General features: G+C 60.0%; 197 protein-coding genes, 3 tRNA genes, 6 pseudogenes and 1 riboswitch (2 of these 207 only partly in view). Of the genes and pseudogenes, 112 read left to right on the forward strand and 94 right to left on the reverse strand.

The genetic code is table 11. The annotated features are described in order from the left end of the window. Positions 1-364, reverse strand: the 5' portion of a protein-coding gene (locus ACTG2T_RS03010) for a metal-dependent hydrolase (protein ID WP_330124152.1). 239 nt of this gene lie to the left of the window's left edge; the window shows 364 of its 603 coding nt (coding positions 1-364); the start codon lies at positions 362-364; the stop codon falls past the left edge of the window. 335 nt (positions 365-699) lie between these two features. Between ACTG2T_RS03010 and ACTG2T_RS03015 the strand changes: the two genes are divergently transcribed. Then, positions 700-1,476: a BPL-N domain-containing protein gene (locus ACTG2T_RS03015; RefSeq protein WP_330124151.1), complete on the forward strand. Its 777-nt coding sequence runs from the start codon at positions 700-702 to the stop codon at positions 1,474-1,476. Between the two features lie 183 nt (positions 1,477-1,659). Here ACTG2T_RS03015 and ACTG2T_RS03020 read toward each other — a convergent pair whose 3' ends face one another. Beyond that, complete coding sequence (locus ACTG2T_RS03020) at positions 1,660-1,809, reverse strand: hypothetical protein (protein ID WP_330124150.1); 150 nt, start codon at positions 1,807-1,809, stop codon at positions 1,660-1,662. Positions 1,810-2,253: 444 nt separating this feature from the next. Between ACTG2T_RS03020 and ACTG2T_RS03025 the strand changes: the two genes are divergently transcribed. After that, positions 2,254-4,353, forward strand: coding sequence for a hypothetical protein (locus ACTG2T_RS03025; RefSeq protein ID WP_330124149.1), 2,100 nt, complete (start codon positions 2,254-2,256; stop codon positions 4,351-4,353). 77 nt (positions 4,354-4,430) lie between these two features. Here ACTG2T_RS03025 and ACTG2T_RS03030 read toward each other — a convergent pair whose 3' ends face one another. The 7 genes from ACTG2T_RS03030 to ACTG2T_RS03060 all read right to left on the reverse strand — a co-directional run bounded on the left by ACTG2T_RS03030 (position 4,431) and on the right by ACTG2T_RS03060 (position 10,861). After that, on the reverse strand, positions 4,431-5,639 hold the full coding sequence (locus tag ACTG2T_RS03030) for a NupC/NupG family nucleoside CNT transporter (protein WP_330124148.1): 1,209 nt from the start codon (positions 5,637-5,639) through the stop codon (positions 4,431-4,433). A gap of 359 nt (positions 5,640-5,998) precedes the next feature. Then, the gene (arsC, locus tag ACTG2T_RS03035; RefSeq protein WP_139493548.1) at positions 5,999-6,424 is read right to left on the reverse strand and encodes a glutaredoxin-dependent arsenate reductase; all 426 of its coding nucleotides are present in this window, start codon (positions 6,422-6,424) and stop codon (positions 5,999-6,001) included. A 74-nt stretch (positions 6,425-6,498) separates the two neighbouring features. Further along, positions 6,499-7,563 carry an ACR3 family arsenite efflux transporter gene (gene arsB, locus ACTG2T_RS03040; RefSeq protein ID WP_005338173.1) on the reverse strand — a complete coding sequence of 355 codons (1,065 nt, stop codon included), beginning with the start codon at positions 7,561-7,563 and terminating at the stop codon, positions 6,499-6,501. A gap of 109 nt (positions 7,564-7,672) precedes the next feature. Beyond that, positions 7,673-9,436, reverse strand: coding sequence for an arsenical pump-driving ATPase (gene arsA, locus ACTG2T_RS03045; protein ID WP_330124147.1), 1,764 nt, complete (start codon positions 9,434-9,436; stop codon positions 7,673-7,675). A 27-nt stretch (positions 9,437-9,463) separates the two neighbouring features. Beyond that, complete coding sequence (gene arsD / locus ACTG2T_RS03050; protein ID WP_330124146.1) at positions 9,464-9,832, reverse strand: arsenite efflux transporter metallochaperone ArsD; 369 nt, start codon at positions 9,830-9,832, stop codon at positions 9,464-9,466. Positions 9,833-9,836: 4 nt separating this feature from the next. Further along, positions 9,837-10,205 carry an ArsR/SmtB family transcription factor gene (locus tag ACTG2T_RS03055; protein ID WP_005338181.1) on the reverse strand — a complete coding sequence of 123 codons (369 nt, stop codon included), beginning with the start codon at positions 10,203-10,205 and terminating at the stop codon, positions 9,837-9,839. Between the two features lie 257 nt (positions 10,206-10,462). Beyond that, entirely contained in the window at positions 10,463-10,861 is a 399-nt protein-coding gene (locus ACTG2T_RS03060) for an META domain-containing protein (protein ID WP_058057749.1), read from the reverse strand. A gap of 157 nt (positions 10,862-11,018) precedes the next feature. On the opposite strand from ACTG2T_RS03060, the gene ACTG2T_RS03065 reads away from it, so the two are divergent. Next, entirely contained in the window at positions 11,019-11,498 is a 480-nt protein-coding gene (locus ACTG2T_RS03065) for a hypothetical protein (RefSeq protein WP_120415110.1), read from the forward strand. Position 11,499: 1 nt separating this feature from the next. Here the strand turns inward: ACTG2T_RS03065 and ACTG2T_RS03070 are convergent, their stop codons facing one another. Together ACTG2T_RS03070 and ACTG2T_RS03075 are read right to left on the reverse strand one after the other, a co-directional pair. Continuing rightward, entirely contained in the window at positions 11,500-11,979 is a 480-nt protein-coding gene (locus tag ACTG2T_RS03070) for a putative 4-hydroxy-4-methyl-2-oxoglutarate aldolase (protein ID WP_330124145.1), read from the reverse strand. Between the two features lie 42 nt (positions 11,980-12,021). Further along, a complete protein-coding gene (locus tag ACTG2T_RS03075) occupies positions 12,022-12,429 on the reverse strand; it encodes a DUF3293 domain-containing protein (RefSeq protein WP_330124162.1) in 408 nt (135 codons plus the stop codon). 396 nt (positions 12,430-12,825) lie between these two features. On the opposite strand from ACTG2T_RS03075, the gene arcA reads away from it, so the two are divergent. Beyond that, positions 12,826-13,545, forward strand: coding sequence for a two-component system response regulator ArcA (arcA, locus tag ACTG2T_RS03080; protein ID WP_005338193.1), 720 nt, complete (start codon positions 12,826-12,828; stop codon positions 13,543-13,545). 161 nt (positions 13,546-13,706) lie between these two features. On the opposite strand, the gene ACTG2T_RS03085 is transcribed toward arcA, so the two are convergent. Together ACTG2T_RS03085 and ACTG2T_RS03090 are read right to left on the reverse strand one after the other, a co-directional pair. After that, positions 13,707-13,781: transfer RNA gene (locus tag ACTG2T_RS03085), tRNA-Gly, on the reverse strand. Between the two features lie 15 nt (positions 13,782-13,796). Further along, a tRNA-Gly gene (locus tag ACTG2T_RS03090) sits at positions 13,797-13,870 on the reverse strand. 201 nt (positions 13,871-14,071) lie between these two features. On the opposite strand from ACTG2T_RS03090, the gene cydD reads away from it, so the two are divergent. The 4 genes from cydD to ACTG2T_RS03110 all read left to right on the forward strand — a co-directional run bounded on the left by cydD (position 14,072) and on the right by ACTG2T_RS03110 (position 18,506). Then, entirely contained in the window at positions 14,072-15,841 is a 1,770-nt protein-coding gene (gene cydD, locus ACTG2T_RS03095) for a heme ABC transporter permease/ATP-binding protein CydD (RefSeq protein ID WP_330124144.1), read from the forward strand. Further along, entirely contained in the window at positions 15,834-17,564 is a 1,731-nt protein-coding gene (gene cydC / locus ACTG2T_RS03100; RefSeq protein WP_330124143.1) for a heme ABC transporter ATP-binding protein/permease CydC, read from the forward strand. Before cydD ends, cydC begins: the two co-directional genes overlap by 8 nt. A 174-nt stretch (positions 17,565-17,738) precedes the next feature. Beyond that, a complete protein-coding gene (rcsF, locus tag ACTG2T_RS03105) occupies positions 17,739-18,110 on the forward strand; it encodes an Rcs stress response system protein RcsF (protein ID WP_013723982.1) in 372 nt (123 codons plus the stop codon). Positions 18,111-18,119: 9 nt separating this feature from the next. Next, complete coding sequence (locus ACTG2T_RS03110; RefSeq protein WP_236382575.1) at positions 18,120-18,506, forward strand: DUF488 domain-containing protein; 387 nt, start codon at positions 18,120-18,122, stop codon at positions 18,504-18,506. A gap of 160 nt (positions 18,507-18,666) precedes the next feature. Here the strand turns inward: ACTG2T_RS03110 and ACTG2T_RS03115 are convergent, their stop codons facing one another. Then, positions 18,667-19,665 carry an NAD-dependent epimerase/dehydratase family protein gene (locus tag ACTG2T_RS03115; RefSeq protein WP_330124142.1) on the reverse strand — a complete coding sequence of 333 codons (999 nt, stop codon included), beginning with the start codon at positions 19,663-19,665 and terminating at the stop codon, positions 18,667-18,669. A 213-nt stretch (positions 19,666-19,878) separates the two neighbouring features. Here ACTG2T_RS03115 and tsaA point away from each other — a divergent pair, with 213 nt between their 5' ends. Both tsaA and ACTG2T_RS03125 read left to right on the forward strand, forming a co-directional pair. Then, the gene (gene tsaA / locus ACTG2T_RS03120; protein ID WP_042081000.1) at positions 19,879-20,583 is read left to right on the forward strand and encodes a tRNA (N6-threonylcarbamoyladenosine(37)-N6)-methyltransferase TrmO; all 705 of its coding nucleotides are present in this window, start codon (positions 19,879-19,881) and stop codon (positions 20,581-20,583) included. Between the two features lie 288 nt (positions 20,584-20,871). Continuing rightward, positions 20,872-21,420, forward strand: coding sequence for a cytochrome b (locus tag ACTG2T_RS03125; protein ID WP_042052684.1), 549 nt, complete (start codon positions 20,872-20,874; stop codon positions 21,418-21,420). 87 nt (positions 21,421-21,507) lie between these two features. Here ACTG2T_RS03125 and ACTG2T_RS03130 read toward each other — a convergent pair whose 3' ends face one another. Beyond that, positions 21,508-22,188: a bactofilin family protein gene (locus ACTG2T_RS03130; protein WP_201944526.1), complete on the reverse strand. Its 681-nt coding sequence runs from the start codon at positions 22,186-22,188 to the stop codon at positions 21,508-21,510. 199 nt (positions 22,189-22,387) lie between these two features. Between ACTG2T_RS03130 and ACTG2T_RS03135 the strand changes: the two genes are divergently transcribed. The 6 genes from ACTG2T_RS03135 to ACTG2T_RS03160 all read left to right on the forward strand — a co-directional run bounded on the left by ACTG2T_RS03135 (position 22,388) and on the right by ACTG2T_RS03160 (position 26,777). After that, positions 22,388-23,062, forward strand: coding sequence for a response regulator transcription factor (locus ACTG2T_RS03135; RefSeq protein ID WP_040066247.1), 675 nt, complete (start codon positions 22,388-22,390; stop codon positions 23,060-23,062). Beyond that, positions 23,062-24,447 carry an ATP-binding protein gene (locus tag ACTG2T_RS03140; protein ID WP_005338217.1) on the forward strand — a complete coding sequence of 462 codons (1,386 nt, stop codon included), beginning with the start codon at positions 23,062-23,064 and terminating at the stop codon, positions 24,445-24,447. The genes ACTG2T_RS03135 and ACTG2T_RS03140 overlap by 1 nt, the downstream gene beginning before the upstream one ends. A 579-nt stretch (positions 24,448-25,026) precedes the next feature. Continuing rightward, positions 25,027-25,512, forward strand: a complete 486-nt coding sequence (locus tag ACTG2T_RS03145; RefSeq protein WP_330124141.1) for a hypothetical protein — start codon at positions 25,027-25,029, stop codon at positions 25,510-25,512. A 47-nt stretch (positions 25,513-25,559) separates the two neighbouring features. After that, on the forward strand, positions 25,560-25,841 hold the full coding sequence (locus ACTG2T_RS03150) for a putative quinol monooxygenase (protein WP_150390459.1): 282 nt from the start codon (positions 25,560-25,562) through the stop codon (positions 25,839-25,841). 146 nt (positions 25,842-25,987) lie between these two features. Then, entirely contained in the window at positions 25,988-26,416 is a 429-nt protein-coding gene (locus ACTG2T_RS03155; RefSeq protein WP_330124140.1) for an N-acetyltransferase, read from the forward strand. A gap of 112 nt (positions 26,417-26,528) precedes the next feature. Beyond that, the gene (locus ACTG2T_RS03160) at positions 26,529-26,777 is read left to right on the forward strand and encodes a DUF3297 family protein (protein WP_204419334.1); all 249 of its coding nucleotides are present in this window, start codon (positions 26,529-26,531) and stop codon (positions 26,775-26,777) included. Positions 26,778-26,901: 124 nt separating this feature from the next. Here the strand turns inward: ACTG2T_RS03160 and ACTG2T_RS03165 are convergent, their stop codons facing one another. Further along, the gene (locus tag ACTG2T_RS03165) at positions 26,902-28,179 is read right to left on the reverse strand and encodes an NAD(P)/FAD-dependent oxidoreductase (RefSeq protein WP_330124139.1); all 1,278 of its coding nucleotides are present in this window, start codon (positions 28,177-28,179) and stop codon (positions 26,902-26,904) included. A 45-nt stretch (positions 28,180-28,224) separates the two neighbouring features. Beyond that, positions 28,225-28,827 (reverse strand): HTH-type transcriptional regulator PuuR, encoded by a 603-nt coding sequence (puuR, locus tag ACTG2T_RS03170; protein WP_110302739.1) that lies wholly within the window; start codon positions 28,825-28,827, stop codon positions 28,225-28,227. A 413-nt stretch (positions 28,828-29,240) separates the two neighbouring features. Here puuR and ACTG2T_RS03175 point away from each other — a divergent pair. The 5 genes and pseudogenes from ACTG2T_RS03175 to ACTG2T_RS03195 all read left to right on the forward strand — a co-directional run bounded on the left by ACTG2T_RS03175 (position 29,241) and on the right by ACTG2T_RS03195 (position 35,983). Continuing rightward, positions 29,241-30,703 (forward strand): annotated as a pseudogene (locus tag ACTG2T_RS03175) (NAD-dependent succinate-semialdehyde dehydrogenase). Positions 30,704-30,827: 124 nt separating this feature from the next. Further along, positions 30,828-32,117 carry a 4-aminobutyrate--2-oxoglutarate transaminase gene (gene gabT, locus ACTG2T_RS03180; protein WP_330124137.1) on the forward strand — a complete coding sequence of 430 codons (1,290 nt, stop codon included), beginning with the start codon at positions 30,828-30,830 and terminating at the stop codon, positions 32,115-32,117. 366 nt (positions 32,118-32,483) lie between these two features. Further along, positions 32,484-33,833 carry an APC family permease gene (locus ACTG2T_RS03185; protein WP_047440595.1) on the forward strand — a complete coding sequence of 450 codons (1,350 nt, stop codon included), beginning with the start codon at positions 32,484-32,486 and terminating at the stop codon, positions 33,831-33,833. A 663-nt stretch (positions 33,834-34,496) separates the two neighbouring features. Continuing rightward, positions 34,497-34,637 (forward strand): hypothetical protein, encoded by a 141-nt coding sequence (locus tag ACTG2T_RS03190; RefSeq protein WP_005338239.1) that lies wholly within the window; start codon positions 34,497-34,499, stop codon positions 34,635-34,637. Beyond that, entirely contained in the window at positions 34,637-35,983 is a 1,347-nt protein-coding gene (locus tag ACTG2T_RS03195; RefSeq protein ID WP_005350109.1) for an APC family permease, read from the forward strand. The genes ACTG2T_RS03190 and ACTG2T_RS03195 overlap by 1 nt, the downstream gene beginning before the upstream one ends. A 94-nt stretch (positions 35,984-36,077) precedes the next feature. Here the strand turns inward: ACTG2T_RS03195 and ACTG2T_RS03200 are convergent, their stop codons facing one another. Then, entirely contained in the window at positions 36,078-36,452 is a 375-nt protein-coding gene (locus ACTG2T_RS03200) for a hypothetical protein (RefSeq protein WP_005359057.1), read from the reverse strand. A 249-nt stretch (positions 36,453-36,701) separates the two neighbouring features. On the opposite strand from ACTG2T_RS03200, the gene ACTG2T_RS03205 reads away from it, so the two are divergent. Together ACTG2T_RS03205 and ACTG2T_RS03210 are read left to right on the forward strand one after the other, a co-directional pair. Further along, entirely contained in the window at positions 36,702-37,850 is a 1,149-nt protein-coding gene (locus ACTG2T_RS03205; protein WP_064338447.1) for a sodium:phosphate symporter, read from the forward strand. A gap of 174 nt (positions 37,851-38,024) precedes the next feature. Next, complete coding sequence (locus tag ACTG2T_RS03210; RefSeq protein ID WP_304520076.1) at positions 38,025-38,495, forward strand: FKBP-type peptidyl-prolyl cis-trans isomerase; 471 nt, start codon at positions 38,025-38,027, stop codon at positions 38,493-38,495. A gap of 133 nt (positions 38,496-38,628) precedes the next feature. On the opposite strand, the gene ggt is transcribed toward ACTG2T_RS03210, so the two are convergent. Further along, positions 38,629-40,410, reverse strand: a complete 1,782-nt coding sequence (gene ggt / locus ACTG2T_RS03215) for a gamma-glutamyltransferase (RefSeq protein ID WP_330124136.1) — start codon at positions 40,408-40,410, stop codon at positions 38,629-38,631. Positions 40,411-40,587: 177 nt separating this feature from the next. Beyond that, positions 40,588-41,499, reverse strand: coding sequence for a recombination-associated protein RdgC (gene rdgC / locus ACTG2T_RS03220; protein WP_040098586.1), 912 nt, complete (start codon positions 41,497-41,499; stop codon positions 40,588-40,590). Between the two features lie 177 nt (positions 41,500-41,676). Between rdgC and ACTG2T_RS03225 the strand changes: the two genes are divergently transcribed. The 3 genes and pseudogenes from ACTG2T_RS03225 to ACTG2T_RS03235 all read left to right on the forward strand — a co-directional run bounded on the left by ACTG2T_RS03225 (position 41,677) and on the right by ACTG2T_RS03235 (position 47,182). Then, positions 41,677-42,105: a GNAT family N-acetyltransferase gene (locus ACTG2T_RS03225; protein WP_330124135.1), complete on the forward strand. Its 429-nt coding sequence runs from the start codon at positions 41,677-41,679 to the stop codon at positions 42,103-42,105. A gap of 103 nt (positions 42,106-42,208) precedes the next feature. Beyond that, positions 42,209-43,434 (forward strand): annotated as a pseudogene (locus ACTG2T_RS03230) (exonuclease SbcCD subunit D C-terminal domain-containing protein). Next, a pseudogene (locus tag ACTG2T_RS03235) lies at positions 43,431-47,182 on the forward strand (AAA family ATPase). Before ACTG2T_RS03230 ends, ACTG2T_RS03235 begins: the two co-directional pseudogenes overlap by 4 nt. An 89-nt stretch (positions 47,183-47,271) precedes the next feature. On the opposite strand, the gene ACTG2T_RS03240 reads toward ACTG2T_RS03235, so the two are convergent. Further along, on the reverse strand, positions 47,272-48,036 hold the full coding sequence (locus ACTG2T_RS03240) for a DODA-type extradiol aromatic ring-opening family dioxygenase (protein ID WP_330124132.1): 765 nt from the start codon (positions 48,034-48,036) through the stop codon (positions 47,272-47,274). Between the two features lie 167 nt (positions 48,037-48,203). Beyond that, positions 48,204-48,446 (reverse strand): hypothetical protein, encoded by a 243-nt coding sequence (locus ACTG2T_RS03245; RefSeq protein WP_330124131.1) that lies wholly within the window; start codon positions 48,444-48,446, stop codon positions 48,204-48,206. 308 nt (positions 48,447-48,754) lie between these two features. Between ACTG2T_RS03245 and pykF the strand changes: the two genes are divergently transcribed. The 5 genes from pykF to ACTG2T_RS03270 all read left to right on the forward strand — a co-directional run bounded on the left by pykF (position 48,755) and on the right by ACTG2T_RS03270 (position 57,815). Then, complete coding sequence (pykF, locus tag ACTG2T_RS03250; protein WP_031227651.1) at positions 48,755-50,167, forward strand: pyruvate kinase PykF; 1,413 nt, start codon at positions 48,755-48,757, stop codon at positions 50,165-50,167. Positions 50,168-50,317: 150 nt separating this feature from the next. Then, on the forward strand, positions 50,318-53,647 hold the full coding sequence (gene mscK, locus ACTG2T_RS03255) for a mechanosensitive channel MscK (protein ID WP_005359039.1): 3,330 nt from the start codon (positions 50,318-50,320) through the stop codon (positions 53,645-53,647). A 407-nt stretch (positions 53,648-54,054) separates the two neighbouring features. After that, positions 54,055-54,459 carry a hypothetical protein gene (locus ACTG2T_RS03260; RefSeq protein WP_042052664.1) on the forward strand — a complete coding sequence of 135 codons (405 nt, stop codon included), beginning with the start codon at positions 54,055-54,057 and terminating at the stop codon, positions 54,457-54,459. Positions 54,460-54,513: 54 nt separating this feature from the next. Beyond that, on the forward strand, positions 54,514-56,544 hold the full coding sequence (locus tag ACTG2T_RS03265; RefSeq protein WP_330124130.1) for a M13 family metallopeptidase: 2,031 nt from the start codon (positions 54,514-54,516) through the stop codon (positions 56,542-56,544). A gap of 338 nt (positions 56,545-56,882) precedes the next feature. Beyond that, positions 56,883-57,815, forward strand: coding sequence for a GGDEF domain-containing protein (locus ACTG2T_RS03270; RefSeq protein WP_100646460.1), 933 nt, complete (start codon positions 56,883-56,885; stop codon positions 57,813-57,815). 98 nt (positions 57,816-57,913) lie between these two features. On the opposite strand, the gene crr is transcribed toward ACTG2T_RS03270, so the two are convergent. The 4 genes from crr to cysK all read right to left on the reverse strand — a co-directional run bounded on the left by crr (position 57,914) and on the right by cysK (position 61,906). Then, positions 57,914-58,423, reverse strand: a complete 510-nt coding sequence (gene crr / locus ACTG2T_RS03275; protein WP_005338264.1) for a PTS glucose transporter subunit IIA — start codon at positions 58,421-58,423, stop codon at positions 57,914-57,916. A 42-nt stretch (positions 58,424-58,465) separates the two neighbouring features. Then, complete coding sequence (gene ptsI, locus ACTG2T_RS03280; RefSeq protein ID WP_019446785.1) at positions 58,466-60,193, reverse strand: phosphoenolpyruvate-protein phosphotransferase PtsI; 1,728 nt, start codon at positions 60,191-60,193, stop codon at positions 58,466-58,468. A 46-nt stretch (positions 60,194-60,239) separates the two neighbouring features. Then, positions 60,240-60,497: an HPr family phosphocarrier protein gene (locus ACTG2T_RS03285; protein ID WP_005338266.1), complete on the reverse strand. Its 258-nt coding sequence runs from the start codon at positions 60,495-60,497 to the stop codon at positions 60,240-60,242. A gap of 440 nt (positions 60,498-60,937) precedes the next feature. Next, entirely contained in the window at positions 60,938-61,906 is a 969-nt protein-coding gene (gene cysK / locus ACTG2T_RS03290) for a cysteine synthase A (protein ID WP_181269038.1), read from the reverse strand. A 159-nt stretch (positions 61,907-62,065) separates the two neighbouring features. On the opposite strand from cysK, the gene ACTG2T_RS03295 reads away from it, so the two are divergent. From ACTG2T_RS03295 to exeN, 18 genes and pseudogenes are all read left to right on the forward strand, one after another. After that, positions 62,066-62,908, forward strand: coding sequence for an AAA family ATPase (locus tag ACTG2T_RS03295; RefSeq protein WP_005359032.1), 843 nt, complete (start codon positions 62,066-62,068; stop codon positions 62,906-62,908). 3 nt (positions 62,909-62,911) lie between these two features. Continuing rightward, positions 62,912-64,075, forward strand: a complete 1,164-nt coding sequence (locus tag ACTG2T_RS03300) for a vWA domain-containing protein (RefSeq protein ID WP_181269039.1) — start codon at positions 62,912-62,914, stop codon at positions 64,073-64,075. A 54-nt stretch (positions 64,076-64,129) separates the two neighbouring features. Continuing rightward, positions 64,130-65,251: a beta-ketoacyl-ACP synthase III gene (locus ACTG2T_RS03305; protein ID WP_330124129.1), complete on the forward strand. Its 1,122-nt coding sequence runs from the start codon at positions 64,130-64,132 to the stop codon at positions 65,249-65,251. A 49-nt stretch (positions 65,252-65,300) separates the two neighbouring features. Then, entirely contained in the window at positions 65,301-66,746 is a 1,446-nt protein-coding gene (locus tag ACTG2T_RS03310; protein ID WP_330124128.1) for an HD domain-containing phosphohydrolase, read from the forward strand. Positions 66,747-67,073: 327 nt separating this feature from the next. Next, positions 67,074-68,642, forward strand: coding sequence for an ExeA family protein (locus tag ACTG2T_RS03315; RefSeq protein WP_236294857.1), 1,569 nt, complete (start codon positions 67,074-67,076; stop codon positions 68,640-68,642). Beyond that, on the forward strand, positions 68,642-69,334 hold the full coding sequence (exeB, locus tag ACTG2T_RS03320; RefSeq protein ID WP_201944647.1) for a GspB family T2SS assembly factor variant ExeB: 693 nt from the start codon (positions 68,642-68,644) through the stop codon (positions 69,332-69,334). The genes ACTG2T_RS03315 and exeB overlap by 1 nt, the downstream gene beginning before the upstream one ends. Positions 69,335-69,561: 227 nt before the next feature. Next, positions 69,562-70,395, forward strand: coding sequence for a GspC family type II secretion system variant ExeC (gene exeC / locus ACTG2T_RS03325; RefSeq protein ID WP_129504515.1), 834 nt, complete (start codon positions 69,562-69,564; stop codon positions 70,393-70,395). A gap of 21 nt (positions 70,396-70,416) precedes the next feature. Then, positions 70,417-72,456: a GspD family T2SS secretin variant ExeD gene (exeD, locus tag ACTG2T_RS03330; protein WP_064338465.1), complete on the forward strand. Its 2,040-nt coding sequence runs from the start codon at positions 70,417-70,419 to the stop codon at positions 72,454-72,456. Then, positions 72,456-73,961, forward strand: a complete 1,506-nt coding sequence (exeE, locus tag ACTG2T_RS03335; protein WP_005338295.1) for a GspE family T2SS ATPase variant ExeE — start codon at positions 72,456-72,458, stop codon at positions 73,959-73,961. Before exeD ends, exeE begins: the two co-directional genes overlap by 1 nt. Position 73,962: 1 nt before the next feature. Further along, positions 73,963-75,183, forward strand: coding sequence for a GspF family T2SS innner membrane protein variant ExeF (exeF, locus tag ACTG2T_RS03340; protein ID WP_005347516.1), 1,221 nt, complete (start codon positions 73,963-73,965; stop codon positions 75,181-75,183). A gap of 97 nt (positions 75,184-75,280) precedes the next feature. Further along, the gene (gene exeG / locus ACTG2T_RS03345; RefSeq protein WP_005338297.1) at positions 75,281-75,712 is read left to right on the forward strand and encodes a GspG family T2SS major pseudopilin variant ExeG; all 432 of its coding nucleotides are present in this window, start codon (positions 75,281-75,283) and stop codon (positions 75,710-75,712) included. Positions 75,713-75,750: 38 nt separating this feature from the next. Next, positions 75,751-76,323, forward strand: a complete 573-nt coding sequence (exeH, locus tag ACTG2T_RS03350; RefSeq protein WP_139746442.1) for a GspH family T2SS minor pseudopilin variant ExeH — start codon at positions 75,751-75,753, stop codon at positions 76,321-76,323. Then, positions 76,320-76,679 (forward strand): GspI family T2SS minor pseudopilin variant ExeI, encoded by a 360-nt coding sequence (gene exeI / locus ACTG2T_RS03355; RefSeq protein ID WP_021229089.1) that lies wholly within the window; start codon positions 76,320-76,322, stop codon positions 76,677-76,679. The genes exeH and exeI overlap by 4 nt, the downstream gene beginning before the upstream one ends. After that, positions 76,676-77,323 (forward strand): annotated as a pseudogene (gene gspJ / locus ACTG2T_RS03360) (type II secretion system minor pseudopilin GspJ); the annotation flags it as partial. The gene exeI and the pseudogene gspJ, both read left to right, overlap by 4 nt. A 103-nt stretch (positions 77,324-77,426) precedes the next feature. Beyond that, the gene (exeK, locus tag ACTG2T_RS03365; RefSeq protein ID WP_330124125.1) at positions 77,427-78,428 is read left to right on the forward strand and encodes a GspK family T2SS minor pseudopilin variant ExeK; all 1,002 of its coding nucleotides are present in this window, start codon (positions 77,427-77,429) and stop codon (positions 78,426-78,428) included. A 122-nt stretch (positions 78,429-78,550) separates the two neighbouring features. Then, the gene (exeL, locus tag ACTG2T_RS03370; protein WP_330124124.1) at positions 78,551-79,735 is read left to right on the forward strand and encodes a GspL family type II secretion system protein ExeL; all 1,185 of its coding nucleotides are present in this window, start codon (positions 78,551-78,553) and stop codon (positions 79,733-79,735) included. Then, positions 79,732-80,223, forward strand: coding sequence for a GspM family type II secretion system protein ExeM (exeM, locus tag ACTG2T_RS03375; protein WP_330124123.1), 492 nt, complete (start codon positions 79,732-79,734; stop codon positions 80,221-80,223). The genes exeL and exeM overlap by 4 nt, the downstream gene beginning before the upstream one ends. Next, positions 80,220-80,987, forward strand: coding sequence for a GspN family type II secretion system protein ExeN (gene exeN, locus ACTG2T_RS03380; RefSeq protein WP_330124122.1), 768 nt, complete (start codon positions 80,220-80,222; stop codon positions 80,985-80,987). Before exeM ends, exeN begins: the two co-directional genes overlap by 4 nt. Positions 80,988-81,050: 63 nt before the next feature. Here exeN and ACTG2T_RS03385 read toward each other — a convergent pair whose 3' ends face one another. The 4 genes from ACTG2T_RS03385 to ACTG2T_RS03400 form a co-directional block, all read right to left on the reverse strand. Beyond that, positions 81,051-81,695: a 3-keto-L-gulonate-6-phosphate decarboxylase UlaD gene (locus tag ACTG2T_RS03385; protein WP_330124121.1), complete on the reverse strand. Its 645-nt coding sequence runs from the start codon at positions 81,693-81,695 to the stop codon at positions 81,051-81,053. Positions 81,696-81,820: 125 nt separating this feature from the next. After that, the gene (locus ACTG2T_RS03390) at positions 81,821-82,513 is read right to left on the reverse strand and encodes an L-ribulose-5-phosphate 4-epimerase (protein WP_330124120.1); all 693 of its coding nucleotides are present in this window, start codon (positions 82,511-82,513) and stop codon (positions 81,821-81,823) included. A gap of 40 nt (positions 82,514-82,553) precedes the next feature. After that, positions 82,554-83,030, reverse strand: a complete 477-nt coding sequence (locus ACTG2T_RS03395; protein ID WP_330124119.1) for a PTS sugar transporter subunit IIA — start codon at positions 83,028-83,030, stop codon at positions 82,554-82,556. 44 nt (positions 83,031-83,074) lie between these two features. Then, positions 83,075-84,826: a PTS ascorbate-specific subunit IIBC gene (locus ACTG2T_RS03400; protein ID WP_330124118.1), complete on the reverse strand. Its 1,752-nt coding sequence runs from the start codon at positions 84,824-84,826 to the stop codon at positions 83,075-83,077. 512 nt (positions 84,827-85,338) lie between these two features. On the opposite strand from ACTG2T_RS03400, the gene ulaG reads away from it, so the two are divergent. The 4 genes from ulaG to ulaR all read left to right on the forward strand — a co-directional run bounded on the left by ulaG (position 85,339) and on the right by ulaR (position 89,094). Further along, on the forward strand, positions 85,339-86,406 hold the full coding sequence (gene ulaG / locus ACTG2T_RS03405) for an L-ascorbate 6-phosphate lactonase (protein ID WP_021229099.1): 1,068 nt from the start codon (positions 85,339-85,341) through the stop codon (positions 86,404-86,406). Positions 86,407-86,526: 120 nt separating this feature from the next. After that, a complete protein-coding gene (locus ACTG2T_RS03410; protein ID WP_330124117.1) occupies positions 86,527-87,351 on the forward strand; it encodes a Cof-type HAD-IIB family hydrolase in 825 nt (274 codons plus the stop codon). Between the two features lie 14 nt (positions 87,352-87,365). Beyond that, the gene (locus ACTG2T_RS03415) at positions 87,366-88,238 is read left to right on the forward strand and encodes an L-ribulose-5-phosphate 3-epimerase (RefSeq protein WP_330124116.1); all 873 of its coding nucleotides are present in this window, start codon (positions 87,366-87,368) and stop codon (positions 88,236-88,238) included. A 97-nt stretch (positions 88,239-88,335) separates the two neighbouring features. Next, the gene (ulaR, locus tag ACTG2T_RS03420) at positions 88,336-89,094 is read left to right on the forward strand and encodes an HTH-type transcriptional regulator UlaR (RefSeq protein WP_021229102.1); all 759 of its coding nucleotides are present in this window, start codon (positions 88,336-88,338) and stop codon (positions 89,092-89,094) included. A 115-nt stretch (positions 89,095-89,209) separates the two neighbouring features. On the opposite strand, the gene ACTG2T_RS03425 is transcribed toward ulaR, so the two are convergent. Further along, positions 89,210-89,297, reverse strand: a tRNA-Ser gene (locus ACTG2T_RS03425). A 208-nt stretch (positions 89,298-89,505) separates the two neighbouring features. Here ACTG2T_RS03425 and ACTG2T_RS03430 point away from each other — a divergent pair. From ACTG2T_RS03430 to ACTG2T_RS03440, 3 genes are all read left to right on the forward strand, one after another. Continuing rightward, positions 89,506-90,162: a Bax inhibitor-1/YccA family protein gene (locus tag ACTG2T_RS03430; RefSeq protein ID WP_005338308.1), complete on the forward strand. Its 657-nt coding sequence runs from the start codon at positions 89,506-89,508 to the stop codon at positions 90,160-90,162. Between the two features lie 164 nt (positions 90,163-90,326). Continuing rightward, positions 90,327-92,480, forward strand: coding sequence for a YccS family putative transporter (gene yccS, locus ACTG2T_RS03435; RefSeq protein ID WP_330124115.1), 2,154 nt, complete (start codon positions 90,327-90,329; stop codon positions 92,478-92,480). A 24-nt stretch (positions 92,481-92,504) separates the two neighbouring features. Continuing rightward, on the forward strand, positions 92,505-92,855 hold the full coding sequence (locus ACTG2T_RS03440; protein ID WP_019446869.1) for a TusE/DsrC/DsvC family sulfur relay protein: 351 nt from the start codon (positions 92,505-92,507) through the stop codon (positions 92,853-92,855). Between the two features lie 112 nt (positions 92,856-92,967). Here the strand turns inward: ACTG2T_RS03440 and ACTG2T_RS03445 are convergent, their stop codons facing one another. Both ACTG2T_RS03445 and ACTG2T_RS03450 read right to left on the reverse strand, forming a co-directional pair. Then, positions 92,968-93,882 carry a Gfo/Idh/MocA family protein gene (locus tag ACTG2T_RS03445; RefSeq protein ID WP_330124114.1) on the reverse strand — a complete coding sequence of 305 codons (915 nt, stop codon included), beginning with the start codon at positions 93,880-93,882 and terminating at the stop codon, positions 92,968-92,970. Between the two features lie 128 nt (positions 93,883-94,010). Continuing rightward, complete coding sequence (locus tag ACTG2T_RS03450) at positions 94,011-94,892, reverse strand: LysR family transcriptional regulator (protein WP_330124113.1); 882 nt, start codon at positions 94,890-94,892, stop codon at positions 94,011-94,013. Positions 94,893-94,997: 105 nt separating this feature from the next. Between ACTG2T_RS03450 and ACTG2T_RS03455 the strand changes: the two genes are divergently transcribed. The 5 genes from ACTG2T_RS03455 (at position 94,998) to ACTG2T_RS03475 (ending at position 100,604) form a co-directional block, all read left to right on the forward strand. Continuing rightward, positions 94,998-95,606, forward strand: coding sequence for a short chain dehydrogenase (locus tag ACTG2T_RS03455; RefSeq protein WP_330124112.1), 609 nt, complete (start codon positions 94,998-95,000; stop codon positions 95,604-95,606). Positions 95,607-95,791: 185 nt separating this feature from the next. Continuing rightward, a complete protein-coding gene (locus tag ACTG2T_RS03460) occupies positions 95,792-96,610 on the forward strand; it encodes a hypothetical protein (RefSeq protein ID WP_330124111.1) in 819 nt (272 codons plus the stop codon). A gap of 287 nt (positions 96,611-96,897) precedes the next feature. After that, positions 96,898-98,397, forward strand: coding sequence for a histidine-type phosphatase (locus ACTG2T_RS03465; RefSeq protein WP_330124110.1), 1,500 nt, complete (start codon positions 96,898-96,900; stop codon positions 98,395-98,397). Positions 98,398-98,788: 391 nt separating this feature from the next. Next, the gene (locus ACTG2T_RS03470; RefSeq protein ID WP_081042861.1) at positions 98,789-99,136 is read left to right on the forward strand and encodes a hypothetical protein; all 348 of its coding nucleotides are present in this window, start codon (positions 98,789-98,791) and stop codon (positions 99,134-99,136) included. A gap of 4 nt (positions 99,137-99,140) precedes the next feature. After that, positions 99,141-100,604, forward strand: a complete 1,464-nt coding sequence (locus ACTG2T_RS03475) for a DUF4041 domain-containing protein (protein WP_058058345.1) — start codon at positions 99,141-99,143, stop codon at positions 100,602-100,604. A gap of 152 nt (positions 100,605-100,756) precedes the next feature. Here the strand turns inward: ACTG2T_RS03475 and ACTG2T_RS03480 are convergent, their stop codons facing one another. The 3 genes from ACTG2T_RS03480 to ACTG2T_RS03490 form a co-directional block, all read right to left on the reverse strand. Next, positions 100,757-103,132, reverse strand: a complete 2,376-nt coding sequence (locus ACTG2T_RS03480) for a YgiQ family radical SAM protein (protein ID WP_330124109.1) — start codon at positions 103,130-103,132, stop codon at positions 100,757-100,759. Positions 103,133-103,329: 197 nt separating this feature from the next. Beyond that, a complete protein-coding gene (locus ACTG2T_RS03485) occupies positions 103,330-106,446 on the reverse strand; it encodes an efflux RND transporter permease subunit (protein WP_330124108.1) in 3,117 nt (1,038 codons plus the stop codon). Further along, positions 106,446-107,495, reverse strand: coding sequence for an efflux RND transporter periplasmic adaptor subunit (locus tag ACTG2T_RS03490; RefSeq protein WP_330124107.1), 1,050 nt, complete (start codon positions 107,493-107,495; stop codon positions 106,446-106,448). The genes ACTG2T_RS03485 and ACTG2T_RS03490 overlap by 1 nt, the downstream gene beginning before the upstream one ends. A 197-nt stretch (positions 107,496-107,692) precedes the next feature. Between ACTG2T_RS03490 and ACTG2T_RS03495 the strand changes: the two genes are divergently transcribed. Continuing rightward, on the forward strand, positions 107,693-109,231 hold the full coding sequence (locus tag ACTG2T_RS03495; RefSeq protein ID WP_330124106.1) for a sensor domain-containing diguanylate cyclase: 1,539 nt from the start codon (positions 107,693-107,695) through the stop codon (positions 109,229-109,231). Between the two features lie 46 nt (positions 109,232-109,277). Then, the gene (locus ACTG2T_RS03500) at positions 109,278-110,153 is read left to right on the forward strand and encodes a patatin-like phospholipase family protein (RefSeq protein WP_005338362.1); all 876 of its coding nucleotides are present in this window, start codon (positions 109,278-109,280) and stop codon (positions 110,151-110,153) included. Between the two features lie 72 nt (positions 110,154-110,225). Here ACTG2T_RS03500 and ACTG2T_RS03505 read toward each other — a convergent pair whose 3' ends face one another. Further along, positions 110,226-111,566 carry an APC family permease gene (locus ACTG2T_RS03505; protein ID WP_330124105.1) on the reverse strand — a complete coding sequence of 447 codons (1,341 nt, stop codon included), beginning with the start codon at positions 111,564-111,566 and terminating at the stop codon, positions 110,226-110,228. 199 nt (positions 111,567-111,765) lie between these two features. Further along, positions 111,766-112,032, reverse strand: coding sequence for a helix-turn-helix domain-containing protein (locus tag ACTG2T_RS03510; protein ID WP_005338367.1), 267 nt, complete (start codon positions 112,030-112,032; stop codon positions 111,766-111,768). 258 nt (positions 112,033-112,290) lie between these two features. Here ACTG2T_RS03510 and ACTG2T_RS03515 point away from each other — a divergent pair, with 258 nt between their 5' ends. The 4 genes from ACTG2T_RS03515 (at position 112,291) to ACTG2T_RS03530 (ending at position 116,791) form a co-directional block, all read left to right on the forward strand. Next, complete coding sequence (locus ACTG2T_RS03515) at positions 112,291-112,887, forward strand: hypothetical protein (RefSeq protein WP_330124104.1); 597 nt, start codon at positions 112,291-112,293, stop codon at positions 112,885-112,887. Between the two features lie 308 nt (positions 112,888-113,195). Beyond that, positions 113,196-114,215: a porin OmpA gene (gene ompA, locus ACTG2T_RS03520; RefSeq protein ID WP_139405972.1), complete on the forward strand. Its 1,020-nt coding sequence runs from the start codon at positions 113,196-113,198 to the stop codon at positions 114,213-114,215. A 308-nt stretch (positions 114,216-114,523) separates the two neighbouring features. After that, positions 114,524-115,522 carry a porin OmpA gene (gene ompA, locus ACTG2T_RS03525; RefSeq protein ID WP_005358919.1) on the forward strand — a complete coding sequence of 333 codons (999 nt, stop codon included), beginning with the start codon at positions 114,524-114,526 and terminating at the stop codon, positions 115,520-115,522. Positions 115,523-115,753: 231 nt separating this feature from the next. Beyond that, a complete protein-coding gene (locus ACTG2T_RS03530; RefSeq protein WP_330124103.1) occupies positions 115,754-116,791 on the forward strand; it encodes an OmpA family protein in 1,038 nt (345 codons plus the stop codon). 85 nt (positions 116,792-116,876) lie between these two features. Here ACTG2T_RS03530 and ACTG2T_RS03535 read toward each other — a convergent pair whose 3' ends face one another. Then, the gene (locus ACTG2T_RS03535; RefSeq protein ID WP_005338379.1) at positions 116,877-118,571 is read right to left on the reverse strand and encodes an NAD-dependent malic enzyme; all 1,695 of its coding nucleotides are present in this window, start codon (positions 118,569-118,571) and stop codon (positions 116,877-116,879) included. 69 nt (positions 118,572-118,640) lie between these two features. Beyond that, positions 118,641-119,498: a helix-turn-helix transcriptional regulator gene (locus ACTG2T_RS03540; RefSeq protein WP_330124102.1), complete on the reverse strand. Its 858-nt coding sequence runs from the start codon at positions 119,496-119,498 to the stop codon at positions 118,641-118,643. Between the two features lie 120 nt (positions 119,499-119,618). Between ACTG2T_RS03540 and ACTG2T_RS03545 the strand changes: the two genes are divergently transcribed. Beyond that, positions 119,619-120,998: an MATE family efflux transporter gene (locus ACTG2T_RS03545; RefSeq protein ID WP_330124101.1), complete on the forward strand. Its 1,380-nt coding sequence runs from the start codon at positions 119,619-119,621 to the stop codon at positions 120,996-120,998. Positions 120,999-121,122: 124 nt separating this feature from the next. Continuing rightward, positions 121,123-121,371, forward strand: a complete 249-nt coding sequence (locus ACTG2T_RS03550; protein WP_005338382.1) for a YciN family protein — start codon at positions 121,123-121,125, stop codon at positions 121,369-121,371. A 33-nt stretch (positions 121,372-121,404) separates the two neighbouring features. On the opposite strand, the gene ACTG2T_RS03555 is transcribed toward ACTG2T_RS03550, so the two are convergent. After that, positions 121,405-122,526, reverse strand: coding sequence for a GGDEF domain-containing protein (locus ACTG2T_RS03555; protein ID WP_330124100.1), 1,122 nt, complete (start codon positions 122,524-122,526; stop codon positions 121,405-121,407). 246 nt (positions 122,527-122,772) lie between these two features. On the opposite strand from ACTG2T_RS03555, the gene ACTG2T_RS03560 reads away from it, so the two are divergent. Beyond that, on the forward strand, positions 122,773-124,170 hold the full coding sequence (locus ACTG2T_RS03560; protein WP_330124099.1) for a nucleobase:cation symporter-2 family protein: 1,398 nt from the start codon (positions 122,773-122,775) through the stop codon (positions 124,168-124,170). 99 nt (positions 124,171-124,269) lie between these two features. Next, the gene (locus ACTG2T_RS03565) at positions 124,270-124,986 is read left to right on the forward strand and encodes a lipoyl protein ligase domain-containing protein (RefSeq protein ID WP_330124098.1); all 717 of its coding nucleotides are present in this window, start codon (positions 124,270-124,272) and stop codon (positions 124,984-124,986) included. A gap of 115 nt (positions 124,987-125,101) precedes the next feature. Here ACTG2T_RS03565 and ACTG2T_RS03570 read toward each other — a convergent pair whose 3' ends face one another. Then, positions 125,102-126,478, reverse strand: coding sequence for an alanine/glycine:cation symporter family protein (locus tag ACTG2T_RS03570; RefSeq protein ID WP_005338391.1), 1,377 nt, complete (start codon positions 126,476-126,478; stop codon positions 125,102-125,104). 107 nt (positions 126,479-126,585) lie between these two features. Then, a riboswitch (glycine riboswitch) is annotated at positions 126,586-126,701 on the reverse strand. 507 nt (positions 126,702-127,208) lie between these two features. Here ACTG2T_RS03570 and ACTG2T_RS03575 point away from each other — a divergent pair. Further along, a pseudogene (locus tag ACTG2T_RS03575) lies at positions 127,209-128,374 on the forward strand (type III PLP-dependent enzyme). A gap of 84 nt (positions 128,375-128,458) precedes the next feature. On the opposite strand, the gene ACTG2T_RS03580 reads toward ACTG2T_RS03575, so the two are convergent. Together ACTG2T_RS03580 and ACTG2T_RS03585 are read right to left on the reverse strand one after the other, a co-directional pair. After that, positions 128,459-129,427, reverse strand: coding sequence for a calcium/sodium antiporter (locus ACTG2T_RS03580; RefSeq protein WP_005343920.1), 969 nt, complete (start codon positions 129,425-129,427; stop codon positions 128,459-128,461). Between the two features lie 126 nt (positions 129,428-129,553). Beyond that, positions 129,554-130,027 (reverse strand): peroxiredoxin, encoded by a 474-nt coding sequence (locus ACTG2T_RS03585; RefSeq protein ID WP_021229130.1) that lies wholly within the window; start codon positions 130,025-130,027, stop codon positions 129,554-129,556. A gap of 155 nt (positions 130,028-130,182) precedes the next feature. Here ACTG2T_RS03585 and ACTG2T_RS03590 point away from each other — a divergent pair, with 155 nt between their 5' ends. Then, a complete protein-coding gene (locus ACTG2T_RS03590) occupies positions 130,183-131,109 on the forward strand; it encodes a phenylacetate--CoA ligase family protein (RefSeq protein WP_139399529.1) in 927 nt (308 codons plus the stop codon). 83 nt (positions 131,110-131,192) lie between these two features. On the opposite strand, the gene yfcD is transcribed toward ACTG2T_RS03590, so the two are convergent. Next, positions 131,193-131,675, reverse strand: a complete 483-nt coding sequence (yfcD, locus tag ACTG2T_RS03595) for an NUDIX hydrolase YfcD (RefSeq protein ID WP_330124097.1) — start codon at positions 131,673-131,675, stop codon at positions 131,193-131,195. Positions 131,676-131,877: 202 nt separating this feature from the next. Between yfcD and ACTG2T_RS03600 the strand changes: the two genes are divergently transcribed. Next, positions 131,878-132,096: a DUF1107 family protein gene (locus ACTG2T_RS03600; protein ID WP_330124096.1), complete on the forward strand. Its 219-nt coding sequence runs from the start codon at positions 131,878-131,880 to the stop codon at positions 132,094-132,096. 52 nt (positions 132,097-132,148) lie between these two features. On the opposite strand, the gene ACTG2T_RS03605 is transcribed toward ACTG2T_RS03600, so the two are convergent. The 11 genes from ACTG2T_RS03605 to ACTG2T_RS03655 form a co-directional block, all read right to left on the reverse strand. Beyond that, entirely contained in the window at positions 132,149-132,463 is a 315-nt protein-coding gene (locus ACTG2T_RS03605; RefSeq protein ID WP_005338404.1) for a DUF2845 domain-containing protein, read from the reverse strand. 188 nt (positions 132,464-132,651) lie between these two features. Continuing rightward, complete coding sequence (locus tag ACTG2T_RS03610) at positions 132,652-133,263, reverse strand: FKBP-type peptidyl-prolyl cis-trans isomerase (protein ID WP_033135133.1); 612 nt, start codon at positions 133,261-133,263, stop codon at positions 132,652-132,654. Between the two features lie 150 nt (positions 133,264-133,413). Then, the gene (locus ACTG2T_RS03615) at positions 133,414-134,139 is read right to left on the reverse strand and encodes a copper homeostasis protein CutC (protein ID WP_005338406.1); all 726 of its coding nucleotides are present in this window, start codon (positions 134,137-134,139) and stop codon (positions 133,414-133,416) included. 41 nt (positions 134,140-134,180) lie between these two features. Continuing rightward, entirely contained in the window at positions 134,181-135,083 is a 903-nt protein-coding gene (locus ACTG2T_RS03620) for an ROK family protein (protein WP_330124095.1), read from the reverse strand. 108 nt (positions 135,084-135,191) lie between these two features. Continuing rightward, complete coding sequence (locus ACTG2T_RS03625) at positions 135,192-135,698, reverse strand: GNAT family N-acetyltransferase (RefSeq protein WP_330124094.1); 507 nt, start codon at positions 135,696-135,698, stop codon at positions 135,192-135,194. Next, positions 135,686-136,492, reverse strand: a complete 807-nt coding sequence (locus tag ACTG2T_RS03630) for a M48 family metallopeptidase (protein WP_330124093.1) — start codon at positions 136,490-136,492, stop codon at positions 135,686-135,688. Before ACTG2T_RS03630 ends, ACTG2T_RS03625 begins: the two co-directional genes overlap by 13 nt. A 181-nt stretch (positions 136,493-136,673) precedes the next feature. Continuing rightward, complete coding sequence (locus ACTG2T_RS03635) at positions 136,674-137,648, reverse strand: PstS family phosphate ABC transporter substrate-binding protein (RefSeq protein WP_005338411.1); 975 nt, start codon at positions 137,646-137,648, stop codon at positions 136,674-136,676. Positions 137,649-137,826: 178 nt separating this feature from the next. Then, positions 137,827-139,122, reverse strand: a complete 1,296-nt coding sequence (gene phoR / locus ACTG2T_RS03640) for a phosphate regulon sensor histidine kinase PhoR (protein ID WP_005338413.1) — start codon at positions 139,120-139,122, stop codon at positions 137,827-137,829. An 8-nt stretch (positions 139,123-139,130) separates the two neighbouring features. Next, positions 139,131-139,820 (reverse strand): phosphate regulon transcriptional regulator PhoB, encoded by a 690-nt coding sequence (gene phoB, locus ACTG2T_RS03645; protein ID WP_005338414.1) that lies wholly within the window; start codon positions 139,818-139,820, stop codon positions 139,131-139,133. Positions 139,821-139,921: 101 nt separating this feature from the next. Continuing rightward, the gene (locus tag ACTG2T_RS03650; protein WP_158111244.1) at positions 139,922-140,332 is read right to left on the reverse strand and encodes a VOC family protein; all 411 of its coding nucleotides are present in this window, start codon (positions 140,330-140,332) and stop codon (positions 139,922-139,924) included. A gap of 130 nt (positions 140,333-140,462) precedes the next feature. Continuing rightward, positions 140,463-142,142, reverse strand: a complete 1,680-nt coding sequence (locus tag ACTG2T_RS03655) for a sigma-54-dependent Fis family transcriptional regulator (RefSeq protein WP_330124092.1) — start codon at positions 142,140-142,142, stop codon at positions 140,463-140,465. A 236-nt stretch (positions 142,143-142,378) separates the two neighbouring features. Here ACTG2T_RS03655 and exaC point away from each other — a divergent pair, with 236 nt between their 5' ends. Then, complete coding sequence (exaC, locus tag ACTG2T_RS03660) at positions 142,379-143,896, forward strand: acetaldehyde dehydrogenase ExaC (RefSeq protein WP_330124091.1); 1,518 nt, start codon at positions 142,379-142,381, stop codon at positions 143,894-143,896. Between the two features lie 80 nt (positions 143,897-143,976). Here the strand turns inward: exaC and ACTG2T_RS03665 are convergent, their stop codons facing one another. Continuing rightward, positions 143,977-144,762, reverse strand: a complete 786-nt coding sequence (locus tag ACTG2T_RS03665) for a helix-turn-helix transcriptional regulator (RefSeq protein ID WP_330124090.1) — start codon at positions 144,760-144,762, stop codon at positions 143,977-143,979. Positions 144,763-144,995: 233 nt separating this feature from the next. Here ACTG2T_RS03665 and ACTG2T_RS03670 point away from each other — a divergent pair, with 233 nt between their 5' ends. Further along, entirely contained in the window at positions 144,996-145,895 is a 900-nt protein-coding gene (locus ACTG2T_RS03670) for a DMT family transporter (protein ID WP_330124089.1), read from the forward strand. An 81-nt stretch (positions 145,896-145,976) separates the two neighbouring features. Here the strand turns inward: ACTG2T_RS03670 and ACTG2T_RS03675 are convergent, their stop codons facing one another. The 5 genes from ACTG2T_RS03675 to ACTG2T_RS03695 form a co-directional block, all read right to left on the reverse strand. Continuing rightward, positions 145,977-146,672 carry a response regulator gene (locus ACTG2T_RS03675; RefSeq protein ID WP_005338420.1) on the reverse strand — a complete coding sequence of 232 codons (696 nt, stop codon included), beginning with the start codon at positions 146,670-146,672 and terminating at the stop codon, positions 145,977-145,979. 3 nt (positions 146,673-146,675) lie between these two features. Then, positions 146,676-148,244: an ATP-binding protein gene (locus ACTG2T_RS03680; protein ID WP_021229142.1), complete on the reverse strand. Its 1,569-nt coding sequence runs from the start codon at positions 148,242-148,244 to the stop codon at positions 146,676-146,678. A 17-nt stretch (positions 148,245-148,261) separates the two neighbouring features. After that, entirely contained in the window at positions 148,262-149,812 is a 1,551-nt protein-coding gene (locus tag ACTG2T_RS03685; protein WP_330124088.1) for an NAD-dependent malic enzyme, read from the reverse strand. A gap of 23 nt (positions 149,813-149,835) precedes the next feature. Further along, positions 149,836-151,152, reverse strand: a complete 1,317-nt coding sequence (locus ACTG2T_RS03690) for a 2-hydroxycarboxylate transporter family protein (RefSeq protein ID WP_330124087.1) — start codon at positions 151,150-151,152, stop codon at positions 149,836-149,838. A gap of 518 nt (positions 151,153-151,670) precedes the next feature. Beyond that, complete coding sequence (locus ACTG2T_RS03695; RefSeq protein ID WP_167564647.1) at positions 151,671-151,841, reverse strand: hypothetical protein; 171 nt, start codon at positions 151,839-151,841, stop codon at positions 151,671-151,673. Positions 151,842-152,164: 323 nt separating this feature from the next. On the opposite strand from ACTG2T_RS03695, the gene ACTG2T_RS03700 reads away from it, so the two are divergent. The 5 genes from ACTG2T_RS03700 to ACTG2T_RS03720 all read left to right on the forward strand — a co-directional run bounded on the left by ACTG2T_RS03700 (position 152,165) and on the right by ACTG2T_RS03720 (position 156,243). After that, positions 152,165-152,677 (forward strand): MarR family transcriptional regulator, encoded by a 513-nt coding sequence (locus ACTG2T_RS03700; protein ID WP_330124086.1) that lies wholly within the window; start codon positions 152,165-152,167, stop codon positions 152,675-152,677. A gap of 1 nt (position 152,678) precedes the next feature. Continuing rightward, positions 152,679-153,734 (forward strand): HlyD family secretion protein, encoded by a 1,056-nt coding sequence (locus ACTG2T_RS03705; RefSeq protein WP_330124085.1) that lies wholly within the window; start codon positions 152,679-152,681, stop codon positions 153,732-153,734. Then, a complete protein-coding gene (locus ACTG2T_RS03710) occupies positions 153,724-154,821 on the forward strand; it encodes a DUF2955 domain-containing protein (protein WP_330124084.1) in 1,098 nt (365 codons plus the stop codon). The genes ACTG2T_RS03705 and ACTG2T_RS03710 overlap by 11 nt, the downstream gene beginning before the upstream one ends. Before the next feature lie 158 nt (positions 154,822-154,979). Next, complete coding sequence (locus tag ACTG2T_RS03715) at positions 154,980-155,744, forward strand: substrate-binding periplasmic protein (RefSeq protein ID WP_100654285.1); 765 nt, start codon at positions 154,980-154,982, stop codon at positions 155,742-155,744. A 142-nt stretch (positions 155,745-155,886) separates the two neighbouring features. Then, on the forward strand, positions 155,887-156,243 hold the full coding sequence (locus ACTG2T_RS03720) for an MliC family protein (RefSeq protein ID WP_330124083.1): 357 nt from the start codon (positions 155,887-155,889) through the stop codon (positions 156,241-156,243). Positions 156,244-156,299: 56 nt separating this feature from the next. Here the strand turns inward: ACTG2T_RS03720 and ACTG2T_RS03725 are convergent, their stop codons facing one another. From ACTG2T_RS03725 to nrdD, 4 genes are all read right to left on the reverse strand, one after another. Beyond that, a complete protein-coding gene (locus tag ACTG2T_RS03725) occupies positions 156,300-156,692 on the reverse strand; it encodes a TonB family protein (RefSeq protein ID WP_005358848.1) in 393 nt (130 codons plus the stop codon). 176 nt (positions 156,693-156,868) lie between these two features. Beyond that, positions 156,869-157,039 (reverse strand): YqaE/Pmp3 family membrane protein, encoded by a 171-nt coding sequence (locus tag ACTG2T_RS03730; protein ID WP_330124082.1) that lies wholly within the window; start codon positions 157,037-157,039, stop codon positions 156,869-156,871. Between the two features lie 64 nt (positions 157,040-157,103). Continuing rightward, a complete protein-coding gene (gene nrdG, locus ACTG2T_RS03735) occupies positions 157,104-157,613 on the reverse strand; it encodes an anaerobic ribonucleoside-triphosphate reductase-activating protein (RefSeq protein ID WP_330124081.1) in 510 nt (169 codons plus the stop codon). 100 nt (positions 157,614-157,713) lie between these two features. Beyond that, positions 157,714-159,831, reverse strand: a complete 2,118-nt coding sequence (nrdD, locus tag ACTG2T_RS03740; protein WP_042079841.1) for an anaerobic ribonucleoside-triphosphate reductase — start codon at positions 159,829-159,831, stop codon at positions 157,714-157,716. 443 nt (positions 159,832-160,274) lie between these two features. Here nrdD and ACTG2T_RS03745 point away from each other — a divergent pair, with 443 nt between their 5' ends. Next, positions 160,275-161,249 (forward strand): ABC transporter substrate-binding protein, encoded by a 975-nt coding sequence (locus ACTG2T_RS03745; RefSeq protein WP_252412612.1) that lies wholly within the window; start codon positions 160,275-160,277, stop codon positions 161,247-161,249. Positions 161,250-161,331: 82 nt separating this feature from the next. Here ACTG2T_RS03745 and ligA read toward each other — a convergent pair whose 3' ends face one another. The 3 genes from ligA to ACTG2T_RS03760 form a co-directional block, all read right to left on the reverse strand. Continuing rightward, positions 161,332-163,338, reverse strand: a complete 2,007-nt coding sequence (gene ligA / locus ACTG2T_RS03750; RefSeq protein WP_330124080.1) for an NAD-dependent DNA ligase LigA — start codon at positions 163,336-163,338, stop codon at positions 161,332-161,334. 99 nt (positions 163,339-163,437) lie between these two features. Then, the gene (gene zipA, locus ACTG2T_RS03755; protein ID WP_139460025.1) at positions 163,438-164,604 is read right to left on the reverse strand and encodes a cell division protein ZipA; all 1,167 of its coding nucleotides are present in this window, start codon (positions 164,602-164,604) and stop codon (positions 163,438-163,440) included. Between the two features lie 15 nt (positions 164,605-164,619). Continuing rightward, the gene (locus tag ACTG2T_RS03760) at positions 164,620-167,994 is read right to left on the reverse strand and encodes an AAA family ATPase (RefSeq protein ID WP_330124079.1); all 3,375 of its coding nucleotides are present in this window, start codon (positions 167,992-167,994) and stop codon (positions 164,620-164,622) included. Between the two features lie 213 nt (positions 167,995-168,207). Here ACTG2T_RS03760 and cysZ point away from each other — a divergent pair, with 213 nt between their 5' ends. Both cysZ and ACTG2T_RS03770 read left to right on the forward strand, forming a co-directional pair. Then, positions 168,208-168,972, forward strand: a complete 765-nt coding sequence (gene cysZ / locus ACTG2T_RS03765) for a sulfate transporter CysZ (protein WP_005338455.1) — start codon at positions 168,208-168,210, stop codon at positions 168,970-168,972. A gap of 146 nt (positions 168,973-169,118) precedes the next feature. Beyond that, entirely contained in the window at positions 169,119-169,733 is a 615-nt protein-coding gene (locus ACTG2T_RS03770; RefSeq protein WP_330124078.1) for a trimeric intracellular cation channel family protein, read from the forward strand. A gap of 85 nt (positions 169,734-169,818) precedes the next feature. Here ACTG2T_RS03770 and ACTG2T_RS03775 read toward each other — a convergent pair whose 3' ends face one another. From ACTG2T_RS03775 to ACTG2T_RS03790, 4 genes are all read right to left on the reverse strand, one after another. After that, a complete protein-coding gene (locus tag ACTG2T_RS03775; RefSeq protein ID WP_330124077.1) occupies positions 169,819-170,070 on the reverse strand; it encodes a lipoprotein in 252 nt (83 codons plus the stop codon). A 47-nt stretch (positions 170,071-170,117) separates the two neighbouring features. After that, the gene (locus ACTG2T_RS03780; RefSeq protein WP_005338458.1) at positions 170,118-170,663 is read right to left on the reverse strand and encodes a DUF882 domain-containing protein; all 546 of its coding nucleotides are present in this window, start codon (positions 170,661-170,663) and stop codon (positions 170,118-170,120) included. A 165-nt stretch (positions 170,664-170,828) separates the two neighbouring features. Continuing rightward, a complete protein-coding gene (locus ACTG2T_RS03785; protein ID WP_330124076.1) occupies positions 170,829-172,313 on the reverse strand; it encodes a L,D-transpeptidase family protein in 1,485 nt (494 codons plus the stop codon). Positions 172,314-172,405: 92 nt separating this feature from the next. Next, positions 172,406-173,170, reverse strand: a complete 765-nt coding sequence (locus tag ACTG2T_RS03790) for a substrate-binding periplasmic protein (RefSeq protein WP_330124075.1) — start codon at positions 173,168-173,170, stop codon at positions 172,406-172,408. Positions 173,171-173,486: 316 nt separating this feature from the next. Here ACTG2T_RS03790 and ACTG2T_RS03795 point away from each other — a divergent pair, with 316 nt between their 5' ends. From ACTG2T_RS03795 to ACTG2T_RS03815, 5 genes are all read left to right on the forward strand, one after another. Further along, a complete protein-coding gene (locus tag ACTG2T_RS03795) occupies positions 173,487-174,032 on the forward strand; it encodes a hypothetical protein (RefSeq protein WP_041202288.1) in 546 nt (181 codons plus the stop codon). A gap of 55 nt (positions 174,033-174,087) precedes the next feature. Continuing rightward, positions 174,088-175,107: a glycosyltransferase family 2 protein gene (locus ACTG2T_RS03800; protein WP_330124074.1), complete on the forward strand. Its 1,020-nt coding sequence runs from the start codon at positions 174,088-174,090 to the stop codon at positions 175,105-175,107. Continuing rightward, positions 175,104-175,475, forward strand: a complete 372-nt coding sequence (locus ACTG2T_RS03805; protein WP_005338463.1) for a GtrA family protein — start codon at positions 175,104-175,106, stop codon at positions 175,473-175,475. The genes ACTG2T_RS03800 and ACTG2T_RS03805 overlap by 4 nt, the downstream gene beginning before the upstream one ends. Next, positions 175,475-176,641, forward strand: a complete 1,167-nt coding sequence (locus ACTG2T_RS03810; RefSeq protein ID WP_158111229.1) for a hypothetical protein — start codon at positions 175,475-175,477, stop codon at positions 176,639-176,641. Before ACTG2T_RS03805 ends, ACTG2T_RS03810 begins: the two co-directional genes overlap by 1 nt. Before the next feature lie 228 nt (positions 176,642-176,869). Then, the gene (locus ACTG2T_RS03815; protein WP_330124073.1) at positions 176,870-178,981 is read left to right on the forward strand and encodes an alpha-amylase; all 2,112 of its coding nucleotides are present in this window, start codon (positions 176,870-176,872) and stop codon (positions 178,979-178,981) included. Between the two features lie 75 nt (positions 178,982-179,056). On the opposite strand, the gene ACTG2T_RS03820 is transcribed toward ACTG2T_RS03815, so the two are convergent. Further along, positions 179,057-179,683, reverse strand: coding sequence for a glutathione S-transferase (locus ACTG2T_RS03820; protein WP_330124072.1), 627 nt, complete (start codon positions 179,681-179,683; stop codon positions 179,057-179,059). Between the two features lie 170 nt (positions 179,684-179,853). Between ACTG2T_RS03820 and ACTG2T_RS03825 the strand changes: the two genes are divergently transcribed. From ACTG2T_RS03825 to ACTG2T_RS03840, 4 genes are all read left to right on the forward strand, one after another. After that, positions 179,854-180,498, forward strand: coding sequence for a response regulator (locus ACTG2T_RS03825; RefSeq protein WP_005338467.1), 645 nt, complete (start codon positions 179,854-179,856; stop codon positions 180,496-180,498). Positions 180,499-180,611: 113 nt separating this feature from the next. Next, entirely contained in the window at positions 180,612-181,208 is a 597-nt protein-coding gene (locus tag ACTG2T_RS03830) for a TetR/AcrR family transcriptional regulator (RefSeq protein WP_127008187.1), read from the forward strand. 82 nt (positions 181,209-181,290) lie between these two features. Then, positions 181,291-182,169, forward strand: coding sequence for an alpha/beta hydrolase (locus ACTG2T_RS03835; protein ID WP_127008189.1), 879 nt, complete (start codon positions 181,291-181,293; stop codon positions 182,167-182,169). A 112-nt stretch (positions 182,170-182,281) separates the two neighbouring features. Beyond that, a complete protein-coding gene (locus ACTG2T_RS03840; protein WP_330124071.1) occupies positions 182,282-183,427 on the forward strand; it encodes a patatin-like phospholipase family protein in 1,146 nt (381 codons plus the stop codon). A 28-nt stretch (positions 183,428-183,455) separates the two neighbouring features. Here the strand turns inward: ACTG2T_RS03840 and ACTG2T_RS03845 are convergent, their stop codons facing one another. Beyond that, positions 183,456-185,408: a monovalent cation:proton antiporter family protein gene (locus tag ACTG2T_RS03845; RefSeq protein WP_005338473.1), complete on the reverse strand. Its 1,953-nt coding sequence runs from the start codon at positions 185,406-185,408 to the stop codon at positions 183,456-183,458. 118 nt (positions 185,409-185,526) lie between these two features. Here ACTG2T_RS03845 and ACTG2T_RS03850 point away from each other — a divergent pair, with 118 nt between their 5' ends. Beyond that, positions 185,527-186,429 (forward strand): GGDEF domain-containing protein, encoded by a 903-nt coding sequence (locus tag ACTG2T_RS03850; RefSeq protein ID WP_043818917.1) that lies wholly within the window; start codon positions 185,527-185,529, stop codon positions 186,427-186,429. 83 nt (positions 186,430-186,512) lie between these two features. Here the strand turns inward: ACTG2T_RS03850 and tilS are convergent. Beyond that, positions 186,513-187,870: pseudogene (gene tilS / locus ACTG2T_RS03855) on the reverse strand (tRNA lysidine(34) synthetase TilS). A gap of 180 nt (positions 187,871-188,050) precedes the next feature. Here tilS and ACTG2T_RS03860 point away from each other — a divergent pair. Both ACTG2T_RS03860 and ACTG2T_RS03865 read left to right on the forward strand, forming a co-directional pair. Then, positions 188,051-190,084: a M13 family metallopeptidase gene (locus tag ACTG2T_RS03860; RefSeq protein ID WP_330124068.1), complete on the forward strand. Its 2,034-nt coding sequence runs from the start codon at positions 188,051-188,053 to the stop codon at positions 190,082-190,084. 59 nt (positions 190,085-190,143) lie between these two features. Continuing rightward, positions 190,144-190,587, forward strand: a complete 444-nt coding sequence (locus ACTG2T_RS03865; RefSeq protein WP_330124067.1) for a PliI family lysozyme inhibitor of I-type lysozyme — start codon at positions 190,144-190,146, stop codon at positions 190,585-190,587. 88 nt (positions 190,588-190,675) lie between these two features. Here ACTG2T_RS03865 and pdxY read toward each other — a convergent pair whose 3' ends face one another. From pdxY to ACTG2T_RS03895, 6 genes are all read right to left on the reverse strand, one after another. Further along, on the reverse strand, positions 190,676-191,536 hold the full coding sequence (pdxY, locus tag ACTG2T_RS03870) for a pyridoxal kinase PdxY (protein WP_330124066.1): 861 nt from the start codon (positions 191,534-191,536) through the stop codon (positions 190,676-190,678). 93 nt (positions 191,537-191,629) lie between these two features. Beyond that, entirely contained in the window at positions 191,630-193,762 is a 2,133-nt protein-coding gene (locus ACTG2T_RS03875; protein ID WP_330124065.1) for a lysine decarboxylase CadA, read from the reverse strand. A 77-nt stretch (positions 193,763-193,839) separates the two neighbouring features. After that, on the reverse strand, positions 193,840-195,174 hold the full coding sequence (gene cadB, locus ACTG2T_RS03880; protein ID WP_033136539.1) for a cadaverine/lysine antiporter: 1,335 nt from the start codon (positions 195,172-195,174) through the stop codon (positions 193,840-193,842). 755 nt (positions 195,175-195,929) lie between these two features. Further along, positions 195,930-197,483, reverse strand: a complete 1,554-nt coding sequence (gene cadC / locus ACTG2T_RS03885) for a lysine decarboxylation/transport transcriptional activator CadC (RefSeq protein ID WP_330124064.1) — start codon at positions 197,481-197,483, stop codon at positions 195,930-195,932. A gap of 392 nt (positions 197,484-197,875) precedes the next feature. Beyond that, positions 197,876-199,156 carry an L-methionine/branched-chain amino acid transporter gene (gene yjeH, locus ACTG2T_RS03890; RefSeq protein WP_330124063.1) on the reverse strand — a complete coding sequence of 427 codons (1,281 nt, stop codon included), beginning with the start codon at positions 199,154-199,156 and terminating at the stop codon, positions 197,876-197,878. 101 nt (positions 199,157-199,257) lie between these two features. Continuing rightward, a complete protein-coding gene (locus tag ACTG2T_RS03895; protein WP_330124062.1) occupies positions 199,258-200,157 on the reverse strand; it encodes a LysR family transcriptional regulator in 900 nt (299 codons plus the stop codon). 152 nt (positions 200,158-200,309) lie between these two features. Between ACTG2T_RS03895 and ACTG2T_RS03900 the strand changes: the two genes are divergently transcribed. Beyond that, a complete protein-coding gene (locus tag ACTG2T_RS03900; protein WP_330124061.1) occupies positions 200,310-201,332 on the forward strand; it encodes an MBL fold metallo-hydrolase in 1,023 nt (340 codons plus the stop codon). Between the two features lie 91 nt (positions 201,333-201,423). Beyond that, complete coding sequence (locus ACTG2T_RS03905) at positions 201,424-202,143, forward strand: substrate-binding periplasmic protein (protein WP_064338522.1); 720 nt, start codon at positions 201,424-201,426, stop codon at positions 202,141-202,143. A 90-nt stretch (positions 202,144-202,233) separates the two neighbouring features. Here the strand turns inward: ACTG2T_RS03905 and ACTG2T_RS03910 are convergent, their stop codons facing one another. Further along, the gene (locus ACTG2T_RS03910) at positions 202,234-203,526 is read right to left on the reverse strand and encodes an HAAAP family serine/threonine permease (RefSeq protein WP_005338498.1); all 1,293 of its coding nucleotides are present in this window, start codon (positions 203,524-203,526) and stop codon (positions 202,234-202,236) included. 498 nt (positions 203,527-204,024) lie between these two features. Here ACTG2T_RS03910 and ACTG2T_RS03915 point away from each other — a divergent pair, with 498 nt between their 5' ends. Both ACTG2T_RS03915 and ACTG2T_RS03920 read left to right on the forward strand, forming a co-directional pair. Continuing rightward, complete coding sequence (locus ACTG2T_RS03915) at positions 204,025-204,963, forward strand: LysR family transcriptional regulator (RefSeq protein WP_113738963.1); 939 nt, start codon at positions 204,025-204,027, stop codon at positions 204,961-204,963. A 73-nt stretch (positions 204,964-205,036) separates the two neighbouring features. Further along, entirely contained in the window at positions 205,037-206,449 is a 1,413-nt protein-coding gene (locus tag ACTG2T_RS03920; RefSeq protein WP_330124060.1) for an MATE family efflux transporter, read from the forward strand. Between the two features lie 116 nt (positions 206,450-206,565). Here ACTG2T_RS03920 and alsS read toward each other — a convergent pair whose 3' ends face one another. Both alsS and budA read right to left on the reverse strand, forming a co-directional pair. After that, positions 206,566-208,236, reverse strand: coding sequence for an acetolactate synthase AlsS (alsS, locus tag ACTG2T_RS03925; RefSeq protein WP_058057373.1), 1,671 nt, complete (start codon positions 208,234-208,236; stop codon positions 206,566-206,568). Positions 208,237-208,254: 18 nt separating this feature from the next. Next, positions 208,255-209,049, reverse strand: coding sequence for an acetolactate decarboxylase (gene budA, locus ACTG2T_RS03930; protein WP_330124059.1), 795 nt, complete (start codon positions 209,047-209,049; stop codon positions 208,255-208,257). A gap of 108 nt (positions 209,050-209,157) precedes the next feature. On the opposite strand from budA, the gene ACTG2T_RS03935 reads away from it, so the two are divergent. Continuing rightward, the gene (locus ACTG2T_RS03935) at positions 209,158-210,093 is read left to right on the forward strand and encodes a LysR family transcriptional regulator (RefSeq protein WP_330124058.1); all 936 of its coding nucleotides are present in this window, start codon (positions 209,158-209,160) and stop codon (positions 210,091-210,093) included. A 42-nt stretch (positions 210,094-210,135) separates the two neighbouring features. Here the strand turns inward: ACTG2T_RS03935 and tyrS are convergent, their stop codons facing one another. After that, complete coding sequence (gene tyrS / locus ACTG2T_RS03940; protein ID WP_005347884.1) at positions 210,136-211,335, reverse strand: tyrosine--tRNA ligase; 1,200 nt, start codon at positions 211,333-211,335, stop codon at positions 210,136-210,138. A gap of 109 nt (positions 211,336-211,444) precedes the next feature. On the opposite strand from tyrS, the gene ACTG2T_RS03945 reads away from it, so the two are divergent. Both ACTG2T_RS03945 and ACTG2T_RS03950 read left to right on the forward strand, forming a co-directional pair. Then, positions 211,445-212,770 (forward strand): peptidoglycan DD-metalloendopeptidase family protein, encoded by a 1,326-nt coding sequence (locus tag ACTG2T_RS03945; protein WP_042081077.1) that lies wholly within the window; start codon positions 211,445-211,447, stop codon positions 212,768-212,770. 314 nt (positions 212,771-213,084) lie between these two features. Then, positions 213,085-214,206, forward strand: a complete 1,122-nt coding sequence (locus tag ACTG2T_RS03950) for an anhydro-N-acetylmuramic acid kinase (protein ID WP_013724010.1) — start codon at positions 213,085-213,087, stop codon at positions 214,204-214,206. Positions 214,207-214,228: 22 nt separating this feature from the next. Here the strand turns inward: ACTG2T_RS03950 and ACTG2T_RS03955 are convergent, their stop codons facing one another. Continuing rightward, positions 214,229-215,101 (reverse strand): hypothetical protein, encoded by an 873-nt coding sequence (locus ACTG2T_RS03955; RefSeq protein WP_019445246.1) that lies wholly within the window; start codon positions 215,099-215,101, stop codon positions 214,229-214,231. A gap of 1,192 nt (positions 215,102-216,293) precedes the next feature. On the opposite strand from ACTG2T_RS03955, the gene ACTG2T_RS03960 reads away from it, so the two are divergent. After that, positions 216,294-217,559, forward strand: a complete 1,266-nt coding sequence (locus ACTG2T_RS03960) for a RidA family protein (protein WP_330124057.1) — start codon at positions 216,294-216,296, stop codon at positions 217,557-217,559. 72 nt (positions 217,560-217,631) lie between these two features. Here the strand turns inward: ACTG2T_RS03960 and ACTG2T_RS03965 are convergent, their stop codons facing one another. The 3 genes from ACTG2T_RS03965 to ACTG2T_RS03975 form a co-directional block, all read right to left on the reverse strand. Continuing rightward, positions 217,632-218,354 carry a PA1136 family autoinducer-binding transcriptional regulator gene (locus ACTG2T_RS03965; RefSeq protein ID WP_236302894.1) on the reverse strand — a complete coding sequence of 241 codons (723 nt, stop codon included), beginning with the start codon at positions 218,352-218,354 and terminating at the stop codon, positions 217,632-217,634. Next, the gene (gene hchA / locus ACTG2T_RS03970) at positions 218,351-219,214 is read right to left on the reverse strand and encodes a glyoxalase III HchA (RefSeq protein WP_330124056.1); all 864 of its coding nucleotides are present in this window, start codon (positions 219,212-219,214) and stop codon (positions 218,351-218,353) included. The genes ACTG2T_RS03965 and hchA overlap by 4 nt, the downstream gene beginning before the upstream one ends. A 145-nt stretch (positions 219,215-219,359) precedes the next feature. Next, on the reverse strand, positions 219,360-220,232 hold the full coding sequence (locus ACTG2T_RS03975) for a LysR family transcriptional regulator (RefSeq protein ID WP_330124055.1): 873 nt from the start codon (positions 220,230-220,232) through the stop codon (positions 219,360-219,362). 135 nt (positions 220,233-220,367) lie between these two features. Between ACTG2T_RS03975 and ACTG2T_RS03980 the strand changes: the two genes are divergently transcribed. Then, positions 220,368-221,396 (forward strand): NAD(P)H-quinone oxidoreductase, encoded by a 1,029-nt coding sequence (locus tag ACTG2T_RS03980; protein WP_139735693.1) that lies wholly within the window; start codon positions 220,368-220,370, stop codon positions 221,394-221,396. A 179-nt stretch (positions 221,397-221,575) separates the two neighbouring features. On the opposite strand, the gene ACTG2T_RS03985 is transcribed toward ACTG2T_RS03980, so the two are convergent. The 3 genes from ACTG2T_RS03985 to ACTG2T_RS03995 all read right to left on the reverse strand — a co-directional run bounded on the left by ACTG2T_RS03985 (position 221,576) and on the right by ACTG2T_RS03995 (position 224,409). After that, positions 221,576-222,109 carry a transcriptional regulator gene (locus ACTG2T_RS03985; RefSeq protein ID WP_181269114.1) on the reverse strand — a complete coding sequence of 178 codons (534 nt, stop codon included), beginning with the start codon at positions 222,107-222,109 and terminating at the stop codon, positions 221,576-221,578. A gap of 135 nt (positions 222,110-222,244) precedes the next feature. Further along, positions 222,245-224,236, reverse strand: a complete 1,992-nt coding sequence (gene tkt / locus ACTG2T_RS03990; RefSeq protein WP_330124054.1) for a transketolase — start codon at positions 224,234-224,236, stop codon at positions 222,245-222,247. A gap of 47 nt (positions 224,237-224,283) precedes the next feature. Continuing rightward, the gene (locus ACTG2T_RS03995; RefSeq protein WP_265324070.1) at positions 224,284-224,409 is read right to left on the reverse strand and encodes a hypothetical protein; all 126 of its coding nucleotides are present in this window, start codon (positions 224,407-224,409) and stop codon (positions 224,284-224,286) included. Positions 224,410-224,585: 176 nt separating this feature from the next. On the opposite strand from ACTG2T_RS03995, the gene metK reads away from it, so the two are divergent. The 7 genes from metK (at position 224,586) to ruvX (ending at position 230,187) form a co-directional block, all read left to right on the forward strand. Further along, the gene (gene metK, locus ACTG2T_RS04000; RefSeq protein ID WP_005338519.1) at positions 224,586-225,737 is read left to right on the forward strand and encodes a methionine adenosyltransferase; all 1,152 of its coding nucleotides are present in this window, start codon (positions 224,586-224,588) and stop codon (positions 225,735-225,737) included. Positions 225,738-225,805: 68 nt separating this feature from the next. Beyond that, positions 225,806-226,333, forward strand: coding sequence for a SprT family zinc-dependent metalloprotease (locus ACTG2T_RS04005; RefSeq protein WP_184232665.1), 528 nt, complete (start codon positions 225,806-225,808; stop codon positions 226,331-226,333). Positions 226,334-226,407: 74 nt separating this feature from the next. Next, on the forward strand, positions 226,408-227,112 hold the full coding sequence (locus ACTG2T_RS04010) for an endonuclease (protein WP_124930003.1): 705 nt from the start codon (positions 226,408-226,410) through the stop codon (positions 227,110-227,112). A gap of 118 nt (positions 227,113-227,230) precedes the next feature. After that, positions 227,231-227,962: a 16S rRNA (uracil(1498)-N(3))-methyltransferase gene (gene rsmE / locus ACTG2T_RS04015; protein WP_058058894.1), complete on the forward strand. Its 732-nt coding sequence runs from the start codon at positions 227,231-227,233 to the stop codon at positions 227,960-227,962. 51 nt (positions 227,963-228,013) lie between these two features. Then, positions 228,014-228,964: a glutathione synthase gene (gene gshB, locus ACTG2T_RS04020; RefSeq protein ID WP_040066605.1), complete on the forward strand. Its 951-nt coding sequence runs from the start codon at positions 228,014-228,016 to the stop codon at positions 228,962-228,964. Between the two features lie 202 nt (positions 228,965-229,166). Next, positions 229,167-229,721 carry a YqgE/AlgH family protein gene (locus tag ACTG2T_RS04025; RefSeq protein WP_330124053.1) on the forward strand — a complete coding sequence of 185 codons (555 nt, stop codon included), beginning with the start codon at positions 229,167-229,169 and terminating at the stop codon, positions 229,719-229,721. Between the two features lie 43 nt (positions 229,722-229,764). Beyond that, the gene (gene ruvX / locus ACTG2T_RS04030; protein ID WP_005343821.1) at positions 229,765-230,187 is read left to right on the forward strand and encodes a Holliday junction resolvase RuvX; all 423 of its coding nucleotides are present in this window, start codon (positions 229,765-229,767) and stop codon (positions 230,185-230,187) included. Between the two features lie 57 nt (positions 230,188-230,244). On the opposite strand, the gene dtpB is transcribed toward ruvX, so the two are convergent. Next, positions 230,245-230,686, reverse strand: partial view of a dipeptide/tripeptide permease DtpB gene (dtpB, locus tag ACTG2T_RS04035; protein ID WP_439973774.1) — the 3' portion only. Its footprint extends 1,064 nt past the window's final position; the window shows 442 of its 1,506 coding nt (coding positions 1,065-1,506); its start codon lies off the right edge, out of view; the stop codon is at positions 230,245-230,247.

Raw genomic sequence — 230,686 nt, forward strand, 5'->3', positions numbered from 1 at the left:
GCTCGTCACGCCACGGCCAGAGCCAGCCAACCCCTTTGCCGCCGGTGGTGAGGGAATCGAGCAGGCTGTGGGAGAGCAAAGAGGCCAGCAGAAACGACCAGACGGTGGCGGCGCTCGCCCGAAATTGGCGGTGAAACAGCATGACCAAGGTAGGCAGGGCAAAAGCGAACAGCAGTGAGTGGGTAAAGCCGCGGTGGCCAAAGACATGGCCGTAGGCGACCCCCAGTTTGAAAGCGAGCACATCGGCATCGGGCAGCATAGCGATAGCAACCCCGGCCAACAGCAGGCGGGGCGGGATAATCCGGCTGCCAAGCCCGAGCCCAAGGCAGAGAGGGACGGCGACGTGAGTGACGATGGTGGGCATAAGATAAAGCTCCAACTGAAAACGTGAGGCTACCCTACCCCCGCTCGGTGAAGTGAAGGTGAAGTGCCCCCTCTTATGTTGCTGGTTTCCCCCTCAAATCCTTAGCCATCAGCCAGAAGAGGCGTCACACAGGAAAGCTGTTGCACGCGCTCCGAAGCCGGGGCCGAGCTTCTTTCCTTTGTTTCCTCTGTATTGGCTCGTTCGTTGTGTGTCGAACGCAGGCCCAATCAGCGTTGGCGCGTTAACTTGAAATGTTCATTTAACAGCGGCTGACATGCAGAACGGGATCGTGATAAGTAGTCTCTTCGATTCACATCACAGGGATAGTGGCAGCGATGAATGTATCAAAAAGCGTCATGCAGATTGCGATCGTTATCAGCCTCTGGTTAATGACAGGGGGCATGGCAGAGGCCGCCTCTGCGCAGCCGCAGCAAGAGCCGTATGCGCTGATCTATAACGGGCCTGTTTCTGATGGAGATAGCACCAGAGCGATTGCGGATGTGGTCAAGCAGCTGGGCTTGCCGGTCAGGTATCTCTCCAATATCGAGGCGCTGCCTGCAGAGCTTGATAATGCCAGGGTGTTTATCGTTGGCGGCACAGAGGACGATGTTGAGCCGCTCCTCAAGGCCTTCACCGCTGACGCGCGCTCGGCATTAAAAACCTATTTGCTAAGCGGTGGCCGCTACCTCGGGATCTGTGGGGGTGCCTTTGTGGCATCCACCGGCTGGTCTGAAGAAGAGGGCTTTGTGCCAGCGCTGGGCCTTGTCCCTGCCACATCCGATGATTATGACGGCGACTTTAGCGCCAGGATCTTCCCGATCAACTGGCTTGGTGAAGAGCGCCAGATGTATTACCAGGCCGGCCCGCAATTTACGCCGGTGCCAAACCCCGAGCAGCTCAAGGTCATCGCCCACTTTCAAAACCATCAGATTGCCGCGCTGATCAGCTCATACGGCAAAGGCAAGGTGGCGGTTTCCGGGCCACACCCCGAAGCCCCCGAATCATGGAAAGAGAACGCGGCGGACGGCGACCAGATGGAGTCGAATATTCATCTGGCCGCAGGACTCGTTAACGAGTTGCTCTCCGAAGAGCCCGTCACCCATTCGAAGTAGTCGCGCCCCTACGCCCCTGGATGTGACCCCATTGCTCGGCCCGGAAGTCAGGCCATCCAATCGGCCGCAATCCATAAAAAAAACCACCGACCTGCAAAAGGTCGGTGGTTTTTTTATCGGTGGTAGATAACGGGTAGCCGATACAAAGGGTTCGCTACCTCAACTTTCGCCCGGGAACGAGCACTACTCTTCCTGCTCCTCCGGTTGTCTCTCCTCACCCCGTATCTGTAGCAGCTCTTCGACCCTGGCTTGCCACTTGTCGTGGGCCTGTTTGCGCTCCTGCTGCATAAATGCTTCTCGCATGGTGTCGATTTTCTGGTCAAGTTTTTCCATCAGAGTGTCTCCTTGTGTGACCGCGTAAAGACTGGCTGACGGCGCGTTGGCCAACCTGCTCCCCTAATCTGACACCGCTAATGCCGTTACTGCCCAATCAAATAATCGATTGGAAGTGCTAAAACCAATCTAAAAATTCTTTTTCATGTGTGCGCCACCACGCCAGTGCAAGGGAAACAGACCGCTCAGAGCGGGATGATCCGGCACGGGGTCAACACGTTGTTGAGTGTGGTCGCCCCCCTTTTCAGGGGAATGGGGCACCGTTGCCCAATCCGTCCAGGGCGGGGTACCGGCAGATTTCCGGGGTGTTGCTGTGCCCATGATCACACAGTCACAACTCTCGCCCTCCTCTCACCGCGCCCCCGCTTTTTATCATCTAGAGTTAGCGGGCAGTCCAAAAGCTGCTGATTTATATACATTCGCCGCCAAGAGGGATCTTTTTTCATGACCGAGCATATCGATCTGCTACCTATCAGCACGGATGATGAGCAGGACGCAGGCAACCGTTACCTCTACTACACCGAAGGGGATCTGGCCCGCATTCTTGCCAATCTGGAACATCTGCGCCACGCGGTGTTTCCGGCCGCCATCGGAGAGAGCGAAACGGGCACCACCGTGCCCCACAACTTTCCGTCCGTCTGTCTGGTGGGGCTAGGACGCTGCGGCTCGAACATCGCGCAGGATGTGGCCTCGCTGGTCTACAACGCCCGCAGCTTTTATCTCAATGAGTTCAACAGTGAAGAGCAACGCAAGCGGGAGAAGGAGTTTGGTCCGGTAAGCTGGATCCGGCGCAATCTGCGGCTACCAAACAACGGGGCCCGGCCGGTCTTTCTGATCGAGCCCATGGTGATGCTGGGGGATCTGGACAAGGACATCGATGGCCGCATCCGCCACTCCAATCGCAGCGGCGAAGGTGGCTCCTTGCGTGATTACGCCAAGATGCGGGTGATGGACTTGTCGGAGATCCACGCGGGTGGCGCGGGTAACGCCCCCATCCTTGGCCAGTATCTGGCCAAGATCATCCTCAACAAGAGCCCCCACTACTTCGCCAACTCGGAGTGGCAGGCCATTCATACCTATCTGGTGGACTCCTGCGGCATCAAGGCCAACCAGTCCCGCCTCTATTTCTACATCTTCAGTGCCGGGGGCGGCACCGGCTCCGGCATGGCCTCCGAGTTCGGGCTGGCCCAGCAGTACTCCTACATGAGCAAGACCTTTTCACCCCCGTCAGAAGAGGAGGAGCACCTCTCCCTCGGGGAGCACTTCATGTTCGACCCTATCTTCACCAGCGGCATCTGCATCCTGCCCAATATCTGTGATCGGGGTATCGAGATCTCGGAAGCGCTGCACATCAATGCGGGGCGCCTGCTGTGCAAGTACCTGGCCGAGGAGTGGGACTTCTCCTATCACTTCGACAACGAGCAGGCGTGCGATGCCAGCATGCTCAAGCGGATCAGGCCCTGGAATGCCATGATGCTGATCTCCAACGACATCATGCGCTACGCCGAAGAGAGCGACGATGGCGAGATCCAGCATGTTGACGTCAACACCATGGAGAAATACGCCAACCAGTACATCTCCCAGCAGATCTTCAACATTCTTACCGCCCAGGCCGTCACAACCGACTATGACGAGAACTACTTTCGCCGGGCGGGCATCGACATCAGCGAGACCATTCGGCTCGATGCCAACGACCTCTTTATGAGTCTGGCGGGGCCGGTGGCGGTGGCGTATGCCGAGTCCATCTCGCCCCCCGGCGGCCTGTTTGACAAGGAGGACGGGCTCAATGTGGACGATCTCTTCACCCGTTCCATCGAACTGCCCCACTTCAACAAGATGACCCAGGCCATCGAGGGGATCAGTCTGCTGCCCATCGAGGCGGGCAACTATCGGGAGTATCTGGACGACTATGTGAAAAGTGGCCATGACCCGGCCCACCTCAACGAACTGCACTTCTTCAAGAACTGCTCCTCCGTGGTGTCGATCATCTCCCTGCCCAAGGAGTACAAGCTCTCCTATATGGATCTCAACCGGCTCAAGTCACACCTCAATGGGCTCTTCCCCAATACCACCCTCAAGCGCTATGCGCTGGTCATTGGGGCGTCGGCCAACATCTCCCTCACCACCCTGATCGTCAAGAGCCCCTGCCTGAGCGATGACTTCCTGACCCTGATCGTGGCCTTTATCAAGCGCTGCTTTGCCAAGGATCACTATCGCTTCGATGAGCATCTGGACAAGGCGGTGATCGAGATGATCTGCAATGAAGAGTGGAACGATGCGCTGCTCGACAGCATGCTCAACGAGTTCGAGAACCCGGCCAAGATCCTCGATACCAACTGGTACGCTATCAAGCCCATGTATGAGAAGAAATATCGGGAGCTTATCCGCGAGAAAGAGAAGTTCGTCTCCATCAACGATATTCGCCTCAGCCGCGAATCGGTGAAAAAGGCGCTGCTCTATCTGCGGGAGATCTATCGCCACCGGGTCAGCAAGACCCGGATCCTCTCCCTCAACCCACGGCTGGGGGAAGCGAACACTCGCTAGCACCCAGCCCATAAAACAAAGCGCCCGCCCCACATGGGGCGGGCGCTTTTTTACTGGCGCAGCCTCGTTTTATCTCATCAGAGGGAGACAAAGATCCCGGCCAGGGTGGCGCTCATCAGGTTGGCGAGGGTCGCAGCCAGCACCGCCTTGAAGCCCATATTGGCCACATCGTGACGGCGCTCCGGCGCCATGGTGCCGATGGAGCCAAGCTGCACCGCAATGGAGCCCAGATTGGCAAAACCGCACAGCGCGAAGGTGATGATGATCTGGGTGTGGGCGCTCAGATCGGCCTTGATATTGGCAAAGTCCAGATAGGCGACGAACTCGTTCATGATCACTTTCTGACCAATCAGGGAGCCTGCCGCCATCATCTCGCTGGCGGGCACGCCAATGAGCCAGGCCACCGGGGCAAACAGATAACCCAGCAGCTGCTGCAGGGAGAGATCGGCCCAGCCGAACCACTCGCCGACGGTGGTGAGACCGGCGTTGATCATGGTGATGACGCTGACAAAGGCGAGCAGGATGGTGCCGATGGCCACGGCGATCTTCATGCCGCCCATGGCGCCACCCGCCAGTGCGTCGATGGCGTTGCTGTAGTCGCTCTTGTCGAGGGTGATCTCGGTCTGATCGCTCACCTGCTGCTGCTCCGGCACCAGCAGTTTGGCCATCAGCAGACCACCCGGCGCCGCCATAAAGGAGGCAGCAATCAGGTATTTCAGATCCACACCCAGCCCGGCGTAACCACCCAGCACCGAGCCCGCTACCGAGGCCATGCCGCAGGTCATCACCGCAAAGAGTTCGGAGCGGGTCATCCCAGCGAGGAAGGGACGAATAAGCAGCGGCGACTCCCCTTGCGACAGGAAGATGTTGCCGGTGGCCACCAGCGACTCGGCGCGGCTGGTGCCGAGCAGGCGGTGAATGGTGCCGCCTAATACCCGGATCACCCACTGCATGATGCCGAAGTGGTAGAGCACCGCGATCAGCGCGCTGATAAAGATCACCAGCGGCAGCACCCGCACGGCGAAGATAAAGCCGTTGCTGGCCAGATCGCCAAACACAAAGCGAATGCCGCTGTCGGCAAAGCCGAGCAGGGCGGAGACGCCATTACTCATGGCACCGAGCATGATTTGTCCCGGGGGGAAATAGAGCACTAGGGCAGCAAAACCGGTTTGCAGGGCGAGCGCCCCCAGCACGGTTCGCCAGCGGATGGCTCGGCGGTTTTCACTCGCCAGCCAGGCGATAAACATCAGGGCCAGCATACCGACCAGACTCAATAACAGTGTCATCTTGCACCTATGAAGAGAGGAGTTTCATATGGCAAGTCTGCAGACAGGCGTCGCGGGCGATCCGGCGAGAGAAGTGCCGACCCACGCGACACGCAGACCACAAACCTACAGGTTAGTGGCGGGTCCCATCCTGGGGTCATTCACGTTCCGGGTGACAGCATGTATCGGGTGACGCCAGCGCCGTCGCAGGGGGGAGATGCGGCCGGGTGGCAGGTCGGGCGGCGATGGTACAGTGATCATCGTCACAGAAAAAGCGGTAAAACGATTGGCCGGAGTAACTTTTTCAACTTGTTCACACAACGAAACAGGGCCAGCGTGAAGCTGGCCCTGTTTCAATCCGTACTTGAGTACTCAGATGATTACTTGAGGCGCTTGCCGCTCGCATCCACCACCTGCTCGCCATCCTCCTTGGCGAAGGCCCCTTTTTGCTGATCGGGCAGAATATCGAGCACCACTTCCGACGGACGGCACAGCTTGGTGCCAAGCGGCGTGACCACGATGGGGCGGTTGATGAGGATGGGGTGGGCCAGCATGGCATCGATCAGCGCATCATCGCTGAAACGATCCTCCGCCAACCCGAGCGCCTCGTAGGGTGGCACGTTCTTGCGCAGCAGATCCCGCACCGGCATGTCCATGGCGGCGATCAGCGCCACCAGCTGGTCGCGGGAGGGGGGCGTCTCCAGATAGTGGATCACGGTGGGCTCGACGCCGCTGTTGCGAATGAGCTCCAGGGTGTTACGGGAGGTACCACATTCCGGGTTGTGATAGATGGTGATTGCACTCATTTGCGTGTCTCTCATTAATCAAGTGAATAGAAAATGGATAGCATCAGTTCCGGCCAGCTGTTAGCGGCCATCAGTCAGCGGCTTAGACCCGCTTCGTACCAGGGTTTGCTGGCGTTAACCACCCGCACCACCAGCAGCATGACCGGCACCTCGATCAGCACCCCGACTACGGTGGCGAGCGCCGCGCCGGAGTGAAAACCGAACAGGCTGATGGCGGCGGCCACCGCCAGCTCGAAGAAATTGGAGGCACCGATCAGAGCGGAAGGACAGGCGACCGAGTGCTTCTCCCCCACCTTGCGGTTGAGCCAGTAAGCAAGCCCGGAGTTGAACAGCACCTGGATCAGGATCGGTACCGCCAACAGGGCGATAACCAGCGGCTGCTCGATAATGGCGTTGCCCTGAAAGGCAAACAGCAGCACCAGAGTGAGCAGCAGGGCCGCCACCGACCAGGGCTGGATGCGGGTCATGACGCCGTCAAAATGGGCCTCACCCTTTTTCAGCAAAGCCTTGCGCAGCAGCTGAGCGATGATGACCGGGATGACGATATAGAGCACCACAGAGGTGAGCAGGGTATCCCACGGCACTATGATGCTGGAGACCCCGAGCAGCAGCGCCACCAGCGGTGCGAAGGCAAACACCATGATGAGGTCGTTCACCGCCACCTGCGACAGGGTGAAGTAGGGATCGCCGTTGGTAAGGCGACTCCAGACAAACACCATGGCGGTGCAGGGGGCCGCCGCCAGCAGGATCAGCCCCGCCACATAGCTGTCGAGTTGATCCGCCGGCAACCAGTCGGCAAACAGCACGCGGATAAAGAGCCAGCCGAGGAAGGCCATGGAGAAGGGTTTGACCAGCCAGTTGATAAAGAGGGTGACCCCAATCCCCTTCATGTGCCCCTTCACCTGATGCAGGGCGCCAAAGTCGATCTTGAGTAGCATGGGGATGATCATCACCCAGATCAGCAGCCCCACCGGCAGGTTGACCTTGGCCACCTCCATGGCACCGATCGCCTTGAAGAGATCCGGCAGCCCCTGCCCAAGCCCAATCCCCACCAGAATGCAGAGGGCGACCCAGGCGGTCAGATAACGTTCAAAAAAGCCGATGGCAGGCACGGCCTTGGCATCACATGTTGCAGACATCACAGCTCCCGATGCGGCGCAATTTCGCATCTTCTATTGGTTCAAAACACAGGTTTATAACAAGTAACGGCATATTCAAGCCGCCCCGGCTGCTGGCCGGGGCGGCGACTCAATGGTGCTGGCAGAGGCGGCGCAGGGCATCGGGCCCCACCGGCTCTTCGGCGAGCAGCGGCACCACGGCGAAGCGGCTGGCGTGTTGCTGCTCGACTGCCTCGATATGGGGCAACTGGCGCTCAGCCCGCAGTTGCAGCAGCGGTGAACTGACCGCGGCTTGCTGCAAGCTGTGGTTGATGAGCCAGCCCCAGGGCTCGATGCCGGCCCGGCGCAGATCGGCCTGCAGATTGGCAGCCTCCTGCACTGGCGTCGGCTCGGGCAGCGTCACAATCAGCACCTTGGTCTGCTTGGGGTCCTGCAACTGCATCATGGGGGTGGTGAAGTGCAGCCCCTTGTTTCCCATCTGGCGAGCGATCTCCCTGTGGTAGGCGCCGGTGGCGTCGAGCAGCAGCAGGGTGTGGCCGGTGGGGGCAGTATCCATCACCACGAAGCGCTTGCCCGCCTCGCGAATAATGCGCGAGAAGGCCTGAAACACGGCGATCTCCTCGGTACAGGGGGAGCGCAAGTCCTCCTCCAGCAGTGCCCGCCCCTGCTCGTCCAGGGCCGCTCCCTTGCTGGCCAGCACCTGGGCGCGGTAACGCTCGGTCTCGGCGTGGGGGTCGATGCGACTCACCTCAAGATGGGACAAGCTACCTGCCAGCGTCTCGCTCAGGTGTGCGGCGGGATCCGAGGTGGTGAGGTGCACCGGCAAGCCGCGGCTCGCCAGCTCCACCGCCACGGCGGCAGCCAGCGTAGTCTTGCCCACCCCGCCCTTGCCCATCAGCATGATGAGGCCGTGACCGTCGGCGGCCAGCTCGTCCACCAGCGAACTCAACTCGGGCTGGGCTGGCAGATGGGCTGACGTTGCCAGTGATACCTGCGCACCAGCATCCTGTGGTTGCAGCAGCTGGCGCAGGCTCTCGACCCCCACCAGATTGGTGGCCAGCAGCGGGATATGATCCTGCGCCAGCCCCTTGATCCCCTGCGGCATCTGGGCGAGAGCCTGTTGCTCGCGCTGCCAGAGCGCTATTGCCAGCGGATCTCCGGCAATGGCGCCTTCGGGGAAGAGGCCATTGATCACCAGTTGCTGATTCAACAAGCCGATGGCGGCCAGCTCCTCGTGGGTGCGGGCCACTTCCCGCAGAGTGGATTGCTGAGCCCGCGCCACCAGCACCAGACGGGTGCGGGCAGCATCTGCCAGGGCGGCGACCGCCTCGCCATACTGGCTGCGCTGCTTCTCCAGCCCCGCCAACGGGCCAAGGCAGGAGGCATCCCCCTTGCCCTGTTCCAGAAATTCGCTCCAGGCTCCCGGCAGTTGCAGCAACCGGATGGTGTGACCGGTAGGCGCCGTATCAAAGACGATATGGTCATACTCGGCCAGCAGCGTTTGGTCGGTCAGCAGGGCGGTGAATTCGTCAAAAGCGGCGATCTCGGTGGTGCAGGCGCCGGAGAGCTGCTCCTCGATGCTGCGCACCACGCTCTCGGGCAACTTACCGCGCACCGGCCCGACGATCCGCTCCCGATAGGCTTTGGCCGCTGCGGGGGGATCTATCTCCAGCGCCGACAGGCCGGGCACTGCAGCGATATCGGTGACCCGATTGCCGATCTCGGTGGCAAACACCTGGCCCACGTTGGAGGCGGGGTCGGTGCTCACCAGCAGTACCCGCTTGCCAATATCACAGAGAGCCACCGCACTGGCGCAGGCCAGCGAGGTCTTGCCCACCCCGCCCTTGCCGGTGAAAAAGAGAAACGGCGGTGGATTGGTCAGAAAATGGTACATAGCCTCTCCCGAATGGTGCGTCACGACTCAGCAGCAACCGCTGCCGGAGCAGCAGCCGCCCTTGACGATCCCCTTGATGGCCACTTGCGGTGCAGGCAGCCCGGCATAACGGGCCAGCTCGCTGCGGCTCGGATAACGGCCAGTCAACACCACCTGCCCTTCCACCAGCACCAGTGGCAACCCCTCCTCCCCGGCGTGGGTCAGAAAAGCGCTGACGGCAGGGGTCTCGGCAAATTGCATCGGCTGCTGGGCCAGATTGAAACGTTCGATGGCAACCCCCTGCTCCTTGGCCCAGGCAAGGTCCGCAGCAAAGGTGACCAGCGCCTGATCAACCTCGGTGCCACAAACGCCGCTGGAGCAGCAGAGGGCAGGATCAAAAATCTGAATGGAGGACATGGCATTACTCCTTGTTGCAGCAGGGCTGCGCAGGCAGAACATGGGGGGAGCAGGCTGACTCGGCACGCATCACGCCGCACGCCTCGGGATGGCCGGCGCAGCACTCCTCGGTGAGGTAGGCGATCACATCCAGCATCAGTGGAATATTGGCGCGGTAGCGCAGAAAGCGCCCCTCCTGCTCCACCGACAGCAGACCGGTGTTGAGCATCGCCTTGAGGTGAAACGAGAGGGTATTGGGGGCAATATCGAGCTCGCTGGCCAGTTCACCGGCGACCCGCCCCTCCAGCCCGGCCTTCACCAGCAGCCGCCATACATCGAGCCGGATGCCGGATGCCAGCGATTCAAAGACCTTGGTAGCCATCTCTTTGTTCATCTTCACTCCCCTTGGTGCGACCTTTTTATTTCAACTATACAAGAATCATTGAAATGATCAAGATACGTACCGAAGCGAAGATTCGAGGTTCTGATATCAAACTGGGCAGAAAGGGGAATCGACGAGTGAACAACCGTTGCGGACGAGCAAACAGGGCTCGTCGCAGATAAACAGACGCCCTCCAGAGGGAGGGCGTATCAGAGCGTTTGACCGGCAGCACTGTCAGCGCTGTCGGGGCAATCAGACGAACGCGTGCCTTATTTGGCAGCAGGCACCGCGTTAAAGGTGAGCAGGGCCGCCTTGTTGGCATCGCTCAGAGTCAGCTGGTTGCCGTTGATGGAGTAGGTTGCCACCTTCTCCAGCTTTTGCAGGAACTCGGTCTCTTTGTTCATATCGTCGCCGATGCACATCATGCGAGTGGAGCCCATGGCGCCCAGCGTCAAGACACCGTCACCCTGCTTGGTGATACCGCCAAAATAGCGGTTGCAGCCGCCCTTGCCCGCCACCTTGCCGTCGACCACTTGCAGGGTGAAGGTATCGCCGGTGGCGCCTTGCAGCTGCCAGCTGGATGCTTGCAGTTGAGCCATGCTGGAACCTGTTGCCATTGCGCAGCCTCCCAGTGCCAGCGCGGCGAGCAGAGTCAGTTTCTTGTTCATGGATTCACCTCTTAATGATTAGAGCCATCAATACGGCAGCCTGTTTATCATGGCTGACGCCCATGCCAAAGGATTTTATTGTGATCTCGCTTCACTTTACTACCAGCTGGCATGTGCCATGCTTAGGCTCAGTTCCGGACCCAGGGAGGGGAAACGAATGGTCAAATCACTCATCATCACACTGCTTGCAACCTGCGCCAGCATGGCCGCACAGGCCGCCGACTGGGCAGTGGTTCAGCCGCAATCCAACCCGTCTCTCTATGTCAAAAGTTACTCGGGTGTGTTGCTCAATGGCCATAGCCATCACAGCGACAGTTTTGATCTCTGGCTGGTCAATAGCGGCTATCAATATCCGGTGGTGGATGATGTGACCCTCTTTATGGAAGCGGGCCCGGCGGTGGCGGATCAGAACCGCCAATCAGGTTTCAATATGAGCTCCGGTGTACGCTACCAGCTCTCTCCGGCATTCAATATCGGCAGCCAGATCAAGCATCTCGATCTCAACAAGGCCAGCACCCTGCTGGAGCTCAACTCCAGCCTGCTGCTGACACCCAGACTCTCCCTCACCGCCAACTACGGCGTCAGCGCCATCACTGCCGATCAGGCGCTGAGCCTGGGGGTCGGTTTCAACTTCTGAATCAGATCAGCGGCGTGGCACTCACCACCACGCCGTTGCGATCCGCATAGACGTAATCCCCTTCGTGGATGGTCACACCGGCAAAGCTGACCACGGCCCCCAGCTCTCCCAATCCCCGCTTCTCGGTCTTGACCGGACAGGCTGCCAGCGCCTTGACCCCGAGTGCCAGTGTCGCCAGGGTGCCCACATCCCGCACCGCGCCGTGGATCAGGATCCCCTCCCACCCCTGCTCCACCGCCTTGACCGCCAGTTGATCGCCAAGCAGCGCACGGCGCAGCGAGCCGCCGCCGTCGATCACCATCACCTTGCCGTGACCGGGGCGGGTCACCAGATCCCGCACCAGACTGTTGTCTTCATAACAGGAGAGCGTTACGGCGCGACCATAAAAGAGGGCCTTGCCGCCAAAATCCTGAAAAACCGGGTCGGCCACTTGCAGCAAGTCGCCATGTTGATCGCAGAGGTCGGGCAGGAGATCCAGCATGATTTGATTCCTTTCAGATACATGAAGGTGTTCATTCTTTCATCAGGCAAGGTTTCTGGCAATCCAGAAGGATTCAATATTGCCCAGACAAACTGCTGATTTATCCATCAATACTGGTGTCAGCCAGAGCTGGCCATCCTCCACCCAGTAGAGAGCATTCTGGCCAAAACTCGCTGCCAGCTGACGAGCTTGTGGCAGGGATAGCGCCACCGCCAGCGATGACTCCTGCCAGCGTTCGTCCGGGTCTGATCCCCAAAACGGCCCCACCACGGGCACCTGCAAATCCACGGTCAGATGGCGCCACAGCGCCCGTTCCCGCCGTATATTGCGTCGTTCTGTGACCCACTGGCTGGCCGGGTTCCAGGCTGTGATGATGGCAAAAGCAGACCAGTCTGGTGGCTCAAATGGCGCGATAAAGCAGATTTTCTTGTAGTTTTCCCACAAATTCATGTCAATCATATGTTACATTCCATTACATTTTGTAGGGGCGAAAACCCGGTTCAGGCCAAGTATGATGCAGCTGTACCAGGGTTTGACCTATATCAAATCAGAGTTAAAAAGTTGCTATCTGACGGCAAAGAGTGTTGTTATGCTCCTGTTAACTGATAAAATGCGGCCACTTTCGTAATGGACGACCTTTCCAGGCTCTGCTCGACCAGACTTGTCGGGAACCTATAAGTGGCACAGGGATACTTGCCGGTACTGATGCCTAATTCGCGATATTCCGACCTGACTCTCATACCCAGGATGACGTAATAAATTTTCAGGATCAGTCAGGAAATCGGTTTGAAACGCCAAAGAGTGTTAAATTTAAGATAATTAACTGATAAGAATCTGGGAATACTCATGCAAACACCACACATTCTGATCGTCGAAGACGAGCTGGTCACACGCAATACCCTGAAAAGCATTTTTGAAGCCGAAGGCTACATCGTGCTCGAAGCCAACAACGGCGACGAAATGCACCAGGCTCTCACTTCCCACACCATCAATCTGGTGATCATGGACATCAACCTGCCGGGCAAGAACGGCCTGCTGCTAGCCCGTGAGCTGCGTGAAAACGACAACATCGCCCTGATGTTCCTGACCGGTCGTGACAACGAAGTGGACAAGATCCTGGGTCTGGAGATCGGCGCCGATGATTACATCACCAAGCCGTTCAACCCGCGCGAGCTGACCATCCGTGCCCGCAACCTGCTGAGCCGCACCATGAACGTGGCTGCCGGTGGCGAAGAGAAGAAGCTGGTTGAGCGCTACCTGTTCAACGGCTGGGCGCTGGATATCAACAGCCGCGCACTGGTCAGCCCGACTGGCGACATGTTCAAGCTGCCGCGCTCCGAGTTCCGCGCCATGCTGCACTTCTGCGAAAACCCGGGCCAGATCCAGACCCGTGCCGAGCTGCTGAAGAAGATGACCGGCCGTGAGCTCAAGCCGCATGACCGTACCGTCGATGTGACCATCCGTCGCATTCGCAAGCACTTCGAAAGCGTCAACGATACTCCGGAAATCATCGCCACCATCCACGGCGAAGGCTACCGTTTCTGTGGTGAGCTGGAGCAGGAATAAGCTCCCGCTACGCTGTTGATCTGAAAAGGCGCCTCGGGCGCCTTTTCTGTCTCTGCGGTTTGCCTTAAAGCTTAGAAATGGTAAGCGTGACGTCGAACGGCGCACAAGGCAGATGAAAAACAAAAAGCCCACTCGCAGGAGTGGGCTTTTTGTTTTGAAGCTGGAGCGGGCAGCGGGAATCGAACCCGCATCATCAGCTTGGAAGGCTGAGGTAATAGCCATTATACGATGCCCGCCTGGCATCTGAAATTTGGAGCGGGTGATGGGAATCGAACCCACGTATGCAGCTTGGGAAGCTACCGTTCTACCATTGAACTACACCCGCGTCAGGGCTCCTACTATATGCATTTTGCCGCCGAGCGCAATGGCGCCTTTGCCACTTTTTTCAATAAATCAATCTGTTCGGACAAGGATTGAACAGACGGTTGCTTTTTCAATCAAACATTTTCAACACAGATAATTTACAAGGTTGCCAAGGCCAAACGGCAAGGATAGTCTTGCGCCACTCGACGCGAGGATGGTGGTAATGGATAAAAAAACGCAAAAACGTCTCTATGGCTGGTTGCGCAAGCAATCGAGTCACGGTCGCGGCTGGATCACGATATCCATCGCTTTTGGCCTTGGCCAGGGCATTCTGATGGTGGCGCAAGCCTGGCTGCTGGCGACCCTGTTGCACGGCTTTATCATCGAAGGCTCAACGCCTGAGCAATCCATCACATTCTTTATTACCCTGCTGCTGGTGACGCTTGGCAAAGCGGCGCTGGCCTATGGCCGCGAAGTGGCCAGTTTCAAGGCGGGCAGCGCAGTACGCCAGACCATCCGCCAGCTGGTGCTCACTCGCCTTAGCCGTCTCGGCCCTGCCTATATCCAGCGCCGTCCGGCCGGTAGCTGGGCCAGCCTGCTGCTGGAACAAATTGAAAACACGCAGGATTTCTTCTCCCGCTATCTGCCGCAGATGGCCATCGCCGTCTTTATTCCGGTGGTCATTCTGGTGGCCGTGTTCCCGGTCAACTGGGCGGCGGGCCTGATCCTGCTGGGCACTGCGCCCCTCATCCCCATCTTTATGATCCTGGTGGGTGTGGGCGCCGCCGATGCCAACCGCCGCAACTTTCAGGCGCTGGCCCGTCTCTCCGGCCACTTCCTCGATCGCCTGAAGGGGCTGCGTACCCTGCAACTCTTTATGCGGACCCAAGCGGAAGGTGACGCCATTCGCGACGCCTCGGAAGACTTTCGCGAGCGCACCATGGAAGTGCTGCGCCTGGCATTTTTGAGCACCGCCGTGCTGGAGTTCTTCGCCGCCATTTCAGTGGCGCTGGTCGCCGTCTACTTCGGCTTCTCTTATATCGACCATCTGAACTTTGGTAGCTATGGGGTCAAAGTCACCCTCTTTACCGGCCTGTTCGTGCTGTTTCTCGCCCCCGAGTTCTACGCCCCGCTGCGGGAACTGGGTGCCCACTACCACGCCAAGGCGCAGGCTATCGGCGCTGCCGAACAGCTGCTTGAATTCCTCGAAGCCGAGGTGAGCGAGCCGGCCGCAGGCAATGCACCATTCCATGCCGACAGCCCGGTCAAGGTAGAAGCCAAAGGACTTGAAGTGCTGAGCGCCGAGGGCAAGGTGCTGGTCGGCCCCATCGACTTCACCCTGGAAGCCGGTTCGCGCACCGCCCTCATCGGCGTCAGCGGCGCAGGCAAGAGCTCGCTGGTCAACGCCCTGCTCGGCTTTGCTCCCTATCGTGGCGAGCTCAAGGTCAACGGGCTGGAGCTTGCCACCCTCGACATGAGCCAGTGGCGCCTGCAGCTGGGCTGGCTCTCGCAAAACCCGCAGCTGTTCCACGCCTCCTTGCGCGACAACCTGCTGCTGGCCAAGCCAACGGCCAGCGATGCCGAGCTGGAAGATGCCCTGAAACGGGCGCTGGCGTGGGAATTTGCCATGGAGAAGGGACTCGACTATCCGGTCGGCGATCAGGCTGGCGGCCTCTCGGTCGGTCAGGCCCAGCGCCTTGCCCTGGCCCGTACCCTGCTCAAATCAACCCAGCTGATGGTGCTCGATGAGCCGACCGCCAGTCTGGATCGCCACTCCGAACGCGCCATCATGACCACCATTGAGCAGGCGATGGCTGGCCAGACCCTGCTGATGATCACCCACCGCCTCGACCAGCTCACCAAGATGGACAATATCCTGGTGCTGGCCCGCGGCCAGCTGGTGGAGCAAGGCAACTTCCAGCAACTTAGTTCTGGGCAGGGGCCTTTTGCCCGCCTGCTCTCCCAACGTTCCGGAGGTTCTCTCGATGAGTGATCTGTTGCCGTTTCTGCGCCTCTATCGCCAACACTGGCTCAGCCTCACCATTGGTTTGCTGCTGGCGCTGGTGACCTTGGCCGCCGGCATGGGGCTGCTCTCCCTCTCCGGCTGGTTCCTCTCTGCCGCCGCCGTGGCGGGGATGACAGTTGCGACGACCCATGCCTTTAACTACATGACCCCTGCGGGCGGGGTGCGCTTCTTCTCCATCGTCCGCACCGCCGGTCGCTGGGGTGAGCGGGTCGTGAGCCACGACGCCACCTTCCGGGTACTGACCAGACTGCGGGTCTGGTTCTGGCAGAAACTCTCGCCGCTCTCCACCGGTACTCTGGCCGGTTTCCGTCAGGCGGATCTGCTCAACCGGCTGGTGGCCGACATCGATGCGATGGACCACGTCTATCTGCGGCTGATCACCCCCATAGGCGCGGCCCTGCTCAGCATCGCCGGACTGGTCTTCTTCCTGTCGTTTTTCGACAGTCGCCTCGCCCTTACCCTGGGTGCCATTCTGCTGTTTGGCATGATTGCCCTGCCGCTGGTGTTCTACTTCCTCGGCCGTCGCCCCGGTCAGGCGCTGATTGCCGAAAAATCGACCCTGCGTACCCGGATGGTGGATTATCTGGATGGTCAGGCCGAGCTGCAGATGTTTGCCGCCGCCCCCAAGGCGCTGGTTGAGCTGCAACAAGCCGAACAAGCACTGCTCGCCGCGCAGGCCCGGATGGCCAAAGTGAGCGGGCTGGCCAACTTCTCGGTGCAACTACTGAGCGGCTGGACCCTGACCCTGATGCTCTGGCTGGCCGGTCATGGAGTGGCGGGCGCTGCGCCCGACCCCATTACCGCGTTGATGGTCTTTGCCACCCTGGCCAGCTTCGAGGCACTGATGCCGCTGGCGGGGGCTTTCCAGCACCTCTCCACCAGCCTCACCTCGGCACGCCGCCTGAACGAGATCCTGCAAGAGGCAAAAGCCCCCGTGTGGGGCGGCGAACAGACCCATGCCACCGCTGGCACGCTGCAGATCAATGACCTCTATTTTGGCTACCCGGGCAATCCCCAGCCGGTGCTGCGTGGCTGCACCCTGCAACTGCACGCTGGGGAAAAGCTGGCCCTGCTGGGCCAGACCGGCTGCGGCAAATCGACCCTGATGGGGCTGCTGACCCGGGAGTGGAGCCCGCAGGCTGGCAAGATCCTGCTGGATGGCAAGCCGCTCACCGACTACAGCGAAGGGGCGCTGCGCGCCTCCATCTCGGTGGTGAGCCAGCGGGTGCATCTGTTTGCCGATACCTTGCGGGGCAACCTAAAACTGGCCGCCCCGACCGCCTCTGACGAGCAGCTGATTGCGGTGCTGACCCAGGTCGGACTGGCCAATCTGCTGGAAGATGAGGCGGGCCTCGACGCCTGGCTCGGTGACGGCGGCCGCCCCCTCTCCGGTGGTGAGCGTCGCCGTATCGGCATCGCCCGCGCCCTGCTGCACGATGCGCCGCTCTGGCTGCTGGACGAACCGACCGAAGGGCTAGACAGCCAGACCGAGCGGGAGATCATGGATCTGCTGTTCCGGCTTGGGGCAGATCGCACCTTGCTGCTCATCTCCCACCGTCTGCTGGGGATGGAGCAGATGGACCGGATTGCCCTGATGGAAGAGGGACAGATCCGCCTCTGCGCCCCTCATGACGAGCTGCTGGGGGATGATTACTACCGCAGCCTCTATCAGCGACTGGCTCCTGTTTGATATCAGGCTGATATCAGCCTGATGGGGCTCACACCCTGACAACCGGGCGCAAAACGGGGCTGGTCGCCGCAGGCGGCTGGCCCCTATAATGTCCCCCTCATTATTCAACAAGATGCCGACATGGAGCGCCTGCGCATTTCTACTGTCCTCATCACCGACACAAGATACGAGACGATGAAACGCCTGATCCTGATGATGCCCCTGATTGCCTCCGGCTGTGCCAACTACGCCTTCAACAGCAATCTGGATAAAGAGAACTTCGACGAATACTTCAAACCCGGTAGCGTGCGCATCTATGAACAGGATGAGCTGGCTGACCTCAACTACCTCTACCTTGGCACCATCGAGGGTGAATCCTGCCAGGCCGATGCCAACCAGCCGGTGCCCAACGCCGGTGAAGCGCGCACCCTGGCCCGCCGCCGCGCAGCCGACATGGGTGGCAACGGCGTCACCATCGACAAATGCGCCGAATTCAGCGACACCCCGGGCTGCCTGAAACAGGTGATCTGCTACGGGCAGGCGCTGAAAGTGGCCGAAGAGAAGTAACCCGCTGTCATGGCCCTTGCTATCGTTCGCCTTGGCAGCCCGCGCCTGCCCGATGAAGGGCTGCGGATCGGCACGGTGCGCCGCCCGCCCCGCGGCGTACCCAAGAGCGAATTTGCCAGCCAGCATTGGTACGATGTCTGGTTTCCCAACCTAGCCCCCAGCAGCGAGACCATGAAGCTGGGGCAGACAGCCGAGACACCCGCCCAGTGGGCAGCGTTTGGCAAACAGTACAAGGCCGAGATGGCGCAACCTGCCGCCAGGCACGATCTGGCGCTGCTGGCCGCCCTCTCCCACACCACTAACCTATCGGTGGGCTGTTACTGCGAGCAGGAGTCCCGCTGCCATCGCACCATTTTGAAAGAGCTGCTGGTAGCCGCGGGGGCCGCCATCCGCTAACTCGGTGAGCGACAGCGATACGATGAGGAATCGCGTCAGCCTGTATTCGGCAACCATCAGACATTGGATAGACAGAGAGGGCATCCCGCGGGATGCCCTCTCTCGTTGTATTCACACCTGCCGCGCCACGCTCGGCAGCGGCGGCTCGATGCTCCCTCTCCTATTGCAGACTGGGCTCCAGCAACTGCTGCCGTAGCGAGGTCTCCTGTGCCTCAGTCATGGCATTCGCCGCTACCCCGGCGGCAGGCTCGATGGCCAGCCAATTGGCAAGGTCGGCGGCGGTCTCCTCCAGCGGCCGGAAGTTCAATCCCTTCACGATGGCCGCCTCGGCGCTTATAGAGCCGTAACCGGCAAACTCCGCCTGCGCGCAGGGCAGCAGGGTGGGATAGCTCTGCCAGGGCTCGATTCCGGCTGCCATCAGGGTGGACCAGGGCAGCCACTCGGGCTGTATGGGGCGGGCGGGCTGCAACCGGGCGCTCAACCGCTCCAGCCAGTCACTCAAGGTAATACCGGGTTTGAGCAGGTTGAATATGCCCTCCAACTGCTGCTCGGCGGCCCGCAACACAAACTCGGCGCAGTCGCGCACATCGAGATACTGCAAGCGATCCTCACCACTGCCCGGCAGCAACCAGGGCCCGCCCTGCTGCACCCGCTTAATCCACCAGGCCATGCGACCGGTGGGATCATGGGGGCCGCACAACACGCCCGGGCGCAGGATGCAAAGCCGCTCACCCCAGCGGGCGCGATACTCCTGCTCGCACAACACCTTGAGCGGGCCATAGTCAGTGGGCATTTCCCCTTCGGGGATAGCATGCAGCGGCGCCGACTCATTCATCCCGGGCATTGAGAAATCGCGATAGACGCTGATGGTGGAGATAAAGATCAACCGCGCGCAGCGCCCGAGCAAAGCTGCCGAGAGGCTCGCCGCCTGCTCGGGGCGATAGCAGCAGGTATCGATGACCAGATCCCACTGCAACCCGGCCCCTTGCAGGGCGCTCAGGCTCTTGTCCCTGTCGCCGGTGAGCTGCACCAGTTCGCGCCAGTCCGGATGCTGGTGCAGGCCGCGATTGAACAGGGTCACTTCATGGCCCCAATCCAGTGCCAGCGCGGTGAGGTGGCGCCCCAAAAAGCCGGTGCCACCGATAATCAGCAGTTTCATCCCTCTCCCTCCCCCTTAAGCGCGAGTGCGCATATTTCATCCTGACACGCCAGTTGCCTCCACCCTACGCAACTTGACTGTATGGCACAGCCCCCGACTGGCCGGGATGGGACAGGGATCACGGCAGCGCCGCAGAAATGGGCGTAATAAGGCCAAACCTGCGTTTTGGGGCCGCCTGTGCTAAATTGCCGGGGTTTTCAGTCAGGATCCGCCATGAAGTTCGAAATCGACACCCTCGGGATCATCCGATCTCCCTACAAGGAGAAGTTCGCCATCCCCCGCCAGCCCGGACTGGTCAAATCGGCCCGCGCCCGCCTCGAGCTGCTCCCCCCTTACGATCAGCCGGATGTGCTGCGCGGCATCGAGCAGTTCTCCCATCTGTGGCTCAGCTTCGTCTTTCACCAGACCATGGCGCAGGGCTGGCACCCGACGGTGCGCCCGCCGCGCCTTGGCGGCAACGAGCGGGTCGGCGTCTTTGCCACTCGCTCCACCTTCCGCCCCAATCCGCTAGGTCTCTCGGTGGTCGAGCTGCACGGGGTCGGCCGCGAACGGGGCAAGCTGTGGCTGGAGCTGGGGGCGGTGGATCTGCTCGATGGCACCCCCATCGTCGATATCAAGCCTTATATTCCCTATGCCGACAGCCTGCCTGATGCCCGTGGTGGCTTTGCCCCCGACGCGCCCACCCCGCCGCTGGCGGTGAGCTTCAGTGCCGAGGCAGAACAGCAGTTGCAACCCTGGCTCAAGGCTCATCCCGAGCTGCGCCAGCTGGTAAGCGAAGTGCTGGCACAAGATCCTCGCCCCGCCTACAAGAAAGGCAAGCCCGATGAGAAGGAGTACGGGGTGCGGCTGTTTGACTGCAACGTCCGTTTTCGCATCAGCGAGCCGGATTGCGTGGTGCTGGCCATCGAGCCCGCCTGAACCTGGGCGGGCCGACATCGCTGATGCTATTTCACGCCTTCTTCACGTCACAAGGGGCTTAATCAGCCTGTAAATTGTGTGGCATTGATCAGACTATCCACCCGGTTGCCAGTGATACCATGCAGACAGCAGAGGGCATCTCCTCTCTGACTGATGCCAGCAGCAGGCTATCGATGTATGGCAAGCATGGTAGCTCTGCTGTTGCCGCCAAAGGATCTGGCCTCGCCCCGACACGCTTGAGTGCGGGGATGCCACACGGATGTGACAGCACTTCGAAGGAACAAACCTATGCTGATGAACAGTGAACAACGTTATGGCACCCTGAATATCGGGCTGCACTGGCTGACCCTGTGGGCCATGATCGCCGTCTACGCCCTGATCGAATTTCGCGATATTTTCCCCAAAGGGGACCCTGGCCGTGATTTGATGAAGGAGTGGCACTTTATGCTGGGGCTGCTTATCTTCGCCCTGGTGTTTGTCAGACTGGCGCTGCGCTGGATGAGCCCGACGCCCCGCATCGTGCCCGAGCTCTCCCCGATCATGCACAAGCTGGCAAAACTGGCCCACCTCGCCCTCTACGGTTTTCTGATTCTCACCCCGCTGTTTGGCTGGCTGCTGCTGAGCGCCGCGGGCAAGCCCATCCCCTTCTTCGGGCTTGAGCTGCCTGCCCTGCTCTCCCCCAGTCCAGACCTCAAAGGGCTGATCAAGGAGGTGCACGAGACGCTGGGCAATATCGGTTACGCCCTGATCGGCCTGCACACGCTGGCCGCCCTCTATCATCACCATATTCTCAAAGACAACACCCTCACCAATATGCTGCCGCCGCGCCGCAGCTAACGGGTAACGGGGAAATGCAGAGGGGGCCATCGTGGCCCCCTCTCTGTTTTCCTGAACAACCGTCATCTGCACTGCTGGCAAACGGCATCACGCCTGCTTGGCCAGCTCCTCGGTAGGCTTGCCTTTCGGCTCGTGCGGCAGCTTTTTCACATTGTTCTTGCTCTCCGGCTGCTTGCTCCCGGACGCACTGTTTTCAGACAAGGCTTGCAACACGGGATCGGCCTTGCCGGCCACGGTGGGCTGGGACTGGCCAACAAAGTTGCCGCCTTTGCAGATGGAGAGACTGCCCCCCTTGAAGATCCCCTGCATCTTGCCGCTCTCCAGGATCTCCACCTCGGCGGAGGTACAGGTGCCTTCCAGCAGACCATTGATGATAACGTGGGGCGCACTCACCTCTCCCTCAACGCTACCGCCCTGCATGATGCGCAGCACACCACCGATAAGCTGGATGGTGCCATTGATCTGACCGCGCACCTCCAGATCCCCCTCCACCTGCAACTCGCCCTTGAAGCGGGCACCGGCTGCAATCACAGTGGCGCCGGCCGACCCAGTAGCCGTACCACCTTTGTTTCTTCCAAACATCCGTACTCTCTCCACCAACCACACAAGCAGAACCAGCGGCATCGGCGCCACTGGCCACAGAAAACAGGGCGACCCCAGCACGTAGAGCAGCAAGGCTGCCCCCCAGCAGAGCCAAACAATATAGAGGAGGTCGCTGCGCTCACGCTGTTGCAGTCGCGCCAGCAGCCTCCCGGCCATCTCTCTCATCACATCAAACCTTTCGCAACATGGCTGCCGACCAGCATGCCATCGACAACCCGGACCATGGTTAAACGACCAGTTGGCGCGAACTCTGAAGTCCCGCTGATTCAGTCCCGATACAGCCGGGATGCATTAGGATTCGAATTGACTCGAAGCGACATACACTTTCTAATTGACAGCCTGGATCCCTATGACCGCTCACATCATGAAAATTCTGTTGGTCGAAGACGACAAGCTGCTCAATCACCACCTCTCCTCTCTGCTGACCGAAGCCGACAATCAGGTCTACAGCACCGACCAGGCCGGGATTGCACTGCACTACGCCGCCGACTATCCCATTGATGTGGCCATCATCGACCTCGGTCTGCCCGATATGGACGGCCTGCAACTGATCCGGCAACTGCGTGAACGGCAGATCCCCTTCCCCATCATTGTGCTGACCGCCCGTGGCAACTGGCAGGACAAGGTCGAAGGACTGGAAGCAGGTGCTGATGACTATCTGGTCAAACCGTTCCAGAAAGATGAGCTGCTGGCCCGACTCAATGCGCTGGTGCGCCGTAGCGCCGGTTTTATCTCGCCCAAGGTGAAAGCCGGTGATTACGAGCTGGATCTCTCCCGCAAGGAGCTGACCATCGCCGGTGAAGTGGCGGTGCTCACCAGCTTTGAATACCTCATTCTGGAGTACCTGATGCGCAACGCCCGTCAGGTGGTCTCCAAGCAGCAACTGCTCGACCAGCTCTACGGCGACGGCGAAGGGGACCCCAACACCATCGAGGTGATGGTGAGCCGCCTGCGCAAGAAGCTGGATCCGGAGGGGACGATTCAACCCATCTCCACCATCCGGCGTCAGGGTTATATCTTCAACCTCTCCTGTAACTGATGCAGTTTCATCTGCCGCGCCCCATCAAGATGATCCGCAGCTCACTGCACATCAAACTGCTGCTCAGCTCGCTGCTGGTCATCGCGCTGATCATGGGGTTTGCCGTCTACGCCCTCTATCTTGGCCACGTCGAAGAGCAGACCCAGAAGGCCAGCGCCCGGATGCAGGAGAACCTGGCCAAGCTGTTCTCCTCCACCGAGCCGGATGACAAGGGGTCGAACGTCGAGCTGGGGCGGATATCCCGTGGTGCGGGGGATCGCAACCTCGATACCCTGATCTGCCGCGCCGATGGCGATCTGGTCTGGTCGAGCCTCCATATGCCGGAGGTGATCAAGGCCAAACAGACCATTTGCGGCGATCTGATGAAGTATCTGGGGGGGATGGATCTCGACTACTTCTTCAAGAAGCACACCATCAAGAACGGCGAGAGCTACTTCGTCTACAGCCTGCGGTTTATCCGCAATCCCGGCAGCGGCACCACCGCCTACTACGTGGTGATGATCGACTCGGCCAAACGCTATCACGAAGAGTCCCGCACCTACCTCTACCAGACCGCCAAACAGGCGCTGCTCGCCTATATGCTGCTGGCCGGGCTGCTGCTGCTCACCACCTTCTGGAGCCTCAGCTCCCTGCGCACCATCGCCCGTCAGATCGACGATATCCGGGCCGGCAAGCGCGATGACCTCTCAAGCGATTTTGAGCGGGAGCTAGCCCCGCTGACCGACTCCATCAACCAACTGCTGGAAAACGAACGCCAGCAGACCCAGCGCTACCAGCACGCCCTCAACGATCTCGCCCACAGCCTGAAAACCCGGCTGGCGCTGATCCAGATCACCACCCGCGAAGTGAAGCTGGGGCGGGAGATCCACGACAACATCAACGAGCAGATCCTCACCATGGATCAGATGATCCAGTATCAGCTCAGACGAGCCGTGACCGGCCGCCAGCGCCTTGCCAGCAAGGGTACCGAGCCGGTGCCGCTGATTGAAAAACTGCTGGCCAGCCTGACCAAGGTCTATCGCCACAAGAAGCTGCAAACCCACTTCAAGTTCGATGATGACGCCCTCTTCCACGGCGAACAGGGCGACCTGATGGAGCTGATGGGCAACCTGCTCGACAACGCCTGCAAGTTTGCCATCAGCGAAGTGAAGGTGACGGTGCGCCGCCATCTCGAGCGGCTGCGTATCGAAGTGGAAGATGATGGCCCGGGTATCGACCCGGCCAAATCGGAGCAGATCTTCCAACGCGGCGTGCGGGCAGACAGTTCACCCGGTCAGGGTATAGGTCTGGCGGTGGTGACTGAAATCGTCCACAGCTATGGCGGCCAGATCCGGGTCGATGAATCCCCCCTCGGCGGCGCCCGCTTTACGCTAGACCTGCCCTGATCGGCATTGCCCTGCTCAACCTCGCCAGTAATGGCCCTATCACAAGGCCCCCGACCTCGGGGGCCTTGTGGTTTTTGCCACCCAAGTTGTTTTAATTTATTGATCCGGCACTGATTATCGCCCCTCAGCCCTTCCACCACCGGCTTCAATCGGTATCATGGTGGTGCGATACAACACCGCTTCCGGAGCCACACAATGAGCATTCGTTTTCATAAGGGTGTTATCCACAGAAGATGGGTTAAAAGCAGCACACCGGGGGCTGTAACTTGGGGGCGGTAGCGTTTAAACATGTTACGTTTGCATAAATCATATTACTTTTCATATTAACTAATTTTTATTATTTATGCACAGATGTAAAATTTAAATCAATTAAAATACCAATAGTTTAAACACCTAAAATATCAATCCAAGCGGAGGCTTACAAGTATGAATAAAGGCCAGTCTAAAATAATATTAGATGAACGATGAAAACTAGAGGATTTCTCTATTTTAACAAAAGAGTATCAACAACTTTATGGTTTTTTTCATGCGTTAAGAGCTATTGATGAAGGTAGATTTTCAGGTCTAGAATTTGAACGAATGCCTTGGCTAGGTGGGGGCAGCGTTGTCGGTTTTTTTAGTATTATAGGTAAATTTGTACATCCAGAAGATCAACCTGTTGTTAGAAGAATTCAATATGCATCTCCTGGAGTTATTGAACTCACATTACTGGTTGAAGTGGCAAAGGATATTGGGATCATTGTCACTGCACTTGCGAGCGCGATTACTAGCATCGCAGGCACATATCACTTAATTTACTCACAATATCAAAAAAGAAAGCTCACTCAGCTAAAAATAAAGGACTTAGAAGCCAAACAATTAAGAGAAGAAATCTCGTTTGTTAAAGATTCTATCTTAGAACTACATGAAAAATTCAATTTATCACCACAACAAATAAATGCATTACAAAAACTATCGAAAGGCGATGAGCTAGTTCAATTGAAAATGCTACTAGCACTGTATCGAAGAGCAATGCCTATTGCTGAATTACAAGTCAGTAATAAAGCCAACTTTAATTGCTCGTAATTAACAATGAATTTGTATTTTCAAGCTACTTGCATTAAAGGAGCGATATGAGAAAAGTTATTTTGAAAGGATTTATTATAGTGCCCTTCATTGATTTATCGTTTGTTACATTCGAGCTTAAGCGACATATACAATTGACCAGAGCTGAAACCGGCTGCCTGATCTTTAAGGTGACTCAAGACCCTCTCAATCCCTGCCGATTCGATGTCTATGAAGAGTTTGTTGATGAGGCGGCTTTTCAAGCGCACCAAGCCAGAGTCAAATCCTCCCGCTGGGGGGAAATAACCGTCAATGTCGAGCGACACTATACGGTAACAGGGATTGCATAAATCACAGCCTTGCCATTTTGGCCAAGGTGGCGAACCGGGAGTGGTGCAGAACTCTCCCCCTCCTCGCGACCACGAATGCCCGATTACACTGCGCTTATCGAGCCTACGTCATTGCGTTATTTCCACACTTTGTAATTGAGGCCACGATGATCCGTCCATTATCCGCCACCGATCTGGATGCCGCCGTCGAGCTCTGGTATCAGGCATCGGTGCAAGCCCACGACTTTATTCCCACCGCCTTTTGGCATGAGCAACGGGCAGCGATGCGGGACATTTATCTGCCCGCCAGCAAGAGCTGGGGTTATGAGGAGGATGGACAGCTACTGGGCTTTATCTCCTGGTATCAGGGGTCTGTCGCCGCCCTGTTTACCTCCCCAGATCACCAATCACACGGGTTGGGTCGCCAACTGCTCGAACACCTCAAAGCCCAATATGATCGACTCGAGTTGACGGTCTACGCCGAAAATGAGCAGGCGCGGCGCTTCTATTCCCGCAACGGTTTCAAAGAGGGTGAGCAGCAGTTGTGCGAGCATAGCGGCCACCCCGAGCTGGTGATGCATTGGCAACAAGGATAAGCGGGTCGCCCATAGCGATGGCGAGCACACTTTGCCTGTTTTGTGGCCGCCTTGAATGCCATGGCGGCATTCTCTACAATGACCCACTTTTTATTCATTTCGGGTTATATCGATGAGCGATACCAACACCAAACCGGCTCTGCCGGATCACCTATCCTGCAATCCCCGCAGCCCTCACTATGTGGCCGCCTGCTTCGAGCACCCGATCGGTATTCGCCTGAACGGCAAAGAGCGCACCGATGTCGAGGAGTACTGCATCAGCGAAGGTTGGGTAAAGATCCCCTCCCCCAAAGCGCTGGATCGCCGTGGTCAGCCCATCCTGATCAAGCTCAAAGGCACCGTTGAAGCCTTCTACAGCTAATCAGCGCGCTGCTGCATGATAAACAAGGCCACCCTCGCGGTGGCCTTGTTGTTTCCGATATAGGTGCTGGCGTCAGCGTTATCTAAGCGGCAACCACCAGCCCACATTTCTCGCTGGGCAGCTCTTATACCCCCAAGCGGTCGCGCAGGGTGTACCAGGCGGCGCCCGCAGCGGTGAAGGGGATGCGGAACAGGCGGCCACCCGGGAAGGGGTAGTGCGGCAGTTTGGCGAATGCATCGAAGCGCTCCGCCTGACCGCTCAGCACCTCGGAGAGCAGCTTGCCCGCCAGATGGGTGCAGGTGACGCCGTGGCCGCTGTAGCCCTGCATGTAATAGATGTTGGAGCCAATGCGACCAAACTGTGGCAGGCGCGACAGGGTGAGCAGGAAGTTGCCGGTCCAGGTGTACTCCACCTTGACGTCAGCCAGTTGCGGGAAAGTCTTGAGCATCTTGGGGATGATCAGCCGCTCGATATCCGCCGGATCCCGCGCGCCATAGACCACACCGCCGCCATAGAGCAGCCGGTGATCGCCGGAGGTACGGTAGTAGTCGAGCAGGTAGTTGCAATCCTCCAGACAGTAGTTTTGCGGCAAGAGTGAACGGGCTCGCTCCTCCCCCAGCACTTCGGTGGCGATCACCTGGGTGCCGCAGGGCATGCTCTTGCTGGCCAGTTCCGGCACCAGATTGCCGAGGTAGGCATTGCCCGCCACCACCACAAAGCGTGCCTTCACCGCCCCCTTGGCGGTCTTGACCAGTGCTGGTTGACCCGGGGTAATGCTGGTGACGGCGGATTGTTCGAAGATCTGCCCACCCTGGATGCGGATCGCTTCCGCCTCCCCCAACGCCAGGTTGAGGGGGTGGATATGGCCGCCGCTCTTGTCGAGCAGGGCCCCGACGTAGCGATCGCTCGCGACCACCTCGCGCACCCCCTTGGCATCGAGCAGCTCCAGCTGCTCATTGCCCCACTTCTCCCAGCGCGCCTTCTGCGCCTTGAGCTCGTGCAGCTGCTTCTCGGTCTCGGCGGCAAAGACACCGCCCTCCTGCAGATCGCACTGGATGTTGTAGCGCTTGATCCGCTCGCGGATGATCTGGCCCCCCTCAAACAACATGGAACCGAGCAGCCTGGCCTGATCCGGCGGGCAGTTCGCTTCTATGGTGTCGATGTCGCGGCTGTAGGAGTTGACGATCTGGCCGCCGTTGCGGCCGCTGGCGCCAAAGCCGACCCGGGCAGCCTCCAGCACCACCACCTTGTAGCCCTTCTCTACCAGATGCAGGGCGCTGGAGAGGCCGGTATAGCCCGCCCCGATGACGCAGACATCGCACTCCAGCTGCTCGGTCAGGGTCGGATAGGGCGCGTGTTTATTCGCGCTGGCTGCGTAGTAACTGTTTACATGTTCGGTCATGATCCCTGTTTCCTTACCGGTTCGGTTGCCAAACTACTGTCAGGATTAAAAGCTCGCCGGGGTGTGGGCGCTGACGATGCGACAGGTCTGCCCCGACGGATTGCTGAAGCTGTGGGGCTCGCCGGTGTCGATCACATAGCTGTCGCCCGCCTCCAGCTGATAACTCTGGCCCGCCACCGTCAGGATCACCGACCCCTCCAGCACGGTGCCGACCTCTTCCCCCTGATGGGTCACCTGACCTCCGGTGTCGGTGCCGGGGGGATAGGTCTCCAGCATAAAGCCGAGCTGGCGGCGGTTGTTGCCGTTGTGCACCAGCTTGAGGGAGACCCCCTGACTGCCCAGCTCGATCAGCTGATCAGCCTTGATCACAACTTCTGGAGTGCGGCTCTCCTCCTCGGCGAAGAAGCGCGACAGCGGCAGGCCGTAGATGGTGAGCAGCTTTTGCAGGGAGGCGACCGAGGGGCTCACCTTGTCCTGCTCGATCATGCAGATGGCGCCATGAGTCAGGCCGCTCAACTCGGCCGCCCGCCGCTGGGAGAGCCCCAGCTGATGGCGTACCGCCGCCAGCCGTTCCCCCATGGTGCGCGCCCCGGCGTCAGCCACACTCAACGGTCGAGCCACGCCCTCCCGGCTCTGTGGCCCGCTCATGACAAGCCCCCTGCTGCGCCATATCTGCATCCTTGCATCATCAGCCTCTCCTGCTTGCGCGTGATCGCATCGGATCAGGCGCAGCCTGTTTACCCTGCTGGTTAAAATAGCCAACCAGCTTTCCCTTGCCGTTCACTATGTTACACAGCACAACCGTTCATTATTTTGCACACCTGATTTACCATCCCCCGGTCGTCCGCCCACTTGCAGCCTGCCAGCGAACCGGAGAAAGCGCGCTACACAGCCCATTTTCTAGCATGGCGCCCCCCAGCAATTCAAATATATTTAACACTTGAAAAACATTTCAGCTCAAATTATGGTCTTCCTGTGCTTATTATTTTATACGGCAGCGGCGCAGGAAGGGTCGGCTCACTCCGGCAACCAGCTGCTCTGACCCACACTCGAGGCTTCTCATGTCAGGAACAACATCCCACTCCAGCTTGATCACATCCCGCGCCTATATAGATGGACAGTGGTGCGAGGCCGCCAGCGGCCGCACCTTCGAGGTCACCAACCCCGCCAGCGGGGCCGTCATTACCCAGGTGCCCGACATGGATGCCGAGGATACCCGCCGCGCCATCGCGGCCGCCCACGCGGCGCAACCCGCCTGGGCTGCGCTGACTGCCAAGGAGCGCAGCAACAAGCTCTACGCCTGGTTTGCCGCCATCACAGCCCACAGCGACGAGCTGGCACGTATCATGACCTGCGAGCAGGGCAAGCCGCTGGCGGAAGCCAAGGGCGAGGTGGCCTATGGCGCCAGCTTTATCCAGTGGTTCGCCGAAGAGGGCAAGCGCGCCTATGGCCGCACCATCCCGGGCTTTAGCGGCGATCGCCGGTTGGCCACCATCAAGCAGCCGGTGGGCGTGGTCGCCGCCATCACTCCGTGGAACTTCCCCATTGCCATGATCACCCGCAAAGCGGGCCCGGCGCTGGCCGCCGGTTGCACTATCGTCATCAAACCTGCCGCCGAAACCCCGCTCTGCGCGCTGGCGCTGGCGCTGCTTGCCGAGCAGGCAGGCATCCCCGCCGGTGTCATCAATATCGTCACCAGCCATCAGGCGAGCGCGGTGGGCAACGAGCTGTGCAGCAATCCGGTGGTGCGCAAGCTCTCCTTCACCGGCTCCACCCGCACGGCAAGCTGCTGATGCGCCAGTGCGCCGACACCATGAAGAAGCTGTCACTGGAGCTGGGTGGCAACGCCCCCTTTATCGTCTTTGACGACGCCGACCTCGACGCAGCCGTGGCCGGGGCGCTCGCCTCCAAATACCGCAACGCCGGGCAGACCTGCGTCTGCGCCAACCGGATTCTGGTGCAGGCCAGCGTCTATGACGCCTTCGCCGAGAAGCTGACTGCCGCCGTCAAGGCCTTCAAGGTGGGGGATGGCATGGCGGAGGGCACCCAGATCGGCCCGCTCATCAACCCCGCCGCCGCCAGCAAGGTGGCCGAGCTGGTGCAGCAATCGGTCTCCGCCGGTGCCGAAGTGCTGCTGGGGGGCGAAGCTCACCCCGCCGGCCCCCTCTTCTACCAACCCACCATTTTGGGCAAGGTGGATAAAACCAACCCCATCCTGCAGGAGGAGATCTTCGGCCCGGTGGCTCCGCTGGTACGCTTCGAGACGGAAGCCGAGGCCATCGCCATTGCTAACGACACCCCTTATGGCCTGGCCGCCTACTTCTATGGCCGCGATATCGCCCGGGTGTGGCGCGTCGCCGAGCAGCTGGAGTACGGCATGGTCGGCATCAACGAGGGGATCATCTCAACCGAGCTGGCCCCCTTTGGCGGCATCAAGGAGTCGGGTCTGGGCCGGGAAGGGGCCGCCGAGGGGCTGGAGGAGTATCTCGAGACCAAATACCTCTGCTTTGGCGCCATTCGCTAGGGCTGCAACAGAGAGACAAGGCGCCGCCGATCTGGCCCGATGGGCTGATCGGCGGTGATGGGCGCCAAAACGCCTGCCACATTTTCAGGGAATATCGGGGGCTGCGGCCCCTCAGGGAGGAAAGATGAGTCAGTCAGAATCAAACAAGGCGTGGCAAGCGCGCCGCGAAGCGGCCGTGGTCAACGGCGTCGGTACCCTGCTGCCGGTCTTTATCGACCGGGCGCAAAATGCCGAGCTGTGGGATGTGGAGGGCAACCGCTACATCGACTTTGCCTCCGGCATCGCCGTGCTCAACACCGGTCACAACCACCCCAAAGTGGTGGTGGCGGTGCGTGAACAGCTGGAAAAATTCAGCCATACCTGCTTTCAGGTCACCCCCTACCCCGGCTATATCGAGCTTGCCGAGAAGCTCAATGCCCTGGTACCCGGCCCGACGCCAAAGCGCACCCTGTTTCTCTCCACCGGTGCCGAAGCGGTCGAGAACGCCATCAAGATTGCCCGCGCCCACACCGGGCGCAGCGGCACCATCGCCTTCAAGGGGGGCTTTCACGGTCGCACCATGATGGGGATGGCGCTCACCGGCAAGGTGGTCCCCTACAAGACCGGCTTTGGCCCCTTCCCGGGCGAGGTCTACCACATCCCCTTCCCCGCCGATTATCTGGGGGTGAGTGAAGAGGATGCCCTGCACGCCCTCGAGCTCTGCTTCAGCGCCGATATCGAGCCGAATCGCGTCGCCGCCATCATCATCGAGCCGGTACAGGGCGAAGGGGGCTTCTATCCCGCCTCCCCGAGCTTTATGCAGAAGCTGCGCAGCGTCTGCGACCAGCACGGCATTCTGCTGATCTGCGACGAGATCCAGAGCGGTTTCTGCCGCACCGGCAAAACCTTCGCCACCGAGTATGCCGGCATCGAGCCGGACATCATGACGTTGGCCAAGAGTCTGGCGGGGGGCTTCCCTCTCTCGGCGGTGGTGGGCAAGGCGGAGATCATGAACTCGGCCAAGCCGGGGGGCCTGGGTGGCACCTATGCGGGATCCCCCATCGCCTGCGCCGCTGCGCTGGCGGTCTTGCAGGTGATCGACGAGGAGAAACTCAACCAGAAAGCGCTGGATCAGGGGGAGCAGATCAAGGCGGGGCTGGAACGCATAGCCGAGCGTTTTGACTGCATAGGTCAAATTCGCGGCCCCGGTGCCATGGTGGCCATGGAGCTGGTGAAACGGCGTGATGCCAGCCAGCCCGATCCCGACCTCACCAAACGTCTGGTGGCCGAGGCGGGCAAACGGGGTCTGGTCCTGCTCTCATGCGGGGTGCGCGCAAATGTCATCCGTTTTCTCGCCCCCCTGACAGCCCCTGCGGCAGTGATTGACGAGGGGTTGCAACTCCTTGAAAAATCACTGGAGGCCGTGCTGGCCTGACCAGCAGGAAAGTGACCACTTACCTGTGCAAATAAATGCAATTTTGCCCCCTTTTTTTCTTGTCAAGGGGGCCCTGCAAATGCACAATGCGCCGCCACTGAAAGAACCGATGTAAAACAATGGCATCGGTTCTTTTTTAGACAGTGAACACACCCATAAACGAGGCCGGATCACCCCCGGAAAAGATAGCGAGATTGGCAGCAGTCTCCCGACACCAAGTCTAGTGAGGAACAACATGGGGCATCTCAATGCTTTCCAACCGGCCATGGCCGGTGTGCGCCGCCCTGGCGCCCTTGATTCCCGGGCCTCTCTCCCGGTTTCGTTGATGGACCGTGCCACTCTGGCACTGCATGAGGAACATGCATAATGGCGGCCCAGCAGGTTGGTCTGAAAAAGACCCTCAAACTGTGGCAGGTCGTGGTTATGGGACTGGCGTACCTCACCCCCATGGCAGTGTTCGACACCTTCGGCATCGTTACCGAGATCACCGAAGGCCATGTGCCGACCGCCTACCTGTTTGCCCTCATCGGCATGCTGTTCACCGCCCTGAGCTACGGCCATCTGGTGCGCAAGTTCCCGTCAGCCGGCTCCGCCTATACCTATGCCCAGAAGGTGTTTCACCCCTATGTCGGCTTTATGGTGGGCTGGACCTCCCTGCTCGACTACATGTTCATGCCGATGATCAACATGCTGCTGGCCAAGATCTATCTGGAAGCCCTCTTCCCGAACGTGGAGCCCTGGACCTATATCTTCGGTCTGGCGGCGGTGATGACCGCCCTCAACCTGCGCGGCATCAAGCTGGTGGCCAACTTCAACAGCCTGATCGTGGTGATGCAGTTCAGCATCATCGCCATCTTCATCGGCCTGATCGCCTGGGGCGTTCACAATGGTGAAGGGTTGGGGACCGTGACCAGCAGCCGTCCCTTCTTCTCCGAACAGATCCAGGTGTCACCGCTGCTGATGGGGGCCTCCATCCTCTGCCTGTCGTTCCTCGGTTTTGACGCCATCAGTACCCTGTCGGAAGAGACCCCGGACGCGGATCGGGTGATCCCCCGCGCCATCGTGTTGACGGCGCTGATCGGCGGTGTGCTGTTCGTCACCACCTCCTACTTCCTGCAGCTCTACTTCCCGGACATCTCCCGCTTCCAGCATCCGGATGCGGTACTGCCGGAGATCGCCCTCTATGTCGGCGGCAAGCTGTTCCAGGCGGTGGTGCTGGTCTGCACCACAGTAGCGGTGCTGGCCTCGGGGCTCGCCTCCCACGCCGGTGTATCGCGCCTGCTCTACGTGATGGGTCGCGATCGCGCCCTGCCTGCCCGCTTCTTCGGCTACATCCATCCGAAGTGGCAAACCCCGGCGTTCAACGTGCTGCTGGTCGGCCTGCTGGCCCTCTCTGCGGTGTCGCTGGATCTGGAGATGGCGCTGGCGCTGATTAACTTCGGCGCCCTGGTGGCCTTCACCTTCGTCAATCTGGCGGTGATTGCCCACTTCTATGTGAAGCTGGGCCGCAACAAGTGTCTCAAGGATCACCTGATGTACCTGCTGTTGCCGCTCTGTGGCGCCGCCTGCATCGGGGTACTGTGGCTCAACCTCGAGCCCTCTTCCTTCGAGCTGGGGCTGATCTGGGCGGCGCTGGGGGCCATCTATCTGTTCCTGCGCCTGACCGTGTTCCGCATCCCGCTGCATACCGCCGACAAGGTGGAGATCGCCCAGTAACCGCTGGCGCCCCTCCCCCCGATAGCGAACAAGGAGCCTGCGGGCTCCTTATTGTTTTTGCGGTGTTCTGGTTGCCAGCAGCACGGGTTGCCAGAAACGCGGTTTCTGCAGGAAGTGTGACTGATTTCAAATAACTACCCAGCCGGACTGCTCGCAATGCCATGGCCCGAGCCGCGTTGCCTTCCATCCTCAGTCATTAATGTGAATGGATATGCAATAGATCTTTTTCCACTTCACCCCCTCCCATCCCCCGCCAGCCGATAAGCTCGCAGGACTCGATCCCGGGGGAACGCCGGCAAATATGATCAGGATCAATGTTGAGGCGCTATGCACCCTGCAGCCCCGATTTGCCGATTTTTCATACGCCATGACAGGGTTCTCTTCCCCCCGAAAAAGGGGGAGCGGCTCGGGGACGGCTGCAGGGGGCGAGTGACCACTTACCTGCCCCGTGCGTATGCAAAAAAATGCGTTAATCCGCCCTTTTTTGCTTGTCAAGGGGGCTGACCGAATGCACAATACGCCGCCAATAAAGGACCGATGTTCACTGCGACATCGGTTTTTGTATTTTTGAAGTGCAGTACAAACCCACCACAAGAGGCCGGAACGTTTCCGGAAGTGATATTCGAGATTGCCAAACAATCTCCCGACGTTGAGAGGATAACAATGGGGCGTTTTAATGCTTTCCTGCCGGTACAGCCCGGTATGCGCCTCCCCGGCGCCCTTGATGTACAGGCTTGCGAATCCATCGTATCCCTGCGCTCGTTGCAAGCACGTGCTGCGGCACTGATTGAGGAGAAAGCGTAATGGCATCGCAAAACGCCAAGCTGCTCAAGACCCTTACCCTGACACAAGTGATTGTGATGGGTCTGGCCTATCTGACCCCCATGGCTGTCTTCGACACCTTCGCCATCGTCGGTGACATCACCGATGGCCGGGTCGCCACCGCCTATCTGCTGGCTCTGGGTGGCATCCTGCTCACCGCTTTCAGCTACGGCCATCTGGTACGCAAGTTCCCCTCTGCGGGCTCTGCCTATACCTATGCCCAGAAGGTGTTCAACCCCTACGTCGGTTTCATGGTCGGCTGGTCATCCCTGCTCGACTACATGTTCATGCCGATGATCAATATTCTGCTGGCCAAAATCTACCTGACCGCCATGTTCCCGGGCGTCGAGCCCTGGGTGTTCATCTTCGGTCTGGTGACCGTGATGACCTTCCTGAACCTGCGCGGCATCAACCTGGTAGCCAACTTCAACGGTCTGATCGTGGTGATCCAGCTGGCCATCATCACCCTCTTTATCGGCCTGATGGCGTGGGGCATCTACCACGGTGAAGGGGCTGGCACCCTGATGAGCAGCCGTCCGTTCCACTTCGAGTCAGCACAGCTGGTACCGCTCTTTACCGGTGCGACCATCCTCTGCTTCTCGTTCCTGGGCTTTGACGGTCTGAGTTCCCTCTCCGAAGAGACTCCGAACGCCGGCAAGGTGATCCCCAAGGCGATCGTGCTGACTGCCCTTATCGGCGGCATCATCTTCGTGGTGGTCTCCTACTGCCTGCAGCTCTACTTCCCGAGCCTCTCCCGCTTCCAGCATCCGGATGCGGTACTGCCGGAGATCGCCCTCTACGTTGGCGGCACCTTCTTCCAGTCCGTGGTTCTGGTCTGCACCACGGTCGCGGTACTGGCCTCCGGCATGGCGGCTCACGCCGGTGTGTCGCGCATCCTCTACGTGATGGGGCGTGATCGCATGATCCCGGAGCGGGTGTTTGGCTATATCCACCCGAAATATCGTACTCCGGCTATCAACGTGCTGATGGTGGGTGGTCTGGCCCTCTCCGCCGTGTCGTTTGATCTGGATACCGCACTGGCGCTGGTCAACTTCGGCGCACTGGTGGCCTTCAGCTTCGTCAACCTGTCGGTGATCGGTCAGTTCTGGGTACGCGAGAAACGCAACAAGACCCTCAAGGATCACGTCATCTACCTGTTGATGCCGCTGCTCGGCGCCGCCACCATCGGTGCTCTGTGGATAAACCTGGAGCAGAGCTCGCTGGAGCTGGGCCTGATCTGGGCTGGCCTCGGCGCAACCTATCTGTTCCTGCGTCTGGCGGTGTTCCGTATCCCGTTCCGTCAGTACGAGGAAGCGGCTGACGCCTGATCCTTTGCGGATAACGGATAGACAGAAGGGGAGCCATGGCTCCCCTTTTTGCTGCCGGTCTGTGCCCGGTCACACGGGCTTGGGCCCGGTCTGCTTACTGCTTATCCAGTACGGCGGTCGCCGCAGCCTTGAGCGGATCGCGAGCGATGGTCTTGGCATCCTGCTCCGCCTTGTGCAGCTGCTGGTTTGCCTTGTCCATCTTCTGCTGCATACCGTTGCCGCTCTCCTTGAGGTCGGCACGCTTCTCGCCCAGCAGGTCGTTGCGGCCTTTTTGCACCTCAGCTTTCACCTTCTCTTTCTCCTGCTTCACCAGCTTGCTGGTATCACAGTTGCCCTTGACTCCCAGAGTGGCATTCACCGCTTCGTTTTTGAGGGCCTTGTCGAGGTTGCAGTCGGTTTTCAACAGGCTGGCCTGTGCCCCTGCCGAGAGCAGCCCCAGCGACAGAGAGAGGATCCATGCACGCATCATCTTGTTTACTCCTGCTTGCCAATAAAGGGGCGCAGTGTAGCGATCACATTCCGGCTGACAAGGCGGCAGTGCTTTCGTCCCCCCTTTTGCCACCCCAGAGCCAACCGGCTCGGTCAGCGCCTGTCGCCGCAGTTCGTCGTCATAAAAACATCATCGAAATGTCACGTTGTCATATTTCTGTCATTAACCACTGATTAAATGCGCGGGTCATCAACAACCCAAGACGGAACGACCGTCTCAAGAGGCTTTATGCAACACCATCACTCCTTGTCACAGCCGCCCGCGACCCGCGCCCTGTTCAACTGGATGAGTGTCATCGTACTGGTCTACCTGATCCTGGTTGCCGTGGGCGCCATCTCCCACGGCTTCAAAGATTTCTCCGGCGGCGCCGAGGGCGCAGCCCAGATCTTCGCCTTTGCCAACAACCCCTTTGTCGCCCTGCTGCTGGGTATTCTCGCTACCGCGCTGGTGCAATCCTCCAGCACCGTCACCTCGGTGATCGTCGGTCTGGTGGCTGGCGGCCTGCCCATCAGCATGGCCATCCCCATGGTCATGGGTGCCAACCTCGGCACCACCATCACCAACACCATCGTCTCCATGGGCCATGTGCGGGATCGCGCCGAGTTCCGCCGCGCTTTCGCCGCCGCCACCGTGCACGACTTTTTCAACCTGCTGGCGGTGTTCATCTTCCTGCCGCTGGAGCTGATGTTCGGCCTGCTGCAACACAGCGCCGAGTGGCTGGCCAACCTGCTGGTAGGCTCCGCCAACATGTCGATGAAGGGCATGGACTTCATGAAGCCGCTGACCGCACCGGCCCAGCAGCTGATTGACAGCGCCGTGGCCTTCCTGCCGGGCAAGGGTGCCGCCATCGCGACCATCATCATCGGTATCCTGCTGATCCTTGCCTGCGTCACTTATCTCGGCAAAGTGCTGCAACAGGTACTGGTTGGCCGAGCCAAAGAGCTGCTGCACAAGGCGCTGGGCCGTGGCCCGCTGACCGGCATCACCTCCGGTGCGCTGGTGACCATCATGGTGCAATCCTCCTCCACCACCACCAGCCTGATGATCCCGCTGGCCGGCGGCGGCGTGTTCAGCACCCGTCAGCTCTACCCCTTCACCCTGGGGGCCAATATCGGTACCACCATCACCGCCCTGCTGGCTGCCACCGCCATCAGCGGAGCCGGTGCCCAGCTGGCCCTGACCATCGCGCTGGTCCACGTGCTGTTCAACCTCTTTGCCGTGGTCATCATCTATGGCATCCCCTTCCTGCGTGACCTGCCGGTACGCGCCGCCGAGGGGCTGGCCCGGGTAGGCAGCGAGAACAAGCTGCTGGCTCTGGGTTATGTGACGGGTCTCTTCTTCGCCCTGCCCGCCCTGATGATGGTGGCCGCCAAGTAAGCGCCGCAGCCATGACGAGGGGCGAGTCACTGACTCGCCCCTTTTTGCGTCCAGCTCGCCGGGCTTTGCCTGCCCACTCACATCCTCCCGCCCTGTGGCTCGCCATCAGGAGCGGTGCGCGATAAGATGGCGCCCTCATTGCACTTTTTACATTTCATGGAACAGGAAAAACCGATGAAATTCATACTGATCGCGCTGCTCATCGCCGGTGTGGCCTACTACTTCTACTCCAGCAGCAACAACAAGAAGCTGGCGGCTGACAACGTGCGGATTGGCGCCGAGTTCCTCGCCAGCAACAAGGAGAAGCCGCTGGTGACCACCACCGCCTCCGGCCTGCAGTACGAAGTGCTGACCCCGGGCACCGGCACCGTTCACCCCACCGCCACCAGCAAGGTGAAGGTGCACTACGAGGGCAAGCTGCTGGACGGCACCGTCTTTGACAGCTCGGTCGCCCGTGGCGAGCCCATCGAGTTTGGCCTCAATCAGGTGATCGCTGGCTGGACCGAAGGGGTGCAGCTGATGGTGGAAGGTGAGAAGACCCGTTTCTACATCCCCGCCAACCTCGCCTACGGCGAGCGTGCAGCAGGCAAAATCCCGCCGGGATCAGTCCTGATCTTTGACGTGGAGCTGTTGGGTATCCAGTAACCGCGCAGGATGCTCCAGTGGCAATATCCCACTGAGCGCCCGTCCTGATCTTCGACGTGGAGCTGTTGGCATCCAGTAAGCGCACCATCAGCAACAAGGCCAGCATTATGCTGGCCTTATTGCTATGGGAACCTCACTCCCCCTTGGCGATCCCTTCCCGGCGCGGATCCGCTGCGCCAAACCAGCCACCAGCGTTGCGCTCAACCCCCTGCAGGCCGGAGGTTTGCTCGTTCAGTACCACCTCGTGTCCCCTCGCCTTCAACCCCTCGACCACCGACAGGGGGGTGCGTCCCGCTTCCAGCTCGGTGGGACCGTTGCGACTGCCAAAGTTGGGCAGGTTGATGGCCTGTTGCAGGTTCAGGCCCCAATCCTGAGTGCCGAGCAGGGTCTTACCCACGTAGTTGATGATGGCGGAGCCCCCCGGCGAGCCCAACGTCATGGTCAGCTCGCCGCTTGGCTTGTCAAACACCAGCAGGGGTGACATGGAGGAGCGGGGCCGCTTGCCCGGCTCCACCCGATTTGCCACCGGCAGACCGGCAGCATCCACCGAGGTGAAGGAGAAATCGGTGAGCTGGTTGTTGAGCAGGTAGCCGTTGACCATCTGACGCGATCCGAAACCATCCTCGATGGAGCTGGTCATGGAGATAGCCATCCCCGCCTTGTCGACAATCGAGACATGGCTGGTAGAGGGGAGTTCGGGGGTCGCATCCTTGCCGCGTGCCAGCGCCAGTGGCGGCGTGCCGGGCTTGGCAATCCCCATTGAGTGCTGACCGACAAGCTTGCCCCGCTCGGCCAGATAGCCCTTGTCCAGCAGCCCCTTCACTGGCACGCTGACAAAATCGCTGTCGGCGACGTACTGGTTGCGATCGGCGAAGGCGAGACGCGCCGCTTCACTATAGAGATGGATAGCCTCGCTGGAAGCAGCCAGTCCCCCCTCCTTCGTGGTGAGCGGCTTGAGGGCGGCCATATCGCGGCTCTCCAGCATGCCGAAGATCTGGCCGAGCGCCAGGGTGCCGGACGAGGGAGTGGGAAAGCCGCAGATCTTGCTCTGGCGATAGTCAAAGCAGAGGCCATCCCGCACTTTGGCCTGATAGCTGGCCAGATCGGTGGCCGCCAGTACCCCGGGATTGGTGGGATGCTGGCGTACCTTGGCCACCATGGCATCCGCCAGCGGCCCCTGATAGAAGGCATCCGCCCCCTCTGTGGCCAGAGTGCGCAACACCTTGGCCAGCGCCGGGTTGGTCAGCCGGGTGCCCGCCATTTTGGGGCGACCATCCGCCTGATAGAAGTAGGCTCGCGCCTCTGGATCCCGTGCCAGATAGGGATCCTTGGCCAGCAATGTGGCCAGCCGTGGACTTATCACAAATCCTTGTTCTGCCAGCGTGATGGCGGGCTCGAACAGCGCAGCCCAGGGTAGCTTGCCATAACGTTGATGGGCCAGTGCCAGAGCGCGCAGGGTGCCGGGAACGCCGACCGAGCGGCCCCCCACCACCCCGTCATAAAACGCCAGCGGCTTGCCATCTTGCATAAACAGCTGGTCGGTTGCGGCAGCCGGCGCCGTCTCGCGGCCATCCACTGCACTCACCTTGCGGCCATCCCACACCAGCAGCAGCGTCCCACCACCGATCCCGGAGGATTGCGGCTCCACCAGCGTCAATACCAGCTGCACCGCAATGGCGGCATCGACGGCACTGCCACCGGCCTTGATGATCTGGTAGCCCGCATCCACCGCCAGCGGGTTGGCGGCCGCCACCATGAAGTCATGGCCCTGCCAGCCCTGTTTGTCGGTCCAGCCACTGGCGGCTTCGGGTGCGATCAGGGTCTGGGCTGGCGGGGTGTAGTGAAAGCCGTTGTCACTGGCACAACCGGCCAGCAGGGCAAGGGCGATAGCCAGCCCCAGAGGTTTGCGCAACATGACACTCTCCTTGTCTGTTTTATGACCATGAAGGGGGACTATGTCACGATTGGCGCTGACAGCTCAAGTTATTGAGCAAGATCAATATCTTACTCATCTATCAATAATGGCTATCCGTAACAGACATAAAAAAACCGCCCGAAGGCGGTTTTTTTCGATCAGGCAGAGCCAGTTCGCTTAGATGGACTGCTCTTCGCCACCCAGGGCGGCAAACAGCGCCGGGATAAACTGGGCCAGCTCGGCGGTGACCAGCGCGAAGTCGGCATCCAGACGGGCGGCCGGATCTTCGCTGGTGACGTCGTCGTTCTGCTCGCGCAGCTCTTCGCTGAATTTCAGACGCTTGATGGAGAGATCATCCCCCAGCACGAAGCTGACGGTCTCGCCCCAGTTGAGGGCCAGCTTGGTCACCAGCTTGTCGTTGGCCAGGTGGTTCTTGATCTCGTCCGTCATCAGATCCTGCTGCTTGCAGCGGATGATGCCGCCGTGCTCCATGGCACTGCGCAGCTCGGCTTCATCTTCCAGCGTGAAGGAGGCAGGCAGGTTGCCCTCGTTCAACCACTCGGTCATGGTGATCTCCGGCGGGTTCTTGAGGGCCACCGGCACCACCGGCAGAGAGCCGATGGATTTGCGCAACAGTGCCAGCAGATCGTCCGCCTTCTTGGCAGAACCTGCATCCACCACCATCAAATTGTCGGCCGGATTGATCCAGGCGAAGGTCTGGCTGGTACGACTGAAGGCACGGGGCAGCAGGGTGTGGAGGATCTCCTCTTTCAGCGCTTCCTTCTCTTTCTTCTTGAGGGCGCGTCCCTGTTCGAACTCGATCGCTTCTACCTTCTCGGCCAGCATCTCCTTGACCACGGTACCGGGCAGCATCTTCTCCTCTTTGCGGGCGCAGATGAGGATGTGGCCGGAGGCAGAGTGGGTCAGGGTTGAGCCGAATTTGCCAAGGGGCTTGACCCACCCGAAACGGGAGATGTCCTGACTGCCGCAAGGGGTGAAGGCACAGGCTTCCAGCTGGGTTTCCAGCTGATCCACGGTCAGGTCAAAGGGGCGGGTAAAGCGATAAATCTGCAGGTTTTTAAACCACATGGCGTCCTCGGTCTCTAGATTGTCCGGCGGGCATTGTACTAGAGAGGCGCTTTGTGATCAGCCAATCATTCTCGCTAAATAAAGGGCGATCGACCTCACAGGGTCTCATTTATGTCACCTGTTTGTTCATCAAGTTCTCCTAGACTGCGAAAGTAAATTGTTAATAAGGATGAAGGTATGTTGCGGCCCAGTCGCCCGGAAGACATGGAAGAGATCGTCGAAATCTGGTTGCTGGCCTCCCTGCAGGCCCACGATTTCGTCGATGCCTCCTGCTGGTGGCAGGCCCAGGAGGATCTGCGCACCCGCTACCTCGATCACGCCCACATCTGGGTGTTCGAGGAGCGCGGCGACCTGCTCGGATTTATGGCGCTGGTAGACAACTACCTCGCCGCCCTCTTTGTGCGCCCCGACCGACAGGGACGCGGCGTCGGCCACGCCCTGCTGCAGGAGGCCAAGCGTCAGGGTGCGTCGCTCCACGCCAGAGTCTTCGTGGAAAATTCCCAGGCTGTGCGCTTCTACCGCCGCCACGGCTTTGTCATCGAGGCGGAGGAGTCCGACCCCCTTACCGGCCACCCCCAGTACAAGATGTGCTGCGAACCCGCATGAACTGACGGCAGCCCCCTGTTTTACTTGAAAAAAGCATGGGGCATCCTCATCTTGTCACCATCGGGTGCCACCGGCACCATCCCAGGATCCGGGTTGCTTTCTCATGAAAATCCTCCATACCGCCGACTGGCACCTTGGCCATCAACTCCATGGTCACGACCGCCGTTTTGAACACGATGCCTTCCTCGACTGGCTGACCGACACCCTCAAGGCGCGCGAGATCGACGCCCTGCTGGTGGCGGGCGATCTGTTCGATACCGCCAATCCCCCCGCCAGCGCCTGGCAACAGCTCTACCGCTTTCTGGCGCGGCTGCGCGCCGAGCTGCCTCACCTCAACATGGTGCTGATCGGCGGCAACCACGACTCCCCCTCCAAGCTGGATGCCCCCCACGAGCTACTGCGGGCCTTTGACCTGCATCTGGTGGGCAGCATCAGCCGCGACAGTGAGGGCAAGCTCGAGACCGACCGTCTGCTGGTGCCGCTGCAAGACAGGGAGGGCAAGATTGCCGCCTGGTGCGCCGCCGTGCCGTTCCTGCGCAGCAGCGATCTGCGGGTGGAACAGTTGGCAGAGGGGCAGGACAGGCTGATCGAAGGGGTACGCCAGATCTATGCCGAGGTGCTGGCCGAAGGGCGCGCCCGCTGCGGGGAGGATCTGCCGCTCATCGCCATGGGCCACGCCTATCTGGCGGCGGGCCAACTCTCCGAGCTATCAGAGCGGCGGGTGCTCGGCGGCAACCAGCACGCCCTGCCTGCCGAACTCTTTGCCGGTGCCGACTACACGGCGCTCGGTCACCTCCATCTGGCCCAGAGCCCGGCCGAGGGGGTCCACTACAGCGGCTCGCCGCTGCCGCTTTCGCTCGCCGAAGCCAACTACAACCATCAGGTGCTGGAAGTGACCTTTGCGGGGGGAAACTGGCCGGGCTGGAGCGGATCCCGGTGCCCCGCGCAGTGGAGATGATCCGTCTGCTCCAGAGCCCTCTCGACGACGCATTGAAAGCCATCGAGGCACTGACGCTCCCCCCTTGTCCACAAGAAGCACAGCCCTTCCTCGAAGTGCGGTTGCTGCTGCCCAAGCCAGAGGCCCGCATCCGCGAGCGAATCCTCGCTGCCATCGCCGACAAACCGGTGCGGCTGGCCCGCATCAGTACCCAGTATCAGGGCTCTGGCGAAGGACTGGCCGATGGTCGCGAGCGGCGCAGGCTCGATGAGCTCTCCCCCACTGAAGTTTTCCGCCTCTGCTATCAGCGCCAGTTCGAGGGGGAGCCCGAAGCACAGCTGGTCGCCTCGTTCGAAGAGATCCTTGAGCAGGTGAAGGAGTCAAACCAATGAAAATCTTGTCTCTGTCTGGTGAGAATCTGGCCAGTCTGACCGGCGCCTTCACCATCGACTTTACCCACGGGGCTCTCGGCGCCGCGGGGCTGTTTGCCATCACCGGCAATACCGGCGCCGGCAAGAGCACATTGCTCGACGCCATTTGTCTCGCCCTCTACGACGAGATGCCGCGCTTTATCGCCAATCGCAAGAACGTGGCCGAAGTGGGCCGCATGGATGACGAAGAGAAGCTCAAGGCCAACGACGTACGCGGCATCCTCAGTCGCGGTCACGCCAGCGGCTTTGCCGAGGTGCAATTTCGCGGCTGCGATGGCCGCATCTGGCTGGCCCGCTGGGCGGTGCGCCGTGCCCGCAACCGCGCCGAAGGGCGCTTTCAGGCACAGGAGCGCACCCTGACCGATGTCGAGTCGGGTCAGGTTTTCTCCGGCAGCAAGCGGGAGCTGCAGGATCGCATCGACGAGCTGGTGGGTCTCTCCTGGGAGCAGTTCCGCCGCGCGGTGATCCTGCCGCAGGGGGAATTTCCGCCTTCCTCAAATCGGACGCCAACGAGCGCTCCGCTCTGCTCGAACGGATGACTGGCACCGAGCTCTACTCCGCCATCTCCATCCAGACCTATGAACGGGCGCGGGAAGAGCAGCAGAAGCTGGCCACCATCGCCCAGCGCCTCGGCGACGTGGCACTGATGGATGAAGCGACCCGCGAACAGTGGGTAAGCCAGCAGATAAGCCTCTCCACCACCCTCAAGCACGAGCAGCAACAGCAGCAGCTGATGCAGGACTTGCGCGACCTCAATAGCCGCATTGCCGCCCAGCTGCAGGGCTGCGCCGAGGGACAGGCGGCGCTCGATGCCGCCCTGCAGGCCCACGGCGCAGCGGCCCCCGAGCGCGAGGAGTTTGCACGTGCCGAACAGGCCCAGGTGGCCCGCGCCGATCACGACGAGCTGGCCCGCCTCACCCTTGAGGTGCAGCAGCAGGAGAAGGTGATCGCAGAGCTTGGGCCGGAGCTGGCCAAGCTCGAGGAGCAGACCCAGCAGAGCGCGCTGACCGAACAGCAGTTGCTGGCGGAGAAGATCGCCGCCGAGCGGGAATGGGGTGCCCTGCAACCCGAACTCAAGCGGGCGCAGGAGCTCGATACCCGCATCCGGGAAAAAGTGCAGCAGTTGCAGAAGATCCAGCAGGAGGGGGCGCAGGAACGAGAAGTACAGCTCACCCTCGAGCAGGGTTGGCGCGAGCAGAGCCGACAGGTGGAACTGCTCAAGCAGCAGCACCAGCAGTGGGGCCTTTGGCTCGAAGAGCACAAGGAGCTGGCACCGGTGGCCCGCCAGTGGCAGCCCCTGCTCACCGCCATGCAGGATTGGGCCGAGGATGCCGACAAGCTGCAGCAACTGCTCACCCTGCGGGATCACAAGCTGCGCGCCCTGCAGCAGCTGCAACGCCAGCTGGAAAAGGGCCAGCAGGAGCGCGACTACTGGCAACATGAACAAGCTCGGCTGCAACAGCAACAGAACGAGCTGCAGGAGCAGCAGTGGGAGAGCCGCCTCGCCAAGGCGCAGGAGCAGTGGCAGCAACAGACCGAACAGCTGGGCCAGCTGCGCCAGCTGCTGGAGCTGGCCGACTATGGCCGCAACCACGGCGAACAACATGGCCGCTTGCAGCAGGAGATTGCCCAGCTGGAGCAGGCGCTGGGCAAGCTCGCCACCCTTGGCGACGAGCTGGTGCCAGCCCGCGAGCGGCTCGCCCTGCAGCGGGACGAGGCGCGCCATGCGCTGGAGCAGTCCCGCGCCATCGCCGGCTTCGAGCAGTATCGCCATATCCTGAGCGATGGCGAACCTTGCCCGCTGTGCGGTTCCGGGGAGCACCCCTACAGCCAGAGCCAGCCGCAGGTGGCGGGGATCCTGGGTCAGCTGGCGGAGCGGGTCAGAAGCCTCGAACTCGAATGGGATCGGCTCAATCATCAATACATCCAGTGCGAGAGCGAGCGTCAGGAGCTGGCCCGCCAGCTGGCGGTGCGTCAACAACATCTGCCGGAGCTGGAAACCCGCGCCGAGCAACTGACCCAGCGCTGGCAACAGCTGGGGGGCGATACCCTGCTCGGCCATCCGCTGCCGCTGCGCCAAAGCCCCATTGAGTGGAACGAGCTGATGAGCACCCTGCTTGGCCGTGGCCAGGCGCTGGAGCAGGGGTTGGCCCAGAGCCAGCAGCAGCTGCGTCAGGCCCAGCTTGGTCAACAACAGCTGCAAGGGGTGCGTCAGCAACTGAGCCAACTGGCTGCCCAGCACCAGCAGTTCGAGCAGCAGTGGCAGGAGGCCGACCGTCATCGCATTGCGCAGGAAGGGGAAGTGAAGGCAATGGGCGAGCAGGAAGCGACCCTGCGCCAGCGCCTCGAACAGGGGGGCAACCGTCTCGATGAACAGATGGCTGGCCAACCCTGGCGCCAGTGGCTCGGCAGCCAGCAGTGGCACGAGTGGCAGCGAGCCTGCGAAGCCTGGCTGCACGGCCAGAGCGAGTGGGAGCGGCTGGCCAGCGAGATCGCCAGCCTCACCCCGGCACTAAGTGCGCAGGAGGCGCGCCTGCAGACCCAGCGCGAGCTGCTGCACAAACTCGAGCGGGACTACAAGGAGCACGAGCAGCAGCGGCAGGGGCTGCTCACCAGCCGCAGCGGTTGTCTCGGTGGCGAGGAGATCCCGCAGGTCGAGAGCCGCTGGCAACAGCGGCTGCAACAGCTCGCCAGCGAACTGGAGCTGATGCAAAGCAGCTCCCGCGTTCTGCGGGAGCGGCAGACCGAACTCAAGACCCGTCTCACCCATGTGGAGCAGGAAAAGCAGACCAGCAGTCGCCGCAAGCGGGAGGTGCTGGGGCGCTGGGCTGCCCACGCCAGTACCCTCGGCATTGCCGAATACGACCTGCGCCGCCTGCTGGCCATCACTCCCGATGAACTCAAGGCTCGCCGCACCGCCCTGCAAGGATTGGAAGATGCCCTTGGCGAGGCGCGTACCCGCCTTGCCGAGCGGCAACGGGCGCTGGCACTGGAGGAGAGCAAGCGGGATCGCTATCGCGAGCACCACCCCGAGCTGGCCGCCCTGCCGGATGCAGAGCTGAGCGATCAACTGGCGGCACTCGATGCCCGTTGTCACGCCCTTGAAGAGCAGCTGTTCGAGTGCAAGAGCAAGCTGGCACAGGCCGAAGCCGCCGCTCTCAAGGCAGGTAGCCTGCAACAGGAGCTGGCCGCCCAGCAGGCAGTGGCCGACCACTGGCAGCAGCTGTGCGATCTGATCGGGCAAGCCAACGGCGCCAAGTTCCGCACCTTCGCCCAGAGCCTCACCCTCGAGCGTCTGCTGCTGGAGGCCAACGCCCAGCTCGCCGAGCTGTCGCCGCGCTACCGGCTGGAGCGGGTACCCGGCACCGATCTGGCGCTGCAAGTGGTGGATCTCGACATGGGGGACGAGGTGCGTTCGGTGGACTCCCTCTCCGGTGGCGAGAGTTTTCTGGTGTCGCTGGCGCTGGCGCTGGCCCTCTCCAGCCTCTCGTCACGGCAGACCCAGGTCGAATCGCTCTTTATCGACGAGGGGTTTGGCACCCTGGATCCGGACAGTCTGGATCTGGCGCTCGCCAGCCTCGACTCCCTGCAGGCCGCCGGCCGCCAGATCGGGGTCATCTCCCACGTCCAGACGCTGGTGGAGCGGATCGGCGTGCAGATCAGGGTCGAAGCCCTCGGCGGCGGCGAGAGCCGGGTAGTGGTTCCCTGAGAGCCTTCGGCTCAATCACCACTACCATCGGTCCACCACGCCGTAAACAACAAGACCCCGCCAATTGGCGGGGTCTTGTTGAGAGGCAATCAACCGAAGCGGTAGGCGCCCATATAGAGGCTGCCGCCATCCCAGCTCTCGTGCAGCCGGGTGGGCGCCACACCATCAGCGGCCCCCAACGCCACAAAGAGTGGGCGCAGATGATCGTCGTGGGGATGGGACTCCACCGCGCCTGGAGCCTGCTGGCGATAGTCGAGCAGCGCCAGCCGATCCTCGTCGGCCATCTTCTGCTCCAGCCAGTCGACAAACTGGCTGGCCCACTCCGGCACCGGCGAGCCTTCCGGTGCCAGCGCCCGCAGGTTGTGGGTGATGGCGCCAGAGGCGAGGATGCCAATCCCCTGACTGCGCAGCGCCCCCAATACCTCTCCCAGTTGCCACAACTGGGCCGGAGTGAAGCTCGCGGGAATGGAGATCTGCACCAGCGGGATCTCGCTGTTTGGGTCGATCAGAGAGAGGGGCGACCAGACCCCGTGATCCAGCTCGCGCCGCACCGAAGTGGCGGTCAGTCCGGCCAGTGCCAGCTGGTCGCTCACCCCTTGTTGCAGCCACTCGGGGCTACTGGCAGGCCAGCGCATCCGGTAGAGGGGCTCGGGAAAACCGTAAAAGTCGTACATCAAGGCCGGTTTGGGCTCGACGTTGATCTGCAGCTCGCGGCTGAACCAATGGGCGGAGATGACCACCAGCCCCTTGAGCTCACCCAGACGCAGGGTTCGCAGAAAGCGGGTGGCGGGTTGCTCACGCAGCACCAGATCCGGTGCGCCGTGAGAGATAAACCAGACGGGGGCGAGGGACATAAAGCGGACTCCAACAAAGTATCAGGGGGCGATACCGGAGGGGATATCGCTGTTGGAATCGATTATCCCCCTGCCATTAAAAGTGAACAATCCAGCAAGATGGATAAGAACTATCAACCAATGGTTGATAATTTCACGCCTTCACGACAGGTAATCGGCAATAGATATCAAGGCTGAGGAGCATCCGGCTGCGGTCGGGCTGCACGAAGCGCCATCCGGGTCGCGGCACTGTGATCCTGCCACTCTCGCCACGCCAATCCCTCGGCCGCCACCTCCCCTTTCACCGGATGGGAGAAGATCGCCAGCAGACCGGCATTATCAGGCCAGTAGCGGGTTGGCAGTGTCTGAACCAGCAGCAGGGCGGCGCCCAGCAAGAGCAGAGCCCATCCGGTTTCATGGCTGTTTTTCATCCCGGCCTCCTTCACCCGTGCGCCAATGAACTAACATTTTTGCGCAAGCCGGTGACAAGACGGTGACAGCGGACGGGTGGTCATTTTACAACATCTGAACCTCAACCCGGCCAAACAACCACAGATGGCAACATTTGTATCCCTTCAGCCCGAACCTGTGGCCGTATGCTCTAAAATGTGACTCACAGGAAAACGTTATCCCTGAAAAGAAAACGTTATCTGGTCAAAACGTTGTTTCTGGATCATAAAAAGATTCCAAAAACTGGTGTATATTGCTCGGCGGAAATTCCTTAACCATGAAGATTGACATGAAAAAGACCAAAATTGTCTGCACCATCGGTCCGAAGACCGAATCCAAAGAAATGCTGGCCAAAATGCTGGACGCCGGCATGAACGTCATGCGCCTGAACTTCTCCCACGGTGACTACGCCGAGCACGGCAGCCGCATCAGCAACCTGCGCGCTGTTATGGCCGAGACCGGCAAGCACGCAGCTATCCTGCTGGACACCAAGGGTCCGGAAATCCGTACCATGAAGCTGGAAGGCGGCAACGACGTCGCGCTGGTCGCTGGCCAGACTTTCACCTTCACCACCGACCAGACCGTGGTTGGCAACAAAGACAAAGTGGCCGTGACCTATGCAGGTTTCGCCAACGATCTGCGCGTCGGCAACCGCATCCTGGTTGATGACGGCCTGATCGGTCTGGACGTTATCGAAATCACCGAGCGCGAAGTTATCTGTAAAGTGCTGAACAACGGTGACCTGGGCGAGAACAAAGGCGTTAACCTGCCGGGCGTCTCCATCAAGCTGCCGGCCCTGGCCGAGAAAGACAAGCGCGACCTGATCTTCGGTTGCGAGCAAGGCGTTGATTTCGTTGCCGCTTCTTTCATCCGCAAGAAAGAAGACGTTCTGGAAATCCGTGAGCACCTGAAAGCCCACGGTGGCGAGAACATCCAGATCATCTCCAAGATCGAAAACCAGGAAGGTCTGGACAACTTCGACGAGATCCTGGCTGTTTCCGACGGCATCATGGTTGCTCGTGGCGACATGGGTGTAGAGATCCCGGTTGAAGAAGTTATCTTCGCCCAGAAGATGATCATCGCCAAGTGCAACAAAGCCCGCAAAGTGGTTATCACTGCCACCCAGATGCTGGACTCCATGATCAAGAACCCGCGTCCGACCCGCGCCGAAGCTGGCGACGTGGCTAACGCCATCCTGGACGGTACCGACGCAGTGATGCTGTCCGGTGAATCCGCCAAGGGTAAGTACCCGCTGGAAGCCGTGACCATCATGGCCACCATCTGCGAGCGTACCGATGCCGTGATGCCGTCCAACCTGTCTGCTGCCAACGACAGCAACAAGCTGCGCATCACCGAAGCCGTATGTAAAGGCGCCGTAGAGACCTCCGAGAAGCTGGACGCCCCGCTGATCGTGGTCGCTACCGAAGGCGGCAAGTCTGCCAAGGCCATTCGCAAGTACTTCCCGAAAGCCTGGATCCTGGCTATCACCACCAACAAGAAAACTGCTGCCCAGCTGGTTCTGACCAAGGGTGTGGTTGCCCACGTGGTTGACAGCATCGCCTCTACCGACGATTTCTATCGCATCGGTAAAGAAGCCGCGCTGGAAATCGGCATGGGTCTGAAAGGTGATGTGGTTGTGATGGTCTCCGGTGCTCTGGTACCGAGCGGCACCACCAACACCGCTTCTGTTCACGTTCTTTAATCAGAGCTGAACGAGTTGAAAACGGCGCCTGCGGGTGCCGTTTTTTTTATCCCTCCCCCCTGCTTACCTGCCAAGCCCGGTGTTAGAATCCACGCGAATTTAATCTATGCGGGAAATCTCCCGAATATTGCGTAATAACCCGGAAGTTATATGCCCTCAATACGTTTTAAAAGAGTCTCGGCCACCCTGTTGCCGCTGCTCTGTCTCCTCGCCAGCCTCTGCGTCCCGCAAGCCATGGCGCAAGATGTCCCCTCTCGCAACGCAGTTCAGCGAGCGCTGGATGGTCTGGGTAAATCAGAGACCCTGACCGTCAGTCAGCAAGCGGATCAGAAGTTGCTGACCGAAACCCTCGGACTGCTCGACAGCATCGACAAGGAAGAGGCGAAGGCCAAGACCCAGGCCCAGCGGATCCGCAACCTGCCCACCGAACTCAGAGAGATCAGCGCCAAACTCGATGCCCTGACCAAGGGCAAGAGTGCCGAGCAGATCAAGAGCGAATACGCCAGCATGAGTCTGGCAGAGCTCGACAGCCGTCAGCCGGAAGTGCTGGCCAACATGCAGGCGGCCCAGGAGGCCCTCGGCGCCATCGGCAGCCAGCTCACCAGCTTGCAGACCCTGCCGGAGCGGGCCCAGGCCAGCATGAGCCGCGCCTACCAGCGCAGTCAGGAGATCCGTACCCGCCTCAACGCAGGTGAAAGCGTCTCCAGCGCCGAGAAGATGAAGCTCGGTGCCGAGCTGGCCCTGCTCGACCTGCAACTGGCCCACCTGCAAAAGGAGCTGGATAACCGTACCAGCATGCAGGATCTGGCGATCAAGCAGCGCGACTACCAGAGTGCCCGTCTCGCCAGCGAAGAGCAAAAACTGCAGCTGTTGCAGGATCAGAGCAGCGCCAAGCGCCTCGGCGACACCGAAAAAACCGCCGAGCAGACCGGTGAACTGGTGGCGACCGAAGACAGCCCGCTGGTGCAAAAAGAGCAGGAGCTCAACCACCAGCTCAGCCAGCAGCTGATCGGTGCCACCACCAGCCTCAACTCGCTGGTACAGAAAAACCTGCAAGCCAAGAGCTGGCTGGAGCGCGGCATCCAGACCGAGCGCAACCTCAATGAACAGGTGCAGATGCTCAAGGGCAATCTGCTGCTGTCGCGCATCCTCTATCAGCTCTACCAGCAGCTGGAAGCGGCACCCACCATCGCCGTCAAAAATCTGGAAGAGCAGATCGCCGATCTGCATCTGGCCCAGTTCGAGCTGAGCCAGCAGCGTGACCAACTGTTCCAGAAGAACCTCTATCTGGACAATCTGATCGCCGGCAGCAAGGATCCGGTGAGCGAGGAGGACAAGGAGAGCCTTGCCAAGCTGCTCGACACCCGCATCAATCTGCTCGATCAGCTCAACCGACAACTCGACAGCCAGCTCACCAACGCCATCAGCCTGCAGCTGACCCAGCAGCAGCTGGCGCGGGTCTATGCCTCTATCGAATTTACCCTGCAGCAACACATCTTCTGGGTAAGCAGCAACAAGCCCATCGACAGCAAGTGGTTTATCAGCTGGCCCGCCCAGGCCTACAAACAGGCCTCCGACTGGGTATTGAAACCGGACTGGAAACGCTGGCGCGAAGAGCTGCTGGGGATCTCCCTGCTCGCCTTCCCGCTACTGCTGATCGGCGGCCTGCTGGTCTGGAAACGTCCGGCGCTGGTTGAGCGCGAGAAGAAGATCACCAAGGACCTTGGCCGTTTCCGTCAGGACAGCCAGTGGCACACCCCGCGCGCCCTGCTCTATACCGTGCTGCAACGCCTGCCGGGCAGCATGTTCATTCTCGCTGGCGGTCTGCTGCTCACCTACTGCGGTCTGCTCAGTCCCAAGCTGATGTTCCAAATCACCCTGAACCTCGCCCTCGGTTATCTGGTGTTCAGCGTCTATCTGGCGGTGATGCGCCCGGGCGGCATCGCCGAAACCCACTTCCGGATCCCGAAAGCGGAGCTGCAGGCCAAGCGCAACAGCATGCGCTACATCTGGTTGCCACTGCTGCCGCTCATCATGCTCGCGACCAAGGCGGTGGTTGAACCCTCCACCTTGGGCAACGACGTGATCGGCCAGGCCATGACCCTGACCCTGCTGGGGCTGGCCGCCTATCTGGTGTTCCCCATCTCCCGCGCCCGCATCAAGGGCGAGGCGAGCATGCAGAAGTCGCTGATCGCCATCGCTCTGGCGCTGGCACCGGTGGCGCTGATTGTGCTGGCGGTGCTCGGTTACTACTACACCGCGCTGAAGCTGACCGGTCGTCTGATCGAATCCTTCTACCTCATCATCATCTGGAGCCTGGTCTACCGCACCGCCCTGCGTGGTCTGGAGCTGGCTGCCCGTCGTCTGGCCTACCGCCGTGCGGTGGCCAAGCGTGAGCACAAATCTTCGGAAGATGCGGAAGGTGGCGAGTCCATCGAAGAGCAGCCCATGGATCTGGAGGATGTCAGCCAGCAGTCCCTGCGTCTGACCCGTACCGTGCTGATGCTGATCTTCGGCGTCGCCTTCTACTGGCTCTGGTCCGATCTGGTCGCGGTCTTCTCCTACCTCGACAGCATGGTGCTGTGGCACCGCAGTGAAGGCACCGGCGCCAACGCCGTGCTGTTCCCCATCAGCCTCAGTGACGTGCTGATCGGCTTCCTGCTGCTCGGCGGTGCCTGGTCACTGGCGCGCAACCTGCCGGGCTTGCTGGAGGTGCTGGTGCTCTCCAAGCTCAACCTGGCTCAGGGGACCGCCTACGCCATCACCACCATGCTTAACTACGTGCTGATCGGCTTCGGTTCCCTCACCGCTCTCTCCATGATGGGCGTGCAGTGGGACAAGCTGCAGTGGGTAGCGGGTGGTTTGTCAGTCGGTATCGGTTTCGGCATGAAGGAGATCCTCTCCAACTTCGTCTCCGGCATCATCATCCTGTTCGAGCGTCCGGTGCGGATCGGTGACACCGTCACCATCGGCTCCTTCTCCGGTACCGTCTCGCGGATCCGCATTCGCGCCACCACCCTGACCGACTTCGACCGCAAAGAGGTGATCATCCCCAACCAGCAACTGATGACAGAACGGCTCATCAACTGGTCGCTGAGTGACACCGTCACCCGGGTGATCGTGCGGGTGGGCGTGGCGTATGGCTCGGATCTCGAGCTGACCCGCACCCTGCTCAAGCAGGCGGCCGACGAAAACAGTCGGGTGCTGAAAGACCCGGCCCCCATCGTCTACTTCCTCACCTTTGGCGCCAGCACCCTGGATCACGAGCTGCGCTTCTTCGTGAGCGAACTGGGTGATCGCAACCCGGCGGTAGACGAGTTGAACCGCAAGATCGACCAGCTGTTCCGCGAGAACGGCATCGAGATCGCCTTCAACCAGATGGATGTCTACATCAAGAACATGCAGGGCGAAGAGCAGAAGGTGGAGTCCAACTCCGCCGCTCTGCCGCCGCCCGCGGAAGATGGCAAGCAGCCAGCCTGATAGCGAACTGCACGGTTCTGATGGCAACAGCCGCTCACCCAGGTGAGCGGCTTTTTTATGCCTGTTTATGGCGATAGAGACAATTATCCATTGCCAACATGGCTGGCCGCCGCACAACAGGCAGCCATCACCCTTGATAAAATATAAAGAGAAATAAAAGTCTAAAAACAAACACTTGCCCCACACCACTACTTACCGCATGGATGAAACCTGCGCCCTTCTCCCCTCACCGCTTACCCCATACCGCGCTCGCTCGGGCTCCCGGACTTTTATAACTTTTTTTAATTTTATTTGAGTGTCCTCTTCATCCTGACCATTGCAAAGTGGCGCCATTCCAGCGCCGGGCCCTGTGACCACCACCCGGCTGACATCGACTTGCTCATTTGATAATTGAAAGGATCCGAGAGATGAAACACTCCTTGATGGTAATGGGGTTGGCCGCCTGTCTGGCATTGAGCGGCTGCCAGAATATGGATACCAAGAAAGTCCTGATAGGTGCAGCTGCGCTGGGTGCGATCGGCGCCGCTGGCTATTACGCCGGGAAAAAGCACAGCGATAACAAACACGAGCATGATGGCCAGCATGACGATAGCGATGACCAGCATATGGCCACCAGCAAGATGCCCCGTTACTGCTCGGGGGAAGCAGCCAGCAAATTCCATGTCTCCCCCCGCGATATCACCACCGAGTCGGCAGAAGAGAGCGGCCACAGATACAAGGTCTATGGCCAGTACGAGACCGACGATGATGCGGTCGACTTTACCTGCACCTTCAATCACGACGGTCGTTTCCTCTCGGTCGTTCGCAGCTGATTGACCAGCGGTTACAGCCAATTCACCACCGACTCTCCATACAGGACACACACGATGAAACAGCAACGCAGCATGATCGCCAGCCTCATTGCGCTGGCCCTGCTTGGCCTCGCCCCATGCGCCGGTGCCGCCAGCGGCCACTCCGGGGTGGATCTGGCCAGCATGGATAACAGCGTGCGCGCGGCGGACGATCTGTTTCGCCACGTCAACGGCAACTGGCTGGCCCAGACCCAAATACCGGATGACATGCCGGGGCAGACCATCGGCAATCTGTTGGCGGACAAGTCGCTGGAGGATCGCAAGGTGTTGCTGGAGGAGCTGCTCAAGCGCCCGCAACAGGCCGGAACCCCTCACCAGCAGATCGCCGATCTCTACGCCAGCTATCTGGATCAGGCCGGACGGGATGCCAAAGGGCTGACCCCCATTCAACCACTGCGCGAAGAGATCATGGCCATCCATGATGGCGCCTCGCTGGCCACCTACTTTGCCCGTGTTAACAAGCTGGGGGGCGGCGCTCCCTTTGGTATCGGGTTCATGGCCGACAAGAAGCAGCCTGACAGCTACGGGATCTACCTGCAGCAATCCGGTCTCGGTCTGCCGGATCGGGACTACTACCTGAAAGCAGATGCCGCCAGCAAGGCTCTGCGGGCCAGCTACGAGCAGTTCATTACCGCCCTGCTCAACCATGCCGGCGTCGAAGGGGCGAGCGAACAGGCCCATAGCATTCTGGCGCTGGAAACCCGCCTCGCCAGCCTGCAGTGGGACAGAGTCAAGCGGCGGGATGACAACCTCACCTACAACAAACTGCCCATCGCCCGCCTCAGTCAGTTGCTGCACACCCTGGATTGGCAACGCTACCTGACAGAGGCTGGTATCGCCGGGGAAACGGAGATCATCGTCAGTGAGCCGGACTATCTGGAGAAGCTGACCGCCGTGATGCAGGAGACCAGCATCGCACAGTGGCAATCCTACTGCCTGTTCCATCTGCTACGCACTTATGCGCCCTATCTCGACAGCCAGAGCAATGCCCTGCACTTCGCTTTCTACGGCACGACCCTGAGCGGCATCCCCCGTCAGCGGGAGCCCTGGAAGCAGGCCATGGAGGTGCTGGACGACTATCTGGGTCAGGCGGTCGGCAAACTCTACGTGGAGCGCTACTTCCCGGCCAAAGCCAAGGCACAGATGGCGACCATGGTGCGCAATCTGATCGCCGCCTATCGCCAGGAGATCGGTGGGCTCGACTGGATGTCTGCCCCGACCAAACAGCAGGCGCTGGCGAAACTGGCCAAGGTACGGGTCAAGATCGGCTATCCCGACCAGTGGCTGGATTACAGCGCAATCGAGATCCGTCCCGATGATCTGGTCGGCAATGCCCAGCGAGCGGCCACGGTGCGTTACAACGAGCACCTTGCCCGCCTCCATCAACCGGTGGATCGGGAGGAGTGGTTCGACAATCCGCAGACGGTGAACGCCTACTACAACCCGAACAACAACGAGATCGTCTTCCCGGCAGCCATACTGCAACCGCCCTATTTCGATCTGAAGGCGGATGATGCTGTCAACTATGGCGCCATCGGCGCGGTCATCGGTCACGAGCTGAGCCATGGTTTCGATGATCAGGGGGCCAAATTCGATGGCAACGGTGCCTTGCACAACTGGTGGGCTCCGGCCGATCTCAAGGAGTTCACCGCCAGAGCGCAAAAACTGGCGAAACAGTACGACCGTTTCGAACCCATCAAGGGGGAGCATGTCAACGGCCAGCTGACCCTTGGCGAGAACATCGGCGATCTCGGCGGCCTGACCATCGCCCACAAGGCGTACCAGCTCGCCTTGGGCACCCGCAAGTCAGCTGTGCTCGATGGCTTCACCGCCGAGCAGCGATTCTTTATCGGCTGGGCACAGGTGTGGAAAGGGAAGTACCGGCCCGAGCTTGCAGCCGTCCTGCTCAAGACAGATCCCCACTCGCCGCTGGAGTACCGGGTCAATGGCGTCGTCACGAATATGCCAGCCTTCTATCGCGCCTTTGCCATCAAGCCGGGAGACAAGCTCTATCTGCCACCTTCCGAGCGTGTGAAGATTTGGTGACCACCAGCAGGGGCCCTGGCCCGAAAAGCTCCAGCAGATGGACCACCTCCACCTGAGCTGAAGATGACCGACACAGGGAGTGTCTGTTTTACCCTGTCTGGTTTTTCCCGACCCACATGTGCCTGACCATGTGGGTTTTTTGACCCTTTTGCCCCACCCCTTCTCCTCAACCTGCCCAGCTTTCACCCGATACGGCCACGGCACACAACTCCGCCATTTTCTCGCCTTTGCCATTGGCTGAAAAACCGGCGGCGGAACCGCTATAAATCGGTTTACCACCAAACAGGTCTGACCTATGGTAAAGCATGTAAAAGATGCATCGTGGAGCCGCTTTTCCTATGAATGACCGAGAACTGCAACAGATCCTGTTTCGCTCCTTCGATGTGATCCCGCTGCCTATTCTGGTGTCAGAATCCATTGCCCGTCACGATGGCTGCTCACCCGACATGATCCCGCAGCGGCGCCACCGCTTCCTGAATAAAGCCTTCATTGAGCAGCTGGGCTACAACCTTGACGATCTGCCGGACATGGCTTCCTGGTTTCAGGTCGCCTACCCGGATGAAGGGTATCGCCGCACCATCATCGACTCCTGGCACTCCCAGGTGGAACAGAGCTTGTCGCAAGGGCTGGAGGTTGCCGAAATGCCTGCGCTGATCCGCTGCAAGAGCGGTCAGTCGCGCTGGTTTATCGTCACTGCCCAGCTGGGAGCCGATGCCATCCCGGATGGCCATATCGTCACCTTTCGCGATATCCACGACCTGCAGTGCATGGTGGAAGAGGTGAGCCGCCTCTCCTGCACCGATCCGCTCACCGAACTGACCAACCGGCGTGGCGCCCAGCAACAGTTGCAGGCCCTTTGGTTGCAAGGTGAGCCCCTCTCGGTGGTGTTGGGAGATATCGACCATTTCAAACAGGTCAATGACCGCTACGGCCATCCTGCGGGCGATGCCGCGCTCTGCGCCGTCGCCCACGCCATGGCGGGCCAGCTGTTGCCGGGGGAGAGTCTGGCCCGTTGGGGCGGAGAGGAGTTCCTGCTGATCCTGCCTGGTTGCGATATTGAACAGGCGGCACGGCGCGCCGAACAGCTGCGCCAGCATGTCAGTACCACCCGCTTGCCATGGCAGGGGACGCAGCTATCTCTCACCATCAGTCTGGGGTGTGCCAGCATGAAGGGGCAGGAGAGCATCGACTATCTGCTGATGATGGCCGACCGGGCCCTTTATCAGGCAAAGGATCAGGGCCGTAACCGAGTTGTCATCTCGACAGAATAGAGTGGTAATCAGAACGGAAAGCCGACTCGCGGCCATAAAAAAACCGAAGCACAAGGCTTCGGTTTTTTACTGCGCAACTGGCGTGAGCCAGCCGGGCATTACTTCTTGATACGGATAACCGGGGTCTCGCCCACAGTCACGGCACCAGTCATTTTGATCAGCTCTTTGATCTCGTCCATGTTGGAGATGACAACCGGAGTCAGGGTAGACTTGGCTTTCGCTTCCAGAACGGCCAGATCGAACTCGATGATGGTGTCGCCGCGCTTGACCTGTTGACCTTCCTGAGCGATACGCTTGAAGCCTTCGCCTTTCAGTTCAACGGTGTCGATACCGAAGTGAACGAACAGCTCGATACCGGAGTCGGATTCCAGAGAGAACGCGTGGTTGGTCTCGAAAATCTTGCCGATGGTGCCATCGCACGGCGCAACCATCTTGTTGCCAGCCGGCTTGATGGCGATACCGTCACCAACGATCTTCTCGGCGAAGACAACGTCAGGCACATCTTCGATCGGCACGATTTCGCCAGACAGCGGAGCAAAGATTTCGATGCCGCCGGTGTCAGAGCTATCGTCGGAAACCAGTTTCTTCAGTTTATCAAACAGACCCATATAAAGCTCCTAGAGATGATTTGTCGCTGTTTGCAGCCGATCTTAGCAGACTGCCTTCTGCTTAATAAAGTTATCTACGCATGCTTCGATTTCAGCGGCGGTGGCAAAGCTCAGTGCTTGATCAGCCATTGCCTTCACATCTTCGAAGTTGGTGTTGCGGATAAGCTTCTTGATACGCGGTACAGAGATGGCGCTCATGGAGAACTCATCCAGACCCATACCCAGCAGCAGCAGGGTAGCGCGCTCGTCACCAGCCAGTTCACCACACATACCGGTCCACTTGCCTTCGGCGTGGGACGCATCGATAACCATCTTGATCAGGGTCAGGACGGAGGGTGACAGCGGGTTGTACATGGCGGAGATCATCTCGTTACCACGATCGACAGCCAGGGTGTACTGGGTCAGGTCGTTGGTACCGATACTGAAGAAATCCACTTCCTTGGCCAGATGATGAGCCATCACGGCAGCGGCCGGGGTCTCGATCATGATACCCACTTCGATGGATTCATCAAAGGCTTTGCCTTCGGCACGCAGTTCGGCTTTCAGCGTCTCTACGGTGGCTTTCAAGCTACGGAACTCTTCGACAGAGATGATCATCGGGAACATGATGCGCAGTTTACCGAAGGCAGAGGCGCGCAGAATGGCCCGCAGCTGAGCATGCATGATGTCTTCGCGGTCGAAGAAAATACGCACGGCACGCCAGCCCAGGAAGGGGTTCATCTCTTTCGGGAAATTCATGTACGGCAGCTCTTTGTCGCCGCCAATGTCCATGGTACGCACGATGATCGGCTGATCCGGCATCGCTTCGGCCACTTCTTTGTAGGCTTTGAACTGCTCTTCTTCGGTCGGCAGCGCGTCACGGTCCATAAACAGGAACTCGGTACGGTACAGACCTACGCCTTCGGCGCCATTGCGGATGGCACCTTCGGTATCCTTGACGGTACCGATGTTGGCGCACACTTCGACCTGGTGACCATCCAGCGTGATGGCAGGCAGATCTTTCAGCTTGGCCAGCTCATCTTTCTCGGCCTGGAACTGAGCCTGGAACTTCTTGGCTTCGGTCAGCTGTTCAGCGGTCGGATTGATGATGATCTGGTTGTTGATCGCATCCAGCACCAGCATGTCACCGTTCTTGACGCGCTCGGTGATGTCGTTGGTGCCTACCACGGCCGGCAGCTCCAGGGAGCGGGCCATGATGGAGGTGTGAGAGGTACGGCCACCGATGTCGGTGACGAAACCCAGCACATATTTCAGGTTGATCTGAGCGGTTTCAGATGGGGTCAGGTCTTTGGCGACCAGGATCACCTCTTCGTCGATGGTGCTCAGGTTGACAACGGCGATGCCCAGTACGTTCTTGACCAGACGGGTACCGATGTCACGGAAGTCGGTAGCGCGTTCGCGCAGATAAGGGTCATCCAGCTCGGCCATCATCTTGGCGTACTGTTCGATCACCTCATAGATGGCTTTGTCAGCGGAAGCCTTGTTCTCTTTGATGAAGGATTTGATATCCCCTTCCAGCTCCTCATCTTCGAGCAGCATGATGTGGCCTTCGAAGATGGCCTCTTTTTCCTCACCGAAGGTGCGACCGGCCATCTCTTTGATGGCTTCCAGCTGGGTAGCTGACTTGGTACGAGCTTCGAGGAAACGGTTGATCTCGGCATCAATCTGGTCAGCAGAGATTTTGCCCTGATTGATAACGATTTCATCTTCTTTAAGAAGAAGCGCCTTACCGAATGCGATACCGGGGGACGCAAGAATGCCAGATATCATAATCCTTCCTATTAAAACGACTGTGGGGGAGGAATCTAAAGCTGGATTACTCCAGCTCGTCCATCAGGGCAACCAGCTTCTCAACAGCTTGCTGAGCATCCGGGCCATCAGCCTGGATAGTTACGTTGGTACCCTTGGTCAGGCCCAGGGTCTGCAGCTTGAACAGGCTCTTGGCGCTGGCGGACTTGCCACCGGAGACCACAGTGATCTCGCTTTGGAATTCTTTGGCTTCTTTCACGAACTGAGCTGCCGGACGGGTGTGCAGGCCGTTTTCAGCAGTAATAACAACAGACTTCTCGTACATGGTTTCACCCCATATTATTGATATTTTTTGGTGGATTGGTCGTTTTTGAAGCAACCTGACCCACCGTGTCAGTATGGATATGTTGTAAAGTAACGAAAGCAGACCCGCAATGGTTTAATCCAGGTCAAGTTTCTGTGCAGTAATCGGCGCGCTGGTTGGCAATTTTCAGTTATTGGGCTACAAGCCGCATCAGGACTGGCCTGAAATTATTTTATAACGAAAAATAACACTTTGTTACTTTGTGATACCCAGCCAGCAAACACCGCGTGACGCCGCACAGGATATGAGATTTAGAGCGGAATGTCTGCTTTTTTTCTCACTCCGGAACTTGTTATTTTACCCCAAAAAATAAGGATCAAGTGACACTAACAGGGGTTGAGTCTAGCCCATAAAGAAGCGGCGCTCCTGAGAGCGCCGCTGTTTTGAAAGATTCCGATCAGTTACTGCTGCAGCTCCTGCTCGCTGAACACCCCGGCAAACAGGGCGCTGGAGAGGTAACGCTCCGCCGCGCTTGGCAGGATGACCACTATGGTTTTGCCCGCAAATTCCGGCAGCTCGGCCAGACGGCTGGCCGCCACCACGGCAGCACCGGAGCTGATCCCGGCCAGGATCCCCTCCTCCTCCATCAGGCGGCGGGCCATTTCGATGGCTTCGTCACTGGTCACCTGCTCGACCCGGTCGATGAGGGAGAGGTCGAGGTTGCCCGGGATAAAGCCGGCGCCGATACCCTGGATCTTGTGGGGGCCCGGTTTGATCTCTTCACCGGCCAGCTTCTGGCTGATGACCGGCGACTCGGCCGGTTCGACCGCGACAGAGACCACCGCCTTGCCCTGAGTTTTCTTCAGATAGCGGGAGACACCGGTAATGGTGCCACCGGTACCGACCCCGGCCACGAACACATCCACCTCACCGTCAGTGGCATCCCAAATCTCGGGGCCGGTGGTCTTTTCGTGGATCTCCGGGTTGGCCGGGTTTTCAAACTGTTGCAACAACACATACTTGCCCGGCTCGGACTCGAGGATCTCATTGGCCTTGGCAATGGCCCCCTTCATGCCGAGGGGCCCTTCGGTCAGCACCAGATTGGCACCGAGCGCCTTGAGCAGCTTGCGGCGCTCCAGGCTCATGGTGGCCGGCATGGTCAGGGTGATGGGATAGCCGCGAGCTGCCGCGACAAAGGCCAGAGCAATACCCGTGTTGCCGCTGGTGGGCTCGATGATCTCCTTACCCTTGGTCAGGATGCCGCGCTTCTCGGCATCCCAGATCAGGTTGGCACCGATCCGGCACTTGACGCTGAAGCTGGGGTTGCGGCTCTCGATCTTGGCCAGCACGCGACCTTTGGTAACACGGTTGAGACGAACCAGCGGGGTGTGACCGATAGTCTGGCTGTTGTCCTCAAAAATTTTGCTCATGGCGCTATCCCTGTGTTTGTTACGACGATGAAACAAGATTACCCTGTGGTTTCTGAATGAGAAGTGACTATTCGTTATAACCATATGGTATTACAACATATAGAGCTTATTCTCTCTGGCCCCTGACTCCGGGCGCCAATCGTCAAAGGAACCGACGTTATGGGATTTTCAGGAAGCAGCCAGTATCTCGCCTCCGATGCATTGAAGATGGCGGTCAATGCCGCCATCACCCTCGAAAAACCGCTGCTGATCAAAGGGGAGCCGGGCACCGGCAAGACGGTGCTGGCAGAAGCGGTCGCCGACCATCTCGGCACCGATCTCATTGCCTGGCATATCAAGTCCACCACCAAAGCCCAGCAGGGACTCTACGAATATGATGCGGTGGCCCGGCTGCGCGACTCCCAGCTCGGCGACCCCAGAGTGGCCGATATCAGCCACTACATTCGTCAAGGCAAGTTGTGGCAGGCCTTCAGCGCCGAGCAGCGACCTGTGCTGCTTATCGACGAGATCGACAAAGCCGACATCGAATTCCCCAACGATCTGCTGCTGGAGCTGGATCGGATGGAGTTCGACGTCTACGAGACCGGCGAGCGAGTCAAGGCGCGCCAGCGGCCGGTGGTTATCATCACCTCCAACAACGAAAAAGAGCTGCCGGATGCCTTCCTGCGCCGCTGTTTCTTCCACTACATCCGCTTCCCCGACAAGGCCGAGATGCAGGCCATCGTCAAACTCCACTACCCCGACCTCAAGGAGAGCCTGCTTGGCGAGGCAATGGAGCTCTTCTTCGAGCTGCGCGAGGTAGAGGGGCTGCGCAAGAAGCCCTCCACCTCGGAGCTGCTGGACTGGATCCGCCTACTCTTGGCCGACGATATCGCCCCCGAAGCGATGCGCGCCCGCGAGCCCGGCAAGCTGGTGCCCGCGCTATATGGCGCTCTGCTCAAGACCGAGCAGGATTTGCATCTCTTCGAGAAGCTCGCCTTTTTGGCCCGACGCGGCAGCTGACCCATGCTGATCGACTTTTTTACCCACCTGCGCCGCCACAAGCTCCCCTGCAGCCTGCGCGAACTGCTGGACTTGCAGGCCGCACTGGCTGCCCGGCTGGTCGCTGTCGATATGGACGAGTTCTACCAGCTCTCCCGCTGCCTACTGGTAAAAGACGAGGCCCACTACGATCGCTTCGATCGCGCCTTCGCCGAATACTACGAGGGGCTGGAAGCCATTCCCCTGCTGCCGGAGAGCCTGCCCGAGGAGTGGCTGCGCAAGGAGTTCGAGCGACTGTTGAGCCCAGAGGAGAAGGCGCTGCTCAAATCCCTCGGCGGACTCGACAAGCTGCTGGAAACCCTTAATCAGCGGCTGAACGAGCAGAAAGAGCGCCACGCCGGTGGCAACAAGTGGGTGGGAACCGGTGGCAGCAGCCCGTTTGGCCACGGCGGTTTTCACCCCGAGGGGGTGCGCATGGGTGGAGAGGGGCTGCACGGTAAGGCGGCCAAGGTGTGGGAGGCCCGTCATTATCGCAACTTCAGCGAGGACTCACCGCTCGGCCAGCGTGCCATTCAGCTGGCGCTGCGCAAGCTCAGACGCTGGGTGCGCAAAGGCAATCCCGACGAACTGGATCTCGACGACACCATAAAAAGTTCTGCCCGCCAGGGCTGGCTCGATGTGAAGCTGCGGCCCGAGCGCCACAACGGGGTGAAGCTGTTGGTTTTCTTCGATGTGGGAGGCTCCATGGATGCCCACGTGGCCGAGGTGCAGCGCCTCTTCTCCGCCCTGCGCCACGAATTCAAGCATCTGGAGTACTTCTATTTTCACAACTGCCTCTACGACTTCGTCTGGAAGGATAACAAGCGCCGCTTTGAGGAGCGGTTCGATACCCTGCGGCTGCTGCGCACCTATGGCAGCGACTACAAGGTTATCCTGGTGGGGGATGCCACCATGGGCCCCTACGAGATCACCTGGCCGGGCGGCAGTGTCGAGCAGTGGAACGAGGAGTCGGGTCAGGTGTGGCTTACCCGATTGCAGCAGCACTTTCCCAAACTGGTGTGGATCAATCCCACCCCGCGGCGGGAGTGGCTCTGGCATCCCTCCATCAAACTGATGAATGACGTGGTTGGCGGACGGATGCATCCGCTGACTCTGGCGGGTCTCGCTGCGGCGATCGACCAGCTGTAACCCTCTCTACCCTATAAACCGACAAGCCGGGAACGCACCCGGCGAGGAGCAAAGATGACCTCTATCGTGATCAGTGGCTCAGGCCTCTATACCCCACCCTTTGCCGTCAGCAATGAAGAGCTGGTGGCCGCCTTCAACCAGTATGTGGATCTCTACAACGAGGAGAACGCCTCCGCCATCGACGCCGGCCAGCTCCCCGCCAAGCAGCACTCCAGCTGCGAGTTCATCGAGAAGGCGTCCGGCATCAAGAGCCGTTATCTGGTGAGCCGCGAAGGGGTACTCAACCCCGATATCATGCAACCGCTGCTGGCGGAGCGGCCCGATGAGATGCCCTCCATCATGGTGGAGATGGCGGTGGCCGCCGCCGAGCAGGCGCTGATCGCCGCCGGTCGCGAGCCGGGAGAGATCGATCTGGTGATCGTCGCCGCCTCCAACATGCCGCGCCCCTACCCGGCGCTGGCCATCGAGCTGCAGCACTATCTGGGGGCGAGCGGCATGGCCTTTGATATGAACGTGGCCTGCTCGTCCGCCACCTTCGGCATCAAGACAGCCGCAGACATGCTGGCGGCAGGCACCGCCAACGTGGCGCTGGTGGTCAATCCGGAGATCTGCTCGGGGCATCTCAATTTTCGCGATCGGGATAGTCACTTTATCTTCGGCGATGCCTGCACCGCGGTGCTGCTGGAGCGGGAGACCGATTGCAAGACGGCCAATCCATGGCAACTGGTAGCCAGCAAGCTGGTGACCCAGTACTCAAACAACATCCGCAATAACTTCGGCTTTCTGAACCGGCTGAGCCCGCGCACCCGCTACGGCGACGACAAGCTGTTTCGCCAGCAGGGGCGCAAGGTGTTCAAGGAGGTGTTGCCGCTGGTGTGCGACCAGATAGCCAACCAGCTCGATGAGCAGGGCTGGCCTGCCGAGAGCCTGAACCGGCTCTGGCTCCATCAGGCCAACCTCACCATGAACCAGTTCATCGGCCGCAAGCTGCTCGGTCACGATGCCAGCCAGCAGGAGGCGCCGGTCATTCTTGATAGCTATGGTAATACCAGCTCGGCGGGTTCCATCATCGCGTTTCATCTGTACAATCGCGACCTTCCTGCGGGGGCTCGCGGCGTACTGTGCTCCTTTGGCGCTGGCTACTCCATAGGTAGCCTGCTACTGCGGCGCCTGTAATGGCGGGCCTCCCGCCGACATAACAATAACCAGCAACATGGGTGGGAATATGCAGAGGATCACGGGGCGCTGCGCCCTGCACTACGGGGTAACCCTGTCACTATTTTGTCTCTATGGCTGGCAGGTTTGCCCGTTTCTCGAGAGTCTCACCCTGCCCCAGTTGCTGGGGCCGACCCTGGTGACGTTCGCCATCATGTTCGCCGTACGCAATTGGCTGCTCTCAAGGCGGCCCTTGGCGCGCAACGGGCTGGACGGGTTCGGACTGGAGGTCGGTTTCTACCTGCTGGGAGCGCTGCTGCTGTCGGGCTACAACGCTCTGGCCCACGACTTCCCGCTGGAGAGTCACCTCAAGGTGCTGCTGGGGATGACCACCCTCGGCTTTCTGGTGGCGGCCGATCTGACTCTGGAGCGGGATTGGAATCGGGCCAGAACACGGCAAGCCGAGCAGAGCCTGGCACTGAGCCACCCGCTGGCCATGCCGCTGCCACGCAAGTTCACCCTCTTTACCCTGGCGACCCTCACCCTGCTGGGGGGCGTCTTCTTCTTGCTGTTCAACAAGGATCTGGAGTGGCTGGTGACGGTGGAGCGCAGCCTGCCGAGGGTCGATGCCCAGCACTACATCCTCTGGGAGATCGCCTTCGTAATGACGGTGACCTTCTGTTATCTCGCCCTCATTATTCACGGTTATGGTCGCAATCTCGGCCTATCCCTGCGCCAGCAGACCAGCACCATGGCCAGAGTACAGTGTGGTGACTTCGACGCCCGGGTGCCGGTCACCCGGGATGACGAGTTTGGCCTTATCGCCGCCAGCACCAATCAGATGATCGGCGAGCTGAAATCCCGCAGCGACGAGCTCAACCTGACCCGCGACGTGGCCATCCTCGGCCTCGCCTCGCTGGCAGAGACCCGGGACAACGAGACCGGCGCCCATATCATCCGAACCCAGCACTACGTCAAGGCGCTGGCGCAATACCTCAGTCGCAGCGATTGGGATCGCTATCCGCTCGATGACGCCACCATCGATCTGCTGTTCAAGTCGGCCCCGCTGCACGATGTGGGCAAGGTGGGCATTCCCGATGCCATCCTGCTCAAACCGGGCAAGCTGACCGACGAGGAGTTCGCCATCATGAAGCGCCACCCGCAGATCGGCGCCGATGCGCTGGCGAGCGCCGAGGCGCAGCTAGGCTCCAACTCCTTCCTGCGGCTGGCCCGGGAGATCTCCCTCACCCATCACGAGAAGTGGGATGGCAGCGGCTATCCGGCAGGGCTGGCGGGTGAGGACATTCCCCTCTCCGGGCGTTTGATGGCGGTAGCAGATGTCTACGATGCTCTCATCTCGAAACGGGTCTACAAACCTGCTTTCAGCCATGAGGACGCGAAGGAGATCATCGTGAAGGGGAGCGGCAGCCATTTTGATCCCGGCATTGTCGCGGCGTTTCTCGCCTGCGAAGCGCAGTTCAGGGAGATTGCCGCGCAGTTTCAGGATCACCACTGAGCAAGTACATCCCGACCAGCTTGCCCTGATGGCTGACAGGGCAACCGGTGTCATGAGTTGTACACAAACAGGTCTGGCCATTGCCGGTTCAGCGCCATGCTGGCAGCCTTTGCCACGCCGCGCCTATATTGATATTTCCCTTTATTTACAGCTGTTTTTTGTCATTTTGTGATCCGGGTTCGTGCCAATGACGCAACCGGGATCACAAGATGGCAGGAAAAGGCCGCAATTTGCCCTTCGGCGCCAATGATGGCTTCCAATGAAAGCGAGGTTTGCTATCATCCGGAGACATTTTTCATCTGTCGCCGGCTACAAAAGAATACCCTCATGTACACACAGTTCTTCGGCCTCTCGGAACACCCGTTTTCCATCTCGCCCAATCCCAAGTACCTCTATATGAGCGAGCGCCACGGCGAAGCCCTTGCTCATCTCAACTATGGATTGCAGGATGGCGGCGGCTTTGTGCTGCTGACCGGCGAAGTGGGCACCGGCAAAACCACCGTCTCCCGCTGCCTGCTGCAACAGCTCCCCGCCGAGACCGAGATCGCCTACATCCTCAACCCCTCCCTGACCGAACGGGATCTGCTGGCCGCCATCTGTGACGAGTTTCAACTCCCCTATCCCGAAGATGCCGGGATCAAGCGGCTGTTCGACCTTATTCGCGATCACCTGCTGGCCAACCTGGCGGCAGGCAAGCGCAGCGTGGTACTGGTGGATGAGGCGCAGCACCTGCTGCCCGGCGTACTGGAGCAGCTGCGCCTGCTCACCAACCTCGAAACCGACGAACGAAAACTGCTGCAAGTAGTGCTGATCGGTCAGCCCGAGCTGCAACAGATGCTGCGCCAACCCCTGCTGCGCCAGCTGGCCCAGCGCATTACCGCCCGCTATCACCTGCTGCCGCTCTCTCACAGCGATGTGGATGCCTACGTCCGCTTCCGGCTGCAAGTTGCAGGCTGCGTACAACCCATCTTTACCCCACGCGCCATCAAGACGCTTCATCGCCTGAGTGGCGGCATCCCCCGTTTCATAAACCTCATCTGCGACCGTGCTCTGATCGCCGCTTTCGCCCGTGGCAGCTACAAGATTGTCCACAGCGATATCAGCCAGGCAGCCTTCGAGGTCAATGGCGTTCGGGACGAAGGGAGCTGGGCCTCCGGTCTGATGGTGACGCTGGCGGGCGCCCTGCTGGTGGCCGCAGGCTGGTGGGGCTGGCAATTTTTCGGCGTGTTCCCCTCCCGTCCGGTAGTCAAGGTCGAGGTGCCGGTCACCATCGACGAGACCGCCGAGCAGCAGGAGCAGCTGACCGAGGCGATCAATCAGGCCATCGACCCCGACAGCGCCATGCAGAATCTCTATCGGGTCTGGGGTTATGAACCGGAACCGTTCGAGGCAACCTGCGATAACGCCCCCCGTGCCGGTCTGCGCTGTCAGGAGGGAGAGGCAAGCCTTGACGAGCTGCGCGCCCTGCAGTATCCCGCCATGATCACGCTCACTGACCAGACTGGCGGCCTCTACTATGCAACCCTGGTCAATCTGGGGCCGAACAAGGCCAGCCTGATGATAGGTGACCAGAGCTGGCAGGTGGATCGCCAGTGGCTCAGCGACAACTGGGGCGGCAGCTACACCCTGCTCTGGCGCATGCCGAAAGGGGGCGTCAGCCTGATCGCCAGCAATGCCGGTCAGACCCAGATTCAGTGGCTCGACAATGCCCTCAGCCGTGCGCTGCAACAACCCGAACGCAAGGTGCGCCGTTTCGATGGCGAGCTCAAGAACAAGCTGCAGCAGTTCCAGCGGGATCAGGGGCTCACCCCTGATGGCATCGCTGGCAGCAACACCCTGCTGCGTCTCAACGCCCTCTCCGGTGAACCCATGCCCAGACTGGAGGAGGCCTCCTGATGTCTACCCTGCTCAAGGCGCTGCGCCGTGCGCAGCAACCGCAACTCTCCGCCCATATTCCGGCCATGGGCTTGCCCATGCCCCGGGAAGAGGAGCGCAGCCCACGCCGCATTGGCTGGCTGCTGGCTCCCCTGGCCCTGTTGCTGGGGGCGGGCGCCAACTATGGCTGGCATCTGCTCCACCTGCGCCCCATCGAGGAGAAGGTGGAAGTGAAAGAGGTGATCACTCCACCCTTCGTGCGGGTCGAACCCAAGGCGATGGTGACCCGTCCACTGCCCCCGCCCCTGCCGGAGCCGGTGGCCCAACCCAGAGCAGTGGCCAAAAACGAAGGGACCAGTCAGGGGAATACCCCCGCGCTGAGTCTGGCCGAGCAGCTGATGAAAGCCCTCAATGAAACCCCATTGCAGGAGACGCCACACGCCGCCAGCCAGAACGTGCAACCGGCCCAGTTGATGGCGCTGGGCTCGGCACCCCAGTCGGTGCGCCAGCAGGTGCCGCAATTGAGCTATGGCTCTCATGTGTTCTCCTCCAACCCCGCCAAGCGGGCCGTGGTACTCAATGGCCGGGAATACCGGGAGGGGAGCGAAATCGCCCCGGGAGTCGTGCTCGCTACCATCGACCAGCAATACATAGTGCTGCAGGTCGCCGGACAGAGCGTGACCCTCAAGGCGCTGCAGGATTGGCGAGGATGAGTACGCACCGTACCCTGATGTTCGCTGGCAAGCAGGATGCACCTCACCTGAGTGCCACTTTTGTGAGCATTCAAAGGTTTACGGTGTGATGAAATATCCATTTTTACGGTTTGGCACGCCCGGACCCGTTGTGTCACAGCACTCCGCCGTACACAATACGCAGCCGCCCCAGAGCCTGGAATTTGTTGATTAATATGACGCTACGATTCAGGGATGACATCTTGACCATGCTGCTGGCCCAGTGCCGGCGGCTTCCCATGACCAGAGTCACCCAGGTGGCCTTTCTGGCGCTGCTGATCATGCTGGCCCAGCAGAGCGCCGCCCTCACCTGGCGTCTGCTCACCTTGGCAAGCCCGCAAACCAGCCAACCGTGGCAACCCTCCGCCGTGGCGGTCAACGGCCAGAGCAACCCGCGCCTTGAACTGGGCGAGGTAAGCCGACTGGCACTGTTTGGCAAGGCGATCCCCAAGGCACAGGCCAAAGCCGCCGTGGCCGCCAATGCGCCGCGTACCCAGCTCAATGCCCAGCTCAACGGGGTGTTGGCCAGCTCGGATCCCGCCAAATCCATCGCCATCATCGCCATGTCCGGCATCCAGAACTCCTACGGGGTCGGTGACATGATTGACGGCACCCAGGCGCGGATCCGGCAGGTCTATCCGGATCGGGTGATCATCGAGCGGGATGGCCGCGACGAAACCCTGATGCTGGATGGCGAGGAGTATGGCAAGCCGCTGCCGCAGACCAACACCGCCCCCCTTGGCTCCCTGCGCAGCGAGCTGATGGCCGATCCGGGCAAGATCACCGATTACCTCAATATTTCACCGGTTCAGGTGGATGGCCGCATGACCGGCTATCGCCTCAATCCGGGCAGCAATCCTGAGTTTTTCAACCAGAGCGGGCTGCAGGCCAATGACCTGGCCATCAGCATCAACGGGCTGGATTTACGGGACAACATGCAAGCCATGCAGGCAATGCAGCAGATGGCTGGCGCAACGGAAATGACAGTGACCGTCGAGCGACAGGGCGAACAGTTCGACATCTATGTGCGCTTGTCAGAATAATGATTTGGAGTCGTACCAATAATGACCACTAAAGGGAAAAGCTGGCGTCTGGCCACTATCGCAGCGGCACTGATGATGGCGGGCTCAGCCTGGGCCACCGAATACTCTGCCAGTTTCAAGAACGCCGACATTGAAGAGTTCATCAATACGGTGGGCAAGAACCTCAATAAAACCATCATCATAGAGCCATCGGTACGCGGCAAGATCAACGTGCGCAGCTACGACCTGCTCAATGAGGAGCAGTACTACCAGTTCTTCCTGAGCGTGCTCGACGTCTACGGCTTTGCCGTGGTGCCGATGGACAACGGGGTGCTCAAGGTGCTGCGCTCGCGGGATGCCAAGACCTCCGCCATTCCGGTGGTGGATGGCAGCAACCCGGGCATGGGCGACGAGATGGTGACCCGGGTCGTGCCGGTGCGCAACGTCTCGGTCCGTGAACTGGCGCCGCTGCTGCGCCAGCTCAACGACAACGCCGGCGGTGGCAACGTGGTGCACTACGAGCCCTCCAATGTGCTGCTGATCACCGGCCGCGCCGCCGTGGTCAACCGCTTGGTGGAAGTGGTGAACCGGGTCGACCGCGCAGGCGATCAGGATGTGGACATCATCAAGCTCAAGTTTGCCTCGGCGGGGGAAATGGTGCGGCTGGTGACCAACCTCAACAAGGATGGCAATCCCCAGGGGGGCACCGCTTCCCTGCTGCTCTCCCCCAAGGTGGTGGCCGACGAGCGCACCAACTCTGTGGTGGTGAGTGGTGAGCCGAAAGCGCGCGCCCGCATCATCCAGATGGTGCGCCAGCTCGACCGCGACCTGCAGAGCCAGGGCAACACCCGGGTCTTCTACCTCAAATATGGCAAGGCCAAAGATATGGTCGAGGTGCTCAAGGGGGTCAGCTCCAGCATCGAGGCCGACAAGAAGGGCGGCGGCGCAACCACAGGTGGCGCCAGCATCGGCGGTGGCAAGCTGGCCATCTCCGCTGACGAGACCACCAATGCGCTGGTCATCACCGCCCAGCCGGACGTGATGTCCGAACTGGAGCAGGTGGTGGCCAAGCTCGATATCCGCCGCGCCCAGGTGCTGGTGGAGGCGATCATCGTCGAGATGCAGGATGGCGACGGCCTCACCCTTGGCGTCCAGTGGGGCAATGCCAACGGTGGTGGCACCCAGTTCACCAACTCCGGTCTGCCCCTCGGCAGCGCCATTGCGGCGGGCAAGGATTACCAGAATGGCAAGACCGACACCGCTGCCGGTCTGCTGAAAGAGTTCAACGGCATGGCCGCCGGTTTCTATCACGGCGACTGGGCCATGCTGGCCACGGCGCTGGCCTCCAATACCAAGAACGATATTCTCTCCACCCCGAGTATCGTCACCATGGACAACAAGGAGGCCTCCTTCAACGTCGGTCAGGAGGTCCCGGTCCAGAGCGGTTCGCAAAGCTCCACCACCAGCGATCAGGTGTTCAACACCATCGAGCGCAAGACGGTGGGCACCAAGCTGGTGGTGACCCCGCAGATCAACGAAGGGGATTCGGTGCTGCTCAATATCGAGCAGGAGGTCTCCAGTGTCGCCCAGACCCAGGCGACCGGCACTGCCAACCTTGGCCCCACCTTCGACACCCGTACCGTCAAGAACGCGGTGCTGGTCAAAAGTGGCGAAACCGTGGTGCTGGGCGGTTTGATGGACGAACAGACCAAGGAGCAGGTCTCCAAGGTGCCCTTGCTTGGCGATATCCCGGTGCTGGGCTATCTGTTCCGCTCCACCTCCAACACCACCTCCAAGCGCAACCTGATGGTCTTTATCCGGCCAACCATCTTGCGTGATGCGGACGTCTATACCGGTGTCTCCAGCAACAAATACAGCCTGTTCCGCGCCGAGCAGCTCAATGCCGCCTCGCAGGAGGGGTATCTCACCTCCCCCGCCCGTCAGGTATTGCCTGCCTATGGCCAAGATGTGATGGTGTCGCCCGAGCTGCAAAAAGAGATCCAGAAGCAGATCAACGAGATGCGGAGCAGACAGCAAAGCACTGTCGAAACCACCACCCCGTTTGTGCAGAGTAAACCCTGATGAGTGCCTACCATCTGGATGGAAGCGTTGGGCCTGCGCCACTGCCCGAGCTCCCCTTTGTCTTTGCCCGCAATTTCGGGGTGATCCTGATTGAGCGGGACGGCGCCCCCGTGCTGCAGTGCCGCCCTGGCGTCACCCCGCAGGCCCTGCTGGAGGTGCGGCGGGTCGCGGGTTGCAGCTTCGCGGTGGAGCAGCTCGACAACGAGGCCTTCGAAGAGCTGCTGATGGCCCACTACCAGCGCGACTCCTCCGAGGCGCGCCAGCTGATGGAAGATCTCGGCAACGAGATGGACTTCTTCGCCCTGGCCGAAGAGCTGCCGCAAAGCGAAGATCTGCTGGACGCCGATGACGACGCCCCCATCATTCGCCTCATCAACGCCATGCTGAGCGAGGCGATCAAGGAGGAGGCCTCCGATATCCATATCGAGACCTTTGAGCGAGCACTGGTGATCCGCTTTCGCATCGACGGGGTGCTGCGGGAGATCCTGCGCCCCCATCGCAAGCTGGCCTCACTGCTGGTGTCGCGCATCAAGGTGATGTCGCGGATGGATATCGCCGAGAAGCGGGTGCCGCAGGATGGTCGCATCTCGTTGCGCATCGGCGGCCGGGCGGTGGATGTGCGGGTCTCCACCATGCCGTCCAGCTACGGCGAGCGGGTGGTACTGCGTCTGCTCGACAAGAACAACGTACGCCTCGAGCTCAAGCAGCTGGGGATGACCGCGGCCAACCGCACCATCATCAGCGAACTCATCCGCAAGCCCCACGGCATTATTCTGGTCACCGGCCCGACCGGTTCCGGTAAATCCACCACCCTCTATGCGGCGCTCTCCGAAATCAACTCGCGGGATCGCAACATCCTGACGGTGGAAGACCCCATCGAATATGACCTCGAAGGGGTGGGCCAGACCCAGGTCAATACCAAGGTGGACATGACCTTCGCCCGCGGCCTGCGCGCCATCTTGCGTCAGGATCCGGATGTGGTGATGGTGGGGGAAATCCGAGATCTGGAAACCGCCCAGATTGCGGTACAGGCGTCGCTGACCGGTCACCTGGTGATGTCGACCCTGCACACCAACACCGCCATCGGCGCTATCACCCGGATGCGGGACATGGGGATCGAGCCCTTCCTGCTCTCCTCGTCCTTGCTGGCGGTACTGGCCCAGCGGCTGGTGCGAACCCTCTGCCCCGATTGCCGCGCCCCGCGTCCCATCACCGAGCAGGAGCGCCTCGCCATGGGCATCGAGCTGGCCCCCGATCAGCAGGTGTGGCGTCCGGTCGGGTGCGAGCTGTGCAACCACACCGGCTACCGTGGCCGGACCGGCATTCACGAGCTGGTGGTGATCGACGAAGCAGTGCGTGAAGCCATTCACAGTGCCAGCGGCGAGCTCGCCATCGAGCGACTGATCCGCGGCCACACCCCAAGCATCCGCCGTGATGGCATCGACAAGGTGCTCAAGGGGCAGACCAGCCTCGAAGAGGTGCTGCGCGTGACCCGGGAAGATTGAGATGGCGGCATTCGAATACAAGGCCCTCGACAACAAGGGGCGCAGCAAGAGCGGTGTGATGGAGGGCGACTCGGCCCGTCAGGTACGCCAGTTGCTGCGCGAGCAGGGGCTCACTCCCCTCGAGGTGAACGAGACCACCGAGAAGGCGAAACGGGAAGCGACCCGCTTCGCCCTGTTTCGGCGCGGTGCCAGCACCGCCGAGCTTGCCCTCATCACTCGCCAGCTGGCGACCCTGGTCGGCGCCGGTCTCACCATCGAAGAGGCGCTCAAGGCGGTGGCCGAGCAGTGCGAAAAAGCCCACTTGCGCTCTCTGGTGGCGACCGTGCGCAGCAAGGTGGTGGAAGGTTATTCGCTGGCCGACTCGCTGGGGGCCTTTCCCCATGTATTCGACCAGCTGTTTCGCTCCATGGTGGCGGCCGGTGAAAAATCGGGCCATCTGGAGAAGGTGCTCAACCGCCTCGCCGACTACACCGAGCAGCGCCAGCATATGCGCACCAAGCTGCTGCAGGCGATGATCTACCCCATCGTGCTCACCTGTGTCGCCATCGGGGTTATCTCGATCCTGCTCACCGCGGTGGTACCCAAGGTGGTGGCCCAGTTTGAACACATGGGCCAGCAGCTGCCGGGCACCACCCGCTTTCTCATCGGTACCAGCGAACTGATGCAGGCCTACGGCCTCTGGTTCCTGCTGCTGATCTTCCTTGGCAGCTTTGTCTGGCGCTGGTGGCTCACCGATGAAAAGCGTCGCCGACGCTGGCATCAGGTGCTGCTCGGCCTGCCGGTGATTGGCCGGGTCAGTCGCGGTCTCAACACCGCCCGCTTCGCCCGCACGTTAAGCATCCTCAACGCCAGCGCGGTGCCGCTGCTGGAGGGGATGAAGATCGCCGGCGAAGTGCTCTCCAACGACTTTGCCAGAATGCGCATTCTCGAGGCCGCCGAACGGGTGCGCGAGGGGACCAGTCTGCGCAAGTCGCTGACCGAGACCAAGATTTTCCCGCCCATGATGCTGCACATGATCGCCTCCGGCGAGCAGAGCGGCGAGCTCGACAGCATGCTGGAGCGGGCGGCGGACAACCAGGATCGGGAGTTTGAATCCCAGGTCAATATCGCCCTCGGGGTGTTCGAACCCATGCTGGTGGTCTCCATGGCCGGGGTGGTGCTGTTTATCGTGATGTCGATCCTGCAGCCGATCCTCGAGCTCAACAATATGGTGAATATGTAAGTTTCCGGTGTTCGGTGGCGCCGCTGGCGGCCCGTCGAACCCACCCAGTGATCACTCTCTGATGGGCTATCCCATCTCATTCGTTACGGAGCAACTCATGAACAAACGTCGTCAATCCGGTTTTACCCTGCTGGAAGTCATGGTGGTCATCGTGATCCTCGGCATTCTGGCCAGTCTGGTGGTGCCCAACCTGATGGGCAACAAGGAGAAGGCTGACCAGCAGAAAGCGGTCTCCGATATCGTGGCGCTGGAAAACGCCCTCGACATGTACAAGCTGGACAACAACCGCTACCCGACCACAGAACAGGGTCTGGACGCGCTGGTGACCAAGCCTTCTATCGATCCGGCGCCGCGCAGCTACCGCGATGGCGGCTACATCAAGCGCCTGCCGCAAGATCCCTGGGGCAACCCGTACCAGCTGCTGAGCCCGGGCCAGTTCGGCAAGATCGACATCTTCTCCATGGGTCTGGATGGTGAAGCCGGTACCGATGACGACATCGGCAACTGGAACCTGAAGGATTTCCAATAAGTGATGTGCCGCCACCGCACTCCTTGTGAGCTGACTGCATGAAGCGGTCTCTCTCCTTTCATCGCCAATCCGGCTTTACTCTGCTGGAAGTGTTGCTGGTCGCCATGCTGATGGGGCTGGTGGCTACCGCCGTCACCCTCAGCATGGGAGGCGCCAGAGGGGATCGGGAGCTGGACAAGCAGGCGCGCCGCCTGATGGCGACCCTGCAGCTGGCGCAGGAGTATGCGGTGATGGATGGTCGGCTGGTGGGCATTCGTATCGAGGATAACGGCTGGCAGTTTATGCAGCGTCAGGCCAAGGATCGCAAGTGGCTGGCCCTGACTGGCGACAAGCAACTTGGGCCGGTACAACTGGCCGAGAACATGACGCTGGCACTGGAGCTGGAAGGCTTTGGCTGGCAGCCGGACTCCGACGAGAAAACCGAACAGAAGCGCGACGAGAAGGAGCGCACGCCACAGTTACTTATTTTCCCGGGCGGCGAGCAGAGCCCGTTCGTGCTCACCTTCACCCAGCAGGATGAGGATGCCCGCTACACCCGCATCGTCAAGGGGGATGAGTTCGGCCGCCTCACCCTGCTCACCGGCGATGAAGATGAAGAGGTGAGCGAATGAAAGCCCGGGGCATGACACTACTTGAAGTCATGGTCGCACTGGCCGTCTTTGCCATCGCGGGTCTCGCGGTAATGAAAACCGCCAGCGAACACCTCTCGGCCCTCAACTATCTGGAGCAGAAGACACTCGCCACCTGGGTGGTGGAGAACCAGTTGGTGCAACAGAAGCTCGAGAACAAGTGGCCCGGCGACAGCTGGGTGGAAGGGGATGAGCAGATGGCGGGCAGCACCTGGTACTGGCGCTATCGCGGTGTCGCCACCGCCGACAACAACTTCCGGGCGCTCGATATGGAAGTGCGCACCGAGGCCAAGGCCGAGAACCCGGTCGCCATGATGCGGACCTATATCAGCCGATGACCCAGCACGTTGCCCGCACGCCTCGCCCCGTCCGTCACGCCGGTTTCACCCTGCTCGAAATGCTGGTGGCGATCGCCATCTTCGCGACTCTCAGCATGGGCGCCTATCAGGTGCTGCAGGGGGTGCTCACCAGCGACGAGGTAGCCAAGCGCAAGGAGGCCCGCCTCAACGAATTGCAGCTCGCCTTCACCCTGCTGGAGCGAGACATCACCCAGATGGTGCCGCGCAGCGGTCGCATCGAGGGGGAGAACAACAAGGTGCTGCTGGCGGCCTCCCGGTTCGGCCAGCAGAGCGATGACTGGGGCATGGCTTTTATGCGCAGCGGCTGGCTCAACCCAGATGGCATGCTGCCCCGCTCCCATCTGCAGCGGGTCGGCTGGCGCCTCAAGGATCAGAAGTTGGAGCGCCTGAGCTATCTCTATCCGGATCCGGTGATCGGCACCGAGCCGCGCATCCAGCCGGTGCTGGCGGGGGTCACGGCGTTTCGCCTCTACTTCTTCGACAAGGGCAACTGGAAAGAGGAGTGGACCCAGCGCAGCGTGCTGCCCCACGGGCTGGCAGTGGAGCTGGATCTGGAAGATTACGGCACCATTCGCCGCCAGTTCCTGATAGGTGCCGGTGGCCAGCGCGCCGAAGAGAACAGCCAGAGCAGCAACCCCGACCAAGGTGGCAACAACAACGGGAACAACGGCGGCAACGGCAATACCAATGGCGGTAATGGTGACAGCCAGAACGGAGGGGGCGCCAATGCGGGCTAATCTCGCCGCTCCCGGTCGCCAGCGCGGCATGGCGCTGCTGGTGGTGCTGCTGATCCTCTCGGTGATGGTGATCATCGCCAGCAATATGAGCGGCCGCCTGCAGCTTGAGCTGCGCCGCACCGCCAACATCACCACCGGCAAACAGGCGTGGTGGTACGCCCTCTCGGCAGAAGCGCTGGTGAGCAAGGTGCTGACGCAGGATTTCAAGGACAACCCCGAGGTGGTCAACCTCAGCCAGAACTGGGCCCGCAAGAACACTGTATTTCCGGTGGACGATGGCCAGCTCAAGGGCGAGGTGACCGACCTGCAATCCTGCTTCAACCTCAACAGCCTGAGCGTGGCCTCCAAGGGGGGGAGCGGCGAGGAGCTGGCGCAGCAGCCCTATCCGGTGCAAGTGTTTCGCGAACTGCTCAAGCAGCTGGTGATGGATGATTACGAGGCGGCCCAGCTCACCGATGCCATCCGCGACTGGACTGACAAGGATACGGTGCTGGTCTCCAGCCTTGGCGCCGAGGACGCCTATTACGAGGGGCTCAAGCCCCCCTATCTGACCGCCAATCAGTGGATGCTGGGCAAGGATGAGCTGCGGGCGGTGCGCGGGGTGACGGCCAGGGTCTATGCCAAACTGGCACCCTATGTCTGCACCCTGCCCAACGACAAGTTGAAGATCAATATCAATACCCTTGCCCCCCAGCGCCCCGAGCTGCTGGTCGCCCTCTATCTGGGTACTATCGGGCTGGATGACGCCAAGCGGGTGCTGAACGAGCGGCCACAGAAGGGGTGGAAAGAGAGCAAGCTGATGACGGACATGCTCGCTCCGGTCGATTCGGTGAAAGGACTGAAAGAGGCGCTGGTGGTGAAAAGCGACTTCTTCGAAGCCCGAGTCGTGGCCGAGGTCGGCGATAACCGGGCCTGGCTCGAAACCCTGTTCCAGCGGGGCAAGGATAATAAACTGGTGATGTTGCGCCGCCTCAGTAGTGGCGCCGAATAAACAGCGCATCTGCGGGCCCTCGCCCGCGGGTTCGAGAGATGTTGGATGCAGCCTGCGGGCTGCGCACCGGTTGCCAGGGCGCACAACGCCCTTTGCAAACCGGTATCGCAGGAGAGAGATGCGTGAGCGAAAGTCTGGTCATCCGACTGGGGACCAATAAACAACAACCCGTGGCCTGGCTGGTCTGGTCCGGTCAGGAGCAGGAGATCATCGCCTCCGGCACCCTACCTTCGGCCGATGCCCTGAGCGAGCTGCAGGAGCGGGCCGGTGGCCGCCCCGTAGTCACCCTGGTGCCGGGCAGCGATCTGATCTTCCGGCGCGTCACCCTGCCGGGTCGCTACAACCGCCAGTCGGCGGCGGCCCTCCCCTATCTGCTGGAGGAGCAGATCGCCTCCGACGTGGACGAGCTCCATCTGGTGGTGCTGGCCCACGAAGGTCAACAGGTCGACCTGATGGCGGTGGATCGGCAGAAGATGGCCGAGTGGCTCGGCTGGCTCGATGCCGCTGGCCTCAAGAGCCTGCAACTGCTGCCCGATGTGCTGGCGCTGCCACAGGCCGCTGATGGCTGGTCAGCCCTGCAACTCGGCAGCGAGTGGCTGGTACGCCAGGGCCCCTGTCAGGGGATCGTCGCCGACGAACCGCTGCTGGCTATTTTGCTGGCGACTGAAGCGGAGCCGGTCACCATCCACAGCCACACCCCGGAGCCCGCCATTGCCGCCGCCAACTGGCAGGCGGCGGAGCCCGAACTCCCCATGCTGCTGCTGGCCAAAGGGGCCCTCACCTGCCGGGCCAACCTGCTGACCGGCCCCTATCGGCCGCAGACCGAATATGCCCGCTACTGGTTGCAGTGGCGCAAGGTAGCCATCACCGCCGGTCTGTTGGTGCTGGTGGCCCTCGGCCAGCGCGGGGTGCAGCTCTATCAGCTCACCGAGCAGGACAAGGCACTGAAAGCGGAGATCCGTGCCGTCTATACCCGCATCTTCCCGGGTGAGAGCCGCATCGTGAACGTGCGCAGCCAGATGAACCAGCATCTGCAACAGATGGGACAAGCCCCGCAAAACGGCGTGCTGCTGATGCTCACCGAGCTTGCCCCCACCTTTGCCGAAGTCCCCGGTCTGAAACCACAGGTGGTGCGCTTTGATGCCAGTCGCCGCGAGCTGAGGCTGCAGGTGACCGCCCCAGGCTTTGCCGAGATCGAGCGGTTCCGTGAGCTGGCTGGCAAGCAATTCGAGGTACAGCAAGGCGAGGTGCGCAGCACCGAGGGCAAGGTAGAGGGCGCACTGGTGCTCAAGGGTAAATCATCATGATGGAAAAATTGCAGAGCTGGTGGCACGGCATCACCGCACGGGAACAGCGGCTGGTGGTCGCAGGCAGCGTTCTGCTGCTGGTCGGTCTCTTCTACTGGAGCGTCTGGCAGCCCATCGCCAACCGCATCGCAGAGCGGGAGCGGCAGGTGCAGAACCAGCAGCAGACTCTCGCCTGGCTCAAGGAGAAGGGTGAAGAGGTGCTGGCCATGCAGGGTGGATCGGGTCGCCAGATCGACACCAGCGGCACCCTGGAAGGGGTGGTCAACCGCACCGCCTTCAACCACAAGATCAAGATTGCCCGGCTGCAACCCCAGGCGCAGGAGCTGCAAGTGTGGATCGACACGGTCCAGTTCGATGACTTGCTGCTCTGGCTCTCCACGCTGGTGGAGCAGCACGGTATTCAGGTTCAAATCATCGAGATCGCCCGCGAGGATCTGGCCCCGGGTCTGGTCAAGGTCAGACGTTTGCAGTTGAGTCGTCCCCAATGAAAAAACGCATCCTGATTGCCAGCCTGTTTCTGGCAGCCTACTTCGTCTTCCTGCTGGCGACCCTGCCCGCGGCGCTGGTGGCGCGCCATCTGCCGCTGCCTGCCAACGTTGCCAACCTGCTGAAACTGGAAGGGGTGAGCGGCACCCTCTGGAGTGGCCAGATCGCCCGACTGCAATATGCCAGCGAATCGGTGAACCAGCTGCGCTGGGATTTCAACGGCTGGTCGCTGCTGCGCTTCGCCCCCGAAGTGGCCATACGCTTTGGCGATCGCAACGGGCTGAACGGTCAGGGCGTTGTCGGCTGGAATGGCGCCGCCTTCGGCCGTGACCTGACCCTTAACGCCCCCGCTCCCTGGTTGCTGAGCCGGGTGCCGATACGCCTGCCGATCCCGCTTACCGTCACCGGTCAGCTGCAGCTCAAAGTGGAGCAGTTTGCCCAGGGCAACCCCTGGTGTGACAACCTCTACGGCAACCTCGACTGGTACAACGCCAGCGCCGATACCCCGGCGGGCAAGCTGGATCTGGCTGACCCCGAGCTGAAACTCACCTGCCTCGACTCCAAACTGGTGGCCGAACTCAAGCAGGGCTCGGATGCGGTGCAGACCATGGGTCGCCTCGAGCTGCAACCTAATGGCCAATACCTGTTCCAGGGCACCCTGAAACCGGGCCCGGCACTGCCACCGCAGATGCAACAGGGGCTTCCCTTCCTCGGCCAGCCCGACAGTCAGGGCCGCTTTCCCCTGCGCTATCAGGGGCGGATCTAACCCCTGCTGCGACAAGGCCCCGGAGTATTTTCGGGGCCTTTATTCGCTAATAACCTGCTCCTGTTACCAATATTTGTTTATCTCGCGGCGCAACGCTTCAGCAGTTGCCTGACCGCTTTCTGAGGCCAGTGCACGTCCGGCGATAAAGGTCTTGGCCCTAATCCCTTCAAACAGATGGATATCTTCCGGCACGATACCGCCGGTGATCGACAGTTCCAGCCCCAGCTCGGAGAGTGCCCGCATCTTGCTCAAATCGGCCTGCGTCCAGCTGACCCCGGCCAGCTCGGCATCCCGCGAACGGTGATAGATAGCCTGGGTGATCCCCATATCGGCCCACTGTTTGGCATCATCCAGCGTCCAGTTGCCATAGATCTCGATCTGGCTCTCCCCACCAAACTCGTCCGCGACTTTCTTGCAGGCAGCAATGGTAGCGACATGTGCGGCAGCCGATACCGTGATCCAGTCAGCTCCGGCCGAGAAGGCCATGTGAGCCAGAATGGCACCACCATCTGTGGTCTTCATATCACACACGATAATGTGATCAGGATGACGCTCGCGCATGGTACGTACCGCAGACATGCCTTCCGCAAAGGCCAGAATAGTGCCGACCTCGATCACCTCGACATAACCGGCAACGCGATCGGCAATATCCACGGCGGTAGCAAGATCGGTAGAATCCAGAGCAATCTGTAACATTGGTTTGGTCATACTATATTTCCTCAATTTAAAACCTTGGCTTAATTGATTGGCCCATTAATTTAAAGTCGATAAAGGGCCGTAACCTGATGTCACTAATATAAATAGATGGGTAATTTAAATAATGGGCCAACTAATTAACGCTGGCCGTAATAGGCATTCTCACCATGCTTTCTGAAGTAGTGTTTATCAGACAACTCCTGCGTAATATGGATGGCCGGGTTCAACGCTCTGGTTGCCAGCGCCATGGTAGCGACCTCCTCCAGCACCAGCGCATTGTGCACCGCATCCACCGCACTCTTGCCCCAGCAGAAGGGGGCATGACCGGTGATGACCACGCCTGGCAAGGCCTGCGGATCCAGATCCCGTCGCTGAAATTCTTCGACAATGACCTTGCCGGTATTTTTTTCATAATCAATGCGGATTTCATCTTCAGTCAGCGGACGGGTGCAGGGAATATCGCCATAGAAATAATCGGCATGGGTGGTACCCAAGGCGGGAATATCCATTCCTGCTTGCGCCCAAATAGTGCCATGACGGGAATGGGTGTGCACAATACCGGAAATGCCTTTAAACGCTTTATATAAAACCAGATGAGTTGCGGTGTCACTGGACGGGGATAAATGCCCATCAACGATCTGGCCTGCCAAATCAACTACCACGATATCGTCAACGGTCATATTGTCGTAAGAGACCCCCGATGGCTTGATGGCCACCACGCCTAGGCTGCGATCAATCTGGGATACATTGCCCCAGGTCAGGGTAACCAGACCGTACCGGGGCAACAGCAGGTTGGCCTCCAGTACCGCCTCTTTCAATGAGTTGTACATTTCGTTCTCCTGGGCCCCTTGCGGAACCCCGTTGGGTGCCTCAGACCACTTGCGCCAGCGCCTGATCAATGACGTTGAATACATCTGCCGTGCTTTGGCACGCTCGCAGCTTGTCGAGGTTGATCCCGCTCTCGCTGTTTTCATCCTCCAGCACCTGAGTCACCTCCATCAGCCCCTCCATGTGTTCATCCGAGGTGCTGCCCGCCAGCGTTACCAGCACGTCCACCGGCTCCTCTTCCCCTTCAAATTTCACCGGCGTGGTCAGGGTGACCAGTGCAAACGCCGTGCGATTGACTCCATCCTCCGGCCTCGCATGGGGCATCGCAAACTGGGGAGCAATCACGATATAGGGCCCCATTTTTTCAATGCTGCCGATGATCGCATCGTGGTAGCGAGACTCCACGGCACCGGAGCGGATCAGCATGTCAGTACCCAGCTTGATGGCACTGCGCCAGTCGCTGGCGGCCGAGTTGAGCAATACAGAGTTGTTTTCCATCAGAGATTGTTTGAATTTCATCTTGTTCTCCTTGCCCGCTGCCGAGTGCAGCGAGGCTCATCGGCTTAATTTGCAAAGTTGTTCTTGATGATGCCCAGCAGTTCATCACCAAACGAATTGGGGTTGAGCATGTTCTGTACGCCCAGCACGAATTTGCCCTCACCGGGGCTCATCTCACCGGCAAGATGCTTGGAAGAGACGATGATGTCGGTGGTCTGCAGCTTGGTTTTGTAATCAGCAACGGCGCAGGAGTCCATGACATGAGGCACACCACGCTGCTCGAGAAACTTGCCGATCTTCATCTTCATCATCATGGAGGAACCCTGACCGTTGCCGCATACCGCCAGGATCCGCACTGCATGCCCCCCTTTGGCACTCTCGACTGGCGAGGCTGGCAGATCGGTCTCATCTTCTGCCGCGGCGGCACTCGGGACGGCCATATCCTCTTCCATCCGCAGGGTGCGGGAAGCGAAGTACATATAGAGCCCGGCGCCAGCCAGTAACACCACGAAGAACAGGGAAGATAACGAGAGGCCCTGCATGATCACCGGGAATACCAGCGCCCAGTCAGCCATCCCCATCCAGCCATTGAAGCTGGTGCCATTGACAGCGAACAGGTGGATAGCCCAGGCAGAACCCAGTACCTCGATGATCCCCATGACGAAGCAGATCTTCATCACCGCTCGCCAGCCGCCAAAGTGGTTGGCGAACACCCCTATGGTGGCGTTGGAGAAGAACATGGGAATGAAGCCCGGGATAATCATGATGGGCGCCTGGAATGCCAGCAGGGCAAGCACAGCAAGGAACTGACCGATAGCCCCCCACATGAAGCCAAAGACCATGGCATTCGGCGAGTAGGCGTAGATAGCGGCGCAATCGATTGCCAGGACGGCGTTGGGAATGACCCGTTCGGAGATCCCCTTGAAGGCCTCGGAGAGTTCGGCAACGAACATCCGCACCCCCACCACGATGACCTGAATAGCGACCGCAAACTTGAGACCGGTCTCGAGAATGTAGATGGACCAGTGAGTCTGACCCGCCATCTGTTGCAGATTATCGAGGCCAAACGAGAGCAGGATGATACCGAAGAAGATGGTCATCACGATGGCGGTCGCCGTGATGCTGTCGTGGAAGATGTGCAGCCACTTTGGCAGCTTCAGGTGATCGACGCTCTCTTCTTTATTGCCCAGTTTCGGAGCCACCTTGGTGGCAATCCAGGAAGCGACCTGTTGCTGGTGGCCGATGGAGAACCCCGCCCCGCCTGTCACTTCCTGAGTAGGCTTGAACATGATGTTGGAGGAGATCCCCCAATAGAGCGCCATGATGACGGCGGAATAGAGGATGGTTTCCCACATCGAGGCCCCCATCACCATATAGAAGACCGCGATCAGACCTACCTGCTGAAACATTATGTGGCCGGTCAGCATGATGGTGCGGATCCCGGTATAGCGCCGCAGCAACACCAGCAGAATATTGAGGGCAAGGGCCAGCAATACAGCATATCCGACCCAGGAGTAGTTCTCTCCCATGGTTTCCATGGTCGCCATCATGGTGGTGTAGGGATCAATCACTGAACCGGTGAGGTGATGATATTCCGCAATTTTGTCCACCACCGGCTTGAAGCCTGCCACCAGCGTACTGGCGCCCACCTGCACCAGCATGAAACCGACGATGGTCTTCACAGTGCCCTTGACGACCGTCGTGCCATCCTGCTTGAGCAACAGGTAGCCAATACAGGTCACCAGCCCCAACAGCAGGGGTGCCTTGGTCATCACCTGACTGTAAAAGATGTAAAAAGCGTTGTAGAGGGTTTCCATATTTATGCTCCGTCCAGATGAGGACAACTCATGGCTATTGGATTGGTGCGGACATCTCACCATTCATATGGGCATTGCTTTACCTGACGCCCCGCGAGCAGATTCAACTGCCACCACTCACTATCAAATCCAAAATAATCATACATAATCACACCGTGATTTATTGTGATGAAGATCGAGGTCGAGAGAATCTCTTTTTTCCACCATCTGGATGTAAAATTTCGGTTAAAAGGGTACTCAAAGCTGCATGAAAGGATTCAATAAATCCATAAAAATAGGCAATAAATAAGTAAATCCAATAAATACAAACACTTAAAAATGTACTCATCTCTTGATTGTGATATGCCGCAATTAATCTCACAAAACAATCACCACAATCATTGATAATCACAATGACGGGTAATATAGTCACAACCAATCAAAGCAAATCACTGACTCGCAACCATGCAAGTCATGTCATCACCCGATGAATCACCACTGTGTGAACCATCCAAATCAGAAAGGTATGTGAGATGAGCAAGATTGAAGAAATCACCCGTGAATCGTGGATCCTCAGCACCTTCCCCGAGTGGGGTACCTGGCTGAATGAAGAGATTGAGCAGGAAGAGGTCAAACCGAATACCTTCGCCATGTGGTGGCTGGGTTGCACCGGTATCTGGCTGAAGTCTGCCGGCAATACCAACATCTCCATCGACTTCTGGTGCGGCACGGGCAAGCGAACCCATGGCAATCCCTACATGAACAAGCAGCACCAGATGATGCGGATGGGGGGCGTGCGCAAGCTGCAACCCAACCTGAGAACCTCACCTTTCGTGCTCGATCCGTTCGGGATTAAAGATATCGATGCAGTGCTCGCTACCCACGATCATGCCGACCATATCGACGTCAATGTGGCGGCTGCCGTGCTGCAAAACTGTGGTGAGCATGTGAAGTTCATCGGCCCGAAAGCCTGTGTCGACCTCTGGTTGCGCTGGGGGGTGCCTGCCGAGCGTTGCGTGGTAGCCCGCGTTGGTGACGAGATCCCGGTGGGCGATATCGTGATCCAGGTACTCGATGCCTTTGACCGTACCGCGCTGGTCACCCTGCCGGCGGGGGTCTCCTCCACCGACAAGAGCATTCTGGATGGCATGGATGATCGGGCAGTGAACTATCTGGTCAAGACATCCGGGGGCAACCTCTACCACTCGGGTGATTCTCACTACTCCAACTACTACGCCAAGCATGGCAATGACTACCAGATCGATGTGGCGCTGCTCTCTTATGGCGAGAACCCCCGCGGCGTGACTGACAAGATGACCTCATCAGACATCTTGCGGGCCGGGGAGTCCCTCAACACCAAGGTGGTGATCCCGTTCCACCACGATATCTGGGCCAACTTCCAAAGCGATCCCCGCGAGATCGAAGTGCTCTGGAACATGAAAAAGGATCGCCTCGGCTATCGCTTCAGCCCCTTCTTCTGGCAAGTCGGTGGCAAGTACACCTTCCCGACCGACCAGAGCAAGCTGCACTACCAGCACCCGCGCGGGTTCGATGACATCTTCATCGATGAGCCGGAGCTGCCTTACAAATCCTTCCTGTAAGCACGCCCTGTCATACGTCGGGTAATACGAGGGATGGTGATGGAGATGGGCCAGCAAAGCTGTCATCTCAATCACCCCCTCTATTACCCCCACCTCACCGGATAACAAGAAGATCAGACGATGCGCTATCACGCCCTGGCCCTCGATCTCGATGGCACCACCCTGACCAGTGCTCACACCATCATGCCGGCTGTCAAAGAGGCCATCATGAGGATCAAGGAGCAGGCCACCGTCATACTGGTCACCGGCAGACACCACACAGCCGCCCACCCCTATCACCACGAACTGGGGCTGACCACTCCCATCATCTGCTGCAACGGCACCTACGTTTACGACTACGACCGGCGCGCCGTGCTGGCAGAGAACGCCATTCCCCATGAACTGGCACAACGCTTTATCGCGCTGGCAAGGGAGCACAGGCTCAACCTCGTCATGTATGTCACTGACCGCATGGTCTACTCCGCTCATCAGCCGGTGCGTTACGTGGCGGCCCTACAGCAGTGGGCCAGCGGCTTTGCGCCGCCGATCCAGCCGCAGGTAGCCAGTGTTGACTCGTTTGAAGAGGAGCTGGCCAACAGCAGCCATGTCTGGAAGTTCGTGGCCGAGGGAGAGATCGCCGCCATTCAGGCCTTCTCACATCACCCCTGGGTACGCGAACACTTCAGTGGCGAGCAGTCATGGGCCAATCGGGTCGATTTTGCCCGCCGCGGCAACAGCAAGGGAGCGCGACTGCAGGATTATCTGGACCAGCAAGGGATCAGCCCGGCGCGACTGGTCGCCATCGGCGACAACCACAACGACACCTCCATGATCTGCCTCGCAGGGATGGGCATCGCCATGGCCAATGCCGAGCAGGAGGTCAAACAGATGGCCAACAGGGTCACCTGCGAGAGCAACGACGAGGGCGGGATCTTCGAGGTATTGAACCGCTATTTCCCTATCTGAATGCAGGAGCTTGTATGCACCACTTTGACCATGCCTTACGCCTCGGCCTTTATGAAAAAGCGATGCCCTCTGCACTGGAGTGGCAAGAGAAAATTCTGTCGGCCAAGGAGCTTGGCTTTGATTTCATCGAGATATCCATTGATGAATCAGATGAAAAACTGCAACGGCTCGATTGGTCAGATAGCGAAATCTATCGGCTCAGACGCCTGTGCGAGCAGCACAGCTTGCCGTTGCACTCCATGTGCCTGAGCGCCCATCGCCGCTTTCCGTTTGGTTCGCAGGATCCGGCCATCCGCGCACAGGCGGCCATCATCATGGAAAAAGCGATCAATCTGGCGTACAAGCTCGGCATTCGCTGCATCCAGCTGGCGGGCTATGACGTCTATTACGAACCGCAAAGCGATGAGACCCACCGCCACTTCATCGACGGGATGAAGGCGGCTGCCAAAATGGCAGAGCGGGCAGGCATCATGCTGGGTGTGGAGATCATGGATACCCCCTATCTCAACTCCCTCAGCAAATTCGAGGTGCTGAAAAAGCAGATCCCCTCCCCCTACTTCATGGCCTACCCGGATGTCGGCAATATCACCGGCTGGAACTATGACACCTGCACCGAGCTGCAATTGAGTGCAGACCATATCGTGCAGCTCCACCTCAAAGACACCCGCAAGGTAACGGCCAGTTGCAGCGGGCAGTTCCGTGATCTGGTCATTGGCGAAGGAGAGGTCGACTTTGCCGTCATTTTCCACACTCTGGCAAAAATCGGTTACAACGGCCCCCTGGTGCTGGAGATGTGGGCCAAGGATGAAGAGTGGGCCAGCAACCTGAAAACGGCCAAGGGGAGACTGGTCGAACACGCTCGGCAAGCCGGTCTGGCGATCGCCTGAACGCCCATTATCAGAAGAGTTAACAAGGTTGCTGTCATCGACACCTATGCGCGATATAATCACCACCCAATCAGATTCAATCATCATCAGGCATGATATGACAGAAGCACATCGCCATAACGCCATTTTGGAACTGCTCAATCAGAAACGTCATCTGTCGGTCAACAGCATAATGCAAGCCTTTGATATTTCTCCGGCCACTGCGCGCCGCGATATCAACAAGCTCAATGACTCCGGCAAGCTGCGCAAGGTGCGCAACGGGGCCGAAGCCCTGATGCAGGCCAGAAAGGCCCACTGGTCTCCTCTCGACAGCAATGAAAGCCTCAATCACAGCGAAAAGGTGCGCATCGCACAGGCAGCAGCAGCCCTGATCAAACCGGGGGAAAGCGCGGTCATCAACTGTGGCTCCACCGCCTTCGTGCTGGGTCAGGAGATCTGCGGACAAGATGTTCAGGTCATCACCAACTACTTCCCGCTCGCCAACTACCTGATCGAGAATGACCATGACGGCGTGGTGATCATCGGTGGTCAATACAACAAATCGCAATCCATCACCCTGGCACCGCAGGACGAGATCTCCTCCCTCTATGCCGGGCACTGGATGTTTACCAGCGGCAAGGGTGTCACCGCCGATGGTCTCTACAAGATGGATATGCTGACCGCCATGGCGGAGCAGAAGATGCTCAACCACGTCGGCCGACTGGTGGTACTGGCCGACAGCAGCAAGGTGGGACAACGGGCAGGTATGCTGTTTTGCGCCGCCAGCAAGATCGACATTCTGATCACCGGCAAGGATGCGGATAAAGAGGTTATCGAGCAGATCAAAGCCAAAAATGTGCAGGTCATTCTGGTCTAGGACATAAAGTGCCGGGGCGCTTTGTAGGCGCCTTCTTTCAAGACCATTTTCGGCCAGAAACCGTAGATACGAAAAAGCCCAAGCGATTGAATCGCTTGGGCTTTCTCTTTGAATATGGCGGAGGAGGTGGGATTTGAACCCACGGATGGTCGCCCATCGCCGGTTTTCAAGACCGGTGCATTCAGCCGCTCTGCCACCCCTCCGAACGGCGTGCATACTACGCTAAGCCCTTGTTCATATGCAATACATATTTCCTGTGGGATAGTGTGCGGGAGCAAAATGGCAGGTGGCTTGAAATTGTTCCTCGTCATCCCTATTTGTTCTACATACAATGCGTAAACATGCAGTAACAAACAGCGATCACGAGGCGGCTGCTCGCCGTCTCACCCGGACATCAAGAGGACACCCAAGATGGATACCCGTTCTATCTACACTGGCACCCAAAGTGCCGTACGCGATACCAACAAGGTGCTGCGTAACACCTATATGCTGCTCTCCCTCACTCTGGGCTTCTCTGCCGTGGTGGCGGGGGTCGCTACCGTGATGAACATGCCGCCGCTGCACTGGGCCGTGTTCCTGATCGGTGTCTACGGTCTGATGTTCCTGACCGAGAAGAATCGCAACAACGGCATGGGGCTGGTCTTCACCTTCGCCCTGACCGGTCTGCTGGGCTATAGCCTGGGCCCCATCATCAACATGTACATGAACAATGGTGGTGGCGAGATCGTGATGACCGCCCTTGGCGGCACCGCGCTCACCTTCTTCGGTCTGTCGGCCTATGCCCTGACTACCAAGCGTGACCTCTCTTTCATCGGCGGCATGCTGTTCGTCGGTTTCTGGGTACTGCTGGTGGCCATGATTGCCAACATCTTCCTGCAGATGAGCGCCCTGAGCCTGGCCCTGTCCGCCATGTTCATGCTGTTCTCTTCCGGTGCCATCCTGCTGACTACCCAGCAGATCGTGCGCGGCGGCGAGACCAACTACATCTCTGCCACCGTCACCCTGTATGTCTCCATCTACAACATCTTCCTGAGCCTGCTGAGCCTGCTTGGCGGCAACCGCAACTAATCAGAAACCCCGCTTCGGCGGGGTTTTTATTGGCTCCGATTTTTGTCAGGATAAGTTGTAAATCAAGGATATGAAGCGAAGTGGCCCTGATTTGGATCAGGGCCACTTCGCGCTTGGCGGGTTACTATCTCGCTCTCGTTTCGATCAAGGGTTTCACCTGTCTCATGCCGATGGATCTCTCTGGCCTGCTGCGCCGACTGCTGACCGATAGTCACATCTACTTCGCTCTCAAGGTGCTGCTGGCCATTCTCGGTCTGCTCGCCTTCACCCTGGCCACCGGCAATATCCAGCTCACCGTGCTGCTCTCCCTCGGGGTAGTGGCGGGCGCCATCGCCGAAACCGACGACAGCCTGTGGGGACGGCTCAAAAACCTCGCCATGACGCTGATTTGCTTCATGTTCGCGTCCCTGTGTGTGCAGTATCTCTACCCCACCCCCTGGCTGTTTGCCATCGGGCTGGCCAGCTCCACCTTTATCTTCGTGATGGTGGGGGCGCTCGGTGCCCGCTACGCCACCATCAGCTTCGGCTCGCTGCTGATCGCCATCTACACCATGCTGGGTGCCGCCAAGGCGCCGGATCTCTTCTACCAGCCGCTGGCGCTCGGCGCTGGCGCCCTCTGGTACGGGCTGGTCTCGTTTATCTGGCTCTGGCTGCTGCCCTACAAGACCCTGCACGAGCAACTGGCCCAGAGCTACTTCGCCCTTGGTCGCTACCTGCTGGAAAAATCCCGCTTCTTCCCGGCGGACGAGCACGGCGCCCAGGCCATTCGCCACAATCTGGCCCAGCTCAATATCAATCTGGTGAGCGCGCTAACCCTCACCAAATCGGCCCTCAACGCCCGCCTGAGCCGCCGCCATCCGGCGAGCCCCGAGCTTGCCAGCTTGCTGCGCCTCTACCTGCTGGCGCTGGAAATCCACGAGCGCGCCACCTCCAGCCACTACCCCTACAGCCGGCTGGAAGCAGAGCTCAAGCAGGGCATAGTACTGGAAGGATTTCAGGAGGTGTTCCTGCAGCTCTCCGAGGCGTGCCAGCGGCTGGGTTACGCCATTCTGGTGCACAAGCCCTACGCCCATAACAAGCGCATCCACTGGACGCTGGAGGCCCTTGGCGATCAGCTGGAGTTCACCAATCTCAAACAGCACTACCCGAAAACCCTGCTGACGCCGATGAAGTTCCTGCGCCGCAATCTGGCCAGCATCAACCAGCTGCTCGGCAGCGCCGAAGTGCTGCAAAACCCCGAGCAGCCGGAGCAGGAGCTGCCCGCGCTGGCGCGCCCGCCCCGCCTGCCGCTGCTGACCCAGCTCAAGCAGCACCTCACCTTGCACTCCATGGTGTTTCGCCACGCGCTGCGTTTGTCGCTTGGTCTGGTGATCGGCTACGGCATACTGCAAGCCTTTGATCTGGAAAAGGGCTACTGGATTTTGCTGACCGTGCTGTTTGTCTGCCAACCCAGCTACAGCGCCACCCGCCGCCGACTGGTGCAGCGGATGCTCGGCACCTTCGCCGGTATTCTGGTGGGCATTCCGGTGCTCTGGCTGTTCCCCGAGCTGCACGTCCAGCTGGTGGTGATGGGGCTCGCCGCCTTCCTGTTTTTCACTCAGGTGCGCAACAACTACAGCGCCGCGGTCTGCTTTATCACCCTCTACGTGCTGATGGCGTTCAACCTGCTCGATGGCATCGGCTTTGCCATTCTGGGGCCACGCTTGCTCGATACCCTGCTCGGCTGCCTGATCTCCTACGGGCTGGTGGCCTGGCTCTGGCCGGACTGGCAGTACAAGCGGCTGCCGGCCCTGATCGCCAACTCGCTGTCAGCCAACGCCCGCTACCTCTCGGCAGTGCTGGCGAGCCTCAAGCAGCAGCGGGACGAGTCCATCGACTATCGGGTGGCGCGCAAGAGCGCCCATCTGGCGGACAGCGAACTGGCCACAGCCTGGCAGAGCATGCTGGTGGAGCCGCAAAAGCGCCGCCGCTTCCTCGATCTCTGCTTTACCCTCACCTGGCGCAACCACGCCCTGCTCTCCTACATCTCGGCGCTGGGGGCCCATCGCGACAAGCTGGAGGCCATCAGCGGGCTGGATGAGGTGCGCCACCACATCTGCCACACCCTGGAGCAGGCCGCTGGCCATCTGGCAGGCAACCCCTCCAGCTCCATCGGTGGTCAGTGTCCGGTGATAAGTCCGGATAGCAGCGAGGAGCAGCTGATGCTGACCCAGCAGCTCAACCTGATCAGCGAGCTGGCGGATCAGCTGCTGCATCTGGCCAACGAGAGCCGGTTGCTCACCGGGGATCAAGGCGCTACCATGCCCGCCCAATCCTGATAGCCCCATTAGCGAGGAGCCCCCATGTCTGCGTCCGAAAAACATCAGCTGGAATTCAACGGCCAACTCATCGAGACCGATGCCAAGGGCTACCTGCTCAACAGCAACGACTGGAGCGAGGAGCTGGCGCTGGTGCTGGCCGCGCAGGAGGGGATCACGCTTGAGGAGCCGCACTGGGAAGTGGTGCGCTTTGTGCGCGCCTTCTATCTGGAGTTCAACACCTCCCCCGCCATCCGCGCGCTGGTCAAGGCGATGGAGAAGCAGTACGGTCCCGAGAAGGGCAACAGCCGTTATCTCTACAAGCTGTTCCCGGAAGGCCCAGCCAAGCAGGCGACCAAGATTGGCGGCCTGCCCAAACCGGTGAAGTGCATCTGATCCCATGCATCTCATCCCATAACAACGGGGGGCCGCAACTGCGGCCCCCGTTGTTTTTGGTGCGCAACCTTCGCGCACCTCCCATTCATATATTTCAGGCTTCCAGCCAGCCTTACCCCCGCTTGTCAGCCAGTACGACCAGCTGCTCCGCCAGCCGGTGACCGTGCAGGTAGGAGGCGATCAGCTCGCTATCTGCCTTGCCCGATTCAATCTGCTGATACCAGTTCTCCAGCATGGCGGCAAAGCCGCGCTGGGCCAGCGCCGGCTGCCAGTCGCTGGGGCCAAGCATCTCGGCCTGCTTGTCGCGGGCGATGATGCCACGGGTGCAGTTCTCAAGGTGCAGGGAGAGATTGTCGCCGTAGGCATCGATGCGCTCCTCGGTGATCCCGGCGCTGCGGTTCATGCTGCCGCTGATGGCGCGATCGCCGCTCTGCCAGCTGACGCTCACCCCGGCCAACAGGCTGCTGTCCTTCGTATCCGGTCGCAATACCGCATGAAAGTCGCCGCCCGGCACGCCGCCATAGAAGCAGAGGCTGTCGAGCACATGGATAAAGTCGTCGAACATAAAATCCCGCGCCTTGCCCGGCAGGGCGAAGCGGTGTTTCTGCCAGTTGAGCTCGGTGAGCGGCTGGGCCCGTGCCTCGGCCATGGCGGGCAGATAGCGGCGGTTAAAGCCGGTAAAGAGGGCGCAATCTTGCGCGATGGCGAGGTTGGCCAGCGCCTCGGCCTCGGCCAGATTGTCGCACAGGGGCTTGTCGACAAAGGTGGGGATCCCTGCCCGCAGGCACTGCTCGGCCAGCTCGCGGTGAACGGCGGTGGCGGCGTGGATCATCACGGCGTCGGGGCGGCTGGCCAGCATGGCCGCCACATCGGTAAAGCACTCGGCGACCCGATACTGGCGGGCCAGCTTTTCCAGCACCGATGGACTCCGGGTGCAGAGCAGCGGGGTGACCCGCTCATCGCTGGCAAGCAGCGGCAGATAGGCTTTTTGCGCGATATCCCCCAGACCAATCATGGCAATGCGCATCTCAACTCCTTTTCACTCGATAACGGGACAAGCGGATAACTGCCCGCACCATCGCAGGATTTGTCCCGCAGATCCAGCCTGCCGTTAGCGCACTGGCTGGCGTGTGCAGCTCTGTGCAAACAGCGACGTTATCCGGGCATGGCAAGATCGCAGACCGACTTGATCACCTCGGCCAGCCACTCGATGGCGAGATTGCCCTGACTTTTGCGATGTCTGCCGACCACCACCTCGAACTGCTGCGGCGCCCCGGCCAGCTCCAGCACGCGAAAATCGCCGAGGGCGGCGATGGCCGACGGAATGCAGGCCGCAACATCATTGACCGACATAAAGGCTTGCAGCGAGGTGTAACAGGGGAGCGTCGCCACCGCCGCGCTGGCAACCTGCTGCGGGCTCATCTGCCCTTCGAAATTGCCGACGCTGTTGGCGAACTGCACAAAGGGGATGGCCGCCAGATCCTGCGGGGCATTGTCCGGAAGATATCGAGAGTCGCGGCGCAGCACGCAGCAGTAGTGATCCCGGCGCAGGGTGGCGCGCAGCAACCCCGGGTCGAGATAGGCATCAAAGCCAATCACCAGATCGACCTCGCCGCTGGCCAGCGCCTCTAGATGCTGCTCGGCCTGAAAGTCCACCACATCGAGCCGGATGGAGGGTGCCTGAGTGCGCAGAGCGCTCGCCAACCTTGGGATAATGGCGAGCTGGGCATATTCGTTGGCCATCACCCTGAAGGTGCGCTGGCTGCTGGCGGGGTCGAAGGGGGCAGCTACAAAGACCCCGTCGATATCGGCCAGGATCTGCTCAAACCTGGCGGCCAGCTCGCAGGCGTAATCGGTCGGCTGCAACCCGGCGCTCTGGCGGATAAACAGCTCGGCGGGAAAGGCGTCGCGCAGCTTTTTCAGATGACTGCTTACCCCCTGCTGGGAGATCTCCAGCAGCTCGGCCACCCGCGATACACTCTTGTATCTGACCAGCAGCACCAGCACCCGCATCTGCCTGATATCGATCTTCTCCACCCTAACCTCACCAATTTCAGTTGTATCACATACAAACCACCCATGATTTACATTGTATCAGTGGCTCTCTAACCTTGCAGCTCTTCCAGCAAAGCGAGGTTAACGATGAAAACAGTCATTCTGATTGGTGCTCAGGGGAAAATGGGGCAAGCCGCCCTCAGTGGTCTGGGCAAGCACAAGGTGATCACCGCCAGCCGCTCCGGCGAGGGGTGTGATTTTCAGGTGGATATCACCAGCAGAGAGTCTATCGAGCGGCTCTACCAAAACGTGGGCTCCTTCGATGCGGTGGTCAATACCGCCGGCTATTGCGAATACGCCTCCTTTGGCGAGATGAGCGACGAGCAGTGGCAAACCACCATCCAGAGCAAGCTGATGGGGCAGATCAATCTGGTCAATATCGGCCTCAACTACATCAATCAGGGGGGCTCCTTCACCCTGATCTCCGGCATCCTCAATATCAAGCCGATCCCGCTGGCCATTGCCGATGCCACCACCAGCGGCGCCATCGATACCTTTGTCCAGTGCGTGGCCCACGAGCTGCCCCGCGGCATTCGCATCAATGTGGTCAACCCGACCGTACTGGAAGAGGCGTGGGACGTATATGGCGAGATGATGCCGGGCTTCCAGCCGGTGCCGGGCGCTTTGGTCGGCAAGGCGTTTGAGCGCTCCGTCGATGGCTTTATTAGCGGTCAGGTGCTCTATGTCGATGCCTGATCCGGTTCAGGCCTGACCCACTCACTGCCTTTGTAATTCCTTGTCGATGTTTTTCCTCTTCCCCGAAAGCGCTCTGCTCTCGGGGCTTTTTGCATGGAGGAACCGGAGTAGCGACAAAATATGATTTCATTTCGACGGCGGCACACAGATTTATGTCATCCGGGTCACTGTCAGAGTGGCCTCGTTTGGCTTACTATGGCGCTCTTCTCCCTGTTGCTGTGCAAAGGGCTGTTGCAGACTATTTGCCAGAATGGATTACCGCTGACCAACGCCCTGTTTGGCCGCTGCTTATTGGCGCGGCCACTATTGCCTGTGCGCTATCGGCACTTATAAAACGCGTTATTTATGGATGTATAACGATGAAATCATCAATTGCAGTCAAAGCCCTGTCGCCCTATATATTCGCAATATTGTCAGTTGGACTGATGTCCAGCGGATATCATGCGCTGCCGATTTATTGCGGCCTGGCTATTGTCGTCTATCCGGTGCTGGTTGCCATGCTGGCGGACGAGTGGGAAAAACAGGGATTTGTCTATCGCGAATCGACCCAGGTCGAGGTTGATGTCAATGTGCGCGGGATCCTTATCAAAGAGCAGAGACGGCATCTGGAGAATCTCTATTTTATCTCGCCGGACGTGATGCAGACCAAACTAACCAGCCTCGCCCGCCTCAAACTGTTGTTCTGCGGCACCATGTTTGCCGTGTCACTCTATGAACTCACGCAGCAAGCCGAGGCACAATTTGCCCTGCCCACCGTCAATCTGATGGATATCAATCTGCTGGATATATCCGGCCTGATGCTCGGCCTTGGTGGGGTACTGTTTCTCGGCCACTGCGCGAGAAAAAGCCTCTCTCTCTATGGGACCTGTCGCCATAAAAACTATCTGGTGCAGAGTCATAACGAACCCGGCGTCCAGCTCTATAGCGCAGCCATTTCTACCAAGGCGGCAAACCTGCAAGTGACCCATACCCGCATGTTCGATGCCTTATTGGCGTGGTATTAAGCAACCCTTAATTGGCAACCTTTAATTGCCTCCCCTTTGGATCAAGATGGCGGGGCAGGAGGTAAGACAATAAGGCCCCATCCCAACAGTGCTCACTGACCACTCAGCCGTGACAGGCGCAGTGGTTGGTTGAGCCTCTATTGCCCTCCCTATAGCCATCCTCTGCCCCTCCCCTTGCTTACTGCTTTATCAGAAGTCATCAGCCTGTCATCTGGCTGACATCCCGCGGTCATTTTCAAGTCATAGAGTTTTTCACTTATTTTTCATATGGATAGATAAGGAACATCATGACTTTCCCGCGCTCTTCTTACGTGGCTTTGGCCGTCTCGCTGGTCTTGCTTGGCGGCTGCCAGTCAGAGAACGAATCGTCTGCCGACAGCCAGGGCAAAACCGCCTACCAATACAGCACCAAAGCTGTCTACAGCCCGCAGCAGCAGGCGGAGAGCTACGAGCCAGCGCCTCAGGGGTTCAGCCCGGTCTTTACCGAGATGGTGGCGCGCCACGGCTCGCGCTCCCTCTCCAGCCCGAAATATGACGTGCTGACCAAGCTGGTATGGGAAGAGGCGCAGCGTCAGGGGGCGCTCACCCCCCTCGGGCAGGGGCTGGGAGGCAAGGTGGATCTGGTGACGGCCGCCAACCAGAAACTGGGCTATGGCCTGCTCTCGGCGCTGGGCAAGGAGGAGCACGCCAATCTCGCCACCCGGCTGGCGGCGCGGCTGCCGACCCTGCTCAACAGCAGCGAGCCCCACTGCATCAAGGTGGTCACCTCGGGCAAGGACAGGGCCAACGAAAGCGCCTTCTACTTTATGGAGAGTCTCAAGCGCAACGTGAGCTATGTCAGCGACTCGGCGCAGTGCTACCTCACGCAGGATGACCCCTCGAAGATCGACAAAAAGCTGGTCAACAAGTTCGAGCTCTACTTCCACAAGACCACGCCCGAGGGGGATTACGCCCGCTACCTGCCCGCCTATGAGAGCTATCAGCGCTTTATCGGCGACGAAGATGCCGGAATCGCCCCGGCTCCCGAGCTGGCCAGGGCGCTGGATCAGCTTAAAAACCTGAGCAAGACCAAAGAGATGGCCCGCAGCATGCTGGAGCGTATCTACAGCAAGGGGTTTGTCGACTATCTGGCGGGCGGCGTCGAGTTTGTCGCCGTCAACCCGGAAGATGGCGGCATGACCTATGTGCGCGACGAAGTGGATGCCGCCCTGATGCTCTACAACCTCTTTATCATCGGCCCCGGCATGATCCGCGAAGCGCAGGCTCAGGGTAGCGAGCTCTGGGCGCTGGAGCAGTTCCTGACCCCGGAGGAGTCTGCCTGGTTCTCCTACCTTTCCGATGCGGAAGATTTCTACGAGAAGGGGCCGAGCTTTGCCAACCAGAGCGCCCCCTACGCCATTGCCCAGCCGCTGCTCGACGGCCTGTTTGGCGAGGTGCAACGTCAAGTGGTGGAAGGCGAGCAGAGCCGACGGGCCACCCTGCGCTTTGCCCACGCCGAAGCCATTATCCCCCTCGCCGCCCTGATGAAGCTGGAAGGAAGCCGTCAAGGAGCCAGCCCGGATCAGCTGTTCAGCCAGCAGAACAACGAGTGGCGCGGCGGCTGGGTCTCCCCCTATACCGCCAATATTCAGTGGGATATCTATCAGAACGGGCAGCGGCAGGTGCTGGTCAAGATGCTCTACAACGAAAAAGAGATCGCCTTTAAAACAGGCTGCCAGCCCTACCAAAGCGGCAGCCACTACTACGACTTCGAGGAGCTCAAGCGCTGCTACGGCTATAACGGCTAACCCCAAACACGCCGGATATGGCAATCACAAGGGGCGACCAGCAGGTCGCCCCTATTCACTCCCCTTCCCTGCTTGCCAGAGATGAATATGGCTATAAAGCCGCCTTCCGGCTCCATTTGCTGATCAAGCGCAAAAAATGATTAATTTCTGACAATTGAGTCACTTAAAGGCTCGCGTAGTAAACCTTGCTTGGCTTAACATCCCCATACGGTGCTTATTAATCAGCAATTGGTACCAGCCCTGCTGGTTAATTGAGCATTGTAAAATGCTGTAATCCACGGGCATTAGCGTGGGACTCGCTAGCATTATTCCTGCTCAGAAGGGTGGGTATCTCAGGTTTTATCTTTTCATATGACAATAGGTTACAGAAACAAGTGGTAAGGAGGATGGTTTGGCAAGGCGGGGTAGTCTTTTAAGTTTATCTATCAAAGTTGCTAAGGCAATTGACAGAGCCGGTAAGCAGGCTGCTAGGGAATCAGCGCGTAGACAAAAGTCTGCCGAACGCGAAAATGCCAGAGCAGAAAGAGAATATCAAAAATTTTTAAGAGAACAGGAACGAGATGCAATTCGTGCTGAAAGGGAAAAATTTGCACTGGCTAAAAAAGCTGAAAAATTGAGTATTGCTCAGGCAAAGGAAAGATTAAAAGATGAACTTTCTGATGCCCAAGACGAATATGAAGACAGATGCTTAGAGCGTGCGACTCTACGCCAACAATTTATCAGTTTACAACTAAGGTAGAAAAATGGAACACATGCTTTTAGCCATTATCATTGGTGCAATTGCAGCCATATTGATTGGCTATTTCATTCTCAAATTAAAACATAACAAGGAGCTTGCTAAATATAAGGCTGATGTTGATGCTAAGCTTGGCGAGCATACAAGTCTTGAGACAGAGTTGTCGCAATTAAAAGAGAGCCTTACATCGCTAAAAAGTGATTTATATAACGATACAAAAGAACTAGAGCAGGTCAGAATTGAGACGGAAGAGCTGAGGGCACTTAAAGCAGATGAAGCCCAGCTTTTAGAAAGAATCAGAGAAGCAACTGAACAAAATAACAAACAGAATGAGGAAAAGGATCGGCTTTCATTAGAAATAACAAAGCTCAATGTTGATGTGAAAAATCTGATGGGAATGCTTGACCTATACTCTCGATTGGACGAATTCACGTCTGTTGGGCATTTTGAAAATCCAGAGTATCTCTATGAAACATCAGCTAGATTTTCAGAAGAAATAAAATACATCCGAAGCCAACAAAAAGATCTAATTAGAGATAAAAATGCGATAACGTATCCTGTCACTCTGATCATTGCTAATGACAAATCATTAAACAAAAAGATTCTCGATGGTCAAATAAAGCTAATGCTAGCGGCATTTAATATTGAGTGTGATTTCTTGATTGGGAAGGTGAGTCCTAGTAACTTCGCCCGAACCTTGCAGAGAATAGAAAGTCTTGCCAACACAATAGAAAAGTCAGCAGCAACATTGAAGTGTGGCTTTAATATTAGTTATGTAGAATTGAAATTTGAAGAGTGCAAGCTTCAGTATCAATACACCTTGAAAAAACAAGAAGAGGCTGATGAGCAAAGAATCATAAAAGAACAGATCCGCGAAGAACAGCGTGCAATTAAAGAATATGAGCGAGCTATTGCTGAGGCTGAAAAGGAAGAGCGTATCTATAGGGATCTATTGAGCAAGGCTCGAGAAGAATTGTTGAAAACCTCTGAAAGCGAAAGGGCATTTGCAGAGCAGAGAATAGCTGAGCTTGAACAACAGCTACTTGAGGCAGAGATGAAAGAGGCTCGAGCCAAAAGCATGGCTGAACAAACTCGTAAAGGCCATGTATACGTCATCAGTAATATTGGTTCATTTGGTGAGGATATCTATAAGATTGGCTTAACTAGGAGACTAGATCCGATGGATAGAGTTAAAGAGTTAGGTGATGCTAGTGTGCCATTTTCTTTTGATGTTCATGCTATGATTTATTCCGATGATGCTCCGGCGTTGGAGGCAGCTTTACATCGTGAATTTAGAGCTCATCGAGTGAATGCAGTAAATCTGAGGAAAGAATTCTTCCAAGTAGACTTGTTGTCGATAAAGGATGCTGTGGATACTATTGTTGATATTGATAGTGAGTTTAAATTAACAGCATTGGCAGAAGAGTATTATGAGAGCTTGCGCCTTCAAACTGTTGAGCTGGTTGCTTAATGCAGTAGTTTAATAATTAACTTACATTACATGTTAATAATTCACAATCATTCTTTTTAATATATAAAAATAATAATGACATTAATTTTTAAACTAATAAAGGCGACCATCTGGTCGCCTTTTTATTTGTATTGCTTTCCAATCCGGAAATATCACCGCGCCGGTCGCTTGGCACCATTGCCTTTAGCCGCAGGCTTGCCGCCCTGAGCAGCGGGTTTGGCGCCCGGCTTGGCAGAACCAGCGCGGGTCGGCGCTTTGCCCTTATGGGCGGGTTTTCCGGCAGGTTTGCTCTTACCCGCATTCTGGCCCGCACTCTTGCCTTCGCCCTGTGCGACCGGTTTGCCATTAGCCGCCCCTTTCTGCAGCTGGGAACCCACCGGTTTGCCGCCCGTCGACTTGTTGCCTGTTCCATTGCCACGCTGATGAGCAATGTTACTGTGGCGAGTCAGGGCAGGTTTCATGCCCTTGCCAGTGGCGGCGCGCTCGTTGCGCCGCTCATTCCTACCTTCTGCAGGCACCAGACAACCCGGGCCGTTGCCAATCAGGTGGCCCTTGCCCATGGCGAGCAGGGCTTCACGGATCATCGGCCAGCCAGCGGGGTCGTGGTAGCGCAGCAGCGCCTTGTGCAGGCGGCGACGGCGCTCGCCCTTGGCGACAAACACATCGCCACCGGTGCGGCTCACCTTGTTTAACGGGTTTTTCTCCGTGTAATACATGGTGGTGGCGTTGGCGAGCGGCGACGGGTAGAAGTTCTGCACCTGATCGAGCTTGAAGCGGTTCTCTTTGACCCAGAGCGCCAGATTGATCATGTCTTCATCGGTGGTGCCCGGGTGGGCGGAGATAAAGTAGGGGATCAGGTACTGCTGCTTGCCCGCCTCTTTGGAGTATTTGTCGAACAACTCCTTGAACTGGTAGTAGCTGCCCATGCCCGGCTTCATCATCTTGGAGAGCGGCCCCTCCTCGGTGTGTTCCGGCGCGATCTTGAGGTAGCCGCCGACGTGGTACTTGGCCAGCTCCTTGATATAGCGGGGATCTTCCACCGCGATGTCGTAACGCACGCCGGAGGCGATGAGGATCTTCTTGATCCCCTTGAGGTCGCGCGCCTTGCGATAGAGGTTGATGGTCGGGCTGTGGTCGGTGTCCATGTGCGGGCAGATGGTGGGCCAGACACAGGAGGCGCGACGGCAGGTCTGCTCGGCCTTGGGGCTCTTGCAGCGCAACTTGTACATGTTGGCGGTGGGGCCGCCGAGATCCGAGATGACGCCGGTAAAGCCCGGCACCTTGTCACGGATATCTTCGATTTCTTTCAAGATCGACTCTTCCGAGCGGCTCTGGATGATGCGCCCTTCGTGCTCGGTGATGGAGCAAAAGGAGCAGCCGCCAAAGCAGCCGCGCATGATGTTGACCGAGGTCTTGATCATCTCGAAGGCGGGGATCTTCTCGTTGCCATAGGCCGGGTGCGGCACTCGCTGGTAGGGCAGGCCGAATACGCCGTCCATCTCCTCGGTTTCCAGCGGGAAGGCGGGCGGGTTGACCCAGACGATGCGATCACCGTGAGCCTGCGACAGGGCGCGGGCACAGCCGGGGTTGGTCTCGTGGTGCAAAATGCGCGAGGCGTGGGCGTAGAGCACCTTGTCCTCTTTCACCCGCTCGAACGCCGGCAGCTTCACATAGGTTTTTTCCCACGGCTTGGGCTTGGGCGGCTGCACCAGCACGGGTTGGGCTTCCTGCGCGGCAGGAGCAGAGTCGGTGGCATCATCCGAGCATGGGGCCCCTTCCATATAGGGGTTCATGATGGGATCGATGCGGCCAATCTGGTCGAGCTTGCTCGAATCCACCCCTTTCCAGCCCGGCAACGGCTCCTTGCGGATGACAGCTGTGCCGCGAATATCCTGCATGGTCTCGATGCTCTCCCCCGCTGCGATGCGGTGGGCCACTTCCACCAGCGGCCGCTCAGCGTTGCCGTAGATCAGGATATCGGCCTTGGCATCGAGCAGGATGGAGCGGCGGATGGTCTCGGACCAGTAGTCGTAGTGGGCGATACGGCGTAAGGATGCCTCGATGCCGCCGATTACGACCGGCACCTCCTTGAAGGCCTCCTTGCAGCGCTGGGTATAGACCAGGGTGGCGCGATCCGGCCGCTTGCCGCCCACATCCCCCGGGGTGTAGGCGTCGTCGTGGCGCAGCTTCTTGTCGGAGGTGTAGCGGTTGATCATGGAGTCCATGTTGCCCGCGGTCACCCCGAAGAAGAGGTTCGGTTTGCCCAGACGCATAAAGTCATCCTTCGATGACCAGTCCGGCTGGGCGATGATGCCGACCCGAAAGCCCTGCGCTTCGAGCATGCGGCCGATGACCGCCATGCCGAAGCTCGGGTGATCCACATAGGCATCCCCCGTCACCAGAATGACGTCGCAGCTGTCCCAACCGAGCTTGTCCATCTCTTTGCGGGACATGGGCAGGAAGGGCGCCGTGCCGTAGCACTCGGCCCAATAGCGGGGATAGGAGAAAAGGTTGGGTACCGGCTGCATTTTGAACACCTGGAAAAATTCGGGTCGCGCATTATACCGGTTGCGGCCAAGGGGGGCGATGGCTTTTTGTCCCTATAGATCCCGCGGAATAGGCCGCCGCCCGCAATAGCAAGGGCGCCCGCAGGCGCCCTTGTGATGATGAGGCTGATAACCGGCCCCCGCTTGGGTTCTGATCAGGGTTCTGATCAGGATACTGGTCAGAGCGCCGGAGGATGCGACTCCCCTGCCCCTTTGGCGGCCAGCGCTTCGTCTACCTGCTGATCCCGCGCCCCTGTCATGCCAGCGTGACGGGCGATCAGATGGTAGATGGCGGGCACCACCAGCAGGGTAACCAGGGTTGCCAGCGACAATCCGAAGAAGACCACGGTTCCCACCGCCATCCGGCTCTCGTAGCCTGCCCCCATGGAGAGCATCAGCGGCACAGCGCCGATAATGGCGGTGAGCGAAGTCATCAGGATGGGGCGCAGACGGCGCACCGAGCCTGCGATGATCGCCTCCTCGAACCCTTCCCCGCGCTGGCGCAGCTGGTTAATGAACTCGACGATGAGGATGCCGTTCTTGGTCACCATGCCGATCAGCATGATCATGCCGATCTGGCTGTAGATGCTCATCTCCTGCCCCGTCAGCCAGAGGCCAAGCAGGCCGCCGAAGATGCCGAGTGGCACCGTCACCATCACCACCGCCGGGGTCAGGGTGCTCTCGAACTGGGCCACCAGCACCAGATAGACCACCAGCAGGGCGAGGCCAAAGACCAGCACCATCTCCCCCTGATTGTCGCGGTAATCCTTGGAATCACCGGCGTAATCCACCGTCATGCCGGTGGGCAGGTTGGCGTTGGCCCAGCCATCGAGGAAATCGAGGGCCTCACCCAGGGTGTGGTCGGGGTGCACATCGGCGGTCAGGGTAATCGCTTTTTGCCGCTGGTAGTGGTTGAGGCGGTTGGCGGTCGCCACCTGCTTGACGGTGGCCAGAGTCGAGAGACTGACCATCTCGCCGTTGGCCGCCTTCAGATAGATGCGGCCGAGATCCGAGATGCCGTTGAACTCGGTCTGGTTGCCGCGCAGGTAGACGTCATACTCCTCGCCCCTGTCCACATAGGTGGTCTTGCTCGCCCCGCCCAGCAAGGTCTGCAAGCTGTTGACCACGGTGGAGACCGGAATGCCGAGCTGGCTGGCGCTGTCACGATTGATGGTCACCTGCAGCTCGGGGGTCTTCTCGGCGTAGTCGAGATCCGGGCTCAGCATCAGGCCGCTGCCCTGCGCCGCCTGTTGCAGCGCCAACCCTTGCTGGTAGAGCTCGGCATAGTCGTTGCCCTGCAGCACGAACTGCACCGGCGCGGTTGAGCCGCCGCGAAAACCGGGCTGGAAGGTGCGGATCATCACATCGGGAATGCCGGAGAGCTTGGCACCCAGCGAGCGGGAGAACTCGGTGGCGGTGACGTCGCGCTCGGCCCAGTCGGTGAGCTGGATGATCACCATACCGGTCTGATCGCCGCCACGGCCAAAGGCGGGGGTACTGAAGCTCAGCGCCTGCACCACCCCTTTGCCCAGCATCTGCATGATGGCGGACTCCACCTGCTGCATGTTGCGCTTCATCCGCTCGATGCTGGTCCCCTCTGCCCCCTTGACGAAGACATAGATGACGCCGCGATCCTCGGTCGGGGTAAGGCTGGTCGGCAGCTGGGTAAAGAGGGCACCGATACCGCCCAGACAGAGCAGCAGCACCAGCGGCGTCCAGCGGGAGCGGCGCAGCACCCACGCCAGCAGGTGGCGATAGTGCCCCTCCAGCCAGCCGAGCCCGCGATCGAGCCCGGCGGTGAGTCGGTTCGGTTTATCCAGCGGGCGCATCAACCAGGAGCCCATGGCCGGAGTCAGGGTCAGCGCCACCAGCGAGGAGCAGAGCACCGCAAGCGAAAGCAATATCGCAAACTCGGTAAAGAGCCGCCCCACCATGCCATCCATAAAGGCGATGGGGACAAACACCATCACCAGCACGGCGGTGGTGGCGATGACCGCAAAGCCCACCTCGCGGGTGCCGTGCCAGGCGGCCAGCAGCGGCGGTTCACCCCGCTGCAGATGGTGGTGGATATTCTCCACCACCACGATGGCGTCATCCACCACCAAGCCGATGGCGAGGATCAGCGCCAGGAGGGTGATGAGGTTGATGGAAAAGCCGAAATACCAGGCGCCGATAAAGGCGGAGATGAGTGACACCGGCACCGTAATGGCCGGGATCAGCGTGGTGCGCCCCTGCCCGAGGAACAGATAGAGCACCGCCACCACCAGCACGGCGCAGATGGCCAGGGTCTCGTACACCTCGTCGATGGCCTGCTTGATAAAGATGGTGGAGTCGTAATCCACCTCGAGCTTGGCCCCCTCCGGCAGGAAGCGCTGCATCTCGCCGAGTTTCTTCTCGATCCCCTGCGCCACCGCCAGCGGGTTGGCGGTGGACTGGGCGACGATGCCGATACCCAGACTCTCTTTGCCGTTGCGCTGATAGGCGCTGTCTTCGTTCTTGGCTCCCACCTCCACGTCGGCGATATCGGCCAGATAGACGCTCTGGCCGTTGGCGGCTGTGGTGACTTGCAGCTGCTGGAAATCTTCCGCTGTGTGGTAGAGACGGGCGATCTGCACCGCCATGGTCATGGAGTTGTTGCGGATCTCGCCACCCGGCAGCTCGATGTTCTCCCGCTTGAGGGCCTCTTCCACATCGCTCACCGTGATGCCACGGGCCGCCATATCCGCAGGCCGCAGCCGTACATACATCACCTGGGTGAGATCGCCGGAGAGCGCCACTTCGCTCACGCCGTCCACCAGACTCAGGGGGTCGACCAACACGCGGTTGGCGTAGTCGGTCATGGCGGTGCGATCCATCTGGCTGCTGCTGAAGTTGAGCCAGATCGCCACATCGCCGTTGCCGCTGTCCTTGGTCACCAGCGGCTCGTCCACATCATCAGGCAGCCGGGGCCGCGCGCGAGAAAGAGCATCGCGCACATCGGAGATCCCCTCCACCATGTTCCAGCCGAGCTTGAACTCGACGGTGATCATCGAGCGCCCCTTGCGGGTCATGGAGTTGATGTTCTTGATGCCGCTGATGCCGCTGAGCTGATCCTCGATGGGCTTGGTGACCTGACTCTCCATCACCGCGGGGGCGGCCCCCTCATAGGTGGTGGTGATGGAGACCGACGGGATCTGCACATCGGGCATCTCCCGCACCGTCAATTTGCTGAAGGCGACCAGACCGAACACGGTGAGCAGGGCGCTGAGCACCACCGCCACCAGCGGGCGGCGAACTGAGATATCGGAGAGCCACATCAGCCGTTCACCTCGGCCAGGTCACGCACCTGCACCCCATCACGCAGATTGACCAGCCCCTCGACCACGATGCGATCACCGACCTTGAGCCCCTCGGTGACCCAGACGGTCTCCCCTTCGGTCTCGCCAAGCACCACAGGCACCCGCTTGACCCGGCCATCGGCCTCGAGACGGTAAACAAAACGCTGCTCACCGGCGTACTCCACCGACTGGGCGGGGATCAGGGTGAGCTGCTGGGCAGGCAGTGCCAGCTCCACATTGAGCAACATGCCCGGGCGCAACTGACCGTTGCCATTGGGGATCATCACCCGCGCCTTGATGTTCTGGGTATCGTTGGAGACGCGGCTGTCGAGGGTGGTCAGGGTGCCGTTGAATTGCTGACCCGGCCAGGCAGTGCTGGTGGCGGTAACCGCCATGCCCGGGCGCAGCAGGGAGAGATAACGCTCCGGCACCGCCAGATCGAGGCGCAGTTTGTCGAGTTCATCGAGATGCAGCAGGGTATCGCCGCTGTTGACCAGCGCCCCTTCGCTCAAGTCAATCAGGCTCACGGTACCGGCAAAGGGCGCCTGCAAGGTACGCAGGGAGAGCTCGTAGCGGGCGGCATCGAGGCGTGCCTGCACCTGGGCCACGGTGGCCTCCTGCCCCTCCAGCTCGGATTGGGTCACGGCGCCACGGGCCACCAGCTTGCGCATATCACTCAGCTTACGGTTCTCGTCGCGCAGACTGGCGCTCTGCTCGGCCAGCTCCGCCTGCTGCTTGCCCGCATCGAGCGCGATAAGGGTCTCCCCCTTCGCCACGCTCTGACCAGATTGCACCGCAATCTTGACGATGCGACCGGTCACTTCGGGGCTGATGATGACAGAGCGATTGGCTGCCAGCTTGCCCACCAGCTTGAGGGTCGGCTCGGCCAGACTCTGCTTGACGGTTTGAGTGCGGATATTGACCTGTCTGGTCGGTGCTTTGGCGGCGGGTTCGCTGTGACGCAGCGCCCAGACGCCGGCAACCACGATTAGAAGAAGGCCCAAGCCGAGCCAGATACGCATTTTCATCGAACAGTCCATGAAGAGTGAGAGGGTAAATCCAGATTGGGGCCATTTTAGCCCCAGACTATGCCGTGACTATGTATAAATGTGACAAAACGTAACAAGAGCGGGATAAGCTCACTCTGTTTCAGGTCGCGCCGTTTGTTTTCACGCCACATCGCATACACTAACGACAATTTCCTTCGCAACCCGACTGACTGCCTATGCCCAAAATGTCTGACCACCGCTTCCTCACACGTCTGACCTGGCTCCTGTTTGCCGTGGTCATCCTGCTGATTGGTCTGACCTTGCGGCAAAGCCTGAAACAGATAGAACGCCTCTACCAGAGCGATACTCTCAACAGCGCCATCTACCTGCGGGATCGGTTCAAACAGACCGAAGTGTTTCTGGAGGCGATGCGCGGTCAAGCCGAAGAGCGACTGCGCAGCGATCCCCAGTCGGTGCTCACCCGCCAGCTCTATGGCCATATCGAGGCGCTGCCAGAGGGGCTGGCCCTCGACAAGCTCCCCGGGGATTTACCGGCCGGACTGGCGGGCAACCTCACCGGTGACGGCCCGCTGCCGCCCCCCGGCAGTGCGCGGGAGGCGCAACTTCATTTGGCCCTGAGCCTCTCGCCCTTGCTGGCCACTGCCAGCCAGCGCCTGGGCAGCGAGATCGCCTGGGCCTACTTCACCGGGGTGGACAACTTTATCTACCTCTATCCCTGGATCCCCTCCAGCCAGTTTCGTTTTGCCCGCAGCATCTATGACAAGCACTACTGGCAGGATGCGCTGATGTCACCCAACCCCAGCCGGGACACCATTCTCTCCCGCCCCTACGAAGATTTTGCCGGACTGGGCACCATGGTCACCATGTCCCAGCCTCTCTACAAGGACGGCTCGCTGGTAGGGATGATCAGTATGGACATCCTGCTCTCACGCTTGCAATCGCAGCTCAATCAGCTGGCGCCAGCGCTGGGTGAGTATCTGCTGCTCAATCAGTACCATCAGGTGCTGGCCAGCAGCGCACACCAGCCTGTGGTTCCACAAGACTCCGAGCCGACCGACGAATACCAGTGGCAACAAGGGGCATTGCAGCTGACCATGGCCATCCCCGATACTCCATTGCGACTGGTGCACAACGTCACCCTGCTGCCGCTGGTGTGGGCCATGCTCTGCCAGTCCACGCCGACCCTGCTCGCCATCCTCTTTATGCTGCTGGCCGCCCTCTCCAACCTGAGATCCCATCGCCTCAACCAGCGGCTCAATTACCTCTCCTGCCACGATGCCCTCACCGGCGCCTTCAACCGCCACTATCTGGTGCTGCTGGAACAGGCGGGAGAGCTGTCCCGGTTGCAAGCGGGGATCCTGATGTTCGATGCGGATCACTTCAAACGGGTCAATGACAACTTCGGCCATGCCGTCGGCGATATCGTGCTGATCCGGCTGGTGCAGATCTGCCAGCAGCAGCTTAGACCCACTGATCGCCTGATCCGCTGGGGGGGCGAAGAGTTTCTGTTGCTGATTGGCCGCGCAGATGCAACGCAGCTCGGCGAGCTGGCGGAGCGGCTGAGAAAGGCGGTGGCGGATCACGACTGGGCCGCCATCGAATCCGGGCTGGAGGTCACCATCAGCCTCGGCTATCTGCCCCACCAGGAGAACCTTCCCCTGCACGAAGCGGTGCGCCGCGCCGATGTGGCGCTCTATCAGGCCAAGGCCAACGGTCGCAACCGCAGCGAAAGATGGCAGGGTGACGCCTCCTGACTCTCGGAGTAAGCTGAGCCCTCAACCCCTTTTTTGGAGGACTGTCGTGCCACGTAAACCCCGCGTAGGGCTCGCTCTCGGGAGCGGCGCCGCCAGAGGATGGGCCCATATCGGCGTCATCCGCGCCCTTGAACGCCTCGGCATCAAACCGGATTTGATCGCTGGCTGCTCCATCGGCAGCTTTGTCGGTGCCGCCTATGCCGCCGGAGAACTGGATCGGCTGGAAACCTGGGTGCGCGGCTTTACCCGCCTGCAGGTGGTCAGCCTGCTCGACCCGGCCCTCTCCGGCGGGCTGTTTCGCGGCGAAAAGGTATTTGGCCTTGCCGCCAGCCATCTGGGGGATCCCGATCTCGAGAATCTGCCCATCCCCTTCGCCTGCATCGCCACCGAGCTCGATACCGGCCGCGAGATCTGGCTGCAACAGGGCCCGCTGCGCCAGTCGGTGCGCGCCTCCTGCGGCATGCCGGGGATCCTCACCCCGACGCGGATCAACGACCGCTGGCTGGTCGATGGCGCCGTGGTCAATCCGGTGCCCATCTCGCTGGCCCGCGCCATGGGGGCCGAGGTGGTGATTGCGGTCAACCTCAACACCGATATGCACCAACCCTGGACCGACGAGCCGGATCAACCCGGCAGCGGCGGCCTGCTCAGCCAGTGGCTCAATCGCGGTGAATCCGCGCCAGCCACCCCGGGTCTGTGGAGCGTGATGAGTGGCTCCATCAACATCATGCAGGAGCGGATCACCCGCGCCCGGATGGCCGGTGACCCGCCGGAGATCCAGCTCTGCCCGCGCCTTGGCAGCTTCTCCATCATGGATTTTCATCGCGCCAGCGATGCCATCAACGAGGGGGAAGCCTGCGTCGAGCGCAATCTCGATCAGCTCAAGGATGAACTGGGCCGCCTCGGGTTGCTGGGCAGTTAGTTGTCGGCATGCTGCGGTTTACACATGAAAAAAAGCGCCATTCGGCGCTTTTTTTTCAACTTCCTTACTCGGTTACTCCTTACGGTAGAAGAGCAACCCGAGCAGAATCACCCCCACAGAGACCAGCAGATAGAGCCCCAGACTGGGATTGGTGATACCGCCATACAGAATGATGAGCGCACCCAGGGTGGCGCAGGTCGGGATCACAAACCGCTTTATCCAGCCCAACTCGGTAAAGGTGCGCATGTACCAGACATAGAGGAACAGATAGAGGCCATAAATCAGCACGATCGGCATCTCGTCCAGAGCGATGTAACGACCGAATGTCTCGTTGATGCTGCAGTACCACAGCACTGAGTAGATCACCGACAACAAGGCTGCCGCGAGGGCCGAGTTGATGGGCATGTGGTGATGCGGTTCGATACGGCTCATCCACTTGGGGGCAGGCCCCTGATTGCGGATCGCCAGCGAGTAGGGAATACGCATGGTCGCCAATACCAAACCATTGAGGGTGCCGAGGCAGGAGATAATCACAAACACGGTCAAAATGGTCGAAGCAGTCCCGCCAAACAGGCTGGTTGTCGCGAGATTTACCGCGTTATCCCCTTGCGCCACTATCTCGTCCGTCGGCAAGACGCTGGCGATCCCCAGAAAATAGGTGACATAGACCACAAAGACTATCAGGGTGCCAATCACCAGCGCTCTGGGCAGATTATTCTTGGAATCGCGAATTTCGCTGTTGATGGTCACAGCGGCAATCCACCCCTCATAAGCGAAGGCGGTGGCAACCACGGCCGTGGCCAGAGTGCCTCCGGTGCTTCCTATCCCATCCATTGCCTGCACAAAGTTGGTCACGGTGACACCATTGAGCAAGCCTGAAATGGTGCCCACAATGGCAACCAGGATCAGCGGGATCAACTTGATCAGGGTAGAGCCCACTTGCAGCTTGCCCGCCAGAACCGGGGTATAGAAGTTGATCAGATAGGTGACCGTCATATAGACAGCCGCCAGTATCCAGGTCGCACCAGAGTTGGTCGGATTATCACTGCCGAGCAAGATCATGGTGTACAGAGCGGCGACCCAGGCAAGGATGGCGGAAAGAGGGGCGTAATAGAGTACGCCTTTGAACCACCCCACCATATAACCAAACATTTTGCCGTATGCCGCTTCGGCATAATCGACGATACCGTTGGACTTTTCGATCCGCTGGGCAAACTCGGCAAACACCAGCGCGCCGAAGATCATCGAAAATGCCCCCAGCGCCCATGCCAGCAGCGCAATGGCCAGATTACCGCCAGTCAGACGCAGTACATCATCGGCCTTGAAGAAGACACCGGAGCCGATCACCACGCCGACCACCATCGCAATGGCAGTCATCAGGCCATAACGTTTATCCAACTCATTACTGCTCATACCCATACTCCATACGATTGCTCATATCATCCTGAATGTAATAGTGTTCAGGTGGCCAGATACCACCAGGGGCCCACTTTTCGGGGCCGCTTATTCTCGTTGGCCTGCATGGATAATTCAAAGCGAGTTAGATCAAAATATCGATCGGCAACCCAAAAAAAATACCGCCCGAAGGCGGCATTTCTATTCACATCGATGATCACGCCTTGGCGAGGTCATCCGGGCCAATCTGGCCGATTTCGGCGACTTTCTTGTCTGCCAGCAGCCAGAGGGTGAACTTGTGCAGATCCGGGTGGTGCGCCAGGGCAACCAGGAAGGCGCCCCCAACTTCACGGTAACCCAGTTCGTAGTTTTTCAGCGTGGTGGGAGGAACACCCAGCAAATCTGCAAACTTCGGACGGCTCAAACCGACCGCTTCACGGATCTGACGGATCTTCTTGCCAACAGTGACGATATTTGAATTCATAATGTTCCATACTCCGTTTGGCGGATTTACTCCGCCTTTTATTTTTCGCGACGACTCGTAGTCAAGTGTATCAGTTTTGTTCGGACTCGTTATGGTCGAGCCTCTATCTTATGAGCGCCTTTCGGCGACAACCCTTGCCTTCAAGGGGGGATGGTAATCGCTCAGCCGCCTCAGGTAAACAGTCTCGAAAAGAAACCTTTATTGTGGCCCCCCCAATAACTCGTATAATCCGCCGGATACCCATTAAGAGGAATAAGTATGGCGTTTCCCGGCATTATCTCTCGCCTGCACCCCGTATCCAGCACAGAAGAACTGGCACAACAGCGCCTGCAAGGTGAACAATATCGCTCCGAAGCATTCTGGCTTCCGGCCTTGATGTCCAGCCACGCTAGCGAACTGCTGGCCGCCCTGCCGGAGAGCTGCAGCCTGTTTCTTGAACAGGCATGCCCGGACCTGGCCCTGCGCAGCCACGACGGCACCTTGCATAACAATGAGCAGCTCATCACGGTAAACGGTCAGGCAATTGCTCTGGCAACCACTCAAGGTGATGGTGGTCTGGTGCCCGAATCGGGTATGTGCGAGATGGCCGACTGGCTGGAGGCGGGACACCACCACTTCATCTGTTCAGCTGCGGTTCAGCCTGTGGCTCGCGCCATCCTCAACATCTGGCCCCTTGACCCCTATCTGGCCCGACATTTCTTGATGACATTTACCCCCCTGCTGCAGAGCGCAACCCAGGCAGATTACCTTGCGGTCTTTGCCGCCAGAGCGAATCCTGCCAGCCCGCATAGCGACTGGGTTCAGGCTTATATGAAGCTGGAGAAGAAACTGCACAGGGCCTATCTGGATCACTAATTAATCAAAATAAACAGCCAGTTAAGAGCACGACACAATTTGCCACAAGGCTCATTTGTGAGCTTGATCATGTTTTAAAATCGGCATAGAGTGCGCCTCGTCATCGGAATGACATCAGTTGCCTGGCAGTGGTTTCTCACGCATTGCGTGCCATGCCAGCGCACTCGACACACCAGGAGAGTGTGCAACCCGGTTCTGCCGGGTCATCTGCCAGACTCGACGCCAGCCGTACGGCGGAGCCTGCAGCTTACATAAATTACAAAGTGTGAAGCACGTGAATAACGTGCGATCTCAACGAGGATTTTTTTATGATGAAAATGGCTCCTTCCATGATCGCCATCGCCATGGCTGCTCTGGGTGCTACCGCTGCTCACGCCGCTGACGACATCTACTTCGGTGCCGGTGTCGGTGCTACTCACTTCAACGGCCTGAACAAGCTGGAAAGCACCAATGTAGGCCAGGAAGACGCGGCTGCTGCCAACGCCTTCATGGGTTACAACTTCACCGAAAACTTCGGTACCGAACTGGGCTACCAGTACACCGGTCGTGGCAACACCAACGGCAACCGTTACGAAAGCCAGGGTGCCACCCTGTCCGGTATCGCCCGTATGCCGGTTGGCAACGACTTCTCCCTGTTCGCTGAAGGCGGCGCCTACTGGGGTCACACCGATGGTCTGGGTACCAGCGACACTAAAGTTTCCCCGCTGGCCGGTGCTGGTGTGACTTACAAGGTAAATGACGCGCTGGATCTGCAAGCTCGCTACCGCTACATGTGGGACGTGGCTGACCTGCACGCCAACGGTGAGCGTTACAAAGCCAACCAGAGCATCGCTACTCTGGAAGCGGTATACCACCCGTTCCGTACTTCCTACGTAGCTCCGGTAGCTGCTCCGGTAGTTGAAGAAGCTCCGGCTCCTGCTCCGCAAGTTGTAGAGAAGAACTTCGCCCTGAACTCAGACGTACTGTTTGCCTTCGGCAAAGACACCCTGAAGCCGGAAGGCGTTGCAGCCCTGAACGGTCTGTATCAGCAAATCGTTGAGTTCCAGCCGAAAGATGGCAACGCTGTTGTTGTTGGTTACACCGACCGTATCGGTTCCGACGCTTACAACCAGAAGCTGTCTGAAGCCCGTGCCCGTACCGTTGCTAACTTCCTGGTGAGCAAAGGTATGGCTGCCAGCAAAGTTGCCATCGAAGGTCGTGGCGAAGCCAACCCGGTTACCGGCACCAAGTGCAACGGCGTAACTGCTAAAGCTCAACTGATCTCCTGCCTGGCTCCGGATCGTCGCGTAGAAGTTCGCGTATCTGGCGTACAAGAAGTTCAGCAATAATCTGACCTCGTTCAGATAGTGCGAAAAAAAAGGGATGCTGCGGCATCCCTTTTTGTTTGCCTAGTTCTCGCTTGCATCCCTCACTCCCGCCTCCCTGCCCTTGCCTGCCCCGTCTCGAAAGCATAAAGTAGTTGCGCCTGTAAGGTATTGGATAAGCACTAAAAAGCGCTTCTTGTCCGGTCTGTTGTCCATGACGCCAATGCATCATGAGAGTCCAAAGCCTTCGCTATCCACTTTGCTGGCGATTTTTCGCAGCAATAAAAACAAGTGCATTGCCCGACATGGGCTAACACAACGAGGATAAACCGATGAAACTCAAAATGGCTCCTACCCTGATTGCACTGGCGCTCGCCGCCGCAGGCACCACAGCTCAGGCTGCCGATGACTGGTACACCGGTGTTGGTGCAGGTTGGGCATATGCCCACGGTCTGGATGATTTTGGCAAAGACACTGACAAAGACGCCACTGCGCTGAGCCTGTTCGGCGGTTACAACTTCAACGACTACTACGCAGCTGAACTGGGCTACCTCTACGCCGGTAAAGCGGGCGTTGACGGTGCCGATTTCAAAACCCAGGGTGCCACCCTCTCCGGTATCGCCCGCCTGCCGCTCGGCGATATCTTCTCGGTGTTTGCTGAAGGCGGTGCCTACTTCAATCACGTCAACGGCAATGGCAACAGCGACAACGGCACTGCGCCGCTGGCGGGTCTGGGCCTGACTGCCAAGCTCTCCGACCTTATCGATGTGCAAGCACGCTACCGCTATCTGTGGAATCTGGGTGACGAGCAGAAAACCTGGGAGAGCGACATGAGCGTCGCGACCCTGGAGCTGGTGATGCACCCGAACCGTACCTCTTATGTTGCCCCGGTTGCCGCCCCTGCGCCTGAGCCGGTTCCCGAGCCGGTACTGGTCGACAAGAACTTCGCCCTGAGCTCTGACGTGCTGTTTGCCTTTGGCAAATCCACCCTCAAGCCAGAAGGTGTCGCAGCGCTGAACACCCTGTATCAGCAGATCGTTGATGTTCAGCCGAAAGATGGCAGCGCCGTGGTCGTCGGTTACACCGACCGTATCGGCTCTGACGCCTACAACCTGAAACTCTCCGAAGCGCGTGCCCGTACCGTAGCCGACTTCCTGGTTGGCAAAGGTCTGCCGGCTGGCAAAGTTGCCATCGAAGGTCGCGGTGAAGCCAATCCGGTCACCGGCACCCAGTGCAACAGCGTCAAGGGCAAGGCTCAGCTGATCTCCTGCCTGGCACCGGATCGCCGTGTAGAAGTACGCGTCACCGGCGTGCAGCAAGTACAACAGTAATCCTGCAGTCCGACGTAACAAGGAGGCCACCTGGCCTCCTTTTTCTTGCCGCTTATTTCACCCACCTTGCAACCCTCTTTTGCCCCCTTCCTCTTCCCGTCTCGCGCCATGGTTCACGGCGTGTCGCCCCCATACCTCTTTGGTGGTTAAAAACAGCCCGTCACCTATACATAAGTGTGGGGTTTGACCAGCAGGCAACCTCACTACACCAAACATCGACGAGGATACGCGATGAACATAACAGTAAAACCTGTGTGGATTGCACTGGCATTGGCGAGCACAGGCGCACAAGCGGAACCGGTTCACGACTGGTATGCCGGGGTTGGCGGTGGCTGGGCCATTGCCCACAATCTGAGTGATTTCAGTCAGGATGTCGGCAAGGATGCGACTGCGCTCTCCCTGTTTGGCGGCTACAACTTCACGGAAAATCTGGGGGCCGAGATTGGCTATCTCTCCACCGGTGACTGGGATATCAGCGGCCATGACTTCAACAGCAAGGGAGCCACGCTGTCAGTCATTGGCCGCCTGCCGCTCAGCGAGATGTTCTCGCTCTTTGCCGAGGGCGGTGGCTATATCTATCACGTCGAGTCGGTCAATGGCGGGGACGACAACCTGGCGCCGCTGGCGGGTCTGGGAGTGACGGCCCGGCTCCATGACTGGGTCGATCTGCAGGCACGCTACCGTTACATAGTGCGCATTGGCGATGATCCGGATAACGGCAAAGCCAACAGCGGTACCCAGCGCTGGGTCAGCGACATCAGCACCGCCACGCTGGAGCTGGTGATCCACCCGAACCGCAGCCAACCTAAAGAAGCGGCCCCCACGCCCGCCCCGGTCGTGGTTCCCCCGCCACCGGCCGAACCGGAAGTGGTGGATCAGACCTTCAACCTCAGTTCCGATGTGTTGTTCGCCTTTGGCAAAGCGGACCTCAAACAGGAGGGAATGAGTGCGCTGGACGATCTCTACCAGCAGATCGTCGACGTGCAGCCCAAGGATGGCAGTGCGGTCGTGATGGGATATACCGACCGCATCGGCTCGGATGCCAACAATCAGAGGTTGTCAGAAGCTCGGGCCCAAACCGTTGCCGACTTTCTGGTCAGCAAGGGATTACCTGCCGACAAGGTGAGCATCCAGGGCAATGGCGCGAGTAATCCGGTCACCGGCAACCAGTGTGATGCCATCAAGGCGAAGGCGGCGCTCATCGACTGCCTTGGGCCGGATCGCCGGGTCGAGGTGCGCGTCACCGGCGTACAGGGCGGCAGCGAGTAGTTGATCTTGAGGCGATAACCATGTCAGACGTGCAGTAAAAAGGGATGCCGAGGCATCCCTTTTGCTTTGCATCTTCCCGCAGAAATCAGAACGAGGTGCGACGGTAGCGGCGATATTCCGGATGCCAGAAGTTGGCGTCGATGGCCTGATCGATCACCTCGTCCGGGGTCTGCACCGCCTTGCCCTGCAGCATGGCGGTCTTGGCTACCATCTTGGCGATGTAGCGGGAGACCTGATGGATATCCGCCAGATCCGGCAGCAGAGAACCCTCCTCCCCTTTCACCAGCGGCGAACACTCTGCCAGCGCGCGACTGGCCGACATCAACATGGCGTCGGTCACCCGGGTGGCGCCGGAGGCGATGACGCCAAGGCCGATCCCCGGGAAGATGAAGGAGTTGTTGCACTGGGCGATGACGTAGCGCTTGCCCTTGTGCTCCACCGGTGCGAACGGGCTGCCGGTGGCCACCAGCGCCTGACCGTCGGTCCAGCGGATAAGGTCTGCCGGCGTCGCCTCGACCCGGGAGGTGGGGTTGGAGAGCGGGAAGATGATGGGACGGGCACAGTGCTTGTGCATGGTCTTGACCACCTCTTCGGTAAACAGCCCCGGCTGGCCGGAGACCCCGATCAGGATGTCCGGGCGACCGTGCTCCATCACCTCCAGCAGGGAGATATTGTCCCCCACCGGCCAGTCGGCGATGCGCTCCACCGGTTGGGAGAGACGGCGCTGGAAATCGAGCTGGTTGGGGATCTTGTCGGTGATAAGACCAAAGCGGTCCACCATAAAGACACGGCTGCGGGCCTGGGCATCGGTCAGCCCCTCGGCCTTCATCTGTGCCACGATCTGCTCGGCGATACCGCAACCGGCGCTGCCCGCACCGAGGAAGGCAACCCGCTTCTCGGAGAGCTTGGCGCCGGAGGCCTTGCAGGCGGCGATCAGGCTGCCCAGCGTCACCGCCGCAGTGCCCTGAATATCGTCGTTGAAGCAGCAGAGCTCGTTCTTGTAGCGGTTGAGCAGTGGCATGGCGTTGTTCTGGGCGAAGTCCTCGAACTGCAGCAGGATGTCGGGCCAACGGCGCTTGACCGCCTGAATGAAGGCATCGACGAACTCGGCATACTCATCCCCCGAGATACGCGGATTGCGCCACCCCATATAGAAGGGGTCATTCAGCAGTTGCTGGTTGTTGGTGCCGACATCCAGCACCACCGGCAGGCAGTAGGCGGGCGAGATACCGCCACAGGCGGTGTAGAGGGAGAGCTTGCCGATGGGAATGCCCATGCCGCCGATCCCCTGATCACCCAGACCCAGGATCCGCTCGCCATCGGTCACCACGATCACCTTGACGTTCTGCTTGGTGGCGTTTTGCAGCATGTCATCGATCCTGTCCTTGTCCGGATAGGAGATAAACAGGCCACGGGCGCGGCGATAGATGTTGGAGAACTCCTCGCACGCCTTGCCCACCGTCGGGGTGTAGATGATGGGCAGCATCTCGGTCAGGTGGTTGTGCAGCAGACGGTAGAAGAGCGTCTCGTTGGTATCCTGGATGTTGCGCAGGTAGATGTGCTTGTCCATGTCGTTGCCAAACGCCATGAACTGGCGATAGGCGCGCTCGGCCTGCTCTTCGATGGTCTCGATATTCTGGGGCAACAGACCTTCGAGGTTGAAGTTGCTGCGCTCTTCGCTGGTGAAGGCGCTGCCCTTGTTGAGCAAAGGGGTCTCCAGCAGGGCGGGACCGGCGTAGGGAATGTAGAGAGGACGTTTCTGGTTATTATCTTCAAACATGGATCTTGGTACCTAAACGGTTAGCTAGACGCAGGGACCCGCCGATCCTAGGGGCTTGTCTCATTAATTTCAAAGAGTTTGCACATCCGTTGCAAAAGGTTTGCGACCCAGTCGACGAAAGGCGCCGGGGGTCTGACCAGTCAGACGACGAAAGCGGTTGGCAAAGTTGGCACCATCGCTGTAACCGACCCGGGCCGCCAGCTCGCCAAGTGGCCAATTGGTATAGAGCAGCAGCTGGCGCGCCTTGTTCATTCTGAGCTCGGTCACCCTCGCCATCGGCCCCATACCGAACGCTTGCTGACAAAGCCGGTGCAGATGGGGTACAGAGCAAGCCATCTGTCGGGCCAGCAGGGCGACACACCAGGGTTCGTCCAGGCGCGCCTCCACCCGGCGAAACAGTGCCTGCAATCTGAGTTCAGGGGTGCCGCGCACCTCCCCTTGCAGGGTGCGCTCCAGCAGCGCCAGCAACAGGCTAAGCAGTTGGGGTTGCAGCGAAGAGCGAACCCCTTCCCCCTGCATCAGGCTGAGCAGATGGTAGAGCTGATCGCCGCCATCCCCTTGCCAGATACGGTGACCAAGGCGGTGCAGATGCTGCCAGCGCGGCACGTCATCGAGCAAAATCCAGCTGATCTGCCAGCTTTCGCCAATCAGTTTGAGACCGCCGGGCACGGCGGCGGGCAGGAAAATCAGTGACCCGGCCGGAATGGCTTGCTCACCCTCGTCGGTGAGCAGCGCGCCACCCTCATCGTGACTCACCATCAGAATGTGAAACTCGGGGCGATTGCGACGGATGAGGTAGTGATCCCGCACCCGGGAGAGGCCGGTCAGGAAGATCCCCGCCTCGCCGAGCAGGGGCAGCCCTTCACGTCCCAGCATCTGCTCTTCACAGGCTGGCGCTATCTCCAGACACTCGCTGGCAAATGGCATAACACCTCAACAGGATATTTTTACACAAGAAAATAGAGAGCTACTCACAGTGAGAAGAGCCTCATCAGCCCCTATCATACCCCTGACAAACCTTGCTTTTCTCATACCCGGTTAACAACTATGAATTATTGGCAAGCGATTTTAAAACAAACCACCGATCGCGAGTTCATGACCCGATTGTGGCGGCTGGCCCTGCCTGTCTCGCTGCAATCCATGATGTTCTCCCTGCTCGGCCTCATCGATATCATGATGGTGAGCCAGCTTGGCACCACGGCTGTGGCGGCGGTCGGCTTGGGTAACCGGGTCTTCTTTTTCAATCTGCTGGTGATAGCGGGCCTCGCGGGCGGGGTCTCGGTATTGGCAGCACAATACTTCGGGCGCGGGGAGATGGCCGGGGTGCGCCGCTCCCTGGCGCTGGCCATAGTGGGCGCCCTGCTGGTCACCCTGCCCTTTGCCTTCATCTATGTGTTATCACCGGGCAGCGTGCTGGGTTTTGCCAGTCAGGATCCGGCACTGCGCGAGCTGGCGGATCAATTCTTGATGATCACCGGCGCCACCATCCTCTGTACCGCCATCGTAGTGCCGCTGGAGTCAGCCCTGCGCTCGGTCGGCAATGCCGCTGCGCCAACCCGCATCGGCATTATCGCCATCATCGCCAACGTCATCCTCAACTACGCCCTCATCTTCGGTCACTTCGGCTTCGAGGCGATGGGGGTCGTCGGTTCGGCCTGGGGCACCACCATTTCCCGGCTGCTGCAGACAGCCCTGTTGCTGCTCTACGTAAAGCGTTATGAGGCGCGCCTGATCCCGCGCGCACCAGACTGGCTGGCCGCCTTCAAGCGCAAGGAGGTGGTGCGCTTTACCCTGATCGCCCTGCCGCTGCTGTTCCATGACGGCCTCTGGGCCTTCGGCATGCTGATTTACGGCTTTCTCTACGCCCATCTTGGCACCGATTCGCTGGCCATCATGACCACCCTCGGCACCCTGGAGAGCACCCTTATCTCCCTCTTCTTCGGACTGGCGGTGGCCTGCTCCACCCTGCTCGGCCACCGGCTCGGGGCCGAGGAGTACGAGGTCGCCTGGCAGCACTCCCAGCTGTTCCTGCTGCTGGCACCGATTGGCGCGCTACTGGTGGGGATCATCGTCTGGCTGCTGCAAGCCAACCTGCTGCAGTGGGTCGGCAACCTGCCCCCCGAGCTGATGACAGAGGCTGGACAGGTGCTCGGCATCATGTGCCTCGGGATGCTGCTCAAGGTGTTCAACATGGTGGGGATCATCGGGGTACTGCGCTCTGGCGGTGATGTGAACTACAGCATCTTCATCGATATTGTCGGCATGTGGTGCATCGGCATACCGCTCGCCTGGGTGGCGGTCACGCTGCTCGGCTGGCCCCTCTCCTGGGTGGTGGCGGTGGTCTTGCTGGAGGAGCTCAGCAAGGTGCTGCTGGTGCAGCGCCGTATTCGCCAACGCTGCTGGTTGAAGAATCTGGTGATCGGATAAACAGCCACAAATCGGGGTCATATCAATGACAGAAAAACCCTGTTTGCAGTATGCTGGGCGCCTCTTCAATCAGAGGCAGGGATTCCACGATTTCCCTGTCCAGTAGTCGTTTAAGGAGACGAGCATGCAACCACAGAAAGAGCTGATCACCGAGACGGCCCTGCTTGAGATGGCCAACAAGATCATCAAAGAGCATGAAGACTTCATCCACGGTATGCGCGCCGATTCGGTGGAGCAGAAGGGGGATATTCTGGTGTTCAAGGGGGAGTATTTCCTGGCCGAAGATGGCACCCCGACCGGCAAGACCATGGCGGTCTTCAACATGTTCAAGCTGCTGGCCCAGCAGCTCTCCGGCAAGTACAAGCTGGCCTGATCTCGCCAGCTCATTGCCAACAGGATGCCGCCCTCAGGCGGCATCTGTTTTTGCGCGGTTCTGCCCCTCGACCACCACGCAGTTGCGTCCCGCCATCTTGGCCTGATAGAGGCACTCGTCAGCACGGTTGATCAGAATGTCGATGGTGTCATCGGAACGAGCCATGGCAATCCCGATACTCACCGTCACCTCCAGCAATTCGTCCGAGGTGGGGCTCTTCACCAGACGCGCCTCGACGGCAATGCGCAGCCGCTCGGCCATTTTGCTCGCCAGTGCCGGATCGGCGCAGTTGTGCATCAGGATGGCAAACTCTTCACCACCATAACGCCCCAGCACCATGTCAGGCTCCAGCTGCTCGCCCAGGGTGGTAGCCACCTCCTTGAGCACCGCATCCCCCGCCAGATGGCCGTAGATATCGTTGATCCGCTTGAAGCGATCGAGATCCAGCAGCATCACCGCAAAGGGCTTCTTCTTGAGTTGCAGCCGGATTCTGGCCTGCTCCAGCTGCTTCATCAGCAGGCGGCGGTTCATCATGCCGGTCAGCTCATCGGTGGTCGATTCCCGATAGAGCCGCAGCAGCATGTTGAGTTGGCCACACTGCACCCAGCAACTGGCCATGGTAAACATGCCGAGCACCCACACCTGATTCAGAGTGGCCTGACTCCAGATGCTCTGTCCCACCAGCAGCCAGTGGCCCAGCAGCATGGTCACCAGTACCACGCCTGCCAGTTGCAAGCCGAGGGAGAGGGGGATGGGGAAGATGGCAAACAGGGTGATCAGCAGATAGGGAAAGGCCGCATAACCCGCCTGCAACTCCTGTCCTACGCCAAAGCTGTTCAGGCAGAAGAGGGAGAAGAGCATCATCACGGCCATCAGGTAGCCAAGGGCCAGCTTCATCCGCTCCCGCTTGAAGTGGATGAGGTACGAGAGCGGAATAAGTGGCGAGAGCGCCAGGGTGCAGAAGATCCTGGCCTGGAACAGCTGCTCGAAATGAACGGCGGGCAAGGTCAACCAATCCACCACTGCCCAGGCGGGCAATCCAAGCATCAGCAAGCAGGTCAGCAGGCGCAACCGCACCGTCATAAATCCCATGCGAGTACGAGTAAAATCTTCGGAGTGAACCCTCGCACTCCAGAACTCTGACAACTTGAGCATCCAGAGTCTCCACGATGAATACTGAGGGCTCATTCTACACCTACAAAGTGGTAAAAATGTCATTAGCGGGGAGAATAAAAAGGAGATGTCGATCACACAAACCGACAGATGATAATCGCAGCGCGCAAACGTTTCAACCCATCAAAAAATAAACCTTTTTTTGCATAATTAGCGCTGGTCAGCCTCATTTCAATCACTACAATAGCGCCCAATTTTCTCCCCCTCCCCACACAATTCGAGGTACTTATGGAACAGGCTGCTGTCACATGCGCCAATCGAGAGGCACATCCACCCAGGCGAGCCCATAGCGAACTGGTCTATGGCATAGAGGATATCCCGCCTCTGCCCCAGACGCTGTTCGCCGCCCTGCAGCATATGCTCGCCATGTTTGTCGCCATCATTACCCCGCCCCTGATTATCGCCAATGCCCTCGGCCTCCCTGCCGCCGACACCCGTTATATCGTCTCCATGTCGCTGGTCATGTCCGGCATCGCCTCCTTCATTCAAACCCGCCGCTTCGGCCCCATCGGTTCCGGCCTGCTCTCGGTACAGGGCACCAGCTTCAACTTCCTCGGCCCCATCATCGCCTCCGGCCTCGCCCTCAAGCAGGCCGCCATGCCCACCGAGGATCTGTTGGGCACATTGTTCGGCACCATGATGGTTGCAGCACTCACTATCGTGGTGATGAGCCGCTTCCTCCATCTGGTGAAACGGATCATCACCCCGCTGGTGACCGGCATCGTGGTGCTGCTGATCGGTCTGACCCTGATCAAAGTAGGTCTCATCAGCATGGGCGGCGGCTATGCAGCCCTCTCTGATGGCAGCTTCGCCAGTCACACCAACCTCTTCCTCTCCCTGCTGGTGCTCGGCCTTATCGTGTTGCTGCAACGCAGTCGCAACCCCTGGTTACGCCTCTCCGCCATCATGATCGCCATGCTGGCGGGCTATGCCGTGGCGCTGTTGCTGGGCAAAGTGAGCGCCCCCACCTTCGACGGCCCCCTGGTGATGGTGCCCATTCCGCTCCACTACGGTCTCGGCTTTGACTGGCAGCTGTTCGTGCCGCTCGCCATCATCTTCGTGGTGACGGCGCTCGAAGCAATCGGCGACATGACCGCCACCTCGGATATCTCCGGCGAGCCACTGGAAGGGCCTGTCTATATGGAGCGGATCAAAGGCGGCGTGCTGGCCGATGGTGCCAACTCCATGCTGGCGGCGGTGTTCTCCACCTTCCCCATGTCCACCTTCGCCCAGAATAACGGCGTTATTCAGCTGACCGGGGTGGCCAGCCGCCATGTCGGGCTCTTTATCGCCGCCATGCTGGCCCTGCTTGGCCTGTTCCCGGCGGTCGCCAGCCTGGTACAGCAGATCCCCGAGCCCGTGCTGGGGGGCGCCACTATCGTGATGTTCGGCACCATCGCCGCCGCTGGCGTGCGCATCATTGCCCGCGAGGAGCTGGATCGCCGCGCCCTGATGATCCTGGCGGTGTCGCTGGCCATGGGGCTGGGAGTCGCGCAGGTGCCGGAAGTGCTGCAACACCTGCCGGAGCTGGCCAAGAGCGTGCTCTCCTACGGCGTCGCCACCGGTGGCATTACCGCCATAGTGCTCAACCTGCTGCTGCCCAAGCGCGAAGCGCGTCACTCCTAAGAGATCGCCTACCGATAGCAAACAGCCCCGCACTGCGGGGCTTTACCTTGCCAGTCGCCACGGGTAGTGTGCTGGGCAGCCTTTTTTGAGGATGCCGCCATGCCCTATCGCCTGCTCTCCCCCCTCCCCGATACCGCTTCACCCGCACAGATACTGGCGCAAGAGCAGTGCTGGTTGCGCGACTGTGCCCATGACGGCCAGCCCCGCGCTCACCTCTGGCAGGCGCCCCAATGCCTGATTGTCACTCGCAAAGATACCCGCCTCCCCCATTACGAAGCCGCCTGCCAGCAACTTGCAGATGAAGGCTGGCCGGTACATGTGCGCGACAGTGGCGGTACCGCCGTGCCCCACGGGGTGGGGATCCTCAACCTATCCCTGCTGCTGCCCCGCACCACCACAGACCTCGCCCACTACTACCGGCTGCTGGGGGCGCCGCTGCTGACCCTGCTGGCGGAGTACGGCCTTGAGGGAGACTATGACTTCGTGCCCGGATCCTTTTGCGATGGTCAGTACAATCTGGTGATCGGGGGACGCAAGATCACCGGCACTGCCCAGCGCTGGCTGGCACCGGGGCAGGATCACCAGGGCGCCGTGCTGGCGCAAGCCATGCTGCTGGTGGCGGGTGATGTGGATGAGGGAACCAGAATGGCGAGCCGCTTCTACGAGCTGGCGGGCGGCGAGCTGCGTTTTATGGCGGGAACCTCCACCACGCTGGCAAGCTGCATCGATTGGCACGGTAGCGATCAGGCACTGGTAGAGAAAGTGCGAGCACGTCTGGATAGCCTGCTGAGCGAGGGGCTATCCCCCTCATCCTGACCTTATCCCGAAGGGAGAGGGAAAGTCCCCGCCCATAGACACAGCGCACAAAAAAAGCCACGACCGGAGTCGTGGCTTGTTCTTTTCAATGGACACGTGAAACGGGCCGAGGCTCTCAGGCCGTCTGCGGCTCCGGCTCGGCTTCGCTATCCAGATCCCGGCTAAAGTAGGCGCGGGTCTCGGCGATCACCACATGGCGCAGGCCAATCAGGCCGATGAGGTTGGGCACCGCCATCAGGCCGTTAACGATATCGGCAAGCAGCCAAATCATGTCCAGATGGAGGAAAGCACCGCTCGCTACCAGCGCCAGATAGACCAGACGATAGGGCTTGATTGCCTTCACCCCGAACAGGTACTCGGTGCAGCGCTCGCCGTAGTAGTTCCAGCCAAGGATGGTGGTAAAGGCGAAGAACAGCAGGCCAATGCTCACCAGATACTGGCCAACATGGGCATCAAGCCCCTGGGCAAAGGCCAGACTGGTCATGGCCGCGCCGCTTGCATCGCCGCTCCACACGCCTGTGACCACCAGGGTCAGGCCGGTCATGGTGCAGATGATGATGGTGTCGATGAAGGTACCGGTCATGGAGACCAGCCCCTGCTCCACGCACGAATCGGTCTTGGCTGCCGCCGCCGCGATGGGCGCAGAGCCCAGTCCCGATTCGTTGGAGAAAACCCCGCGCGCCACCCCGGACTGAATGGCCAGCATGATGCTGGCACCGACGAAGCCGCCGGTCGCCGCATGGCCGGTGAAGGCACTCTCGATAACCAGCATGACGGCATCGGGCAGGGCGCTGGCGTTGTTCACCAGCACGCCCAGACAGGCGACGATGTAGAAGATGGCCATGAAGGGCACCACCTTGCTCGACACGCTGGAGATGGACTTGATCCCCCCCAGGGTCACCAGCGCCACGATCAGGGTCAGCACCACGGCGGTCGCTTCACGGGGCACCGAGAAGGAGAGGCTCATGGCATCGGAGATGGCATTGACCTGCGGGAAGGTACCGATCCCGAAGAAGGCCACACCGATACCAAATAGGGCAAACAGCTTGGCGAGCGGCTTGGAACCGAGCCCCTTCTCCAGATAGTACATGGGGCCACCCGCCATCTGGCCATTGGCATCCTGCTCGCGATATTTGACCGCCAGCAGACACTCGGCGTACTTGGTGGCCATGCCGAACAGCGCCGCCATCCACATCCAGAACAGGGCACCGGGGCCGCCGAGCTTGATGGCGGTAGCCACCCCGACGATGTTGCCGGTACCGATGGTGGCAGAGAGGGCGGTACAGAGGGCGCCGAAGCTGGAGACATCCCCCTGCTTGCCCTGCCCCTGATCGCGGCCAAAGACCAGCCGCAGCGCGAGTGGCAAGCGCACGACCTGAAGCAGACCCAGACGCAGGGTGAGATAGATACCGGTCCCGACCAGCAGGATCAGCAGGGGCGGCCCCCAGATAAAGCTATCGATGGCGGTTAACGCCGATTGAATTGATGACATGCATCCTCCTTAAGAAACAGAAATTAAGGAGGAGAAGGATGATCTTCCCATAGGTGTCGCGATCGGCCAGAGGCGATCGGATGCGGGCCAAGCCCAGGTACAACCATCCCATCCCCTCTGTCCTTTTGCCTGAGAGTTTCCGGCGCCAGCCTGCCCTTGCGGGTAGTCATGGTGCCTTGCTCCTTCGGCGCCCGATTTAACGGGTCTCTCCAGAGTATCGTCCAGTAGCAGTCCACACCGGTTGCCCGGTACCTGAAAGATTCACTTCTTCGGTGGATGGTTGCCCATCGCTCTCCTGCTACCTTCATCCGAACTAGTTTGGATTAGGAAGTCGGCATGTTAATCCAAAAAATGTGAGCTGTCTCGCACTTGGCCGCCCCCATTTATATTTTTTTAGTGACCATCAGAATCGCAGCAAGAATGTTAAATGTTAGTTAACTATCAACAAGTTAGGCTCTCACGAATCAAATGTGGCCCAAACGGGAAAAATGGCGGATAGAGAACAGTGATCCCTCTCGTTTCGCCAAGAAAATCTTGCCGACATATCCAATCAAAATGCTTGCACACAGAATCAATAAGCCGATAATCCGCTGCATAACCAAGCACTTTGTTATCAATTTATGCACTGTGTTCGGTTGGTCCCACCGGACCGCTCGCCTGACCCGGCCGTCGCCGGTTCAATCGCATATGGCTTGGGCATATCACGCCCCCTAAGGATGACCAAAAGAGAATGAACGAGACCCTGGTTGCAAAAGATGTGGTCGCACAAGATTACCGTCAGCTGGTTGAACAATTCGGCTCCCCCCTGCTGCTGCTCGACAAGGCAGCCGTCCGCAAACAGTATCGGGCCCTGGCCGCCGCCCTGCCCGATGTACGATTGCACTATGCACTCAAACCCCTGCCCCATGAGGCGGTGGTCTCTGTCTTGAAGGAAGAGGGGGCCTGTTTCGATCTAGCCACCAATGGCGAAGTGGATCTGGTCGCAGTCAGGGGGTTCGCCCGGGACGTTGCATTCATACCCATCCCATCAAGCGCGACAGCGATATCCGTTACGCGCTGGAGTTCGGCTGCACCGTGTTTGTCTACGACAACCCGCTGGAGCTGGAGAAGTTCATTCCCTACAAGGACGAAGTGAAACTGCTGCTGCGGGTCAGCTTCCCGAACCCCGAGACCAAGGTCGATCTCTCCAAAAAGTTCGGCTGCACTCCGGAGCAGGCGCTGCCGCTGTTGCAACTGGCCCACGCCAAGGGGATCAAGGTGATGGGGCTGTCGTTCCACGTCGGCTCCCAGGTACCCCACGCCCGTCGCCATGTGCAGGCCATCGACGCCTGCCGCGAGATCATGGAGCAGGCCTGGGCGCTCGGGCTCAAGCCCTGGGTGCTGGATATCGGCGGCGGTTTCCCGGTCGATTATGAGGGGGGCGAGTTCGATATCGACGGCTTCTGCGCCCCGATCCGCGAAGCGCTGGCCAAGTTGCCCGCTACCGTGCAGAAGATTGCCGAACCGGGCCGCTTTATCAGCGCACCGGCCATGACTTCGGTTTCCAGCGTGATGGGCAAGGCCCACCGCGGCGACAAGATCTGGTACTACTTGGATGACGGTCTCTACGGCAGCTACAACGGCCAGCTCTATGACCACGTCACCTATCCGGTGAGCACGCCTTATGCCAGTGGCGAGCAACACAACTCGGTGCTCTCCGGCCCCACCTGCGACAGCGTGGATGTGATCCGCGATGGCATCATGCTGCCGGACCTGGCTATCGGCGAGTTGGTGGTTGGCAAGGTGATGGGCGCCTACACCTGGGCCTCGGCCTCCACCTTCAACTTCTTCCCCAAGGCCAGCATCCTCATTCTGGACAGCAGCCAGAAGGGGCAGAAGCTGGTGGCAGTAGCCTGAGCACACCGCTCGCCAACAGGTTCACTGGGCAAAAACAAGAGGGGGAAGCTTGCGCTTCCCCCTCTCTCATTTCACCAACCCCTATCAGATAAACTGACTGGTCAGCAGCCAGCCGGTGTAGGCGACGAAGCAGGTGAGCAGCACGCCCCCCTCCAACCGGTTGATACGGCCCTGCCCCTTGCGGCCCAGACACATCACCAGCAGCAGCAGGGTCAGCCCCATCATGATGCTCCAGTCACGGGTGAGCACCTCCGGCGCCACATCGAGCGGGTGGATGCCCGCCGCAATCCCCACCACCGCCAGGGTGTTGAACAGGTTGGAGCCGAGCACGTTGCCAAGGGCCAGATCATGCTCGTTCTTGCGAATGGCGATGAGGGACGAGGCCAGCTCCGGCAGGGAGGTTCCCACCGCGACTATGGTGAGACCAATCACCAGATCGCTGATACCGAGCGCCTGAGCGATGGTCACCGCCCCCCACACCAGCAGGCGGGAAGCGCCGATCAGCAGCACCAGCCCGACCACCAGCCAGAAGATGGCGCTCTTGAGGGACATCCCCTCGCTCTCGATATCCTCGGCGGTCTCGGTATCCAGCGCATCGCCCTTGCCATTCATGCCAGCCCAGATGGACCAGCCCATCAGGGCAACGAAGACGGCCCCCAGAATGACCGCATCCATCCGGCCCAGATGACCATCAATCAGCAGTGCGCCGGAGAGCAGGGTAATACCGAGCAGGATCGGGATCTCCTTGCGCACAACCTGAGAGGCCACCGCGATAGGGCTGATCAGTGCCGTCAGACCCAGGATCAGCGCGATATTGGTGATGTTGGAGCCATAGGCATTGCCGAGCGCCAACCCGGGATTGCCCTGGGACGCCGCCAGCGCCGAGACCACCATCTCCGGGGCCGAGGTACCAAAACCGATGATCACCATGCCGATCAGCAGCGGCGGCATCCCCGCATAACGGGCGGTGGCAGCAGCGCCATCGACAAACTTGTCTGCACTCCAGACCAGCAGCGCCAGTCCGGCAATCAGGGCAACAAAAGCCAGGGTCATAGGATCTTCATCTCTTGTTATCTGCAACGAAGCGCCAGCCCAAACGGGCAGGCACCATGGGAAAGTGGCGCCAGTGTAGCTGTGCCGCCTCCCATTTCAAGGGGAAATCAAACCGTGATTAACATTTCACAGTGCAGCCAGCAGGCTCGCGGCATCGGAGACCTCGAACTTGCCCGGTGCCTCCACAAACAGCTGCTCGACTACACCATCGTTGGCGATCAACGCAAAGCGCTGGGCACGGATGCCGCCAAAGGCGCCGGTATCCTTGGCCAGATCCAGCGCCCGGGTCCAGCTGCCGTCGCCATCCGCCAGCATGGTGATCGCCTCGGCATTCTGGGCCGTCTGCCAGGCCCGCATCACGAAGGCGTCGTTGACCGACAGACAACAGATGGCATCCACCCCTTTGGCCATAAACTGATCGGCCAGCACCACATAGCCGGGCAGATGAGCATTGGAGCAGGTGGGAGTAAAGGCGCCAGGTACCGCAAACAGCACCACTTTTTTACCGGCGAACAGCGTCTGGCTATCCCGCAGCTGCTTGCCCTCGGCGGTGATAAAGGTAAATTCGCCCGCAGGCAGGGGTTGTCCTACAGCAATCATGATTTCTCGTCCTGAGTCGTGATGGGAAGTCGCCAGTTTATCCCAGAGTGACGATGCCGCCTAACAGCAGCTCTGAGCCTGACCATGGATAGCGGCAGGCATTTTCCCCTTGGGCAGACTACTCTTGAGCTGGTTTCACGGCGCCAGGAGGCCCCATGCAACACTATTACGATGGTCTGGAAATTCGTCCCCCCGCCATGCGCGAACAGCAGCAACTGGACCAGCTCAATCATCAGCTTACCCATGTCAGTCAATACTGCGCCGGTTACTCCAGCGCCTATCGCCAGTGCCGCCTCGAGGATCTGGCAGAGCTGGCCACCCTGCCACTGCTCGACAGCAAAGAGCTCTTTGCCGCCCAGCAAGCTCATCCCCCCTTTGCCGGTCTCACCGGCCGTCCGGCCAGTCAGGCGCTGCGGGTCTTCTCCTGTCCGGGCCAGCTGGCCATCCCCGAGTATGCGGGTGCTGACTGGTGGGGGGCCGCCCGGGCGCTGTTTGCCGCCGGTTTCAAGGCGGGGGAAGTGATGCTCAACGGCCACGACTATCACGCTGGCCCCACCGCCTTTATCTTCGATAACGGCGCCCGCCAGCTGGGGGCTCCCGTGGTACCCTGCGGCCCCCACGATACCCAGCGCCAGCTGGAGGCACTGCTGCGCTATCAACCCACCGGCTATGTCGGCCCGCTGGTGACCCTGCTCGACCTGCTGGAAGCGGCCGAGGCAGCAGAGATCCCGAGCGACTCGCTGCGCCACGCCCTATTGTGCGAAGCAACCCATCCCGAAACGGCACCACTGCGCGCCATTCACGGCATTGCGGCCCTCAACTGTCTGGTGTGGCAGGATGTAGGGGTGGTGGCCTACGAGAGTCAGCCCGGTCAGGGCTTTATCGTCAATGAGAGCTGCATCGTCGAGATCATCGATCCCGCCAGCGGCAATCCCGTGAGCGGCGACGAGACCGGCCAGCTGGTGGTGACCCGACTCGATCTGGAGTATCCATTGCTGCGCCTCGCCACCGACTGGCAAGGGCACTGGCTCGCCAAGCCAAGCGCTTGCGGGCGCACCAACCGACGCCTCAAGCTGGTGTAGCAGACCAACTAAATGCACAAAGGCAGACGGGCAGCCATCAGGCTGCCCGTCTTGTCTCTGGAGAAGAGAATATATGAAGTTGGTCAGCGCCTTGCCTGCCAGGTGGCGATGGCGAGCAGGGAGTCGGGGGTAAATTCGTTGGCGCGCTCAGCAATCTCGGCCAGGCTCATCCAGTGCACCGCGCTCACCTCTTCGGCCTGCAACTGCAGCGGTCCCTGATAGCGGCAACTGAAGAGGCCACCCCAAACCCTGTAGCCCTCCCCTTCCGCATAAAAGCTGCCAAAGCCCTGCAGTGGAACATCCATAATCCCCAGCTCCTCGGCCAGCTCGCGGCGGGCGGAGCGCTCCATCTCCTCACCGGTGGTGACCACGCCACCGGCGCAAGCATCCAGCATTCCGGGGCAGAAATCCTTGCTGAGGGTGCGTCGCTGCACCAGGATCCGATCCGCGTCGTCGAGCACCAGAATATAGCTGGCGCGATGGCAGAGATTCTCCCGCCGCACCTTGGCTCGCTCGGCCACGCCAATCACCCGGTTATCCTCGTCCACCACATCAACCCATTCCACGCACAGGCCCTTTTATTTGTTCCATTCAAGCCCGCAGTATATCGGTGCGGTGGTTTGCCATGGCACAACTTTTTCGATGATGCCGTCAATTTGCCGAGCTCACTGGCAAAATAAGGATTCATGCAAATCTTTATAAACCGTCATATCAGTGTCATCGACCGACACCATAATGTGCCCTGTCCAGGCAATCAGGAACCTTGTGATGAAGATGTTCAAGCAGTTATCCCCACGGCAGATCGCCCGCTACATCAAGAGCTTTCACCGAGGCTATTTTGCCATCGAGTCGCTGGGGACATTTGAATTCAACGCGGGCAGGATCAGCCTCCATGGCCTGACCTGCCGCCAGCGGCTAAGACTGGCTCGCCAGATCAATCAGGCCGTCAACCAACTTCGTCACAACGCGCCTTTGCCGGACATGTGAGTCAAAGGGTCTTGCCCTACTGTCTGTGGTGTATCCATGCTTTGCCCGCCGGCTACTGGCCGCGCGGGCCGTTTTCGATGTCGGTAATGATGCCGTTGCGCACCGTCACGAAGCGCATGAACTCGTTCTTGCCGAAGTTGTAGGTCCAGCGTTCGCCATATTTGACCTGCACCATGTTGCCAAACTGGTTCTCCTCGTTGCGGTTGAGCTCTTCGCGCAACATCGGCTCACCGCACTTGAGCAGCATCTCGGCGGTGGTGTCTCCCTCGGTGATCAGGGCGTTCTTGCAGCGCATGGCATCGGCACTGGCCGGAATGCTCAGCAGCAACAGGGCCAGCCCCGCTACCTTCTTCATCTTCTTGCTCATCGGGTTCTCCTTTCCTGTCGAATGAGTCGCAGTATGCCTGTTCCCGTTTCTGAAAAAACCAGTCAATGGCGCAAAAGAGCCGCCATTTTCTGCTCTCCAGCCCGCTGGTTGCGACAAATGCTGTCTATCACCAAGCCCCAAAAACAAACGGCGACCCGAGGGTCGCCGTTTGCATCAAGCCAGCAGGATCACAGGATGTCCAGCAGCTCGACTTCAAATACCAGTGCAGAGTAGGGCGGGATGGAACCGGCACCACGGGCACCGTAGGCCAGGTCGTGGGGGATGTAGAGCTTCCACTTGGAACCAACCGGCATCAGCTGCAGCGCTTCAACCCAGCCAGCGATCACGCCGGTCACCGGGAATTCAGCCGGCTGGCCGCGGGCGACGGAGCTGTCGAATACGCCACCGTGGGTGAAGGTACCGTGGTAGTGCACGCGAACGGACTGACCGGCTACCGGAACGGCACCGTTGCCTTCTACCAGCACTTCGTACTGCAGACCGGAGTCGGTCACGTTCACTTCAGCGCGCTTGGCGTTGTCAGCCAGGAAGGCTTCGCCGTCAGCAGCGGCGGCCTTGGCAACGGCTTCCTGCTCTTCTTGCATGCGTGCAGTGATCACCTGGAAGGCATCATTGATATCGTCACGGCTGACCGCGAACTCCAGACCATTCAGGGCATCTGCCAGACCTTGTTGCAGGGCCGGGATATCCAGACCGGCGAAGGCTTGCTGCGCCAGCTGATCACCCATGTTGCGGCCGATGCCATAGCTGGCCTTCTGTTCGATAGAGTCGTATTGGGACATTGAGATGTTGCTCCAGATCCATGTAGTAAAGAGGCGGGATAATATCAGACTTTTAGTCGGGGTGCTGCCGGGGCCGCCCCTGATTTCCCCGTCAGTGGGAGGAACTTCACACAAGAAGCGGATGAACGCCGCCCAACGGCGGCGATCTGCTTAACCGCGATCCAGCAAGGCTCTGACTGCCGCCACCTTGGCACCGTCGGTGATATTGACCCGGCCATCATCCGAAGTGCCCATATTCACTCCGTGTGGCACCATGCCACCGCGCCAGCCCATGCCGGACATATGCACTTCGCTCACTCCGGTGAACTCGATGATGGTACGCACATTGTCGGCATTGACCCCGGCCCCCGGCATCAGGCTGGCACGCCCCGCCAGCGCCTGCTGCATCTCTTGCAGGGTTTCCAACCCAGCCAACGCGGTCGGCGCATGGCCCGAGCTCAGAATGCGCTCGCAACCGGCCGCGACTATGGTCTCCAGATCAAGACGCCAGTCGGAGGAGAGGTCGATGGCGCGATGGAAGGTGACTCCCAACGGGCCAGCGGCATCCACCAGCTGTTTGAGCTTGGCGGCAGGCACCCGCCCCTCCTCATCCAGCAAACCGACCACCACCCCTTGCAACCCCGCAGCACGTGCGGCCGCGATATCTTGCAGCATCATCTCGAACTCGCCGTCATTGAAGCAAAAATCCCCGGCGCGCGGGCGGATCATGGCATAAACAGGCACGGTGGCGTGGCGGGCCGCCTGCTGCATAAAACCGTAGGAGGGGGTCAGGCCGCCCAGACCCAGCGCAGAGCAGAGCTCGATGCGATCCGCCCCGGATTGCTGGGCAGTAAACAGGGATTCCAGGTTGTCGATACAGATTTCAAGACGGGTCATGAGGACTCCTTTTTCGGGGAGATCAGACCCCACATCTGATCTCATAGATTGAGCAAGGCTGCGCCGCGCGCACCACCGGCGCCGCCGAAGCGGGCCTGGCGGATCTCGGGCAGGGCGACCCCGGGCAGCAAGTGACCGGGCAGACGCAACGGCAGCTGTTCATAGAGGGCGGGCAGGCCGCTCAGGCCGCCCCCCAACACCACCACCTCGGGATCAATCACCGAAATGGCGGTGGCAAGCCCGGCGGCCATGATCTCCAGCCAGCAGTCGACCGTCTCGACCGCATGGGGTTCATGGGCCTCGAAGCGTCCCACAATCTGGTGACCCGTGGCGCGCTGGCCATGGAAATGGTGATAGAGACGCTCCAGACCGGTGCCGGAGGCATAGGTTTCAAAACAGACCAGACGGCCGCAGCCGCAACGGGGACGGGGCAAATCGGGGTACTTCATCAGCATGGTCGCGGGCAAGGGGTAGTGACCAATCTCGCCAGCCAGCCAGTTGCGCCCCTGAATAAGCTTGCCCGCCAGATAGACGGCGCCGCCGATACCGGTGCCGATGGTGACGCCGAGCGCACTGCCTGCGCCGTCGGCGGCACCCTGATGCACTTCGGACCAGAGGAAGCAGTTGGCGTCGTTATCCACCTTGACCGACCGCTCCAGCAGTTCGGCCAGATCTGCGCCCAGATGGCGACCATTGATGGAGGGCAGATTAGCCGCCACTATGCTGTGATCCTGGCTGTTGATGACACCGGGGAAACCGATGCCGACCGAGCCCCGTGCGCCGAAGCGGGCATCCGCCTGCTCGACCCGGGAGCGGATCAGCTGCTGCAGCCCCTCGTAATCGTTGCCCGGGGTGCTCATGCGCTCCTCGTGGCAGAGGTTCAATGCACCGTCATAGACCGCGAAGGCGATCTTGGTGCCACCGATATCAAAGCCGTAATACATGCCAGCACTCCCTTGTCAGCCCGTGTTTATCCAACTCTGTTCCAAGGGGGACATTGTATTAATTCGCAAAAAAAATAAAGTGACCGAAGGCGAAAAACGGGAGAGTGATCAGAGCAAACGGCTCATTTGTCGCTGCAGGCAGGGCTGCCCGAGGCTTATCAGGGTGCGCTCCTCGCCATCAAAGACAAAGCCGCGGCGCAGGTAGAACCCCTCGCCGATGTGGTTGCCATCGAGCAGCCACAATTTGACGCTATGGCAACCGGCGCGGCGCATCTGCATCGCCACCGCCTGCCACAGCCGTTTGCCATAGCCTTGTCGCCAGTGGTCGGGATGGAGGTAAAAAGCGCGGATCAGGGCATGACTCTGTCCCACTTCCTGCTGTGGTTGCCAGTAGAGCAGGCCTATCACCACCTCATCGAGACAAAGCAGCATGGGCCTTGGGCCCGGCTCGGCCAGACGGCTCTGCCAGATCTGCAGATGGGCGGTGACATCGAGCTGTTCCAGCAGGTCGGCGCCGAGCACCTGGCCATAGGCAGCGAGCCAGCTGGCTCGCTGCATCACCGTCATGGCGGCGGCATCGTCGCTGCGCGCCATGCGCAGGCTTATGCCTTGCATTGGGGCACCAGACCGTTGGCGCGGGCCTGCTCATAGAGCGGCAACACTTGCGCCTGTTGCGCCTGCAACTCGGCGATCCGGTTCTCGTTGCTCGGGTGGGTGGAGAGCAGTTGCGGCGGGGTGTTGCCACCGGCGGCGGCACTCATGTTTTGCCACAGGGGGATCGCCTCGGCCGGATTGAACCCGGCGCGCGCCATCAGCTCAAGCCCCAGCCGATCCGCTTCGCTCTCCTGAGTACGGCCATAGGGCAACATCACCCCCACCTCGACCCCGAGGCCAAGGGCGGCCATGGTGGCGCCGCGATACTCGCTGGTGCCCATGGCGATGTCCGCAGCCGCAAGACCAATCCCCGCCAGCTGGCTGCGCGAGAGTCGCTCGTTGGAGTGCTGGGCCAGCACGTGAGTCAGCTCGTGGCCGATGACGGTCGCCAGCTGATCCTGATTTCTGGCGACCTTGAGCAGACCGCTATAAACCCCGATCTTGCCGCCCGGCAGGGCAAAGGCGTTCACCTGTTTGGAATCAAACACGACGACCTCCCAATCAGTAATGCCGTAGCTGGCGGGCACCTGGGCGGTCACCGCCTTGGCGACACAGGAGACATAGGCATTGAGTTTGGCATCCTTGCTCACCTTCTCCTGCTTTTTCATCTGCTCGAAGGAGTCGGCGCCCAGCTGGTTCATCTGCTGGGGAGAGTAGAGCAGCATCTGGCTGCGGCCGGTCGGCGACTGGGCACAGGCGACCAGCAGGGAACTACAGAGGGCTACCAGGCCAAACTTGGAGAGGGACGCAATCATGAAGGGATCCTTTGCCATAACGTTGCCCTATTCTCGGAAATGCCGCCCTGCTGCGCAAGGGAGCCAGCCCCCGGCTGGCGGAAAAATATCCATCCTACGCTATTAACAAAACTGACAGTCGCCAAAAACAAAACGAGCCCGCTTGGGGCTCGTTTTATCAGGGCATGCTGACTGCAGGCAGTTACATGATACCCAGCTTTTTCAGGTCAGCCTGTACCACCTTGGCCGGCACCGGCACGTAGCCATCTTTGGCAACGATGTTCTGGCCCGCTTTGGAGAGCATCATCTTGACGAACTCTTGCTCCATCGGGGAGAGCGGCTTGTTCGGATGCTTGTTCACGTAAACGTACAGGAAGCGTGACAGCGGATACTTGCCGGTGATGGCGTTATCGGAGGTCGCTTCGATGAAGGTCTTGCCATCTTTGGAGAGCGGTACTGCACGCACGCCGGAGGTGACATAACCAATACCGGAGTAACCGATGCCGTTCAGGGAGGCAGAGACAGACTGCACCACGGAGGCAGAACCCGGCTGCTCGTTCACGCCGCTCTTGAAGTCGCCGTTACACAGGGCGTGCTCCTTGAAGTAACCGTAGGTACCGGATACGGAGTTGCGACCGAACAATTGCAGATCCTTAGAGGACCAGTTGCCGTCCAGACCCAGATCAGACCACTTGGTGGCAGCCTTGGCTTCGCCACACTTGAGGGTGCTGGAGAAGATGGCGTCGATCTGCGGCATGGTCAGCCCCTTGATGGGGTTGTCCTTGTTGACGAACACCGCCAGGGCATCGACTGCAACGCGGATGGCAGTCGGCTTGTAGCCGTAACGCTTCTCGAATGCTTCCTCTTCACCGGCCTTCATGGCACGGCTCATCGGACCGAACTGGGCAACACCTTCGGTCAGGGCAGTCGGTGCGGTAGAAGAACCGGCGGCCTGGATCTGCACGTTGACGTTGGGGTACAAGCGCTTAAATTCTTCGGCCCACAGGGTCATCATGTTGGCCAGGGTGTCCGAGCCGACAGAGGACAGGTTGCCCGAAATGCCGCTGGTCGGTGTGTAATCCGGCAGGTCTTTATCCACACCGGCAGCCAGGGCGCTGACAGAAAACAGGGTTGCTGCGGTGAATCCGATTACACCAGCCAGTTTGTTGAGTTTCATCCAATCTCTCCAAAGTTACAGAAGGTCCGTTCTTAAGACGGCGCCAGTATCTGACCTGGCAGTGACAAATTTATGGATTTAATGTGACACTTTAATGACATGGCGACAGATTTGAACAAATGAAAAGAGGGCCCGTTAAAAGGCCCTCTTTTTGCAGCTAACTCATTGCCATAAAAGACTATTTAATCACCACCATACGGCTCGGGATGAGAAAGCTGAAGCGGCTGCCAAGGCCGACCCGGCTCTCGATATCGAGCTGGCAGTCGTGATGACTGAGGGCATGCTTGACGATGGCAAGGCCCAAGCCTGAGCCGCCGGTGTGGCGCGAGCGTGCCTTGTCGACCCGATAGAACCGCTCGGTCAACCGCGCCAGATGCTCGGGGGCAATCCCCTCCCCTTCATCGCTCACGGCAAACAGCGCCATCGCCCCCTGCTTGCGCCACTCCACGGTAATTTTTCGCCCCGCCGGGGTGTAGTGAATGGCGTTGTAGACCAGGTTGGAGACGGCACTGCGCAGCTGCTCCTGATCCCCGCGCACCAACAGATTGGGCTGCACCACAAATTCGAGCTGGTGGGCCCGTTCGCCCGAGAGCGCTCGCGCCTCCTGCTCCAGCAGCCCCAACATGGCAGGCATGTCCACCAGATGGGAGAGATCCACGGTCGGGGCCGCCTCGATACGGGAGAGGGTGAGCAGCTGATTGACCAGATTATCCATCCGGATGGTCTGCTCCATCATCACCCGATGCGCCTTGGCCCACATGGCGGGCGGGGGCGGCTCCTCGGTCATCTCCAGATAGCCCTTGAGCACGGTCAGCGGGGTACGCAGCTCGTGGGAGACGTTGGAAACGAAGTGCTTGCGAGTTTTCTCGAGACTGCGCAAGCGGGTGACATCCCGTACCACCAGCATCGCCTGATCGGAGGCGTAGGGCATGATGCGAAACTCGAGAAACTTCTCCTCGTTGACCGGGGAGTGCATCTCGAGGGGCTCGTCATACGCTCCCTTGCCCAGATAGGCGTTAAAGGCCGGATTGCGAATGAGGTTGCCGATATGCTGGCCGGCATCCTCCGGCCAGCGAAAACCGAGCAGTTGCTCCGCCAGCCGGTTGCACCAGAGGATGCTGCCATCGGTGCGAAACACCACAGCGGCATCGGGCAGCGCCTCGGCCCCCTCCCGGAAGCGGCGGATCAGCCCCGCCAGCTCGCGGCGACGGGCTCGGTGACGCTGCTGCAGCTTGTAGATACCGTTGAAGATGTACTCCCAGCTGCCATTGCCGCTGGGGGGCACCAGGCTGCGGTCGTGCCACAGCCAGTCAGAGAGCCGCTTCTGGAAGCGATAGTGCCAGCCCAGATGCAACACGGCCGCCACCAACAGGCAGAGGGCAAGATGATCAATCAACCAGCCAACCAATGCGAAGGGGGCGTAAAAAAACGCCATTCGCCACAACTGTCGCCGCCAGGCGTAAGGTTGCAACATAACTGCCTCTAGAGACGGGTTGAGAAGCGGTATCCGGCTCCACGCACCGTCTGGATCAATCTGTCGTGCCCTGTCTCTTCAATCGCCTTGCGCAAGCGACGAATATGCACATCCACGGTTCTGTCCTCGACGTACACATTGGTACCCCAGACATTATTGAGCAGCTGTTCACGGCTGTAGACCCGCTCGGGGTGAGTCATGAAGAAGTGAAGCAGCTTAAATTCGGTCGGCCCCATGTCGAGCGCCTTCTCTTCGGCACTGACCCGGTGGGAGACAGGATCGAGTTTCAGCCCCTGCACCTCGATCACCTCGTCCACCGAGGTAGGCGACACGCGGCGCATCACCGCATGGAGGCGAGCGGTCAGCTCCTTGGGCGAGAACGGCTTGGTGATGTAGTCGTCGGCTCCGGCCTCCAGACCACGCACCTTGTCCTCCTCTTCACCGCGAGCGGTGAGCATCACCACCGGGATCTGGCGCGTCACCTCATCCTGCTTGAGCTGCTTGATAAACTGGATGCCACTGCCGCCCGGCATCATCCAGTCCAGCACGATGAGTTCGGGGTAGGGTTCGCGCACCTTCGCCAGTCCATCGGCGTAATCTTCCGCTTCAATCGTCTCATATCCCTTCTGCTCCAACACGAAGCAGAGCATTTCGCGGATCGGTGCTTCGTCCTCGACCACCAGAATTCGCTTAGCCATTCCCTTCTCTCTCCTCTGTGAAGATGGGTGCGCCAATTATTAGAATTTTCTGTGACACTTTTATGACTTTATGACAGGCGGGATGATAAACGTTTTCAGATTCAGTTGGCAGCAGTACGTTGCAACAAGTCCCACCGGTTGCCGCTGATATCCTCAAATACCACCACAGTGCCATAAGGCTCGTCGCGGGGCTGTTCACAAAAATGAACACCATACGCCTGCATACGCTGGTAATCCCCCCAGAAATCAGTGGTCTCGAGGAACAGAAATACCCGGCCACCGCCCTGCTGGCCGATGGCGGCCTGCTGCTGCGCATTGGCCGCTTGTGCCAGCAGCAACGCGGAACCGGGGGTGCCTTTGGGGGCAACCCGCACCCAGCGCTTGCCCGGTTTGCCCGGCTCGTCGAGCCGGGTGTCTTCCAGGAGCACAAAGCCAAGTCCCTCGGTAAAAAAGCGAATGGCCTGATCGTAATCGGCGACCAGCAGGGTCAATGCACCGATGTGTTGTGACATGGCAGAAAATCCTCAACGGATGAGTCAACGGGCGCAATGCCCCCGGCAAGGGCGCATCATAGCGGCTGGACGGACAGGGCTCCAGCCATCATGTGCGTCTTGAAAACGACCGATGAGGGGGAGTGAGCACTCAAGGGGCTTCGCGCAGCGTCCGGTAGAGGGTGGTGCGGCTGATCCCCAGCTGGCGCGCGGCCTCACTGACGTTGCCGCCGCATGCCGCCAGCGTTTGCTGCACCTGCCGCCGGGTTTGTTCACGCAAGCTGGTCGCCTCCCCCATCGGCAAGACGCCGGGCTCTGTGGCCACACTGGGCAGATGCAGGTGGGCGGGTTCTATCCAACCCAACCCCTCTGCCAGCACACAGGCCACTTCCAGTGCCTGCTTGAGCTGGCGCACGTTGCCGGGCAGCGGATGGGCCAGCAGCTGTTGCTCCGCATCGCGGGTCAGACGCAGGGTCGGGTCCATCTCCGCCAACAGTCGCTGGATCAGCCCCAGACGCTCAGCGGCAGGCCAACGGCGCAGCGGCATCAGCTGCTGGCGCCAGCCGCAGATCCGGTAATAGAGGTCTTCGCGAAATGCGCCACTCTGCACCATGGCCGCCAGATCCCGGTGGCTGGCACTGACCAGCCAGAAATCCACCGCCTCCGGCTTGTGACTGCCAACCGGCGTCACACTGCGCTCCTGCAATACCCGCAGCAGTCGGGTTTGAGCCTGCAGCGGCAGTTCGCCAATTTCATCGAGCATCAGCATGCCGCCGTGGGCTGCACGCAGATAACCCTGACTGCCCTGGCTGCGGGCACCGCTGAAGGCCCCGCCCACATACCCAAACAGCTCGGCTTCCACCAGATCTGCTGGTAACGCGCCACAGTTGACGCACACCAGTGGCTGCTCCCGCCGACTTGACGCTCGGTGCAGGGCCCGCACCAGATGCTCCTTGCCGCTGCCGGTCTCCCCCTCGATAAGCAGCGAAATGCCGCGCTCCAGCATCTTGAGCGGCACCTGCTGCGGATGTGGCACCGGGCTTGAGTGACCAGGCAGCACGGTGCAGGAGGGTGTCGCGTCCGCTTCTGGCACCAGCCGCAAGCCACGCCCCTCGCGCAGCAGTTGTCTGCCATCGAAAGGATGCTGACCGAGCCAAAGTCGGCCTGCCCGGTTGGCGCCGAGCAGTTCCCCCCCCTCTCCCAGCAACAGGCGAGCGGACCAGAGGCTCTGGGGATCGAGATCCACCAGCCAGCCCGGCTGACGCGCCAGCAGTGCGTTTTCGAGGGTCATGGCCAGCAGCCGCACCGTGCCCAGCATATCGCCATCGTGATGGGCCGCATCGGTGGAGATATCGAGAACCCCCAGCAATTGCCCATCCGGCCCGAACAACGGGCAAGCACTGCAACTGAGGAAGCTGTGCTGGGCGAAGAAGTGCTGATTGCCGAGCACCTGCACTTCGCTCTGCTCGGCCAGCGCGGTACCGATGGCGTTGGTACCCTTGCTCGCCTCCCCCCAGCGGGCGCCACTGCGCAAAAAGATACGCTCGGCATGGCGGGCGAACCCCTCATCACCACTGGCAGCCAAAATGGCCCCCTCACCGTCACACAACAACAGGCGACAGGGACGACCCGCCAGCAACTGGGCAAACAGCGGCAGTACGAAGCGCTGGAAGCAGGCGATCAGCGCCCTGTGCTGCTCCTGACGGGCCGACAGCTCCCCATGGGGCAGCAAGTCAAGATCGGCGCTCTGCTGGCGGCTCAGCCCCTGATGCAGGCAACGCTGCCAGGAACGCTGGATCGGACCGGGACCGGGTTGAAGTGACTCACTCATCACGCCTCCTGTTCACAAACAGCACGACTGTCTCGGCCACTGTCCAGAAACGGTACAGTTTTATCGCAATAGCCGTGGACATTGGTTAACCAAGATACGCTGCCACACCCCGTTTGATAACGTTTTTGTAACCTTTTGTCTGCTGGTCAGACCCTTTGGCACGCCCCTTGCGATATCAGCTGGCAACCGGTCTGTCAGCCAGTCCGGTCAGGATCACACACATAAAGGATGATGAGATGATTTATACCGCTCCCGGTCAGGCAGGTGCCCTGGTCAGCTTCAAGTCCCGTTACGACAACTTCATCGGTGGTGAGTGGGTGGCTCCTCGCGCCGGCCGCTACTTTGAAAACATCTCGCCGGTGGATGGCAACGTATTCTGCGAGGTCGCCCGCTCCGACGCCGCCGATATCGAACTGGCGCTGGATGCCGCCCACAAGGCGTTCACCAGCTGGAGCAAGACCAGCGTCACCGAGCGCAGCAATCTGCTGCTGCGCATCGCCGATCGCATCGAGCAAAACATCGAACGGCTCGCCATCGCCGAAACCTGGGAGAACGGCAAGGCGGTGCGCGAAACCCTGGCGGCAGACCTGCCGCTGGTGGTGGATCACTTCCGCTACTTCGCTGGCTGCATTCGCGCTCAGGAGGGCTCGGCCGCCGAGCTGGATCAGAACACCGTCAGCTACCACTTCAAGGAGCCAATCGGCGTGGTCGGCCAGATCATCCCGTGGAACTTCCCCCTGCTGATGGCCGCCTGGAAGCTGGCCCCGGTGCTGGCGGCCGGTTGCTGCAGCGTGCTCAAGCCCGCCGAGCAGACCCCGGTCACCATCATGCTGATGATGGATCTCATCAAGGACATCCTGCCCCCCGGCGTAGTCAACGTGGTCAACGGCTTCGGCGCCGAGGCAGGTCAGGCGCTGGCCACCAGCAACCGGATCCAGAAACTGGCCTTTACCGGTTCGACCGAGGTGGGCGCCCATATCCTGCGCTGCGCCGCCGACAAGCTGATCCCCTCCACCGTGGAGCTGGGGGGCAAGTCCCCCAATATCTACTTCGCCGATGTGATGCAGCACGAGAGCAGCTACATCGACAAGGCGGTAGAAGGGATGCTGATGACCTTCTTCAATCAGGGGGAAGTGTGTACCTGCCCCTCCCGCGCGCTGGTGCAGGCCAGCATCTATGACGACTTCATGGACAGGGTGCTGGCCCGCGCTCGCACCATAGTGCAGGGCAACCCCCTCGATACCGCCACTCAGGTGGGGGCGCAGGCGTCCCGCGAGCAGTTCGACAAGATCCTGGGCTACATGGAGATCGGCCGCGGCGAAGGGGCCAAGATGCTGATCGGCGGCGGCCCGGCCAAGGTGAGCGGACTGGAGGGGGGATTCTACATCCAGCCCACCATCTTCTCCGGTCAAAACAAGATGCGGGTGTTCCAGGAGGAGATCTTCGGGCCGGCACTCGGGGTCACCACCTTCAAGGACGAGGCCGATGCTCTGGCCATTGCCAACGACACCCAGTACGGGTTGGGAGCAGGCCTGTGGACCCGCGACAGCAATCTGGCCTGGCGCATGGGGCGTGGCATTCAGGCTGGCCGGGTCTGGGTCAACTGCTACCACGCCTACCCGGCACACGCCGCCTTTGGCGGTTACAAAAAGTCGGGGATCGGCCGCGAGACCCACAAGATGATGCTGGACCACTACCAGAACACCAAAAACCTGCTGGTGAGCCACGACATCAACCCGCTCGGCTTCTTCTAGCGCAAGCGGATGTCATCAGAAAGGGCGCCTGTGGGCGCCCTTCTTGTTTTGCTTCACCAGATGACATGTCCGGCGATTTGTTATCTGCCCGACTGCTGGCGATAACGCTGGGGGGAGCAACCCAGCTCCCGGTTGAACATGGCGATAAAGGCCGAGGTGGAGCCGTAACCAAGCCGCCAGCTGATCTCCTGAATGGGCATGTCCCCCTTGAGCCAGGCCAGCGCCTTGAGCAGCCGCAGTCGCGCCCGCCACTGACCGAAACTCATCCCCAACTCCCGCAGGCAGCGCCGCGCCAGGGTGCGCTCTGTGGTGTGCAGTTGTCCGGCCCACTGGGCCAGAGTACGGGGATCGGCAGGATCGCTGTGCAACGCCGCCAGCATGGGAGCCAGCAGCTTGTCCTGACTCATCGGCAGGTAGCTCTCTTGACAGCGGGTGCGCGCCAGTCGCTCCACCAGTAACTCGGCCTGACGCTGATCCCACTCATCCGCCATATGGCTCACCCGCCGTTCGCAAAAATCGCTCAGCAGGGCGCGAATAAGTGGGGTGAGCAGCAGCAATCTGGGCTCTGGCGGCAGCTTGGCCGCCAGCTCGTGGCTGACGTAGATGGAGGTGTAGTCGAGGGTCTGCTCGTTGTAGGAGGTGTGGTCGAGATCCGCCGGTACCCAGATCAGGTAGTCGGCAGGGGCCACCAGTCGCTGATCCCACAGCTCTATCTCCATGATCCCCAGACTGATCATGTTGAGCTGGCCCCAGGGGTGGGAGTGCAGCACGGTCGCGCTGTCGGCCAGCATCTGCTGGTAACTGAAAAAGAGCGGATTGGGAACGGGCAGAACGACATCTACCGGCTGAAAGTGGTGAGTGGCCATCAGCGCCCCTTGTCAGCGAGAGAGAGGAGCAGGCGTGATGCAACGCCCTGTTGGCTCGGTCTCCGGCACAGGCCAAAAGCAGCCATCAGTTGCGGGCTGACGCAGCCTGTGTGGGCCGGAATAAGGTACATCAGAAAGAGTTGTCTTTTCTGCTGGGTCATCTGTCTGTTTTACGCTACTTGATAATATAAAGACAAGGGTAGACTTGGCCCCCTGTTAATAAGGAGCCTCTGATGCGAATCTTTTCCCCTCTTCTCTTTCCGCTGATGGCTGTGCTGATCTGGGCTACCAATACCGTGGTGTCCAAGGCGGCCGCCAGCGTGCTCGACCCCGCGGCCATCTCCTTCTATCGCTGGGTGATCGCCGCCCTGGCGCTGACCCCCTTCTGTCTGCCCACCCTCTGGCGGCGACGCAGTGAGGTTCGCCCCTGGCTCGGCAAGCTGCTGGTGCTGGCGGCGCTCGGTATGGTGCTCTACCAGTGTCTGGCCTACTACGCCGCCCATAGCACCTCGGCTACCAATATGGGGGTGATCGGCTCCCTGATTCCGCTGCTTACCCTGTTGCAAGGGGCGCTCTTCTTCGGCCAGCGTCCCGGCAAACAGGCACTGCTCGGCATGAGTATCTCCCTGTTCGGGGTGCTCTGGCTGCTTGGCAAGGGCGAGCCGCTTGCCCTGCTCCACAACGGCATCAACCCGGGGGATGGCATGATGCTGCTGGGCTCCGCCAGCTACGCCCTTTACGGCCTCTTGATCCGCCGCTGGCACCTGCCGTTTGGCCCCTGGCTCAACCTCTACATGCAGATCCTGCTGGCGGTGCTACTGCTGGTGCCACTCGCTCTCAGCGCCGACTCGATGGCGGTGCCGGCCGAAGGGTGGGGGCTGGTGCTCTTCGCCGGGCTCGCCTCCTCCCTGCTGGCAGCCTACTGCTGGATGCGCGGCCTCGCCTGCATGGGGGCAGAGCGCACCTCGGTCTTTATGAACCTGATGCCGCTCTGTACGGCGCTGATCGCCGTCGTCGGCCTGGGCGAGCCGATACATGGCTACCACCTGCTGGGCGGCGGCCTTATTCTGGGGGGCGTGATGATCTCCCAGCTGAAAAAGCGTGTCCCACTGCCGGAGCGCAACACGGCCTGACGGGCAACATGCCAAAAACAACAAGGGAGCCGCTGGCTCCCTTGTTCATTTCTATCCTGTTTGAACGACTGTGAACCAACTTCACCCCGCCCGGCGCCAGCGGTAGCGCCGCTCCGGCCGCCCCCGCTGACCATAGTTGAGATCCACATCCACCCGGTCTTCCGACTCCAGATACTCCAGATAGCGGCGCGCCGTGGTGCGGCTGAGGGAGAGCCGCAGCGCCACCGTGTCGGTGGAAAAGACGTTCTCCGGCTCGCCCGCCAGCAGATCCAGCACCTGACGCAGGGTGATGCTGTCAATCCCCTTGGGGGTGACGCGCATCTCCTTGATCTGGGAGCGCCCCCCCTTGCCCAGCAGCTTGTCGAGATCTTCCTGCTCCAGCCGACCCCGCTCGCAGAGGCGACTGTGCAGTTGCAGGATCTCGTCCAGACTCTGCTGGATGCGAAACAGCCGCAATGGTTTGATGACGTAGTCATGAACCCCCAGATTGAGGGCCTGCTGGATGGTCTCCACATCCCGCGAGGCAGTCACCATGATGACGTAGGCTTCGCGGTTGTGGCTGCGCAGGCGGCTCACCCACTCAAGGCCGGAGCCATCGGGCAGGGAGACATCCACCAGCAGCAGTTGGGGCACCACACCGGCCATCATGGCATCGGCCTGGGCCAGGGTGCCGGCCCGCCCCAGCAGGGAGAAACCGGGTGTCGCCGCCACCAGTTCTGACAAGATGGCACCGATCCGATCGTCATCTTCAATAACAAGCGTGATTATTGGGTCCATGGCTCACATTAATTGGTTTTTATTCAAGTAGATACCAAACAGGGTGGTCTGCTCGGCGGTTCGCCGCCATTCTATCACACCCTCGTGCCGACCTACGGTCTCCTTGACCAGGAACAGACCCACCCCGTGATCGCCGCTCTGGCGACTCACCCCGTAATCGAACAGGTGATCGGCCAGCTCCTCATCGACCCCCTCGCCGCTATCCTCCACCTCGATCACCAACCGCCGCCCCACATCGCACAGGGACAGCAGCACCCGCGGCGGCCGCTGCTGGCGATTGCGCCAAGCCGCCTGCAGACCGTTGTCCAGCAGGTTGCCAATGAGGGTGATGAGATCGGCCGAGACCGAGGCCGGATACTCCGCCAGCGCCGAATCGGGATCGAGCTCCAGGGTCACCCCCAGCTCGCGGGCCCGGCTGAACTTGCCGAGAATAAGCCCCGCCACCGGCTTGTTGTCGATCAGCCGCAGCAGCTCCTGCAGCATGGTCTGGCACGCTTCGTTCTCCTGCTGGATCAGCTCCACCGCCTGATCCACATGGCCCAGCTGCAACAGGCCGGAGAGGCTGCTCAGCTTGTTGGCAAACTCGTGGCTCTGCATCCGCAGCATCTCGGCATACTGACGCAGATGGGTCACCTGAACCCCCAGACTGGCGGCCACCTCCGGACGGCTGAAGATCAGCAGCCGCCCCGGCGCCTTGCCCTGCACCGCCTGCCAGCGGCCGACAAAGGATTCCCCCTGAATGGTGAAGCTCACTTCCCCACCCTCCTGCTCCAGACAGGGGGCAAGGGGCGGCACCAGCTCCGCCAGTGACTGCCCCTGCAAGGCGTGGCGCCCGGTGACCGGCAGCCGCAGCTGATAGCTGGCGGTACTGTTGATCATGTTGATGTTACCGCGGCCATCGAGGGCGATGACCCCTTCGGTGATGTGCTCAAGCACCAGATCCTGCAGGGTGAAGCGGCGCACGATCGCCTCCGGCTCCAGATCGAGCAGGGTCTTGCGCAGCAGATATTGCACCCAGAGTGCCAGCAGCAGGCCGCACCCCAGCACAGCAACGATGGCGCTGATGAGCAGGGCCACCCGCTCCATATAGATGCCCTCCACCTGCTGCATCAGGTAGCCCACCACCACGGCCCCCATGACGCGCCCATCCCCGCCCACCACCGGGGAGAAGCAGCGGATCGCCGGCCCCATGGTGCCCCGATCCTTGGAGCAGTAGCTGCGCCGCTCCTGCAGCGCGGGCCAGATATCCTCGCCGCGAAACTTCTGTCCCACCAGCTCGGGGTTGGGGTGGCTGAGGCGGCGACCATGCTCATCGGTCACCACCATATAGGTGGCGTCGGTGCGATTGCAGACCGCCTCCACATAGTCGCGCAGGGTAGGATCACTGCCCTGACGCAGAGCCTCGACCACCCGGGTATCCGCCGCCATCACCCGTGCCAGATCGCTCCCCTTATCCTGCAGATTGCTCTCCAGCAGATGACGGATAAAGAGGGCCAGCAGGCTGCCCAGAATGAGGATCAGCAGCAGGGAGAGCCCAAGAGAGAGGGTGACCAACTGGTGGCGAAGTTTCATGCACATACCTTAAAACGTCAGGACGCAGCCCAATAGTGCGGATGCCACCAGGTCTGGTCAATCAAAGGTGCCGGATCGCCGACAAAATCGGCCAATCCTTCCTCGCGGGCGCAGAGCGCCACCGCTCTGGCGACGGCGCGGGCCACCTCTCCCACCTGCTCGATGGGGGGCAACAGCCGGCCCGCCACCAGCGGATAGGCGCCGACCGCCCGCACCGCGGCCAGCAACATGCCATCGCTGATGCGGCGCGCCTTGACGGCGCAGGCTCCGAGACCAATCCCCGGAAAGACATAGACGTTGTTGCACTGGGAGACTACCCGCCGCTCCCCCGTCACCGTCACCGGCGCAAAGGGGCTGCCGGTGGCCAGCAGGGCGCGGCCATCTGTGGCAGCCCATACCTGCTCGGGGGTAGCCTCGGCGCTGCGGGTCGGGTTGGAGAGTGGCAGGATCACCGGCTGATCGCACACCTCCCCCATCGCCTGCAACACCTCGCCAGTAAAGAGGCCGCCCTGCCCGCTCACCCCGATCAGCACCGCCGGGCGCACCTGACGGATGGTCTCCAGCAGCGAACTGCTCCCCTCCTCCACGGCACGGGCAAACGGCTGTTGAGCGCGAGTCAAGTTGGGACGATCGGCGCAGACCACCCCGTCCTGATCAAACAGCCAGACGCCGTCGTGACTCCCCGCCAACTGGGCCAACATGGCGGCAATGCCGCAACCGGCAGAGCCCGCCCCGACGATCAGCACCGGGGCATCACTGAGGGCGGTCCCCGCCTGTTGCAACCCAGCCAACACGCAGGCAGAAGCCACTGCCGCCGTGCCCTGAATATCGTCGTTGAACATGCAGAGTTCGTCGCGATAACGGGTCAGCAGGTTGGCGGCATGCTTGCCTGCAAAGTCTTCAAACTGCAGCACCACCTGCGGCCAGCGCTTGCGAATGGCGGCTACCACCTTGTCCATGAAGTGGTAGTAGCTCTCGCCGTCGATGCGCGGGGATTGCCAGCCGAGGTAGGAGTCATCCTCCAGCAGCTCGGGGTTGTTGGTTCCCACATCGACACAGAGCGGCAGAGTGCGCGCCGGATTGATGCCGCCAGCAGCGGAGTAGAGCGCCAGCTTGCCGATACAGATCCCCATGCCGCCGATACCGAGATCGCCAAGCCCCAGCACCCGCTCGCCGTCGGAGATGACGATCACGTCTACCTCCTGCTCCACCGACTCGAGGATGTCATCGAGATCGTCCCTGTCATGCCAGGAGAGATAGAGACCGTGGCTGCGCAGATAGAGATCGCTGTGGCGCTGGCACGCCTCTCCCACCACCGGGGTGTAGATGATCGGCAGCAGCTCCGGCAGGTGGTGACGCACCAGATCGTAGAAGAGTACAGGATTGTCCTCCTGCAGCTGGCGCAGCAGCAGATGCTGGTCAAACGGGCTCTGCATGGCGCTGACCAACCGGTAGATCCGGCGCCGCTGCTGGGAGAGGGACTCCTCCTTGTGGGGCATACGGCCCCGCACGCCCTGACGCTTGCGCTCGGCATAGGGCAGGCTGGTGCCCATCATGATGTCGTTCATTTTGTTTGTTCCTCAATCCGGTATCAGGCGAGCAGGGAGATAAGGGCGGTGGCCAGGATCAGCATCACGGCGCCGCCAAGGCGAGAGGAGATCTGGGCAAAGGGCATCAGCTTCATCCGCTGGGCCGCCGAGAGCACGGCTACGTCGCCGGTGCCGCCCATGTTGGCCATGCAAAGTCCGCCGGTGATGGCCGCCTCGATGGGATAGAAACCGATCATCCGGCCCACCAGCGCCGCGCCGAGGGCGCCACTGATTACGGTGACCATGACCAGCACGAAGTAGCTGATGGAGAAGGCGCTGATGAGCTCGGGAATACTGGTGTAGGCGACACCGATCCCCACCAGCAGGGAGGGGGTCAGGTTGCTCACCACAAACTGATACCAGTCGGCCGCAGCCTGCTCATAACGGCGCGGCAGCAGGCCGCTCACCTTGATAAAAGCGACCGCCAAAATCATCAGGGCAAAGGGGTGCATGGGGATAAAGTTGCCAAGCAGGGAGCCCAGCACAAACATGCTGGAGCTGATGAAAAGGCCCATGCCGAGACTCTGCAGGGTCGGCGCTTCGGCCTGCTCGTCAGCAATGCTCTGGCTATTCTCTTTGACCATCAGCTTGCCGTTGCCGGTCAGGGAGGGGTAACGACGACCGAGCCGCGCCAGCAGGGAGCCCACCAGAATGGCCAGGGTATTGGCGATCACCACCGCCGGTACCATGCGCGACAAGAGATCCGCACTGGACATCTGCATCGGGCCGGAGAGGATCTCCACCAGGGGCACGGCACCAGCGCCCATGCCACCGCCCATGATGGGCAGGCCGATCAGCAGCACCGCATTCTTGAAGCCATACCCCATCAGGGAGCCGACCAGCCCCACACTCAGCAGTGCCAGTGCGACGCCACCAAGAATGACCGGCAGGTAGCGCATGGCGGCATTTTTCAGCAAAGCGCCGCTCATACCGAACACGGAGCCAGTAACCAAGCTGGCGATAAAGAAGTTGAGAAAGCCACCCTCCTTCATGAAGTTGGTGATGACCTGCCCCGCCTGCACCGGCAGCAGCTGGTATTCGAACAGGGCGGCGCCGCCGAAGATGGCGAGGATGGTGCCACCCCCCAGATATTCACGGATCGGCATGATCCGCTCCCCCAGCTCAGTCAGCAGGGTGCCCAGCACGAACATCAGCGCCAGCGCACCGACCATGCCCAGTGGCAACGAGCCGTTCCAGCCGGAAAAGAGAACACAGGTTGCCAACCCCAGAAATATAAAGAGCGGCATACCCGCAATTTGTTGGCCGCCCATAAAGGCGGCCTTTTCTTGTGTGGTTTGTAGGGGGGAGAGGTTTTTCATTGTTATGTACTCTGCGTGTGATTGTGGCCGCTACTTTATTGATCCCCCTCGCCCCTGTCGGTTAGCCAGATTGCAAAGCCATATAAAAACATTAAAAACTTAAACATCATGGTGTCGCCAACGCGTGCTGCACAATAGAACACCAGACCATCGATGCCCTGCTCGACCAGGAAATAGGGCGATAAAACGAGCGAACCCAATGATGGATATTTGGGTGATCAGCAGTAATAACGATGCGATGATCTCTCCCCCTTCGGGGAAATAACAGAGCCAGATGACAAGCTCTGCGACCCTTTATCGCCACAGCTCCTGTGAGTGATAATCAGCGGGCTATGTCATCGCCATGACGCGAGTGCCACGGCATGCTACACCAGGGTTTGAGTCGGCGTGCAGGAAGCACGCACGATGAAAAATGGTGAGGAGAAAGATGCAAAAAGGGGAGATTGAAATAGTGATGAGCCAAGCCAGCGAATACCAGAGCACTGGCTTGAACTCACAAGGATCACACACGGTCAGGTCTATTCTGCCAACAGCAATGGAATATTGGCGGGGTCAAATTCATGACTGATATCGGTACTTCTGATTGCGCCTTCCCGATTCACGCCATGGTGTGACTCTGCACCATATTCTCCATCACTCAACAGCGCTTCAATTGCCAGATACACACATCCACTGTCATATCCATCCACAACCCGTTTCCCCCTTGTTTTATAACCCCATCAATATTAGCGGATAAAAAAAGAGCTGCTCGCTGAAGCTGAAAATTTCATGAAAATAATCGCCGGATATCCTCCATTCACGGCGCAATATCCGAATCGGCAAGAGAGCCTAGAGTGGATTAGCCCCGAAAATAATATCAGGGGCTCGAATGCTGCCAACTCGCACCAGCGAAAGCTCCGACCAGAAACATGATCCGCATCACACTATTTACTTAGCCTGCTAAACAAGTATGATACTTAGCATGCTAAACAAGTATGATACTTAGCATGCTAAGTAGATTGAGGATGAGAAGATGACGGATCTGGAAAGGTTGCGCGAGCTGTCGCTCGCCGAGCAGATAGCGCGGATGCACCGGCTATGGCGTACTGCCGCCGACCTGGAGCTGGCTCCCCTTGGCCTCACCCATCCCCGCTGGACCGCGCTGTGGAAGCTCTCCCGCATAGGGAACCATGTCAGCCAGAAGACCCTGGCCGAAGCCCTCGAGATAGAGCTCCCATCCCTGATGCGCACCTTGGGCCAGCTGGAAGAGCAGGGACTGATTGAGCGCCACTGCTGCAGTCAGGACAAGCGGGCCCGCATCGTCTGCGTGACCCCGGCTGGCCAGACCCTGCTCGATCAGATCGCCGACCGCATCATGAATATCCGCCGGGAGCTGCTGGGGGGCATCGACGAGCAGACCCTGCAACTGTTTGAAGCCACGGTGCAGCGGATCTCGGCCAACGCCCTCAGCAAAATTGAACAACACCACGACCGACAAGCCGGAGGCGATACAAGCCCTCCCGAGACCGACACAGAGAGAGAATAAGATGACCCCGGGTCAACAATTTACCCGCTGGATCAAATGGTCCATGGCGGGCTTTGCCACCCTGTTTGCCTATTTTCTGATAGCCGACCTGCTGATGCCCCTCACCCCTCAGGCGATGGCGACCCGGGTGGTCACCAAGCTGGCCCCGCAAGTGAGCGGCAAGGTGGTCGAGGTCGCCGTTCACAACAACCAGCAGGTCAAGAAAGGAGAGCTGCTGTTCAGGCTGGATCCGGCCCCTTTTGAACTGGCAGTGGAGCAGGCCCGCCTTGCGTTGGCGCAGGCAGAGCAGCAGAACAGTGAACTGGATGCCGCCCTGACCGCCGCCGTTGCCGAGATCAACGCCAAAGAGACCCTGGCCAGCCAGAAGTGGCGCGAGGCTGAGCGGATCGATGCGCTTTACCAACGTCACATGGTTTCGCTGCAACAAAAAGATGAGGCTGACAGCGCCCTGCGCAGCGCCCAGGCCAACCTGCGCGCCAGTCAGGCCAAACTGGCCCAGATCAAGGCCAGTCGTGGCGTAACCAGTGAGGATAATCTGTTGCTGCGCCAGGCCCGCAACAAGCTGGCGCAAGCGCAGCTGGCCCTCTCTTACAGCCGGGTCCACGCGGATCAGGATGGCACCATCACCAACCTGCAGCTCAAGCCGGGCAGTATCGCCAGCGCCGGCAGCCCGCTGCTGGCGCTGGTGTCGGAACAGGTGGACGTCATTGCCGATTTTAGGGAGAAGAGCCTGCGCCATGTTGGCGAGCAAACCCGCGCACTGGTGGCCTTCGATGGCGAACCGGGTCAGCTCTATCCTGCCCGGGTAAGCAGTCTGGATGCCGGGGTGAGCGCCGGTCAGTTTGATGCCAATGGTCGACTGGCCGCGCCGGTGGAGTCGGATCGCTGGGTACGGGATGCCCAGCGGATGCGGCTGCACCTCGAGCTGGACCAGCTCCCCGATCATCTGCCAGCCGGGGCGCGGGCCACGGTACAACTGCTGCCGGACAATGCCCTGACCGCCATGCTGGCACGGGGCCAGATCCATCTGCTCAGCCTGCTCCATTATGTCTACTAACCACGCCACTCACCCGTCGGCCAATACCGCCTCAGCACACCCCGCCGGTGTTGCTGCCACCCACCTCTGGTATCGGCCCTTCACCGGCAACGAGCTGCGCCAGTGCCTGCGCATCGCCTTTGGCTGCACTACGGGCTTTCTGCTCTGCAAGCTGTTTGGCTGGAATTACGGGGTCTTCTATACGGTCACGCCTGTGCTGCTGCTGGGGATGGTGCCGGTGATGAATGGCCATGCCGCGCGCCAGCTGATCGCGGCGGCGGTGGTCTGTGGGGTGGAGGTCGGTCTGCTGGGGGGGCTGTTTGGCAGCCATCCGGCACTGATGACCCCCATCGCCTTTCTGCTGTTTCTCTACCGTTTCGCCGCCATGTCGCGGGGCAGCCTGTTTCTGTTCGGGGCCAACGGGGTGCTGAGCCTCAGCATCATGCTGCACTTTGCCAGCTATCCGCAGACCGACCTCAACGACCTGATCCTCAACAATATCTGGGCGAGCGTGCTGTCGGTGTTGATCGCCTACCTGATGACCATGCTGATCCCGGATGTGGAGGCCAGACCCAAGCCCGCCTCGGCCCCCAAGGCACCGCACCGGATGCGCCATGAAGCACTGCTGGGTGCCACTGTGGCCACCCTGTCGTTTCTGGTATTTCAGGTGTTTGACCTGCGCGACTCCATGTCTGCCCAGGCCACAACCCTGCTGGTGCTGTTCCCCATGCATTGGAACGGTGCGCTGAGTTATGCCCGCAAACGGGCGATGGGCACCTTGCTGGGTGTCACCTTCGGCTTGCTCGGCCAGCTGCTGCTCTATGACTGGTCAGGGCAACTGCTGCTGGTCGCTCCACTGCTGTGGCTCGGCGCCATGCTGTTCAGCCATGCCCACGTCAAGGAGGCAGGCGGCTCCGGAGTCGGCTTTGGCGCCCTCACTACCCTCGGCATCCTGTTTGGCCAGTACCTCACTCCGGGCAACGATCTGGTGTTCAGCGCCCTCTACCGGGTGAGCAGCATCCTGTTTGCCATCGTGGTCACCCTGCTGGCCTGCTACCTCGTCCACCGGTTGCTCAATCGCTTCGAGGCAACCCGCTTCGGTTATTGATTTCCTGTTGTCAGCCCATGGATGAGCTCGTTTTGCCCCGTCGCCTGCCGGGGCGTTTTTTCTCTCCCTCGTGTGCCTCCCTTGTCACCCCCCCGCCGCCACAGCTCAGCGCAGAAGTACGGCTATGCTTGTAAGGCTGCTGTCGATGAGGTGTACCTATGGTTCCGTTGTTAAAAAAATGGCTGGTTTGTCTGATGCTGTTGGCTACCAGCCCGCTCGGGGCCACCCCGCTTGTCATTGGTGCCGAAGATGACTGGGCCCCCTACTGCGAGCGCGACAAGGACAATGAGGATGACCAGCCCCACGGACTGGCGCCTGAGCTGGTCAAGGCGGTGTTCGCCGCCGAAGGGATCGAGATTGTCTTTCGCACCCTCCCCTTCGCCCGCTGCATGCACGATGCGAAAAGCGGCAAACTTGCGGGGTGCTTCAACGCCACCATCACCGAAGAGAACCGCTACCAGTACCACTGGCACGATACCCCCATGTTCGAGGAGGATCTTGCCATCTTCGCCCTTGCCAGCGACCCGCAACGGGATCTCAAGCTCACCTCGCTGGAAGGCAAGCGGGTGGGCATCACCCTCGGCTACACCTACCCTACCGATTTTATGGAGAACCCCAGGATCACCCGCTTTCAGGCCAAATCCGATGCCCAGATCCTCGAGATGCTGGTACGTGGCCGGGTCGACTACATCCTGATGAACGGCATGCCGGGCTACCTCAAGATCCAGCAGAAGCAGCTGACCGGCAAGGTGGTCAAGGTTGGCAAACTCTCCACTGATGGCTTCTGGCTCGCCTTTTCCCGCCACCACCCGCAAGGGGAAGCGCTGGCCAAACAGTTCGAACAGGGGCTGCAGAAGATCAAGAACAACGGCATCTATGAGACGCTGATCCGCCAGTTTGAAACCAGACTTGGCCTCTACTGATTGACGATTCCTTCCTGATAGCGCCCCCTCATACTCGCGCGGTATGCCGGACAGCCAGCGACGCACCGAATGGCCACGCTGATTGCACAATCACGGCAACCTGTTAGGCTCACGCCCGTATGACACCAATGGAGCTGTAATCATGAATAAGGCACATATGATGGCCGCTGGTGCGCTGGCCCTCGGCCTGCTCGCTGGCTGCAATCAGGGCAATACCCTCTCAGTCACTGGTGGCGAACCGGTCAGTTACCAGTGCGAACAGGGCAATAAGGTGCAGGTGCGCTACTTCTCCCTCTCCGACGAGAGCCTCAACTTTATCAAGCTGTCTCTGCCGGACGGCAAGGATTACACCCTGCCCCAAGCCATCTCGGCCTCCGGTGCCCGCTATACAGACGAACACGAGGCCGTCTGGTGGAACAAGGGGGATGAGGGCTTTGTCGAGCTGCGGGATCAGGATGGCGAGTGGCAGACCGCCTACAACGACTGCAAACAGCAATAAACGTGACCCCGGCCTGGCCGGGGTCTCTCTTTCTCTGCCATCAGAGTGATGGGGGATCAGTTGATCTCGATCTCGAAGCGGTTGGTCACCTCGACCGGAATGGCATCCGGGTTGCCCTCTGCCGGGCTGTAGCGGATCCGCGAGAGGGTCGCCAGCGCGCTCTGTTCCAGCTCGCCGGGGGGCTCGGCCGCCACCACTTCCGGCTTGACCGGCGTGCCGCTGGCGTCAATTTGATAGCGAACTTCCACATACCCCTTGACCGGTTTGGCCGGCAGGGCTGGCTCGTCATTGCCAAGCCATGACCACTGCTTCTCCTGAACCCAGTAGCTGGACAACTGCTCGAGAGGGATAGCGATCGGAGCGCGCTCGTGCGCCACCTCCTGACGGGATGAGCACCCCAGCAACAGTGTCACTGCCAGACCTGACCATACTGCGACTTTCCACTTCATGTAACGCTCCTTGTTCTCTGCCGGTGCTTGTTGCCGGACTGCGGGACGCTCAACGCGGCCCGCTTGGTCAGTCACCCATCCTAACGAAAAAGTATTCGTATGAACATGAACAAAAGGGCCAACCCCGAGAGGTTGGCCCTTTTATCGTCAATAAGCTCACTAACCATCCGCTGGCATCAGCCGCGCTTGTCGCTCACCACCAACCAGAGCGCATGGACCATGCCCGGCAGACCGCCCATCAGGGTCAGCACAATGTTGATTAAAAAGTGCAGGCTAAAGCCCACCTGGATAACAGCGCACACAGGGGGCAGGAAAATGGCCAGCAGGATCTTGAGCAGATTGTTCATCTCGGCTCTCCTTTTCAAAAATGTCGTCAGGATTGGAATGGGCTAACCATAAACATCCCGGACTTCAACTGCAAACCAGGCAGGGAATTCGCTCACCCGCATCACGCCAGGCATTGAGATCGTGGATCTGCTGATTGCTGCTGCCACGCCAGAGCAGGCCGGGGTCTGCCAACGCCTTTTCAAACTTGCCATCCACCAGCACATCCAGCAAGGCCACCAGCTCGCGCTGGGCCTCTGACAGTTCGCCGAGCAGATAACCGGTCCAGCACCAGATATCCTTGCCCGGACACTCGGCGCGCACCCGTTTCACCAGCGCCAGCACGTGGGGCACGTTGGCAGGGTGGAGCGGATCGCCGCCGGAGAGCGACAGACCTCGCCGTTTGATGCGGCTGTCGTTGAGATCCGCAATGATGCGATCGCTCATCGCCTCATCGAACGGCTGGCCGCCATCGAGCCGCCAGGTGCTCTGGTTGTAGCAACCCGGGCACTGGTGCTCGCAGCCCGAGACAAACAGGGTGGCACGGGTGCCGGGGCCGTTGATCACATCGACCGGGTAGTATTGGTGGTAGTGCATCGCTTGTTTCCTGCCTCGTTCACGGGAAGGCGGCATGGTTGCCGCCCTCCAATGAAAATGGCCCCTTGAGTCAGGGGCCAGCTCTTCATCGCCTGTGCGCTTACATATGTTTGACGCGGCGCTTTACTTCTTCCTGCTTGCCCGCATTGAAGGGGCGCGCATCCGGGCTGCCGAGGTAGCCGCAGACACGGCGGGTCACCGACACCTTGGCCGGGTCATGGTTACCGCAGCGCGGGCAGGTAAAGCCCTTGGAGGTGCACTCGAATTCGCCAGTAAAGCCGCAGTCGTAGCACTCGTCGATGGGGGTGTTGGTACCGTAGTAGGGCACCTTGTCATAGCTGTAATCCCAGACGTTTTCGAGCGCTTCCAGGTTGTGCTGGATGTTGGGGTACTCGCCGTAGCAGATGAAACCGCCACTGGCGATGGGCGGATAGGGCGCCTCGAAGTCCAGCTTGTCGTACGGGTTGACCTGCTTCTCCACATCGAGGTGGAAGCTGTTGGTGTAGTAACCCTTGTCGGTCACGCCGGATACCACGCCAAACTCCTTGGCGTCGATGCGGCAGAAACGGGTGCAGAGGTTCTCGCTCGGGGTGGAGTAGAGGCTGAAGCCGTAGCCAGTCTCCTCTTTCCACTCGTCGATGGCTGCCCTGAGACGGGCGATGATGGCGATGGCCTTCTGTTGCAGCTCGGCGCTGTCAAACAGGTGCACCTTGTCACCAAACAGGGCGTTGATGGTCTCGTGAACCCCGATATAACCGAGGGAAATGGAGGCACGACCGTTCTTGAAGATCTCGCTGACGTTGTCGTCCGCCTTGAGGCGCACGCCGCAAGCCCCTTCCATATAGAGGATCGGTGCAACCCGTGCTTTCACCCCGTCCAGACGGGTGATGCGGTACATCAGCGCCTTCTTGGCGACCCGCAGGGAGGCATCCAGACGATCCCAGAAGTCCGCTTCGTCACGGGATTTCAGGGCAATGCGCGGCAGGTTGAGGCTCACCACCCCCAGGTTGTTGCGACCTTCATGGATCAGCTCGCCATTCTCCTCGTAGGCACCGAGGAAGGAGCGGCAACCCATGGGGGTCTTGAAGGAGCCGGTCACTTTCACGACCTGGTCGTAGTTGAGGATGTCTGGATACATCCGCTTGGAGGCACACTCCAGCGCCAGCTGCTTGATGTCGTAGTTGGGATCGCCCTGCTTGTGGTTGAGGCCATCCTTGATGGCGAACACCAGTTTCGGGAACACTGCGGTCTTCTTGTTCTTGCCAAGACCGGCTATGCGGTTGCTGAGGATGGCGCGCTGGATCATTCGCGACTCCCAGCTGTCTCCCAGCCCAAAGCCGAAGGTGACAAACGGCGTCTGACCGTTGGCGGTGTGCAGAGTGTTGACTTCGTACTCCAGTGACTGGAAGGCGTCGTAGCACTCTTTCTCGGTGCGGGCCATGGCGTAGGCTTCCACATCGGCAATGCCCCACTCTTCGGCCACTTCACGGTGTTTCTGCCAGCTGATGGTCACATAGGGTGCCAGTACTTCGTCGATGCGGTTGATAGTGGTGCCGCCATAGATATGGCTCGCCACCTGGGCGATGATCTGGGCGGTCACCGCCGTGGCGGTGCTGATGGATTTCGGGGTATCGATCTCCGCATTGCCCATCTTGAAGCCGTGGGTCAGCATCCCTTTCAGATCGATCAACATGCAGTTGAACATCGGGAAGAAAGGCGAGTAGTCGAGATCGTGGAAGTGCAGATCACCGCTCTCATGAGCCTGAACCACATCACGGGGCAGCATGTGGCTGGTGGCATAGTGCTTGGCGACGATACCGGCCAGCAGGTCGCGCTGGGTCGGGATCACCTTGGAGTCTTTGTTGGCATTCTCGTTGAGCAGGGCGGCGTTGGTCTGCTCGACCAGACCGCGGATCTCCTGCGCCAGACGGCCGCGCGCCTCGCGAGCCTGATCCCTGTCGTGGCGATATTCGATATAGGCACGGGCGATGGCCTTGTCGTCGGAAGCCATCAGGTGGTTTTCGACCCGGTTCTGGATCTCGTGGATATCAACTTCACCACGCCCTTCCAGCTCCTGACTCACCGCATTGGCAATGCGGGAGGCGAGAGCCGGATTGGCCTGATTGACCGCTTCCGCCGCACGGCTGACCGCCTCTGCAATCAGCTGGGCATTGAATGGTGCGCGACATCCGTCACGTTTGATCACAACCGGTTTCATGAATTTTCCCCGTTAAAAGGCCAGGCATTTGCCTCTGGCTCACCCTTGTTGGGCCCCCCTCCCGGCATCTCGTCCTGGACGCAAATAAATTCAGCCGAGGCTTGACAAGCCTGGGCTGAAGATAGGAGGGGAACAGCTTATACACAGCTTAATAACACAACATATAGGGATTAAAAACGAATGCGTCCCTATATGTGGTGTCTATTAGGCACCAAAGCGCAGCCTCATTTCTTGATCCAGAACAGGTTTTTCAGCGAGCGGGACAGTTCACGACCAACCCAAAAGAGCCCCGTTCAAATCCAGCCTCAAGCAGGGTGCGGGCTGGCGTCCGATCCACCCACCCGAAAAAATCGCCCCCCGCCGCACAGGTTTCGAGATGACAGCGCCAACCAAAACCGCCCATACTGAACAAGAACTCTCTCCCCCTCGACAAGGGACAACCCATGCGCACCTCTCTGCTGTTGCTACTGTTATCCACCCTCTCTCTGCCACTCTGGGCCGCCAACATTCTGGTGATCAGCAGCTACCATCCCGAATACCTGTGGGACCAAAGCTACAACAAAGGACTGCTCGATGGCTTGCAGGGGGAGCACAAGATCACCCACTTCTATATGGACACCAAACGCCATCCACGGGAGAAGTTCGACGAGATCGCCCAGCAAGCCATCGCCTTTTATCTGAAGAGCAAACCGGATCTGGTAGTACTGGGGGATGACAACGCCATCAACTATCTGGCCAACGAGATCGCCTCGCTGGGCACCCCGGTGGTATTTCTCGGCATGAACGAGAATCCGCGCCTCAAAGGCTTTGTCGGCCACCCCAAGATCACCGGCGTGCTGGAGCGCCCCCTGCTCAAGCGCAACATCAGCGAAATAAGCCAGATGATGGGGGGGCTCGACAAGGCGCTGGTGCTGTTTGATTCCAGCAATGTGGCCCTCACCGCCATCGAGGATGAATTCAAGACCCAGACCGAGCTGCGGGTCGGTCAGACCCGGATCAACAGCCAGCTGATGGGGGATTACAGCCTCTGGCAGGAGGCAGTGCTCAACGCCAAGAAGAACGGCTATCAGGCAATCTTCCTCGGCCTCTACCACACGCTGGTCGATGACAATGGCAAGCATGTGAGCGAAAAGACGGTGCTGGAGTGGACCAGCGCCAACACGCCGGTGCCGCTCTTCTGTTTCTGGGAATTTACCGTCGGCAAGGGGATGGCCATCGGTGGGCTGGTGCTGGACGGCCACGATCAGGGGATACAGGCAGCCAGCCTCATCAACACCATACTGGCGGGCACCCTGCCCCGTACCATCTCCCCCCGCGCAGCCCTGCGCGGCGAATATGTCTTCAGCAAGAGCGAGCTGGCCCGCTGGAAGCTCACCGTGCCCGACAAATGGCGCCACAAGATCCTCTGGCGTGAGTGACCGCCGAAACAAAAAAAGAGAACCCGGCCATGCCGGGTTCGCTTTTATCGGGTGCTGCGGTTAGCAGGCTTGGTGAGGGCTATCAGCCCTGCAACGCCTGTTGCAGCTCCTCTTCGGTCCAAATGGTAATGCCGAGCTCCTGCGCCTTGGTCAGCTTGGAACCGGCCGCTTCCCCCGCGACCAGCACATCGGTCTTGGCAGATACCGAACCCGCCACCTTGGCCCCCAGCGCCTGCAATGCCGCCTTGGCATCGTTGCGCGACAAGGTGGTCAGGGTGCCGGTCAGCACGAAGGTCTTGCCGGCAAAGGGTTGCTCCGCGGCCTCTTTCTTCTCGATGGCTGGCCAGTGGATGCCGGCAGCCAGCAAGGCTTCCAGCACCTCCACGTTGTGGGGCTGACGCAGGAAGTAGTAGACATGCTTGGCCACCACATCACCCACATCGGCCACTTCGAGCAGTTGCTCCACCGATGCTGCGCGCAGTGCATCCAGGGTGAGGAAGTGGTTGGCAAGGTTGAGCGCCGTCGCCTCCCCCACTTCGCGGATCCCCAGAGCAAACAGGAAGCGCGGCAAGGTGGTACTGCGCGCCGCATCGATGGCGGCTACCAGATTGAGGGCCGATTTTTGCCCCATCCGCTCAAGACCGGCCAGCTGGATGGCGTTGAGGCTAAACAGATCGGCGGGAGTCTTCACCAGCCCCTTGTCTACCAGCTGCTCGACAATCTTGTCGCCAAGGCCGTCCACATCCATGGCGCGACGGGCGGCGAAGTGCTTGATCGCCTCCTTGCGCTGCGCCTCGCAGAACAGGCCACCGGAGCAGCGGGCAACCGCTTCCCCTTCCAGCCGCTCGACCGCAGAGCCACAGACCGGACACTCGGTCGGGAAGAGAATTTCGCTCGCATCAACAGGGCGCTGTGCCTCCACCACAGCGACGATCTGCGGGATCACATCCCCCGCCCGGCGCACGATCACCGTATCGCCAATCATCACGCCGAGACGTTCAATTTCATCAGCATTGTGCAGAGTGGCATTGGAGACAGTCACGCCGCCAACAAACACCGGTTTGAGCTTGGCGACCGGGGTCACGGCGCCGGTGCGGCCGACCTGAAACTCGACGTTCTCAAGCAGGGTCATCTCCTCCTGTGCCGGGAACTTGTGGGCGGTCGCCCAGCGCGGGGCGCGGGCCACAAAGCCGAGCTCCTCTTGCAGGGGGATGGCATCCACCTTGTAGACCACGCCGTCGATCTCATAAGGGAGCTCGCCACGGCGGGCTAGAATGTCGTCGTGGAACGCCTGACAACCGGCGGCCCCCTCTTTGAGCTTCACCTCTGGACTGAGCGGCAGCCCCCACTCCTTGAGCTGGGTGAGACGGCCAAAGTGGGAGTCGCCCAGTTGCTCGCCACCAACACCGACACCGTAAGCGTAAAAGCTCAGGGGACGGCTGGCGGTGATGCGTGAATCGAGTTGACGCAGGCTGCCGGCGGCGGCGTTGCGCGGGTTGACGAACACCTTCTCGCCCGCTGCCAGCGCCTTGGTGTTCATCGCCTCAAAACCGGCCTTGGGCATAAAGACTTCGCCACGCACCTCCAGCCGATCGGGCCAGCCAGAGCCCCGCAATGCGAGCGGAATGGCCTTGATGGTACGCACGTTCTCGGTGATCTCCTCACCGGTGGCGCCATCGCCCCGGGTGGCCGCCTGCACCAGCTGACCATTTACATAGAGCAGGCTCACCGCCAGACCGTCGAGCTTGGGCTCGCAGCAGAAGGTGAAACGCACGTCACGCTTGAGGCGATCGCTCATCCGTTGTTCGAACGCCTGCAACTCTTCGCTGCTAAAGACGTTGTCCAGACTGAGCATGGGGATCTCGTGGCGCACCTGTTTGAAGGCGGTCAGCGGCTGGCCGCCGACCCGCACGCTGGGTGACGCCGGTGTTTTCAGCTCGGGATGCTCGGCCTCCAGCGCAATCAACTCGCGCATCAGGCGATCGTATTCGGCATCCGGCACTGTAGGGTTATCCAGCACATAGTACTGGTGACCATATTCGGTAAGCAGTTCACACAATTGACGGTGGCGGGAGAGGGTGTCGCTCATGAAAAAGTCTCGAAGTGTGATTGAACATACGGCCGGGGTAGAAACAAAAATGCGGTACCAGGGTACCGCACTTTTTCTTCACTCGACCCGCATGGCGTATTAGTCGCGACTGGCCTCGTAGGCAGCCAGCTCGTGACGGTAACGGGCAATGGTCTCGTCGCTCAGCGGGCTGCGATCCATATCTGTCAGCATGGCATCGAGATCGCTGGCCAGCTGATCGGCAGCCTGCAGCATATCCTCGAAGGCAAACGCGGCATTGCTGCGCAGCGGCAGTTGCATGAACAGGGAGACACCCGGCGTGGTGAACTGTTCCATCCGGTACGGGTTGAAGGTACCCGGCTTGACCATGTTGATCATGGAGAAGAGCACTTCACCCTTGCCGTTGGGATCTTCGTGACGGTGGAAAATATCCATCTCGCCAAACTTGAAGCCCAGCGCCATCAGGGATGAGAGCAGGGTCGCACCTTGCAAGTCGTGACCCGGACGGCCCATCAGGTTTATGACATAGACATCCTGCCAGATCTTCTCGACCGGCTGGGGGGCCATGCGCGGCTCTTCCACCACAGGTGCAGGTGCCACATAGGGCGGCTCTTCATAAACAGGCTCGGGAGCCACATGACGGGGCTGCGGCTGATATTCCGGCTCGGGAGCACGCACCGGTTCGGCACGAACGGTGTCAGCGGTACGGACTGTCTCTGCACGGGCACCAAAAGTCGGGGCGGTCGCGTAGGCGGGCTCGACCAGCGGCTCGTCATCCAGCGACTGCATCATGGGCTCGCGCTGGGGACGGGAACGGTAGACCGGGGTACGACGATTGACCTGAGCAGGTTTGCGCACCGGCGCGGCGGGCGCCTCGTCGATCTCCTCGGGCAGCGGTTCGTCGAATGTTTCCTCTTCATAGACAGGAGGCGGCGGAACCGGGCGGGCAGCAGGCTTGCGCACTACGGGCGGCGGCAGATCGTCCTCGTCATCTTCATCATCAAAGGCGGGGACGGCAGGGCGACGACCGAGTTCCGGCTGGCGGCTCTCTTCACTGCGCAGCTTGGGCTCGGCACGACGGCCACCACTGACCACGCGTACCTGGCCGATGCCATCGCTGTCGAAGGCGTCGTTATCACGATCCCGCGACTTGGAGTCCATCCGTCCAATCGGTTTCTCTTTGATCGGTGCCTGACGATTCTTTTTGTTGCTCCACAACCCGTGAATGAGCAATGCCGCAATAGCAATACCGCCCAGGGCAACCAAGATGTAACGCAATTCCTGCATTAGCTGCTTCTCTTTCTAGTTTTGCTCAGCCAAAGCGACGGCTTCACCGATATCGACCGACACAATGCGAGAAACCCCGGGCTCTTGCATCGTGACGCCAACCAGCTGCTCAGCCATCTCCATGGAGACCTTATTATGACTGATGTAAACGAACTGTACTGTGCTCGACATCTCTTTGACAAGAGAACAGAAGCGACCGACGTTCACTTCATCGAGCGGTGCATCCACCTCATCCAGCAGACAAAAAGGTGCTGGGTTGAGTCTGAAGATGGCAAAAACCAGCGCAAGCGCGGTTAACGCCTTCTCCCCCCCGGAAAGCAGGGCAATGGTAGCATTCTTCTTACCCGGAGGTCTCGCCATGATGCTCACTCCGGCCTCCAAAAGATCATCGGAGGTAAGCTCAAGCCAGGCACTGCCCCCACCGAACACTTTCGGAAACAGGGATTTTAAATCTTCGTTGACCTTATCGAAAGTGTCCCGGAACCGTATTTGTGTCTCTTTATCAATTCTTTTAATGGCTTGGCTCAAGGTTTCCAGCGCTTGCTCGAGATCCTGACACTGATTTTCAAGATAGGTTGCCCGGGTTTTCGCCTCTTCGTACTCCTCCAGCGCCGCCAGGTTGATGGCGCCGAGCGCCTCCACTTGCCCCTCCAGAGTTTGGATCTCCTGCCGCAGCTTGCTGCGATCTGCTGCGATCAGCACCGCCTGATCGAGATCCACCAGTCGAATCCCCAGCTCTTCGAACTGCTCGTGCAGCCCCTGTCGACGGGTGAGGTTGCGTTCGCGCTCAAGACGCAGGGTTGCCAGCTTCTCCTGCAACGTCACCAGCTGCTTGTGATCGGCACTTCTGGCCTGTTCCAGCTCACCCAACTGGCGCTCCAGCTCCGCCAGCCGTTGATGGCAGGCGAGCTGCTGCGCCTCCAGATTGCGCTGCTCGGCCAGCAGGGGCGCCAGATCCGGCACGGCCTCGCTATCCGGCCCTTTCAGCCCGGCCAGCTCCAGCCCGAGCCTCGCCAACTCCTCTTCGCCCAGGGTAATGAGTTGGCGCAGATTGCCCAACTCCAGTTGCAAACGCTGGCAGGTCGCTTGTTGCTGCTCGCGGCGCACACGGGCCTCGTCGACCGCCCGCTCGCAGCGGGTAAGCAGCTCCTGCGCGACCTGCAACCCTTGTGTCAGCGGCTCCCCCTGCTCCTGCAACTCGGCAAGGCGCGCCTCATCGAGTTCCAGTTGTTCACGGGCGCTGGCCAGTCGCTCAGCCTCTTCGGCCTGCTCCTGATCGAGCCGGATCAGCTCTTCGCCAAGCTGACCGAGCCGCTGCAACCGCTCCTGCCGCTGACCCTGTTGCAGGCTCCAGGCTTCGCGCAGTTGCTGCCATTTCTGCTCTTGCTCGCGCAAGGTTCGCTGCGACAACTCCTGCGCGCTGGCAAGCTGGGCACGCCGGGCATCGGCAGCCACAAGTTGCTCACTCAGCTGTGCCAGCCCCTCGGCAACCCTCTCCTGCTCGGTATGCAACCGCTCACGCTCACCGAGCAGCGCCATGGTGCCAAGCGCCGCGCCCTGCCCCAGATCTGCCCAGTTTGGCCCCAGCCAGTCGCCAGCAGGAGTCAGTACCGACTCACCGGCCGCAAGGCTTGGCTGGCGGGCCAATGCGGCCTCCCGGCTCTCCACCAGCCAGATGGCATTGAGGAAGGCGGGAATGTGCTCGCCGCCCAGTTGCGCCGCCAGCGTACCGGCAACCGCCGGTTGCGCCGGGCCAATCCAGAGTCCCTCTTGCGCCAGATTGCACTCGTCCGCCGGCGTTGCGGTGAGCCAGCGACCCAGCACCTTGTCGAGCGCCTGTGCCCATTCGGGAGCAACCTGCAGTCGATCCGCCAGGGTCGCCCCTTCCATCTGCTCGCCGAGGATTTGATCCAGCGTCGCCAGCCGCGCCTCCAGTTCCTGCTGCAGGCTCAACTGCTGGCCATACTGCTGCTTGAGTTGTTCATGGGCGTCGACCGCCTGCGCCAGCTGCTCGGTCAGCTCGCCATTGGCCGCCCGCGTCAGCTCCAGCTCACCACTCAGGGCATCGAGGGCCGGTTGCAGATCGTCGGCCTCTGTACCGAGGGGGCCAGCACGTTCATCTTCCAGCTTGAGGCGCGCCAGCCGGGTCTTGGCTTGTAGTTCCTGCAGGCCACCCAACCGGGTACGAGTCTGGTTGAGCTGCCCCTGCAACCCGGCCAACTGTTGCTGCCACTGCTGCTGGCGCAAGCGGGCCTGTTCCAGCTGCTCACTGGCGTGCTGGCGGGCCTCCTGCTGCTCGGTGAGCAACTGCTCACACTGCTCCAGCCGCGCGCTCTCCTGCTCTGCGCGCAATACCCCTTCGGTCAGTTGATCCTGCTGGCTGGCAAGCTGCGCCTTGCGGGTAGCAATCCGCTCGCCCAGCGCCTCTGCACGGGCCTGCCAGTCGCGCCCCAGTTCACTCTGGTGCAGTTGCTGTTGTTCGAGGCGAGCGATAGCTTGCCCACCGAGAAAAATCTGTTGCTGACGGCTCGCCTGCTCGGCTAGCGCCTCTTGTCTGGCGACCGACAGGGTGACGTGGCGCCCCTCATCGGCGGTGCGCTTGGCATCGAGCGCCGCCAGCGCCTGCTCGGCCTGCGCCAGTTCGGTTTTGGCCTCGCCAAGGCGCGTCTCCAGCGCCCACAACTCGGATCCAATCAGCTCGGCGCGAGCTGCGCGCGAACGACTCTTGAGCTGTTTGTAGCGCTCGGCGGTCTCGGCCTGGGCTTTGAGGTGGTCAAGGCGCGAACCCAGCTCGCCGCGAATATCGCCGAGGCGCTCCAGATTTTCCTGGGTGTGGCGAATGCGCTGCTCGGTCTCGCGGCGCCGCTCCTTGTAGCGGGAAACCCCGGCCGCTTCTTCCATAAAGAGCTTGAGATCGGCCGGGCGCGACTCCACCAGTCGGCTGACGGTGCCCTGTTCGATGATGGCGTAGCTGCGGGGGCCAAGACCGGTGCCGAGGAAGAGGTCGGTCACATCTTTGCGGCGGCACTTCTGGCCGTTGATCTGATAGTGGTTGGAGCCGTCGCGCAGCACTTCGCGGCGCACCGAGATCTCGGTAAAGCGGCCGAACTCGCCGGGCACCCGGTTGTGGGGATTGTCGAACACCAGCTCCACCGAGGCGCGCCCGTGCGCACTGCGATTGATAGAGCCGTTGAAGATGACATCGGTCATGTTCTCGCCGCGCAGATGGCGAGCGGAGCTCTCCCCCAACACCCAGCGCACCGCGTCGATGACGTTGGATTTGCCACAGCCATTGGGGCCCACCACGGCGGTCATGTCTGCCGACAGTTCGATGCGGGTCGGCTCGACGAACGACTTGAAGCCGGCGAGTTTGATCAGTTTCAGACGCATGGCGACCTGTATCAGTGGCTAAATAAAGAGGATGCGGGCTGGTGACTTTACCAAATCCAGACCCGGCTTTGTTTGTAATATGCAGGCATCATCCCCATTCATGCCCGATTTTTGGTCGCCACGGCACGAAATAAGGAATAGTCGGCGACTTTACCAAATCAAAGGCTTGTTTGTAATATGCTGGCAGTTCTCCCATGCATAGATGGAGCTCACATGAGCCAATCACCCCATATGGTCAAAGATTCAATCAGCGGTGCAGACTACTTTCTGCGCGGTTTTTCCCTTATTCGCCAACCGGGCATCCGCACCTTTGTGCTGATCCCCCTGCTGGTCAACTTCGTGCTGTTTGCCGGGGCCTTCTATGCCCTGCTGCTGCAACTGGACGGCCTGTTCGCCTGGCTCCATCAGCAGATCCCCGCCTGGCTCGACTGGCTGGACTACCTGCTGTGGCCCATCGCGCTCATCACCATCCTGGTGGTCTTCTCCTTTATCTTCAGCTCGGTCGCCAACTGGGTAGCCGCCCCCTTCAACGGCCTGCTGGCGGAGAAGGTGGAGCAGATCCTCACCGGTCAGCCCGCCAATGACAGCGGCATGCTGGATATCGTCAAGGATGTGCCACGCACCTTCGGCCGCGAATGGACCAAGCTGAAGTATTACCTGCCCAAGGCCATCGGCTGCCTGATCCTGTTTCTGATCCCGGTGGTGGGCCAGACCCTGGCGCCGGTGCTCTGGTTCCTGTTCAGCGCCTGGATGATGGCGATCCAGTATGTGGATTATCCGTTCGACAACCACAAGATCGACTTCATCACCATGCGCGATGCCTTGAAGCAGCGCCGCGGCAAGTGCCTCAGCTTCGGCGCTTTGGTGACCCTCTTCTCCGCCATTCCGGTGGTGAACCTCTTCGTGATGCCGGTCGCCATCTGTGGTGCCACCGCCATGTGGGTCGATCACTACCGGCAGGAACAGCTGGGGCGCTAACCCTTGAACATTGATTAGGAAAAGGCACCCGAAACGGTGCCTTTTTCGCATTTAGCATGAATTAAATTAATGCATGCATTCGATAGCTTGTCCCATATGACACGAGTTGGTAGGATTCTGGCCTTTCTCGTTCCCTGGGATATCTCATGTTACATGCACTCTTCTTGGTTGGCCTGGTGGCCGAAGGGATGACCGGCGCGCTGGCCGCGGGTCGGCGACGGATGGACCTGTTTGGTGTGGTGATCATCGCCTCGGCGACGGCCATCGGTGGTGGCACCATTCGTGATGTGCTGCTCGGCCACTATCCGCTGCTCTGGATTGAACATCCGGAATATGTGCTGCTGGTTGCCGCAGCTGCGATGGCGGGTGTGGTCTCCGCCCCCCTGTTGCGCTATCTCGGCAAGCTGTTCATGGCCCTTGATGCCCTGGGACTGGTGGTCTTCTCCATCTTCGGTGCGGCCCGGGCGCTGGATATGGGCCACGGCGCCGGTATTGCCTGCATCATGGCGGTAGTGACCGGGGTCTTTGGCGGGGTGCTGCGGGATCTGCTCTGCCAGCGGATTCCACTGGTATTTCGTCGCGAGCTCTATGCAGCCATTTCGCTGATCACCGCAGCGCTTTACTGTCTGGCGCTGGATCAGGGCTTGCCGACCAACTGGGCCGCGTTCGGTTCCATCGGGATCGGCTTTGTACTACGACTGCTGGCGGTTCGCTTCAAGTGGGGTCTGCCTACCTTCAACTACCAGTACGCGACCCACTGAGTACGCCAGCTTCTGGCGAGGCGGGTTGGATTGCGAGCAACAAAAAAGCGCCCGAGCGGCGCTTTTTTCATGGACGTTTTGCGACTCAGTTAATCCCTTCCGAGCTGAAGAAGGTCGCCTTGTCGGCAATAAAACGGATCTTGATGTTCTTCCCTTCCCCGCCCCAGAGGCAGCTGGTAGTGCCCAAGGCATCATCACAGCGCTCCGCCTTGCCCAGAATGGTGCTAGCCTCGGCGTAACTCATCCCCATCTTCAACTGGTCGTAATTTTCACGGCTGAGCTTGCTGCAACCGGTCAACAACAGGGCGATCAGGCCGCCAATCACTATCTTTTTCATCGCAATCTCCTCTCTGGTGGGAAGAGCTTGGCAGCTTGCCATCCCCTTTACCAGCTGCGCACCGGGCCGGTATCAAGGTGAACGAAGTTATCACGAGGATAGTAACCGACCCCACCCACCTTGAGCTGGAGCGCCGCCTTGCGCAGATGGGCCAGCTGTACGCCGGGGATCCGCACATCCACCGCCTGCCCAAGGGTGTGGTAGCTGTGTTTGGCCACACCGCGGCTCTTGTGGCGCTTTTGGCGATTGGTCGCTGGGGCGCGATAGCCGGAGATCAGCTGGATTTCGCTGCGCCGACCCAGCTTGTGCTGCAACAGGAACAGCTGATCAAACAGCTTCTTGTCGATGTTGAACACTTCATTGCGCCGGTAATCGCGGAAGATGTGGTTGAGCTCGGCCAACCCGTCGCTCAGATAGTGGCCATTTTCCCAATAGCTGGCACGCACCCGCTCGCCGGTATTGAGATTGAAAAAACTGAGTTCACGCCCGGTGGTACTGCGGCTGGCCAGTGCAGGGAAGGAGATCAGCGAGCTGCCCAGCAGGCAACCGGCTCCCAACAACAGGCGACGTCGACTTATCTCTTGTTCCAGCATAAGGGGTTCGTCCATCGCAGATTCAAGCGAAAAATAGTTGAATAAGATCACTGATTGAATGTGATACAGGCGCTTGAAACTACCCTCCGGCGGGGGGAGCTGTCAAACCACAATCGCCCATAGAAAAGCCCGGCACAGGCCGGGCTTTTCACTCTGTGGCAGGGATCACAGCAGGCGGCTCTGGAAGCTGACCCGATCAAATCCGTAGATGTCGTTGCGCAGTTGCTGGCGACCATTTTCGTCGATCCAGCTGCTCCAGTAGACGGTAAAGACCGGGATCGGCGTGGTGAGCGGCAACCATTTGGTCTGGCTCTCCTTGAGGATATTGGCCACCTTGTCCGGTTGATAGCGGGAATCTGCCAGCAACAGCTCGGCCAGATCGTCCGCATGTTCCACCCGGATGCAGCCCGAACTGAAGGCGCGTGCCCCCTGCTCGAACAGCGCCTTGCGCGGGGTGGAGTGCAGATAGATGGCGTCATTGTTGGGCAGGTAGAACTTGTAGCGCCCCAGGGCATTGTGATCACCCGGCTTTTGCCGCAGGCGATAGGGGAAACCGGCGGCCAGCGCCTGATGCCACCCCTCTTCGGTGAACTGCACCGGATTACCCTCGCTGTCGATCACCTCGAACTGCTCGCGACTCAGATAGGCGGGATCGCGACCCAGCTTGGGCAGGATGTCCTTGCTCAGGATGGAGCGCGGCACATGCCAGGAGGGATTGAGCACGATGGAGCGAATTTCGCTGGCGAGGATGGGCGTGGCGCGCTGCTCCTTGCCGACGATGACCCGGCTGGTAAAGACCTCGTTGCCGGACTCCACCACGCTCAGACGGTAGTCGGGAATATTGACCAGCACGTAGCGGCCACCGGCGAGTTGATCCACCAGATCGCGACGCCACAGGTTACGCAGCAGCAGGCTGGCGCGCACTTGCGGGCCGGTATTGAGCCAGGAGCGGGTCTGACGGCCGATAATGCCGTCCGCGGTGAGACCGTGACGACGTTGAAACTGCTTGATGGCCTTCTCGGTATCACCATCGTAAATCTGATCACCATGGCTCGGGGCGCTGTCGCCCAGCTCGTTGAGCATGGCGCGGATTTGGCCAAGCTCGGCGGAGCTCTCTCCGGCACGCAGGGTCGGCATATCGAGGGTCGGCCACTTGCTGGCCATCGGCATTGCCAGCAGTTTGTGCACTTTAGCCCGCACCGCCTCGTATTCCGCCACCTGAGGGCGCAGGGATTTCACCTGGGTGAGCAGGTCATCATCGCTGGGTTGGGTCACTACAGGGCGGTTCAAATCGAGCTTGAGGGTCTTCATCTGCTCGCGCGAGACCAGATCCATCCCCCGCCAGGCGTGCTGGAAACGACTGAGCTTGGTAAAAATGTCGTCATAGATGGCACCACGCTTGTCTGCAGGGGTGGCCTGCAGGCGCTTCCACAGCGTGAAAAAATCGGGGTGCAGCTGGGCCAGCACAGCCTCTTGCAACTGCTGCTCCAGCTCGACACGGGCCTGTTCGGCCTGACTGCCCTGATACCAGTCGTGTCCGGTTTCACTGGCCGCCACCACGACTTGTGCTTCGGTCGCATGTACCGCGCCAGCGGGCAAACATCCCAGCCACACCAGATTGGCAAGGGCCAGCCAATACTTCATCCCCATGGATACCTCAAAACGGTTTGTTCACTCTGTCAGGCCTGACAAGCAGACCCGATGCTCAGGCCGCTCATGATGCGTGAACGGCCAATACTTTGCTAGCGCCCGGGGGCATAACGCTGCCAGATAATGTCATACGCACCTGTCTCCTTGAACCGCGCCAACGCCTGATTAAATTGTTGCAAGAACTGCGGCGAAAAGCTGCGCTTGCCCAACATAAAGAAGCTCGGCGATTCAGATACCACCATGGGGTGGCTGGTGAACAGACCGCTCATCCCCTCCTTGTTAAGGGCGCTGGGGGTAGCCAGCATGTCACCGAGGAAACCGTCGATCCGCCCGCGGGCCAGCTTCTCATAATTCTGCAGATCGCTCACCGCACTCACCTGTTTGGCATAGCGAGCGAGCAGCGACATCACTTCATCGCCATAGAAGTACTCTTTGGTAACGCCGAGGGAGTAACCATTGGCCAGCCAGCTCGCCAGATCCTGCTCGGGGTAGTGGCTGCCCTTGCGGATCCACAGCAAAGTGCGACCCGGATTGTAGGAGTCGGAAAACCAGGCATAACGAGCGCGCTCATCATTGATATTCGCCTCCATCGCCATGTCTATCTCGCCATACTCCATCTCGTGCAGTACCCGCTTCCAGGGCAGCTCCACGTAGTTGACCTTGCAGTGCATGGAAGTGAGCACAGCCGTCAGCACCTCTGCGGCATAACCGCGCACCTCTTGCGGTGAATCGGCTTCGTAATAATGGTAAGGGGGCCAGTTATCGTAACCGACCTGAATAGGCTCGGGACACAGGGCCCTGGCCAATGCCATTGGCGCCCATAATCCAAGCAACAGACAGCAAGAGATCCACTTCATATGTCATCCTTGACGAATAAGTGAGTCATCATAAATCGCCCCCTGCAAAATGGCGATAGAGGCCAGATGACTATCGCATCCGCTAGAAAATGACGCAGCAAAGCACGTCTATTTGCCAAATACCTTGCCGGAGCGCCACTGGCAACCGGCGCCCCGCCAGACCTGTTTAACCGGGAAACAGCAACGTTTGGAACAGGGGTAAAAAGGGGTTAATATGTGACCAAATTTTTTTTTGTGATCCACTATGCTTTTTTTGCAATTGGATTAGCATATGCGCGACATCGGCCTACCCATTCTGTCAGGCATAGAGAGTGATATGACGTACAAAAAGTTCGGTTTTTTGACTGCCATTCTGGCGTTAAGCGGTTTTTATCTTTACACCCTCTATCTGGCTGCTCACCCTAACGTGAGCCTGGCCTACAAACTCTATTATCTGGAAGGCAAAACCCGCTTCTGGGAACACAACTCCAGCATGACCTATCAGCCGGGTAACGAGCTCAATCTGACCAAACCGAGCCGCTTTCTCTCCAGCGAAGGCTGGGCCAAGAAGCCGAGCGATGAAGGTACCCTGCTCAGCGGTCAGGGCGGTCTCTACTTTGTGCTGCCCAAGCAGGCGGCCAATCCGGATCAGCTTACCGTACAAGCCCGCATCAACAGCCCGGAAGCCGGTGCTCTGTTGAAAGTGGCGCTGGGTCACGACTTCACCACCACGGTGAAACTGGCCAAAGCGGGCATCAACGAAATCCGCCTCAGTCTGCCCGGTGACTCGCTCACGGCAGATCCCAAGCGCCCCAATTTTCTGGCGCTCTCGGCACCTACTCCCATCAATGTGCAGTCGGTACGTTTGACCGTAGCCCAGTGATCCTTGCCCCGAATACCATTTTATAAAAACAACTATCCCAAATAAGGACGTTCTTATGTCGCATCCAGATTTTCGACTCTCTCTGGTCGTTCCCGTTTACAACGAGGAAGAGAGCATCGATGCCTTCATCAACGCGATAGACAACGAACTGGCCCCGCTCAAAGACCAGCTTGAAATTGTATTCGTCAACGATGGCAGCCGTGACCGCACCCGTGAAGTGGTCGAGCAGGCCATCGCCCGTGACCCGCGCGTGACCCTGGTCAACCTGGCACGCAACTTCGGTAAAGAAGCGGCCCTGACCGCCGGTCTGCATCAGGCCAAAGGGGATGCCATCGTGCCGATGGATGTGGATCTGCAAGACCCGCCCGCCCTGATCCTGGAGTTCGTCAAACTGTGGCAGACCGGTGACTATGACACCGTCTACGGCATCCGAGTCGATCGCAGCGCCGATACCCCGATGAAGCGCCTGACTGCCGGTGGCTTCTACCGCTTCTTCAATGCGCTCTCCACCAGCACCAAGCTGCCGGAGAACGCAGGTGACTTCCGCCTGATCGACCGTCGAGTGGTCGAGGCGATCAAGCTGCTGCCGGAGCGCAACCGCTTTATGAAGGGTCTGTTTGCCTGGGCCGGTTTCCGTGCCGTTGGCGTCCCCTACGAGCGCCCGGCCCGTCACGCCGGTGAAACCAAGTTCAACTATTGGAAACTGTGGAACTTCGCCCTCGACGGTCTGCTCAGCTTCTCCAGCTGGCCGCTGCGGGTCTGGAGCTATGTAGGTGTCAGCGTCTCGCTGGTTGCCTTTCTCTACATCCTGAAAATCATCACCCAGGTGATCTTCTTCGGCATCGATGTACCCGGTTACGCCTCCCTGATGTCCGTAGTGCTGTTCCTCGGCGGTATCCAGCTGTTGTCGCTCGGCATCATCGGCGAGTACATCGGCCGCATGTTTGTGGAAGTGAAACAGCGCCCGGTCTACCTCATTGAAGGGGTCTATGGCCAGTATGCCAAGCAGGATGCGGGCAAACCGCAGAGCGCTGACAGCAACCCGCAAGAGCAGCAGGAGCAAGTGCCTCAATGATCTCCCGCGAGGAATTCTGGCGGCTGGTACGTTTCGGTTTTGTCGGCGGGGGGGCTACCCTCGTCGACCTTGGCACCTCCATCGCACTGTTTCATACCTGGCCCACCATCTCGGAGCACCTGGTTACCACGTTGGCTTTTGCCATCGCGTTCTGGTTCTCCTTCTTTGGTCACCGCTACATCACTTTCCAGAAGCAGGGAGCCGCCAGCAAGTTTCTGCTGGTTGCCCTTTTCTCGCTGGCGGTGCGTAACCTGATCCTGAGCGGCCTGCTGTTTGCGGGGCTCTCCGGTCTGCTGCCGGTGGTCATCGCCACCCTGACCGTTACCGTCCTCACTTACGTTCTCTCTCGCGTCTGGGTTTTTGCCTGATGAATGATATGACCAATACTGTCCCGCTAACCGGGGCTGCACTCCCCTATCGCCCGTCACTGCGCATCAGCGGCCATGACTGGCTGATGATCATCGCTGCCTTCATGCTGAGCCGGGTGGCGCTGTATGGCATGGGCTACTTCGGTGTCCAGCTCTATGGCTCCCCCGACATCGGCCCGCTGCAGGCCTATTGTCAATTCGACTGCGTCTGGTTCCAGCGCATCATCGAGAACGGCTACGATCTCTACCCCCGCTGGCTGAGCAAGGGCAATGCGGCCAACTGGGCCTTTATGCCGCTCTATCCGATGGTCTCCGGTGCAATCTCCAACCTGTTCAATGTCGAGAGCCTGATTGGCCTCATCATTGTTACCAATATCTCCTTCTTCGCCAGCTTGCCGCTGATGCTGCTGGTGCTGCGTCAACTCAAGCTGGGTGACGATACCGCCCGCTTCGGCGTCTGGCTGCTCGCCTTCTCCCCCTTCTCCGCCTACTTCGTCTCCGGTTATACCGAGTCGACCTTTATGGCGCTGATGCTTGGGATGTTCCTGTTCGCCTATCGGGAGCAGTGGCTGATGGTGGCCGTGCTGGGGGTCTGTATCTCCGCCACCCGCAACCTGGGGGTGATGATGGTCTTCCCGGTGCTGATCCTGGCGCTGCAAGCTTACGGCTGGCGGGAATTTTTCCGCTTTACCGAGCGTGCTTTCAAGGTGGTGTTCACCCTCTGGATGATCCCGTTTGGCCTGTTTGCCTACATGGTCTACCTCTATCACCTGACCGGCGATGCCTTCGCCTTCAAACACATTCAGGTGGCATGGGGTCGCTACATGGACAGCCCGCTGGACTGGTGGCTGAGCGGTTTCGAGCTGGGCGGCCGCAAGGCTTACCTCTCCATCATGGTGATCTTCGGCTGGTGCCTGAACGGTTACCTGTTCAGCCAGAAGCGCTGGGCGGAAGCGACACTGATGTTCATCTGCTGCACCATCCCGCTGATGACCGGCCTCAACGCCATGCCGCGCTATATGTTCGGGCTCTACCCGACCCTGCTGGCCATCATTCTGCTGACCCATCGCTGGCCCGCCATCCGCCCGGCGGTGCTCTGCATCAGCGGCATGGTTGCCTCCTTCATCGCGGTGGCCTTCGTCAACTTCAAGTTCTTCACCGTCTGATGTGACGACGATGCCTGACACACCAAATGCCGGTCACCTGACCGGCATTTTTTTATGGCCGCTATTTTTATCGACAGAGCGTCTCTCTCCTCTCCGTCACACTTTCCTCGGCTTGAAAACGTAACCATTTGAACTGATGTCACAAATCGGCATTTTGCCGATCCAAGGCGCGCTTTGCTGCTCCTAGAATGGGCCCTTGTCCGAACTGCCCTGCTCAAGGAATGGCTTATGCGTCGTGCTCATCACTTATCCCCTCTCTGGCTTGCCCTGCTGGCCGCCCCTCTGTTCATCCAACAGGCGATGGCCGCCCCCGAGGTTCGCCTCTATGTGGATGGTCAACCGGTGGCGACCCCGATCGTGCTGGACAAGGGCACGGTGGAGCTGACCCACACCCTTGCCAAGGGGAGCCACCAGATCCGCATCAGCGACGCAGACAATAGTTGCGGTACCAGCTTTGGCCCGAGCGAGAGCAAGCCGCTCCCCTTCGGCACCGCCCAGCCCATGGACAAATGCAGCAAGGATCACAGCTTTACCCTGCGGGTGATGCTGGCCGGGGAGTATCAGTTCACCTTCAACCCGGATATCCCCAGCCTCAAGGTGCTGCGGGCGACCAAGAAGAGCGAGTTCAAACGCCAGCCACCAGAAGAGTCCTGCATCAGCTGGGATGGCGGCCCGGTCACGGTATCCCTGCAAGGGGTCTGGCCCGACGGCACCCGACTGAGGGATGCCTACTCGAAACAGGAGGCGGTGGTCAAACAGGGCAAACTGACCCTGACCCCGAGCAAAGAGAGCGGAGGCCTGCTGCTGCTCGAGCCGGTCAAGGCAGCCAAGCCAGCACCGTTCAGCTGGGATCAGGCGAGCGTCTATTTTCTGCTGACCGATCGCTTCCACAATGGTGACCCCGCCAACGACCACAGCTTCGGCCGCCAGAAGGATGGTCAGGATGAGGTAGCCACCTGGCATGGCGGTGACTTCAAGGGGCTGACCGAGAAGCTCGACTACATCAAGAGCCTCGGCATGAACGCCATCTGGATCACCCCCATGGTGGAGCAGGTTCACGGCTTCATTGGTGGCGGCGAGCAGGGCAATTTCCCCTTCTACGCCTACCACGGCTACTGGGCGCTCGACTTCACCAAGATTGACCCCAACTACGGCGATGAAGAGAGCCTGAAAACCCTGGTGGACGAGGCCCACAAGCGCGGCATGCGGATCATCCTCGACGTGGTGATGAACCACGCCGGTTACGCCACCCTCGCCGATCTGCAAGATCTGGGGCTCACCGAGCTGACCCAGAACAGCGGCAAACTGCCGACCGTCTGGAACCAGTGGCGCCCGAGCGGTGGCCTTAATTGGCATGGTTACAACCAGTTCATCGACTATCAATCGCCCGCGTGGAACAAGTGGTGGAGTGGTGACTGGGTGCGCGCCGGTCTGCCCGGCTACCCGCAGCCCGGCACCGACGATGTGACCGGTTCGGTGGCGGGGCTGCCGGACTTTCTCACCGAATCGACCAAACCGGTAGGGCTGCCGCCGTTGCTGGCCGCGAAAAAAGACACCCTCGCCAAGGCGCTGCCCGATGCTACCGTGAGCGACTACCTGATCGCCTGGCACACCGACTGGGTGCGCCGCTTTGGCATCGACGGCTTCCGCGCCGACACCGTCAAGCATCTGGAGCCCGAGGTGTGGGCCAAGCTCAAACAAGCGGGCACCGCTGCGCTCAAGGAGTGGAAGACTGCCAACCCGGGCAAGGCCCTCGACGATCTGCCCTTCTACATGGTGGGCGAGGTGTGGGATCACGGGGTAGCCAAGGATTTCTGGTATCAGAACGGTTTCGATTCCCTGATCAACTTCGACTATCAGCGCGAGTTCGCCCTGTCACAGGCCCAGTGCATGGCCAGCGCCGAGCCCACCTATGCCAGCTACGCCAGCCGCATCAATCAGGATCCCGAGTTCAACGTGTTGAGCTACATCAGCTCCCACGACACCAAGCTGTTCTTTGGCGACTATCAGGATGTGCCGCTACAGCGCCGGGTCGCCAACAGCTTTATGCTGCTGCCGGGCGGCATCCAGCTCTACTATGGCGACGAGTCAGGCCGCGGGCTTGCCAAGGATGGCGGAGTGTTCGATCAGGCGTTGCGCTCGGATATGAACTGGCAGGATCTGGCTAGCGGAGACAAGGCTGAGCTGGTCAAGCACTGGCAGCAACTGGGCCAGTTCCGCGCAGCCCATCCGGCTATTGCAGCAGGCAGTCACCAGAAACTCTCGGATGCCCCCTACGCCTTCGTGCGGGAGAAGGGGGATGACAAGGTGGTGGTGGTCTTTGCCGGTCGGCAGAAGTAACTCTTGAGTCATATCTACCAGCAACAGAGAGGGGAGCCACTGGCTCCCCTCTCTCGTTCATCCATGTACAAAGGCTCACTGTGGCTGGCGCGCCGCCACCGGCCACTGCAAGCGCGCCTTGACCAACATCTCTTGCCACAGGGGCCAGGCCAGCAGCGCCTGCTGATAGGCTCCGGCCTGACCGGGCAACAGGATGCCATAGCTGGCCAGCCGATAGGCCATCACCGCATAGAAGGCATCGACAATGCCCGCCTCGCCAAAGTAGAAGGGGCCCCGCGCCTGCGACCAGATCTCCTGCAAACGGGCCAGCTCGCCGACCGCCTCCACCGGCGGATCGATACGGGTTGGCGCCCCAAGAAAGAAGGGGAGCAGAGAACGGATCTGCCGAAATCCGGCGTGCAACTCGGCACAGAGGCTGCGAGCCAGTGTCCGCTCGGCCAGCGAAACGGGATAGAGCTGACGGTCGGGACAGAGCTCGTGAACATATTCGGCGATGGCCAGCGAGTCGTGAACCCGCACGCCATCGTGTTCGAGCCAGGGCACCAGACCGGCCGGTGCCAGCCGCTTGAGTCGCGCCCGCGACTTGGCATCCTCCAGATCGAACACCTGCTCCTGCCACGTCAGCCCGCTCATGGCGAGCACCAGTGCCGCTCGCATCGCCCAGGTGGAGCCGGTGCCCACCGCCAATACCAAGGATCCCATCTGTTGCCTCCTGCATGAGTTGCCTGCGACCGGCCGATCTGCCCTGATGGCAAAACATCCGATGTTCGCTTCACATTTGCGCACCGGCGGGTTTGACCCTCTTGGTGAGCGATGCTAGTTTGATTTTTCAAAACAATCAGTTAGCAACAATGTGAGCCATTAACCGAAATATGGACAGCCAATTTACCATCGTCATCGCAGATGACCACCCCCTGTTTCGGGGCGCCCTTTACCAAGCGGTGCACATGGCCATCAACGACGCTCAATTGCTGGAAGCGGACTCCATCGACAGCCTGACCAGCCTGCTCGGCGAGCACCCCGAAGTTGACCTGTTGCTGCTCGATCTCAAGATGCCGGGGGCCAACGGCTTCGAGGGGCTGGCCCACCTGCGCGGCCAGTATCCCGACCTGCCCATCGTGGTGGTCTCCGCCTCGGAAGATGCGGCCATCATCCAGCAGGTGCTGCGGCTCGGGGCGCTCGGCTTCATTCCCAAGTCGGTGCCGATGAAGGAGCTGGTCAATGCCCTCAATACGGTGATCGGGGGGGATAACTGGGTGCCGGAAGGCATCTCGCTCCATCCTGAATCGGAAGACGGCCCCGATTTCGCCAGCAAGCTGGCCAGCCTCACCCCCCAGCAATACAAGGTGCTGATCATGCTGCGCGATGGCAGCCTCAACAAGCAGATCGCCTGGGAGCTCAACGTCTCCGAGGCCACCATCAAGGCCCATATCACCGCCATCTTCAGAAAACTGGGCGTCAAGAACCGCACTCAGGCGGTTATCGCCCTGCAACAGCTCGATATCAAGGAGAGCTGAACCCCGCGCGCAGTGACACGCGCGAGACGACATAGCCAGCCATGCTGGCTATTTGTTGCTCGACAATTAGCACGATCGTACTTTATGCTGCCAGCGCCAACGAGGAGAGAGTGATGAGCAAGGGGCGCCTGACCCGGGAAAACATTTTGCAGACTGCCTTCGAGCAGGCGAGCCAGCAAGGGCTGGAGAGCCTGACCATCGGCTCGCTGGCCAGCGCCTGCGAGATGTCGAAAAGCGGCCTGTTTGCCCACTTTCAATCCCGCGACAATCTGCAGATCGCCGTGCTGGAGTACGCCGCCGAGGTGTTCCGGCTGCGGGTGATCCAGCCGGTACGCCAGCAGGAGCACCAGAGCCAGCACGACAAGCTGATCGCCCTGCTGCGCGCCTGGCAGGCATGGAACCACTGCTTTGCCGGACGCTGCATGTTCCTCGACGCCTGGACCTCGGTGCAGGATGGCCATGAGCAAAAGAGCCCTGTGCAACAAGCCGCCCGGCAACTGGTGCGCTTCTGGCTCGACTATCTGGCCCGTCAGGTGGTGCAGGGTCAGGCCGCAGGCGAGTGGCGACAGGAGATGGATCCCTGGCGCGCCGTTTACCGCCTCTATGGCCTCTATCTGGCGGATCAGGTGTTCAACGATCTCGAACTGTGTCAGGATCCGGCCCGCCACTTCTGGCCCGAAGTGGACGCTCTGCTGAGCAGCTGGCGCTGATGTTTTGGCATCCGTTCAACACGAATTTTTAAAAACCGATAAAAAAGCACGACCGTTCGCACATAAAAACCACAGGATGACCATGAGCAGCAAGATCTACTTCAACACCCGCCGCTTCAGCCCGAGCAAATGGCTGCTGGGGATCGGTACCCGGTTACACCACAGACTCGCCCCCACCCATGCCAAGCGCACCGCCAGCAAGTTGCTGCTCACCCCCCAGCGCAACCAGCGGGATGGCAGCGAACCTGCCGGTCTGGTGAAACAGGCCGTCCATACCAGCGAAGGGACGCTGATGAGCTATCGGCTCGGTCAGGGGCCACTGTGGCTACTGATGCACGGCTGGTCCGGCAGCGCCAGCCAGTTCTATCCGCTGATGAGCCATATCGCCGCGCAGGGTTTCACCGCCATTGCCTACGATCATCCGGCCCACGGCCAGAGCGCAGGCAACACAGGCCACCTGCCCCGTTTCGTGCGCGCCTTCGACGAGCTGGCGACCAAGCTGGCCAGCGAAGTAGGCCCGCTGCACGGGGTCATCGCCCACAGCATGGGAGGCGCCGTCACTCTCTCCAGCCGTCAACCGGGTATCGATACCCTGCCGCTGCTGTTGATTTCGCCGGTGCTCGACTATGTGCCCCAGCTCTACGGCATGGTGGCACGCTCCGGCTACTCCATCCGGTTGTTCGATGCGGTGGTCAAGGAGATTGAGCAGGAGTACCAGCACCCCTTGAGTACGGTCGATCCGCTGGGTCGCCTCGCTAGTCGCAGCGGCGCGGCAATGATAGTGCACGACGAGGAGGACAGGTTTGCCCCGCACGGCGATTCCTTGCGGGCCAGTCAGGATGGTCATACCCGGCTGGTGAGCACCCGGGGTCTGGGCCACGGTCGCATTCTTGCCAGTGCCCCGGTATTCGCCGCCTTCGATCAGCTGGCGCGGCCGGGAAATCCCCAGCGGGCCCTTTGAAAAGCGGCCATGAAAAAAACGGGCAAGCGCCCGTTTTTATATTTGATACAGCGCCTTATAGTTAATTTGTCAGTGGGAACATTCTTGTCAGCACACAATAAGGCGCCAGCATATGGCCAGACCCAATACAGCGTTGTTGCTCACCGGTGGCGGTGCTCGCGCCGCCTATCAGGTCGGAGCCCTCAAAGCGATTGCGGAGCTCTACCCGCGCAATCTCGGCATCCCTTTTCCCATCCTGTGTGGCACCTCGGCGGGGGCTATCAATGTCACCGCACTGGCCTGCTACGCTTCCTGCTTCCATCTGGGGGTGCGCAAGCTGGAGTGGGTCTGGCGCCGCTTCGAGACTCACCACATCTTCGATTTTCACCCGGGGCGCCTGCTGTGGCGGTTGATGTATGAAGGGTCGGCGGGGCTGATCAATCCCCACACCAACCACGCCTTTCACCTCTTTGACAACGCGCCGCTGCACCGCCTGCTGGATCAGCTCATCGACTATCGCCGCATCGATGACAACATCCTCTACGGCAGTCTGGAGGCACTGGCCATCACGGCATCGGATTACGATGACGGCCTCTCCACAACCTTCTTTCAAGGGCGAGCCGACCACCATCCTTGGGAGCGAGCCAGACGGCGCGGGGTACGCACCGTGCTTACATCTGAGCACCTGCTCGCCTCCTCGGCATTGCCCTTCGTCTTTCCGGCCACCCGGATCGGCGAGAAGTTCTACGGCGACGGATCCATCCACCAGCTGAGCCCGCTCAGCCCCGCCATCCATCTGGGTGCGGAGCGGATCCTGTTGATCACCCTGGATCCGCCAGCGCACTCGGCGCCGACCCATCATCACGGCCATCTCACCAGCTCCAATATCGCCAGCCATCTGCTCGATACCGTCTTTACCGACACTCTCAACTCCGATCTGGAGCGGCTGTGGCGCATCAACCAGACTCTGGATCTGATCCCGGAGCGGGAACGCAACCGCCTCAAGCTGAAGCGGGTGGAAACCTGCGTGCTGAAACCGAGTCAGGATCTCGATACCATCGCACTGGCCTACCTGCGCAAACTGCCGCTAAAGTTGCGCCGCCTGTTGCGGGTGCTGGGTGTGAAGGGGGATGAGACCAGCAGTCTGGCCAGCTTTTTGATGTTCTATCCGGGTTATTGTCAGCAGCTGATCAAGCTGGGCTATCAGGACACCCTGAGGGAGCGGGAGCGCGTCGTCGCCTTCCTCGATATCGAAGGGCTACCAAAAGAGCGGGAATAAAGGGGGCGGCCAATGAGTGCAAGGGGACTCAGCGCCCCTCCAGCAAACGCTGCTCCGCCTGCTCCATCGCCACCACGGTACCAAACAGGATCAGCCGATCGCCAGCCGCCAGCACCAGCTCGGGTCTGGGCTCCAGACTCTGATCGCCGCGCTGCACCTCCTTGATCCGCACCTCATCAAGCGGCAGCTCGCGCACTTCACGGCCTACCGCCCACGCCTGATCGTGCAGCAACAGCGGATGGAGGCGTTCAAGCAGCTGATCTGCCTCCAGATTGCTGGCACTCTGATCCCCCCAGTAGAAGCCGTGCAGGAAGCGATACTGGCTGCTGCGCTCCAGCTCCATCCGACGGATCACCCGGCCAATTGGGATATCGCAGTTGAGCAGCAGGTGGGAGACCAGCATCAGGGCACCCTCTTGGGATTCGGGGATCACCTCAAACGCCCCCGCCTGCTTGTACTGCTCCAGAAAGCTGTCATCCCGGGTGCGCACCAGCACCTTGAGATCCCCCGCCAGTTCGCGGATCAGTGCCAGCATCGCCTCAACCCGCTTGCGGTCATCGAAGGTGATGATCACCAGCCGTGCCCGCAACAGACCGGCAGCCAGCAGAATATCGCGGCGACTGGCATCGCCGAAGGCCACCTGCTCCCCTGCCAGCTTGGCCTCGCTCACCCGCTCGGGGTCGAGGTCTAGGGCCAGGAAGGGGATCTCCTCGATCTTGAGAAAGCGGGCACAGGTCTGCCCCGCCCGGCCAAACCCGGCAATGATGACGTGCTGGTTTTTGCTCAGGCCCGACTGGGCGACTTCGGAGCGGGTCAGCAGCGCCGGATCGGTCAGACTGCGAGCCAGCGAATGGGCCTGGGTCACCAGCCAGGGGGTCATGGCGATGGAGATGATGCCGATGCCGATCAGCAGGGAGACCAGTTGCTGATCCAGCAGGCCGTGGTGCAGTGCCAGTGCCAGCAACACGAAGCCGAACTCCCCCACCTGACTGAGCATGATGCCGGCGGCCATGCTGTCGCGCTTTCGCTCCCCCATCAGCCGCCCGGCCAGCAGCACCAGCAGGGATTTGCACAGCACCAGCAGCACCACGCAGATCAGTACCTGCCACCATGCCCGCGCCACCAGCTCCCACTCCATGGCCATGCCGATGGTGATAAAGAAGAGCCCCATCAGCACATCGCGAAAGGGCTTGATGTCTACCTCCAGCTGATGACGGTAGTGGGACTCCCCCAGCATCATCCCCGCCAGAAATGCCCCCAGCGCCATCGACAGCCCGAGTGAATGGGTCATGTAGGCAGCCAGCAGCGCCACCAGCAGGGCACTCAGCACGAACAACTCGTCGGAGCGGGCTCGCGCCACCTCGTGAAACAGCAGCGGCAGCAACCACTTGCCCACCGCCAGCAGAGTGAAGAGAGCAAACAGCCCCTTGAGGGTGGCCCAGGCGATCTCGGCGGCCAGCGCACTCCCCTGCACTTCCGGCTGGGCGAGGATGGGGATCATCACCAGCAGGGGCACCACCGCCAGATCCTGAAACAGCAGCACGCTCACCCCCAGCTGGGCGCGGCGGGTATGGAGCTGCTTCTGCTCGCCGAGCTGCTTGATCACCACCGCCGTCGAGGAGAGTGCCAACGTTCCCGCCACTACCAGCGACTGGGCCAGACCCAGCCCCCACCACCAGCCGATGGCGAAGAAGAGCAGTGACGTGAGCAGCACCTGCAACATCCCGACCCCCAACACCAATCGCCGCATCGCCAGCAATTTCGGCAGGGAGAACTCCAACCCCAGCGAGAACATCAGAAAGACGATCCCGAGCTCGGCAATGGTCTGCATGATCGACTGGCCGGTGATCACCGCCAGCCCGTGGGGGCCGAGCAAGACGCCGGCAATCAGGTAGGCGAGGATCACCGGCAAGCCGAGGCGCCGGAAAGTTGCCACCAGCAGGACGGCGGCGAACAGCAGGATCAACAGGTCGGTGTACAAATTTTCCACTCCTTTTATCGACTTAAGCTTAGTCAGCCGATCTGGCGGGCAGGAAAGATATATTGGGCATGCCAATTGCAGGGAGGAGACAGTAGTCAGGTGTTACAGGTGGAAGACCATGGAAAATACGTCGTCACTTAATGGCTTTAGCCATGGCATCGAGCAGTGGGTTCGCCAGATGGAGCGGCTCACGCCGTTGCCCAGCGTTGAACGCAACCAGTTGCTCGAGCAGTTGTTGGGGCAGAGCGATCTCGGCGGTCTGCTGACAACTTTTGCCGATCGTGCGGCAAGAATTGTCAGGATCCACGGTCTCTACCTCGATTGTGGCCAGCCCCATGTGCTGATCCAGCACCCGCCGCTGGCCACCCTCAACCTGCACAACTATCCGTTCGAACTGCGCGGTCAGCATGGCCAGCTGCTCGGCCAGCTCCACTACGAGCTGGAACATCCGATGAGCGGCAGCCAGCAACGGGTACTGATGCAATACCATCAGCTGCTCTGCCTGCTGCTCCCCCTCTATCTGCGGCTGGAAAAACTGGATCAGCTGGTCCGGCTCGATCACCTGACCGGCCTTGGCAACCGCTCCTACTTTGATGAGGCCATCGGTCGCGCCATCGAACAGCACAGCCGCGAGCCCCACGGTCTGGTGCTGGTGCTGCTGGATCTCGATCGCTTCAAGCAGATCAATGACACCTGGGGTCATCCGGTGGGGGATCTGGTGCTGAGCCGCTTCGCCCAGCTGCTCAAGGGGTGTATCCGCAGCACGGATCAAGCCTTCCGGCTCGGGGGAGATGAATTTGCCCTGCTGCTGCAACCGGCCGAACCCGAGGCGTGGCGCCCGGTCTGGCTGCGACTGCAGCACATGTTGATGACCAACAAGGAGCTCAGCACCTTCTCGGTCGGATGCAGCCTTGGCGCCGCCAGCTGGCAATCCGGGGTCGATGTGCCGAGCCTCTACGAGGCGGCCGACAGTCACCTCTACGCCCGCAAGAAAGCAGGCAAGGCCAGCCCTAACGAGTAATCCCGAACTCTTCTTTGCTCCGGCACATGCGCGCCATGTGACCGGAGCTTCTTTTTTTGGGGTCCCCGCTCACACCGATCACCTCAGGCAAGATCCTGCTCGGGCAGAACCGGGGCGGCACCGCTTCCCTGCCAGTGGCAGACCAGCCCGGCTCCCTGTGCCATAAAACCGTCGCAGACAAAGAGCCCCACCACCGCCGCCGCCTGCTCGCCATAGTAGAGGATGGGGATGCGCCCCCGCTGCCACGAAGGCACGCCATACTCCTGCAGCAGCTTCTTCATCCGCCGACTGCCGCTTCGCCCCACCGGTTTGAGGGGGATCCCGGGCGCTACCTGAAAACGCACCGAGAGGGGCTCGTCCGCTCGGGGGGAACGCAACAGCCCATCGCCGCACTCCGCCATGCGTACCACCAGCTCACCCAGCCCGTCCGGCAGGGTCAGCGGCTCACCCACGGTCAGCGGCAACACCTGATGACAGGGTTGCAGGTCAGGGCTCACCAGATAAAGCCGCTCCTGAAAACGGCGGCAGCTCTGGCGCCCCCAGTTGAGCCGGGGATTGGCATCGCCGCGCGCCAACGCCACCTCCTGCCACAGCCGGGCAAGCTGCTCACGGGATGGCATCTCCCCCCCTGACGGCGGATCCAGTAGCGCAGCAGGTTGTTGCGCCGAGTCGGTGAGAGGGCGTGCAGCGGGCCGATATGGAGCGCCTCCCCCTCACCCGCCAGCTGCCAGTCGCTCTCGGCCAGCTCATCCAGCAGCGCCTCCTGCTCGGCGCACAGGGCCATGCTGCGCGCCGCAGTCTGGGCCATGGCGGGCCAGCGCGCCTTGAGTTGGGGGATAAGCGTCTGGCGCAAAAAGTTGCGGTCATAGCTCACGTCCTGATTGCTCTCATCCTCCACCCAGCCAAAGGGGAGGCTCGCCGCCGCCTCGACCAGCTCGGCGCGACTCATATCGAGCAGCGGCCGCAGCAGCAGACCGCCAGCAAAGGGCTGGCTTGGCAGGATCCCCGCCAGGCCACGCAGACCGGCGCCGCGCTTGAGGGCCAGCAGCAGGGTCTCCAGCTGATCGTCCTGATGGTGGGCGGTGAGCAGCCACTCCCCCTCCCGCATCCGGGCGGTCAGCCGCTGGTAACGGGCTGTGCGGGCCTGCGCCTCCAGACTCTCGCCATTGCCACGGGCCAGTGTTACCCGCTCGACCAGCAGCTCCACCGCCAATTGCTGACACACGGCTTCACAATGAGCGACCCACTCATCGGCATGGGGACTGAGGCCGTGGTGCACGTGCAGGGCGCGAACTGGCAGGCTGTGCTCGCGAGCATACTGCGCAGCCAGCACCAGCAGCAGGGTGGAGTCGAGGCCGCCACTGAAGGCCACCAGCAGACCGGTGGAACCTTCCGGCGCTGGCATAGTCAGACAAAAGCGAGAATAAAGATGAGAAATCATAGGCTTCCCCAAAACGGACCGGCCGATCTTAGCAGAGTCGGGCTTATCAAGCTGCAACCCTGCTGCTAGAGTGAGGCTCGCCCGCCCTCTCCACCAGGCTGGCCGCAAGGCGGTCGCACAACCGGTTGGAGCAAGGAAGATGGGCAGGGAAGCAAACAATCGGAATTGGAATCAAACAAGATGAACAATAAGAAAAGCTTACTGGCCGGCCTGATTGGACTGGCACTGCTGGCTGGCTGCAGTCAGGCACCGCAAGACTCCCCCAAACACTCCGGGCTGGCGCTGGCCAATATGGACACCCAGGTCAAACCCGGCGATGACTTCTTCCGCTACGTCAATGGCAAGTGGCTCGCCACCGCCAAGATCCCCGACGATCGCCCCGCCGATGGCGCTTTCTACATGCTGCGGGACAAATCCCTCGCCGATGTGCGGGTGCTGGTCGAGGGGCTGGCCAAGCAAGAGGCCGCCACCGGCACGCCGACCCAGCAGATCCGCGATCTCTACGCCAGCTATCTGGATCAGGCTAGCCGTGACGCCAAGGGGCTCACCCCGCTGGCACCGGCGCTGGCCGATATCGACCGGATCGGTGATCAGGCCGCGCTGGCCCGCGCCTTTGCCCAAAGTGGCCGCATGGGCGGCGGCGCGCCGTTTGGCATCTGGATCGACGCCGATGCCAAGTCCCCCGACCGCTATGCGGTCTACCTCTATCAAGGTGGACTGGGGCTGCCGGATCGGGACTACTACCTCAAGCAGGATACCGAGAGTCAGGCCCTGCGCCAGAAGTACCAGCAGCATATCGCCGCCATGCTGAACCGCCTCGGGGAATCTGACCCGAGCGGCAAGGCCAAACGGATTCTGGCCCTCGAAACCCGGCTCGCCACCATCCAGTGGAACAATGTCGCCCTGCGGGATCGGGAGAAGAACTACAACAAGCGCCCCGCCAGCGAACTGGCACGGCTCGCCCCCCATCTCGACTGGCAGGCTTATCTCAATGCCGCGGGCATTGCTGGCCAGCCGGAGCTCATCATCGGTCAGCCGACCTATCTGAGCGCGCTGGATCAGGTGATGGCCCAGACCCCCATCGCCGACTGGCAGGCCTACCTCAAGTGGCAACTGCTGACCGACTACGCACCCTATCTCGACAGCGAGACCGACCGCGCCAACTTCGCCTTCTACGGCACCACATTGAGCGGCACGCCCAAGCAGCGCGCCAGCTGGGAGCGGGCGCTCGGGGTGCTGAACGATCATCTGGGTGAAGCAGTCGGCCAGCTCTATGTGGCCCGCTACTTCCCGCCAGCAGCAAAGGAGCGGATGGAGCAGCTGGTGGAGAACCTGCGCACCGCCTACGGCCAGAGCATCAAGGAACTCGACTGGATGTCGCCCGAGACCAAGGCGCAGGCCCTCGAGAAGCTGGCCAAGTTCCGCCCCAAGATCGGCTACCCCGACAAGTGGAAGGATTACAGCGCCATCACCATCAAACCGGATGATCTGGTGGGCAACCTGCAGCGCTCGCAGGCCTTCGAATATGCCGACAATCTGGCTCGCCTCGGCAAGCCGGTCGATCGGGACGAGTGGCACATGTCGCCGCAGACGGTGAACGCCTACTACAACCCGAGCAACAACGAGATCGTCTTCCCGGCGGCCATTTTGCAGCCCCCCTTCTTCGACATGACAGCGGATGACGCAGTCAACTACGGCGCCATCGGCGGGGTGATCGGCCACGAGATGGGCCACGGTTTTGATGATCAGGGGGCAAAATCTGACGGCGACGGCATGATGCGCGACTGGTGGACACCGCAGGATCTCAAGGAGTTCCGCTTCCGTACCAGCCGGCTGGTGGCCCAGTACAACCGCTTCGAGCCCATCAACGGCCAGTTCGTCAACGGCCAATTTACCCTGGGTGAGAACATCGGCGATCTGGGCGGCCTCACCATCGCCCACAAGGCCTACGAGCTGTCGCTCGATGGCAAGGAGGCGCCGGTGCTGGATGGCTTTACCGGCGAACAGCGCTTCTTCCTCGGCTGGGCGCAGGTGTGGAAGGGGATGTATCGCCCCGAGCTGATGCAGATGCTGCTGCGCTCCGACCCCCACTCGCCGCCCGAGTACCGGGTCAACGGCGTGGTGCCGAACATTCCCGCCTTCTACGAGGCATTCAACATCCAGCCGGAAGACAAGCTCTATCTGCCGCCCCAGAAGCGGGTGAAGATCTGGTAACAGCATCACTGCGGGCTCCCGCGGGAGCCCGCAGTCAAGAGACAGCAAGAGGTAGCAAGATGAACAAAGCATTGATGATGGCAGGGCTGCTGACCCTGCCGCTGGCGGCACAAGCACAAGCCGAAGAGGGATTTAGCAAGCAACTGACCCTCCCCTCCGGGCAGGTGATCCGGGTGGCGCAGGGGGCCGGTGAGCCCGCCTCCATCGGCAGCTATGACGTGCGGCTCTATTCGGGCCAGAACGCCCAATTTCCACTGGATGAGTTTCAGGATGGCAAGGTGATGGCCCGTAACGGCTTTATCCGGGAGCTGAAACTGGTCGATTTGAATGGCAACAAACAGCCCGAGCTGGTGGTCATCATCGAGAGCGCTGGCAGCGGCAGCTATCAGGATGCCGATGCCTACACCGTCAGCCCGCAGGGTGAGCTGGAGATCTTCAATCAGGTCAAGGAGCTGGAGCCCAAAGAGGATGTGGTCAAGGCGCTCAAAAGCCCGCAGGACTAAGCCCTCTCCCCGAATCTGTGTCTAGTCCTGAAATGTAAAAAGCCCTGATGATCAGGGCTTTGTTGTTTCTGCTGTTGACGCAAATAGCCTAGAGGCAGGTCGCCCGAATGAAGACCTGCGGCAGCGCCATCTCATGCTGGGCCGTCACCAGTTGCAGCTCGTAGGCCCCCGCCAGCCAGGTGCGGGCCAGCACGGCATCAACGCTGGCGTTGGTAAGTTCGAACGCCGCTACCGGGGTACAACCGGCCAGCAGATTGGCCAGCATGGTGGCGCTCAGCAGATCCCCCACCCCGATGGGGTGGCGGGCAAAAGGGTAGAGCGGGCGGGAGATGTGAAAAGTCCCCTCCTCGCACACCAGCAGCATTTCGAAGCGGTCCATGGCAAAGCCAGCCTTGCCCAGATGCTTGACCATCACCAGCTTGACCCCTTGCGCGCGCAGCTGCTGGCACGCCTCGATGGCCTCCGGCACATTGCGGATATCGCGGCCGGTGAGCTGTTCCAGCTCCAGCAGATTGGGGGCCAACATATCGGCGCAGGCCAGTGCCCTGGTTTTCAGAAAATCGGCGACGCCGGGTGCCACTATGCACCCCTTGTCGGGGTGACCCATCACGGGATCACAAAAGTAGAGGGCGGCCGGATTGATCGCCTTGAGCCTAGCCACCGCCGCCAGGATCTCCTCCCCCTGTTCGGCCGAGCCGAGGTAGCCGCTCAAGATCGCATCGCACTCGGCCAGCACGCCGATCTCCGCCAGGCCGTTTACCAGCTGACGGATATGGCCGCCGGGCATCACCATCCCCTGCCAGCCTTCGCTGTATTGGGTGTGGTTGGAGAACTGCACCGTGTTCATCGGCCACACCTCGATCCCGAGGCGACGCATGGGAAAAACGGCGGCGCTGTTGCCGGCACAGCCAAAGACTACGTGGGATTGAATGGAGAGCACTCGCTTCATGGTTGGCGACTCACGCAATAAGAACAGGAATTCCGGAGGGAAAAACGGGCCTTGCGGCCCGTTGTTGTCACTTTCGACTGTTGTCACTGTCGATTAACGCAGCACCTTGACGGTGTAGCTGCCATCGGCCTGACGATAGAGGCCGTGGATGTCGGTCTCGAAACCCGGGTAGTGGGCACCGATCTCGCACAGCATCTCGAGGAACTCGAGCACCGGCAGAGAATCCTGGGTCACCATCTCGCCCGGCAGTACCAACGGAACTCCCGGCGGGTACGGCAGGATCATGTTGGCGCTGATGCGGTCAACCATGTCACGCAGCGGCACCTCTTCCAGATTGCCAGCCAGCTCCTGCTGCCATGCAGCATGCGGGGTCATCTTCATCTCCGGCAGCACGTCGAACGCCTTGAACATCAGCTCCGGCAGACGGTACTTGCTGGTCAGGTCATGAATCCGCTGCGCCAGCTCCTGAATGCGCATCCCTTCGTAGAAGCTCGGGTCTTCACGATAGAGGCTCGGCAGTATGCTCTTGATGGTCAGGTTCAGGTCGTAGCCGCGCTTGAACTCGGTCAGGGCGCGCAGCAGTTGCATCGCCTTGGACTGATCGATACCGATGGAGAAGAGGAACAGCATGTTGTAGGGGCCGGTCTTCTCGACCACGATGCCGCGCTCGTCCAGGAACTTGGAGACCAGAGAGGCAGGGATGCCCTTCTCCAGCAGCTGGCCATCACGACCCATCCCCGGGGTCAGCAGGGTGACCTTGATGGGGTCGAGGTACATGTGGTCATCGTCGATGCCGTTGAAGCCGTGCCAGTCATCTTTCGGATCCAGCTTCCAGCACTCGACGGTGTCGATGTTGTCCGGCTGCCATACGTCGAAGAACCAGCCTTCGCTCTGATCACGCAGACGCTTGATCTCTTTGCGGAAGGAGATGGCGCGATCGATGGAGTCCTTGATCAGACGCTTGCCGGTGTTGCCACGCATCATGGCGGCAGAGATCTCGGTCGATGCCACGATGCCGTACTGCGGCGAGGTGGAGGTGTGCATCATGAAGGCTTCGTTGAAGGTCTCTTCCTCCACGTCACCCTTGATGTGGATCATCGAGGCCTGGGAGAAGGCCGCCAGCAGCTTGTGGGTGGACTGGGTTTCATAGAACACCTTGCCCGGCATCGCTTCGCCGCTCATGCCGCACTTGCCTTCATAGATCGGGCTGAAGTTGGTGTAAGGCACCCAGGCACTGTCGAAGTGGATGTAAGGGGTATCCAGACTCTCCTTGATGAAACCGGTGTTGTAGAGCAGGCCATCATAGGTGGAGTTGGTGACGACGGCGTAACGGGGAGCCTGGGCACCCGGTGTCGCGGCAACCTTGGCAGCGATGGTGTCGCGGCTGAATTCGCTCTGCGGGATACCACCCAGAATGCCGTAGGCGTTGCGGGTCGGACGGAAGTAGATCGGCGTCACGTCGTTCATCATCATCAGGTGAGTGAGCGACTTGTGGCAGTTGCGGTCAACCAGCACAGTGCTGCCAGCCGGTGCGGAGAACATGCCGACGATCTTGTTGGCAGTGGAGGTGCCGTTGGTGACGATGTAGGAGCGATCGGCGTTGAAGGTACGGGCGATGTACTCTTCGGCTTCCTTGTGCGGACCGGAGTGATCCAGCAGGGAGCCCAGCTCCGGCATGGAGATGGAGACGTCGGCCTTGAACGCGTTCGGGCCATAGAAGTCATAGAAGATGCTGCCAGCCGGGCTCATCTGGAAGGCGGTACCACCCATGTGACCCGGAGTACAGAAGGTGTATTTACCCTCTTCCACGTACTTGAACAGCGCCTTGGTAAACGGCGGCAGGATGGCGTCCTGATACTCCTGAGTGGCCTGACCCATCTTGAGGGCGATGTCGTCGGCCATGCCGAGACGGTACTCGAAGAAGTGCACGTTCAGACGCAGGTCGGTCAGGTGAATGTCCAGGGTGGACTGGTCGTTGGCAAAGGCGAAGATCGGCAGCTTCTCGTTGCGATCGTGGATCTCCTTGCACAGACCCAGGGAGTATTTGTCCCAGTCGAAGATGGCGCCGCAAACGCGGGGGTTCTTCTCAATCAGTTTCAGCAGGTCGGCGACGTCGACCGGATAAACAACCTCGAAACCCTTGCGCTCGAGGGAGGCTTGCAGCTGGCGAATGGGCTCTTCTTTAAAGAAAACGCCGAGGTGGTTGAGGATGGCAATGATATTCATCGTAATGCTCCACACGTAAAGGGGCGCTCTCCATCAGGGATGGTGAGTGAAGAGCGCTCGGAAGATAAAAGGGGGAATTAGTTGCTGGGTTGCTCGTTGAGCAGGGCGTCGTGCTGACGCAGACCCTGTTTTTTGGCGTAGAACATCAGGATGATGAGCGACACCACGAAGGTAGCGGTGAGATTGGAACCCTTGGCACCCATCAGGGCCACCAGACAGAAGACGCAGGCCACACCGGAGAAGATCATCGCGCCGATGCTGCGGGAGGTCATGCCCTCGAAGCGAATGAGGTTAATGCTGGAGTAGAAGTAGGGCAGCATGGTCAGCAGCACCGCATCTGTGGTCAGCACGTTGAAGAGATCGGCAGCGTGAGCGGACTGGGAGGTGAAGGCGGTCAGGCCAATCATCAGGGCAGTCATCTTGAGGGAGCCCAGGATCAGACCCTTCTTGGCCACGCCATTCTTGTCCACTTCGCCGTAGATTTTCGGGAAGTTGCCGTCGTTGGCGGCACGCTTGCCCGCCTCGCCCACCAGCATCATCCAGGAGCCCAGCGAGGTGAAGCAGGCCAGGGCGGTGAAGGCAGAGACGAACGGGGCAGACCAGCTACCGAAGATGGCGGAAGAGGCCATGGCAAACGGGGCGCCGGAGGCAGCCACTTCACCGGCCGGGAACATGCCGCTGATCACCTGGGTAGAGAGGATGTAGATAACACCCGCGATACCGGTACCCAGCATGGTGGCGAGCGGTACAGTGCGCTTGGGGTTCTTCACCATGCCGGAAGAGACGGCGGCAGATTCAACACCGACGAAGGACCAGAGGCAGATCAGCACGGCGCTGATGACCGCATGCAGGTCGCTGCCGCTGGTGGTGTTCCAGTTCTGGCTGTAGACGGTGGCATCAAAATGACCCCAACCCATCACCGCAGTACCGACCACTGGCAGCAGGATCAGCACCAGACCCAGAGTACAGAGTCGGCTCACCCAGCTACCGCCAAGCAGGTTGACGAAGGTGAAGATCCAGACGGCAGCGATGGTGGCTGCGGCGGCCGGGATCGGGCTGTTGAGAATGGGGAAGAAAACCGAGAGGTAGGAGACGCCGGTAATGGCGATGGCCAGGTTACCGATCCAGTTGGCGTGGTAATAAAGCACACCGGTCTGGAAACCGAACACCGGAGAGATCTCGCCAGCGTAAGCAATGGGGCCACCCTCTTGCGGGTTCTTGGTCGCAAGGCGGGCGAAGACGAAGGCGAGGCCCATGGCGCCTACCAGACAGATTGCCCAGCTAAAGACAGAGATGGAGCCGATGGTGGCCAGTGCCGAAGGCAGCAGCGCGATGCCACTCCCCATCATGTTGCCGGCCACCACACCTGTACAGGCGATAAGGCCAATCTTCTTGCTCGTATCTAGGGACATAAGATCTCCGGTTCTATAAAAGGTCGGGTCGTCACATACACATTTGGCGGAACGCCCCGCCAAAGAATGGGCACAGACTAGGCCTCTCATCCCCGGAAAACATAAAGACCAGCTAACGGATAAAAATATGAGGCAACTTTTTTCGCCGCCTCATCGCTTTCGATAAAAACCATTTAAAAACAGCAGGTTGACATCATCCAATACAGCTACCTTGATAAAACCTTGATATCCGACCGTCCCGTTCTTGTCCCTTGATAACCCCCTTATCTCGCCGTCTTGATATTTTTGGCCAGATAAACCCGGGATAAAGCAGCTCCCATTGCGCCCACTCCCCTTGTAACCATCCGAACGCCCTTTGGGTCATAACCCTAAGTGGCCGCTCACCTCCTGTTCGGCCCTCCGCTCGGCTCATCACAATCCAGGCTCAGAGATAAAACTCAATGGCGATAACAGGTCAGCAATGAGAAATGGGTCGTGACGGACAGCTTATCCCGCCGCCAACCATGAGCAGATGTCACAAGCTGCGTGCCCGGCGTGAAGCCGAACAAACGCGAGTGCCGCGAATGCCGCGGGCAAGACAAAGGCAGATGTAGATAGTGGGGAACTGCGGGGGATAAATCGGGCCGCACCAGAGCGACCATCCCCGGTGGCAAACATGCAGGATTGAGACGAGCAGAAACCGCACAGGCCGCCCGAAGGCAGCCTGTGGATGAGGTCGGCAACCGCACCGACCGGGGGAAAACCAAACTGCGGTGTTAAAAGAGCTTCACCTTGCTCTGGCCCAGCGCATTGAACAGAGCCGGAGTGAGGCTCTCCATATTGCTGTAGAAACCGAGCTGCTGGCAGAGCAGATAGGTCTGCTCGGTCGCCTCCATCAGAAAAGCCTGACTGTAGGCATCACCCGCCGCCTCGGGGCGACCGTCCAGCTCCGCCAGCTTGCCCTGCAGTATGTAGTAGAGCACCGAGCGGCCGCGACTCGCCGCCTTCTCCAGCAGATAGTTGGCCTGCTGTTGCTGGCCGTTGAGGATCGCCTGCAGGGTCAACGCCTCCCACACCCGAGCAGGGAGAGCACCGCTGTTTTGCACCACGCTGGCGAGATGAGTGCCAATCCCCTGCAGCCGCTCGCTCTCGGATTTGCCCGCCAGGGTGGCCAGCGCCTCGCCCGCCAGATAGCGCTCCGCCAACAGCAGCGGCTGATCCGGATGGGCAATCAGCGCCTGCTCCAGCAGATCGATGCCGCGCTTGAGGGCGACCGGATCCCGGCTGTTGATGTAGTACTGCGCCTCCATCATCGCCATCAGGGAGGCATCATCGGTCGGCCAGCCCATCCCCGGCTCGGCATCGGGCTGGTCGAGGGCACGCAGCAGATCCTGGCTGCTCGCCTGCAACACGCCGTGCACACTGTGGCGACTGAGCTGGTACTGATGGCTGAACAGCACCCGGTTGGTGTTGATATTTCGATACTCCAGATCGAGATAGGTGCCGCGGGGCTGGCGGGTGACCCGCACACTCAGCTCCTTGCCGGGCATGATGCCCCCCATCAGAGTGGTGGCGCCGTACTGCACCCGCAGCGGCGTCGCCGCCGCCACCTCGGCCATCAGGGCGCGGGTAATGCCATCGGCGAGGCGCACGTTCTCGTTGTTGTCATCCATGCCGGAGTGAAAGCGGAACACCAGCAGATTGGGATCCAGCATGGAGTGTACCTGGGGGCTGGTGTGCTGGTAGCTGAGCATGCTGACAATGGCGATCAGCACGATGGCAACGAAGATATCGAAACTCACCATCTTCCAGCGGCTGCGGGCATCCTTGGCATGGGTGGAGATGGCGCGGGTCAGGGGCCCGGCGGGAAAAGGGGCGACATTGGGCTGTGCATCATCGTCCTGATCCGCCGCGGGCGGGCTCAGATCGGAGAGCGTCGGGTTGTCGGAGAGAGCGGTATTGACCGCAGGAGCAGGCTGCTCGTCCGCCATCACCACGGATACCACCTGCAACGGCCGCACCGGTGCCACCAGCTTGTAGCCGCGCTTGGGTATGGTGACGATATAGTCGGTCGCATCGGTGCGACCATCTTTGAGGATCTTGCGCAGTTCGAAGATGGACTGGGTCACTACCTGATCGGTCACCTCGGCGCCATCCCACACCTCGTTGATCAGGGCATCGCGGCCAAACACGGTGCCGGCATTGTGGGCCAGAAACCGCAACAGATTGACCAGTCTGGGTTCGAGGTAGACCTCGCGGTCGGGGCGACACAACATGTTGTCGTCAACGCTCAGGGTCCAGTCGTGGATCTCAAAAACCGATTCGCTCATGATTCACTCGCTGCAGATGGTGACAATGCACGATGAGAGAGACGCAAAACCCGGGCTGACTGAACGGAACAAGGCGCTATCACCACAGGTGACAGATAAAAAGAGAACCGAAGCAATCACATCTCTGAGAGTCAGTCTGGCCAGGCCATCCTGTTTACGTCTGAAGGGCATCCTTGCGGGCATTCCGACCACCGGGATCGGAAGGGATCACTTTAAGCAAAACTGGAGCTGGATCCCACTTTTTTTGGCTATAAATCGCCGTTGAGTTGATCCGACACCGCACTTTTCGGCAAATAGCGTGCCAACTAGTATTCATATGAACATCCCATATGCCGGAATCAAAAAGCCCTGAACATCAGGGCTTTCTCATTTCTTCGACAACCGAGGAGACGTTACTTCGCCAGCGGGAGCGCATCCTGCTGACGACTGCTGCGCAGATGACGTCGCCACAACGAGAAGCCGCCGTAGCCAAGACTCAGCACCACCGCATAGAGCACCTGAGTGGCGAGCGCAACCAGCACCAGAGCGCAGAGCAGCACGCTTATCCCCGCCAGCCCCTTGCCCACCCCGCCGAGCAGACGCCAGCCCGCCGCCATGCAGAGCAGGTAGACCAGCACGAAGTTGCCGTTGGCGTAGCGGATCAGCTCATCAAGGGGCAGTCGCAGCCAGATGATAAGGGTGATGCAGAGCAGACAGATGGCGAGCACCAGACCGAGCGCCCGCAGCGGTGCGCCACGCGCGGTGAGCACGGCCAGCGAGGGGGGCAACTTGCCTTCCCGCGCCATGCTCCAGATCAGCCGGGCAAAGCCCTGAATGTAGATATTGATGCTGGCAAAGCAGGAGAGGTAGCCGAGCACCGCCACCAGCCACTTGGCGGTGGGGCCGAACAGCAGCGCCAGCAGGGAGGGGATGGCGGTGGCGTTTTTCGCCTCATCGCCGTAGAGGCAGTATTTGAGCACCACCAGCGAGTGTACCCAGTAGATAAGCCCCGCCAGCAGTACCCCGCCGAGCAGGGCAATGGGGTAGTCCCTCTCCGGCCGCTTGAACTCCTCCCCCATATGGGCGAAGGCTTCCAGCCCGACGAAACACCAGAACATCACCGCCAGCGCCGTAGCCATGGCAGGCCACTCATCCGCGCTCGGCAGCGGTCGGGCCGCATCGCGCCAGCTCACCTCCCCCTTGAACCAGATAAGCAGGGTGAGCCCCAGAATAGCCAGAGCTATCAACAGTTGCAGGTTGCCGGAGGAGCGCGCCCCGCGCAGCCCCAGCAGAAAGACCCCGAGCAGGGTGAGCAGCTGGATGGCCCAGAGGGTCCACTCCCCCATCTCGAACAGGGCGTGCCAGAAGCCGGCGGCAATCATCAGGGCGGCAGGCAGCCCCACCGGCAGCACCGCCAGAAACAGGAAGGCAGAGAAGCGCTCGGCGCCGTTGCCAAAGGCGAGGCCGATCAGGTGCGGCGCACCGCCCGCATGGGGATAGCGACGGCCGAGGCGAGCGAAGGTAAAGGCGATGGGCAGCACCAGCGCAATCAGCAGCAACCAGGCCCAGAGCGAGGCTCCACCCGCCAGCGAGGCGGCAGTCGCCGGTACCACGAAGATCCCGGTGCCGAGCAGCGAGGTGGCGAGCAGCCCCATCCCCTGCCAGAGCCCGAGATCCTTTTTCAACCCAGACATATCCTTTTGTCCCGACTAGAAAAACATCCCGCCATGTTAGGCCTGCTCCGCCCCTTTGTTAAGCACGATGGTTAAGCGCGGCTGCGAGAATATGCAGCCTTTTATTCGGGCTCGGGCCCAGCTTGCAGGGACTCGGCCAGAAAATCCCCCAGCAGGGTGATCTTGAGCACCTGCCGCCGCGCCGCCGGATAGATGAAATAGAGGGTCTTGGCCGGGCTCTGATAGCGGCCAAGCAGCGGCAGCAGACGCCCCGCAGCGATATGGTCACTCACCTGTTCGGCTGGCTGCAAGGTGATGCCAGCCCCCGAGAGCGCAGCCGTCAACAAGGCTGGCCAGTGATTGATGCGCAGGCGCGAGGCAACCCGCACCTCCTCGCTCTGACCATCCTCGCCAACAAACTGCCAGCGCTCGTGCTCGCCCCAGTTGCCGTGCAGACACTGGTGGCGAGCGAGATCGGCCGGATAACGGGGCACGCCGTGGCGATTGAGGTAGTCGGGCGCCGCGCAGAGCCGGTAGTGCTGGTTCAGCAGCGGACGGGCGATCAGCGCCTCATCCTGCGGGCGCAGGGTGCGGATGGCGGCATCGACCCCCTCCTCCACCAGATCGACCCAGCGCGGGGTGAGCTGCAGATCCAGATCCAGCTTGGGGTAGCGGTCGAGAAAAGCGGGCAGCAGCGGCACCAGCCGGTGGTGGCCAAAGCTGAGGGGAGCGGCGATGCGCAGCCGTCCGGCCGGCTCGGCCAGCAGATTCTGGGTGAGCGACTCGGTTAGTGCCAGCTCCTCCAGTACCCGCTGACAGCGAGCGAGAAAAAGCTGGCCCAGCTCGGTGAGGGTCTGCTGGCGGGTGGTCTTGTGAAACAGCTTGCCCCCCAGCCACTGCTCCAGCCCCAGCACATGCTTGCCCACCATCTGGGCGCTGATCCCCTCTTCGCTCGCCACCGCGCTGTAGGAGCCGAGATCCACCACCCGGGTGAAGATACGCATGCTGGTCAATCGGTCCACAACCGCTCCTTTGTTCGTTCCTGAGTAACACGACCCGCTACCGAGCCCTGATTCACAACCAAAAGTTTAGTAAGAAATGGATTTTAGCCAATTTATTCAATTTTTAGTTGTCAATACAGTGATGCCGTCCCTTCCCCACAGGATAAATTCCCATGAAAAGCACCTATCTGGCCGCTCTGCTGGTCGGTCTACTGGCCAGCGGCGCCTGTCAGGCTGCCGAGAGCAGCTTTATCAGCAACCACGATCAAGCCCCTGCCTCAGCAACTCAAACCCGGCCCGATATCTTTCGGGTCAGCCTGCTCGGCACCGGCACTCCGGTCCCCCAGATCAGCCGGGGCGGCTACAGCACCCTAGTCGAAGCGGGCAACCAGAAGCTGGTGTTCGATTTTGGCCGCAACTCCGCCACTCGCCTGTGGCAGCTGCATATCCCCATCGGCCGGGTCAACGCCTTCTTCCTCACCCACTTTCACTCAGACCACACCAACGGGCTGGCGGATCTCTGGCTGACCGGCTGGCTGCAACCGGCCTATGGCCAGCGCCACGCGCCGATGGAACTCTACGGCCCCAAAGGCACCACAGCTCTCGCCCGTGGCTTGCAGCAGGCCTACGCCACTGACATCGCCACCCGGGTCAAGGATGAGGGAACGCCGCTGGACGGGGTGGAGATCAACAGCCACGAGGTCACCGCAGGGGTGATCTACAACCATGACGGGGTCAAGGTAACCGCCTTTGACAACGACCACGGGGTCAACATCAAGCCGTCATTCGGCTATCGCATCGACTACCACGGCCACAGCGTGGTGCTCTCCGGCGATACCCGCTACAGCCCCGAAGTGGTGAAGCAGGCCAAAGGGGCCGACCTGCTGGTGCACTGCGTCTCCATGACCTCTGCCGAGCAGATGAATGCCAACCCCGGCTACAAGGCGATCGCCGGTCACCTCGCCTCCCCCGAGCAGGCGGCCCGGGTAATGAACGAAGCCAAACCGGCGCTGACCGTGTTCAGCCATATCGGCCTCAACGGCAAGATCAGGGTCAAAGATCTGGCGCAGGATCTGCGCGCCCGCTACACGGGCCCCTTCGTCATCGGCAACGACCTGATGCAGATTGATCTGCCCACCACGGCCTCCGGCAAGGGCTATGCCCTCTGGCAGTCGGAGAATATCGACAATAAATAGATGGCACGGATGCCGGTCAGCCATGGCCGGCATCCGCAATCGACACCGGGGGCTATCTTTAAGGGGTGTTTGACCACAAGGAGTTATCTCTATGAGCCTGAAATGGAAGCACCTCGCCCTGGCCACTCTTCCCTTGTTCGGCATGTCGGCCGCTCAGGCGGCGGTGTTGACCAGCCTTGAATGGCCCCCTTACACCAGCGCCAGCCTGCCTGAACAGGGCAAGAGCAGTCGGGTGGTGACCGCAGCCTTTGCCCTGGCTGGCGACCCGCTGACCATCAAGTTCTATCCCTGGCAACGGGCCGTGGACGAGGCGACCAACAACCCCGAGGTGCTGGGTTATTTCCCCGAGTATCTCGACCCCAAGAGCAGTTGCCTCTTCTCCGACCCCATAGGTAACGGCCCCCTCGGCTTTGCCCAGCGAGCCGATCAGCCGGTCACCTGGCAGAGCCTTGATGACCTCAAGGGCAAGAAAATTGGTGTCGTCACCGGTTATGTGAATACCACCGAGTTCGACGAAAAAGTGGCCAGCAAGGCACTCTCGGCCGATGCCACCAGCTCGGACAGCCAGAACCTGCTCAAGCTCGGCAACGGTCGGCTCGATCTGGCGGTCATCGACCAGAATGTGATGACCTATCTGCTGGAGAGCGATCCCCAACTCAAGGACGTTGCCGCCAACCTCGGCTTCAATGGCAAGATCCTTGAGGACAAGTCCCTCCACGTCTGCTTTACCAACTCCGCCAAGGGGAAAGAGGCGCGGGACAAATTCAACAAGGCGCTGGCCAGTGACGAGGTGAAGAAGCTGATGAAGTAGCGATACCGCATCCGCTCGCCGCCCCAAAAAGCCATAAAAAAGCCGCCTCTTGCGAGGCGGCTTCTTCATTCAACTTGGTAACCGGAGTTATCAGGCAATCAGCTTGTAGATGATACCGGACATGGCGATCAGGCCGATGATGGTCACGAAGCCGTTGCTGATGTTGCCAGCGTATTTGCGCATGGCCGGAACCTTGGTGATGGCGTACATCGGCATCAGGAACAGCAGCATTGCGATGATCGGGCCGCCCAGGTCTTCAATCATGCCGAGGATGCTCGGGTTGATGGTGGCGATGGCCCAGGTGGTCAGGATCATGAACACGGCAGTGACTTTGTTCAGTTGCTTGGTGTCAACGTTCTTGCCCTTCTCGCGCAGCGCCTTGGCCATCAGGCCGTTCATGCCTTCTTGCGCACCCAGGTAGTGACCCAGGAAGGATTTGCTGATGGCAACCATGGCGATCAGCGGAGCCACAGTACCGATAACAGGGTTATCGAAGTGGTTGGCCAGGTAGGACAGGATGGAGATGTTCTGTTCTTTGGCAGCAGCCAGGTCAGCCGGGGAGAGGCTCAGTACGCAGCTGAATACGAAGAACATAACGGTCATCACCATCATGACGTGGGCGCCCAGCAGGATGTTGCTGCACTTCTTCTCGGCACCTTCACCGTAACGACCTTTGTTGTCCACCGCGAAGGAGGAGATGATCGGGGAGTGGTTGAAGGAGAACACCATTACCGGGATAGCCAGCCACAGGGTCTTGATGAAGTCACCGTTGAAGGCGTCGGACAGGGCCGGAGCTTCAGTGATGATGGCACCGTTCCAGTGCGGGATCAGGTAGAACGCCAGACCCATCAGGGTGAGTACGAACGGGAATACCAGCACGCTCATCGCTTTGACGATAACCTGGCCGCCCAGACGAACAACCGCCATCAAACCGAGGATCAGGGCCAGTGACAGAACGGCACGGGGAGGTGCAGACATGCCCAGCTGGTGAACAATCACGCTCTCGACGGTGTTGGTGATGGCGACTGAATACATCAGCACGATCGGGTAGATGGCAAAGAAGTAGAGCAGGGTGATGAATTTGCCTGCGGTCTTGCCGAAGTGCTCTTCTACTACTTCAGTGATGTCGCCATCACGGGTAGAGCCGGACAGCACGAAGCGGGTCAGACCACGGTGAGCAAAGAAAGTCAGCGGCAGCGCCAGGATCAACATGGCAACCAGCGGCCACAGGCCACCTACACCGGCGTTGATTGGCAGGAAGAGCACACCGGCACCGATCGCGGTACCGTACAGACCCAGCATCCAGACCACATCGGCCTTGTTGACGCCGCGGGAGGTGTTGCTGGCTAAACGACCATCAGCTGCAATATTCATGTCAGACATACGTTGTTCCTGTCATCTAGGAAAATGGGATTCTTGTTTGGTCGGGCCTTGGCCCGGTTCCATCTCCCTGGAACGCCTGCTGTCCATCCTTGATATTAACCTCTCGCCCCCCGGCAACCTGGCCATCACTCCTTGTGACAACAGGATTGCAACAAACAACAGTGCGAGATTTTGACCCTGAGGGTCGGCGCCCGTCTCACTTAACAACCGATTAACGTGCGCCACTCTTGATGGGCTGACTTTAATTAAATGCCCTTATTAATCACAGCGTTTTTTTGAATTAATCAACCAAAGTTTGATTTTGGTCGCCTTTCGGGCGACCAAGATCACACTCAAAGCGCCTTATTGTGAGTTTTTTTTAACAATTCAACTTAGTTTCACTGGAATCAATGGCCTGCGAGCAGCTACATATTTGCAACAAGCCACCCGTTTAGCGCGGATTGTATGCAGCATGGCCTTGGCGTACCCTTGTGACTCACGCCTTTTTGTTGATTGATGATGACCATTACCCGTACCGATCTCGCCGAACTGGCGGTGTTTGCCGCCGTCGCCCGTCACCGCAGTTTCAGCAAGGCCGCCCTCGAACTCGGGGTCTCCGCTTCCGCCCTCAGCCATAGCCTGAAGGGGCTGGAAGCCCGTCTGGGGGTGCGGCTGCTCAACCGCAGCACCCGCGCCGTGGTACCGACCGAAGCGGGCCAGCGGCTGCTCAAGCAGCTGCTCCCCACCCTCAATACTCTTGAAGAGGCGCTTTGCGAGCTGGCCCGCAACAGCGATGAACCGGTGGGAAGGCTCAAGCTCTGCGCCCCCCGCGGCGCCATCGACAGCCTGCTGGCACCAGTGCTGATCGACTATCTGGCCCGTTATCCGCGGATGCAGGTGGAGGTAGTGGAGCAGGAGCTGATGCCCCGGCTGATTGAAGATGGTTACGATGCCGCGCTCTTTTATGGCGATCTGCTGCCCAAGGAGATGATCGGCATCCCCCTCGGCCCGCCCCAGCGTTATCTGGTGGTGGGCTCCCCGACCTATCTGGCGGAGCACGGTACACCGGAACACCCAAGCGAGCTGAGCCGCCACGCCTGCATCGGATATCGCCTCACCCCGCACCACCACTATCGCTGGGCCTTTGCCGCCCATGGCACCATGCTGGAGATCGAAGTGACCGGGCCGCTCACTACCAGCACCCCAGCCCTCTATCTGGGCGCCGCCGAGGCGGGGCTGGGGCTCGCCTACTGTCTGGAAGAGGAGGTGAGCCAAAAAGTCGCGGAAGGGAAACTGCTCACCGTGCTGGAGCCCTGGTGCCCCACCTTTGCCGGTTTCTACCTCTTCTATCCCAGTCGGCATCAGCTGGGCAGCGGGCTGCGCATCCTGATCGACATGCTCAAGGCGCACTACCAAAACCCCGGATTAGTGAGTAATACTCAGCAATTCATCAAGTGAAACCCTTATTATCACCAAATAAGTATTAATCTAGACTAGCTGTTCGATAATCGAACTCCCCGAGAGAACAGATATGTCTGCCTATTTAACACTGCGGCAACGGGCCATGACCCGTCGCTTCTGGGCTTACGCCCTCCCCTCCATTCTTGCCATGCTGGTCTCGGGGGCCTACTACCTCATCGACGGCATCTTCGTCGGCCACTATGTCGGTGCCGCTGGCCTCGCCGGGATCAACTTGGTCTATCCGGTCATCATGGTGCTGATTGGTCTGGCTGCCATGATCAGCATGGGGGCCGCCACCGCCATCTCCTTCCAGCAAGGGGCGAAAAACGACACGCTGGCCCGTCAGGCGCTGGTCAACGCCCTCTGGCTGCTGGCCGGACTCGGGGGCGTTGCGCCGGTGCTGCTCTACTACACCCACACCGATATCCTGCTGGGGCTGGGGATTGAACAGGGCACAGAGACCTGGAAACAGGCGAGCGACTACCTCACCTGGATTGGCGGCGGCACCCTGCTGCTGGCCAGCAATCTGGCGGTGCCCTATCTGCTGCGCAACGATGGCCGCCCGAAACTGGCCATGGTGCTGGTGAGCAGCGGCGCCGTGCTCAATATCATCCTCAACTACATCATGGTGGGTCGGCTGGGGCTGGGATTGATCGGTACCGCGCAAGCCACCCTGATGGCAGAGGGTGCGGTGAGCTTGATCGGCCTAGGCTACTTCTTCACCCCCTGGGCGCGGCTTCGCCTCAGCTGGCGGGATCTGGTGCCCAACCTCCCCGCCATGCCGCACCTGCTCTTTACCGGTCTGCCGAGCCTGATTGCCCAGTTCAACCTCGGCCTGCTGCTGATGCTGCACAACAGCCAGCTGATGGTGTATGGCAATGTGAAGGATCTGGCGGGCTTTACCGTAGCCGGTTACACCGAAGCGGTCTTTATCGTCATTCTGCAGGGGCTCGCCTTCGGCATTCAGCCGCTGATCAGCAAGGCAGCGGGGGCCAAGCGCCATCGCAACCTCAAGTACCTGATGGAGATGGGGCTCAAGTTCACCTTTATCTACGGCATGCTGGTGTGGCTCACCATCCAGCTGCTGCCGGGACAGGTCGCCATGCTCTATACCGGCGACAAGGATCCCGAGCTGCTGGCCGCCGCCATCAGCAGCCTGACCCTCAACCTCGGCGCCATTCCGCTTGAGGGGATCATCATGTTCGGCATCGTGCTGCTGCAATCCATGGCGCGTACCCGTCAGGCGCTGGTCATCTCCATCGCCAAAACCGTGTTGCTGCTGCCGCTCATCTTCCTGCTGCCGCAACTGTGGGGTCGTGATGGGGTGCTGATGGCCCAGCCCGCGACCGTGCTGCTGCTCACCCTGCCGCTCTGCTGGCTGCTGTGGCGCGAGTGGCTACGCCTGAAGATGTCCTGCGCGCCAAAAGCCAAACAGCGCCCACAACCGGCCCGCGCACGCGCCGCCGTCCAGCTTGCCCGTTAAGGCCACCCATCCCGCAAAACAATAAAAAACCGGCATCCATTGATGCCGGTTTTTGCTATATGGGCGGGTCTGCCTGCCCTTACACAAGGATTCAGGCCAGCACTTGCAGCCCCCACTTATGCCAATACTTCTGGCCTGAGCTGGGCCATCAGCCCCGGGTTGTCGGAGTAATCCACCGGGATCGCCACCACAGCTGGCCCCTCCACTGCCAGCGCGGCCCGCAGAGTGGCGCGCAGCTCGTCGGCCGAACGCACCGCAAACCCGGCCGCCCCGAACGATTCGGCATAGCGTTTGAAATCGATAGGGCCAAAAGAGACGCCGGAGGTGCGGCAATACTTCTGCTGCTCCTGCATCGCGACCATGTTGTAGCCGTTATCGACCCAGATGATGTGGACGATATTGCTCTTGAGCCGCACCGCCGTCTCCAGCTCCATGCTCGACTGCATAAAGCTGCCATCCCCCGATACCGAGATCACCTTCTCACCCGGCCGCACCAGCGCCGCACCGATGGCCCACGGCAATGCCACCCCCATGGTCTGCTGACCATTGGAGATCAGCACCTGACGGGCACGGAAGCTGTAGAGGTAGCGGGCAATCCAGATATGGAAGCTGCCCATATCGACGCAGAGTGTCATGTCGTCGCGCACCAGATCCTGCAGCTCGCGCACGATACGCAAGGGGTGAACCGGATTGCCGTGCAGATCATCGGCCCGCATTGCCAGGCGCAGCCGCTGCTGGCGTACCCCTTGCAGCAGCCGATCTACCTCGAGGGGGCGGATTTTCGGATTGCCCATGATGCGGGTCAGCTGCAACAGGTTGGCGCGGATCGACCCCACCAGCTCGGCGGTCGGGCAGTAGCTGCTGTCGATATCGGCAGGCAGCACGTCGATATGGAGGATGCGCCGCTCCCGGTCGCCATTCCACAGCACGGGGTCGTACTCGATGGGGCTGTAGCCGATGCAGATCACCAGATCGGCCCCTGCCAGCAGCTGATCCCCTGGCTGGTTGTTAAAGAGCCCGACCCGTCCTGCAAAGTCATCGAAGTGGCAGCTGTCCACCACCCCGGCAGCCTGATAGGTACCGGTCACCGGCAGCCGCGCCTTGTCGAGGAAGGCGCGCACTGCCTCGGCATTCTCCGGCCGGCTCGCCATCAGGCCGAGCAGCACCACCGGATTCTGGGCGTTGCGCAGCAGGGTCAATGCCTGCTCCATATTCTGTTCATCGGCGCAGCCCGGCTCCGGCACCTCGCGGGGTACCAGCACATTGCCCTGCACCGGCTTGTTGATGATATCCATCGGCAGGCTGACAAAGGCCGCCCCCGGCCGCCCCAGCTCGGCAGCGCGAAAGGCGTTGGCCATCACTTCCGAAATTGCCGCCCCGCTGTTGACCTGAGCGCTGAACTTGGTGACCGGACGGCAGAGGTTGACCGTATCCATGCTCTGATGAGTGAGTTTGAGGCCGTCGGCACGGCGCACCGCACCGCCCAGCGCCACCATGGGGTCCCCTTCCGAGGTGGCGGTCGCCAGCCCGGTAATAAGGTTGGAGCAGCCGGGGCCCGAGGTGACCAGCGCCACCCCCGCCTTGCCGGTGAGACGCCCCACGGCGGCCGCCATAAAGGCGGCGTTCGCCTCGTGGCGCACCACTATGGTCTCGATGGGGGAGTCCTCCAGCGCATCGAACACCCGATCAATCTTGGCACCGGGAATACCGAACACCTGCTTGACCCCTTGCGCCTCCAGATGACGAACCACCAGCTCGGCACCGCACTTCCACTGTCTGTTTTCCATGATATTGCTCCTTGTCTATCAGCCTTCGGCGGCTTGAATGGCGCGATCGAGATCGGCGGGGTTGAGGTCGGCCTGCCGGAAAGCAGGATCCGATGGCAGGGCCAGATTGAGGTGACGCACCACAGAAAGTCGCAGGGTGCCGTGGGCCATGGTGTAGTCGAGCAGATGGCCCCCCCCCTTGCGATCGGCGGTGATCATGTGCTCGTGAAAGCCCGCCACATTGACCCCCTGCACGAATGGCGGGCAGCGAAAGCCCACCAGGGTTCCCGCCACCGCGGCAAAGCGGAACAGCGGCTGCTGTTCGATGGCTTCCAACATGGGGCGATAGGGGGGCTCCTGGCGCGGCACGGTACGGACCTTGGCCGTTTCAAACTGGCCGTCGAGACGCAGGGCGACAAAGACGTTGTCGGATCCCACCAGCCGATCCACCCACTGGTGGATCTCGTCACGTCTCAGGGGGTGATCGAAGCGACGCTCCAGACAGGGGCGAAAATGGGTCATCACCGCGAAGGGGGTCTTCTGATCGGCGCGGGCGGGCCGGGCCGAGCCATCGGAGCGCAACTGGTGGATCTGGCGCTCGAAGGCGATCAGCTCGCCATCGAGGTGGTTGAAGGTGCCGAGGCCAAAGTCGCCGTGGCGCAGCAGCTCGCTCATGGTGGTCTCCCCTTCGTAGACCCCCGCCAGCAGGGCGCTCATCAGGGAACTCTGGTAGATCTCGCCACCGTCATGCTGCCTGCGCCAGCGGGAAAACTGCTGGCTCACTTCGAGGGCACAGCTGCACCCGGCACTGTCAGATGTTGCAATATGTTCCATTCGGGTTTCACCTCCACCGTGAATCCTGTTAGCGTTCGGATCCAATGGTGACTTGGTTCACATTTCAACACCAATACGCTGATCCCATGACTTTGAGACTCAATCGATATGGAACTTCGTACGCTCCGCTACTTCATGGCCGTTGTTGAAAAGCAGAATTTCACCCGCGCAGCCGAATCACTCAACATGGCCCAGCCGCCGCTGAGCCAGCAGATCCGCAAGTTGGAAGAGACCCTGGGCACCCCGCTGCTGCGCCGTTTGACCCGCAGTGTCGAGCTGACTGAGGCGGGCGAAAGCCTCTATCGGGATGCGGCGCAGATCCTGGTGCTGGCCGATGCGGCAAAACTGAAGGTAAAGCGGATTGCCCGGGGCGAGCAGGGGGCGCTGCGGATCGGCTTTGCCGGTTCTACCGTGCTCCACCCCGCAGTGCTGACCCTGCTGCACGACTACCGGGAGCGCTACCCCGAGGTGGCTCTCAGCCCGCAGGAGGGCACCATGCCGGCACTGGTGGAGGCGCTGCGCAACGATCGGCTGGATGCGGCCATCTTGCGGCTCCCCTGCCGGGGTAGCGAGGGCTTTGCCCATCACCTTATCGAGCAGGAGCCGCTGCTGATCGCCCTGCCGACCAGCCACCCCAAAGCCAAGCCAGGCCCCTTGCCACTGGCCAGCCTGAAGGACGAGAGTTTTATTCTGTTCCCCCACGCCATCGGGCCCGGGCTCTATGACGGCATCGTGGGTCTCTGCCGGGAGGCGGGGTTCGAGCCGATACTGGGGCCCGAATGCCCACAGGTGATCTCCACTGTCGGCATGGTGCAGGCGGGCTTTGGCGTGACCCTGGTGCCCAGCTCGGTGGCGGCGCTGCGCCCGCTAGGGGTCAGTTATCACCCCATTGAGGGCAACGGCATGATGACCAGCATCAGTCTGGCGACACGGCCACACCCAAGCAGTGCCGTGCTGCGGCACTTTATCGCTCAGATCCGTGCCGCCCAGATACGACAAGGCCTCCCGAAGGAGGCCCTGTTGAACAAGCTTGAACCGGTTTGATGGCAAGCTTGCCTGATGCGACTGCTTATTTGACGGTACTGCTTATTTGACAGTCACGCGGGCAAACTTGCGCTTGCCGACCTGATAGACGGCGGTACCGGCACCGATGAGTGCCTTGCCATCTTCCAGCTTCTCGCCATCCACCTTGACCGCGCCCTGCTTGATCATCCGCAGCGCTTCGGAGGTGGTGGCCACCAGATCGGCCTCTTTCAGCAGATTGGCAATGGCCAGCCCTTCGCCTTCCAGTGCCAGTTCGATTTCCGGCATCTCGTCCGGAATGGCGTTCTTGGAGAAGCGCTGGGTGAAATCTTCGTGAGCCGCTTCGGCCGCCGCTTCGTCGTGATAACGGGCGATGATCTCTTTGGCCAGCCAGATCTTCACGTCGCGCGGATTGAGAGTACCGGCCGCGATACCTGCCTTGAACTCTTCGATTTCGGCCAGCGGACGGAAGGAGAGCAGCTCGTAGTAGTTCCACATCAGATCATCGGTGATGGACATGATCTTGCCGAACATCTCGCCCGGAGCGTCGTGAACGCCGATGTAGTTGCCTGCGGACTTGGACATCTTCTTGACGCCATCCAGACCCACCAGCAGCGGCATCATCAGCACACACTGGGTCGCCATGCCGGCATCTTTTTGCAGCTCTCGGCCCATCAGCAGGTTGAACTTCTGGTCGGTACCGCCGAGCTCAACGTCCGCCTTCAGCGCGACCGAGTCATAGCCTTGCAGCAGCGGATAGAGGAATTCGTGAATCGCGATGGATTGGCCGCCGGTGTAGCGCTTTTTGAAGTCGTCACGCTCCATCATGCGGGCCACGGTCTGCTTGGCCGCCAGCTTGATCATGCCGGTCGCACCCAGCTCGCTCAGCCAGGTCGAGTTGTACTCGATACGGGTCTTGGCCGGGTCGAGGATCTTGAACGCCTGCTCCGCATAGGTGAGGGCGTTATGCTTGATGGCCTCTTCGGAGAGCGGCGGACGGGTGGCGTTCTTGCCGGAGGGGTCACCCACCATGGCAGTGAAGTCACCGATCAGCAGGATCACTTCATGGCCCAGATCCTGGAAGGTCTTCAGCTTGTTGAGGATCACGGTATGACCCAGGTGAATGTCGGGGGCGGTCGGGTCCATGCCCAACTTGATGCGCAGCGGGCGCCCTTCCTTCAACTTGGCGACAAGTTCTTCTTCAACCAGAATTTCTTCCGCTCCGCGCTTGATCTCGGCTAGCGCCACCTCGAGCTGGGACATTTTTTGACTCTCCATCACGATTCCACAGGGCCAAACATATTACTGGAATGGCGGGCCAATTGGAAAGGCTGTAAAATCCGTCCATTCTGCCCGACTTCATCTGCTTCTCATGGTTATTTGGCACGCCTTCAACGCACTCCCCCACTGGCACCGCAAGATGGTGCTGATCTTGAGCATCATGATCATGATGCTGGCTGCCTGGCCCAGCGAACAGGCAGTAGCAACACGGGTCGATGAAAACGGTAACGAAATTGCCCTGCGGGAACCGGCCAACGACAACGCGCTAAACGACGAGCTACCAGCCGAAGCCGCCCAGCCTATCACCCCGCCCAAGCCGCGCTACATCACCAAGCAGGTGAAGGTACGCCGTGGCGACAACATGGGAGTCATCTTCCAGCGCATTGGCCTGAGCACCACGGATCTGCACCTGATCGACCAGCTCGAGGGCAGCGATCCCCTGCGGATGTTGCAACCGGGGCAGGAGCTCACCTTCAAGCTGACCGAGAACGGCGAGCTGCACAGCCTCTATTACCCCCACAGTCTGGAGCAGGCGCTCAAGGTGAGCCGCAAGGAGGAGACCTTTGTCGCCCGCAACGTCAAGATCGCCCTCGACACCCGCGAACAGGTGAGCAAAGGGGAGATCCGCTCCAGCTTCTGGGGCGCCGCGGTGGATGCGGGGATGACCGAAGATCAGATCATGGACTTGGCCGCCATCTTCGGCTGGGACATCGACTTTGCCCAGGACTTGCAACCGGGAGACAGCTTCCGGGTGGTCTATGAAGACAAGTTCCGCGACGACGAGCGGGTCGCCTCCGGCGATATTCTGGCGGCGGAGTTCGTCAACCAGGGCACCGCCTACCGCGCCGTGCTCAATGAAGATGGCAACTACTACACCCCGGAAGGCAAAGCGATGCGCAAGAGCTTCCTGCGCGCGCCGGTCAACTTCAAATACATCAGCTCCAACTTCAACCCGCGCCGCCTCCATCCGGTGACCGGCAAGATCCGCCCCCATAACGGCATCGACTATGTGGCGCCGGTGGGCACCCCCATCATGGCGGCGGGCTCCGGCAGCGTGGTGGCCGCCGGTTACAACCAGTTCAACGGCAACTACGTCTTTATCAAGCATGCCGGCAACTATGTAACCAAGTACCTGCACCTCTCCAAACGCACCGTCAACAAGGGACAGCGGGTGAAGCAGGGGCAGACCATCGGTACTCTGGGTGGCACCGGCCGCGTCACCGGCCCGCACCTGCACTACGAATTCGTGGTGGGCGGCATTCACAAGAACCCGCGCACCCTCACCCTGCCGCAGGCAGAGACCCTGAGCGGACGCGAGCTGGCCAACTTCAAAAAGCTGGCGATGCCGCAACTGGCCAAGCTCGACAACCCCGAGCTGCAGCTGGCCCAGAACAAGCGGGATAGTCGCGGCAACTAAGTCATCAGGGCTGGCAGGGTGAAGGCCCTGCCAGCCCCTTTTATTGAACCCGCGCCAGCCAATAAGATTGAAATGAGTCCACTTTCGGACATAAGATGAGATGGAACACCGGGAGCGGCATGTGGCACGGAAGCAAGGGCTTATCTATCCTGTCTCTCTCACTCTTTTTCCGGTCCGCATTGAGGATGCAACATGGTTGAGCGTTATATCGGTCTGATGTCAAAGACCACGCCATGTGGCATGGGATGAAAGCCGTTCCCCTCTTCACCCTCTCTGCACACCGCATTTTCAAGCAGCAATGTTAAGGAGACACCATGGCTGAGCGCTATATCGGTCTGATGTCGGGAACCAGCATGGACGGCATTGATGCCGTGCTGGTGATGATCGCCGGGGATGAACTGCGGGTCGAAGCGGCGCTTTGTCACCCCTGGCCGCAAGAGACCGCACGCACGCTGCATGCCCTCTGCACCCCGGGCGACAACGAAATCGACCGCATGGGGGTGGCCGATAATCTGGTGGCGCGAGAGTTTGCCGCCGCCACCCACGCGCTGCTGACCAAGGCGAAGCTTGAGCCCAAAGATATTCGCGCCATCGGCAGCCACGGCCAGACCATCCGCCACCGTCCCCAGCTCGGCTTTACCCTGCAGATCGGCAATGCCGCCCTGCTGGCCGCCCTGACCGGCATCGACGTTATCGCCGATTTTCGCACCATGGATATGGCCCTCGGCGGTCAGGGGGCGCCGCTGGTGCCCGCCTTCCATCAGGCGCTGTTTGCCAAACCCGGCGCCCTGCGGGTGGTACTGAACCTCGGCGGCATCGCCAATATCTCGGTGCTGCCGGGCAATCCGGGCGGTGTCTATGGTTTTGATACCGGCCCGGCCAACACCCTGCTCGATGGCTGGTATCGCCGCCATCAGCCCCACGGCGGCAGCTATGACGCCGGTGGCAAATGGGCCGCCAGTGGCAAACCAATCCCTGCCCTGCTGGAGAAGCTGCTGGCTCACCCCTATTTCGCCGCCCCCGCCCCCAAGAGCACCGGACGAGAGATGTTCACCCTCGATTGGCTCGATGGGGAGCTGGCAGGCACTTCATACGCCCCCGTGGATGTGCAGCGCACCCTGCAGGCGCTCACCTGCCACAGCATCGCCCGCCAACTACCCGCCCGGCCCGAATCAGTCGGTGCCAGCCAGCCGAAAGCCGAGCTGTTTGTCTGCGGCGGCGGAGCCCATAACGCTCCCTTGCTGAAGGAGCTGGCCAGCCTGCTGCCTGCATGGCGCATCGCCAGTACCGCCGAGCTGGGCCTTGCCCCCGACTGGGTGGAAGGCGCAGCCTTTGCCTGGCTGGCCATGTGCTTTGTTCACCGCAAGCCGGGCAACCTGCCCGCCGTCACCGGTGCCAGCCGTCCGGCTGTGCTGGGGGCGCTTTATCCCGCCTGAGTGATGACAAGGGGGCTGCGGATCAGTGTGCCCCCTTGAACAGACGCACAACCTGTTGCCGGATCGGTGCAAACAGCGGGGGCTTTGGCGGCTCCAGATTGATATGGCGCCGCCCGGCACGGGTTTCACAGCGAAGCAGATTCTGGATGTAGTGATGGTGGGAGCGATGGATCAGCTGTGAAGCCTGATACGCCCACAGTCTGGGCACGCCCCACAGAGTGCTGGCAATCGCCCCGACGATGCAGAAGAAAGCGGGCTCCTGAATTCCCATCCGGCTGGCGTTCTCGAGCGCCTCCTTGAGCGAATTGGAGTGAGCAATACAGGTCATGATATTGACCATGAAGGCGTCGTAATCATCCTCCCCACCCTTGCCAACGCGCGCCGTCAGGGTCGCCGCGGGCTGATAACCAAACTGATGGCCGATATTTTCCAACACTGTATTCCGCTGGCGGATCACCTTGCCATAAAACATCAGCATCACCATGCAGTCGATCGCCTTGCACAGCGCCTCGTAGTGGGGATGACTCTTCTTGGGACGCGGCGCCGTGGCGAGGGCCAGCTCTTCAGAGATAGCCAGCAGGCCCACAGGTACGGCGGTGCTGACAAACGAGAGATCAATCGACAGCTCCAGCCCCTCCTCCCCTTCCATGCGGGCCACAATGACATGTTCGCCAAACAGCCGACGCTGGCGCTCGATAAAGGCGCCAAAGACCAGATCACGAAACTGCTTTTGCGGGTAAGGGGTATCGAGCAGGCTCTCGATGGTCATGATGGCGGCGGATACCCGGCCGCGCAGTCGGTAATCGGCCGGAATGGGAAAGCTCTTTCCCAGGCGAGGAGGTAACCGCTGCCCAGATGTTTGACAATACATATCGCCCAGAACGAAACCCAGCATAAATCCTCCACAGTCAGGTAATGATGATCGCGACGCGATCTCGCTTGCCAATCCTGGGCAATGGCCTGCCGGTGCATCGATGCTCTCCGTCAGGGCTCCTTGATTACCTTATTAATCATACGATTAATAGCGAGTGAAAAAAGCGACCTGACTCGCAATCACGCCACTAATTAACAGTTTCATCAAGAAACCATAAAAAGTGGTCAATAAATCCATTTTTTGACGCATTTCCCTTTAAAAACAGCATATTGAAATTTATGCCTGCGAAATCATCTGAACTGTTCCCGAGCCCTGAAAACCATCCCAATCATCACAACCAGCCACAGATAAGAGGGAGCTCGGACAAAGCCACAGAAAAGTGGAAAAAGCGACGACGCGGGGCAACCCCACCCATCGGGGGATGCAACCGGCGTGAAGATAAGCGGATTGCCACCCCCCTCCCCCTTCCTTATCCAGCGCCACATCTCATCCATCGCCATCTCTTATCGAGCGCCACCGCTCCTGCACACCGTCACGCCAACGCCAACGCCATGCTCCCCACTCCTGTGCAGCCGGGGCAGATCTGCCGTGCAAATTCATGGCATAGAATTTTATGGCGCTAATAACAGATCCCGGCTGCCAGCAAGGCGTCATCGAGTATGCCGGAATAATCATTAACAGAGAGGAATGCAAAAGCCGTGAATTATATTCCATAGGTATCTTTAATAAGGTGGACATGCATATTCAAGGGAATTTTCATAGCCCCTTAAAAGAGCTGAAAAAAGATATCCATGCACCATAATATGCATTATTTGCACATCGGCGCATAATATTAACCCTTTATTCACACGCCAATATCCCGAAGAGGAGGTGAGCAAACCCAGTCAGGACAAGGCTGTCCGCCGGTTCGGCACCATTTGCACACAAATTGGCTCCTATTTCGGGTGAATTGAATAGCAATGTGATTAAATTTGCGCCCATTGAGCCATCTCATAGAAATGCAATAAGCGGTTTGCAACCCCTGATAGCCACTCATAGAATCGCAGCGTCTGAAATATCTACCCTGTCCTCTTCTCCCTTATTCCTCTCAGCGATTGAGTGGATCACAAATAATAACCGGGGATGCCGTCGCTGGCGCAGTGGCCGTGGCACACAACAAGATGGGGTAAACCTGTACCTGAATGAACAACAAATATTAAAAAGAGGCATATCTATGAGTGGCACCATCATCAAGTCGGCAAGAAATACCCCCCATGCACCCCAAGATCTGAGCCCCTGCACCCAAACGGTGGCGTTTTCTCATTACAACAATATCTCCGCCCAGCTGCCGGTCGATCCCGCCACCGGCAAAATGGTGAGTGGCGATGTCACCGCGCAGGCCAGACAGTGCCTGAGCAACCTCAAGGCGATCATCGAGAGCATCGGCCATGTGATGGACGATATGGTCAAAGCGACCATCTTCCTCAAAGAGATGGCGGATCTGGAGGCAGTCAACGCCGTCTATCGCGAATTCTTCCCGGGCTATCTGCCGACCCGCACCACCCTCGCCGTCGCCGCCCTGCCGCTGGGCGCGCTGGTGCAGATCGATGCCATCATCTCCAACGGCGAAGGCACCTTCCCGCAAGCCCCCTGCCCGCTGATTAAACTAGCGCGCAACAGTGACAAGGCGCCGCACAATCCGCTCTCCACCCATACCGTGGCCTTCTCCCACTACAACAACATCGGTGCGCAACTGCCGGTCGAGGCCGCCTCGGGCCAACTGGTCGCCGGTGGCATCAAGGAGCAGGCGGGTCAGTGCCTGCGCAACATCAAGCACGTGCTGGAGAGCATCGACGTGCCGTTTGACGATATCGTCAAGGTTACCGTCTATCTGACCGATCTGGCCGATCTGGAGGCCGTCAACGAGGTCTACACCACCTTCTTCCCCGACTCCGCCATTGCCCGCGCCGTGGCCTATCTGCCTGCCCGCTCTGTGGTCAGCGCCGCTGCCCTGCCCATGGGGTCACGGGTGCAGATGGATGCGGTCATCTCCCACGGTGACGGCACCCCGCCGCAACTGGTGGAAGACCGTCACAATCTGGTGATCCGCGCCCGCAATACCGACAAGGCACCGCGCAGCACGCTCCATTGCCAGACTGTCGCCTTCTCCCACTACAACCATCTCTCTGCGCAGTTACCGATAGACCCCGCCACTGGCAAGATCCTGGCTGGCTGCATCAAGGAGCAGACCGCCCAGAGCCTGAGCAATATCAAGGCAATTGTGGAGAGCATCGGCCATGTGATGGACGATATCGTCAAGGTCAATATCCAGCTCGGCAATATCGCGGATCTGGATGCGGTCAACGCCGTCTACACCAAATACTTCCCGGGCTACCTGCCTGCCCGCACCGTAATCGGGGTAAGTGAACTTCCCGCCGGTGCTCTGGTACAAATCGATGCAGTGATGTCCAACGCCGAAAGCACCCCGCCACAGGCGTAAAAGTTGCGGAAATAAAAAAGAGACCGGCTATATGCCGGTCTCTTTTTACATGCCAGACAAAGGGGTAGCCCCTCAGCCCTCAATATCGCGGTTCCTGATCGCCACTCTGACCGCCTCTGCCGTAGTGGCTACACCGAGTCGACGGCGAGCACTGCGCAGATGGTTCTCGACCGTGCGCACCGAGAGTTTCAGGGTGGTGGCGATATCGGCATGGCGCCAACCCCGGGAGACCCACTCCAGCACTTCGCGCTCGCGCCCAGTGAGGCCACGCTCGTGACCCGCTACCGGCATCTCCATCAGCCGACGAGCTGCATGAAAAGCCGCCGCCGCGATCAGCGCAAGGCCAACCCGAGCGGGAGCGCTGGCATCGATCTGATCGCCACCAAAGCTCATCGCCCCTTCCAGTCCCAACGGCCCATAGACGGGAACCTGCAAGCCATGTCGGCCCGGCCCCTCAGGCTGGCGAACGATACGGTACTGCTCGCCAGCAGCGCCAACCGTTTTGCTCCAGAAGAAGGGCTGGTCTCGCTCCCTGATATGCATCGCCATCGGGCACTCGCGCATATAGGCATGCAGGTCGACCGCCTCGCCGCTCTCCAGCCACTCCCCCTCCAGCCAGTAGAGATGCTCGACCACCCCCTCCTCGCTGGCATTGATGGAGAAGAGCGCAAAGCGGTGATACCCCAGCGGGGTGGCAAAGGCGCGCACCAGTTGCTGGATCTCCTCCAGCCGCTGGCACCCTTCCAGCGCCACCGCGACCTGCAGCGCATTTGCTGGCGATGACGACAACCTCATCGCTTGGCAACCGCCTCCAGCAAGGTGGTAGCGGCCAGCTTGCCGAGGTTATTGCCAGCCAGCGGGCTGTCACCGGTCAGCAGATTGCGATCCCGGCACACCTCTCCCGAGATGCCGTTGTTGACGATCTCGAAGCCAATCTCTTTGAGCCTCTCGCCAAACTTCCAGGTGAGGTGGCCAGGCATATAGCCAATTGCCGGGGTCTGGGCATCCAGCTCATCGGGGAAGGCGCAGATCTTGTAGCCCGCGAAGGTCTCTGGATTGGCCACCGCCAGCAGCGCAGCAGGCCCGTGACAGAGGGAGATGATGAAGCGATCGTTGGCCATCGCCCACTCCAGCAGCGCTTTCACCTCGGCACTCTGCGGCAACCCCATCAGGGCGCCGTGGCCGCCGGGAATAAAGACGCCGATATAGTCCGAGTCGGCGGCCAGCGCCTGCTTCAGCAGGTCGGCCAACTTGGCCGGTTGGCGGAACTGCGCCTGATATTTGCCATAGAGCCCCAACACCTCTTCATCTTCGCCGGGCATGGCCCACCACTCAAACTTGACCGGATTGCCGGAAAGGGTGGCCACGTCAAAGGCAAAGCCCGCCTTGTCGAGGTGATACATGGGCAACAGGGTTTCGACCGGATGGTTACCGGTGGAAAACAGGCTGCCGTTGTCGGTGGGCAGATAACGCTCATCGGCACCGATCAGCAGGATCTTCCAGCGCCCCGCCCGATAGGGAGCGGGATAGTCAGCCCCGGCAAGGTCAGATTTGCGCGAAGTGAACTGGCTCAGGGAGTAGGGCGACGGGAAGAAGGCATTATGTTCTGCCGGATCCGGGGTCGGTTGTTTATCGTCAACAAGCATATCGGTCATGGGTCAGGCTCCAGTAGTGGTGGACTCGGTCTCACAGTATTGACTGTCAGAGACCAAGTAAATGAGGGTTTTCCCTCAACCGCCATGACTATGGCAAGAGGTGTGACCACGCTGCGACAAAACCTGAACAGAATCCCCGCCAGACTTAAGCCATCGCGGCAAATGCCCTGACGATGGCATCCATGACCGCCCTGACCCGCGCGGCATGCTGCACATCCTGATGGGTCACCAGCCACACATCGTAGGATTGCTCTAATTGCCGCTCGGGCCAGACCCGCACCAACCCGGCTTGCTCGGCAAGCGGAACCGCTACCTCGCCAAGCCCCAACCCCATCAACAGGGCCTGACGCAGCATCAGGCTGGTATTGACCCCCGCGGCGACCGTGGCCCCCTCGGCCGCCTCTTCGAGCATCATTGGCGAGCGAGCGCTCTGCCAGTGGGGCTCATACACCACCAGCGAATGGCCCGCAAAACCGGTGCCCGCTTCGGGAATGCCATGGCTAGCCAGATAGTCTGCGGAGGCATACAACCCGACCGGCCAGGAGGCCAGCTTGCGGATAATCAGGTCGGGATTGTCCGGCTTCACCGTCCGGATCGCGATATCCGCTTCCCGCAGGGACAGATTGACCACCTGGGTCGAGGTATTGAGGATGACCCTGATATCGGGATAACGCTGATGCAGCTCGGTCAGGGCCGGTATCAGAAAATCCATCCCCAGGGTGTCTGTGGTCGCCACACTGACCTCCCCAACCAGGCGGTTGTCGACCCCTTGCGCCGCCCGCACAAAATCAATGGCTGCCAGCTCCATCTGCTGGGCGCTGGCCAGCACTATCTCTCCGACATGGGTCAGCGCATACCCCTTGGATGTACGGAGAAACAGCGTGGCCGCCAAACGATGCTCCAGTGCGGCAATCCGCCTGCCAATGGTGGCCTGATCGACCCCGACCACACGGGCGGCGCCCCTCAGGCTCCCCTCCCGATGCAACGCCAGAAAAATTTTCGCATCATCCCAGTTCATCACGACTCCCGGTTGGAATGCATTTTTGCATTACAGGTGAGGAATAATACTGCGTTTATTCATCAGCAATCTCCACTATCTTGGCGCTCATCCCATCCGGGGAACCGCATATCACCTCGTTACAAGGAGCCGCTGATGCATAACGCCTATTCCATTCCCGCCACCATGAGCGCGGTAGAAATTACCCAGCCCGGTGGCCCCGATGTCTTGCAACTGACCACCCGCGCCACACCGGCGCCCAAACCCGATGAGGTCTTGATCCGGCACTATGCGACCGGCATCAATGGGCCGGATGTGATGCAGCGCAAAGGGCTCTACCCGCCTCCGGCAGGGGCATCGGATATTCCCGGGCTGGAGGTCGCCGGGGTCGTGGTCGCCAAGGGGGAGCTGGTGACCCATCTCAAGGTTGGCGACAAGGTCGCCGCGCTGATTTCGGGTGGCGGCTATGCCGAGTACAGCGTCGCCCACCAGAGCAATGTCCTGCCCCTGCCGCCCGGATTGAGCTTTGTCGAAGCCGCGGCGCTGCCGGAAACCTTTATGACGGTCTGGTCAAATATGTTTGAACGGGGTCAGTTCAAAAAAGGCGACATTATCTTGATCCATGGCGGTGCCTCCGGTATCGGCACGACCGCCACCATGCTGGCCAAGGCATTTGGCGCCGCCAAAATCATCACCACGGTCGGCTCACCCGAGCAGCAGGCCGCCAGCATCAAGCTGGGCGCGGATGTGGCCGTGCTCTACAAGGAGGAAGATTTTGTCGAGGCCGTGCATGCCGCCACCGATGGCCATGGCGCCGACATTATTCTCGATATCATTGGCGGGGAGTATGTCGCGCGCAACTATGCGGCGGCCGCCATCAATGGTCGCATAGTCCAGATCGGCATTATTGCGGGCGCCGCCCCCAATCTGGATCTGTTTCCCATGCTGCAAAAGCGACTGACCCATATCGGCTCCACCCTGCGCTCGCGCACTCCGCAGGAAAAAGCCGAGCTGATTGCCCAGCTGCAAACTCATGTCTGGCCATTTATCGAACGCGGCGAGGTCAAACCGCAGGTTTACCAGACCTTCCCGCTGCATGAGGCCGCCGCCGCCCACCATTTGCTGGATTCAGGCCGTCATATCGGCAAGCTGGTATTAACCATGGCGCCGTTGTCGTCAGATTGATAAAGCCCATAGTGGAGCAGGCCGAGGTGGATGCGATGATATCCAATGCGGACAGTACCCCGCCGCAGGCGTAAGGTTTGTTGAAATAAGAAAGAGACCGGCCATATACCGGTCTCTTTTTTGGTAACAGGAAGGGATATTATTTTTATGGCATCGTCTTAAAGAACGCGAACGTCCGATTACGCTTCGCTAATCGAACCTACAGACTTTCTTGACTTATTTGACCACGACTTAATCTTTCTACGTTCTTTTTCAACCAATCTTGAACGCCACATTAAATCTGACAGTAATATTGCTATAGAAAAATTAAAGCGCATTCTTGGTGTTGAATTTGATTCCAGCTCATCTGGGCCACACCAAGGTAACTGGCTCACAAGATTTAGTACCTTACCAGAACAAAAATCAACCCCCCTCCAACTATGACCGAACTCATTTCTAATCTTACGGATTATAGTTATCTCATGATACTCACTTTCTTCAATAAGACCGAGCGCATGAGCAGCAGTTACCTTAGCGGCAAACGTTCCAAGTGGTGCATTGAAACCACTCACAAGTTCACTACCTGATTTGTTTTTAACAAAAAATGACTCAAGAATATTTTTTAGCCAGTCATCTAACACTGCGGCTGCATTAAGCACAGCCCCTCGGTCACTCTCTTTATTGAACTCCAACAGAAATTCAGATAGTTCAATGATTTCTGTTTCTGCCTGCATAAAACGCCCCTGGTATTAACTCTTGAATCAGATAAACATTTTTAACATTAATAGCTAAATAAAACGCCCCCCATCTTGCAATGGGAGGCGTTTCTTATTCAAGTTATTGGGCCTGTCAGGCCCAATATTCAGCTATTACAGGGACTCAGCGGTCGCAACCACGTTTTCCACGGTAAAGCCGAATTCCTTGAACAGCAGCTCGGCCGGTGCGGACTCACCGAAGGTGGTCATACCGATGATCTTGCCGCCAAAACCGACGTACTTGTACCAGTAGTCGGCGATGCCGGCTTCGATGGCCACACGCTTGGTGACGGACATCGGCAGGACGGACTCCTTGTACTCGGCGGATTGGGCTTCGAACACGTCGGTAGACGGCAGAGAGACCACGCGCACGGCACGGCCCTTGGCAGTCAGCTGCTCATAGGCGGCAACAGCCAGTTCCACTTCGGAACCGGTGGCGATCAGGATCAGCTCCGGAGTACCGGCGCAATCCTTCAGCACGTAACCACCCTTGGCGGTGTCGGCCAGCTGCTGGGCAGTACGGTCCATCTGGGCCAGGTTCTGACGAGAGAAGATCAGAGAGGTCGGGCCGTCGGTACGCTCGATGGCGTGTTTCCAGGCGATGGCAGATTCAACCTGGTCACACGGACGCCAGGTGCTCATGTTAGGAGTCAGACGCAGGGAGGCGATCTGCTCAACCGGCTGGTGAGTCGGGCCATCTTCACCCAGACCGATGGAGTCGTGGGTGTAAACGAAGATGGAACGCTGCTTCATCAGGGCGGCCATGCGCAGAGCGTTGCGGGCATACTCCATAAACATCAGGAAGGTGGCGCCGTAGGGGATGAAACCACCGTGCAGGGCGATACCGTTCATGATGGCGGACATGCCGAACTCGCGGACACCGTAGTGGATGTAGTTGCCGGAGGCGTCGTCGTTGGTCAGGGACTTGGAACCGGACCACATGGTCAGGTTGGACGGAGCCAGGTCAGCGGAGCCACCCATGAATTCCGGCAGCAGCTTGCCGAACGCTTCCAGTGCGTTTTGGGACGCTTTACGGGTTGCGATCTTGGCCGGGTTGGCTTGCAGGGTTTCGATGATCTTGGCGGATTCAGCAGCCCAGTTGGCCGGCAAGTCGCCAGCAGTACGGCGCTTGAATTCGGCAGCCAGAGTCGGGTGAGCAGCTTCATAGGCAGCGAACTTGGCAGCCCAGTCGGCTTCCAGTTTGGCGCCCTTCTCCTGACCGTTCCACTCGGCAGCGATGTCGGCCGGGATAACGAACGGAGCGTGGTCCCACTTCAGGAAGGCGCGAGCAGCGGCGATCTCGTCGTTGCCCAGCGGTGAGCCGTGGCAGTCGTGAGAACCGGATTTGTTCGGGGAACCGTAACCGATGATGGTGCGGCAGCAGATCAGAGTCGGCTTGCCGGTCTCGGCCTTGGCGGCTTCGATGGCGGCATTGATGGCTTCCGGGCTGTGACCGTCAACAGCCGGGATTACGTGCCAGCCGTAAGCTTCGAAACGCTTGACGGTGTCGTCGGTGAACCAGCCTTCTACGTGACCGTCGATGGAGATACCGTTGTCATCCCAGAACGCGATCAGTTTGCCCAGTTGCAGGGTACCTGCCAGGGAGCACGCTTCGTGGGAGATACCTTCCATCAGGCAGCCATCGCCCATAAAGGCGTAGGTGTAGTGGTCAACGATATCGTGGCCCGGCTGGTTGAACTGCTCAGCCATGGCTTTTTCGGCGATCGCCATACCCACGGCGTTGGTGATGCCCTGACCCAGCGGGCCAGTGGTGGTTTCAACGCCCGGTGCATAGCCGTACTCCGGGTGACCCGGGGTGCGAGAGTGCAGTTGGCGGAAGTTTTTCAGATCGTCGATGGAGAGGTCATAACCGGAGAGGTGCAGCAGGGAGTACAGCAGCATGGAGCCGTGGCCGTTGGAGAGAATGAAACGGTCGCGGTCGGCCCACTTGGGGTTGTTCGGGTTATGTCTGAGGTGGCTACGCCACAGCACTTCGGCGATATCCGCCATTCCCATGGGGGCGCCCGGGTGACCGGAGTTGGCTTTTTGAACGGCATCCATACTCAATGCACGAATGGCATTGGCAAGCTCTTTACGAGAAGGCATCTGAATCTCCTGCGATTGCTTCATTTGATGGCCAAGATTAAGGCGCGTTATTGTCCCAGCAGGGCGCGCGGCGTGCAAATATTATCTGGATGAATAAAGTGGCTTTGGGAGGACAATCGCTTTTCTTGCCCTTTATTGACCAAAGCAACCAGAGAAAAACGTTTGATTTCCATCCCTTTCGGGATAGGAGAGCACCGCTTGTGACCCATTGGACACTGCGCGACAAAATAGTGCTGGCAATCACGGGGGGCGCTAATTAAAATAGACGTCCAGATGTAGATACCTCTACACCATCCCATTCATCCGGTTATTGCCGTGGCGATAACCCAGACAAGCTGAGACTCTTATCATGGCAAAGCTGTTTACTTCCGAGTCGGTCTCCGAAGGCCATCCCGACAAGATTGCGGACCAGATCTCCGATGCGGTCCTGGACGCCATCCTCAAGCAAGATACCAAGGCACGCGTTGCCTGCGAGACCCTGGTCAAGACCGGTATGGTCATGGTGGCTGGCGAAGTAACCACCTCTGCCTGGGTTGATATCGAAGAGATCGTGCGTGATACCGTACGTGAAATCGGCTACACCCACTCCGACATGGGCTTTGACGCTGACTCCTGCGCCGTGCTGAACGCCATCGGCAAGCAGTCCCCGGACATCAACCAGGGCGTTGACCGCAGCGATCCGCTGGAGCAGGGCGCTGGCGACCAGGGCCTGATGTTCGGCTACGCCACCAACGAAACCGACGTACTGATGCCGGCCCCCATCACCTACTCTCACCTGCTGGTGAAGCGTCAGGCTGAAGTGCGCAAGAACGGCACCCTGCCGTGGCTGCGTCCGGATGCCAAGAGCCAGCTGACCTTCGCCTACGACGACGCAGGCAAGATCATCGGTGTCGATGCCGTTGTTCTGTCTACCCAGCACGCCGAATCCATCAGCCACAAAGATCTGGTTGAAGCGGTTCGCGAAGAGATCATCAAGCCGGTACTGCCGGCCGAGTGGGTCAACAAGGACACCAAATACTTCATCAACCCGACCGGCCGTTTCGTTATCGGCGGCCCGATGGGTGACTGCGGTCTGACCGGTCGCAAGATCATCGTTGACACCTACGGCGGCATGGCCCGTCACGGTGGTGGCGCCTTCTCCGGCAAGGATCCGTCCAAGGTTGACCGCTCCGCAGCCTACGCCGCCCGCTACGTTGCCAAAAACATCGTTGCCGCCGGTCTGGCCGATCGCTGTGAAATCCAGATCTCCTACGCCATCGGCGTGGCCGAGCCGACCTCCATCAGCGTCGAGACCTTCGGCACTGCCAAGGTCGCCGAAGAGCTGCTGGTCAAGCTGGTACGCGAGCACTTCGAACTGCGCCCGTATGGCCTGATCGAAATGCTGGATCTGAAGCGCCCAATCTATCAGGCCACCGCTGCCTACGGTCACTTCGGTCGCGACGAGTTCCCGTGGGAGCAGACCGACAAGGCCGAACTGCTGCGTTCTGCCGCTGGCCTGTAAGGCTCGCTGTTGTGATAAAAGGGGAGCCTGGCTCCCCTTTTGCTTATCCGCTATCTGACGAGATGTTGATGTCTGCCACTCCTGCCCAGCTTGTCGCCCTGCTGCAACAACGCGTAGAAGCCTGCTTTGTGCAGGCCGAGGCGCGCCTTGGCCGCACCTTCCCCCGCCCGCGGATCTACTGCAATATGCGGGGCCGAGCGGCGGGATCGGCGCGGCTGCAAACCTGGGAGCTGCGCTTCAACCCTGCCCTCTATCAGGCCAACCAGCAGGCGTTTCTGGATGAGGTGGTGCCCCACGAGGTGGCCCATTTGCTGGTTCACGCCCTGTGGGGAGAAGGGCGTGGCAAAAACCGGGTCTTGCCCCACGGCCGTCAGTGGCAATCGGTAATGCGGGAGGTGTTCGGCCTTGAGCCCAGAACCACCCACAGCTTCGATCTGGCGGTATTGGCCCAGCGCACCGTGCCCTATCGCTGTCACTGCCAGCAGCATCAGCTCTCTATTCGCCGTCACAACAAGGTGGTGCGTGGCGAGGCCCGCTATCACTGCCGCCGCTGCAAGCAACCGCTGGAACGGGAACGGCCGGAGCCAGAGCAGTAAGCCAGCTTGTGTCGCGCCCCTGTGGTAGGGTGCCCGCCATCGTTCGTCAATCACCCCGTTTTGCAAGGAATCCCATGCGTTTCATCTCCTCCATCGCCCTGACCCTGCTGGCCGGTTTACCGCTGCTCAGCGCCCCCCTGCACGCCCAGACCTTTCGCGAAGCCAAGCAGGATCTGGTGAAGCTCTATCGCAGTCAGCCTGCGGTCACCACCTTCTACTGCGGCTGCGACATCGACTATCAGGGCAAGAAAATGAGCCCGGATCTCGCCAGCTGCGGCTATGAGCCGCGCAAGCAGGCCAAACGCGCCGCCCGCATCGAGTGGGAACACGTGGTCCCCGCCTGGGAGTTCGGCCACCAGCTGCAGTGCTGGCAGGATGGCGGTCGCAAGAACTGCGAAAAAGCGAGTCCCGAGTTCAACAAGATGGAGGGGGACATGCACAACCTCTTCCCCGCCATCGGCGAGGTGAACGGCGATCGGGCCAACTACCGCTTCTCCGACTGGAACGGCAAGCCGGATCAGTACGGCCAGTGCCAGATGCTGGTGGATTTCAAGGATCGTCGGGTGCAGCCGCCCAAGGGGCCGGTACGGGGCCAGATCGCCCGCGCCTACCTCTACATGAGCCAGCAGTATGGGCTGCGTCTGGCAGCGCAACAGCGTAAACTGTTTGAAGCTTGGGACAGGCAGTACCCGGCAGAGGGCTGGGAGTGCGAGCGCAATCGCCGCATCGGCAAGCTGCAGGGCAATACCAATCCCTTTATTGAAAAGCAGTGCCAATAACCCCATTTGACTAGGGAGGGGATCGCCCCTCCTATCATGAAACCCTTCCCCACTGCCGCGTGAGCCTTGCTCGGCGCAGGATATAAAGGGTTTCCAAGCAAGAGACTGACAAGCAGCCATGCGCATTCCACGTATCTATGAACCGGCCACCCTGCAAGTTGGCCAGACCATCGCCCTGTCGGAAGACGGCGCCAACCATATCGGCCGGGTACTGCGCATGCAGCCGGGCCAGCAGCTCGAGCTGTTCAATGGCGATGGCAATCAATATCCCGCCACCATCGCCAACGTCGGCAAGAAGTCGGTGGACGTGACCATCGACAGTTGTGACGCCCAATCGGTGGAGTCACCGCTGGCCATCCATCTGGGTCAGGTGATCAGCCGCGGCGACAAGATGGACTTCACCATCCAGAAATCGGTTGAGCTGGGCGTCACCTGCATCACCCCGCTCTTCTCCGAGCGCTGCGGCGTCAAGCTGCCGGCCGATCGACTGGAGAAGAAGCGCGAACAGTGGCAGAAGGTGGTGATCAGCGCTTGCGAACAGTGCGGCCGCAACGTGGTGCCAGAGGTGCGCATGCCGATGGAGCTGGACGCCTGGCTGGCGGAAGAGACCAAGGAGCTCAAGCTCAACCTGCATCCGCGGGCCGAGTACAGCATCAACACCCTGCCCGTTCCCGAGCACGGCGTGCGCCTGCTGATTGGCCCGGAAGGGGGCTTGTCGAGCGACGAGATAGCCCGTACCGTGCAGGAAGATTTCAAAGAGATGCTGCTGGGGCCGCGGGTGCTGCGCACCGAAACTGCCGCCCTGACGGCGATCACTGCGCTGCAGTGCCGCTTTGGCGATCTGGCCTGAAGCAGGTTTTAAGAATCTCACTAGCAATCGAGCCACAAGAAGGATATTCGGATGACCATTAAACTCGGCATCGTGATGGACCCCATCTCGGCCATCAACATCAAGAAAGATTCCAGCTTTGCCATGCTCGAAGAGGCGCAAAAGCGCGGCTATGAGCTCTTCTATCTGGAGATGAAGGATCTCTACATGGAAGCCGGTCGCGCCTTTGGCACCATGCGCCCGCTCACCGTCAAATATGACTATGCCGACTGGTACACCCTGGGCGAGGTGGTGGATCAGCCCCTCTCCAACCTCGATGTGATCCTGATGCGAAAGGATCCGCCGTTCGATACCGAATTTATCTACGCCACCTACATGCTGGAGCGGGCCGAGGATGAGGGTTGCCTTATCGTCAACAAGCCGCAGAGCCTGCGCGACGCCAACGAGAAGCTCTACACCGCCTGGTTTGCCGAGCACACCCCGACCACGCTGGTAACCCGCCGCGCCGACAAGCTGCGCGCCTTCCACGCGAAACACAAGGACGTCATCCTCAAGCCGCTGGACGGCATGGGCGGCGCCTCCATCTTCCGCATGAAGGAAGATGACGCCAACGTCGGCGTGATTATCGAAACCCTGACCGCCCACGGCAGCCAGTACTGCATGGCGCAGACCTATCTGCCCGCCATCAAGGATGGCGACAAGCGGGTGCTGGTGGTGGACGGTGAACCGGTTCCCTACTGTCTGGCCCGTATTCCGGCGCAAGGCGAAACCCGTGGCAATCTGGCGGCCGGTGGCCGTGGTGAAGCCCGTCCCCTGAGCGAAGCTGACTGGGCTATTGCCCGCGCGGTGGGCCCGACGTTGAAAGAGAAAGGCCTCATCTTCGTCGGCCTCGACATCATCGGCGATCGCCTGACCGAGATTAACGTCACCAGCCCGACCTGCATTCGCGAGATTGAAGCGGCCTTCGATGTACACATCACCGGCATGCTGATGGATGCCATCGAGCGTCGGCTGGGCAAATAATCGCCAGGCAGGCTAAGCCGGCCTGTTCAGGGGTAACCCGCCCCTGACAAGCCCCAAAACAGAGAGGGTGGCCCGGCGCCACCCTCTCTGTTTCAAGGCGATCCGGAAAGGGGCGGGATCTCGCCCAGCCCAAAAAGCGGTTTTTCCCATGGGGATCAACTGCCATAATTGACCTCAAATACCTTTGCACTATTTGGCCTCTATGCAAACACTGCAAAATCACTTCCTGCTTGCCATGCCAAGCCTGACGAATCCCTACTTCGAGCGTTCGCTGGTCTATCTGTGCGAGCACAACGAAGAGGGCGCCATGGGACTGGTCGTCAACATTCCGGTCGAGATGTCGCTGGAAACCATGCTGACCCAGCTCCAGCTCAATCCGCCCAACAACCCGGAACTCAAGCAGCCGGTGCTGCAAGGGGGGCCGGTTCACGCCGATCGCGGCTTCGTGCTGCACAGCTTCCGCCCCGGTTTCAACTCCACCCTGCAGGTGGGGGATGAGATGATGGTGACCACCTCCAAGGATATTCTGGAAACCCTGGGTACGAGCGAGGCTCCTGCCCATTGGCTGGTGGCCCTTGGTTATGCCGGCTGGAGCGCCGGCCAGCTGGAGCAGGAGCTGGTGGATGGCGCCTGGCTGGTGATCCCCCCCAATCCGGCTCTGGTGTTCAAGACCCCCATTCACAAACGTTGGCAGCAAGCTGCCGCCAGCATAGGGGTGAACCCGGTTCACCTCTCCAGCGATATCGGCCACAGCTGATCGGCTGGCCCGCTCCGCTCTCTATTTCGAGGATTTATCAGTTATGTCATCACGCAGCATCATGGGCTTTGACTATGGCACCAAGAGCATTGGCGTCGCCATCGGTCAGGAGCTGACTGGCACAGCCCAGCCTCTGCGCGCCCTCAAGGCCAACGACGGCATCCCAAACTGGGACGAGATTGAGAAGCTGCTCAAGGAGTGGCAACCGGACCTGCTGGTGGTCGGCCTGCCGCTGAACATGGATGGTACCGATCAGGAGATCACGGTACGGGCCCGCAAATTCGGCAACCGGCTGCATGGCCGTTTCGGCAAGCCGGTGGAGTTCAAGGATGAGCGACTCACCACCACAGATGCCCGCGCCCGCCTGTTTGAGCGAGGCGGCTATCGCGCGCTGGAGAAAGGCAGCGTGGACGGGGTATCGGCGCAGCTGATCGTCGAAGCCTGGATGGAAGAGCAGTACAACTAAACCATCAACAGCAAGGCAAGGGTCGCCGCCCTTGCCTTGTCTCGCACAATCCCCTCATTACGCCTGTGATTGTCCCGCCACCAGCCCCTCGGCCTCTGTCGGCGTCGCATTCATCATCCGGTTGAGCCAGGGCACCATCAGCCCCATCACTACCGCAATCAACAGGGTCGCCATCCCGATCTTGCCAAATACGCCGGTGTAAATGGGCAAGGTTTGCAGCGGATCCGTCATCCCTTGCGGCACGGCGGTAAAAGTCGCCACATAGCCACCCCGCAGGGACGCCATCGCTTGAGTCAGGAACCACATTCCGAGAATGAAGCCCATCAGCCGTTGCGGCACCAGCGCAGCCACCATCGCCAGTCCCAGGGCACTGATCATCAGCTCGCCCAGACTCTGGAACAGGTAGATAAGCACCATAAACCAGGGGGAGGTCAGCCCCTGCTCATCGGCAAACCACCAGCCGGATGCAGCCGCCGTCAGAAAGCCCAGCGAGCAGAAG

Origin of the sequence: Aeromonas sp. 75A (assembly GCF_051919425.1) — a bacterium.
Lineage (GTDB): Bacteria > Pseudomonadota > Gammaproteobacteria > Enterobacterales > Aeromonadaceae > Aeromonas > Aeromonas veronii.

Coding starts and splice junctions, on each gene's coding strand:
- ACTG2T_RS03190 (WP_005338239.1), top strand. CDS start 34,497: ATGGGGCGTTTTAATGCTTTCCTGCCGGTACAGCCCGGTATGCGCCTC.
- ACTG2T_RS03075 (WP_330124162.1), bottom strand. CDS start 12,429: ATGAATTTGTGGGAAAACTACAAGAAAATCTGCTTTATCGCGCCATTT.
- ACTG2T_RS03165 (WP_330124139.1), bottom strand. CDS start 28,179: ATGACCGAACATGTAAACAGTTACTACGCAGCCAGCGCGAATAAACAC.
- gshB (WP_040066605.1), top strand. CDS start 228,014: ATGACCATTAAACTCGGCATCGTGATGGACCCCATCTCGGCCATCAAC.
- ACTG2T_RS03605 (WP_005338404.1), bottom strand. CDS start 132,463: ATGAGCAAGAAGATGAAGAAGGTAGCGGGGCTGGCCCTGTTGCTGCTG.
- ACTG2T_RS03240 (WP_330124132.1), bottom strand. CDS start 48,036: ATGTCCCTCGCCCCCGTCTGGTTTATCTCTCACGGCGCACCGGATCTG.
- yccS (WP_330124115.1), top strand. CDS start 90,327: ATGCCGATGGATCTCTCTGGCCTGCTGCGCCGACTGCTGACCGATAGT.
- exeN (WP_330124122.1), top strand. CDS start 80,220: ATGAAAAAACGCATCCTGATTGCCAGCCTGTTTCTGGCAGCCTACTTC.
- ACTG2T_RS03775 (WP_330124077.1), bottom strand. CDS start 170,070: ATGAAAAAGATAGTGATTGGCGGCCTGATCGCCCTGTTGTTGACCGGT.
- cysZ (WP_005338455.1), top strand. CDS start 168,208: ATGAGCCAATCACCCCATATGGTCAAAGATTCAATCAGCGGTGCAGAC.
- ACTG2T_RS03830 (WP_127008187.1), top strand. CDS start 180,612: ATGAGCAAGGGGCGCCTGACCCGGGAAAACATTTTGCAGACTGCCTTC.
- ACTG2T_RS03710 (WP_330124084.1), top strand. CDS start 153,724: ATGTCTACTAACCACGCCACTCACCCGTCGGCCAATACCGCCTCAGCA.
- exeK (WP_330124125.1), top strand. CDS start 77,427: ATGCGGGCTAATCTCGCCGCTCCCGGTCGCCAGCGCGGCATGGCGCTG.
- ACTG2T_RS03790 (WP_330124075.1), bottom strand. CDS start 173,170: ATGAAGTGGATCTCTTGCTGTCTGTTGCTTGGATTATGGGCGCCAATG.
- arsB (WP_005338173.1), bottom strand. CDS start 7,563: ATGTCTGCAACATGTGATGCCAAGGCCGTGCCTGCCATCGGCTTTTTT.
- ACTG2T_RS03825 (WP_005338467.1), top strand. CDS start 179,854: ATGGACAGCCAATTTACCATCGTCATCGCAGATGACCACCCCCTGTTT.
- ACTG2T_RS03785 (WP_330124076.1), bottom strand. CDS start 172,313: ATGGGGATGAAGTATTGGCTGGCCCTTGCCAATCTGGTGTGGCTGGGA.
- tsaA (WP_042081000.1), top strand. CDS start 19,879: ATGAAGTTCGAAATCGACACCCTCGGGATCATCCGATCTCCCTACAAG.
- ACTG2T_RS03390 (WP_330124120.1), bottom strand. CDS start 82,513: ATGTACAACTCATTGAAAGAGGCGGTACTGGAGGCCAACCTGCTGTTG.
- ACTG2T_RS03195 (WP_005350109.1), top strand. CDS start 34,637: ATGGCATCGCAAAACGCCAAGCTGCTCAAGACCCTTACCCTGACACAA.
- ACTG2T_RS03715 (WP_100654285.1), top strand. CDS start 154,980: ATGGTTCCGTTGTTAAAAAAATGGCTGGTTTGTCTGATGCTGTTGGCT.
- ACTG2T_RS03805 (WP_005338463.1), top strand. CDS start 175,104: ATGATCTCCCGCGAGGAATTCTGGCGGCTGGTACGTTTCGGTTTTGTC.
- phoB (WP_005338414.1), bottom strand. CDS start 139,820: ATGGCTAAGCGAATTCTGGTGGTCGAGGACGAAGCACCGATCCGCGAA.
- exaC (WP_330124091.1), top strand. CDS start 142,379: ATGATTTATACCGCTCCCGGTCAGGCAGGTGCCCTGGTCAGCTTCAAG.
- ACTG2T_RS03565 (WP_330124098.1), top strand. CDS start 124,270: ATGCCCTATCGCCTGCTCTCCCCCCTCCCCGATACCGCTTCACCCGCA.
- ACTG2T_RS03430 (WP_005338308.1), top strand. CDS start 89,506: ATGGATACCCGTTCTATCTACACTGGCACCCAAAGTGCCGTACGCGAT.
- ACTG2T_RS03020 (WP_330124150.1), bottom strand. CDS start 1,809: ATGGAAAAACTTGACCAGAAAATCGACACCATGCGAGAAGCATTTATG.
- arsA (WP_330124147.1), bottom strand. CDS start 9,436: ATGTACCATTTTCTGACCAATCCACCGCCGTTTCTCTTTTTCACCGGC.
- ACTG2T_RS03510 (WP_005338367.1), bottom strand. CDS start 112,032: ATGAATTCAAATATCGTCACTGTTGGCAAGAAGATCCGTCAGATCCGT.
- ACTG2T_RS03630 (WP_330124093.1), bottom strand. CDS start 136,492: ATGATTGCGTCCCTCTCCAAGTTTGGCCTGGTAGCCCTCTGTAGTTCC.
- pykF (WP_031227651.1), top strand. CDS start 48,755: ATGAAAAAGACCAAAATTGTCTGCACCATCGGTCCGAAGACCGAATCC.
- zipA (WP_139460025.1), bottom strand. CDS start 164,604: ATGCAGGAATTGCGTTACATCTTGGTTGCCCTGGGCGGTATTGCTATT.
- ACTG2T_RS03965 (WP_236302894.1), bottom strand. CDS start 218,354: ATGAGGTTGTCGTCATCGCCAGCAAATGCGCTGCAGGTCGCGGTGGCG.
- ACTG2T_RS03625 (WP_330124094.1), bottom strand. CDS start 135,698: ATGCAAGGCATAAGCCTGCGCATGGCGCGCAGCGACGATGCCGCCGCC.
- ACTG2T_RS03900 (WP_330124061.1), top strand. CDS start 200,310: ATGAAAAGCACCTATCTGGCCGCTCTGCTGGTCGGTCTACTGGCCAGC.
- ACTG2T_RS03580 (WP_005343920.1), bottom strand. CDS start 129,427: ATGACCCTGGCTTTTGTTGCCCTGATTGCCGGACTGGCGCTGCTGGTC.
- ggt (WP_330124136.1), bottom strand. CDS start 40,410: ATGTTGCGCAAACCTCTGGGGCTGGCTATCGCCCTTGCCCTGCTGGCC.
- ACTG2T_RS04005 (WP_184232665.1), top strand. CDS start 225,806: ATGTCTGCCACTCCTGCCCAGCTTGTCGCCCTGCTGCAACAACGCGTA.
- ACTG2T_RS03745 (WP_252412612.1), top strand. CDS start 160,275: ATGCGCACCTCTCTGCTGTTGCTACTGTTATCCACCCTCTCTCTGCCA.
- exeD (WP_064338465.1), top strand. CDS start 70,417: ATGACCACTAAAGGGAAAAGCTGGCGTCTGGCCACTATCGCAGCGGCA.
- tkt (WP_330124054.1), bottom strand. CDS start 224,236: ATGCCTTCTCGTAAAGAGCTTGCCAATGCCATTCGTGCATTGAGTATG.
- ACTG2T_RS03555 (WP_330124100.1), bottom strand. CDS start 122,526: ATGCTCAAGTTGTCAGAGTTCTGGAGTGCGAGGGTTCACTCCGAAGAT.
- ACTG2T_RS03670 (WP_330124089.1), top strand. CDS start 144,996: ATGCGAATCTTTTCCCCTCTTCTCTTTCCGCTGATGGCTGTGCTGATC.
- ACTG2T_RS03585 (WP_021229130.1), bottom strand. CDS start 130,027: ATGATTGCTGTAGGACAACCCCTGCCTGCGGGCGAATTTACCTTTATC.
- ACTG2T_RS03720 (WP_330124083.1), top strand. CDS start 155,887: ATGAATAAGGCACATATGATGGCCGCTGGTGCGCTGGCCCTCGGCCTG.
- ACTG2T_RS03650 (WP_158111244.1), bottom strand. CDS start 140,332: ATGTCACAACACATCGGTGCATTGACCCTGCTGGTCGCCGATTACGAT.
- ACTG2T_RS03980 (WP_139735693.1), top strand. CDS start 220,368: ATGCATAACGCCTATTCCATTCCCGCCACCATGAGCGCGGTAGAAATT.
- ACTG2T_RS03810 (WP_158111229.1), top strand. CDS start 175,475: ATGAATGATATGACCAATACTGTCCCGCTAACCGGGGCTGCACTCCCC.
- arcA (WP_005338193.1), top strand. CDS start 12,826: ATGCAAACACCACACATTCTGATCGTCGAAGACGAGCTGGTCACACGC.
- ACTG2T_RS04010 (WP_124930003.1), top strand. CDS start 226,408: ATGCGTTTCATCTCCTCCATCGCCCTGACCCTGCTGGCCGGTTTACCG.
- ACTG2T_RS03285 (WP_005338266.1), bottom strand. CDS start 60,497: ATGTACGAGAAGTCTGTTGTTATTACTGCTGAAAACGGCCTGCACACC.
- ACTG2T_RS03865 (WP_330124067.1), top strand. CDS start 190,144: ATGAACAAAGCATTGATGATGGCAGGGCTGCTGACCCTGCCGCTGGCG.
- ACTG2T_RS03920 (WP_330124060.1), top strand. CDS start 205,037: ATGTCTGCCTATTTAACACTGCGGCAACGGGCCATGACCCGTCGCTTC.
- hchA (WP_330124056.1), bottom strand. CDS start 219,214: ATGACCGATATGCTTGTTGACGATAAACAACCGACCCCGGATCCGGCA.
- nrdG (WP_330124081.1), bottom strand. CDS start 157,613: ATGCACTACCACCAATACTACCCGGTCGATGTGATCAACGGCCCCGGC.
- puuR (WP_110302739.1), bottom strand. CDS start 28,827: ATGAGCGGGCCACAGAGCCGGGAGGGCGTGGCTCGACCGTTGAGTGTG.
- ACTG2T_RS03260 (WP_042052664.1), top strand. CDS start 54,055: ATGAAACACTCCTTGATGGTAATGGGGTTGGCCGCCTGTCTGGCATTG.
- ACTG2T_RS03125 (WP_042052684.1), top strand. CDS start 20,872: ATGCTGATGAACAGTGAACAACGTTATGGCACCCTGAATATCGGGCTG.
- ACTG2T_RS03295 (WP_005359032.1), top strand. CDS start 62,066: ATGGGATTTTCAGGAAGCAGCCAGTATCTCGCCTCCGATGCATTGAAG.
- metK (WP_005338519.1), top strand. CDS start 224,586: ATGGCAAAGCTGTTTACTTCCGAGTCGGTCTCCGAAGGCCATCCCGAC.
- ACTG2T_RS03385 (WP_330124121.1), bottom strand. CDS start 81,695: ATGACCAAACCAATGTTACAGATTGCTCTGGATTCTACCGATCTTGCT.
- ACTG2T_RS03115 (WP_330124142.1), bottom strand. CDS start 19,665: ATGAAACTGCTGATTATCGGTGGCACCGGCTTTTTGGGGCGCCACCTC.
- ACTG2T_RS03545 (WP_330124101.1), top strand. CDS start 119,619: ATGAATTATTGGCAAGCGATTTTAAAACAAACCACCGATCGCGAGTTC.
- exeG (WP_005338297.1), top strand. CDS start 75,281: ATGAACAAACGTCGTCAATCCGGTTTTACCCTGCTGGAAGTCATGGTG.
- ulaG (WP_021229099.1), top strand. CDS start 85,339: ATGAGCAAGATTGAAGAAATCACCCGTGAATCGTGGATCCTCAGCACC.
- ACTG2T_RS03850 (WP_043818917.1), top strand. CDS start 185,527: ATGGAAAATACGTCGTCACTTAATGGCTTTAGCCATGGCATCGAGCAG.
- ompA (WP_139405972.1), top strand. CDS start 113,196: ATGATGAAAATGGCTCCTTCCATGATCGCCATCGCCATGGCTGCTCTG.
- ACTG2T_RS03265 (WP_330124130.1), top strand. CDS start 54,514: ATGAAACAGCAACGCAGCATGATCGCCAGCCTCATTGCGCTGGCCCTG.
- ACTG2T_RS03485 (WP_330124108.1), bottom strand. CDS start 106,446: ATGTGGCTCTCCGATATCTCAGTTCGCCGCCCGCTGGTGGCGGTGGTG.
- ACTG2T_RS03615 (WP_005338406.1), bottom strand. CDS start 134,139: ATGACCCGTCTTGAAATCTGTATCGACAACCTGGAATCCCTGTTTACT.
- exeI (WP_021229089.1), top strand. CDS start 76,320: ATGAAAGCCCGGGGCATGACACTACTTGAAGTCATGGTCGCACTGGCC.
- rsmE (WP_058058894.1), top strand. CDS start 227,231: ATGCGCATTCCACGTATCTATGAACCGGCCACCCTGCAAGTTGGCCAG.
- ACTG2T_RS03590 (WP_139399529.1), top strand. CDS start 130,183: ATGCAACACTATTACGATGGTCTGGAAATTCGTCCCCCCGCCATGCGC.
- cydD (WP_330124144.1), top strand. CDS start 14,072: ATGGATAAAAAAACGCAAAAACGTCTCTATGGCTGGTTGCGCAAGCAA.
- mscK (WP_005359039.1), top strand. CDS start 50,318: ATGCCCTCAATACGTTTTAAAAGAGTCTCGGCCACCCTGTTGCCGCTG.
- ACTG2T_RS03910 (WP_005338498.1), bottom strand. CDS start 203,526: ATGTCTGACATGAATATTGCAGCTGATGGTCGTTTAGCCAGCAACACC.
- ACTG2T_RS03315 (WP_236294857.1), top strand. CDS start 67,074: ATGTACACACAGTTCTTCGGCCTCTCGGAACACCCGTTTTCCATCTCG.
- ACTG2T_RS03800 (WP_330124074.1), top strand. CDS start 174,088: ATGTCGCATCCAGATTTTCGACTCTCTCTGGTCGTTCCCGTTTACAAC.
- ACTG2T_RS03270 (WP_100646460.1), top strand. CDS start 56,883: ATGAATGACCGAGAACTGCAACAGATCCTGTTTCGCTCCTTCGATGTG.
- ACTG2T_RS03490 (WP_330124107.1), bottom strand. CDS start 107,495: ATGAAAATGCGTATCTGGCTCGGCTTGGGCCTTCTTCTAATCGTGGTT.
- ACTG2T_RS03665 (WP_330124090.1), bottom strand. CDS start 144,762: ATGGCCACTCACCACTTTCAGCCGGTAGATGTCGTTCTGCCCGTTCCC.
- ACTG2T_RS03560 (WP_330124099.1), top strand. CDS start 122,773: ATGGAACAGGCTGCTGTCACATGCGCCAATCGAGAGGCACATCCACCC.
- ACTG2T_RS03730 (WP_330124082.1), bottom strand. CDS start 157,039: ATGAACAATCTGCTCAAGATCCTGCTGGCCATTTTCCTGCCCCCTGTG.
- ACTG2T_RS03465 (WP_330124110.1), top strand. CDS start 96,898: ATGACTTTCCCGCGCTCTTCTTACGTGGCTTTGGCCGTCTCGCTGGTC.
- ACTG2T_RS03685 (WP_330124088.1), bottom strand. CDS start 149,812: ATGAACGACATCATGATGGGCACCAGCCTGCCCTATGCCGAGCGCAAG.
- ACTG2T_RS03305 (WP_330124129.1), top strand. CDS start 64,130: ATGACCTCTATCGTGATCAGTGGCTCAGGCCTCTATACCCCACCCTTT.
- ACTG2T_RS03820 (WP_330124072.1), bottom strand. CDS start 179,683: ATGGGATCCTTGGTATTGGCGGTGGGCACCGGCTCCACCTGGGCGATG.
- ACTG2T_RS03840 (WP_330124071.1), top strand. CDS start 182,282: ATGGCCAGACCCAATACAGCGTTGTTGCTCACCGGTGGCGGTGCTCGC.
- exeF (WP_005347516.1), top strand. CDS start 73,963: ATGGCGGCATTCGAATACAAGGCCCTCGACAACAAGGGGCGCAGCAAG.
- arsD (WP_330124146.1), bottom strand. CDS start 9,832: ATGTCCTCCATTCAGATTTTTGATCCTGCCCTCTGCTGCTCCAGCGGC.
- ACTG2T_RS04025 (WP_330124053.1), top strand. CDS start 229,167: ATGCAAACACTGCAAAATCACTTCCTGCTTGCCATGCCAAGCCTGACG.
- alsS (WP_058057373.1), bottom strand. CDS start 208,236: ATGGAAAACAGACAGTGGAAGTGCGGTGCCGAGCTGGTGGTTCGTCAT.
- yjeH (WP_330124063.1), bottom strand. CDS start 199,156: ATGTCTGGGTTGAAAAAGGATCTCGGGCTCTGGCAGGGGATGGGGCTG.
- ACTG2T_RS03300 (WP_181269039.1), top strand. CDS start 62,912: ATGCTGATCGACTTTTTTACCCACCTGCGCCGCCACAAGCTCCCCTGC.
- ACTG2T_RS03760 (WP_330124079.1), bottom strand. CDS start 167,994: ATGCGTCTGAAACTGATCAAACTCGCCGGCTTCAAGTCGTTCGTCGAG.
- ACTG2T_RS03130 (WP_201944526.1), bottom strand. CDS start 22,188: ATGAGAGAGATGGCCGGGAGGCTGCTGGCGCGACTGCAACAGCGTGAG.
- ACTG2T_RS03535 (WP_005338379.1), bottom strand. CDS start 118,571: ATGTTTGAAGATAATAACCAGAAACGTCCTCTCTACATTCCCTACGCC.
- ACTG2T_RS03155 (WP_330124140.1), top strand. CDS start 25,988: ATGATCCGTCCATTATCCGCCACCGATCTGGATGCCGCCGTCGAGCTC.
- ACTG2T_RS03795 (WP_041202288.1), top strand. CDS start 173,487: ATGACGTACAAAAAGTTCGGTTTTTTGACTGCCATTCTGGCGTTAAGC.
- nrdD (WP_042079841.1), bottom strand. CDS start 159,831: ATGAAACCGGTTGTGATCAAACGTGACGGATGTCGCGCACCATTCAAT.
- ACTG2T_RS03475 (WP_058058345.1), top strand. CDS start 99,141: ATGGAACACATGCTTTTAGCCATTATCATTGGTGCAATTGCAGCCATA.
- ACTG2T_RS03530 (WP_330124103.1), top strand. CDS start 115,754: ATGAACATAACAGTAAAACCTGTGTGGATTGCACTGGCATTGGCGAGC.
- ACTG2T_RS03185 (WP_047440595.1), top strand. CDS start 32,484: ATGGCGGCCCAGCAGGTTGGTCTGAAAAAGACCCTCAAACTGTGGCAG.
- exeH (WP_139746442.1), top strand. CDS start 75,751: ATGAAGCGGTCTCTCTCCTTTCATCGCCAATCCGGCTTTACTCTGCTG.
- tyrS (WP_005347884.1), bottom strand. CDS start 211,335: ATGTCCCAGCTCGAGGTGGCGCTAGCCGAGATCAAGCGCGGAGCGGAA.
- exeB (WP_201944647.1), top strand. CDS start 68,642: ATGTCTACCCTGCTCAAGGCGCTGCGCCGTGCGCAGCAACCGCAACTC.
- ACTG2T_RS03835 (WP_127008189.1), top strand. CDS start 181,291: ATGAGCAGCAAGATCTACTTCAACACCCGCCGCTTCAGCCCGAGCAAA.
- ACTG2T_RS03675 (WP_005338420.1), bottom strand. CDS start 146,672: ATGGACCCAATAATCACGCTTGTTATTGAAGATGACGATCGGATCGGT.
- rcsF (WP_013723982.1), top strand. CDS start 17,739: ATGAAACGCCTGATCCTGATGATGCCCCTGATTGCCTCCGGCTGTGCC.
- ACTG2T_RS03620 (WP_330124095.1), bottom strand. CDS start 135,083: ATGTATTACGGCTTTGATATCGGTGGCACCAAGATCGCCTTCGCGGTC.
- ACTG2T_RS03705 (WP_330124085.1), top strand. CDS start 152,679: ATGACCCCGGGTCAACAATTTACCCGCTGGATCAAATGGTCCATGGCG.
- ACTG2T_RS03915 (WP_113738963.1), top strand. CDS start 204,025: ATGACCATTACCCGTACCGATCTCGCCGAACTGGCGGTGTTTGCCGCC.
- pdxY (WP_330124066.1), bottom strand. CDS start 191,536: ATGAAGCGAGTGCTCTCCATTCAATCCCACGTAGTCTTTGGCTGTGCC.
- ACTG2T_RS03635 (WP_005338411.1), bottom strand. CDS start 137,648: ATGAAACTCAACAAACTGGCTGGTGTAATCGGATTCACCGCAGCAACC.
- ACTG2T_RS03245 (WP_330124131.1), bottom strand. CDS start 48,446: ATGAAAAACAGCCATGAAACCGGATGGGCTCTGCTCTTGCTGGGCGCC.
- ACTG2T_RS03945 (WP_042081077.1), top strand. CDS start 211,445: ATGGTTATTTGGCACGCCTTCAACGCACTCCCCCACTGGCACCGCAAG.
- phoR (WP_005338413.1), bottom strand. CDS start 139,122: ATGTTGCAACCTTACGCCTGGCGGCGACAGTTGTGGCGAATGGCGTTT.
- ACTG2T_RS03440 (WP_019446869.1), top strand. CDS start 92,505: ATGTCTGCGTCCGAAAAACATCAGCTGGAATTCAACGGCCAACTCATC.
- ACTG2T_RS03515 (WP_330124104.1), top strand. CDS start 112,291: ATGGCGTTTCCCGGCATTATCTCTCGCCTGCACCCCGTATCCAGCACA.
- ACTG2T_RS03400 (WP_330124118.1), bottom strand. CDS start 84,826: ATGGAAACCCTCTACAACGCTTTTTACATCTTTTACAGTCAGGTGATG.
- ACTG2T_RS03550 (WP_005338382.1), top strand. CDS start 121,123: ATGCAACCACAGAAAGAGCTGATCACCGAGACGGCCCTGCTTGAGATG.
- ACTG2T_RS03205 (WP_064338447.1), top strand. CDS start 36,702: ATGCAACACCATCACTCCTTGTCACAGCCGCCCGCGACCCGCGCCCTG.
- ACTG2T_RS03770 (WP_330124078.1), top strand. CDS start 169,119: ATGTTACATGCACTCTTCTTGGTTGGCCTGGTGGCCGAAGGGATGACC.
- ACTG2T_RS03780 (WP_005338458.1), bottom strand. CDS start 170,663: ATGCTGGAACAAGAGATAAGTCGACGTCGCCTGTTGTTGGGAGCCGGT.
- ruvX (WP_005343821.1), top strand. CDS start 229,765: ATGTCATCACGCAGCATCATGGGCTTTGACTATGGCACCAAGAGCATT.
- crr (WP_005338264.1), bottom strand. CDS start 58,423: ATGGGTCTGTTTGATAAACTGAAGAAACTGGTTTCCGACGATAGCTCT.
- ACTG2T_RS03600 (WP_330124096.1), top strand. CDS start 131,878: ATGAAGATGTTCAAGCAGTTATCCCCACGGCAGATCGCCCGCTACATC.
- ACTG2T_RS03070 (WP_330124145.1), bottom strand. CDS start 11,979: ATGCTGGATCTCCTGCCCGACCTCTGCGATCAACATGGCGACTTGCTG.
- ACTG2T_RS03055 (WP_005338181.1), bottom strand. CDS start 10,205: ATGAACAAAGAGATGGCTACCAAGGTCTTTGAATCGCTGGCATCCGGC.
- ACTG2T_RS03995 (WP_265324070.1), bottom strand. CDS start 224,409: ATGGAAATCAAACGTTTTTCTCTGGTTGCTTTGGTCAATAAAGGGCAA.
- ACTG2T_RS03985 (WP_181269114.1), bottom strand. CDS start 222,109: ATGCAGGCAGAAACAGAAATCATTGAACTATCTGAATTTCTGTTGGAG.
- ACTG2T_RS03415 (WP_330124116.1), top strand. CDS start 87,366: ATGCACCACTTTGACCATGCCTTACGCCTCGGCCTTTATGAAAAAGCG.
- ACTG2T_RS03955 (WP_019445246.1), bottom strand. CDS start 215,101: ATGCTGGGTTTCGTTCTGGGCGATATGTATTGTCAAACATCTGGGCAG.
- ACTG2T_RS03725 (WP_005358848.1), bottom strand. CDS start 156,692: ATGAAGTGGAAAGTCGCAGTATGGTCAGGTCTGGCAGTGACACTGTTG.
- cadC (WP_330124064.1), bottom strand. CDS start 197,483: ATGAGCGAATCGGTTTTTGAGATCCACGACTGGACCCTGAGCGTTGAC.
- ACTG2T_RS03200 (WP_005359057.1), bottom strand. CDS start 36,452: ATGATGCGTGCATGGATCCTCTCTCTGTCGCTGGGGCTGCTCTCGGCA.
- ACTG2T_RS03860 (WP_330124068.1), top strand. CDS start 188,051: ATGAACAATAAGAAAAGCTTACTGGCCGGCCTGATTGGACTGGCACTG.
- ACTG2T_RS03310 (WP_330124128.1), top strand. CDS start 65,301: ATGCAGAGGATCACGGGGCGCTGCGCCCTGCACTACGGGGTAACCCTG.
- ACTG2T_RS03935 (WP_330124058.1), top strand. CDS start 209,158: ATGGAACTTCGTACGCTCCGCTACTTCATGGCCGTTGTTGAAAAGCAG.
- rdgC (WP_040098586.1), bottom strand. CDS start 41,499: ATGTGGTTTAAAAACCTGCAGATTTATCGCTTTACCCGCCCCTTTGAC.
- ACTG2T_RS03455 (WP_330124112.1), top strand. CDS start 94,998: ATGAAAACAGTCATTCTGATTGGTGCTCAGGGGAAAATGGGGCAAGCC.
- ACTG2T_RS03815 (WP_330124073.1), top strand. CDS start 176,870: ATGCGTCGTGCTCATCACTTATCCCCTCTCTGGCTTGCCCTGCTGGCC.
- ACTG2T_RS03680 (WP_021229142.1), bottom strand. CDS start 148,244: ATGAAACTTCGCCACCAGTTGGTCACCCTCTCTCTTGGGCTCTCCCTG.
- cysK (WP_181269038.1), bottom strand. CDS start 61,906: ATGAGCAAAATTTTTGAGGACAACAGCCAGACTATCGGTCACACCCCG.
- ACTG2T_RS03950 (WP_013724010.1), top strand. CDS start 213,085: ATGGCTGAGCGCTATATCGGTCTGATGTCGGGAACCAGCATGGACGGC.
- ACTG2T_RS03610 (WP_033135133.1), bottom strand. CDS start 133,263: ATGTCCCAATACGACTCTATCGAACAGAAGGCCAGCTATGGCATCGGC.
- ACTG2T_RS03225 (WP_330124135.1), top strand. CDS start 41,677: ATGTTGCGGCCCAGTCGCCCGGAAGACATGGAAGAGATCGTCGAAATC.
- ACTG2T_RS03495 (WP_330124106.1), top strand. CDS start 107,693: ATGCCCAAAATGTCTGACCACCGCTTCCTCACACGTCTGACCTGGCTC.
- ACTG2T_RS03570 (WP_005338391.1), bottom strand. CDS start 126,478: ATGTCATCAATTCAATCGGCGTTAACCGCCATCGATAGCTTTATCTGG.
- ACTG2T_RS03065 (WP_120415110.1), top strand. CDS start 11,019: ATGGTCAAATCACTCATCATCACACTGCTTGCAACCTGCGCCAGCATG.
- exeC (WP_129504515.1), top strand. CDS start 69,562: ATGCTGCTGGCCCAGTGCCGGCGGCTTCCCATGACCAGAGTCACCCAG.
- ACTG2T_RS03445 (WP_330124114.1), bottom strand. CDS start 93,882: ATGCGCATTGCCATGATTGGTCTGGGGGATATCGCGCAAAAAGCCTAT.
- ACTG2T_RS03905 (WP_064338522.1), top strand. CDS start 201,424: ATGAGCCTGAAATGGAAGCACCTCGCCCTGGCCACTCTTCCCTTGTTC.
- ACTG2T_RS03025 (WP_330124149.1), top strand. CDS start 2,254: ATGACCGAGCATATCGATCTGCTACCTATCAGCACGGATGATGAGCAG.
- arsC (WP_139493548.1), bottom strand. CDS start 6,424: ATGAGTGCAATCACCATCTATCACAACCCGGAATGTGGTACCTCCCGT.
- ACTG2T_RS03030 (WP_330124148.1), bottom strand. CDS start 5,639: ATGACACTGTTATTGAGTCTGGTCGGTATGCTGGCCCTGATGTTTATC.
- ulaR (WP_021229102.1), top strand. CDS start 88,336: ATGACAGAAGCACATCGCCATAACGCCATTTTGGAACTGCTCAATCAG.
- ACTG2T_RS03875 (WP_330124065.1), bottom strand. CDS start 193,762: ATGAATATCATTGCCATCCTCAACCACCTCGGCGTTTTCTTTAAAGAA.
- gabT (WP_330124137.1), top strand. CDS start 30,828: ATGAGTCAGTCAGAATCAAACAAGGCGTGGCAAGCGCGCCGCGAAGCG.
- ACTG2T_RS03690 (WP_330124087.1), bottom strand. CDS start 151,152: ATGAAAAACCTCTCCCCCCTACAAACCACACAAGAAAAGGCCGCCTTT.
- ACTG2T_RS03655 (WP_330124092.1), bottom strand. CDS start 142,142: ATGAGTGAGTCACTTCAACCCGGTCCCGGTCCGATCCAGCGTTCCTGG.
- ACTG2T_RS03975 (WP_330124055.1), bottom strand. CDS start 220,232: ATGAACTGGGATGATGCGAAAATTTTTCTGGCGTTGCATCGGGAGGGG.
- ptsI (WP_019446785.1), bottom strand. CDS start 60,193: ATGATATCTGGCATTCTTGCGTCCCCCGGTATCGCATTCGGTAAGGCG.
- ACTG2T_RS03060 (WP_058057749.1), bottom strand. CDS start 10,861: ATGAACAAGAAACTGACTCTGCTCGCCGCGCTGGCACTGGGAGGCTGC.
- cydC (WP_330124143.1), top strand. CDS start 15,834: ATGAGTGATCTGTTGCCGTTTCTGCGCCTCTATCGCCAACACTGGCTC.
- ompA (WP_005358919.1), top strand. CDS start 114,524: ATGAAACTCAAAATGGCTCCTACCCTGATTGCACTGGCGCTCGCCGCC.
- cadB (WP_033136539.1), bottom strand. CDS start 195,174: ATGTCCCTAGATACGAGCAAGAAGATTGGCCTTATCGCCTGTACAGGT.
- ACTG2T_RS03480 (WP_330124109.1), bottom strand. CDS start 103,132: ATGCAGCCGGTACCCAACCTTTTCTCCTATCCCCGCTATTGGGCCGAG.
- ACTG2T_RS03160 (WP_204419334.1), top strand. CDS start 26,529: ATGAGCGATACCAACACCAAACCGGCTCTGCCGGATCACCTATCCTGC.
- ACTG2T_RS03395 (WP_330124119.1), bottom strand. CDS start 83,030: ATGAAATTCAAACAATCTCTGATGGAAAACAACTCTGTATTGCTCAAC.
- ACTG2T_RS03140 (WP_005338217.1), top strand. CDS start 23,062: ATGCAGTTTCATCTGCCGCGCCCCATCAAGATGATCCGCAGCTCACTG.
- ACTG2T_RS03015 (WP_330124151.1), top strand. CDS start 700: ATGAATGTATCAAAAAGCGTCATGCAGATTGCGATCGTTATCAGCCTC.
- ACTG2T_RS03110 (WP_236382575.1), top strand. CDS start 18,120: ATGGCCCTTGCTATCGTTCGCCTTGGCAGCCCGCGCCTGCCCGATGAA.
- ACTG2T_RS03540 (WP_330124102.1), bottom strand. CDS start 119,498: ATGCCATTTGCCAGCGAGTGTCTGGAGATAGCGCCAGCCTGTGAAGAG.
- ACTG2T_RS03145 (WP_330124141.1), top strand. CDS start 25,027: ATGCCTTGGCTAGGTGGGGGCAGCGTTGTCGGTTTTTTTAGTATTATA.
- ACTG2T_RS03410 (WP_330124117.1), top strand. CDS start 86,527: ATGCGCTATCACGCCCTGGCCCTCGATCTCGATGGCACCACCCTGACC.
- budA (WP_330124059.1), bottom strand. CDS start 209,049: ATGGAACATATTGCAACATCTGACAGTGCCGGGTGCAGCTGTGCCCTC.
- ACTG2T_RS03135 (WP_040066247.1), top strand. CDS start 22,388: ATGAAAATTCTGTTGGTCGAAGACGACAAGCTGCTCAATCACCACCTC.
- ACTG2T_RS03210 (WP_304520076.1), top strand. CDS start 38,025: ATGAAATTCATACTGATCGCGCTGCTCATCGCCGGTGTGGCCTACTAC.
- ACTG2T_RS03150 (WP_150390459.1), top strand. CDS start 25,560: ATGAGAAAAGTTATTTTGAAAGGATTTATTATAGTGCCCTTCATTGAT.
- ACTG2T_RS03505 (WP_330124105.1), bottom strand. CDS start 111,566: ATGAGCAGTAATGAGTTGGATAAACGTTATGGCCTGATGACTGCCATT.
- ACTG2T_RS03960 (WP_330124057.1), top strand. CDS start 216,294: ATGAGTGGCACCATCATCAAGTCGGCAAGAAATACCCCCCATGCACCC.
- ligA (WP_330124080.1), bottom strand. CDS start 163,338: ATGAGCGACACCCTCTCCCGCCACCGTCAATTGTGTGAACTGCTTACC.
- exeE (WP_005338295.1), top strand. CDS start 72,456: ATGAGTGCCTACCATCTGGATGGAAGCGTTGGGCCTGCGCCACTGCCC.
- ACTG2T_RS03700 (WP_330124086.1), top strand. CDS start 152,165: ATGACGGATCTGGAAAGGTTGCGCGAGCTGTCGCTCGCCGAGCAGATA.
- exeM (WP_330124123.1), top strand. CDS start 79,732: ATGATGGAAAAATTGCAGAGCTGGTGGCACGGCATCACCGCACGGGAA.